Source organism: Burkholderia sp. MR1-5-21 (genome assembly GCF_053427715.1).
The window spans coordinates 1-229863 of record NZ_JBSAXD010000012.1; the positions used below are offsets into that span (position 1 = coordinate 1).

General features: G+C 67.6%; 195 protein-coding genes and 4 pseudogenes (1 of these 199 only partly in view). 108 read left to right on the forward strand and 91 right to left on the reverse strand.

Translation table 11 applies throughout. The annotated features are described in order from the left end of the window. On the forward strand, nt 1–822 hold an 822-nt coding region (locus ACV229_RS17620; protein ID WP_448084391.1), incomplete at its 5' end, for a Gfo/Idh/MocA family oxidoreductase. 1038 nt (nt 823–1860) lie between these two features. Then, entirely contained in the window at nt 1861–2736 is an 876-nt protein-coding gene (locus ACV229_RS17625; protein ID WP_448084392.1) for a VOC family protein, read from the forward strand. Nucleotides 2737–3025: 289 nt separating this feature from the next. Here ACV229_RS17625 and aroQ read toward each other — a convergent pair whose 3' ends face one another. The 3 genes from aroQ to ACV229_RS17640 are packed head-to-tail and all read right to left on the reverse strand — an operon-like array spanning nt 3026 to nt 5974. Beyond that, nucleotides 3026–3460 (reverse strand): type II 3-dehydroquinate dehydratase, encoded by a 435-nt coding sequence (gene aroQ / locus ACV229_RS17630; RefSeq protein ID WP_448084393.1) that lies wholly within the window; start codon nt 3458–3460, stop codon nt 3026–3028. 25 nt (nt 3461–3485) lie between these two features. Continuing rightward, nucleotides 3486–4538, reverse strand: coding sequence for a Gfo/Idh/MocA family protein (locus ACV229_RS17635; RefSeq protein WP_448084394.1), 1053 nt, complete (start codon nt 4536–4538; stop codon nt 3486–3488). Nucleotides 4539–4564: 26 nt separating this feature from the next. Then, nucleotides 4565–5974 (reverse strand): MFS transporter, encoded by a 1410-nt coding sequence (locus ACV229_RS17640; protein ID WP_448084395.1) that lies wholly within the window; start codon nt 5972–5974, stop codon nt 4565–4567. A 118-nt stretch (nt 5975–6092) separates the two neighbouring features. Here ACV229_RS17640 and ACV229_RS17645 point away from each other — a divergent pair, with 118 nt between their 5' ends. Together ACV229_RS17645 and ACV229_RS17650 are read left to right on the forward strand one after the other, a co-directional pair. Beyond that, nucleotides 6093–7016 (forward strand): LysR substrate-binding domain-containing protein, encoded by a 924-nt coding sequence (locus ACV229_RS17645; protein WP_448084396.1) that lies wholly within the window; start codon nt 6093–6095, stop codon nt 7014–7016. A gap of 297 nt (nt 7017–7313) precedes the next feature. Further along, complete coding sequence (locus ACV229_RS17650; protein WP_448084397.1) at nt 7314–8336, forward strand: SGNH/GDSL hydrolase family protein; 1023 nt, start codon at nt 7314–7316, stop codon at nt 8334–8336. A 123-nt stretch (nt 8337–8459) separates the two neighbouring features. On the opposite strand, the gene ACV229_RS17655 is transcribed toward ACV229_RS17650, so the two are convergent. After that, a complete protein-coding gene (locus ACV229_RS17655) occupies nt 8460–9848 on the reverse strand; it encodes a uracil-xanthine permease family protein (protein ID WP_448084398.1) in 1389 nt (462 codons plus the stop codon). A 258-nt stretch (nt 9849–10106) separates the two neighbouring features. On the opposite strand from ACV229_RS17655, the gene ACV229_RS17660 reads away from it, so the two are divergent. Beyond that, complete coding sequence (locus ACV229_RS17660; RefSeq protein ID WP_448084399.1) at nt 10107–11264, forward strand: iron-containing alcohol dehydrogenase; 1158 nt, start codon at nt 10107–10109, stop codon at nt 11262–11264. After that, nucleotides 11258–11419, forward strand: coding sequence for a hypothetical protein (locus tag ACV229_RS17665; RefSeq protein ID WP_448084400.1), 162 nt, complete (start codon nt 11258–11260; stop codon nt 11417–11419). The genes ACV229_RS17660 and ACV229_RS17665 overlap by 7 nt, the downstream gene beginning before the upstream one ends. A 6-nt stretch (nt 11420–11425) precedes the next feature. On the opposite strand, the gene ACV229_RS17670 is transcribed toward ACV229_RS17665, so the two are convergent. Both ACV229_RS17670 and ACV229_RS17675 read right to left on the reverse strand, forming a co-directional pair. After that, nucleotides 11426–12427 carry a sulfonate ABC transporter substrate-binding protein gene (locus ACV229_RS17670; RefSeq protein ID WP_448084401.1) on the reverse strand — a complete coding sequence of 334 codons (1002 nt, stop codon included), beginning with the start codon at nt 12425–12427 and terminating at the stop codon, nt 11426–11428. Between the two features lie 253 nt (nt 12428–12680). Further along, nucleotides 12681–13088 (reverse strand): DUF427 domain-containing protein, encoded by a 408-nt coding sequence (locus ACV229_RS17675; RefSeq protein ID WP_448084402.1) that lies wholly within the window; start codon nt 13086–13088, stop codon nt 12681–12683. Between the two features lie 257 nt (nt 13089–13345). Between ACV229_RS17675 and ACV229_RS17680 the strand changes: the two genes are divergently transcribed. Beyond that, a complete protein-coding gene (locus ACV229_RS17680; RefSeq protein ID WP_448084403.1) occupies nt 13346–15022 on the forward strand; it encodes an ABC transporter substrate-binding protein in 1677 nt (558 codons plus the stop codon). 76 nt (nt 15023–15098) lie between these two features. Here the strand turns inward: ACV229_RS17680 and ACV229_RS17685 are convergent, their stop codons facing one another. Next, complete coding sequence (locus ACV229_RS17685; protein WP_448084404.1) at nt 15099–15470, reverse strand: hypothetical protein; 372 nt, start codon at nt 15468–15470, stop codon at nt 15099–15101. A gap of 373 nt (nt 15471–15843) precedes the next feature. Between ACV229_RS17685 and ACV229_RS17690 the strand changes: the two genes are divergently transcribed. The 12 genes from ACV229_RS17690 to ACV229_RS17745 all read left to right on the forward strand — a co-directional run bounded on the left by ACV229_RS17690 (nt 15844) and on the right by ACV229_RS17745 (nt 26376). Continuing rightward, nucleotides 15844–16026, forward strand: coding sequence for a Flp family type IVb pilin (locus tag ACV229_RS17690; RefSeq protein WP_448084405.1), 183 nt, complete (start codon nt 15844–15846; stop codon nt 16024–16026). A gap of 88 nt (nt 16027–16114) precedes the next feature. Beyond that, nucleotides 16115–16600, forward strand: a complete 486-nt coding sequence (locus ACV229_RS17695) for an A24 family peptidase (RefSeq protein ID WP_448084406.1) — start codon at nt 16115–16117, stop codon at nt 16598–16600. Between the two features lie 21 nt (nt 16601–16621). Continuing rightward, a complete protein-coding gene (cpaB, locus tag ACV229_RS17700; RefSeq protein WP_448084407.1) occupies nt 16622–17671 on the forward strand; it encodes a Flp pilus assembly protein CpaB in 1050 nt (349 codons plus the stop codon). Between the two features lie 47 nt (nt 17672–17718). Beyond that, nucleotides 17719–19101 carry a type II and III secretion system protein family protein gene (locus tag ACV229_RS17705; protein ID WP_448084408.1) on the forward strand — a complete coding sequence of 461 codons (1383 nt, stop codon included), beginning with the start codon at nt 17719–17721 and terminating at the stop codon, nt 19099–19101. A gap of 16 nt (nt 19102–19117) precedes the next feature. Further along, nucleotides 19118–19498: a CpaD family pilus assembly lipoprotein gene (locus ACV229_RS17710; protein WP_448084409.1), complete on the forward strand. Its 381-nt coding sequence runs from the start codon at nt 19118–19120 to the stop codon at nt 19496–19498. A gap of 48 nt (nt 19499–19546) precedes the next feature. Beyond that, a complete protein-coding gene (locus ACV229_RS17715; RefSeq protein WP_448084410.1) occupies nt 19547–20770 on the forward strand; it encodes an AAA family ATPase in 1224 nt (407 codons plus the stop codon). Further along, nucleotides 20767–22152, forward strand: a complete 1386-nt coding sequence (locus ACV229_RS17720; RefSeq protein WP_448084411.1) for a CpaF family protein — start codon at nt 20767–20769, stop codon at nt 22150–22152. Before ACV229_RS17715 ends, ACV229_RS17720 begins: the two co-directional genes overlap by 4 nt. Further along, nucleotides 22149–23126, forward strand: coding sequence for a type II secretion system F family protein (locus tag ACV229_RS17725; RefSeq protein ID WP_448084412.1), 978 nt, complete (start codon nt 22149–22151; stop codon nt 23124–23126). Before ACV229_RS17720 ends, ACV229_RS17725 begins: the two co-directional genes overlap by 4 nt. Next, a complete protein-coding gene (locus ACV229_RS17730) occupies nt 23123–24067 on the forward strand; it encodes a type II secretion system F family protein (RefSeq protein ID WP_448084413.1) in 945 nt (314 codons plus the stop codon). The genes ACV229_RS17725 and ACV229_RS17730 overlap by 4 nt, the downstream gene beginning before the upstream one ends. Then, nucleotides 24064–24921: a tetratricopeptide repeat protein gene (locus ACV229_RS17735; RefSeq protein ID WP_448084414.1), complete on the forward strand. Its 858-nt coding sequence runs from the start codon at nt 24064–24066 to the stop codon at nt 24919–24921. Before ACV229_RS17730 ends, ACV229_RS17735 begins: the two co-directional genes overlap by 4 nt. Beyond that, nucleotides 24918–25346: a TadE/TadG family type IV pilus assembly protein gene (locus tag ACV229_RS17740; RefSeq protein WP_448084415.1), complete on the forward strand. Its 429-nt coding sequence runs from the start codon at nt 24918–24920 to the stop codon at nt 25344–25346. Before ACV229_RS17735 ends, ACV229_RS17740 begins: the two co-directional genes overlap by 4 nt. Beyond that, complete coding sequence (locus tag ACV229_RS17745) at nt 25339–26376, forward strand: TadG family pilus assembly protein (RefSeq protein ID WP_448084416.1); 1038 nt, start codon at nt 25339–25341, stop codon at nt 26374–26376. Before ACV229_RS17740 ends, ACV229_RS17745 begins: the two co-directional genes overlap by 8 nt. Here ACV229_RS17745 and ACV229_RS17750 read toward each other — a convergent pair. Beyond that, nucleotides 26340–27629: a glycosyltransferase family 87 protein gene (locus ACV229_RS17750; protein ID WP_448084417.1), complete on the reverse strand. Its 1290-nt coding sequence runs from the start codon at nt 27627–27629 to the stop codon at nt 26340–26342. The genes ACV229_RS17745 and ACV229_RS17750 overlap by 37 nt on opposite strands. Nucleotides 27630–27647: 18 nt before the next feature. Next, nucleotides 27648–28748, reverse strand: a complete 1101-nt coding sequence (locus ACV229_RS17755; protein ID WP_448084418.1) for a glycosyltransferase family 2 protein — start codon at nt 28746–28748, stop codon at nt 27648–27650. Between the two features lie 301 nt (nt 28749–29049). On the opposite strand from ACV229_RS17755, the gene ACV229_RS17760 reads away from it, so the two are divergent. Continuing rightward, on the forward strand, nt 29050–29424 hold the full coding sequence (locus ACV229_RS17760; RefSeq protein ID WP_448084419.1) for a phage protein NinX family protein: 375 nt from the start codon (nt 29050–29052) through the stop codon (nt 29422–29424). A 14-nt stretch (nt 29425–29438) separates the two neighbouring features. Here the strand turns inward: ACV229_RS17760 and ACV229_RS17765 are convergent, their stop codons facing one another. Together ACV229_RS17765 and ACV229_RS17770 are read right to left on the reverse strand one after the other, a co-directional pair. Next, nucleotides 29439–30440 carry an ABC transporter substrate-binding protein gene (locus ACV229_RS17765; protein WP_448084420.1) on the reverse strand — a complete coding sequence of 334 codons (1002 nt, stop codon included), beginning with the start codon at nt 30438–30440 and terminating at the stop codon, nt 29439–29441. Between the two features lie 321 nt (nt 30441–30761). Next, nucleotides 30762–31640: a LysR family transcriptional regulator gene (locus ACV229_RS17770; RefSeq protein ID WP_448084421.1), complete on the reverse strand. Its 879-nt coding sequence runs from the start codon at nt 31638–31640 to the stop codon at nt 30762–30764. A 100-nt stretch (nt 31641–31740) separates the two neighbouring features. Between ACV229_RS17770 and ACV229_RS17775 the strand changes: the two genes are divergently transcribed. The 4 genes and pseudogenes from ACV229_RS17775 to ACV229_RS17790 all read left to right on the forward strand — a co-directional run bounded on the left by ACV229_RS17775 (nt 31741) and on the right by ACV229_RS17790 (nt 38988). Next, nucleotides 31741–33318 carry an MFS transporter gene (locus tag ACV229_RS17775; protein ID WP_448084422.1) on the forward strand — a complete coding sequence of 526 codons (1578 nt, stop codon included), beginning with the start codon at nt 31741–31743 and terminating at the stop codon, nt 33316–33318. Between the two features lie 189 nt (nt 33319–33507). Next, nucleotides 33508–36270 (forward strand): annotated as a pseudogene (locus ACV229_RS17780) (type VI secretion system Vgr family protein). 25 nt (nt 36271–36295) lie between these two features. Beyond that, nucleotides 36296–37609, forward strand: a complete 1314-nt coding sequence (locus tag ACV229_RS17785) for a VRR-NUC domain-containing protein (RefSeq protein ID WP_448084423.1) — start codon at nt 36296–36298, stop codon at nt 37607–37609. 38 nt (nt 37610–37647) lie between these two features. After that, nucleotides 37648–38988 carry a type VI immunity family protein gene (locus tag ACV229_RS17790; RefSeq protein ID WP_448084424.1) on the forward strand — a complete coding sequence of 447 codons (1341 nt, stop codon included), beginning with the start codon at nt 37648–37650 and terminating at the stop codon, nt 38986–38988. Nucleotides 38989–39122: 134 nt separating this feature from the next. On the opposite strand, the gene ACV229_RS17795 is transcribed toward ACV229_RS17790, so the two are convergent. Further along, nucleotides 39123–40178: a LysR family transcriptional regulator gene (locus tag ACV229_RS17795; protein WP_448084425.1), complete on the reverse strand. Its 1056-nt coding sequence runs from the start codon at nt 40176–40178 to the stop codon at nt 39123–39125. 346 nt (nt 40179–40524) lie between these two features. Here ACV229_RS17795 and ACV229_RS17800 point away from each other — a divergent pair, with 346 nt between their 5' ends. Then, complete coding sequence (locus tag ACV229_RS17800; RefSeq protein ID WP_448084426.1) at nt 40525–40827, forward strand: hypothetical protein; 303 nt, start codon at nt 40525–40527, stop codon at nt 40825–40827. 145 nt (nt 40828–40972) lie between these two features. Here ACV229_RS17800 and ACV229_RS17805 read toward each other — a convergent pair whose 3' ends face one another. Beyond that, on the reverse strand, nt 40973–42277 hold the full coding sequence (locus ACV229_RS17805) for an MFS transporter (protein WP_448084427.1): 1305 nt from the start codon (nt 42275–42277) through the stop codon (nt 40973–40975). Nucleotides 42278–42823: 546 nt separating this feature from the next. On the opposite strand from ACV229_RS17805, the gene ACV229_RS17810 reads away from it, so the two are divergent. After that, nucleotides 42824–43267, forward strand: coding sequence for a MarR family winged helix-turn-helix transcriptional regulator (locus tag ACV229_RS17810; RefSeq protein WP_448084428.1), 444 nt, complete (start codon nt 42824–42826; stop codon nt 43265–43267). A gap of 122 nt (nt 43268–43389) precedes the next feature. Here the strand turns inward: ACV229_RS17810 and ACV229_RS17815 are convergent, their stop codons facing one another. From ACV229_RS17815 to ACV229_RS17835, 5 genes are all read right to left on the reverse strand, one after another. Beyond that, a complete protein-coding gene (locus tag ACV229_RS17815) occupies nt 43390–45738 on the reverse strand; it encodes a molybdopterin cofactor-binding domain-containing protein (protein ID WP_448084429.1) in 2349 nt (782 codons plus the stop codon). 290 nt (nt 45739–46028) lie between these two features. Continuing rightward, entirely contained in the window at nt 46029–46706 is a 678-nt protein-coding gene (locus tag ACV229_RS17820; protein ID WP_448084430.1) for an isochorismatase family protein, read from the reverse strand. 11 nt (nt 46707–46717) lie between these two features. After that, nucleotides 46718–47758 (reverse strand): 2,5-dihydroxypyridine 5,6-dioxygenase, encoded by a 1041-nt coding sequence (locus tag ACV229_RS17825; RefSeq protein WP_448084431.1) that lies wholly within the window; start codon nt 47756–47758, stop codon nt 46718–46720. Between the two features lie 33 nt (nt 47759–47791). Continuing rightward, entirely contained in the window at nt 47792–48622 is an 831-nt protein-coding gene (locus ACV229_RS17830; RefSeq protein WP_448084432.1) for an alpha/beta fold hydrolase, read from the reverse strand. A gap of 26 nt (nt 48623–48648) precedes the next feature. Further along, the gene (locus ACV229_RS17835; RefSeq protein ID WP_205799405.1) at nt 48649–49401 is read right to left on the reverse strand and encodes a maleate cis-trans isomerase family protein; all 753 of its coding nucleotides are present in this window, start codon (nt 49399–49401) and stop codon (nt 48649–48651) included. Between the two features lie 298 nt (nt 49402–49699). Between ACV229_RS17835 and ACV229_RS17840 the strand changes: the two genes are divergently transcribed. After that, entirely contained in the window at nt 49700–50857 is a 1158-nt protein-coding gene (locus ACV229_RS17840) for an FAD-dependent monooxygenase (RefSeq protein ID WP_448084433.1), read from the forward strand. Between the two features lie 147 nt (nt 50858–51004). Continuing rightward, nucleotides 51005–51505: a (2Fe-2S)-binding protein gene (locus ACV229_RS17845; protein ID WP_448084434.1), complete on the forward strand. Its 501-nt coding sequence runs from the start codon at nt 51005–51007 to the stop codon at nt 51503–51505. Nucleotides 51506–51559: 54 nt separating this feature from the next. On the opposite strand, the gene ACV229_RS17850 is transcribed toward ACV229_RS17845, so the two are convergent. Next, entirely contained in the window at nt 51560–52693 is a 1134-nt protein-coding gene (locus ACV229_RS17850) for an RNA-guided endonuclease InsQ/TnpB family protein (RefSeq protein ID WP_448084435.1), read from the reverse strand. Nucleotides 52694–52806: 113 nt separating this feature from the next. Here ACV229_RS17850 and ACV229_RS17855 point away from each other — a divergent pair, with 113 nt between their 5' ends. Both ACV229_RS17855 and ACV229_RS17860 read left to right on the forward strand, forming a co-directional pair. Beyond that, nucleotides 52807–55398, forward strand: coding sequence for a c-type cytochrome (locus tag ACV229_RS17855; RefSeq protein ID WP_448084436.1), 2592 nt, complete (start codon nt 52807–52809; stop codon nt 55396–55398). 366 nt (nt 55399–55764) lie between these two features. Continuing rightward, nucleotides 55765–56097 carry a hypothetical protein gene (locus tag ACV229_RS17860; RefSeq protein WP_448084437.1) on the forward strand — a complete coding sequence of 111 codons (333 nt, stop codon included), beginning with the start codon at nt 55765–55767 and terminating at the stop codon, nt 56095–56097. A 231-nt stretch (nt 56098–56328) separates the two neighbouring features. On the opposite strand, the gene mmsB is transcribed toward ACV229_RS17860, so the two are convergent. From mmsB to ACV229_RS17875, 3 genes are all read right to left on the reverse strand, one after another. Next, on the reverse strand, nt 56329–57225 hold the full coding sequence (gene mmsB, locus ACV229_RS17865; protein ID WP_448084438.1) for a 3-hydroxyisobutyrate dehydrogenase: 897 nt from the start codon (nt 57223–57225) through the stop codon (nt 56329–56331). A 212-nt stretch (nt 57226–57437) separates the two neighbouring features. After that, complete coding sequence (locus tag ACV229_RS17870; RefSeq protein WP_448084439.1) at nt 57438–58964, reverse strand: CoA-acylating methylmalonate-semialdehyde dehydrogenase; 1527 nt, start codon at nt 58962–58964, stop codon at nt 57438–57440. A 100-nt stretch (nt 58965–59064) separates the two neighbouring features. After that, entirely contained in the window at nt 59065–60384 is a 1320-nt protein-coding gene (locus ACV229_RS17875) for an MFS transporter (protein WP_448084440.1), read from the reverse strand. Nucleotides 60385–60546: 162 nt separating this feature from the next. Between ACV229_RS17875 and ACV229_RS17880 the strand changes: the two genes are divergently transcribed. From ACV229_RS17880 to ACV229_RS17890, 3 genes are all read left to right on the forward strand, one after another. Beyond that, nucleotides 60547–61506, forward strand: a complete 960-nt coding sequence (locus tag ACV229_RS17880) for a LysR family transcriptional regulator (RefSeq protein ID WP_448084441.1) — start codon at nt 60547–60549, stop codon at nt 61504–61506. A 336-nt stretch (nt 61507–61842) separates the two neighbouring features. Continuing rightward, the gene (gene acnB / locus ACV229_RS17885) at nt 61843–64428 is read left to right on the forward strand and encodes a bifunctional aconitate hydratase 2/2-methylisocitrate dehydratase (protein ID WP_448084442.1); all 2586 of its coding nucleotides are present in this window, start codon (nt 61843–61845) and stop codon (nt 64426–64428) included. 422 nt (nt 64429–64850) lie between these two features. Continuing rightward, nucleotides 64851–67121, forward strand: coding sequence for a putative bifunctional diguanylate cyclase/phosphodiesterase (locus tag ACV229_RS17890; protein WP_448084582.1), 2271 nt, complete (start codon nt 64851–64853; stop codon nt 67119–67121). Between the two features lie 109 nt (nt 67122–67230). On the opposite strand, the gene ACV229_RS17895 is transcribed toward ACV229_RS17890, so the two are convergent. The 9 genes from ACV229_RS17895 to ACV229_RS17935 form a co-directional block, all read right to left on the reverse strand. Further along, entirely contained in the window at nt 67231–68358 is a 1128-nt protein-coding gene (locus ACV229_RS17895; protein ID WP_448084443.1) for a diguanylate cyclase, read from the reverse strand. 45 nt (nt 68359–68403) lie between these two features. Continuing rightward, entirely contained in the window at nt 68404–69411 is a 1008-nt protein-coding gene (gene cheB / locus ACV229_RS17900) for a chemotaxis-specific protein-glutamate methyltransferase CheB (RefSeq protein ID WP_448084444.1), read from the reverse strand. Then, nucleotides 69408–71786 carry a response regulator gene (locus ACV229_RS17905; RefSeq protein WP_448084445.1) on the reverse strand — a complete coding sequence of 793 codons (2379 nt, stop codon included), beginning with the start codon at nt 71784–71786 and terminating at the stop codon, nt 69408–69410. The genes cheB and ACV229_RS17905 overlap by 4 nt, the downstream gene beginning before the upstream one ends. Continuing rightward, nucleotides 71783–72520, reverse strand: a complete 738-nt coding sequence (locus ACV229_RS17910) for a chemotaxis protein CheW (RefSeq protein ID WP_448084446.1) — start codon at nt 72518–72520, stop codon at nt 71783–71785. Before ACV229_RS17910 ends, ACV229_RS17905 begins: the two co-directional genes overlap by 4 nt. Beyond that, nucleotides 72501–74009: a CheR family methyltransferase gene (locus tag ACV229_RS17915; protein WP_448084447.1), complete on the reverse strand. Its 1509-nt coding sequence runs from the start codon at nt 74007–74009 to the stop codon at nt 72501–72503. Before ACV229_RS17915 ends, ACV229_RS17910 begins: the two co-directional genes overlap by 20 nt. Before the next feature lie 8 nt (nt 74010–74017). Further along, on the reverse strand, nt 74018–74500 hold the full coding sequence (locus ACV229_RS17920; protein ID WP_448084448.1) for a chemotaxis protein CheW: 483 nt from the start codon (nt 74498–74500) through the stop codon (nt 74018–74020). A 28-nt stretch (nt 74501–74528) separates the two neighbouring features. Continuing rightward, nucleotides 74529–76205, reverse strand: a complete 1677-nt coding sequence (locus tag ACV229_RS17925; protein ID WP_448084449.1) for a methyl-accepting chemotaxis protein — start codon at nt 76203–76205, stop codon at nt 74529–74531. A 133-nt stretch (nt 76206–76338) separates the two neighbouring features. Further along, nucleotides 76339–76833 (reverse strand): hypothetical protein, encoded by a 495-nt coding sequence (locus ACV229_RS17930; RefSeq protein WP_448084450.1) that lies wholly within the window; start codon nt 76831–76833, stop codon nt 76339–76341. Continuing rightward, the gene (locus ACV229_RS17935) at nt 76817–77041 is read right to left on the reverse strand and encodes a hypothetical protein (RefSeq protein WP_448084451.1); all 225 of its coding nucleotides are present in this window, start codon (nt 77039–77041) and stop codon (nt 76817–76819) included. The genes ACV229_RS17930 and ACV229_RS17935 overlap by 17 nt, the downstream gene beginning before the upstream one ends. 371 nt (nt 77042–77412) lie before the next feature. Here ACV229_RS17935 and ACV229_RS17940 point away from each other — a divergent pair, with 371 nt between their 5' ends. Beyond that, a complete protein-coding gene (locus tag ACV229_RS17940) occupies nt 77413–78435 on the forward strand; it encodes a DUF2891 domain-containing protein (RefSeq protein WP_448084452.1) in 1023 nt (340 codons plus the stop codon). 136 nt (nt 78436–78571) lie between these two features. Here the strand turns inward: ACV229_RS17940 and ACV229_RS17945 are convergent, their stop codons facing one another. After that, nucleotides 78572–80830 carry a TonB-dependent receptor gene (locus ACV229_RS17945; RefSeq protein WP_448084453.1) on the reverse strand — a complete coding sequence of 753 codons (2259 nt, stop codon included), beginning with the start codon at nt 80828–80830 and terminating at the stop codon, nt 78572–78574. A gap of 411 nt (nt 80831–81241) precedes the next feature. On the opposite strand from ACV229_RS17945, the gene ACV229_RS17950 reads away from it, so the two are divergent. Beyond that, nucleotides 81242–82315 (forward strand): asparaginase, encoded by a 1074-nt coding sequence (locus tag ACV229_RS17950; protein ID WP_448084454.1) that lies wholly within the window; start codon nt 81242–81244, stop codon nt 82313–82315. A 215-nt stretch (nt 82316–82530) separates the two neighbouring features. Here ACV229_RS17950 and ACV229_RS17955 read toward each other — a convergent pair whose 3' ends face one another. Then, nucleotides 82531–83505: a LysR substrate-binding domain-containing protein gene (locus ACV229_RS17955; protein WP_448084455.1), complete on the reverse strand. Its 975-nt coding sequence runs from the start codon at nt 83503–83505 to the stop codon at nt 82531–82533. 218 nt (nt 83506–83723) lie between these two features. Between ACV229_RS17955 and aspA the strand changes: the two genes are divergently transcribed. Both aspA and ACV229_RS17965 read left to right on the forward strand, forming a co-directional pair. After that, on the forward strand, nt 83724–85130 hold the full coding sequence (aspA, locus tag ACV229_RS17960; RefSeq protein ID WP_448084456.1) for an aspartate ammonia-lyase: 1407 nt from the start codon (nt 83724–83726) through the stop codon (nt 85128–85130). A 106-nt stretch (nt 85131–85236) separates the two neighbouring features. Then, the gene (locus ACV229_RS17965; protein WP_448084457.1) at nt 85237–86730 is read left to right on the forward strand and encodes an amino acid permease; all 1494 of its coding nucleotides are present in this window, start codon (nt 85237–85239) and stop codon (nt 86728–86730) included. Nucleotides 86731–86775: 45 nt separating this feature from the next. On the opposite strand, the gene ACV229_RS17970 is transcribed toward ACV229_RS17965, so the two are convergent. Continuing rightward, complete coding sequence (locus ACV229_RS17970; RefSeq protein WP_448084458.1) at nt 86776–87465, reverse strand: alpha/beta hydrolase; 690 nt, start codon at nt 87463–87465, stop codon at nt 86776–86778. A gap of 614 nt (nt 87466–88079) precedes the next feature. On the opposite strand from ACV229_RS17970, the gene ACV229_RS17975 reads away from it, so the two are divergent. From ACV229_RS17975 to ACV229_RS18000, 6 genes are all read left to right on the forward strand, one after another. Then, complete coding sequence (locus ACV229_RS17975) at nt 88080–90470, forward strand: MCP four helix bundle domain-containing protein (protein ID WP_448084459.1); 2391 nt, start codon at nt 88080–88082, stop codon at nt 90468–90470. Further along, nucleotides 90467–91213: a methyl-accepting chemotaxis protein gene (locus ACV229_RS17980; RefSeq protein WP_448084460.1), complete on the forward strand. Its 747-nt coding sequence runs from the start codon at nt 90467–90469 to the stop codon at nt 91211–91213. The genes ACV229_RS17975 and ACV229_RS17980 overlap by 4 nt, the downstream gene beginning before the upstream one ends. Continuing rightward, a complete protein-coding gene (locus ACV229_RS17985; protein WP_448084461.1) occupies nt 91210–91758 on the forward strand; it encodes a hypothetical protein in 549 nt (182 codons plus the stop codon). The genes ACV229_RS17980 and ACV229_RS17985 overlap by 4 nt, the downstream gene beginning before the upstream one ends. Nucleotides 91759–91832: 74 nt before the next feature. Beyond that, nucleotides 91833–92792 (forward strand): chemotaxis protein CheX, encoded by a 960-nt coding sequence (locus ACV229_RS17990; RefSeq protein WP_448084462.1) that lies wholly within the window; start codon nt 91833–91835, stop codon nt 92790–92792. 30 nt (nt 92793–92822) lie between these two features. Then, a complete protein-coding gene (locus ACV229_RS17995) occupies nt 92823–93188 on the forward strand; it encodes a response regulator (RefSeq protein WP_448084463.1) in 366 nt (121 codons plus the stop codon). A gap of 264 nt (nt 93189–93452) precedes the next feature. Further along, nucleotides 93453–94247 (forward strand): enoyl-CoA hydratase, encoded by a 795-nt coding sequence (locus tag ACV229_RS18000; RefSeq protein ID WP_448084464.1) that lies wholly within the window; start codon nt 93453–93455, stop codon nt 94245–94247. A gap of 108 nt (nt 94248–94355) precedes the next feature. Here the strand turns inward: ACV229_RS18000 and alr are convergent, their stop codons facing one another. Continuing rightward, complete coding sequence (gene alr, locus ACV229_RS18005) at nt 94356–95477, reverse strand: alanine racemase (protein WP_448084465.1); 1122 nt, start codon at nt 95475–95477, stop codon at nt 94356–94358. 310 nt (nt 95478–95787) lie between these two features. Here alr and ACV229_RS18010 point away from each other — a divergent pair, with 310 nt between their 5' ends. Continuing rightward, entirely contained in the window at nt 95788–96159 is a 372-nt protein-coding gene (locus ACV229_RS18010; protein ID WP_448084466.1) for an MAPEG family protein, read from the forward strand. Between the two features lie 57 nt (nt 96160–96216). Here ACV229_RS18010 and ACV229_RS18015 read toward each other — a convergent pair whose 3' ends face one another. Further along, nucleotides 96217–97101: a LysR family transcriptional regulator gene (locus ACV229_RS18015; RefSeq protein ID WP_448084467.1), complete on the reverse strand. Its 885-nt coding sequence runs from the start codon at nt 97099–97101 to the stop codon at nt 96217–96219. Between the two features lie 193 nt (nt 97102–97294). On the opposite strand from ACV229_RS18015, the gene ACV229_RS18020 reads away from it, so the two are divergent. The 9 genes from ACV229_RS18020 to ACV229_RS18060 all read left to right on the forward strand — a co-directional run bounded on the left by ACV229_RS18020 (nt 97295) and on the right by ACV229_RS18060 (nt 107268). Further along, on the forward strand, nt 97295–98368 hold the full coding sequence (locus ACV229_RS18020; protein ID WP_448084468.1) for an alkene reductase: 1074 nt from the start codon (nt 97295–97297) through the stop codon (nt 98366–98368). A 10-nt stretch (nt 98369–98378) separates the two neighbouring features. Further along, entirely contained in the window at nt 98379–99104 is a 726-nt protein-coding gene (locus ACV229_RS18025) for a pirin family protein (protein ID WP_448084469.1), read from the forward strand. Nucleotides 99105–99566: 462 nt separating this feature from the next. Further along, nucleotides 99567–100319 (forward strand): glutamine ABC transporter substrate-binding protein GlnH, encoded by a 753-nt coding sequence (gene glnH / locus ACV229_RS18030; RefSeq protein ID WP_084908395.1) that lies wholly within the window; start codon nt 99567–99569, stop codon nt 100317–100319. Between the two features lie 15 nt (nt 100320–100334). After that, nucleotides 100335–101042: a glutamine ABC transporter permease GlnP gene (glnP, locus tag ACV229_RS18035; RefSeq protein WP_448084470.1), complete on the forward strand. Its 708-nt coding sequence runs from the start codon at nt 100335–100337 to the stop codon at nt 101040–101042. After that, complete coding sequence (gene glnQ, locus ACV229_RS18040) at nt 101039–101767, forward strand: glutamine ABC transporter ATP-binding protein GlnQ (protein WP_448084471.1); 729 nt, start codon at nt 101039–101041, stop codon at nt 101765–101767. The genes glnP and glnQ overlap by 4 nt, the downstream gene beginning before the upstream one ends. Nucleotides 101768–101786: 19 nt before the next feature. Beyond that, on the forward strand, nt 101787–102836 hold the full coding sequence (locus tag ACV229_RS18045) for a C45 family autoproteolytic acyltransferase/hydolase (protein ID WP_448084472.1): 1050 nt from the start codon (nt 101787–101789) through the stop codon (nt 102834–102836). A 41-nt stretch (nt 102837–102877) separates the two neighbouring features. Next, nucleotides 102878–104212 (forward strand): aspartate aminotransferase family protein, encoded by a 1335-nt coding sequence (locus tag ACV229_RS18050; RefSeq protein ID WP_448084473.1) that lies wholly within the window; start codon nt 102878–102880, stop codon nt 104210–104212. 23 nt (nt 104213–104235) lie between these two features. Further along, nucleotides 104236–104790: a carboxymuconolactone decarboxylase family protein gene (locus tag ACV229_RS18055; protein ID WP_448084474.1), complete on the forward strand. Its 555-nt coding sequence runs from the start codon at nt 104236–104238 to the stop codon at nt 104788–104790. 348 nt (nt 104791–105138) lie between these two features. Continuing rightward, entirely contained in the window at nt 105139–107268 is a 2130-nt protein-coding gene (locus ACV229_RS18060; RefSeq protein ID WP_448084475.1) for a hypothetical protein, read from the forward strand. Between the two features lie 105 nt (nt 107269–107373). Here ACV229_RS18060 and ahpF read toward each other — a convergent pair whose 3' ends face one another. The 4 genes from ahpF to ACV229_RS18080 form a co-directional block, all read right to left on the reverse strand. Continuing rightward, complete coding sequence (ahpF, locus tag ACV229_RS18065; protein ID WP_448084476.1) at nt 107374–108969, reverse strand: alkyl hydroperoxide reductase subunit F; 1596 nt, start codon at nt 108967–108969, stop codon at nt 107374–107376. A 116-nt stretch (nt 108970–109085) separates the two neighbouring features. Continuing rightward, complete coding sequence (ahpC, locus tag ACV229_RS18070; protein ID WP_448084477.1) at nt 109086–109649, reverse strand: alkyl hydroperoxide reductase subunit C; 564 nt, start codon at nt 109647–109649, stop codon at nt 109086–109088. 153 nt (nt 109650–109802) lie between these two features. Further along, on the reverse strand, nt 109803–110168 hold the full coding sequence (locus ACV229_RS18075; RefSeq protein WP_448084478.1) for a PIN domain-containing protein: 366 nt from the start codon (nt 110166–110168) through the stop codon (nt 109803–109805). Further along, nucleotides 110162–110380, reverse strand: coding sequence for a CopG family transcriptional regulator (locus ACV229_RS18080; RefSeq protein WP_448084479.1), 219 nt, complete (start codon nt 110378–110380; stop codon nt 110162–110164). The genes ACV229_RS18075 and ACV229_RS18080 overlap by 7 nt, the downstream gene beginning before the upstream one ends. A gap of 433 nt (nt 110381–110813) precedes the next feature. On the opposite strand from ACV229_RS18080, the gene ACV229_RS18085 reads away from it, so the two are divergent. From ACV229_RS18085 to ACV229_RS18105, 5 genes are all read left to right on the forward strand, one after another. Beyond that, a complete protein-coding gene (locus ACV229_RS18085; RefSeq protein ID WP_448084480.1) occupies nt 110814–111158 on the forward strand; it encodes a hypothetical protein in 345 nt (114 codons plus the stop codon). 354 nt (nt 111159–111512) lie between these two features. Further along, entirely contained in the window at nt 111513–113873 is a 2361-nt protein-coding gene (locus tag ACV229_RS18090) for a TonB-dependent receptor (protein ID WP_448084481.1), read from the forward strand. A 32-nt stretch (nt 113874–113905) separates the two neighbouring features. After that, nucleotides 113906–114502 (forward strand): MotA/TolQ/ExbB proton channel family protein, encoded by a 597-nt coding sequence (locus tag ACV229_RS18095; RefSeq protein WP_448084482.1) that lies wholly within the window; start codon nt 113906–113908, stop codon nt 114500–114502. After that, a complete protein-coding gene (locus ACV229_RS18100) occupies nt 114499–114897 on the forward strand; it encodes an ExbD/TolR family protein (RefSeq protein ID WP_448084483.1) in 399 nt (132 codons plus the stop codon). The genes ACV229_RS18095 and ACV229_RS18100 overlap by 4 nt, the downstream gene beginning before the upstream one ends. Continuing rightward, nucleotides 114818–115633 (forward strand): TonB family protein, encoded by an 816-nt coding sequence (locus ACV229_RS18105; protein ID WP_448084484.1) that lies wholly within the window; start codon nt 114818–114820, stop codon nt 115631–115633. The genes ACV229_RS18100 and ACV229_RS18105 overlap by 80 nt, the downstream gene beginning before the upstream one ends. On the opposite strand, the gene ACV229_RS18110 is transcribed toward ACV229_RS18105, so the two are convergent. From ACV229_RS18110 to ACV229_RS18150, 9 genes are all read right to left on the reverse strand, one after another. Continuing rightward, nucleotides 115620–116861 carry a hypothetical protein gene (locus ACV229_RS18110; protein WP_448084485.1) on the reverse strand — a complete coding sequence of 414 codons (1242 nt, stop codon included), beginning with the start codon at nt 116859–116861 and terminating at the stop codon, nt 115620–115622. The two genes, ACV229_RS18105 and ACV229_RS18110, sit on opposite strands and share 14 nt — an antisense overlap. A gap of 71 nt (nt 116862–116932) precedes the next feature. After that, a complete protein-coding gene (glmS, locus tag ACV229_RS18115; RefSeq protein ID WP_448084486.1) occupies nt 116933–118765 on the reverse strand; it encodes a glutamine--fructose-6-phosphate transaminase (isomerizing) in 1833 nt (610 codons plus the stop codon). 56 nt (nt 118766–118821) lie between these two features. Continuing rightward, on the reverse strand, nt 118822–119310 hold the full coding sequence (locus tag ACV229_RS18120) for a Biofilm PGA synthesis auxiliary protein PgaD (RefSeq protein WP_448084487.1): 489 nt from the start codon (nt 119308–119310) through the stop codon (nt 118822–118824). Further along, the gene (gene pgaC / locus ACV229_RS18125; RefSeq protein WP_448084488.1) at nt 119288–120562 is read right to left on the reverse strand and encodes a poly-beta-1,6-N-acetyl-D-glucosamine synthase; all 1275 of its coding nucleotides are present in this window, start codon (nt 120560–120562) and stop codon (nt 119288–119290) included. Before pgaC ends, ACV229_RS18120 begins: the two co-directional genes overlap by 23 nt. Beyond that, complete coding sequence (gene pgaB, locus ACV229_RS18130; protein ID WP_448084489.1) at nt 120559–122649, reverse strand: poly-beta-1,6-N-acetyl-D-glucosamine N-deacetylase PgaB; 2091 nt, start codon at nt 122647–122649, stop codon at nt 120559–120561. Before pgaB ends, pgaC begins: the two co-directional genes overlap by 4 nt. Before the next feature lie 16 nt (nt 122650–122665). After that, on the reverse strand, nt 122666–124690 hold the full coding sequence (pgaA, locus tag ACV229_RS18135) for a poly-beta-1,6 N-acetyl-D-glucosamine export porin PgaA (RefSeq protein ID WP_448084490.1): 2025 nt from the start codon (nt 124688–124690) through the stop codon (nt 122666–122668). A gap of 171 nt (nt 124691–124861) precedes the next feature. After that, nucleotides 124862–125644, reverse strand: coding sequence for a hypothetical protein (locus tag ACV229_RS18140; protein WP_448084491.1), 783 nt, complete (start codon nt 125642–125644; stop codon nt 124862–124864). A 78-nt stretch (nt 125645–125722) separates the two neighbouring features. Next, nucleotides 125723–126139: a hypothetical protein gene (locus tag ACV229_RS18145; protein ID WP_448084492.1), complete on the reverse strand. Its 417-nt coding sequence runs from the start codon at nt 126137–126139 to the stop codon at nt 125723–125725. An 856-nt stretch (nt 126140–126995) separates the two neighbouring features. Beyond that, nucleotides 126996–127979 carry a LysR substrate-binding domain-containing protein gene (locus ACV229_RS18150; protein ID WP_448084493.1) on the reverse strand — a complete coding sequence of 328 codons (984 nt, stop codon included), beginning with the start codon at nt 127977–127979 and terminating at the stop codon, nt 126996–126998. An 840-nt stretch (nt 127980–128819) separates the two neighbouring features. On the opposite strand from ACV229_RS18150, the gene ACV229_RS18155 reads away from it, so the two are divergent. From ACV229_RS18155 to ACV229_RS18180, 6 genes are all read left to right on the forward strand, one after another. Continuing rightward, complete coding sequence (locus ACV229_RS18155; RefSeq protein ID WP_448076713.1) at nt 128820–130235, forward strand: circularly permuted type 2 ATP-grasp protein; 1416 nt, start codon at nt 128820–128822, stop codon at nt 130233–130235. Nucleotides 130236–130303: 68 nt separating this feature from the next. Next, on the forward strand, nt 130304–131245 hold the full coding sequence (locus ACV229_RS18160; RefSeq protein ID WP_448084494.1) for an alpha-E domain-containing protein: 942 nt from the start codon (nt 130304–130306) through the stop codon (nt 131243–131245). A gap of 8 nt (nt 131246–131253) precedes the next feature. Further along, nucleotides 131254–132234, forward strand: coding sequence for a transglutaminase family protein (locus tag ACV229_RS18165; RefSeq protein WP_448084495.1), 981 nt, complete (start codon nt 131254–131256; stop codon nt 132232–132234). A gap of 163 nt (nt 132235–132397) precedes the next feature. After that, nucleotides 132398–135823 carry a transglutaminase family protein gene (locus ACV229_RS18170; protein WP_448084496.1) on the forward strand — a complete coding sequence of 1142 codons (3426 nt, stop codon included), beginning with the start codon at nt 132398–132400 and terminating at the stop codon, nt 135821–135823. Between the two features lie 384 nt (nt 135824–136207). Beyond that, nucleotides 136208–138844 (forward strand): circularly permuted type 2 ATP-grasp protein, encoded by a 2637-nt coding sequence (locus tag ACV229_RS18175; protein WP_448084583.1) that lies wholly within the window; start codon nt 136208–136210, stop codon nt 138842–138844. Further along, a complete protein-coding gene (locus ACV229_RS18180; RefSeq protein ID WP_448084497.1) occupies nt 138838–139926 on the forward strand; it encodes a transglutaminase family protein in 1089 nt (362 codons plus the stop codon). The genes ACV229_RS18175 and ACV229_RS18180 overlap by 7 nt, the downstream gene beginning before the upstream one ends. A 231-nt stretch (nt 139927–140157) precedes the next feature. Here ACV229_RS18180 and pip read toward each other — a convergent pair whose 3' ends face one another. Further along, nucleotides 140158–141090 (reverse strand): prolyl aminopeptidase, encoded by a 933-nt coding sequence (gene pip / locus ACV229_RS18185; RefSeq protein ID WP_448084498.1) that lies wholly within the window; start codon nt 141088–141090, stop codon nt 140158–140160. A 320-nt stretch (nt 141091–141410) separates the two neighbouring features. Between pip and ACV229_RS18190 the strand changes: the two genes are divergently transcribed. Further along, on the forward strand, nt 141411–142562 hold the full coding sequence (locus tag ACV229_RS18190; RefSeq protein WP_448084499.1) for an acyltransferase family protein: 1152 nt from the start codon (nt 141411–141413) through the stop codon (nt 142560–142562). A gap of 163 nt (nt 142563–142725) precedes the next feature. Here ACV229_RS18190 and ACV229_RS18195 read toward each other — a convergent pair whose 3' ends face one another. Genes ACV229_RS18195 through ACV229_RS18210 form a run of 4 tightly spaced genes read right to left on the reverse strand, consistent with a single transcriptional unit; the run spans nt 142726 to nt 147040 of the window. Further along, nucleotides 142726–143931 (reverse strand): acyltransferase family protein, encoded by a 1206-nt coding sequence (locus ACV229_RS18195; RefSeq protein WP_448084500.1) that lies wholly within the window; start codon nt 143929–143931, stop codon nt 142726–142728. Next, on the reverse strand, nt 143928–144800 hold the full coding sequence (gene bla, locus ACV229_RS18200; protein WP_448084501.1) for a class A beta-lactamase: 873 nt from the start codon (nt 144798–144800) through the stop codon (nt 143928–143930). The genes ACV229_RS18195 and bla overlap by 4 nt, the downstream gene beginning before the upstream one ends. A gap of 60 nt (nt 144801–144860) precedes the next feature. Then, nucleotides 144861–146660 (reverse strand): M56 family metallopeptidase, encoded by a 1800-nt coding sequence (locus tag ACV229_RS18205; RefSeq protein ID WP_448084502.1) that lies wholly within the window; start codon nt 146658–146660, stop codon nt 144861–144863. Next, entirely contained in the window at nt 146657–147040 is a 384-nt protein-coding gene (locus ACV229_RS18210; protein WP_448084503.1) for a BlaI/MecI/CopY family transcriptional regulator, read from the reverse strand. The genes ACV229_RS18205 and ACV229_RS18210 overlap by 4 nt, the downstream gene beginning before the upstream one ends. A gap of 323 nt (nt 147041–147363) precedes the next feature. Between ACV229_RS18210 and ACV229_RS18215 the strand changes: the two genes are divergently transcribed. Next, complete coding sequence (locus ACV229_RS18215) at nt 147364–147708, forward strand: carboxymuconolactone decarboxylase family protein (protein WP_448076889.1); 345 nt, start codon at nt 147364–147366, stop codon at nt 147706–147708. Between the two features lie 160 nt (nt 147709–147868). Here ACV229_RS18215 and ACV229_RS18220 read toward each other — a convergent pair whose 3' ends face one another. The 7 genes from ACV229_RS18220 to ACV229_RS18250 are packed head-to-tail and all read right to left on the reverse strand — an operon-like array spanning nt 147869 to nt 155097. Continuing rightward, nucleotides 147869–148933, reverse strand: a complete 1065-nt coding sequence (locus ACV229_RS18220; RefSeq protein ID WP_448084504.1) for a 2-aminoethylphosphonate aminotransferase — start codon at nt 148931–148933, stop codon at nt 147869–147871. Continuing rightward, the gene (aepY, locus tag ACV229_RS18225) at nt 148933–150114 is read right to left on the reverse strand and encodes a phosphonopyruvate decarboxylase (protein WP_448084505.1); all 1182 of its coding nucleotides are present in this window, start codon (nt 150112–150114) and stop codon (nt 148933–148935) included. The genes ACV229_RS18220 and aepY overlap by 1 nt, the downstream gene beginning before the upstream one ends. After that, a complete protein-coding gene (gene aepX, locus ACV229_RS18230) occupies nt 150111–151799 on the reverse strand; it encodes a phosphoenolpyruvate mutase (protein WP_448084506.1) in 1689 nt (562 codons plus the stop codon). The genes aepY and aepX overlap by 4 nt, the downstream gene beginning before the upstream one ends. Next, nucleotides 151796–152563, reverse strand: a complete 768-nt coding sequence (locus ACV229_RS18235) for a phosphocholine cytidylyltransferase family protein (protein ID WP_448084507.1) — start codon at nt 152561–152563, stop codon at nt 151796–151798. Before ACV229_RS18235 ends, aepX begins: the two co-directional genes overlap by 4 nt. Before the next feature lie 42 nt (nt 152564–152605). Continuing rightward, on the reverse strand, nt 152606–153607 hold the full coding sequence (locus tag ACV229_RS18240; protein ID WP_448084508.1) for an HpnL family protein: 1002 nt from the start codon (nt 153605–153607) through the stop codon (nt 152606–152608). Beyond that, a complete protein-coding gene (locus ACV229_RS18245) occupies nt 153604–154416 on the reverse strand; it encodes a HalD/BesD family halogenase (RefSeq protein WP_448084509.1) in 813 nt (270 codons plus the stop codon). Before ACV229_RS18245 ends, ACV229_RS18240 begins: the two co-directional genes overlap by 4 nt. Continuing rightward, nucleotides 154417–155097 carry a CDP-alcohol phosphatidyltransferase family protein gene (locus ACV229_RS18250; RefSeq protein WP_448084510.1) on the reverse strand — a complete coding sequence of 227 codons (681 nt, stop codon included), beginning with the start codon at nt 155095–155097 and terminating at the stop codon, nt 154417–154419. 417 nt (nt 155098–155514) lie between these two features. On the opposite strand from ACV229_RS18250, the gene ACV229_RS18255 reads away from it, so the two are divergent. Next, entirely contained in the window at nt 155515–157029 is a 1515-nt protein-coding gene (locus tag ACV229_RS18255; RefSeq protein WP_448084511.1) for an acetyl-CoA hydrolase/transferase family protein, read from the forward strand. 33 nt (nt 157030–157062) lie between these two features. Here ACV229_RS18255 and ACV229_RS18260 read toward each other — a convergent pair whose 3' ends face one another. Beyond that, nucleotides 157063–158601 carry an MDR family MFS transporter gene (locus ACV229_RS18260; protein WP_448084512.1) on the reverse strand — a complete coding sequence of 513 codons (1539 nt, stop codon included), beginning with the start codon at nt 158599–158601 and terminating at the stop codon, nt 157063–157065. A gap of 140 nt (nt 158602–158741) precedes the next feature. Between ACV229_RS18260 and ACV229_RS18265 the strand changes: the two genes are divergently transcribed. Continuing rightward, complete coding sequence (locus tag ACV229_RS18265; RefSeq protein ID WP_448084513.1) at nt 158742–159182, forward strand: MarR family winged helix-turn-helix transcriptional regulator; 441 nt, start codon at nt 158742–158744, stop codon at nt 159180–159182. Between the two features lie 25 nt (nt 159183–159207). On the opposite strand, the pseudogene ACV229_RS18270 reads toward ACV229_RS18265, so the two are convergent. Further along, a pseudogene (locus ACV229_RS18270) lies at nt 159208–159339 on the reverse strand (DUF2938 domain-containing protein); the annotation flags it as partial. Nucleotides 159340–159403: 64 nt separating this feature from the next. Between ACV229_RS18270 and ACV229_RS18275 the strand changes: the two are divergent. Together ACV229_RS18275 and ACV229_RS18280 are read left to right on the forward strand one after the other, a co-directional pair. Continuing rightward, entirely contained in the window at nt 159404–159838 is a 435-nt protein-coding gene (locus tag ACV229_RS18275; RefSeq protein ID WP_448084514.1) for a helix-turn-helix domain-containing protein, read from the forward strand. Between the two features lie 265 nt (nt 159839–160103). Next, nucleotides 160104–160724 (forward strand): HAD family hydrolase, encoded by a 621-nt coding sequence (locus ACV229_RS18280; protein ID WP_448084515.1) that lies wholly within the window; start codon nt 160104–160106, stop codon nt 160722–160724. Between the two features lie 66 nt (nt 160725–160790). On the opposite strand, the gene ACV229_RS18285 is transcribed toward ACV229_RS18280, so the two are convergent. Further along, nucleotides 160791–162119 (reverse strand): aminotransferase-like domain-containing protein, encoded by a 1329-nt coding sequence (locus ACV229_RS18285; RefSeq protein WP_448084516.1) that lies wholly within the window; start codon nt 162117–162119, stop codon nt 160791–160793. Nucleotides 162120–162201: 82 nt separating this feature from the next. Here ACV229_RS18285 and ACV229_RS18290 point away from each other — a divergent pair, with 82 nt between their 5' ends. After that, nucleotides 162202–162831, forward strand: coding sequence for a LysE family translocator (locus ACV229_RS18290; RefSeq protein ID WP_448084517.1), 630 nt, complete (start codon nt 162202–162204; stop codon nt 162829–162831). Nucleotides 162832–162883: 52 nt separating this feature from the next. After that, nucleotides 162884–163219, forward strand: a pseudogene (locus tag ACV229_RS18295) (antibiotic biosynthesis monooxygenase family protein); the annotation flags it as partial. 104 nt (nt 163220–163323) lie between these two features. On the opposite strand, the gene ACV229_RS18300 reads toward ACV229_RS18295, so the two are convergent. Beyond that, nucleotides 163324–164202, reverse strand: a complete 879-nt coding sequence (locus ACV229_RS18300; protein WP_448084518.1) for a helix-hairpin-helix domain-containing protein — start codon at nt 164200–164202, stop codon at nt 163324–163326. A gap of 222 nt (nt 164203–164424) precedes the next feature. Between ACV229_RS18300 and ACV229_RS18305 the strand changes: the two genes are divergently transcribed. Both ACV229_RS18305 and ACV229_RS18310 read left to right on the forward strand, forming a co-directional pair. Next, nucleotides 164425–164625, forward strand: coding sequence for a DUF2905 domain-containing protein (locus ACV229_RS18305; RefSeq protein WP_448084519.1), 201 nt, complete (start codon nt 164425–164427; stop codon nt 164623–164625). Beyond that, nucleotides 164622–165758 (forward strand): CapA family protein, encoded by a 1137-nt coding sequence (locus ACV229_RS18310; protein WP_448084520.1) that lies wholly within the window; start codon nt 164622–164624, stop codon nt 165756–165758. The genes ACV229_RS18305 and ACV229_RS18310 overlap by 4 nt, the downstream gene beginning before the upstream one ends. Nucleotides 165759–165851: 93 nt before the next feature. On the opposite strand, the gene ACV229_RS18315 is transcribed toward ACV229_RS18310, so the two are convergent. Further along, nucleotides 165852–167375 (reverse strand): sigma-70 family RNA polymerase sigma factor, encoded by a 1524-nt coding sequence (locus tag ACV229_RS18315; protein ID WP_448084521.1) that lies wholly within the window; start codon nt 167373–167375, stop codon nt 165852–165854. A 364-nt stretch (nt 167376–167739) separates the two neighbouring features. On the opposite strand from ACV229_RS18315, the gene ACV229_RS18320 reads away from it, so the two are divergent. Together ACV229_RS18320 and ACV229_RS18325 are read left to right on the forward strand one after the other, a co-directional pair. Further along, nucleotides 167740–168171 carry a hypothetical protein gene (locus ACV229_RS18320; protein WP_448084522.1) on the forward strand — a complete coding sequence of 144 codons (432 nt, stop codon included), beginning with the start codon at nt 167740–167742 and terminating at the stop codon, nt 168169–168171. Between the two features lie 125 nt (nt 168172–168296). After that, on the forward strand, nt 168297–169085 hold the full coding sequence (locus ACV229_RS18325) for an SH3 domain-containing protein (protein WP_448084523.1): 789 nt from the start codon (nt 168297–168299) through the stop codon (nt 169083–169085). Between the two features lie 136 nt (nt 169086–169221). On the opposite strand, the gene ACV229_RS18330 is transcribed toward ACV229_RS18325, so the two are convergent. From ACV229_RS18330 to ACV229_RS18350, 5 genes are all read right to left on the reverse strand, one after another. After that, nucleotides 169222–169767, reverse strand: coding sequence for a cytochrome b (locus ACV229_RS18330; RefSeq protein ID WP_448084524.1), 546 nt, complete (start codon nt 169765–169767; stop codon nt 169222–169224). 340 nt (nt 169768–170107) lie between these two features. Further along, on the reverse strand, nt 170108–171127 hold the full coding sequence (locus ACV229_RS18335; RefSeq protein WP_448084525.1) for an Ldh family oxidoreductase: 1020 nt from the start codon (nt 171125–171127) through the stop codon (nt 170108–170110). Further along, the gene (locus ACV229_RS18340; RefSeq protein WP_448084526.1) at nt 171120–172715 is read right to left on the reverse strand and encodes an aldehyde dehydrogenase (NADP(+)); all 1596 of its coding nucleotides are present in this window, start codon (nt 172713–172715) and stop codon (nt 171120–171122) included. The genes ACV229_RS18335 and ACV229_RS18340 overlap by 8 nt, the downstream gene beginning before the upstream one ends. 69 nt (nt 172716–172784) lie before the next feature. Continuing rightward, nucleotides 172785–174410, reverse strand: coding sequence for an APC family permease (locus ACV229_RS18345; RefSeq protein WP_448084527.1), 1626 nt, complete (start codon nt 174408–174410; stop codon nt 172785–172787). 252 nt (nt 174411–174662) lie between these two features. Continuing rightward, nucleotides 174663–175583, reverse strand: a complete 921-nt coding sequence (locus ACV229_RS18350; protein WP_448084528.1) for a dihydrodipicolinate synthase family protein — start codon at nt 175581–175583, stop codon at nt 174663–174665. 252 nt (nt 175584–175835) lie between these two features. Between ACV229_RS18350 and ACV229_RS18355 the strand changes: the two genes are divergently transcribed. From ACV229_RS18355 to ACV229_RS18375, 5 genes are all read left to right on the forward strand, one after another. Further along, nucleotides 175836–176768, forward strand: coding sequence for a 4-hydroxyproline epimerase (locus tag ACV229_RS18355; protein WP_448084529.1), 933 nt, complete (start codon nt 175836–175838; stop codon nt 176766–176768). Beyond that, on the forward strand, nt 176765–177898 hold the full coding sequence (locus ACV229_RS18360; RefSeq protein WP_448084530.1) for an NAD(P)/FAD-dependent oxidoreductase: 1134 nt from the start codon (nt 176765–176767) through the stop codon (nt 177896–177898). The genes ACV229_RS18355 and ACV229_RS18360 overlap by 4 nt, the downstream gene beginning before the upstream one ends. Next, nucleotides 177895–178128, forward strand: coding sequence for a (2Fe-2S)-binding protein (locus ACV229_RS18365; RefSeq protein WP_017329728.1), 234 nt, complete (start codon nt 177895–177897; stop codon nt 178126–178128). The genes ACV229_RS18360 and ACV229_RS18365 overlap by 4 nt, the downstream gene beginning before the upstream one ends. Further along, nucleotides 178125–179387 carry an FAD-dependent oxidoreductase gene (locus tag ACV229_RS18370; RefSeq protein ID WP_448084531.1) on the forward strand — a complete coding sequence of 421 codons (1263 nt, stop codon included), beginning with the start codon at nt 178125–178127 and terminating at the stop codon, nt 179385–179387. Before ACV229_RS18365 ends, ACV229_RS18370 begins: the two co-directional genes overlap by 4 nt. 258 nt (nt 179388–179645) lie before the next feature. Then, nucleotides 179646–180731 carry a hypothetical protein gene (locus ACV229_RS18375; RefSeq protein ID WP_448084532.1) on the forward strand — a complete coding sequence of 362 codons (1086 nt, stop codon included), beginning with the start codon at nt 179646–179648 and terminating at the stop codon, nt 180729–180731. A 165-nt stretch (nt 180732–180896) separates the two neighbouring features. Here the strand turns inward: ACV229_RS18375 and ACV229_RS18380 are convergent, their stop codons facing one another. Next, the gene (locus ACV229_RS18380) at nt 180897–181871 is read right to left on the reverse strand and encodes an MBL fold metallo-hydrolase (RefSeq protein ID WP_448084533.1); all 975 of its coding nucleotides are present in this window, start codon (nt 181869–181871) and stop codon (nt 180897–180899) included. A gap of 311 nt (nt 181872–182182) precedes the next feature. After that, nucleotides 182183–182938, reverse strand: coding sequence for a TrmB family transcriptional regulator (locus ACV229_RS18385; RefSeq protein WP_448084534.1), 756 nt, complete (start codon nt 182936–182938; stop codon nt 182183–182185). A 276-nt stretch (nt 182939–183214) separates the two neighbouring features. Between ACV229_RS18385 and ACV229_RS18390 the strand changes: the two genes are divergently transcribed. Together ACV229_RS18390 and ACV229_RS18395 are read left to right on the forward strand one after the other, a co-directional pair. Further along, nucleotides 183215–183556: a carboxymuconolactone decarboxylase family protein gene (locus ACV229_RS18390; protein WP_448084535.1), complete on the forward strand. Its 342-nt coding sequence runs from the start codon at nt 183215–183217 to the stop codon at nt 183554–183556. Nucleotides 183557–183585: 29 nt separating this feature from the next. Next, the gene (locus tag ACV229_RS18395) at nt 183586–184272 is read left to right on the forward strand and encodes a hydrolase (protein ID WP_448084536.1); all 687 of its coding nucleotides are present in this window, start codon (nt 183586–183588) and stop codon (nt 184270–184272) included. An 81-nt stretch (nt 184273–184353) separates the two neighbouring features. Here ACV229_RS18395 and ACV229_RS18400 read toward each other — a convergent pair whose 3' ends face one another. Then, on the reverse strand, nt 184354–186117 hold the full coding sequence (locus ACV229_RS18400) for an FAD-dependent oxidoreductase (protein WP_448084537.1): 1764 nt from the start codon (nt 186115–186117) through the stop codon (nt 184354–184356). A 300-nt stretch (nt 186118–186417) separates the two neighbouring features. Next, a complete protein-coding gene (locus ACV229_RS18405) occupies nt 186418–187362 on the reverse strand; it encodes a LysR substrate-binding domain-containing protein (protein WP_448084538.1) in 945 nt (314 codons plus the stop codon). A 216-nt stretch (nt 187363–187578) separates the two neighbouring features. Between ACV229_RS18405 and gtdA the strand changes: the two genes are divergently transcribed. From gtdA to ACV229_RS18445, 8 genes are all read left to right on the forward strand, one after another. Beyond that, on the forward strand, nt 187579–188625 hold the full coding sequence (gene gtdA, locus ACV229_RS18410; RefSeq protein WP_448084539.1) for a gentisate 1,2-dioxygenase: 1047 nt from the start codon (nt 187579–187581) through the stop codon (nt 188623–188625). Nucleotides 188626–188710: 85 nt separating this feature from the next. Further along, nucleotides 188711–189409, forward strand: a complete 699-nt coding sequence (locus tag ACV229_RS18415) for a fumarylacetoacetate hydrolase family protein (protein ID WP_448084540.1) — start codon at nt 188711–188713, stop codon at nt 189407–189409. A 15-nt stretch (nt 189410–189424) separates the two neighbouring features. After that, the gene (gene maiA / locus ACV229_RS18420) at nt 189425–190066 is read left to right on the forward strand and encodes a maleylacetoacetate isomerase (RefSeq protein WP_448084541.1); all 642 of its coding nucleotides are present in this window, start codon (nt 189425–189427) and stop codon (nt 190064–190066) included. Nucleotides 190067–190328: 262 nt separating this feature from the next. Next, complete coding sequence (locus tag ACV229_RS18425; protein WP_448084542.1) at nt 190329–191537, forward strand: 3-hydroxybenzoate 6-monooxygenase; 1209 nt, start codon at nt 190329–190331, stop codon at nt 191535–191537. A gap of 87 nt (nt 191538–191624) precedes the next feature. Continuing rightward, entirely contained in the window at nt 191625–192995 is a 1371-nt protein-coding gene (locus ACV229_RS18430) for an MFS transporter (RefSeq protein ID WP_448084543.1), read from the forward strand. Between the two features lie 124 nt (nt 192996–193119). After that, nucleotides 193120–193470, forward strand: coding sequence for an ArsR/SmtB family transcription factor (locus tag ACV229_RS18435; protein ID WP_448084544.1), 351 nt, complete (start codon nt 193120–193122; stop codon nt 193468–193470). Beyond that, nucleotides 193460–193894 carry a YeeE/YedE family protein gene (locus ACV229_RS18440; protein ID WP_448084545.1) on the forward strand — a complete coding sequence of 145 codons (435 nt, stop codon included), beginning with the start codon at nt 193460–193462 and terminating at the stop codon, nt 193892–193894. The genes ACV229_RS18435 and ACV229_RS18440 overlap by 11 nt, the downstream gene beginning before the upstream one ends. Nucleotide 193895: 1 nt before the next feature. Then, a complete protein-coding gene (locus ACV229_RS18445; RefSeq protein ID WP_448084546.1) occupies nt 193896–194318 on the forward strand; it encodes a DUF6691 family protein in 423 nt (140 codons plus the stop codon). A gap of 198 nt (nt 194319–194516) precedes the next feature. On the opposite strand, the gene ACV229_RS18450 is transcribed toward ACV229_RS18445, so the two are convergent. Beyond that, nucleotides 194517–194879 carry a hypothetical protein gene (locus tag ACV229_RS18450; RefSeq protein WP_448084547.1) on the reverse strand — a complete coding sequence of 121 codons (363 nt, stop codon included), beginning with the start codon at nt 194877–194879 and terminating at the stop codon, nt 194517–194519. A gap of 202 nt (nt 194880–195081) precedes the next feature. Here ACV229_RS18450 and ACV229_RS18455 point away from each other — a divergent pair, with 202 nt between their 5' ends. Beyond that, a complete protein-coding gene (locus ACV229_RS18455) occupies nt 195082–196566 on the forward strand; it encodes an aminotransferase-like domain-containing protein (RefSeq protein WP_448084548.1) in 1485 nt (494 codons plus the stop codon). 39 nt (nt 196567–196605) lie between these two features. Here the strand turns inward: ACV229_RS18455 and ACV229_RS18460 are convergent, their stop codons facing one another. From ACV229_RS18460 to ACV229_RS18470, 3 genes are all read right to left on the reverse strand, one after another. Next, nucleotides 196606–196881, reverse strand: a complete 276-nt coding sequence (locus ACV229_RS18460; RefSeq protein ID WP_448084549.1) for a hypothetical protein — start codon at nt 196879–196881, stop codon at nt 196606–196608. A gap of 97 nt (nt 196882–196978) precedes the next feature. Further along, the gene (locus ACV229_RS18465; RefSeq protein WP_448084550.1) at nt 196979–198370 is read right to left on the reverse strand and encodes a cytochrome-c peroxidase; all 1392 of its coding nucleotides are present in this window, start codon (nt 198368–198370) and stop codon (nt 196979–196981) included. Between the two features lie 134 nt (nt 198371–198504). Beyond that, nucleotides 198505–199977 carry a metallophosphoesterase family protein gene (locus ACV229_RS18470; RefSeq protein WP_448084551.1) on the reverse strand — a complete coding sequence of 491 codons (1473 nt, stop codon included), beginning with the start codon at nt 199975–199977 and terminating at the stop codon, nt 198505–198507. A 274-nt stretch (nt 199978–200251) separates the two neighbouring features. Here ACV229_RS18470 and ACV229_RS18475 point away from each other — a divergent pair, with 274 nt between their 5' ends. Further along, nucleotides 200252–201091, forward strand: coding sequence for a class I SAM-dependent methyltransferase (locus tag ACV229_RS18475; protein WP_448084552.1), 840 nt, complete (start codon nt 200252–200254; stop codon nt 201089–201091). 160 nt (nt 201092–201251) lie between these two features. On the opposite strand, the gene ACV229_RS18480 is transcribed toward ACV229_RS18475, so the two are convergent. Beyond that, nucleotides 201252–201566, reverse strand: coding sequence for a hypothetical protein (locus ACV229_RS18480; protein ID WP_448084553.1), 315 nt, complete (start codon nt 201564–201566; stop codon nt 201252–201254). A 506-nt stretch (nt 201567–202072) separates the two neighbouring features. Between ACV229_RS18480 and ACV229_RS18485 the strand changes: the two genes are divergently transcribed. From ACV229_RS18485 to ACV229_RS18520, 8 genes are all read left to right on the forward strand, one after another. After that, nucleotides 202073–203020 (forward strand): MurR/RpiR family transcriptional regulator, encoded by a 948-nt coding sequence (locus ACV229_RS18485; protein ID WP_448084554.1) that lies wholly within the window; start codon nt 202073–202075, stop codon nt 203018–203020. Next, on the forward strand, nt 203017–204006 hold the full coding sequence (locus ACV229_RS18490) for an isoaspartyl peptidase/L-asparaginase family protein (protein ID WP_448084555.1): 990 nt from the start codon (nt 203017–203019) through the stop codon (nt 204004–204006). The genes ACV229_RS18485 and ACV229_RS18490 overlap by 4 nt, the downstream gene beginning before the upstream one ends. Before the next feature lie 33 nt (nt 204007–204039). After that, the gene (locus tag ACV229_RS18495) at nt 204040–205968 is read left to right on the forward strand and encodes a dipeptide ABC transporter ATP-binding protein (RefSeq protein WP_448084556.1); all 1929 of its coding nucleotides are present in this window, start codon (nt 204040–204042) and stop codon (nt 205966–205968) included. A 128-nt stretch (nt 205969–206096) separates the two neighbouring features. Continuing rightward, the gene (gene gsiB, locus ACV229_RS18500; protein WP_448084557.1) at nt 206097–207659 is read left to right on the forward strand and encodes a glutathione ABC transporter substrate-binding protein GsiB; all 1563 of its coding nucleotides are present in this window, start codon (nt 206097–206099) and stop codon (nt 207657–207659) included. A 76-nt stretch (nt 207660–207735) separates the two neighbouring features. After that, nucleotides 207736–208656 (forward strand): glutathione ABC transporter permease GsiC, encoded by a 921-nt coding sequence (gsiC, locus tag ACV229_RS18505; RefSeq protein ID WP_448084558.1) that lies wholly within the window; start codon nt 207736–207738, stop codon nt 208654–208656. 7 nt (nt 208657–208663) lie between these two features. Next, nucleotides 208664–209557 (forward strand): glutathione ABC transporter permease GsiD, encoded by an 894-nt coding sequence (gsiD, locus tag ACV229_RS18510; RefSeq protein WP_448084559.1) that lies wholly within the window; start codon nt 208664–208666, stop codon nt 209555–209557. Continuing rightward, nucleotides 209557–210642 (forward strand): DmpA family aminopeptidase, encoded by a 1086-nt coding sequence (locus ACV229_RS18515; RefSeq protein WP_448084560.1) that lies wholly within the window; start codon nt 209557–209559, stop codon nt 210640–210642. The genes gsiD and ACV229_RS18515 overlap by 1 nt, the downstream gene beginning before the upstream one ends. Further along, a complete protein-coding gene (locus ACV229_RS18520; RefSeq protein WP_448084561.1) occupies nt 210639–211466 on the forward strand; it encodes a M55 family metallopeptidase in 828 nt (275 codons plus the stop codon). The genes ACV229_RS18515 and ACV229_RS18520 overlap by 4 nt, the downstream gene beginning before the upstream one ends. A 452-nt stretch (nt 211467–211918) precedes the next feature. Here ACV229_RS18520 and pcaG read toward each other — a convergent pair whose 3' ends face one another. From pcaG to ACV229_RS18535, 3 genes are all read right to left on the reverse strand, one after another. Further along, nucleotides 211919–212512, reverse strand: coding sequence for a protocatechuate 3,4-dioxygenase subunit alpha (pcaG, locus tag ACV229_RS18525; RefSeq protein WP_448084562.1), 594 nt, complete (start codon nt 212510–212512; stop codon nt 211919–211921). Nucleotides 212513–212515: 3 nt separating this feature from the next. After that, complete coding sequence (gene pcaH, locus ACV229_RS18530; RefSeq protein WP_448084563.1) at nt 212516–213223, reverse strand: protocatechuate 3,4-dioxygenase subunit beta; 708 nt, start codon at nt 213221–213223, stop codon at nt 212516–212518. Between the two features lie 380 nt (nt 213224–213603). Continuing rightward, nucleotides 213604–214281: a YebB family permuted papain-like enzyme gene (locus tag ACV229_RS18535; RefSeq protein ID WP_448084564.1), complete on the reverse strand. Its 678-nt coding sequence runs from the start codon at nt 214279–214281 to the stop codon at nt 213604–213606. A 121-nt stretch (nt 214282–214402) separates the two neighbouring features. Between ACV229_RS18535 and ACV229_RS18540 the strand changes: the two genes are divergently transcribed. From ACV229_RS18540 to ACV229_RS18555, 4 genes are all read left to right on the forward strand, one after another. Beyond that, on the forward strand, nt 214403–215140 hold the full coding sequence (locus ACV229_RS18540; RefSeq protein ID WP_448084565.1) for a helix-turn-helix domain-containing protein: 738 nt from the start codon (nt 214403–214405) through the stop codon (nt 215138–215140). 114 nt (nt 215141–215254) lie between these two features. After that, nucleotides 215255–216256, forward strand: a complete 1002-nt coding sequence (pcaQ, locus tag ACV229_RS18545) for a pca operon transcription factor PcaQ (RefSeq protein ID WP_448084566.1) — start codon at nt 215255–215257, stop codon at nt 216254–216256. Nucleotides 216257–216349: 93 nt separating this feature from the next. Then, nucleotides 216350–216709, forward strand: a complete 360-nt coding sequence (locus tag ACV229_RS18550; protein WP_448084584.1) for a type II toxin-antitoxin system RelE/ParE family toxin — start codon at nt 216350–216352, stop codon at nt 216707–216709. 76 nt (nt 216710–216785) lie between these two features. Beyond that, nucleotides 216786–217082 (forward strand): Fis family transcriptional regulator, encoded by a 297-nt coding sequence (locus ACV229_RS18555; RefSeq protein WP_448084567.1) that lies wholly within the window; start codon nt 216786–216788, stop codon nt 217080–217082. A gap of 1 nt (nt 217083) precedes the next feature. Here ACV229_RS18555 and ACV229_RS18560 read toward each other — a convergent pair whose 3' ends face one another. The 4 genes and pseudogenes from ACV229_RS18560 to ACV229_RS18575 all read right to left on the reverse strand — a co-directional run bounded on the left by ACV229_RS18560 (nt 217084) and on the right by ACV229_RS18575 (nt 223721). Continuing rightward, nucleotides 217084–218373, reverse strand: a complete 1290-nt coding sequence (locus tag ACV229_RS18560) for an APC family permease (protein WP_448084568.1) — start codon at nt 218371–218373, stop codon at nt 217084–217086. A gap of 129 nt (nt 218374–218502) precedes the next feature. Further along, complete coding sequence (locus ACV229_RS18565) at nt 218503–219042, reverse strand: Lhr family helicase (protein WP_448084585.1); 540 nt, start codon at nt 219040–219042, stop codon at nt 218503–218505. Further along, a pseudogene (locus ACV229_RS18570) lies at nt 219034–223032 on the reverse strand (DEAD/DEAH box helicase); the annotation flags it as partial. The gene ACV229_RS18565 and the pseudogene ACV229_RS18570, both read right to left, overlap by 9 nt. A gap of 164 nt (nt 223033–223196) precedes the next feature. After that, nucleotides 223197–223721 (reverse strand): metal-dependent hydrolase, encoded by a 525-nt coding sequence (locus tag ACV229_RS18575; protein ID WP_448084569.1) that lies wholly within the window; start codon nt 223719–223721, stop codon nt 223197–223199. Nucleotides 223722–224022: 301 nt separating this feature from the next. On the opposite strand from ACV229_RS18575, the gene ggt reads away from it, so the two are divergent. The 3 genes from ggt to ppk2 all read left to right on the forward strand — a co-directional run bounded on the left by ggt (nt 224023) and on the right by ppk2 (nt 227123). Then, the gene (gene ggt, locus ACV229_RS18580; protein ID WP_448084570.1) at nt 224023–225747 is read left to right on the forward strand and encodes a gamma-glutamyltransferase; all 1725 of its coding nucleotides are present in this window, start codon (nt 224023–224025) and stop codon (nt 225745–225747) included. Between the two features lie 207 nt (nt 225748–225954). Continuing rightward, nucleotides 225955–226089, forward strand: coding sequence for a hypothetical protein (locus ACV229_RS18585; protein ID WP_448084571.1), 135 nt, complete (start codon nt 225955–225957; stop codon nt 226087–226089). Nucleotides 226090–226193: 104 nt separating this feature from the next. After that, nucleotides 226194–227123: a polyphosphate kinase 2 gene (gene ppk2, locus ACV229_RS18590; RefSeq protein ID WP_448084572.1), complete on the forward strand. Its 930-nt coding sequence runs from the start codon at nt 226194–226196 to the stop codon at nt 227121–227123. A 54-nt stretch (nt 227124–227177) separates the two neighbouring features. Here the strand turns inward: ppk2 and ACV229_RS18595 are convergent, their stop codons facing one another. The 4 genes from ACV229_RS18595 to ACV229_RS18610 all read right to left on the reverse strand — a co-directional run. Beyond that, nucleotides 227178–227468 carry an H-NS histone family protein gene (locus tag ACV229_RS18595; protein WP_448084573.1) on the reverse strand — a complete coding sequence of 97 codons (291 nt, stop codon included), beginning with the start codon at nt 227466–227468 and terminating at the stop codon, nt 227178–227180. Between the two features lie 368 nt (nt 227469–227836). Continuing rightward, the gene (locus tag ACV229_RS18600) at nt 227837–228424 is read right to left on the reverse strand and encodes an IMPACT family protein (RefSeq protein WP_448084574.1); all 588 of its coding nucleotides are present in this window, start codon (nt 228422–228424) and stop codon (nt 227837–227839) included. Nucleotides 228425–228602: 178 nt separating this feature from the next. Then, nucleotides 228603–229436 carry a universal stress protein gene (locus ACV229_RS18605; protein WP_448084575.1) on the reverse strand — a complete coding sequence of 278 codons (834 nt, stop codon included), beginning with the start codon at nt 229434–229436 and terminating at the stop codon, nt 228603–228605. Further along, a protein-coding gene (locus tag ACV229_RS18610) for a universal stress protein (RefSeq protein WP_448084576.1) crosses the window boundary here: on the reverse strand, nt 229433–229863 show its 3' portion. 70 nt of this gene lie beyond the right edge of the window; 431 of the gene's 501 nt are visible here — the last part of the coding sequence; its start codon lies off the right edge, out of view; the stop codon is at nt 229433–229435. Before ACV229_RS18610 ends, ACV229_RS18605 begins: the two co-directional genes overlap by 4 nt.

Sequence of the window (229863 nt, forward strand, 5' to 3'; positions counted from 1 at the left end):
AATACGCATGCGGACCTGATTATCCGGGCCGCCGGCGCCGGCAAAGCCGTGTTTTGCGAAAAGCCCGTCGACCTGACTGTTGAGCGTTCCCGCGAGAGCGCGGCGGCCGCCGAACGCGCGGGTGTCGCCTGCATGATCGGTTTCCAGCGGCGTTTCGATCCGACATTCGCCGCTGTCAAGGCGCGCATCGAACAAGGCGAGATCGGTGATGTCGAGATGCTGATCATCACAAGCCGTGATCCCGGCGCACCGCCGGTTGACTACATCAAGAGTTCGGGCGGGATATTCAAGGACATGCTCATCCATGATCTCGACGTCTTCCGCTGGATTCTGGGCGACGAAGCCGAGACGCTGCACGCGACGGGAAGCTGCCTGACCGATCCCGCAGTACTGGCGGCTGGAGATATCGACTCGACGGCCGTGACGATTCGTACGCGACGCGGCTTGCTTTGCCAGATCAATACGTCGCGGCGGGCCGCCTATGGTTACGATCAGCGTTTCGAAGTACTCGGAAGCAAGGGCATGTTGCAGGCAGGCAATGTCAAGCCGACCGAGGTGACGGCATGGTCAGCCGGTGGCATCGCGATCGACGTTCCGGAGCCATTCTTTCTCGAGCGCTATCGGCAGGCGTATGCCGCGGAAATCGCCCATTTCGTCGACGCACTGGTCCATGGATCCCCTGTACGAACGACGATTCAGGATGGCGTAGACGCGCTGGAACTGGCCGAATTGGCAACACTGTCTTGGCAAAAGGGGGCCGCTTTGGACATTGTGTCGAAACGTGAACAGCGCATCGCCGATATCGACCTCGCAAGCGCGTAGATCATCGAAATACGGACCGAACGATGGGGGTAATGTGGGTCTATATGGCGTGTTAGCGGGCACATAGCAGATTCTCGACACGCTGAATCTCATGAGCCATTTGACCAGTGAGCGAGCGATAGGGACCGAAGATTCGCACGGCATGGGCGAGTGTAATCCACATCGGATTCGGTACGGAAGGGCGTCCCAATGATCGGGGCGTCGGCAAAGTACGTGTTGCACGCGGCCCTCCATCGCGGGGGCCGCTCCCAATGTACCGTCCGAATTGCGGACAGTCGTCCGGGGCGCGCTTGCGGAGCCATTGGCCCATGGATAGAAATGAGAAACAAGCCGCACCACAGTGCCGACGGCGACATTCACCGTTTGGAAGTCTGACGTCAGGCCGAATTTATGCGGATGTTGGATTCGTCTCAGGATTCTCTCAGGTCCGCAACCCCCGGCGTGACGTAGAAAGCGAAAGGGCGAGCGCTTCGTGCCACAAGAAGCGAGAAATCCGGAGCGAATGCACGCGGTCGCCCGAACGCATAGTCCGACTTCGGACCAAGAGGGGACATATGCGGGGAGCGATCACTTGTTCGCGACGGCGCGAACTGAGCGGTTGCGCCCCTGCGATGCGGTATTGATTCAACGCCCTGATAGGCCACACTGGACGGTGCCCTGCGCCACGATGGACGGCAAGCAACTTCACGCTCGCATGAAGGAGGCACTCTGGAGACCACGTCCTGAACAGCCCGCCAGACGGAGGTCCGGCGGAGATTCATCTGCGCCGTGGAGTTTCGTACGCAACACAGCGGGAGACTATTGCTATCACAGGGAACAACGGCTTTCTGGCAGAAGCAGAGAGCTTCGCGCAACGGGTTGCTCACGGTCCCGCGTTCTGGACAGGAAGCTCGGAAGACGAGTCTCTTGATACCATCGCAACGTTGGAACCGATTGCCCGCAGCATTCGCTCTGGAAAGTGTGAAGATATGGAGAGCGTATAGTTTGCTGGCGAGAGCCGTCCGGTCAGCCGGAGCAATCGAAATGAGGGGGGAGCAAATGCAGCGTTCCGACTACGCGAGGCAAGATACCGGCAATTTGGTCCTGCTCGAACACGTCAATCTGAGAATACCGGACCAGCGGCTCGCCACTGCCTTCTACATTACCGGCCTCGGGCTGACTCGCGACCCGTACATGATGACGGGGGTGACCAACATGTGGGTAAATGTTGGTCGTTCGCAGATTCATTTGCCTCACGGTGAAGCGCAACGCCTACGCGGCCGGGTCGCGTTGGTCGTGGGCGAGCGCGACGCTCTGATTGCTCGCCTGAAGGCAGTTCAACCCACGCTCGACGGCACCGCGTTCGGCTGGACAGAGCATCAGGACCGCGTGGAAGTTACCTGTCCCTGGGGAAACCGATACGACTGCCTGCTTCCTCAGGCATGCGATGGTGACGCACCGTGGGCTGCCGTCGACCTCGGCATCGCATACGTTCAATTCGATGTACCGGTCGGTCGCGCACTCAAGATTGCTGCGTTTTATCGACAGGCGTTCAATGCGTCCGTCGCCGTGCGCGATGTCAACGGTTCGCGACAGGCCGTGGTCGCGGCGGGGACGCGTCAGCAACTGATTTTCGCCGAGGCGCCGCAGGCGGACGCGGAATATGACGGCCATCACATTCAAATCTATGTCTCAAACTTCTCTCAGCCGTACGCGTGGCTAGCTGAGCGCGAGTTGGTGTACGGTGAAGAGCCCTGTCAATACCGTTTTGCTGACATTGTCGATATCGACACCGGCGACAGCTGCTTCAAGCTCGAACATGAAGTGCGGAGCTTGCACCATCCGCTCTATGCGCGACCGCTGGTCAACCGCAATCCGGACCAAAACAATCAAAACTACCAAGCCGGTGGAGACGCCCGCAACGGGCTGTTCTGACCGAACCGTGCAGACTGCCCGACGCGAAGCGACTGAATGCACGTGTGCGGGACCCGCGTCCGTATTCAGTCCTGAAATCGGACTTCGTGATTGCTGCCGCCTGAACCGCAGGTGCCCACATGAGAATTGGGATGTCTGTTGGGCTTCCTGCTTCGCCAACAGAAAAAGCGTCGTGCGAATTGAATCGCGCGACGCCAAAGTCGCTTGCCCGTTGAATGAGGTCAAGCTGGAGACTCAGTTGTAGGGTGTCTTGAGCAGGTTTGCACGATGAGTCAGAACCGCTTCCAACTCAATTCGCCGCCGAGACGGCCGCTCGAAGCGCGAGCAGATAGCTGTCGACGCCGAAGCCGCAGATTTGTCCCTTCACTACTTCTGCGAAGACCGAGTGATGCCGGAATGCTTCGCGAGCGTGAATGTTCGACATGTGCACTTCAACGACAGGTACCGTGAGGATTGCCAGCGCATCACGGATGCCATAGCTGTAGTGGGTCCACGCGCCAGCGTTGATGAGCACGGCACCTACGCCGTCAGTGAACGCCTTGTGGATACGCTCGCACATCTCGCCTTCGTGGTTCGTCTGGAAGCTCTCGATTTCGACGTTCAGCTCGATGCCCAGCGCTTTGAGCTTATCGTCGATTTCAGCCAGCGTAATCGTTCCGTATTGAACCGGGTCGCGCTTGCCGAACATCTTGTGGTTGATGCCGTGGAGCATGAGCACTTTCATTTCAATCTCTCTTCAAAGATAGGTTTCAGTCGCGCGGCAGTTCGACCACAGTGCCTTGCGTTGCTGCAGTGACGATGGCTTCGGTGATGCGCAGATTTTTGAGGCCGTCGCGGGCCGAGACCAGGGGAGCCACTTCACCGCGTGCAACCGCAGCGAAATGTTCCATCTGATGCTTGATGGGGTCGTCGCGTACCATGCCGACCAAGCCCACCTCGAACGGCTTCCACCAGGAGCGGTCCTCGTGACGCGGATAGGTCTTCAGGCGCATGGTCGGAATTGCCAGGCTGCCGTTTGTGCCCGCGACGAGATAGCAGTCTTCGTCGTCGTAGGTCGGGTAGGCCTTGTTTTCCTGTGACGTCTGTTCCCAGCTGCGTGCACTGGCTGCCGTGTCGGAAAGCATGAAGGTACCGAGGGCTCCGCTTTCAAAGCGAATGTTGATAGCAACCGTGTCTTCTACCGGGAAGTCGCGAGTCGCATGCGACTTGAAAGCTTGCACGGCGACGATGTCACCGCAGAGCATGCGGAGGTTGTGTACCTCGTGAATCATGTTCAGCAGAATCGGACCCGAGCCCATTTCACGACGCCAGGGGGCATCGACGAAGTAGTGGTCCGGCTTGACGAACATTGCGCTGCCAGTCACCGCAACCAGACGCCCGAGGACGCCGGAGTCTACGACCTGACGAGCCTTCGCCATGATTGGGCTATGGGCCCGATGGTGACCAATCAGGATCGGCACGCCTGCTTGCTCGCTGGCCTTCACGAGTGCTTCGGCTTCGGCGACGGTCGGCGCAATGGGCTTCTCAAGCAACATTGGCACCCCTGCTTCGAGGGACTGCATCGCGTGCGCGACGTGAAGCTGATTGGGTGTGCCAACAACAACGCCATCGGGTTTGTCTTTCGCGAAGAGCTCCTCAAGTGATGCGTACAGAGGCACCTTCTCTTTTTCTGACAACGCCTTCGCAGCGGGCGAAGGGTCAACGATAGCCGAAAGCGTGCAGGTGTTGCTTTCGACGGCTGCGCCAATATGTGCCTGTCCGATATAACCGGCACCGGCTACGGCAATTCGAGTCTTGCTCATGCTTGTTGCTCCTCAATGGATGGCGCTCAGGTGCGCGATTGCTCAAGCACCTGCAGGCGGACCTCTCGGTACTCGGATTTCCCCATCGGGGTCGCGTCAGGCTTGCCCAAATCGTTCAACGGGAGTCGATACGTTTCGCGAGCGCTCCATGCTGCGACGGCCGCCCCAATCGTGATGACCAGGGTGATTGCACCGATGGACATTGGAATGCCGGTGGCGCCTGGAGGCGCAACCGCAGTGAACAGCGCCGGCAGAAACGCGGTAAGTGCAGTGCCGATGTTTTGGGCAATTGCGACGGCAGTGACTCGTGTACGCGTCGGGAAGAGTTCCGGATACAGGCTCGGGAAGATTGCGTTGTAGCCTTGATAGACGACGCCCCACATCAGCAACGACATACCGATTGCCAGCGGAACGCTCTTGATGCTGATGGCGTACAGATAGGCAAAAGACAGCAACCCGCTGGCAAGCGCACCCACGATAACGAGGGGCCGCCGTCCGACTTTGTCTGAGAGGTTGCCGGCAAAAGGAATGACCAGCACGGCGACGATGTTGCCCAGGACAGGAATCCAGAGATAGATGTCTTTGGCGAATCCGATGCCATAGCCAGGCTGGACTGCGTACGCGGCGCCAAACACCGTGGTCACGACCGGGATGACGTTCATGAGCGCAATGCCAACCACACGAAGCATGTCGGCCCAGCTGTACTTGAAGGCGTCGACGATTGGAGAGCGCGGTACGGCGTGCTGGTCTCCTTCTTCCTGGAACGCGGGGGTCTCTTCGACTTTCCTTCGAATGATGTAGCCGGCAATGACAACCATGACGCTCAGCAGGAATGGGATGCGCCAACCCCAGGTGTTGAATGCGTCTTCCGGCATGAAATGAGCCAACGGGAGAAATACTGCGGCGGCGAGAATCTGTCCCGCCTGCACACCTTGAAGCGTGAAGCTCGCGTAATAGCCTCGGCGTCCGAATGGCGCATGTTCGAGAATCATCGAAGCTGCGCCCGAGATTTCGCCTGCAACCGCGAACCCTTGAATGAGGCGCGTGATGACGAGCAGCGTGGGTGCGAGGACACCGGCCTGCTGATATGTCGGCAGCAGACCTACAGCCATCGTCGAGAAGCCCATCAGGAACATGCAAACGAGGAGCACCTTCTTTCGGCCATGCGTGTCACCCAAATGACCGAGGAAGAACGCACCAATCGGACGTGCCACGTAACCCACACCATAGGTGGCCAGAGATGCCACGATGGCGACGGTAGGGTTACCCTTCGGAAAGAAGATTTGCGGGAAGACGAGCGACGCGGCCGTCGCGTAGATAAAGAAGTCGTAGTATTCGAGCGCTGATCCTATCCAGCCGCTCGCAGCGGCCCTTCGCGTTTGGCGAGTCGGGTGCGCTCCGTCGCCCGTACCCGTAACGGTGCGTTGATGCTCCATGCCTGTCTCCGTTTATAAGAACCGCGAACTACGACGCGCGGCTTCGTCGTGAGGCAGAGATTAAAGTCAACTGTTGCGATTACAATGCGTGCATCGTTCACTTCAATCATTCCAAATCGTGAATAATGATTGGGACCTCATCGACCTGAAAGTCTTCTGTGCAGTGGCTCGGCGCTCGAGCTTCGTCGCTGCGGCGACCGAACTGGGGATTTCCCCGGCCTACGTCAGCAAGCGGGTCGCTGACTTGGAGAAAGCGCTCGGGGTGACCCTGTTTCACCGAACGACACGGCGTGTTCGCATCAGCGATTCCGGAGAGGCGGCGTACGCGTGGGCGCGCCGGGTATTGGAGGCGGTCGACGGGTTGAACGACAGCGTGTCGCGAACGGACACGAGGCTATCGGGACAATTGCGTATCAGCTCGAGCCTGCGCCTTGGCCGCAATCATTTGTCGCCAGTGCTTGCAGAACTTCATCGGGCGCATCCCGAGCTGGAAATCTGGCTTGAGCTGATGGACCGACGCGTCGACCTGCTGGCCGAGGATTTCGACATTGATATTCGCATGGGTGAGGTGTCAGAGCCGCACCTGGTCACCCATCTGGTTGTCGAGAATGCGCGCGTGCTTTGTGCGGCCCCCGAATACATTGCCAAGCGAGGGGCGCCCAAGTCGGTTGCCGAACTGGCAGGCCACAATTGCCTGCTCTATCGCGAAAGACACCAGACATTCGGCGTCTGGCGGCTCCAAGGTCCTCAGGGACCCGAGTCGGTCAAGGTGACGGGTTCAATTGGCTCGAACCACAGCGATATCGTGAGCAACTGGGCCCTTGCCGGGCTGGGAATCATCCTCCTCGCCGGCTGGGACGTCGCCCCCGCGCTCAAGTCCGGCAAGCTTGTGCGGGTTCTCCCCGAGTACCGGCAGGAGGCGAACGTCTGGGCTGTTACCGCAGCCAAATTGCAGACGTCGCCGAAATTGCGCACCTGCACGAATTTCATCATGAAACGCTTGCGAAAAGGCCCTTACGCGCTTGATACGTCGATTTGCTGAGCGTCATGGCGCGGGTAGCGAAAGTCGGCGGATTATCGGAACGGCCGCGTCCCTTCTTCGTACCCCGATAAGTTCGACTAATCTGTAGCAATGCCGGCTGCATCTACGCCGACACCATCGACGCTGCCTTGCGACCCTGACGCCACTTCGGTGCCTGCTGATGGGACGAAATCGGGGCGACAGCGCGTCCTCGCTCCGGCACGTCGCGCGCATCGCAAGTTCGATGGGTCAACTGGCGACGACCCTGCCGCGCGAGCGCGATGCGCTCGCCGCTCGCCGCGCGCCGGAGGAGTAGCCATGCAGGGAATCCATCACACGTTGCGCGGCGCCATGCTGGCCGTCGCGATTTCATTGTTTGCCGCGTGCGGCGGTGGAGGAGACGGATCGGGTGGCGGCGCGAGTTCGGCCACGCCGCCGGGCGGCATTCACCTGCAAGTCGTGTCGTTCGGCGACAGCCTGTCGGATGTCGGGACCTATGCGCCGATCGCGAGCGTGGTGGGTGGCGGGCGTTTTACGACCAACCCCGGGCAAGTGTGGACGCAAGATGTCGCGCAGTATTACGGCGACACGCTGACTGCGGCATTTACGATCGACGTCACTCACAAATTGAGTGCGCAAGGCGGGCTCGGTTATGCAGAGGGCGGCGCGACGGTCGCAACGCCGGCCAACCTCTACGACTTTCTGACCGACGTGATCGGCAACATCGAAATGCCCGTCAATCAGCAGGTTTCGAGCTACTTGTCCGCTCACGGGAGCTTCAACTCAAGTCAACTCGTGCTGGTCTGGGCCGGCTCGAATGATGTGCTGCGAGCCGGGGCGCTGCCGGCCGCGGCGCAGACCGTCCAGACGGCGGCAGCGACACTGGCTCAGGTCGTCGGACAGATTCTGCAGAATGGCGCCACACATGTCGTGGTGGTCAACGTCCCGAATGTCGGGCTGTCGCCGAAAGGTATCACCTCGCCCGACGGCGGAGCGAACCTGACCCAGTTGTCGCAAGACTTCAACAACGACCTGAACGCTGCGTTGCAGGCCAACGGCGTTCAAGGCAAGGTCATCCAGATCGATTCCTATGCATGGGTGAACCAGATCGTCGCGAACTTTCGGGCAAACGGGTTCGTCGTCTCGAACACCGCCGTCGCCTGCGATCCTGCAAAGACGCCCGATGCAACGTCGTTGCTCTGCTCGCCGAATACCTACGTGACGGCCAATGCCGACCAGACCTACATGTTTGCCGACGACCTCCATCCGACGACGCGCGTGCACACACTGTTCGCGCAGTTCGTGGAGCAGCAGATCGCGAGCACCGGTCTGGGCCATTGACCGAACGCAGGCGTCGTCGTCTCGGTCGACACGACCCGATTGAAGCTCGGCGCGACATTCAGCCGCCGGGGCGGGGCGGTCATTTGCCGCGCGGCCCGTCGTCCGGGCCGCGCCGTCAGTGCGTCACTTGTGTTCCGGCAGAAACCAGTTCATCACGAGCGCGCAGATGCCGCCCGTGGCGACGCCCGATTCCAGCACGTTCTTGAGTGCGTGCGGCAGGCTGTTCAGAATGTCTGGCACCTGCGCCACGCCGAGGCCGAGCGCCAGCGACACCGCGATGATCAGCAGCGCGCGGCGGTCCAGCCGGATGCCGGCGAGGATGTTGATGCCGGAAGCGGCCACGGCGCCGAACATCACCATCGCGGCGCCGCCCAGCACGGGCTCGGGCACGGCCTGCAGCACGCCGGCGACGACGGGGAACAGGCCGAGCACCACGAGCATGCCCGCGATCCAGAGGCCCACGTGACGGCTGGCGATGCCCGTGAGCTGGATCACGCCGTTGTTCTGCGCGAAGACGGAGCTCGGGAACGTATTGAACACGCCGGCCAGCAGCGAGTTGGCGCCGTTGACCAGCACGCCGCCCTTGATGCGCCGCATCCACAGCGGGCCCTCGACGGGCTGCTTCGAGATCTTGCTGGTGGCGGTGACGTCGCCGATCGCTTCCAGCGACGTGACGAGGTAGATGATCAGCATCGGCACGAACAGCGACCACGAGAATCCGATGCCGAAGTGCAGCGGCGTCGGGATCTGGAACACGGCGGCCTCGCGCGCGCCGGTGAAGTCGAGGCGGCCCATCGCGGCGGCCGCCAGATAGCCGATGACCAGTGCAATGACGAGCGCGGTGCTGCGCACCCAGACGACCGGCACCCGGTTCAGCAGGATGATGGTGCCGAGCACGAGGCATGACAGCGTCAGGTTCTCGGCGCTCGCGAACGTGCCCTTGGCCATCGCGCCGTAGCCGCCGCCCATGCTGATGAGGCCGACCTTGATCAGCGTGAGCCCGATCAGCAGCACGACGATGCCGGTGACGAGCGGCGTGATCAGGCGCTTGACGAACGGCAGGATGCGCGACACGCCCATCTCGACGAACGAGCCGGCGATCACGACGCCGAAGATGGCGGCCATCACGGTTTCGACCGGCGTGCCCTGCTTGACCATCAGGCTGCCGCCGGCGATCAGCGGTCCGACGAAGTTGAAGCTCGTGCCCTGGACGATCAGCAGGCCCGCGCCCAGCGGGCCGAAGCGCTTGCACTGGACGAAGGTGGCGATGCCGGAGATCACGAGCGACATCGACACGATCAGCGTGGTATCGCGGCTCGACACGCCGAGCGCCTGGCAGATCAGCAGGCCGGGCGTGACGATGGGCACCAGGATCGCCAGCAGGTGCTGCAGGGCGGCGACGAAGGCGACCGTCGGCGCGGGGCGGTCGTCGGGGCCGTAGACGAGGTCGTGCGCGAGTTCGGCGTCGTCGGCGCCGGGGGAAGCGGGTCGGTCAAGCGAGGCGGGTTGCATGGCGGGAGGGCCGGTCAAGATGGAAAGTGCGGGATTTTAACGGAACGTAACGGAACGCCCCGCCGACGCCCCGCAACGCCGCCGTACCCCGATTTCCGGGTGCGCCGTCGACACCCGCGTACTTGACGCCTGTCGGGAAACGCCGCATGTTCACCGGATCGAACGAGCGGCGATCATTCCGCTGCCCGATCGCCGCGACGCAAGCAGCCACGACGTGCTGCCGGACCCCGGCGCGACGATCCACCCAGGAGACATTCGATGAACCCGTTTCAATTCCGCACCGTGCCGACGCTGATCGTCGAGTTCGGCGCAGCACGCAAGCTCGGCGCGCTGTTGCGCGAACGATTCCCGTCGCTCGCGCGGCTGTGCGTGGTCACCGATGCGTTCCTGCATCGCAGCGGCATGCTGGCGCCGGCGCTCGAAAGTCTCGCCGCGCACGGCTGGCAGGTCACCGTGATCGACGACGTGGTCGCCGATCCGCCCGAACATGTGGTGCTCGAAGCGACCGCGCGCGCGGTGGAGGCCGCTGCCGAGATCGTGCTCGGCCTCGGCGGCGGGTCGTCGATGGACGTCGCGAAGCTGATCGCGGCGCTCGTGCCGGCGCGGCAGCCGCTCGCGGACATGTACGGCGTCGACAAGGTCACGACCACGCGCGTGCCGCTCGTGCAGATGCCGACGACGGCCGGCACGGGCTCCGAAGTGACGGCGGTGTCGATCGTCACGGTCGGCGAGGCGCGCAAGATGGGCGTCGTGTCGCCGCATCTGCTTGCGGACGTCGCGATCCTCGATGCCGAGCTCACGCTCGGGCTGCCGCGCGCGGCGACGGCGGCGACCGGCATCGACGCGATGGTGCACGCGATCGAGGCATACACGTCCGCACGCCTGAAGAATCCGGTGTCGGACATGCTCGCGGAAAAGGCGCTGACGCTGCTGTCGCGCAACCTGCTGACGGCATGCGAGAACGGGCAGGACCGGCTCGCGCGCGAAGCGATGCTGGTGGGCGCGATGTTCGCGGGGCAGGCGTTCGCGAACGCGCCCGTCGCGGCCGTGCATGCGCTCGCTTACCCGATCGGCGGGATCTTCCACGTGCCGCACGGCCTGTCGAACGCGCTCGTGCTGCCGCACGTGCTGCGCTTCAACGCGCCGGCCGCGGCGCCGCTGTATGCGGAACTCGCGGCGATCGTCGCGCCGGCCGCAACCGGCAGCGACGAAGCGAAAACCCGCGCGCTGATCGACGAGATCGACCGGCTGATCGTCGCGACCGGGATCCCGCGCACGCTGCGCGAGGTCGGGGTGGGCGACGGCGATCTGCCGCGGATGGCGTCCGAGGCGATGCTGCAGACGCGCCTGCTCGTGAACAATCCGCGCGACGTGGCGGAAGGCGACGCGCTGGAGATCTACCGGCAGGCGTGGTGACGCGCCGCGATACGCACCGGTATCGATACGCGAGCGGCACGTACCAGGCGGATATCGCGATCGACGAGGCCGGTCTCGTCATCGATTACGACGAGTGGCGACGGATCGGCGCGACGTCGCCCCGCGTGATGCATACGCGCGCCGCGGCGGCCTGACATCGGCTAGCGCGCGTCGGCGACCGTCACCTTGCCGGGGATCAGCTTCAGCGGGCTGAACGTGTCGGCGATGTTCTGCTGATAGGCGAGCGTCGCCTCCGTGACCGGCTGCACGCCGTATCCGGTGCGCTTGAGCGCGATCTCGAGCGTCGCCGTGTCGAGGCCGACGAGCGGCGACAGCAGCGCCGCGACGTCCGGAACGTGGTCGCGTCCCCAGCGGTCGACCGCGTCCACTTCGTCGAGCAGCGCACGCAGCACCTGCGGCTGCGCGGCCGCGTACTTGCGCGCGGCGAGGTAGTACTGCGTGTTGCGCACGAGGCCGTCGCCGTCCGCGATCACGCGCGCATCGAGCTGCCGCTGGGCGGCCGCCAGATACGGATCCCAGATCACCCACGCGTCGACGTTGCGCTGCACGAACGCGGCGCGCGCGTCCGCGGGCGTCAGGTAGATCGGATGGATGTCCGTGTACGCGAGGCCCGCGTGATGGAGCGCCTTCACGAGCAGGTAGTGGACGTTCGATCCCTTGTTGAGCGCGACCTTCTTGCCGCGCAGTTGCGCGACCGAGCGGATCGGCGAATCGGGCAGCACGACGATCGCTTCGCCGTGTGGCGCGGGCGGCTCGTTGCCGATGTAGACGAAATCGACGCCGGCGGCCTGCGCGAAGATCGGCGGGGTCTCGCCGACCGTGCCGACGTCGATCGCGCCGGCATTCAGCCCTTCGAGCAGTTGCGGCCCGGCGGGAAACTCGAGCCATTCGACTGACACGCCCTGGCTCGCGAGCCGCTTCTCGAGCGTGCCGCGCGCCTTGAGCACGACGAAGTTGCCGTACTTCTGGAAGCCGACCCGCAGCCGCGTGCCGCCGCCTTGCGCGTGGGCCGCGCGGCTCGTGAGCGGGTTGAGCGGGCCGAGTGCGGCGAGCGCCGCGAGTCCGGCGGCAGCGCCGTGCAGAAGCCGGCGGCGGTGGGGGTCCGCCGGCGCGGCTTCGACGGGGGGAGTCCTGGTGTGCATTGACGCGTCCTGCGTGTGGAGAGCGGGCGAACCTGCCGTGCGTGACGGCAGAGGCGATGCGCGGGCCGGATGCAGACGATCGGTGCAGCACGCCGGCGCGCGCCAGATCCACGACGATAAGCCGGCGCGCACGGCATTCCAACCAACGATTGCGCATATGCAAATCTGCCGCCGGACGAACGGGCGCCGGCCTGCGCGATACCGGATGACGGGCGACGCGCGCGAAGCCGCGGATCGCGCGTCGCACGCACGGTCAATGCAGGTCGACGGGTATTTCGTCGATCGAATCGACGCGGTCCGGATAGAACGCGAGGTGGGCGCGAATCGAATCGACGGACGGATACGGATGCTCGTAGGTCCACACCGCGTTGACCGCGCGCGGGCCGCCGGACGGGATCGAGTAATACGCGCAGTCGCCCTTGTACGGGCAGTAAGTCGTATGGTCCGTGCGTTCGAGCAGCGCCATGTCGACGTCTTCGCGCGGAATATAGAGCACGGCCGGATAGCTGGCCTCGCGCAGCGACAGCGCATGACGCGTGTCGGCGACGGTCTTGCCGGCGACGGTGACCACGACGCGCGATTTGAGGCGCTCGGTCGTGATCGGATGATCGGGCCCCGGGATTTTCATGGGCCGGGTATTCGGGTCAGGACTGCTGGGCATGGGTTCGCTCCTGGAGTCGGCGGTTCGCGGGGCGCCGCGACGCATGGCGGCGCAGGCCGGGGCGCCGATGTCGGCGGCCTGCACCCGATACCTTGCGCCGATTCGGGCGGTTTTGCCATCGGCAGCGATGCATGTCCCATGCTGTCCCCTGCTGTCCAATACGATAAGCAATGGCGAATTAATTGGTAAGCGATCCGCATGGCGCGCGCGAAGATGACGCGACGTCACTACGTTCCTTATCTTTCGTCCTTGCCATCATGAAGATTCCTGTCGTTGGGCCCACCACGCATCGCGTGCCGTTGAAGGCGTTTGCCGCTGCGGCGATCCGCGCGGCGATCCGTTCCACTGCCGCGTCGCTACTGTTCGCCGGCGCCGCGTCACACGTTTTCGCCGCGCCTGTCACGGGCAAGACGCTCGTGTTCTGCACCGAAGGCAGTCCGGCCGGCTTCGACCCGGGCCAGCACACGACGAGCACCGACTTCGATGCGAGCACGCACACGATCTACAACGAACTGGTGCAATTCAAGCGCGGCACGCTCGATCTCGAGCCGGGGCTCGCGACACGCTGGGACGTGTCGCCGGACCGGCGCGTCTACACGTTCCACCTGCGCCGCGGCGTGAAGTTCCAGACCACCGCGTGGTTCAGGCCGACCCGGCCGTTCCAGGCCGACGACGTCGTGTTCACGTTCAGGCGGATGCTCGATGCGGACGACCCGTTCCGCAAGGCGTATCCGACGAGTTTTCCGTACTTCAGCGACCTCGGATTCGAGCGCAACATCGAGCGGATCGACAAGATCGACGACGACACGGTGCGCTTCGTGCTGAAGTCGCCGGACGTCGTGTTCGTGCGCAATCTGGCGATGGCGTTCGCGTCGATCCTGTCGGCGGAATACGCGACGCAGCTCGCCGCGCGTCATCGCGAGGCCGACATCGACCAGCTGCCGGTCGGCACCGGGCCGTTCCAGCTGCGCGCTTACCAGAAGGACGCGGTGATCCGCTACGACGCGAACCCCGACTACTGGAAGCCGGACGACGTGAAGCTCGCGCATCTCGTGTTCGCGATCACGCCGGATCCGGCGACGCGCCTGCAGAAGCTGTCGGGCGGCGAGTGCCAGGTGTCGGTGTTTCCGCGGCCGGCGGACCTCGACACGGTGCGGCGCGATCCGAAGCTGACGCTGTTCTCGGGGATGGGCTTCAACGTCGGCTTCGTCGCGTACAACACGCAGCATGCGCCGCTCGACCGCGTCGACGTGCGGCGTGCGCTCGACATCGCAATCGACAAGGCCGCGATCGTGAAGACCGTGTTCAACGGCGACGCGAAAATCGCGACGAACCCGATGCCGGCCGCGCAATGGTCGTACAACCCGCGGCTGAAGGACGCGCCGCATGATCCCGCGGCCGCGAAGGCGCTGCTTGCGCGGGCGGGTTTTCCGAACGGCTTCGAGCTGACGCTGTGGGCGATGCCCGTGCAGCGCCCGTACAACCCGAACGCGAAGCTGATGGCGCAGCTGATCCAGCAGGACTGGGCGAAGATCGGCGTGCGCGCGAACATCGTCAGCTACGAATGGGGCGAGTACAACCGCCGCTCGAAGCGGGAAGGGCAGCACGACGCGATCCTGTACGGCTGGTCCGGCGACAACGGCGATCCGGACAACTGGCTCGGCACGCTGCTCGGTTGCGACGCCGTGCATGGCAGCAACCTGTCGAAGTGGTGCAACGCGGATTTCGAGCGGCTCGTCGACCGCGCGCGCGAGGACGCCGACGTCGCGAAGCGCACCGCGTTGTACGAGCAGGCGCAGGTGGTGTTCAAGGACCAGGTGCCGTTTACGCCGATCGCGACGTCGATCGTGTCGCTGCCGGTGTCGAAGCGCGTGCGCGGGCTCACCTTCTCGCCGCTCGGCGGGCACCGGTTCGACGGCGTGTGGCTGGAGTGAACGGCGGAATGCGAACCGTATTCGGCTGATTTGTATCGGATAACCGATCGATTGGCGGAGACTGGAAAATACGCATTTAATCGACATGAAATCCGGTATGCGAATCGGCATGCAAAGCGGTGGTCGAATGCAGTGCAGCAATCGCCAGGCCGACTGCCGGAATATTGCTTGGGGCGAGATGTCCGGGATAGGGAGGTGATTGCGATCTTTGTCGGAATTCGACAGGATGGCTGACAACCGATCCGGAAAAGGATGCCGCATTCTTGTGGAACACATCGGCGCATCGGAATATTTTTCCATCCGCCGGTCTGTCGTGATTCACGATACGGCGCGAGACGCCGCCGGAGTCTCCGCCGAATCGCGGACCGGCGATCCGGCGGTGCACATCGGCGGCGCAGTCAAGCGAACGAAACCGATTTCGTACTGCGGGTTTTTTACATTCTTTCATTTCGGCATTCGTGTTCGATCTCGCAGCATGTTACGGAATGCGGCTTTATTCATGGCTGGCGCCTGAAATTCATAATTGGATGCTGACGCTAAATAATTTGAAATCGCCTGGGAAATTGCCTATACACTAGACGAACAAACGATGTCGGCTATCGTGCCGGCCGACATCGAAACAGACGCGCCAACGAAGCCGAAATGTGCAATCGGTTCGTTCTGCGCGTCGCAGCGATCGAGTTGATCCGGGGGATGTGTGCGGTCCGATGCAGGTGCCGTTCACATATCGCGTGCTGGCGATCGGGATGCAATGCCGCCGGAGCAATGCAACGTCATTACGTTCAACGGTCGATCCATGACCTCGTCAGAAGGAGGTTGTCATGCTGCAATACGTCAAGTCCCTGCTGCGCGACGAGCGCGGTGTCAGCTCGCTCGAATACGCGGTCCTCGCAGGTATCGTCGTGGTTGCGCTGGCGGCCGTCGGCACGATACTCAGCAGCACTTCCGGCGGCCTGCCGAGCATCTTCTCGACGCTGATCGCGAAGGTGACCAGCCTGGTCTGATCCCCTGATCCACGCGCCGCCGACGAACGCACGGATCCGCAACGATTCGACGAATCCTGACGGGGCGCGCCGAAGGACGGCTCTCCTCATGCTCTACCTCGTGCAGTCGGCTGCGACGGTGGCGCTGGCCTCGCTCGCCGCGCAGGATCTGCGCGCGCGGCGACTGTCGAACCGCGCGGTGCTGGCGTTCGCTGTCCTGTATTTCGTCGCGGCGGCGCTCGCGGGCGATGCGTTCGCGCACATCGCCGCGCACGTCGCAATGGCCGCGGCGATGCTGCTGCTGTTCGGATGCTTCCGCCACGCCGGCTGGGTTGGCGGCGGCGACGTGAAGCTGGCGGCGGCGGTGTTCCTGTGGGCCGGCCCCGAGCGGTGCTTTCCTGTGTTGACGGTCGTCGGCGCGAGCGGGCTCGCGTGCGCGATCGCGGTGCTCGCGGCCATCCGGCAGCGGCGCACAGCGCCCGCACATCCGGTTGCCGCAAGCGGCGTGCGCGGCGTGCCGTATGGCGTCGCGCTGGCCGCGGGCGGCGTGCTGTCCGTCTGGACGTCGTTTCAACACGCCGCGTCGATCACGTAGCCGGGGGAGACAAGCGCCGCCATGCCCAAACCGCTGAGAATGGCCGCGATCATCATAGCCGCCGGCATCGGCGCGTTCATCCTGCGCGAACTGTATGTCGCGGCGTCGACCGGAAAGCCGCCCGAAGCATCGGGAGAGGATCGCGTGCGTGTCGCCGCGGCCGATCTGCCCGAAGGGCTCCTGCTGCGCGACAACGATCTGGCCTGGAAGCGCATCCCGCATGCGCAGGTGCCGCCCGGCGCGTTCGTCGACACGCAGCCCGGCGCGGACCTGAAGGGCGCGCTGCTGCGCAACGGCGTCGGCGCGGGCACGCCGATTCGCGCGGAGAACGTGATTCCGGCCGGTGCGCCGGATTTTCTCGCGGCCGCGCTGAAGCCCGGCATGCGCGCGATCTCGGTGCCGGTCGACGACGTGTCCGGCAACGCGGGCCTGATCCAGCCGGGCGACTTCGTCGACGTGCTGCTGACCCAGCAGGTCGGCGGCACCGCGACCACGCCGGGCGCGTTCGAAGCGGAGACGGTCGTCAGGCGCGCGCGCGTGCTCGCGGTCGGCTCGGAATTCCAGCGGACCAAGGCGGCCAGCGCGGCCAATGCGACCGATGCGACCGCACGTGCGCGCACGGTCACGCTCGAGGTTGCGCCGCGCACCGCGCAGGTCGTGCTGGTCGCGACGCGCCTCGGCACGCTGTCGCTCGCGTTGCGCAGCTTCGCGACGAGCGACCGCCGGCAGCCGGCCGGCGGCGACGAGCTGGAGCCCGACGCCGCGCCCGTGTGGGCCGGCGACGTGTCGCGCGCATATCGCGATGCCGGCGATACCGTGCACGCGCCGGCCGCGGCGCGTGACGGCGGCGCGCGGGCGGTGGCGCCGGGCAACACGGTCGTGATCTATCGCGGCTCGACGGTCGACGACGGATCGCGCGGCGGCAGCGTCGGCACGCCGGGATGGCCGCCGCTGCCGTCCGGATTGCCCGGACTGCCGCTGTCGCAAGGCGCGCAGGCCGGCGGCGCGACGACGGCAGACACGGCAACCAACGCGGCGGCGCAGTTGCCCAAGGCGGCCGCGCCACAATGACGGATCGGGCCGCGCCGCTCGCCGGCCGGCCGTTGACGGGAACACGCATGGTGCGCTTGGTACGTTGGTTCGCTCTGGGGTGGCTGGCCTGCGCGATCGCGCCGGGCGTCGCGTGTGCGCAGGCGGCACGCGCGCAGGACGCCGGCGCGCCGCTGTCGATTGCGACCGGCAAGGGCGACATGCTGACGCTGCCCGAGCCCGCGGTCGCGATATTCGTCGCGGATCCGAGCGTGGCCGACGTTCAGGTGCCGTCGGCGCGCACCGTGTTCGTGTTCGGCAAGAAGCCCGGCACGACGACGCTGATCGCGCTCGGCGCGAACCATCGGCCGATCCTGCGCAGGACGGTGATCGTGCAGGCCGATACGCAGTCGCTGCAGGGCGTGCTCGACAGCCGGTTCCCGCAGCTGAAGCTGTCGGTGTCCGGCGCGCCGGGATCGCTGATGGTGTCGGGCAAGGTGCCGAGCGGGGCCGACGCGGACGCGGTGATGCAGTCGCTCACGCCGTACCTGCACGACAAGGAAAAGCTCGTCAACCGGCTCACGCTGTCGCGCCCGATCCAGGTGAACCTGCGCGTGCGCGTGACCGAGGTCGATCGCAACGTCGTGCAGCAGCTCGGCATCAACTGGAGCTCGCTCGGCGGGGCCGGCAACTTCGTCGGCGGCCTGTTCAACGGGCGCACGCTGTTCGATCCGACGACCAACCTGTTCAACCTGTCGCCGACGGGCGCGTTCTCGGTGCTCGGCGGGTTCAAGGCGGGGCGCTGGTCGATCGACGTCGTGCTCGATGCGCTCGACCAGGAAGGGCTGATCACGCTGCTCGCGGAACCGAACCTGACCGCGATGTCCGGCGAGACCGCGAGCTTCCTCGCGGGCGGCGAGATTCCGATTCCGGTCGCGCAGAGCGGCAACACGAGCGGCGCGATCACGATTGAATACAAGCCGTTCGGCGTGTCGCTCGACTTCACGCCGACGGTGCTCGCCGAGAACCGGATCAGCCTCAAGGTGCGGCCGGAAGTCAGCGAGGTCGACCCGACCAACAGCGTGACGACGAACGGGATCAAGGTGCCGGCGCTGACCGTGCGGCGCGTCGAGACGACGGTCGAGCTGTCGAGCGGGCAGAGCTTCGCGATCGGCGGGCTGCTGCAGAGCCAGACGAGCGACATCGTCTCGCAGATCCCGGGGCTCGGCCGCCTGCCGGTGATCGGCCGGCTGTTCTCGTCGAAGAACTTCCAGGACAACAAGACCGAGGTCGTCGTGATCGTCACGCCGTACATCGTGCAGCCGACCGGGCCCGGCCAGCTCGAGCAGGCGCTCGATACGGTCGCGCGGCCGAGCAGCGACCTCGAGTTCGCCGTGCAGCACAACCTCGGCCTCGACCTGATGTCGGGCGACACGCCGCGCCTCGTCGGCGCCGCGGGTTTCGTTTACTGACACCGGAGGCGCACCGATGCGATTTCGACCCACCGTCCTTGCGCTGCTGCCGCTCGTGCTCGCGGGCTGCCTGTCTGCGCCGCCGCCGCTGAACCTGCCCGACGCGTCGGTGATCGGCTTCGACGGCGCGCGCGCGCTGCCGCCCGACTGCGCGAAGCTGATGCAGCCGTCGCATCTCGTCGACGCGGGCTTCGGCCGCGCCGGCGTGCCGTTCGGCTGCGCGACCTACACGAACCTCGCGACGATGCTCGCGCGGCCCGAGGATCTCGTCGCACCGGTGCCGTATGCGGGGGCCGACGCGGACGTCGCGGCCAGCGCGGTGCGCCGCTATGTCGAGGACCGCGTGAAGGAGCCGATCCCGGGCCGGACGCAGACGACCGGCACGCCCGGGCACTGACCTGTCTGACGCCGACTTTCGCCGACTCTTGCCGATATCTCCGCGACCATGAACGTCCTCGACCGCCACAACGCCACACGCGCCGCCGCCGCGGCGAGCGCCGCCACCGCGGATCTCGTCGTGGTCGTGTCCGATCCCGGCAGCGCGGACGTGATCCGGCGGGTTGCGCAGGACCTGTCGATCCCGCGCGCGTATCTGCAGACCGGGAACTGCGACGACGCGATCCGCCTGCTGCAGCAGAACGAGCGCTCGCCGCGCCAGCTCGTCGTCGACGTGTCGGACTCGGTGCTGCCGGTGTCGGACCTGATGCGGCTCGCCGAGGTCTGCGATCCGTCGGTGCGCGTCGTCGCGATCGGCACGCAGAACGACGTCGGGCTGTTCCGCAACCTGCTCGGCATCGGCGTCCAGGATTACGTCGTCAAGCCGCTGACGGTCGAACTGATGCGGCGCACGCTGTCGGCGACCGAATCGGTCGTGCAGGTGCGCACCGGCAAGACCGTGAGCTTCGTCGGCGCGCGCGGCGGCGTCGGCGTGACGACGGTCGCGGTGAACCTCGCGCGCTGCCTCGCGGGCGAGAAGCGCCGCCGCGTCGCGTACGTCGACCTGAACCTGTACGGCGGCGGCGCGAACTCGATGCTCGGGCTGTCGAGCAACAACGGGCTGATCGAGCTGCTGAACATGGACCAGCGCCCGGACGACGCGCTGTTCGACCGGATGTTCGTCACGAAGGGCGACCGGCTGCACGTGCTGTCGGCGGAGCTCGCGTACGGCGCGGACGTGTCGCTGCGCGACGCGTCGATCGCGCATCTCGTCGACATGCTGAAGGACCGCTTCCACTACGTGCTGTTCGACGTCGGCGCGCGGGCCGGGCCGCTGTTCGAGGGCGCGCTGGCGGCGTCCGATCTCGTGCACATCGTGGCCGACCGCTCGGTGCATGCCGCATACGAGGCGGCGCGGCTCGCGCGCTTCACCGAGGAGCTGCCCGGCGACCGGATCCTGTCGATGGTGCTGAACAATCCGGTCCCGCCGGTCGAAGGGCGCGTCGCGCGCGCCGATTTCGAGGATGCGTTCGGGCGCGTGAAGCTGCGCGAGCTGCCGCACGAGCCGCAGGCGCTCGCGGTCGCGGAAAACCTCGGCGAACCGGTCGTCAATGGGAAGCGCAACGGCTTCGCGCATGAGATCGCCCAGCTCGCGAACGGCATCACCGGCGAGTCGATGACCGTCGCCGAGCCGTGGTACGCGCGGTTCATCAAGTGGAGGAAAGGATCGTGAAGTTCGGCACCCGCAACCGTCCGCCCGACGTCCCCGCGTCTGCCGCACCGGCCGCGCCGCGCCCGCTTGCCACCGCGCCGGTGCCCGTGCGCGCGGCAGGCGCCGGCGACAGCCACGAGGCGCTGATCCGCTCGGGCAAGTTCGATGCGATCCGCTCGGCGGTGTTCGCGTCGATCAACATGTCGGCCGCGCTGATGAAGACGCGCGACGAAGTGCGCGCCGGCATCGAGCAGGTTGCCGCGCATACGGTCGAGCGCGAGCAGCTGAAGATCACGGCCGGCGAACAGATGCTGATCGTCGACGCGATCCTGAACGACATGTTCGGCGTCGGGCCGATCGAGCCGCTGCTCGCCGACGACACGGTCACCGACATCCTCGTGAACGGGCCCGACCAGGTCTACGTCGAGCGCGCGGGGCGGCTCGAGCTCACGCCGCTGAAGTTTCGCGACAACGCGCACGTGACGAGCGTCGCGCAGCGGATCGCAGCGGCGGTGGGGCGCCGCGTCGACGAGAGCAGTCCGATGGTCGATGCGCGCCTTGCCGACGGCAGCCGCGTGAACGTCGTGCTGCCGCCGGTCGCGATGCGCGGCCCGTCGATCTCGATCCGCAAGTTCGCGAAACGCGACATCACGCTCGCGCGGATGGCGCAGCAGGGCAACATCTCGCACGCGATGCTGCAGGCGATGAAGGTCGCGTGCGCGTGCCGGCTGAACATCGTGATCTCGGGCGGCACGGGCTCCGGCAAGACGACGCTGCTCAATGCGCTGTCGCAGCATATCGAGGAGCACGAACGGATCGTGACGATCGAGGACGCCGCCGAGCTGCAGTTGCTGCAGCCGCACGTCGTCAGCCTCGAGACGCGGCCGGAGAACACCGAGGGAATCGGCGGGATCTCGCAGCGCGACCTCGTGCGCAACGCGCTGCGGATGCGGCCCGACCGGATCATCCTCGGCGAGATCCGCGGCCCGGAGGCGTTCGACGTGCTGCAGGCGATGAACACGGGCCATGACGGCTCGATGACGACGATCCACGCGAATTCGCCGCGCGACGCGATCAGCCGGCTCGAGAGCATGGTGATGATGGCGAACGCGAACCTGCAGCTGCTGTCGATCCGGCGCCAGATCGCGAGCGCCGTCCACCTGTTCGTGCAGGTCGAGCGGATGCGCGACGGCGTGCGCCGCGTCACGCGGATCACCGAGATCGTCGGGATGGAGGGCGAGGTGGTGATCACGCAGGACCTGTTCGCGTTCCGCCAGGACAGCGACACCACGCGCGACGTGGTCAAGGGCACGTTCGAGGCGTCGTCGCTGCGCCCGGCGTTCTCTGCGCGCGCTGCGTACTACGGTGTCGAGGATGCGCTCGCGGAGGTGTTCCGGCCATGACGGCGGCGGATCTGTTTGCGGCATGCGCGTTCGTCGTGATGCTCGGGATCGGGCTCGGGATCTCGTCGCTGATCGATCGCGTGCGCCACGCGCCCGCGCAGCGCATTCGCGCGCGGCTGCACCGGCTGTCGGCGCCACGTGCCGGCGGCGAAGCGGGCGAGGCCGGCGCCGCCGGCCTCGCGCTGTTCAGCCTCGAGCGCCGGCACGGACGCGCGCGCGCATGGCTGCAGCGCTACGTGACGCGCGTGCGTGCGGTAAGCGGCGACGGCGGCGTGCGCGTCGTCGTGGCCTGCACGCTCGCCGGCGCGATCGCGGCGCTCGTCGCGGTGAAGCTGATCGAACCGCCGGGGTTCGTGCGTCCGCTGCTCTATGCGGGGTTGCCGCTCGCCGCGCTGCGCGCCAGCTATCTCGGGCTGATCCGGCGTTTTCGCGTGCGTTTCCTCGAGGCGTTCCCGGACGCGATCGACCTGATCGTGCGCGCGGTGCGCGCGGGCATTCCGGTCACGCAGGCGATCAGCACGGTCGGCGACGGCGCGGCCGAACCCGTGCGCTCGACGTTCCGGACGATGGGTGACAGCCTGCGGCTCGGCGCGGACCTGAAGGACGTGCTGACGCAGGCGGCCGACCGGCTGATGATCGCGGACTTCTCGTTCTTCACCGTGTACCTGCTGCTGCAGCGCGAAACGGGCGGCAGCCTCGGCGAGTCGCTCGACGAGCTGTCGGGCATCATTCGCGCCCGCCGCGACATCCGCCTGAAGACCCGCGCGCTGACCGCCGAAAGCCGGATCACGACCCACATCATTTCGGCAATACCGTTCGTGATCGTCGCGGTGCTGTTCCTCGTGAACCGGTCGTACGTGATGCTGCTGTTCACGACGCACGCGGGCCACGTGATGCTGACGATCGCGGCCGTGCTGCTCGCAGTCGGGCTGCTCGTGATCCGGAAAATCTCCAGACTGGATACCGCGCGATGACGATGCCGACATTCGCCACCCACGCGCTCGAACTGCTGTTGCTGCTCGGCTGTGTCGTCCTCGCGCTGACGACGCCCGGCGGCAGCACGCGCAAGCGGATCGCGGTGCGCGCGCGGCAGGCGGCCGGGCAGCGCGCGCCGTCGCTCGACGCGGGGCTGCCGCAGCCGGGCGACGTTCGCAACGACCTGTCGCGGCGTCTCGCGGAACTCGGCGAACGGCTGCCGGTGCTCGACCCGATGCAGCGCGTGAAGCTCGGCCTGCAACTGGCGCGCGCCGGCTACCGCGACCGCCGCGCGGTGTCGTCGATGATCGGCATCAAGCTGACCTGCGGCGTGCTATTCGCGTGCTGCGCGATCGTGTTCAGTCCATATATCCCGCGCTTCGGCGGCTACTTCGTGATCCGCGCGCTCGCGATGATCGGCGCATTCGTGATCGGCGTGATCGTGCCCGAGTACGTGCTCGGCGTGATGATCCGGCGGCGGCGGCGGGCGATTGCCGCGTGCTTTCCGGACGCACTCGACCTGCTCGTGATCTGCACGATGGCCGGCAACAGTCTCGCGACCGGCGTGCGGCGCGTCGCGCACGAGCTCGAGCGGATCTGCCCGCCGCTCGCCGACGAGCTGACGGTCTGCGCGGACGAGCTGACGTTGAGCGGCGACGTATCCGCGACGCTGACGAATTTCGCGATGCGCGTCGATTTCACGTCGGCGCGCTCGCTCGCGACGACGCTGACCCAGTCGCAGCGCTACGGCACGCCGATCACGCAGGCGCTGCGGACGCTGTCGCGCACCGAGCGGACCGAGCAGATCGTCGCGCTCGAGGAGCGGGCCGCGAAGCTCGCACCGAAGATCACGCTGCCGATGATGCTGTTCATCCTGCCGACCGTGTGCCTGATTGCGGCGGGTCCGGCGGCGATCCGCCTGATCGAGGTATTCAAATGACACGAACCGCAATGCGCGCGCTCGCGCTTGCACTCGTGCTGCCGGCGCTGGCCGGCGGCTGCAGCTCGCCGGACGTCCGCACGCGGCCGGTGCTATCGCACAAGAGCGACGATCCGCAGACCGAGTTGCGGATCGCGGACAGCGCGCTGGCGGGCGGCAACGTCGAGCTCGCAGGGACGCTGTACGAGAAGGTGCTCGCCGCGCATCCCGATTCGCTCGCGGCGCGCGTCGGGCTCGGCGATGTCAACTACCGCACCGGCGACCTCGAGCGCGCGCGGATGCTCTATGCGGAAGCGGGCCGGCAGGCGCCGGCGGAGCTCGGCCCGCAGGTCGGTCTCGCGCGCGTCGCGCTGCGGCAGCGCCGGCTCGACGAGGCCGGCGAGCGGTACCGCGCGCTGCTCGCCGCGCAGCCGAACCTGCCGCTCGCGGCCGAGGGGCTCGGCACCGTGCTCGACCTGCAGGGGCGCCACGCGGACGCGCAGGTCGTGTACCGCGACGCGCTGCGCGCGCATCCCGACGCGCAGGGGCTGCGCGTCGACCTCGGGCTGTCGCTCGTGCTCGCGAACCGGCCGCGCGAGGGCGTGAACGTGCTGCTCGACGTCGCGGGGCTGCCCGACGCGCCGTGGCAGGCGCGGCAGAATCTCGCATTCGCGTACGGCGTGCTCGGCAATACCGACTCGGCGAAGAAGCTGCTGGCCGCGGACCTGCCGTCGTCGGCGGTCGCCGACAACCTGCGTTTCTACGAAGCGGTGCGCGCGCGCCTCGCGTCGCGCGGGGCCGGCGCCGGCCCTGCGTCGCTGTCCGGTACGGCGGCGCAGCGCGACGCGCGTGCCGGCACGGAGGCCGCAAAATGACACGCCGGGCGCTCGGCGCCCGCCACGCGCGCGGCGTCGTGTCCCTCGAGTTCGTGCTGATGCTGCCATTCCTGCTGATGGTGCTGCTCGGCATCATCGATTGCAGCCTGCTGCTGTGCGACAAGGCCGTGATCACCAATGCGAGCCGCGAGGCCGCGCGCGCGGGCGTCGTCGTGCGCGTGCCGATGCTGACCACGACGCAGATCGGCAACGTGGCGCTCAACTACACGCAGAACAGCCTGATCACGGGCGGCACCGCGACGACGCCGGCCGTGACCGTGACACAGGCGAGCGGCACGACGTCGGGCACCGCGCTGACGGTGACCGTGACCTATACGTACACGGGGCTCGTGCTGGGCTCCGCGTTCAGCGCGCTGACGGGGCCGGTCACCGTGTCGGCGACATCGGTGATGCTCTATGAATGACACGGGCCTGCGCGAACCCGCCGGCGAACGGCAGCGCGGCTCCGTCGCGCTGTTCTTCCTGCTGTTCCTGATTCCGTTGCTGTCGTTCGGCGCGCTCGCGATCGACGTCGCATGGGTGGCCGTGGCACGCAACCAGTTGCAGACCGCGGCCGATGCCGCGGCGCTGGCCGGCGCGGACAAGCTGTTGTCGTCCGGCGCGGCGACGCTGAGCTGGGCGCAGGCGGCGAGCGCGGCGAATGGCGCGGTTGCGTTGAACTCGGCGGCCGGCGCGCCGCTGTCGACGGGCACGGTCGCGACCGGCTACTGGAACCTGACAGGCAGCCCCGCGACGATGCAGGCGACGACCGTCACGCCCGGCGTCTACGACGCGCCGGCCGTGCAGGTCACCGTGTCGCGCGCGGCCGGCGTGAACGGCGGCACGATCCCGCTGCTGCTCGGCGGGCTGCTCGGCATTCCCGGCGCGTCGGGCAGCGCGACCGCGGTGGCCGTGCTGGCCGCGCCCGGCGGCATCGCGTCGGGCGGCCTGTTTCCGCTCGCGATCGACCAGTGCATCTACAACCAGTACTGGAGTACGGCGACCAACCAGCCGCTCATCAATCCGCTGACGAACCTGCCGTACGAGTTCGTCATCACGAACGGCCAGACCTATGGCGCGTCGTGCGTGGGCGGGCAGTGGACGTCGTTCCTGTCGACCGCGACCGACACGACGACGATGGCGGGGCTGATGACGACCGGCAATCCGACGCCGCTCGCGATCGGCAACAGCATCAACCTCGCGACCGGCGTGAAGGCGACGCTCTACACGTCGGTGCCGGTCGGCACGACCGTCGTGCTGCCGGTCGTCACGCAGACGGCGACCAGCACCTACGTGCCGGTCGTCGCGTTCGCGGCGTTCCAGATCGACGCGGCGGCCGGCGGCTCCGTCAAGACCATCCAGGGCCACTTCGTCGCCGGCGTCAAGCTGAACGGCATCGCATCGGGTGTCGGCCCGTACTACGGCGTGTACGCGCCGCCGCGGCTCGCGCTGTGAGCGCGGGCCGGCCATGCGCGTGAACGGTCCTCGGGCCGCACGCGCCGCAGCAGCACGAGGAGTGCGAAGAGGATCACGGCCGGCCCGATCTGCGGCAACTGCATCCACGGGTTCAGGTATTCGTACGCGGGCAGCGCCCACATGAGGACGACGGCCGTCTGCTCGTCACGCCGCCAGCCGTCGCGCCAGCCGAGCGACACGATGCATGCGAACGCGATGCCGAGCCACACGAGCTCGTAATGCCACAGGTACGGATTCGCGGCGAGCGTCGCGACGGCCAGCACCGCGCCGCGCAGGCGCGTGTCGCGGGTGCGCGCCCATACGATGCACGCGGCCGCGATCGCGATCGCCGCGATGCAGCCCTGGGCGGCGTACGCGGCCGCAAGCGGCACGCCGGCGATGCGCAGCGCGGCGAACGGCGTCGGCGACGCGAACCAGAACACGACGCTGTGCTCGAGGATGATCGTGCGCGCGAGTCCCGCGTTCGCGGCGAACAGGCGCAGCGACTGCACGCCGCACACGAGCACGCTGAGCGCGACGAACGCCACGGCAGTGGCGGCGGCCCACGCGAACGTGCGCCACGCACGCGCGGCGATCAGCACGAACGGGAACAGCAGCGCCATCTGCGGCTTGATCGCCAGCAGGCCGATGCAGACGCCGGCCCACGCCGGCCGGCGGTCGGTCCAGTACACGGCCAGCGCGGCGAACGACGCGGTCAGGAACGCGTTCTGCCCGAACACCGCGGTGACGAACACGCACGGGCACCCGATCAGCACGAGCCAGCCGAAGCGTCGCGTGCCGGGGAGCGCACCGAGCCGCGCGACGCGCCACACCGCGAAGCCGAACAGCGCGATGCCGGCGGCCATGAACAGCGGATACGCGATCGCATAGGGCAGCAGCGCGAGCGGCGTCACCATCGTCAGGTAGGTGGGCGGGTAGAGCCACGCGAGAAAGCTGTCGCGGGTGAACGGCGGGAACAGACTGGCGAGGAGCCGCACGAATGCCGGGTAGTCGTACGCCTGCCACGGGGCGCCGTGGAGCATCACGTACGACGCGGCCCAGAACACCGAAAAATCCGCGCCCGGGCGCGTCGTGATCATCGCGCTCGAACTGGCGCGCGCGCGCACCCAGATCCACGCGAACAACGCGAACAGCGCCAGCGCGAGCAGGCTGTACAGCACGACCCGCTCGCGCGTCACCCAGGTCCGGACGGGGCGGGCGTCGACGCGCAGCGATTGCGGGGAGAGATCCATGATGGCTTGCGTCGTGGGCTACTTGACCGACATCTTTCGGGCGGGGGGAGCGGCGGATGCCGGCGTCGCCGGCCGGCGACGCGCGGCGGCCATCCGCTTGACCGGGAACGGCAGCAGCTTCGAGCCCGGCTGCGCGTGGCCGTTCGGCGCGGGCTGCACGTGCGCGTGGCGTTCGGCGCGGTAGCGGCGCCGCACGAGATAGACGGGGCGCTGCTTCGACTCGTGATAGATGCGGCCGAGGTATTCGCCGATCACGCCGATGCCGATCAACTGGATGCCGCCGATGAACAGCACGACTGAAATCAGCGACGCATAGCCGTGCACGGGATTGCCGAACAGCAGCGTGCGCAACACGATGAACGTGCCGTAGACAAGTGCGAGCATCGCGAACGCGAGGCCGACATAGGTCCACACGCGCAGCGGCACCGTGCTGAAGCTCGTGATGCCTTCGAGCGCGAAGTTCCAGCGCCGCCAGCCGGAGAATTTCGACCGGCCGCCGCTGCGCGGCGCGCGCGTGTATTCGACGATCGCGGTGCGAAAGCCGACCCACGCGAACAGTCCCTTCATGAAGCGTCGCCGCTCCGGCAGCGCGCGCAGCGCGTCGACGACCTGGCGGTCCATCAGCCGGAAATCGCCGACGTTTTCCGGCATCTCGACTTCGGACAGCGCGTTGTGCACGCGATAGTAGAGCGCGGCGGCCGCGCGCTGCATGAACGGATCGCACATCCGGTTCGTGCGCTTCGCCGCGACGACCTCGGCGCCGGCGCGCCAGTGCTCGATCATCGTCGGGATCAGCGCGGGCGGATCCTGCAGGTCGGCGTCGATCAGGATCACCGCGGCGCCGGTCGCTTCGTCGAGGCCGGCGGTCAGCGCGGCTTCCTTGCCGAACCGGCGCGTGAGGTCGATGACGCGGATGCGCGGGTCGCCGGACGCGACACTGATCAGCCTGTCGAGCGTGCGGTCGCGGCTGCCGTCGTTGACGCAGACGATCTCGAAACGGACCGAATCGACCGACTCGAGAATCGGCAGGGTCTCGGCAAAGAACGCATCGATCGCTTCGTATTCGTCGTGAAACGGCACGACGAGCGATACCAGCGGTTTTCTGGCGTGCGTGGACATGCGTCCCCCCGAAAGATCCTTGCTGCGCGGCATCGTGTGGATCGTGATCCCGTTGTGGTCGGCGGCGGAGCGGCGGCGTTCCCGATCCTGCACGAATTCTGGTTCTGGTCTGGCTTGCCCGCTTGTTGCCGAGCCGGGACGGGCCGGGCGGCGGGTGTGCCGGCCATTTTACGCACGAATCGGCGATTCGTAACAGGGTTGCGCGGGTTTGTCCGGACAGCGTGTCACCGAGGAAAACCCGGTTCGCCGGCGGTGCGCGCGGCGCGCTAGCATGGGGCTTTCGGCGGCGATGGAGGCGGCCATGCAAGTCCAGGATTTGACGGGCGCATCGCTGGATTACTGGGTGGCGGTGGCGGAAGGGCTCGGCGCGCCGCGCGTCGACGCCGCCGGCTGCCGGGCCGTGCGCGAGGCGGGCGGTGCGCCGGTGCCGTTCGCGCCGTCGTCGTCGTGGACCGACGGCGGTCCGCTCGTCGAACGCCTGCCGTTCGCCGCGCTCGAGCGCGACGGCGGGCGCGGTGCATGGCGGGCCGTGCTGCACCGCGCGGTGCCGGCCGCGGGCGAGCGTTGCACGTTCAACCAGTCGGGCCCGACGCTGCTGATCGCGGCGATGCGCACGCTCGTCGCGTCGACGTTCGGCGACGACGTGCCGGATCTCGACATGACGAAGGCGCGGTGAAGGAGTGACGTCGTTTATCCGGCGGACAGGTTCCGGATCGCGATCGCCGCCACGTCCACCCGTCTCGGCAGGATCGCGTCGGCGGCCGCGCGGTCGGCGACCCGCTGCAGCACGCCGATGTCCGCCGCTGTGACATCGCGCTGCGCCAGCGCGGCCCGGCGCGCGATGTCGGCGGCCGCGTCGGCCGGGAGCCGCGTGAGCGACGCATACACGGCCGCGTAGTCGGCCGGATGCGCGAGCGCCCATTGTCCCGCGCGCGCGAACCGCGCGAGCACGTCCGCGAGCGCTGCGCGTTTCGCGCGATCGTCGAGCGTCGTGACGGGCGACGTGAGGAACGCGAGCCCGGAGTTGATGCCGCTGCCGTCGCGGACGATCCGTGCGCCGCGGCGTACCGCATGACCGTAATACGGATCGAAGGTCGCCCAGACGTCGATCCGTTTCGCCTCGAACGCGGCGAACGCATCGACGGGCAGCACGAAGCGCACGTCGACGTCCTGTCGCGCGAGGCCGTGTTCGCGCAGCGCGCCGTATAGCTGGTACTGCGAGATGCTGCCGCGCGCGGACGACACGACGACCGTGCGGCCCTTCAGGTCGGCGATCGCGCGCACCGGCGAATCCGGTTGCACGACGATTCCGAGCGATGCGGGCGAGCCGACGCGGGTCGCGACGATCCGCAGCGCGGGATCGCCGAGCGCCGCCGTCAGCACGGGCAGGTCGCCGGCCGGCGCGAGGTCGATCGCGCCCGCGCGCTGCGCTTCGAACAGCGGCGCGGCACCCTGGAAATTCGCCCAGCGGAACCGGTACGGCGCGCCGTCGAGCACGCGCGCGGCTTCCGCGAGCGCGCGCAGGCCACCGGCCTGGTCGCCGAGCACGAGCGTGACGTCCGACAGGTCGGGGAGGGCGGCGCCGGCCGGTGGCGCGATGCTGGCGGCGAGCGGCGCGGCGGCCAGGCTCGCGAGACGCAGCAGCGCGCGTCGGCGGGCAGGGTGTGGCGGACGGAACGGAGGCGGGTTCATCGGCGGCGATCTCTCGGGTGATCCGCGCGCTCGCGGCGCGGCTGACGCCCAGATTACGGAATCGGTTCCGCGCGGACAAACATCGAATCGCGATATGCATATTCGCGTGCCGGCGGATGGCGGCCGGACGGCGCGACGACCTTGCCGGTCGACGGCCGGCGGCGCAGGATTGCTGCGTGCTGCGTGCTGCGTGCTGCGTGCTGCGTGCTGCGTGCTGCGTGCTGCGCGCTGCGTGCTGCGTGCTGCGTGCTGCGAGCCTCGTGACTTATGCCGGTCGTGACCCTTCCGCCGGCGGCAGCGCGCGATGCGATGCCGCCCGGCTCAGTCCGGCTGCGACACGATCCGCAGGAATGCGCGCACGGCCGGTGCTTTCTCGAAGCGCCGGAATGCCAGCGCGAGCTCGGACGTGATCGGCTTGCCCGCGAGCGGTCGGTAGACGACGCCCGGCAGCGCGACGCAGCGTGCGAGCGCGTCCGGAATCACCGCGACCCAGCCGTTGACGGACACGCACGCGAGCACCGCGAGCAAGCCGCCCGGCCGCGCGGCGATCACCGGCGCAAAGCGCCCGCGGCGCGCGACCTCGAGCGTGCCGAGTTCCTGCTCGGGCACCGCGAACTGCATACCGGCGAGATCGGCGGCCTTGATCGACTGCTGCGCGGCGAGCGACGAATCGGCCGGCACGGCCGCGATGAACACGTCGCGCTGCAGCGTGACGGTCCGGATCTCGCCGGGCAGCGGCATCGGCGGCCGCACATACGCGATGTCGAGCCGGCCCGAGTCGATCTGCTTCGCGACGTCGTCCATCGGCACTTCGCGCAGGTTCAGCTCGATGCGCGGATGCGCGACGCGAAATGCGCCGACCGTGCGCTGCAGCGTGCCCGAATAGACGGCCGACGACACGTAGCCGACCTCGATCCGGCCCAGTTCGCCGCGTTCGGCGAGCGTCGCGAGCTCGCGGCCGCGCTGCAGGTGCTCGAACGCGGCGCTCGCCTCGGCGAGGTACGCCTCGCCCGCGGCGCTCAGCGTGACCGAGCGCCGCGACCGCTGAAACAGCCGCACGCCGAGCAGCCGCTCCGCTTCCTGGATCTGCCGCGTGAGCGCGGGCGGCGCCATGTCGAGCGCATCGGCCGCGCGGGCGAAGTGAAGGTGCTGCGCGACGCTCAGGAACGCGCGGACGTGACGGAATTCGAGCTGACCCATGATTGTAGAAATCGTCAATAAAACAGCGTGGGAATGTCAATGACGGGCAATACCGGGAAAGCCTAGCATACGGCTCGACCATCCTGTCCCGGAGTCTCCGATGTCCCAGTCTTCCCAGGCGCCGCGTGCGGGCGAACCTGCCGCCGTGCCCGCGCCGCGCGGCGGCACGCGGCTGCCCGCCGCCGCGACGCTCGCCGTCGCGTCCGCCACCTGCTCGCTGATCGTGCTCGACACGAACGTCGTCGCGGTGGCGCTGCCGAGCATCGCGCGCAGCTTTCACGCGAGCTTTGCCGACATCGAATGGGTGGTAAGCGCATACATGACCGCGTTCGCCGCGTGCCTGCTGCCCGCCGGCGGGCTCGCCGACCGTTTCGGGCGCAAGCGGATGCTGGCGGCCGGCCTCGCGATCTTCTTCGCGGCGTCGCTCGGCTGCGGGATCGCGCCGTCGGCCGAGTGGCTGATCGCGGCGCGCGCGGTCAAGGGCGGTGGCGCCGCGCTGCTGCTGACGGCCGCGCTCGCCGTGATCGCGAACCGCTTCCCGGACGGGCGCGAGCGTGCCCGCGCGTGGGCAATCTGGGGGATGTGCATGGGCGTTGCGACCGCGATCGCGCCGCTCGTCGGCGGCGCGATCACGCAGTGGATCGGCTGGCGCTGGGTGTTCCTGCTGAACCTGCCGGTGTGCGCGCTGCTCGCCGTGGGCGCGCGCGCGGCGATCGACGAATCGCGCGATCCGCACGCGAAGCGCGTCGACGCAATCGGCAGCCTGCTGTTCGGCGCGGCGCTCGCATGCGGGATCGCGGCGCTGATCGGCGCGCCGGCGCACGGCTGGCTGGCAGCGGGCACGCTTGGCCGTTTCGGGCTCGCCGCCGCGCTGTTCGCGGGCTTCGTCGCGGCCGAGCGCTGGCAGGCGCGGTCGATGATCGATCTCGCGCTGTTCCGCGCGCCGCGTTTCGTCGGCGCGGTGCTCGCGATGTTCGGTTATGCGGCGTGCGCGCAGGTGATGATGACGTTCCTGCCGCTGTACCTGCAGAACGCGTTCGGCATGTCGGCGATCGACGCAGGGCTCGGGATGCTGCCGTTCGCGTTCGCGATGATCGTCGGGCCGTCGTTCGGTGCGGCCCTGGCGGCGCGCATGTCGTCCGGCGGCGTGCTCGCGGGCGGGCTCGCACTGATCGGTGCCGGCAACCTGCTGACTGCGGCGCTGACGGCGAGCGGCGACTACCGGCTCGTCGCGATCGGCATGTTCGTGACGGGCTGCGGCGCCGGCATCATGAACGGCGACACGCAGAAGGCGATCATGGCGTGCGTGCCGGCGAACCGCACGGGCATGGCGTCGGGAATCAGCACGACGACGCGCTTTACCGCGATCGTGACGGCCGTCGGCGTGCTCGGCGCGGTGCTCGCCGCACGTGCGCACACACAGCTCGATCGGCTGCTCGCGGCGGCGCCCGGCGTGCGCGGGTTCGTCGATGCGCCGTTCATGTCGAGCCTGCTGGCCGGCGATCTCGCGCGCGCGCTCGGGCGCGTACCGCCGGAGGCGGCGAAGACGCTCGCGGACGCCGCGCCCGCCGCGTTCGCGAGCGGGTTTGCCGATGCACTGAATTTGAGCGGCGTGCTCGCGCTCATCGGAGCGGTCGTGATAAGGCGGTTGCTCGCGCAACCATCGAGCAGGGGGTGACGGCGCGCCGAGTTCTACGGACGCAAATCGCATGTGACGTCGCGCACGATTCTGCTGTCGACGCTCGGCTCGGTCGTGTCGCTGTCGGTGTTGTTGACGCGGCCTTTCGTTTTCCAGACCGCGGGTAAAATCCCGCGTGCAGTACCAGACGCTATCCGAGAGCGCTGTAATAAAAACGAAAGGCTAACAATGAACGAGCAGAACCTCGCTGCCGCATTGCGTGGCAGCCTGATTCAGCAGGAACGGTTGTTGAAGCTCGACACACCGCTTGGGCCAAACGCCTTGGTGGTGCAGCGGGCCGTCGGTCGATCGACGATCGGCCGGGATTACGCGTTCACGCTGGACGTGGTGTCGCTGGACAGCGCGATCGAGCTGAAGAAGCTCATCGCGCAACCCGTCACCCTGTGGATCCAGCAGGCGAACGGCACTTACCGCCCGGTCCACGGCTACGTCTATACCGCGCGCCGGCTGGGCGCCGACGGCGGCCTCACGACGTATCAGATCACGCTGCAGACGTGGATGCACGTGCTGAAGTTCCGGCGCGACCAGAAGATCTGGATCGACAGGACGGTCGAGGACATCGTGTCCGACGTGCTGGATCAGCATCCGGAGGCCCGCGGCCGGTTTCGCTTCGTGCTGTCGGATTCGCTGCCGAACCGCTCGTACACGCGGCAGAGCGAAACCGACTGGAACTTCGTGCACCGTTTGCTCGAGAGCGAGGGACTGTTCGGATACTGGGAGCAGGCCGACGACGGCACCTCCCATACGCTCGTGATCACGGATCGGCCGGACACGTTCCCTGAGCTGCCGGCAAAGACCGTTTCGTTCTATCGATCGGATACGCAAGCCGAGGTCGACGCGTTCACGCAGTGGTCCGGCACGCGCACGCTTCAGAGCGCGACGCTGACCACCCGTACGTCCGACTACAAGAATCCGTCGCCCACGTCGAACCCGAAGGGCACGACGGTGCCGACCGCAGCGAACCAGGGCAATCTGCCGGGCCAGCTCGAAGTCTACGAATACACCGGCGCCTACACGTATCTGCAACAGCAGCGCGGGGACAAGCTGTCCCGAATCCGCATGGAGGAGTGGGAGTCGCGCGCGAAGCGCTTCCACGGTGCGGGCGGGGTCCGCGGGATCGACGCCGGCCGGCGCTTCACGCTGGCCGATCATCCGGCGCACGATGCCGATCCCGTCGAGCAGCGCGAGTTTGCCGCGATCGAGGTGCGCTGGTGGATCGAGAACAACCTGCCGGTCACGCATGCGCCGAACTTCCCGCACAGCCTGCACAGCGACATCGCCGACGCGCGGGCCGGACGCTCGGCCGACGCATCGTTGTAGGTGGCGCATGCCGACGGATCGGTCGGCTTCTATCTGGTCGAGGTCGAAGCGCAACGTACGACTGTCCCGTACCGCAGCCCGTTCGAGCACGAGAAACCGGAGATGCACCTGGAGACGGCGATCGTCGTCGGCCCGTCGGGCGAAGAGGTGTACACCGACGAACTGAACCGGATCCGCATTCAGTTCGTCTGGGATCGCGTGAACCCATGCGACCAGCGCGCATCGTGCTGGGTGCGCGTCGTGCAGTCGGACACCGGCGGCGGCTACGGGGGCGTGCACATTCCACGCATCGGCGAAGAAGTGCTGATCGATCACGTCGGCGGCGATTGGGACAGGCCGCTGGCTGTGGCCCGCGTCTACAACGGTGCGACTGCGCCGCAATGGCACAGCAACGGAATTCTTTCGGGCTACCGATCGAAGGAGTATTCGGGCGCCGGGTTCAACCAGCTCGTGATGGACGATGCAACCGGACAGAACCGGGTGCAGCTGGCGAGCAGCTCGAGCAATAGCCTGCTGCACCTCGGCTACCTGATCGACCAGCAGGACAACACGCGCGGGCCTTACCTCGGCAACGGCTTCGATTTGCGCACGGACGCGTACGGCGCGGTGCGCGCGAGCCAGGGCATGTACGTGACGACGCATGCGAAGGCGCCGAACAGCCAGGCGCTCGATGTGAAGGAAACGCAGCAGCAGCTCGTCAACGCGGAGAGCCTGCTGGAGTCGATGTCGGGTGTCGCCGAGCAGCACCAGGCGGAATCGCTGAAACCGGGTCACGACGCGATGCGCGCGTTTACCGACGCGACCCAGGACAGCGTGTCCGGTGCGGCGTCGGGCGGGCGTACCGCAGGTGGCGGCACGGGCTCGGCGAACGCGTTCAAGGAGCCGGTGATGCTGTTCGGCAGCCCGGCCGGCATTGGTCTGTCGACGCAGGAGTCCCTGCATGTGAACGCGCAGATGCACGTCAATCTGGTCAGCGGGCAAAGCACGCATATTGCTGCCGGCAAATCGTTGATCGCCAGCATCGCGGAAAAGCTCAGCCTGTTTGTGCAGAACGCGGGCATGAAGCTCTTCGCCGGGAAGGGAAAGGTTGAGATCCAAGCGCACGACGACAACATCGAGATCACCGCGCAGAAGACCGTCAAGGTGCTGTCGACGACAGACAGGATCGAGGTCGCCGGTGCGAACGAAATCCTGTTGACGTCAGGCGGGGCCTACATCCGTTTGAAGGGCGGGGACATCGAAATCCACGCCCCGGGCAGCATCGATGTGAAGGGCGCGCAGCACAGCTTCAGCGGCCCGACGAGTCAGTCCTTTGCGATGCCGCAATACAAACCGTCGTATCAGAGGTACTACGTTCTGAAAAACCAGACGGATGGCTCGCCGCTGGTGCAGCACGCCTATGAACTGAAGCTTCCCTCTGGGCGTACCGTGCTCGGTCATACAAACGATCTCGGTGAAACTGTGCCGGTGTTCACGCCGAGCGCGCAGAGCGTGGGTCTGAAGGCGTTCGAGCAGGACAAGCAGGACGTTGAGCCATGGAAATACGCGGGTGGAGGGCAGCCCGACATCTGGGCTGATTACCTCAAGGATGCAAACGACGAGAGCGCCTGAACGTTGGCGACACGAGGAGAAGACGATGGGTGGATCACTTCAACCTGCAGGTGCGTGCGAGACGATTCGGGAGCGCGTTCCGCAGTACGCGTCATTGCCGCCTGGAACCAAAGGGTATTTGCAGGAAAAGGTCGAGCATGCGCTGAAAACGGCAAGATACATTCCCGTCAAATTGCGCAACGGTTCTGTGATCTACCGCTTGCTTATGCAGGTTGCGATGAGCGGACCGATGATTATCGAAGAGAAGGCGCGGGAATGGTTGTTCCAGTACAAGGCCGAAGTGAGTTTCGACATGTGGCCAGCCGTCTTATCGAAAGGGGCGCAGGCCCCCATCCCTTTCCTGAGCGATGACAAACCTCAAGGGGCGGAGCGTCGTCGCAGCCTGAACCCGTTTCCGCGTGGCGCGAAACCCGGATTTCTTCGACGCCCTGACGTGATTATCGTCGAAAGTCCAGCGGTTCTCTGGCCCGGTCGCGGCAATATTGATCGTGAAGGCGGGTCGCATACCGGCAATTTGCTGCGACTTGTGGAGGTAAAGTTTCCGGGCGACGATTGGGGCGTGGGTCAAGAGAAAGCGTACCAAGATATTTCCGGCGACTTCAAAACACGCATGACCGTGATCGACGTGAGCGATTGCAATGGCGAGCTAAAAAAGATTCCTGTACCGGCGCCGATCCCAGCACCGAAGACCGGAGACGAGAAGCAGCGACAGCGCGTCCCCATTCGGACCGTGACACCGATACCGCATCCGGTCTGGTACGAGGACTGGTGGCAAAAGGCGCAACAGTATGGGGATGAAATCGAACAGGCAGTTGCCCCGGTGTGGGACGCGGTTCATCGTGGATATTCCTACTTGTCCGCTGAGACCAGCGCATTCTTGCATCAGCACGCCGCGTGGATGTTTACAGCGGGTCAATGGGTAAGTGACAAGGCACATAGCGCATGGGTATGGGTTGACGAGACAGGTCACGAGATCTTTCGCTATACAGCCGCGCAGCTCAAGGCCGGATGGGAGGCGATTGTGCGAATGACCGATATGACGTGGGAAGTACTCAAGCATATCGATTGGGCGCAGGTCGGCGTGACATTGCTGAAAGGGGCGGCGATCGCTGTTGCGGTGGTCGTCGGCGTCGCAATCGTTATCCTGTTGGTTCCCGAATTGCTCGCGATTCTCGCTGCGCTGTGTGCGATCATCGCCGCTGGCATAGAAGCTGCTGCCGCCCTGGCCGTCACGCTCGGCGTGGTTATCGAGGCAGGCGCGGACGCCATTGCGGCACTGGCCGCTTCGCTCGGTGGGACGGCAGCGGCCGGGGGCGCGCTTGCCGCGTCCGCTGACTGATCGAATCCATGCCCGATAGATTAATAGGTAACCCGATTATGACTATGAGTGATTCGAAACCTGTCTTGACACCGTTTCAGGCGTTTGCTCGCTATCAGGAAGACTTGAGCGTGCGGCTTGCCGACAACACGATGGGCGTGTTGCCGGGTGCGATTGGTACGGTATTCTTTGAGCGGGGCTCGCAGCCGGATGTGCGGCAAGCAATCCTCGATTGCTTTGACCGATTTGATGAGATGTTCGGCGAGCATCTGAAGGGAGGCAAGGACGCCGATCTGGGGAAATTCACGAAGCGGAACGCGAAGGGCGTGGAGAAGATTCGCGGTGCGATCATCGATACACCTTCATATTCGGAAGTGAGCGTGTTGCGCTCCAGTGCCACCGATCAAGATACAGCGGCGGAATACAATATCGGGACGCTAACTGGGATCGCAAACCCGGAAGACTATGTTTCGCCGTCAGGATGGATCGCGAAGAAAGGTCAGGAGTCGGGTCTGTCATATCTGAAATTCAATGTGCCGATGGAATTGGTAACTACCGACGGCGGCATCACGCAGTACGAGGAATTTCTGCGATATGTGTGCAGCAAGCTCGCTGTACAAGGTGGCTATGGCGGGTTGGCACCGATATTGCCATATAGCTATCATCGTTTTATGCCGCAAGAATGGGCGCTTGCCGAGCGTTTTAGTGGGTTGGAAATCGATAGTACGGCGCATCTTCAATCAAGGGAGTACGATCCTCTGTCTTATGAAGGGGAATCGACTGAGGCGATGACGGCTTTCTATCCTGACTTACATCCGGGAGCAAAGGTTGGCCGATGGGGTTTCATCAAAGGCGTCAACTGGTACACGATCCTGGGTGAGCTGTTCATCAAGCGATTGGGTGGCGAAGCGGTTATTCGAGAAAAACTCGACCGCCCCGACATTCATATCGAACGTGCCAATGCGTGTCTGATGATCCGCGCGGGCGATTTCCCTCGTCTTGGCGCTCCCGAAGAAGGCTTGCCTGAACCCTACGTCTTTGTGAACAGTGTGCTGCGCGTACTGCGCGACCCGAAGCCCGATGCGCTGCATACATATATCCCGGATTTGCCGAGCGCCGACACCAAGAACGCGCGCGCATGGGTTGCCCGCTTCGATCTGCCTGACGCGCCGCCGATTCCGGATCCGCCTACGGTCGTGCCATCGGCAAAGAGCGCGAGTCCCGGTCACGCAAGCGTCCCGGGCGGTAGCCCATGCCCAACCGCGGGTTGGTGGCAAACGCCGGCCAAGGCTGGCAGCCGCCAGTACTTCGAGACTGGCGCGATCATGCCAGTAATCCAGGGTAGTGCTTGGGGTACGACGTACTGGAACTGGTCACCGAACCAGAATTCACAAGGTTGAACGCGCGCTGCTTGCCGAATTTCTCGCTGAGTCAGATGCAATTGGGTGGGGGAATGCTGACTGCGCGATGATCGTCGGGCCGTCGTTCGGCGCGGCACTGGCGGCGCGCGTGTCGTCCGTCGGCGTGCTCGCGCTCATCGGAGCGGTCGTGATAAGGCGGTTGCTCGCGCAACCATCGAGCGTGGGGTGAGACCGACGGGTGGCGCCGCCGCATCTGCGTCGAGCCAGCTTCGCGTCGCCTCGGCAATCAGCCCGCGCAGCCAGCGCACGCCGTCGACGCACGCGCCCGCTTCGTTCCAGGTCATCCGGTACACGATGTCCGGCGGATCGGCCGGCAACGCGACGATGCCGAGCGGCAGCAGCTTCGCGTAGTGCCGCGCGAGCCGGACGGTGGTCGTGAGGATCAGGTCCGAGCGGACGAGCGCGTGCGCGGCCAGTTCGAAATGCGGCAGCGTGACGACGATCCTGCGTTGCAGGCCGACGCGCTCGAGCTGCCGGTCGATCGCGCCGGACGCCTCGAGCCACGACGGCGTCGGACACAGCTGCGGCGCCTGCGCGTATTCGGCGGCCGTCATCCGGCCGCGTTTGACGACCGGATGCGTGACGTCCATCAGGCAGACGACGCGGTCGTCGAACAGGTCGTCCTGCCGGAACCGCGACGCGCGCGCGGACCGGTTGTCGATCACGATGTCGAGTTCGCCGTCGGCGAGCGCGCGCTCGGCGTCGAAGCCATCGCCGAGCGGATGGAACACCAGCTGCGCGTGCGGTGCGCGTTCGCGAAACAGCGTGACGAGCGTCGGCACGAACAGCACGTTCAGGTAGTCGGGGCAGCCGATCCGGTAGGTGCGCACCGACGTGTTCGCGTCGAACGTCGGCTGCTGGTTGCGGATGAAGTCGATCACGCGCAGCGCGTTGCGCAGCGGCTCGATCAGCCGCGCACCGAACTCGGTCGGCACCATCCCGTAGCGGCTGCGCACCAGCAGCGGATCGCCGAGCAGCGTGCGCAGCCGCTTCAGCGCGGCGCTCGTGGCCGGCTGCGACAGGTTGAGCCGCACCGCCGCGCGCGACACGGTCCGCTCGGTCAGCAGCACGAGCAGGATCCGCATCTGCCGCGCGTCGAATGTCTCGAGCGCGTGCGCGGCGTCGTGCGGTTCGGGGGAGGGGGCGATTGGGCCTAGTGTGTCCCGCATGGCGAAGCGATTCCCGGCGATGCGATGCCGGCGCGCACGTGCGCACCCCTGACGGCGTCCGTCGCGAGCGCGAGGCCCGTGCAGTGGCTGGCTTCGAGTTGCACGCCGATGTCTCCTTCCATGTAGAGGCGCGGGCATGGCGCTGCTGTGCGCAGCGTTGGCCCAGTGCCGTGGACGTTATATGCCGGATTCGTTCGCGAGTATGTGCGCCGGGCCAGGCAATGGGAAATTAAATATTCGGGTGAGACCCATTCAGGAAATGAATGGGGATGCATCGGCAGAAAGGGCGGAATCGTGGCATGCGAATTGCGCGATACTGGCTTTTTCACCGCGGGAGGGATAGGTCATGCAACGTGATCCTTTTCGTCATATGTGGCAGGCGCTTGCCGCCGGCATCGTGATCGTCGGTGTTGCAGCGGGCGCGGGATGCTCGAAGCAGAGCAGCAGTACGTCAGGGACGGAGCAGGGGGCGTCGGGCAGCATGGCGCCTGCGCCGTCGGCTGCTTCGGGAGGAACGCCGAGTAGTGGCGCAGCGGCAAGCGGCGCGGAGGGCGCGGCAAGCAGCGGCGCTGCGTCAGGCGGCGGCATGGAAGGCGGTGCGAGCGCGCCGGGTGCGGCGTCGGCGCCGTCGGGGGCGAGCGGCGGCTGACGCGTCGCTCGCGGTAGAAGGGGTGCCGCTCGCGGCCGGTGCGTCGCGAGCGGCGCGTTGAATTCGTTGAATGGGCGCCGGGGTCGGAAGGCGCTTGCAGCGCCGGGCGCGCGTGCGCGAAGAATCCGCAGCGGCCCTTGTAATGTCAGCGGTTCACGAGCCGTGCAGGAAACGCGAGTGCAAGCGCGCAGCCGACCAGCATGCACGCGGCGAAACCGTACAGGCCGGCGCTCTGCGAATGGAACGTGTCGCGCAGCCAGCCGATGAAATACGTGCTGCCGAAGCCGCCGAGGTTCGCGATCGAGCACGCGAACGCGATGCCGCCCGCCGCGGCCGAGCCGCGCAGGAACGTCGACGGCAGTGCCCACACGACCGGCATCGCGGCTGCCGCGCCTGCATTGATCAGCGAGAACAGCAGCACGGTCGTGACCGTGCCGTGCGGCGAAGCGGCGGCGGTCAGCGCGACCGCCGCGACGAGGAACGGCACGACGATGTGCCAGCGGCGCTCGCGCGCGCGGTCCGAGCTGGCGCCGCAATACAGGGTGCCGATCACGGCGGCCGCATTCGGGATCACCATCAGCCAGCCAATGTGGTACGCGTCCTTCACGCCCGTATCGCGCAGGATGCTCGGCAGCCAGAAGCTGACCGCATACAGCCCGAGCAGCACGCACAGGTCGATGATGCCGAGCGCCCACACCTTCGGTTCGGTGAACGCCTGGCCGAGCGCATGACTCTTGTTGCCGGTCGGTTCGCTGTCGAGGTTCGCGCGAAGCGTACGCTTCTCGTCATCGGTCAGCCATTGCGCCGATTCGATGCGGTTCGGCAGCCAGCGCAGCACCACGAAGCCGAGTGCGATCGACGGCAGCGCCTCGAGCAGGAACAGCCATTGCCAGCCGCCGAGCCCGTGCGCGCCGTCGAACGCGCGCATGATCCAGCCGGAGATCGGGCTGCCGATCATGCTCGACAGCGGCAGCCCGACCATGAAGAGCGCGACGATCCGCGCGCGGCGCGCATCCGGATACCACTGCGTCAGGTACAACAGCACGCCGGGCAGGAAGCCCGCTTCGGCGACGCCGAGCAGGAAGCGCACGACGTAGAACTGCATCGGCGTGTGCACGAACATCGTCGCGCCGGAAAGCAGCCCCCACGTGATCATGATGCGCGCGATCCACAGCTTTGCGCCGACGCGCTGCAGGATCAGGTTGCTCGGGACTTCGAACAGAATGTAGCCGGCGAAGAACAGGCCCGCCCCGAGGCCGTACACGGTATCGCTGAACTTCAGCGCATCGAGCATCTGCAGCTTCGCGAGGCCGATGTTGATGCGGTCCAGGTAGGCCGCGAAGTAGCACAGGCAGAACATCGTGATCAGGCGCACCGTGACCTTGCGGTACAGGTTGCCGTGCAGCGCGTCGTCGGGGGAAACGGCTGCGCTCGGGTGTGCGGTAGACATGGGATTGCCCCTGTTCGTGTGTGACGGATGAGTAGGATGCCGATCGACGCGGGCGCGGTTCCAGCGCCCACCGGTGTCTGTATAGCACGCCAATTAAATAGCGTACACACTATAAAATGCGAGTCGTATCCGGAACCTCGCCAGCATCGGGAAAACGCGCACGTGTGACGCTTAAAGATATGAGGTTAATGGGGTTTTTATTGGTGATGGGCGCCGGTTATCGAGGCCATCCTCGGGTAGGGGTGGTGCACGAAAATAGTGCGTATGCGCTCAATAGTGCAGCGTATGCACGTGAACGGCGGTGCGCTCAGGCGCGCCTGCTGGCGATCATTCGCGCGGAGTGCGGAACCCGGGCCCGAACGCACGGTGCACGCATTCGGCATCGCGCACGTGAAATGCCGGGCGATCCGTCGCGATGCACGGCGCCGGCTGCCGGCGGCGGCGCCTGATGCGCGTCAACGAACGGCCCGTGCGGTGCGCGATGTGCCGATTCGAGGGTGTACACTGCTTGTCTTTCCGTTCCAGGCCGTGCGGGCCTTCATCTTCATGGCAGCTTCCAAGGATTCCTACGACTTTCACGATCAGATCGGCCATTTGCTGCGCCGCGCCTACCAGCGCCATGTCGCGATCTTCCAGGAAGCGATCCCCGATTCGGACCTCACGGCCGCGCAGTTCGTCACGCTGTGTGCGGTGAAGGAAAAGCAGGCATGTTCGCTGAACGACATCGTGAAGGCGACCGCAATCGACCAGGCGACGATCCGCGGGGTCGTGGACAGGCTCAAGGCGCGCGCGCTGCTCGAGGTGCTGCCTGATCCGGGCGACGGCCGCAAGCTGCTCGTGCGCGCGACCGCGACGGGCCTCGCGCTGATCGACCGGACCGTGCCGTTCGCGCGGCAGGTGACGGAGCGCACGTATGGCGCACTCAATCCCGGTGAGCGCGTCGCATTGCAATTCCTGCTGCGCAAGATGATGGAGGAGGATGACGCGTAGGGCGGCCGGCGGTCGTTGCCGGCGGCGTGCACGTTGATCGATCGGGCGACGATCGGCACGCGGCGTGCACGAGCGGGCTGCGCGTTCAGTGATTCAAAGCGGCACGCGATACGCGTTGCGGCTCATGCGCGATGTGCCGCCGTGCGTTCGTCCGGCGCGGCCGCGAACAGCCGTCCCGCGTCGCGCAACCCCGCGCGGATCGTTTCGGGCGTGAACGGAGGCGCGTAGAAGCGCACGCCCGTCGCGTCGAAGATCGCATTCGCGACCGCGGCCGGTCCGGGCACCGACGCCGATTCGCCCGCGCCGAGCGGCGGTTCGCCCTGCCGCGGCATCAGCACCACGTCGACGGCCGGCACGTCGGCGAACGTCAGAATCGGATAGCTCGCCCATTCGCGCGATGCGACCTTGCCGTCGACGAACCGCACACGCTCCTTCAGCGTGCGGCTCAGTACCTGGATCACATTGCCGTGGATCTGATGGCGCACACCGTCCGGGTTGATCATCGTTCCGGTGTCCTGGCCGACGGTCACGCGTTCGACGCGAATCTCGCCGGTCAGGTGATCGACGCTCAGGTCGACGATCCACGCGGACCACGCGGCGCCGAACCCCGGAAAGCGGCTGTGTACATAGCGCGCGTACGCGATGCCGCGGCCGCGTGCGAGTCGCGCATCGTCCGGTTCGCGCCGCGTGCGCGGCGTCCATCCGGCTCGCGCGGCGACCGTCTGCAGCAGGTCGGTGGCGCGCGTGTCGTCCAGGTGGCGCAGACGGAACGCGAGCGGGTCGATGCCTGCGAGCGACGCGCATTCGTCGGCGAACGCGTCGTGCGCGAACGAATTCGGCAGCGCCGATACGCCGCGCAGCCACGACGCGCGGACAATCGGCGCGAGATCCTCGCAGACGAAACGGCGGTTCGGGCACTTGTACGGCGACACGGCCGTCCGGTCGCCCATCTCGAACACGCGCGGCTCGGGCGCGATCGCGCCGGTCAGCAGCGCAGCAAGCATCGGCGCATCGTTCGACGGATAGCGCGTCGAGAAGTCGTAGCCGAGCAGGCGGCCGTCGCCGCTCACGGTGCCCGTCACCTGCATTACCTGACCGGCGCCTTTCGGCTCCCACGCATGCTCGTCGGCGCGCGACAACTGCACGCGCACCGGCTGCCCGACCGCGCGCGACAGCAGCAGCGCGTCGCCGCATACGTCGTCCGCGCCATTGCGGCCATAACAGCCCGCGGCTTCCATCCGCACGATGTCGAGATCTGCTTCGTCGCGCCCGACGAGGGTCGCGAGGTCGTAGCGCAGCGACACGGGGTTCTGCGTGCCGGACCACACGGTGATCCGGCCGTTGCCCGGCGCGCGGTAGTCCGCCACTGCGCACGACGGGCCGATCGAGCCGTGCATCTGGAACGGCCACGCGTAGGTGCGCGACAGCGTGGTCGTGCCGGGCAGCGCGCGGGCGGCGTCGACGTCGCCTTCGTCGAGCAGCATCCGCCGTTTCGCGGGCGCGGCCGCGATCGCTGCCGCCGGATCGTCGAGCGGCGTCAACGCGGGATGCGGGCGCCAGCTCACACGCAACTGGCGCGCCGCGCGGATCGCCTGCTCTTCGCGTTCGGCGACGACGCCGACGAAATCGCCGATCACGACGACCTCGCGCAGGCCCGGCACATCGGCGACCGATGCGCGATCGATGTCCGCAAGCGACGTGCCGACGAACGCGCCGCTGTCGATGCCCGTGTACGGCGGCCGGACCACGCGGCCATGCAGCATGCCCGGCACGCGCACGTCGTGCACGAACGTCAGCATGCCGGTCGCTTTCGCGGGCAGGTCGACGCGCGGCGACGAGCGGCCGACGACCCGGTACTGCGTCGGCTCCTTGACGCGCGCGTTCAGGTCCAGTTCGAGCGCGATGCGTTGTCCCGCGACGAGTTCGGCGAACGTGACGCGGCGCGAGGCGGCTCTTCCAGCCTTGTCCGTTCTGTCGGCATCGTCTTCTCCCCGGACTCCGTCGGCGCGTTCAGCGTCGTCGGTCGTGAAGATCGCGCCGTCGTCGGTCGCCAGCCGCCCGGCATCGACACCGAGGCGCACGGCCGCGAGCTGCAGCAGCGCATGTCGCGCCTGCGCGGCCGCGCAGCGCAGCGGCTGCGCGGAGATCTGGATCGTCGCGCTGGCGATGGTCGGCCCCTGGTTCGGCGTCGCGGCCGTGCTGCCGAGCACCATGCTCACGCGCGCGGCGGGCACATCAAGTTCTTCCGCGACGATCTGCGCGAGCGACGTGCGGATGCCGGTGCCGAGATCGACGTGTCCGTTGAACGCGAGGATGCGGCCGTCGTCGAGGATCGCGACGAACACCTCAGGAAGATCAGGCACGTATGACGACAGGCTGCCCGGCTGTCCGGGTGCGGGCTTGACGGGCGCTGCGGGGCGGCGGATCACGGTCAGGCAGCCATCGCGCGCGAGCAGTTCGGAGCGGTTCACGGGTTGGGGGTCCTGTCGGGGCGGTGGATCTTGCGGCGGGCGCACGCCTGGCGCGCGCCGATTGCATCACGCTGCCGGTTTGCCGGCCGCCGCGTCCCGGTCGATCGAATCTAGGGGGCCAAAAGCGGCGCGTCAATTGCGGCGGCGGGCCGGCGCCGGCCGCCGCGTGGTGCTGCCCGGCGCAAGCCCGTCATTGGCGTGAACACCGAGCGGCCGAATGCAGGCGGCCATAAGCATCACGTCAATTGCGCGGCGCGAGGGCGGCGGCGCCCGTTTTGAGCGTTCGCCGGTCAGCGTGCACGCGCGTTCGCGTTCGCCTGCGCCAGCGCGTGCGCCGCGTCGATCGCCGCGATCGCGGCATCGAGCGGCATCACGGCCGCGTACTTCTGCTGCATGTCGAACAGGTTCGCGTCATGCGGCCCGATCGCGCGATCACCGACGCAGTCGGACAGCACGAGCGGACGGAACCCGTGCGACATCGCGTCGACGACGCTCGCGCGCACGCAGCCGCTCGTCACCGCGCCGGCGACCAGCAGCGTCTGCACCGCGCGCTGCGTGAGCCAGGGGCCAAGCTGCGTGCCGAAGAACGCGGACGGCACCGTCTTGCGCACGACGAGTTCGCCGCGGGCGGGCGTGAGCTCGGGCACGATCGCGCTGTTCGGGTGATCCTCGGTCAGCGTCGCCATGCCGGGCACCTTCAGCGAGAACACGTTGTCGTCGCTGCCGTCGGCCGCGTACACGATGCGGCTGTGGGCGACCGGCCAGCCGCGCTGGCGCGCGAGCGCGAGCGCATGCGTGGTGCGCGCGATCGCAGGCGCGATGTTGCCGCCGCCGAACGTCGCCGGATCGGCGAAGCCGACGACGAAATCGACGATCAGGAGGCCGACGTTGCCTTGTGGCGGCAACGGCGTGCCGAAGCCCTGTTGCTGGTACACGTGCGCTTCGGCGTGGCGGGAAAGATCGGTCATGGCGGGTCTCGTCAGACGGGTTGGTCGAGCACGCGGCCGTCGCGCACGACGGTCTCGCCGTCGAGTGCGACCGTGCAGCGGCGCAGCGGGATGTCGATGTGGCAGGTTGTCGTGCGGTCGCCGCCGCCTTCGTTGTTCGGGCCGAGCGAGAACAGGAAGTTGCCCTCGAACGCGCGCGCGTCCATCCCGATCGTCGCCTCGCGGTCGTACAGGCCGAGCGTCGACCAGCGCGCGCGCGGCTGCAGGCCCCAGCCGATATGCGAGATCGCATAGCCTTCCGGGTCGGCGAACGTCTCCATGTAGTCGCGCAGCAGGTCGGCGTCGACGCTGCCTTCGATGCGCGTCGCGTAGCCGCCTTCGACCGTCAGCACGATCGGCTCGCTGACGTAATGCTTCTGCGGCAGCAGGATGTCGCCGCGGTCGATCACGATCGTGCCGCGCGCGGTGCGGTCGTTCGGGTAGCTCAGCGCGAAGCCGCTCGGCCAGTGGTCCCAGCGGCCCGGCGCGTCGACGAAGCCGTATTCCGCCGTCGGCGGGAAATCGCCGAGCGGGCACACGAGCGCGGTGCCGGCCGCCGACGTCACGCGCATCTCGCGCGCGGCGGCGATCTTGTTCGCGGCGGCGAGCACGCGCGTGCGGTCGCGCTCGGTCGGCACCATCCGCGCGAGCACTTCGGGCGGTTCGACGGCGAGCAGGATTTTCGTGCCCGACTTCAGGATGTCGTGCTGCTCGGGGGAGAACAGCAGCGTCATCAGGTCGAGCACGAGATCGCTCGCCTTCAGCGCGGCGATCGCCGCGCGGTTGCCGGTGAGCGGCGTCGTGCCGAGGTAGGCGAGCGGGTCGCGGCTGAACGCCTTGTCGCCGTTGACGGGCGGCAAGTCGAGCCGGTTGACGATCGCGCCCATCGATTGCGTCGCGATCAGCGCGCACGACAGCGTCTGCGGGTGGGTGGCCGGGCTCGTCAGGATCGTGACGGTCTGGCCCGGTTCGAGGCGCGACAGCGTGAGCACCTGCTTCCACGCGTCGATCAGTTGGTAGTCGCTGACTGGCATCGTCGGCTCCGGTGAATGCGTGAGGGAAAGGAATCAGGCGGCAAGCGGCGCGCCGAGGAAGTCGCCGAACGCCGCGTAGAAGCCGGCCGCGTTGTCCCACGGGATCATGTGGCCGGCATCGGGCACGCGCACGTGCAGCATCGAAGGCATCGCGCGCTGCAGTTCGGCGACGTCGTCGTCGCGCACCACGTCGCCGCGCTCGGCGGTGATCAGCAGCGCGGGCACGTCGAGCCGAGCGGCATCCGCGTGGAAATCGTCGGCGTGGAAGCCGTCATACGACGCACGCACCGCGCGCTCGTCGCAGGTGTGCAGCCATTCCGCGCGCAACTGCAGCTCCGCGTCGGTCCAGGTCGGGCAAAACGCGCGCATGCCTTCGGCGTCGGTGCCCGCGCGCGCGAGCGCCATCGAGTCGATGTACCACGGCAGCTTGCCCGGATACGGGCGGCGGCCGGGGCCGGACACCGGCGGATCGACGAGCACGACCGATTCGAGTCCGCGCGGGCCGCGCAGCGCGGCGCGCGCGGCGATCCGCGCGCCCATCGAATGGCCGACGAGGCTCACGCGCGGCAGGCCGAGCGCGGCGACGAGCATTGCGACGTCGTCGGCCTGCGCATCGAGGCTGTAGTCGAGCGCCGCGGACGCTTCGGACAGGCCGCGGCCGCGCACGTCGAGCACGTAGGTGTCGAACGCGGCGCCGAATACTTCGCCGACGAAGCCCCACGTGATCGCGGGGCTCGTGATGCCGGGAATCAGCACCACCGCGGCGCGCGGCGCGCGAGCGCCGGTCGCGCCGCCGTAGCGCAGGTAGTGCTGGCGGATGCCGTTCGCGTGAACGTTCGCGCCGTACAGGAAAGTCGAGGACATGGTCGGGCTCCGGTGGCGGGTGGCGTTCAGTACGCGCCGGACAGCAGCGCGCCCGCGCCCGGCACGACCGGTTCGAGATCGAGCTCGCGCAGCATCGCATAGGTGGTCGCGATCGCGGCGGTGATCACCGGCTTGCCGGTCATCGCCTCGACCTTCGCGACCGCGGGCAGCGACGGCATCTGCACGCATGCGGACAGCACGATCGCGTCGGCGTCCTGGTACGGCAGCGTCTTCACGATGTCGGGGAGGCGCGCCGGGTCGTGGCGGCCGACGTCGAGGTTGTCGGGGATTTCCAGCGCGCGATACGCGAGCACCTCGTAGCCTTCGTTGCGGATGTAGTCGACCACCAGCTCGGTCAGCGGCAGCATGTACGGTGCGACGACCACGATGCGCTTCGCGCCGATCACCTTCAGCGCGTCGACGAGCGCGCCAGCGCTCGTCAGCACCGGCGCCTGCGCGCCGTTGTCGGCGGTGTGCTTCGTCAGGCGCGCCTGCGATACGCGGTGATAGCCGTGACCCATCGCCATGATCGCGACGAGGCATGCATAGCCGAGCACGTCGACGCGCGCGTCGCTCAGCTCGACCGCACAGCGGTCCGATTCGGCGTCCATTGCGGCCAGTTCTTCCTTGACGACCTTCTTCATCCGCATCCGGCTCGAGTGATACGTGAAGCGCTCGGGGCGGATCGTCTCGCGCAGCCGCAGCATCGCGGGGATCTCGGTTTCCATCGTCGTGTTGGAACTCGGCACGATCTGGCCGATGCGGTAGGTCTTGCTCATGACGGGAGGCTCCGTGGCAGGTAAGGGTGGGGGCGGCCAGGTGTGCTCGGGCTCGCCGGAGTTCGAGTGAAGTCTAGTGTGTACATTTGAAAATGGCAACGTGTCAGAAATGCACGACGCATCGAAAACCTGCATCTGCCTTGTTGTATGCGTTGATTATTGGTGTTTTCCCGTATGAGAAAGGGGGCGGCGACAATCTTCTTGTGGGAATTATTTTGAGTGTGTACGCTACATATACGCTATCAACCCGCCCGCTCGATGACCTCCGACGCTGCGGGCCCACGATCAGGAGATCTGCATGAGCACACCCCGTATCGCAATCATCGGCGCCGGTCTCGGCGGCACGGCCGCCGCGGCGCTGCTCCAGCGCAGCGGCTACGACGTCGCGCTGTACGAGCAGGCGCCGGCGTTCTCGCGTCTCGGCGCGGGGATTCACCTCGGCCCGAACGTGATGAAGATCATGCGGCGCATCGGCTGCGAGAACGCGCTGAACACGATGGGTTCGCATCCGGATTTCTGGTACAGCCGCGACTGGCAGACGGCCGACGTGATCGCGCAGATCCCGCTCGGCGACTATGCGCTGAAGACCTACGGCGCGAGCTATCTGACGGTGCACCGCGGCGATTTCCATGCGCTGATGACGCAGGCGGTCGCGCCGGGCACGATCCGCTTCGGCAAGCGTCTCGCGTCGGTCGACGACACGGGCGACGCGGTGCGGCTGACGTTCGCGGACGGCAGCGTCGAGACCGCCGACATCGTGATCGGCGCGGACGGCGTGAACTCGCGGATCCGCGAGCACCTGCTCGGCGCGGAGCCGCCGCGCTACACGGGCTACGTCGCGCACCGCGCGGTGTTTCCCGCGTCGCTGCTCGGCAACAAGCCTTACGACATGTGCGTGAAGTGGTGGTCGGAGGATCGCCACATGATGGTCTACTACGTGACCGAGCGGCGCGACGAGTATTACTACGTGACCGGCGTGCCGCAGGCCGAATGGCCCGAGGGCGTGTCGATGGTCGACAGCAGCCGCGACGAGATGCGCGAAGCGTTCGCCGGTTTCCATCCGGACATCCAGCACCTGATCGACGTGTCGCCGTCGATCACCAAGTGGCCGCTGCTCGAGCGCGATCCGTTGCCGCTGTGGAGCCGCGGCCGTTTCGTATTGCTCGGCGATGCGTGCCATCCGATGAAGCCGCACATGGCGCAGGGCGCGGCGATGGCGATCGAGGATGCGGCGATGCTCGCGCGCTGCCTCGACGAGGTCGGCGTGACCGATTACACGGGCGCATTCGCGCTGTACGAGGCGAACCGCGCGGCGCGCGCGTCGAAGGTGCAGCTTGTGTCGCACAACAACACATGGCTGCGCACGAACGAGGATCCGTCGTGGGTGTTCGGCTACGACGTGTTCGACGTGCCGCTCGTGTCGCCGTCGCGGGATAATGTGGCGGCCGTCGCCTGACGGGCGCGGCCGCGCCGGCCGCATCGGCGCGCGCGGCGTTGCGTGGCTCCTTTGTTGCGCGTTGCGCAACGCAGCTCGCCGGCTGCTGGCCGCGCGCCGCCGGCCGGCTCATCACCCCGTTCCGCAGTCCGCTTTCCGGATCCGCCCATGTCGCATACCGCTCCCGCTTCGCGGCCGCTCACGCTGTGCGTGAACGGCGCGCAGCGCACCGTCGACGGCGCCGCGCCCGATGCGCCGCTGCTCGTGATCCTGCGCAACGATTTCGAACTGAACGGCCCGAAGTACGGCTGCGGGCTCGGCCAGTGCGGCGCGTGCACGGTGCTCGTCGACGGGCAGGCGACCCGCGCGTGCGTCGTGCCGGCGGCCGCCGCGATCGGGCGGCGCGTGACGACGCTCGAGGGGCTCGGTTCGCTCGACACGCTGCATCCGATCCAGCGCGCGTTCATCGACGAGCAGGCGGCGCAATGCGGCTACTGCCTGAACGGGATGATCATGAGCACGAAGGCGCTGCTCGACCGCAATCCGTCGCCGGACGACGACGCGATCCGCGACGCGCTGCGCTTCAATCTGTGCCGCTGCGGCACGCATCTCGAGATCATCCGGGCGGTGCGGCGCGCAGCGCGTTACCAGCAGGAATGCGTTGACTGATCTCCTTCCTAAAGAAGGAGATTCCCACTTCACCGAATGCAACCCGACTTCGCCTCAAAGAGACATGGGACTTACGCTTTCTCCATGGGCTGACACCGCCAGTCCGGCGGCCAAAACGTTACGTGCCGCGTTGATGTCGCGGTCGTGGGTCGCTGCGCATCCCGGACAGATCCACGCGCGCACCTTCAACGGTAGCGTGGCGACGGTATGCCCGCAATCGAAACATCGCTTGCTGGACGGATACCAGCGATCGATGCCGATCAACGTGCGGTCGTACCACTTGGCCTTGTACGTCAACTGCCGCACGAATTCCGACCAGCCCGCATCGCCGATCGATTTCGCGAGTCTTCGATTCTTCTGCATGCGGCCGACGGCAAGGCTTTCGATGGCGATCACTTGGTTTTCGTGGATCAACCGGCTCGAAAGCTTGTGCAGAAAATCCCTGCGGGTATCTGCTATCCGGGCATGCATGCGTGCGACCTTGAGCCTCGCCTTCCTGCGGTTGGCGGAACCCATTTGCTTCTTCGCCAGCCGCCGTTGGAGCTTGGCGAGTCTGGTCTCGTTCTTGCGAAACGCGTTCGGTGCCGCGATCTTCTCGCCCGTCGAAAGAACGACAAAATCTGTCAACCCGAAGTCGATGCCGACCTTGCCGGTCACCCCCGATTTTGCGGAAACCACGTCGTCGCAAAGCATCGATACGTGGTATCGACCTGCCGTGTCTTTTGACACCGTGACGGTCGTTACCCGCGCGCCGTTCGGAATCGTGCGCGACCAGCGGATCGCGAGCGGCGCATCCATCTTCGCGAGCTTCAGCGAATTGCCATCCCACTTGAAGGCGCTCGCCGTGTATTCGGCAGATTGCGCACCGTCCTTGCGCCGAAAGTTCGGGTACTTCGCCCGGTTGGCAAAGAAGTTCGCGAACGCCGTCTGCAAGTGTCGCAACGCCTGCTGGAGCGGAACCGAGCTGACCTCGTTCAGCCACGCATGCTCGGGGGTTTTCTTCAGCGCGGTAAGCGCGGCGGAGGTTTCGTGATAGCCGACACGTGCCTGACGCTGTTGCCACGCATCTGTGCGCATTCGCAGCATGTGGTTATATGCAAAGCGCGCGCAGCCGAACGTCCTGGCAAGCATCGCTGCTTGCTCGGGCGTCGGGTAGAACCGGAATCGGTAGGCGCGCTTGATGTCCATGCCTCACACGATGTCACATGCTCGCGTGTGCCTCAAGCTTTGGTGGCTCAGCCATTCGGCTACGCTCCTTTCATTCCCCGCCCGGAAGGACGGGGTTTCTCGGAGCAAACCCGATGAACGGTGACCTGACGACGCGGGCATGCGGCGGCATCGGCCGCGACGACACGCACCGTGGCGATGTCGTTGCTGCCATATCGCGCGATGCGACAGCGGGCGGTGCCACCGGTCGCGATGCCGAGGCGTCGCAAGCGCGCCGCGCACGTTACGCTTGGCCGCTCGGCGAACCGCATGCGCACGCGTCGCTCGACGTCGAATCGCGCACCGCGCCCGACGGCGGCATGGCGACGTGGCGCTATCGCGCGCACGTCGAGCGCGCGGCCGGCGATGACGGTGTGCTACCAGAATCGGCGTCGGCGTCGGCATCGTCATCAGCATCAGCATCGCCACCCGGGAACGGCAATGCGCAGGCCATGCCGGCGGCACCGGCGTTCGTCTACCGCCATGCGCAGACATCCATCGAGATGGCCGACTCCGCCCGCGCGATCCCGTCGCATGCGCACGTGTTTGCACGCGAGTCGTTCATCGACGAACTGGCCGGCGCGCTGCGGCGCGATCCGGTCGCATTGCGGTTCCAGCATCTGGACCCGGCGCAGGATGCCGGCCCGCGCGAGATCATTCGCATGGTCACCGAGCGGGCCGCATGGGGTGCACCGGCTGCGGCGGCCGGCACCGGCGCATCGGCGCGCCTGCGCGGCCGCGGCTTTGCGTTCGACGGGGCGGCGCGTGCGCTGTACGCGCCGGGACGCGCAGCAGCGGACACGACCACCGGCATGGATGCGCATGACGCCCGCGTATCCGGCGCCAGCGACGCAAGCTGGACCGCGTGGGTCGTCGATCTCGACGTCGATCGCGCGACCGGTGATGTCGCCGTGCGGCGCATCGTGGCGGGGCAAGGCGCGGGCGAGCCGGACGCCGCATCGCTGGCGGGCCTGCCCGCGTGGCAGGTCGAGGCGGCGATCTCGCGCGTGATGGGCGCGCGTCTGTCGGCGCGGCGCGCGCATGACGAGACCGGCGCGGGCGAGCAATCTGCGCCGATGTCGCACGAACTGGTCGAGGCGTCAAGCGACGCGCCGGATGCGGCGGCGCGCGCGCTGTCCGTGCAGGACACGCAACGGATCGAACAGGCGGCGGCGCCGGCCGCGGCCGCGATCGCGAACGCGCTGTACGACGCGACCGGCGTGCGGTTTCGTGCGCCGCCGTTCGATGCCGCACGCATCCGAGCGGCACTGGCGGGCGCGGTGCCGGTCGAGCCGGCCGGAACGGGCGATGCGTCCGACGTCGGACGCGCATTCGACACAGGAGAACCTGCCGGAGCCGCACACCCTCGAACTCGGCGCTGGCGGCGCTGGCTGGTCGGCGGCGGACTCGGCGGCATGGTCGGCGGCCTGATTGGCCTCGCGTGCTCGATCCTGCCGGGCCCGGCGGCGATCGCGCCTGTCGCGGCAGACAGCGCGGACGGCGCGATGTGGAGTGCGGCGACGCTCGAACGCGGCCGGCAGATCGCGATCGCCGGCGACTGCGCGGTGTGCCACACGGCGCCGGGCGGTGCGGTCAACGCCGGCGGCCTTGCGCTCGATACACCGTTCGGCACGATCTACACGACCAACATCACACCCGATCCGGATACCGGCATCGGCGCGTGGTCGTATCCGGCGTTCGCGCGGGCGATGCGCGAAGGGATCGGGCGGGACGGCACGCATCTGTACCCGGCGTTTCCGTACACCGCATTCGCGAAGCTGAGCGAAGCGGACCTGCTCGCGCTGTATGCGTACTTGATGTCGCAGCCGCCGGTGAAGCACGTGCCGCCGAAGACGAGGCTGCCGTTCCCGCTCGACCAGCGGCGGCTCGTCGCCGGCTGGAACGCGCTGTTCCTCGATGCGCGCCCGTTTGCGCCGGACCCGTCGCGCTCGGCGCTGTGGAATCGCGGCAAGTACCTGGTCGACGGCGCCGGACACTGCGGCGCGTGTCACACGCCGCGCAACGTGCTGGGCGCGGAGAAGGGCGGCTTCGCGTACCTGTCGGGCGGCGAAGCGGAAGGCTGGGCGGCGCCGTCGCTGGTCGGGGCGCACGCGTCGCCGGTGCCCTGGACCGAGGACGCGCTGTTCGACTATCTGCGCACCGGGTTCTCCGCGCAGCACGGCGTCGCGGCCGGACCGATGGCGCCCGTCGTCGCCGGCCTCGCGACGCTGCCCGAAACGGACGTGCGCGCGATCGCGCATTACGTCGCGTCGCTGTCGCCGCGAGTCGATGCCGCGGCGGCCGCAGACGCGACCGCCCATCACGCGCGCGGCGCGGAAGCGGTCACGACGCTCGGTCTCGAGAATGGCCGCCGCGCGTTCGATGCCGCGTGTGCCGTGTGCCATGCGGAGTCGGGGGGTGTCGGCCATTTCGGCGTGCGGCCGCTGATGGGGCTGAACACGAGCGTCAGCCAGGCGACGCCGGACAACCTGCTGCGTGTGCTGCACGACGGCATCGCGCATCCGGCGACCGAGCAGCTCGGCTACATGCCGGGCTTTCGCGATGCGTTCGACGACCGGCAGATGGCCGAGCTGGCGACTTACATCCGCGCGCGCTATGCGCCGGGGCAGCCGGCGTGGCGGGATCTCGAAGCGGTGTCGGCGCGGATCCGGCGGGACGGGCATTGACGTATCGAAGCGGAGGCGGCGGGCGAGTTTGCCCGGCGCAGCATCCGCGCGCGGCGCGCAGTCGTCGTGCCGCGGAGCAGGCTCGGGACGCGGAACGGCTGCGACGCGTCAGTCCCGAGCCCGCCGCATGTCATCGCTCGACGCTTGTCCGCGTCAATCAGTCGCATTGACGCGCTATTACCGAATCTTCGGTCGCGAGCCCCGGTAATTTCGTCACGAACCGCGATTTCCACAGCGCCCGAAACCCCATCATTTAACCATTGGAAACAGTTTGTTCACTGAAAAGGGCATGATCTCCGGCTAATTGGCGGGCATACTGGCGGCCATGTTGTCGACTGCCGTCTGCGCGACGGCGCACTACCCCCGATGCCGAACCCACTCTCTTTCAAGTCCGTGCGATGGCTGCCCGTCGTGGGCGCCGCATGGCTGCTCGCTGCGTGCTCGACCGCGTCCGACGTCAGCGCGACGTCCAACCCGAACGTCTTCACCGTGTCGACGCGCACGGTCGGCGTGGCGACCACCTGGGCGGATGCCCATACGAAGGCGTTCAACGAAGCGACCGACTTTTGCTCGCAGCGCGGGATGCGCGCGAGCATGAAGCAGGAATCGCTGAGCAACGGCCGCGGCGTGAACGCGCGCTCCGAACTCGCGTTCGAGTGCCATCCGACCTTCGAGACCGCGTCGAACCCGCGCGGTTGAGCGCATTGCGACTCCGGTTCGCGCCGGCCTGAAGGCCACGCAACGCAACCGCTGCGCACGATCATCACCCGCATGCTGATCGGTCAGTCATCACCGCACATCGGGTGAGGGATTGGTGCGTCCGCGCATCGCGTATCGCGACGCCGGACGCTGGCGGGCCGGCGGTGTGATCGAAAGCGGCCGGCGCTGCCGGGTGCCGCACCGCCGGCCTTTCCCGCCGTCGATCCGCCGTCAGGCGGCCGGCGCCTGCGCCTCGTACAGCTTCACGCACGCGGAGAAGTCGAGCCCGCCCAACCCCTGCTGGCTCATCGACTGATAGAGCTGCTGCGCGAGCGCGCCCATCCACACCGGCTGCCGTGCCTGCCGCGCGGCTTCGGTCGCGAGCCCGAGGTCCTTCAGCATCAGGTTCGCGGCGAAACCGCCCGTGTAGCCGCGCGCGGCGGGCGCAGCGGGCAGCGCGCCCGGATACGGGTTGCAGGTGTCCGAGCTCCAGCAGCGGCCGGTCGACGTGTTGATGATGCCGGCCAGCACCGCGGGTTCGATGCCGAGCGCCGCGCCGAGCGCCATCGCCTCCGACACGCCCATCATCGAGATGCCGAGCAGCAGGTTGTTGCAGATCTTCGCGATCTGGCCGGTGCCGGTTGCGCCGCAATGCACGACGTTCTTCCCCATGTCGAGCAGCAGCGGGCGGATGCGCTCGAACAGCGTGGCGTCCGCACCGACCATGAACGTCAGCGTGCCGGCCTGTGCGCCCGCGGTGCCGCCCGACACGGGCGCATCGGCGAGCGGGTGGTCCTGCCGCGCGGCCGCGTCGGCGACGGCGCGCACCGTGCCGGGATCGATCGTGCTGCAGTCGATCAGTGTCGCGCCGGCGCGCGCACCTGCAAGCACGCCGTCGTCGCCGAGATAGACGCGCTGCACGTGCGGCGCGGCCGGCAGCATCGTGATCACGACCGACGCGCGGGCGGCCGCGTCGCGCGGCGAGCCTGCGGCCGTCGCGCCTGCGCGTACCGCCGCGTCGACGGCGTTCGCGTCGACGTCGAACACCGTCAGCGCGTGGCCGGCCTTGAGCAGGTTGGCGGCCATGGGCCCGCCCATGTTGCCGAGCCCGATGAATGCGATTTCCATGTCTTTTGCTCTCCTGTCGACCGGACTTGGCGCTTCAGCGCTTAGTCCGGTCCCATGCTTCGCGGTCGACCGAACCTGGCGCTTCAGCGCTTGGTCCGGCCCCATGCTTCGCGGTCGACCGGACTTGGCGCTTCAGCGCTTGGCCCGGTCCCATGCTTCGCGGTCGACCGAACCTGGCGCTTCAGTGCTTGGTCCGGTCCCATGCATGCCTGTCAGCGCAGCGCGATCGTCGTGTTCACGCCGCCTGCGGTCGCGTCGTCGTCGAACCAGCGCGCGGTGACCGTCTTCGTCTGCGTGTAGAACTGCACGACCTGCTTGCCGTACGGGCCAAGGTCGCCGAGCTTCGAGCCGCGCGAACCGGTGAAGCTGAAGTAGGGCACCGGCACCGGGATCGGGATGTTGATGCCGACCTGGCCGACGTCGATCTCGCTCTGGAACTTGCGCGCGGCCGCGCCGCTTTGCGTGAACAGGCCGACACCGTTGCCCATCGGGTTGCGGTTGACGAGCGCGATCGCGTCGTCGAGCGTGTCGGCTTCCAGCACGACGACCACCGGCCCGAAAATCTCTTCCTTATAGATCGACATGTCGGTCGTCACGCCCGAGAAGAGCGTCGGGCCGACGAAGTTGCCGTGCTCGTAGCCGGGCACCTTCACGTCGCGGCCGTCGAGCAGCAGCGTCGCGCCGGCCTTCACGCCTTCGTCGATCAGCCCCGCGATGCGCGCATGCGCGGCCTTCGAGACGACCGGGCCGACGTCGGTGCCGGGCTCGTGCCCCGCGTTGACCTTCAGCTGCTTCGCCTTCTCGACGAGATCGGGCAGCCAGTCGCGCGCGGCGCCGACGAGCACGACGACCGACGTCGCCATGCAGCGCTGGCCGGCCGCGCCGAACCCGGCGCCGACGAGCGCGTTGATCGTCTGCTCGCGATGTGCATCGGGCATCACGACCGCGTGATTCTTCGCGCCCATCATCGACTGCACGCGCTTGCCGTGCTCGCTGCCGAGGTTGTACACGTGGGTGCCGACGCGCGTCGAGCCGACGAACGAGATCGCCTTCACGAGCGGATGCGTGCAGATCGCGTCGACGACTTCCTTGCCGCCATGCACGACGTTCAGCACCCCCTTCGGCACGCCGGCCTCGATCGCGAGCTCGACGAGCTGCATCGTCGACAACGGGTCCTGTTCCGACGGCTTCAGCACGAACGTGTTGCCGCACACGATCGCCATCGGGAACATCCACAGCGGGATCATCCCGGGGAAGTTGAACGGCGTGATGCCCGCGCACACGCCGATCGGCTGGCGCAGCGTGTACGTATCGACGCCGCCCGCGACGTTCTCCGCGAATTCGCCGAGCTGCAGCGTGCCGATCGAGCACGCATGCTCGACCACTTCGAGGCCGCGGAAGATGTCGCCCTGCGCGTCGGGCAGCGTCTTGCCCTGTTCGGCGGTCAGCGTCTGCGCGATGCGCTCGAGGTTGCGGCGCACGAGATCCTGGAACTTCAGCATGATGCGCATGCGTGCGCCGATCGGCGTGGTCTTCCAGGTCTGGAACGCGCGCTGGGCGGACGCGATCGCGGCGTCGACCTCGTCGACGGTCGCGTACGGCACGCGGCCGATCACTTCCTGCGTCGCGGGGTTGACGACGTTGCCCCATTCGCCGGTCTGCGATTCGACGAACTCGCCGTCGATCAGCAGCTTGGCGGTGGGCAATGCGAGGGTGGTCTGGGGTACGGCGGCGTTCATGAACGATCTCCGAAACGAAAAGGGATGAGGTAAAGGGGCGCCCGCGTCCGGCGCACAGGCAAGCGCCGGACTGCAGGCAACACGGGTGTAGCGGGGTGCGTCAGTGACGTGCGGTGCGCATCAGCCCCGTGCAGATCAGCGCGAACACGCCGAGGCCGACGAGGTACGCGATCACGTAATGCGGCTGGCCGCCGCCGGCCTTCAGCAGCGACGTCGCGATCATCGGCGCGAAGCCGCCGCCGAGCACGCCGGCGAGCTGCACCGACAGCGAGATCCCGCTGTAGCGGATCTCCGCGGGGAACTGCTTCGCAAACAGCAGCGATTCCGGTGCATAGAGGATCGGGAACACGACGCCAAGGCCGAGCACGATCGCCCACCACGCGAGTGTCGTCTGCAGCGTGCCGAGCATCATGAAGAACGGCGCGGCGAACGCGCACATCAGCACGAGGCCGATCGCGAACATCCGGCGCTGGCCGATGCGGTCGCTCAGGTGCCCGCACAGCGGCATCGTCACGAGCGACAGCACGGCGCCGGCCGTGATCGCCTCCAGCATGTCGGCCTTCGGCAGGCGGAGCTGCTGCGTCGCGTACGCCAGCGCGAACGTGACGACCATGTAGAACCACGTGTTCTCGGCGGCGCGCGCGCCGACGATCGTCAGCATTTCGCGCGGATGCCGGCGGATCGCCTCGAGCACCGGCGACTTCACGGCCTTGCCCTGGTGCTTCATCTTCTCGAAGTCCGGCGATTCGGGCACCTTCGCGCGGATGAACGCGCCGAGGCCGACGAGCGCGATGCTCGCGAGGAACGGGATGCGCCAGCCCCACGACAGCATGTCCGCATCGGGCAGCCTGGCGACGGCGGTCATCGCGAGCGACGACAGGATCAGCCCGAGGCCGACGCCCGTCTGCGGCAGGCTGCCGAACAGCCCCTTGCGGCCTTCGGGCGCGTGCTCGACGGCCATCAGCACCGCGCCGCCCCATTCGCCGCCGACCGCCATCCCCTGCAGGAAGCGCATCGCGATCAAGAGCGCGGCCGCGCCGTAACCGATGCTGTCGTACGACGGGATCAGCCCGATGACCATGCTCGGCACGCCCATCAGCAGCAGCGTGATCATCAGCATCGACTTGCGGCCGATCCGGTCGCCGAAGTGACCGAACAGGATGCCGCCCATCGGCCGGCCGATGAAGCCGACCGCGAACGTGCCGAACGCGGCGAGCGTGCCGACGACGGGGTCGAGCGACGGGAAGAAGATGCGGTTGAAGACGAGCGCGGCGGCGGTGCCGTACAGGAAGAAGTCGTACCACTCGATCGTCGTGCCGGTCATGCTGGCCCAGCCGGCCAGCAGGTGGTCCTTCGCGGTGCGGACGGGGGCGGGCGCGGCAAGCTCCGCGTGCTCGTCAAGGGTGGATCGGGTCTGCATGGCGTCTCCATCGTGATTGCCCGCGGCTTCTGGTCCGCAAATCACGGTCGAGTATAGTTATGCGCAGAATCCTGTAGTACCGACATGAAAACCGGTCGGATATGCAAATTTGCATATCGACGGCCGGCCCGCGGACCCCTGCCACCCAAGCCTTTCCTGCCGATGCGACACCATCCCGAGCCGGTTTCCGGCAACCTGAACTGGGACGACCTGCGGTTCTTCCTCGAGGTCGCGCGCACGCAGCGCGCGAGCGGCGCCGCGAAACGCCTCGGCGTCGACTACACGACCGTCGCGCGGCGCATTCGCGCGCTGGAGGAGGCGATGGGCACGCTGCTGTTCGACAAGTCGCGCTCCGGCGGCTTCACGCTGACCGCCGAAGGGCAGCGGCTCGTCGCGTATGCGGACGCGATGGAGACGACCGTGCAGTCGGCGTGCGACCAGGTCGCGAATACCGGGCACGCGCTGTCGGGCCATGTGCGGATCGGGTCAACGGAAGGCTTCGGCTGCTTCTTTCTCGCGCCGCAGCTCGCGCAGTTTCGGGCCGCGCATCCGCATGTCACGGTCGACCTGCTGCCGGTGCCGCACTTCGTCAGCCTGACGAAGCGCGAGGCCGATCTGGCGGTCACGCTCGAGCGGCCCGAGCGCGGGCCTTACGTGTTCACGAAGCTGTGCGATTACCAGTTGCGGCTGTATGCGACGCGCGAGTATCTCGCGGGTCATGCGCCGATTGCGTGCGTGGACGATCTCGCGCGGCACACGTTCATCAGCTACGTCGACGATCTCGCGTTCAGCAGCGAACTGCTGTACCTGGAGCGCGCGGTGCCCGGCGCGACGGCCGGGCTGCGCACGACCAGCGTGATCGCGCAGTATTTCGCGGCGCTGCAGGGCGGGGGGCTCGCGATCCTGCCGTGCTTCATGGCCGCGCGGCAGCCGGCACTCGTGCCGGTGCTGCCGGAGGAGGTCGTCGTCACGCGGTGTTTCTGGCTGACCTGCCGCGAGGACCTGCGCAAGCTGCGGCGCGTGACGGCGCTGTGGGATTACCTGCGCGCGGCGGCCGACGCGAACCGGGCGTTGCTGATGGGGGAGTCGGGCGAGCTGCGGTTTGTAGGCGAGCCCGGCTAGCTGTCGAGATTCACGCGATCCGGAACCGTGTTCGTCGAGCCGGGAATCCGGCTCATCGCGTTGATTGCGTTCGAATCGTTCCGCGTGTCATTCAGCAGATCGTCTCCGCGCCTGCCGACGATCGCCGGAATTGCCTGAATGCCTTGTGCGACAAGGCTTTCAGGCAGGCCGTCAGGCCATGGTTTCCAGTCCTTTGCTCTTCAACTCTTATATAAGATATAAGATATTTGACGATGCAGCGCGTTGCGATTAAAATCGCGGTCAAAGCAGTACCGGGCACAGCCTCGGAGTGCCTCGCAAGCCTTCCCCTGAAACGCAAAACCAGCAGGTTCCCCCATGCTTGAAAACTTTCGTGCTCATGCCGCCGCACGCGCCGCGCTCGGCATTCCTCCCCTGCCGCTGACGGCTCAGCAGACCGCCGAGCTGGTGGAACTGCTGACGAACCCGCCGGCCGGCGAAGAGCAGACCCTGCTCGACCTGATCACCTACCGCGTGCCCGCCGGCGTCGACGAAGCCGCTCGCGTGAAGGCCGGCTTCCTGGCCGCCGTGGCCAAGGGCGAGACTGCTTGCGCGCTGATCTCGCGCGCCCGCGCCACCGAACTGCTCGGCACGATGCTGGGCGGCTACAACATCCAGCCGCTGATCGAACTGTTGTCCGACGCTGAAGTGGGCGCCGTGGCCGCCGACGCGCTGAAGAAAACCCTGCTGATGTTCGACCAGTTCCACGACGTCAAGGAACTTGCCGACAAGGGCAACGCGCACGCGAAGGCCGTGCTGCAGAGCTGGGCCGACGCCGAATGGTTCACGAGCCGTCCGGAAGTGCCGCAAAGCCTGACCATCACCGTCTTCAAGGTGACGGGCGAAACCAACACCGACGACCTGTCGCCGGCCCCGGACGCCACCACCCGCCCGGACATCCCGATGCACGCGCTGGCGATGCTGAAGAACGCCCGTCCCGGCATCACCCCGGAAGAGGACGGCAAGCGCGGCCCGGTCAAGTTCATCGAGTCGCTGAAGGAAAAGGGCCACCTGGTCGCGTACGTGGGCGACGTGGTCGGCACCGGCTCCTCGCGCAAGTCGGCCACCAACTCGGTGCTGTGGTTCACGGGCGAAGACATCCCGTTCGTCCCGAACAAGCGCTTCGGCGGCGTGTGCCTGGGCGGCAAGATCGCCCCGATCTTCTACAACACGATGGAAGACGCAGGCGCGCTGCCGATCGAACTCGACGTGTCGCAGATGGAAATGGGCGACGTGGTCGAACTGCGCCCGTACGAAGGCAAGGCCCTGAAGAACGGCGAAGTGATCGCCGAGTTCCAGGTGAAGTCCGACGTGCTGTTCGATGAAGTGCGCGCCGGTGGCCGCATTCCGCTGATCATCGGCCGCGGCCTGACCGCGAAGGCGCGTGAAGCGCTGGGCCTCGCCCCGTCGACGCTGTTCCGCCTGCCGCACCAGCCGGCCAACAGCGGCAAGGGCTTCTCGCTCGCGCAGAAGATGGTCGGCCGCGCATGCGGTCTGCCGGAAGGCCAGGGCGTCCGCCCTGGCACGTACTGCGAACCGAAGATGACCTCGGTCGGCTCGCAGGACACCACCGGCCCGATGACCCGCGACGAACTGAAGGACCTCGCGTGCCTGGGCTTCTCGGCCGACCTCGTCATGCAGTCGTTCTGCCACACCGCTGCTTATCCGAAGCCGGTGGACGTGAAGACGCACCAGACCCTGCCGAACTTCATCAGCACCCGTGGCGGCATCGCGCTGCGCCCGGGCGACGGCGTGATCCACTCGTGGCTGAACCGCATGCTGCTGCCCGACACCGTGGGCACCGGCGGCGACTCGCACACGCGCTTCCCGATCGGCATCAGCTTCCCGGCCGGTTCGGGCCTGGTCGCCTTTGCGGCCGCCACCGGCACGATGCCGCTGGACATGCCGGAATCGGTGCTGGTCCGCTTCAAGGGCAAGATGCAGCCGGGCGTGACGCTGCGTGACCTGGTCAACGCGATTCCGCTGTACGCGATCAAGCAGGGCATGCTGACGGTTGCCAAGCAAGGCAAGAAGAACATCTTCTCGGGCCGCATTCTCGAAATCGAAGGCCTGCCCGACCTGAAGGTCGAGCAAGCATTCGAACTGTCGGATGCGTCCGCCGAGCGCTCGGCCGCCGGTTGCACGGTCCACCTGAACAAGGAGCCGATCATCGAATACCTCAACAGCAACATCACGCTGCTGAAGTGGATGATCGCCCAGGGCTACCAGGACCCGCGCAGCCTGCAGCGCCGCATCGCGGCGATGGAGCAGTGGCTGGCCGACCCGCAACTGCTGTCGCCGGATGCCGACGCCGACTACGCCGCCGTCATCGAGATCGACCTGGCCGACATCCACGAGCCGATCGTGGCCTGCCCGAACGATCCGGACGACGTGAAGACGCTGTCGGACGTCGCCGGCGCGAAGATCGACGAGGTGTTCATCGGCTCGTGCATGACCAACATCGGCCACTTCCGCGCGGCGTCGAAGCTGCTGGAAGGCAAGCGCGACATCCCGGTCAAGCTGTGGGTCGCCCCGCCGACCAAGATGGACCAGAAGCAGCTGACCGAGGAAGGCCACTACGGCGTCTTCGGCACGGCCGGTGCGCGTACCGAAATGCCGGGCTGCTCGCTGTGCATGGGCAACCAGGCACAGGTGCGCGAAGGCGCGACGGTGATGTCGACGTCGACCCGCAACTTCCCGAACCGCCTGGGCAAGAACACGAACGTGTACCTCGGCTCGGCGGAACTGGCGGCGATCTGCTCGCGCCTGGGCAAGATCCCGACCAAGGACGAGTACATGGCCGACATCGGCGTGATCAACGCCAACGGCGACAAGATCTACAAGTACATGAACTTCGACCAGATCGAAGACTTCAAGGCAGTGGCCGACACCGTGACGATGTAAGCGTGCTGTCGGGCTGCGGCGAGTCGTTCTCGTCGTAGCGCCACGGAATGGCGCCGCAGGCTGAATGCCCGCGGCGCCATTTTTTTTGGTCCGGCGCCGAAGGGGGCGCCTGCGGATGTCACAAGGCAACAAAATGCTTACGTCGGCGCTGCTTCGCAGTGCACAGCGATTGCGCAATCCGGCGTTGTGGGCGCGGCACGCGACGGAGCGCTTAAAACACGTACGTCCCGTGCAATTCCCTATGCAATTCGATACGCTGGGTGTCACGGATTGGTGTTAAATGTACTGCGGCACGACGCCGGGACGGCGTCTGTCCGGCTGCGCCGTTCGTCGGCGTAAACCCGGACGCAAGAGTCGGCACGAAGTCAAGACTACGAATCGCGCACGCCAGACGCGATCGAACCACGACGGTGGGTTTCATCTTGGATACCGAACCGCAAAGTCCGCGCTACAGCCTCGGTCTCGCGGCCGAAGTGCTTGCATCCGAGCAGAGCGTGCTGCGGCTGATCACGCGCAACACACCCTTGCCCGAACTGCTGGCCGAGGTCTGCCGGCGCGCGGAAGCGCTGCTCGGCGCAGGCGCGTCGTGCACGATCATGCTGCTCGATGAGGACGGCATGCATATCCGCATCGGCGCCGCGCCGTCGCTGCCGGCCCACTACGGCGCGGCGATCGACGGCGCCGCGATCGGCCCGATGGCGGGTTCGTGCGGCACGGCGATGCACGAGCGCCGCATGGTCGCGGTCGAGGACATCGCGACCGATCCGTTGTGGCGCGACTACAAGGCGCTCGCGCTGCCGCTCGGCCTGCGCGCGTGCTGGTCGGTGCCGTTCCAGGACGAGACGGGCGCCGTGCTCGGCGCGTTCGCGGTCTATCATCGCGCGCCGCGCCGGCCGAGCGACGAGGAAACCTCGCTGCTGCGCGACATCAGCAACAGCGTCGGGCTCGCCGTGCACCAGGACCGGATCGCGCGGCAACTCGCGCGCAGCGAGGAACATCACCGGCTTGTCGTCAACAGCCTGAACGAGGGCATCTTCGTGCTGTCGCATGACGGCATCGTCGTCGCGAGCAACCCGAGTGCGCAGCGGATGTTGCGCGTGAAGGGCAGCCTCGTCGGCCGCCGCCTGTCGACGGTGATCCTGCACGCGATGCAGGACGACGGCACGCCGATTCCGCCGGACGAGTGGCCGAGCCGGCGCGCGCTCGTGACCGGCATGCCGCTGCTCGACTATACGGTGGGCCTCGGCCTCGCGGACGGCGATGTGGTCTGGGTGCGCGGCAACGCGGTGCCGATCGTCAAGCCGGGCGAATCACAGGCCAACTCGCAGGCCGACTCGGTGCTGGTCTCGTTCAACGACGTCGGCCCCGTGCGCGAAGCGCAGCAGCAGTTGCGCTATCTCGCGACGCGCGATGCGTTGACGGGCCTCTACAATCGCCGCTGGCTCGCCGACCGGATGCGCGAGCTGTTCGAAGCGCGCGACAGCGCGGCTGGCGCGGCCGGCGCCGCGCACATCGCGATCTTGTTCGTCGATCTCGACGGCTTCAAGAAGGTCAACGACACGGCCGGCCACGACGCGGGCGACGCGCTGTTGCGCAGCGTCGCGTCGCGGCTCGCGGGCTGCGTCGGCGAGCGCCATGCGCTCACGCGCGTCGGCGGCGACGAGTTCGTGATCCTCGTCGACGACTGCAATGAACCGGATAGCCTCGCCGCGATCGCGCGGCAGGTGATCGACGCGATCGCGCGGCCGTTCGAGGTCGCGAACAACGAGTATTACCTCGGCGTGTCGATCGGCATCAGCCTTGCGCCGCGCGATGGCGACGACGCGGCGACGCTGATGCGCAACGCCGATTCGGCGATGTACGACGCAAAGCTGCGCGGCCGCAACCACTTCACGTTCTTCACCGCGCAGCTCAACTTGCGGCTGCAGCGCCGCTTCGCGATCGAGCAGTCGCTGCGGCGCGCGCTCGCGTCGAACGCGCTGCGGCTCGCGTACCAGCCCGTCGTCGACGGCCGCAGCGGCCGCACCGTTGGCGCGGAGGCGCTGCTGCGCTGGACGAGCCCGGATCTCGGGCCGCTGTCGCCGGCGGAGTTCATCCCGGTCGCGGAAGACACGGGGCAAATCGTCGCGATCGGCCAGTGGGTGCTCGAAACGGCATGCCGGCAGGCGGCCGAATGGCGCCGCACGATCGCGCCGGACCTGATGATGGCCGTCAACCTGTCGCCGCGGCAGTTCCACGAAGGGCTCGTCGAATCGGTCGACCGCTGTCTCGCGCAGGCAGGCCTCGACCCGTCCGCGCTCGAGCTCGAGATCACGGAAGGGCTGCTGATGAACGACACCGCGACCGTGCTGCCGATGCTCGAAGCGCTCACCGACATGAACGTGCGGATCTCGGTCGACGATTTCGGCACCGGCTATTCGTCGCTGTCGTACCTGAAGCGTTTCCCGCTGCACAACCTGAAGGTCGACCGCTCGTTCGTGTCGGGCGTGCCGGAACACCGGGATGCGGTTGCGATCACGCAGGCGGTGGTCGCGATGGCGCATTCGCTCGGGATGAAGGTCACGGCCGAGGGCGTCGAGACCGAGGCGCAGTCGTCGTTCCTGCGGCAGATCGGCTGCGACAAGCAGCAGGGCTACCTGTTCAGCCGGCCGCTCGAACCGGACGACTACGCACGCCGGCTCGGCGTGATGTGACGGTGCCGTTGCCCGCCGGCTGCACGCGGGGGAGGCTGCCGTGCAAGGCGCCGACGCGGCCCGCGCGGCCGCGCGGCCGTGACGATCGGCCCGGCTGCGCCGCCGGGTATCAGGCAGGCTGCCCGTCGTCGTTTCTGCCGCTCTCCGGCTGGATCGCCATGCCGATCACCACGCGGTTCTTCCCTTCATGCTTCGCGCGATACAGCGCGCGGTCCGCGGCCTCGATCAGCGACGTCATCGGCGCGCCGGCCGCCGGCACGACGCCCGCGCCGCCGATGCTGATCGTCACGTAGTGGCCGGTCGACGAATGCACGTGCTCGAGCCGCAGCGCCTCGATCGCGATGCGAATCTTTTCCGCGAGCAGGCGCACGCCGCCCGGCGACGTGCCCGGCAGCACCACTGCGAATTCCTCGCCGCCGAAGCGTGCGGCGAGATCGCCCGGGCGGCCGAGGCAACTTTCGACGGTCGCGGCGATCCGCTTGAGCACGTCGTCGCCCGACACATGGCCGTACGTGTCGTTGTACAGCTTGAAGTTGTCGACGTCGATCATCAGCAGCGACAGCTCGGTGCGATCGCGCGCGCTGCGCCGCCATTCGGCGTTCAGGTACTCGTCGAGATAGCGCCGGTTCGACAGCCCGGTGAGGCCGTCGGAATGCGTGAGGCGGCGCAGCTCGAGATTCGCTTCGAGCAGTTGCTGCTGCGATTGCCGCAGCGCACGGTAGGCTTCGTCGCGTTGCAGCAGGTTCACGTACGAGCGCGAGTGGTAGCGGATTCGCGCGACGAGCTCGATGCGGTCCGGCAGCTTCACGAGGTAGTCGTTCGCGCCGGCCGCGAACGCGGCGCTCTTGATCACCGGCTCTTCCTTCGTCGACAGCACGATGATCGGCACGTCGCGGGTCGCCGGATTCGCGCGGTACGCCTTCACGAGGCTCAGCCCGTCGGTGCCGGGCATCACGAGGTCCTGCAGGATCACGGTCGGCCGCGTCTCGACCGCGGTGGCCAGCGCGTCGTCCGAGCGCGTGCAATAGTGGAAGTCGATGCGGTCCTCGTCGGCGAGCGCGCGCCGCACGGCCTCGGCGACGATCGTCTGGTCGTCGACCAGCAGCACCATCGCCGGCACGTCGGTCGCCGGCGGCGTCTGCAGGGCCGCGCGCGCGGCTTCGAGCGCCGCGTCCGCGCCGTCCGCGTCGGACGCGCCGTCATCCTGGCCCGGGCGTCGCGTGGAGTCACTAGTCATGTCGATACCTGTTGTTGCCATTGCTGTGTTGCAAGTCGATGTCGTTCAGTTCCTGACGAGCGCCGCCAGTTCGCCCGCAATGCGCTCGAGCGGCAGGATCGCGCGCGCGGCGCCGAGCGTCGCGGCGGCTTTCGGCATCCCGTAGACGGCGCTCGTCGCCTGGTCTTGCGCGATCGTATGGTAGCCCTTCATCCGCATCGCCTTCAGTCCGATCGCGCCGTCGCGGCCCATCCCGGTGAGCAGCACGCCGATCACGTCGCCGGGCCAGTGCTCGGTCACGCTGTTGAAGAACACGTCGACCGACGGCCGGTACGGCGTCGCGGCCGGCTCGCGCGTGTATTCGAGCGTGCCGGCGCGCGTGATCCGCAGGTGGTCGTTGGTCGCGGCGAGCAGCGCGAGGGACGGCTGCGGCCGGTCGCCTTCGCACGCGATGCGCACGGTGAGCGGCGTCTGGCCGTCGAGCCATTGCGCCATGCCGTCCGCGAACGCCTTGTCGACGTGCTGCACGATCACGATCGGCGCGCCGAAATCCGCGGGCAGCGCGCCGAGGATCGACGCGAGCGCGGTCGGGCCGCCGGCCGACGCACCGATCGCGACGAGCGGCCCGCCGTTGCCGCGTGTCATCGTGGCGGCGGGGCGGACGGCACCCGTCGGCTTGTCGAGCAGCCGGCCGATCTGGTCGATCTTCGCGAGCAGCAACTGCGCGGTATCGCCGTTCGCGCCTTCGCCGAGCCGTGGCGTGTCGACCGCGTCGAGCGCGCCGGCGCCCATCGCCTCGTACACGCGCCACGCATTCGCGCCGATGCTGCTCGTCACGATCAGGATCGCGCACGGCTTGCCCGACGACATGATCCGCCGCGTCGCCTCGACGCCGTCGAACTTCGGCATGATCAGGTCCATCAGCACGACGTCGGGCGGCTGCGCGGCGCAGAACTCGACGGCCTGCGCGCCGTCGGTCGCGACCCACAGCACGCGGTGCTCGGGCCGCCGCGCGACCGCGCGGCGCAACGCCTCGACGGCGAGCGGAAGGTCGTTGACGATGCCGATGTTCACGGACGGGCTTCTCCTATCAGGTCGCGGACGGCGTCGAGCAGGGTTTCGTCGTGGAAGCTGCTCTTCGCCAGGTAGTAGTCGGCGCCCGCGTCGAGGCCGCGGCGGCGGTCCTCCTCGCGGTCCTTGTACGACACGATCATCACCGGCAGCGATTTCAGCGCGGCGTCGCGCTTGATCAGCGTGACGAGCTCGATGCCGTCCATGCGCGGCATGTCGATGTCGGTCACGACGAGATCGAAATCGGCGCCGCGCAGCGCGTTCCAGCCGTCCATCCCGTCGACTGCGACGGTGACGGCATAGCCGCGCTTTTCGAGCAGCTTGCGCTCCAGCTCGCGCACCGTCAACGAATCGTCGACCACCAGCACGTGCCGGCGCCGCGCGACGGCCGCCTGCTGCGCGCGTTGCACCTTGTCGAGCTGGCCGCCGCGCACGAGCTTGTCGACCGAGCGCAGCAAGTCCTCGACGTCGATGATCAGCACCGGTTCGCCATTCTCCATCAGCGCGGCCGCCGCGATGTCCTTGACCTTGCCGAGCCGGCGGTCGAGCGGCTGGATCACCAGCATGCATTCGCCGCGGAACCGGTCGACGGCGATCCCGTACGACTCCCATTCGTCGCCGATCACGACGGTCGCGATGCTGTCGCGCGCGTGTTCCGGCGGCGGTGCGCCGAGCAGCTGGTGCGCGGTAACGAGCCCGACCGGGCGGCCGTCGAAGCGGAAATGCTGCTGGCCTTCGAGCATGTCGATGTCGCCGCGCGCGAGTTCGAGCGTGCGGCGCACGTGCGCGAGCGGGATCGCGTACGCTTCGCCGCCGACTTCGACGAGCAGGCTGCGCGCGATCGACAGCGTGAGCGGCAGCTGCAGCACGAAGCGCGCGCCGCGGCCCGGCTCGGTGAAGATCCGCACGGTGCCGCGCACGGCCTTGACCATGTCGTGCACCGCGTCGAGACCGACGCCGCGGCCCGACACGTCGGTGACGCAGTCGCGCATCGAGAAGCCGGGGAGCAGCAGGAAGTCGAGCAGCTCGTGGTCCGAGAGCCGCGCGGCCGTGTCCGCGTCGGCGAGGCGGCGCCGCACGACGGCCGCGCGCAGCGCGTCGAGATCGATGCCGGCGCCGTCGTCGCTGACGGAGATCAGCAGCTGGCCCGCGCTATGGCGCGCTTCGAGCGTCACGCTCGCTTCGGCCGGCTTGCCGCGCGCGATGCGCTCGTCCGGCGACTCGACGCCGTGGTCGAGCGCGTTGCGCAGCAGGTGGCCGAGCGGCGCGTCGAGCATGTCGAGGATGTCGCGGTCGACCTGCGTCGCCTCGCCGACGATCGCGAACCGCACGCGCTTGCCGAGCGAACGCGCGAGATCGCGGACGATGCGCGGATACGCGTGCGTCGCGTCGCCGAACGGCCGCATCCGGCAGCGCAGCGCTTCGTCGTAAAGCTGCTGCGCGACATGCGTGCTGCGGCGGTCGAAGCGGTCGAGCTCGTCGAGGCGCGCGCCCAGTTGCAGCTGCAGGTTGCCGAGCCCCTGGCGCACGTCGTTCAGCGACGCGAGCGCGGCCGGGTCGAGGCGCCCCGCGAGCGTTTCGACGAGCACGTCGAGCGTGCGCGCGACGTCGTGCTGCATCCGCTTGATGCGCAGGATCGATCCCGTGAACGGCTTCAGCCAGTGCGATTCGACGAGCGATTCGCCGGACAGGCTCAGCAGCCGGTCGAGCTGCTCGGCGCGCACGCGCAGCATCCGCTGCGGATCGTGCCGGGGGCCCGGTTGGGCGGGGGCAGGCGGGGCGGCGGGCGCGACGGCGTGCAAGCCCGGCGACGGATCGGCGGGCGGGTGGCGCAGGCGCTGGTCGTCGTCCGTGCGCGGCGACAACGCGAAATGGGCGGCCGCGTCGGGCGCGGAGGCGATGTGCGGCGCTGCAGAGCCCGGTTCCGGCGCGGGCGGCGCGGGTGGTGTGGGCGGGACAACGCGCTCGGCCGACCCGGCGGCCGCCGGCTGCAGTTCGGCCAGCCGCGCGGTCAGCGCGTCGATATCCGCGCGCGAGACCGCCGCCGCCGGATCGGCGTTGCCGACGCGCAGCAGCAGGTCCACGCCATGCAGCAGCGCGTCGATGTGCGCGGCCGTCAGCGTCAGCTCGCCGCGCTGCGCGGCGACGAAGCATTCCTCCATCGCGTGCGCGACGTCGACGCCGTCCGGCAGGTCGATGATGCGCGCGGCGCCTTTCAGCGAATGCGCGGCGCGCATGCACGCTTCCAGCGCGGCCGCATCGCGGGGCGCATGTTCGAGCGTGAGCAGGCCGCTCGCGAGCGCCTGCGTCTGCGTGTGCGCTTCGTCGCGGAACAGGTCGAGCAGCGACATGCGCGTCAGGTCGTCGTCGGTGCTCATCGCAGGCTCCTCGCGAGCGAGTCGAACAGGCGATCGGTGTCCAGCAGGCCGATCGTCGTGTCGCGCCACTCGAGCAGGCCGCGCGTGTGCATCGCGGCTGCGTGGGTGAGCGTGGTCGGCACCGGCAGCAGCGCGGACGCCGCGAAGCGCAGCACGCCCTCGACCTCGTCGACGGGCAGCGCGACCGCGTCGCCGCGATGCTCGACGACCAGCATCCGCGCATAGGCGTTGCGCGATGCGTGCCGTCCGGCGGCGTCGCGTTCCAGATTCAGCAGTACGCCGAGGGAAGCGGCGATCGTCAGCGTGCCGCGCACGTTGACGAGCCCGAGCACCGCGCCGTTGCGCCGGTGCGGCAGCGAATGGATCGGGCGCGGCCCGTCGATCTGCCGCAACGCGGCGGCGGGCAGGCCGAGCCATTCGTCGGCGACGCGAAACGCGAGCGCGGACTGCAGCGCTTGCGCGTCGTCGGCGGATGCGGCGGATGCGGTGGGCGCAGTGAGTCGCGCGGCCGCGCGGTCCGGCTGCGACGCGGCGCGCGCCGTTTCGGCGAGGTCCGCGTCGGTGAGCGGCCGGTCGAGCAGCTTCGCGGCCGCGTGTGCGAACACGGGGCAGTTCAGGCAACGGGTGTGCTCGGCGAGCCGAGGACACGAGCCGTCGCCTCGCGTGCCGATGCGATTCCAGCAATCGTCGACGGACCGGGCCGGGGCGAGATCGTTACGAGCGGCGTGGGCCATCGGTTCCTCCCGGTTCGCTGGTCCGGTCCGCCGCCGGCGCGACCGGCGCGCCGCGCCGCGCGCTTGCACGCTGCGCACGCAGCATCAGTTGCCGTGCGCCCGCTGCATCGCCTGCCGCGTCGCGGAGCGCGGCGAGATGGGTCAGCGCCTCGTAGTGGGCCGGGGCGAGATACAGCGTCTTGCGATAGAAATCCTGCGCGTCCGCATCGAGGCCGCGCGCATCGGCGATCAGGCCGAGCAGGTAGAACGCGTCCGCGTCGGGGCCGTGCGCGAGCGTGAACGCGTGTGCGGCGCGCTCGGCGTCATCGAGGCGGCCCGTGTCGGCGAGCCGGCGGGCGTCGGCGAGCGTGGGCGCCGGGGCGGCGGGCACGGTCGGCGCGGCGTCCGCGGCATCGGGCGCCGGGTGCGCGATGCGCGTCGCCGGCTGCCGCTGCGGCACGGCCAGCGCGCGGTGGTGCGGGGTAGCCGTCGCGAAATGGCTTGCCGTGGGGTTTGCCGTCGGGTGCGCCGTGGCCGGGTGCCGGACCGGCGCCGGCTGCGGCGCGACCGGCATCGCGGACGTCGCAGTCACGGTGTTTGGCCGCGTGCCACCGCGCAAGCCCGTGGCCGGAGCGGCAGCCGGCGGCGCGCGATGGAACGCGAACGCGAGCGGGATGCGCGCAGACGCCAGCGCATGCCGCATCATCAGCCCCGTCTCGGCCGGGCCGACGAAGATCGTGCCGTCGTCCGCGAGTTGCCGGTCGAGCAGCCGGATCGACTCGTCCTGTGCGTGCCGGTCGAAATAGATCAGCACGTTGCGGCAGAAGATGAAGTCGTAGCGCGTGTCCGCGACGAGCGGCAGGTCGAACAGGTTCGCCTGCACGAAGCGGACCGGTTCGCGCACCCGCGGGTCGAGCTGCCAGCCGACGGCCGTTTCGCTGAAATGGCGGTCGCGGAATTCGAGCGGGTGGCCGCGAAATGCGTTGCGTCCGTACACGCCGTCGCGCGCCCGCTCGATCGCGCGCGCGCTGATGTCGATCGCGTCGATCGCGAAGCGCGACGGGCCGATGCCGGCGTCGAGCAGCGCCATCGAGATCGAATACGGCTCCTCGCCGGTCGAGCACGGTACGCTCAGCACGCGCAGCGCGCGCGCCGGCTCGCGCACGAGCCGCGCGTCGGCGAGCCGTGCGAGCGCGACGAACGCTTCGCGGTCGCGGAAGAACCACGTTTCCGGCACCACCAGCGCTTCGATCAGCGCCTGCCGTTCGTCCGCGAACGCGTTCAGCCGCTGCCAGTACGCATCGATCGCGGCATGCCCGGCGGCCTCGGCGGCCGCGTCCGGCATGCCGCCGACGGGTACCAGTGTGTCGGGCGTGTCCGGTGCGTCGTCCTGCGTGACGCGTGCGCGTTCGGCTACGGCGCGCGCGAGCGCACGGTGGCCGAGCGTCGCGGCATCCATCCCGGTTTCGCGCGTGAGCCACGCTTCGAAGCGGGGATCGTCGGCGTTCATCGCGGCCATCATCGGGCAAGCGCCTGCGGCGGCGCGGTTGGAAACAGCAGGGCGCGCGCGTCGTCGTCGAGCATCTGCCCGACGTCGATCCGCTGCACGAAGCCGGCCGTGTCGGCGGCGACCGGCCCGAGCCAGCGCGCGTGCGGCGTCGCGATCCCGCTGTCGGCGAATTGCGCGGGCGCGAAATCGCGCACCTGCGTCGCGTGCTCGACGATCAGCCCGAGCCATCGATCGGCGCCGCCGGCCAGGTGCGGCTGCGCATGGCGCACGACGACGAGCCGGGTCGAACGCATTGCATGCGCCGCGCGCCCGAGCGCGAGCCGCGGCACGTCGATCACCGGCACCAGCGTGCCGCGGTGATCGATCACGCCGGCGAGCCACGGCGGCGTGCCGGGCATCGACTTCACGGGCGCGAGCGCCAGCACCTCGACGATTTGCGTCGCATCGAGCGCATAGCGTTCGCCGTCGAGTTCGAATAGAAGGAAGAGCATCGTGTCGTTCGCCCGAAGGCCGTGTGCGTCAGCCGTCGATCTTGAAACGCGACACGCCGGTGCGCAGGTGGTTCGCGACGAGCGTCAGGTCGTCGATCGCCTGCGACGACTGGCGCAGCGATTCGGCCGTCTGCTGCGCGGCTTCCGACAGCTGCGACAGCGCCTGCGTGATCTGCTCGGCGCCGGTTGCCTGCGTCTGCATCCCTTCGTTGACCATCTGGAAGCGCGGCGCGAGCGTCTGCACCTCGTGGATGATCTGCGACAGCTGGCCGCCGACCTGCTGGATCTCGCGCATGCCGCGCCGCACTTCCTCGGAGAAGCGGTCCATCCCCATCACGCCGGCCGACACTGCCGACTGGATTTCCTTCACGGTCTGTTCGATGTCGTAGGTCGCGACCGCCGTCTGGTCGGCGAGGCGGCGGATCTCGGTCGCGACGACCGCGAAGCCGCGGCCGTACTCGCCGGCCTTTTCGGCCTCGATCGCCGCGTTCAGCGACAGCAGGTTGGTCTGGTCGGCGACCTTGGTGATCGTCGCGACGACCTGGTTGATGTTGACCGCCTTCTCGTTGAGGATCGCGAGCTTCGCGTTCACCGAGCCTGCGGCCTCCATCACGCTGCGCATCATCTCTTCCATGTGCGCGAGGCCGCTCTGGCTCGCGCCCGCGAGCGCCGCCGACTGCTCGGCGACCGACGACACCTCGTTCATCGTGTGCAGCAGGTCGCGCGACGTCGCGAGGATCTCGCGGGACGTCGCGCCGATCTCGGTCGTCGTCGCGGCGGTTTCGCTCGCGGTCGCCTGCTGCTCCTTCGACGTCGCGGCGATCTCGGCAACCGACGTCGTCACCTGCAGCGACGACTGCTGCGCCTGCGACACGAGGCTCGCGAGCTCTTCGGCCATCCGGTTGAAGCCGTCCTGCAGCGTGCCGAATTCGTCGCCGCGGCGCAGGTCGAGCCGCTGTGCGAGATTGCCGGTGCGCATCGCGTCGTGCACCTCGACGAGCCGCGCCATCGGCCCCGTGATCGCGCGGAACAGCGCGTAGCCGGTCGCGAGCGCGACCAGCAGCACGACGCTCAGCGCGGTCGCGAGCGTCGCTTCCGCCGTGTTGACCGACGTGCGGATCTGCCGTGCCGAATCGTCTGCCTGGCCGCGGTTTTCGTCGACCAGCGCGTTCGCGGTGCTGATCACGTTTTCCCACGCCGTCGTCACGCGCTCGAAGCTCGCCTGCGCGGCCGCGCGATCGCTTGCCGCGGCACGCACGGCGTCGTTCAGCAGCGGTAGGTACTGGCCGTACGCGGTGCGGAACGCGCTGAATCGCGCCTTGTCGTCGTCGCGGAACAGCGTCGCCTCGTACTGGGTCGACGCCTGGTCGAGACGCCGCAGCGCGTCGGGCATCTTGTCGAGGTCGCGCTTCGCGCCGTCCGCGTCGCCGTCGACGAACATCGCGCGCTCGAGAACCGAGTAGCTTTCGTTGGCCGCCGCGCGCAGCGACGTCGACAGGTACAGGCCCGGCACCGAATCCCGCTGGAGGCTGTCGGCCGCGTCGTCGATCGCCCTCAAACGCGTGTATGAAATCGCGGCCATGACGAGCATCAGCACGAAGATCGCGCCGAAACTGAGCACGATGCGCGTGCCGAGCGTGAAGCGCCCGCCACGCAGCAGGGCGGGCAAGGGGGGCGTGCCGGCGCGGGGCGTCGCTGTGGACATGTCATTCTCCCGGAGAGCTTGGGTCGTGTGGATCCGGCGGCGCGAAGTGCGGAGGAAACGATTCGGTCGCGGGTCGGCACGATCGATCGAATCGTTCCGGATTTGTGTCCGATCGCCGACGCCCCGCATGCTGTCATGCGGCGCGCCTGATCGCAATCGAATTTTTTGAGCATTGCGCCATACTTTTTCGTTTCATTAAAGATAGGTCATTGTTCTGACAATAGTCGTAAATGAATTGAAATGCGGGACGCTTGCGATCGGGCCCGTTCCCGGCGGCGATGCGAACCGGCACGGCATCGCGAATGCGCGCGGATTTGAACGGCGGCGCGAAATCATTTGAAAATGAATTGAGAATCGTCGGCGTGCCGGACGGCGGCCGGAATGGCGATTTTCGCGCGGCGCGTCGCCGGAAAAGCGGGGAAATGAAGCGCTGTTTTCCGCATCGATCGATATCGCGCGTCGATCGTGCGCAACGGGGTGCGATAGCGGGCTTCGGCGCGACGGAGCGCGGTGCGCCCGGTGGAACTGGTGGAAGGTGGAAGGTGGGGAAGGTGGAAGGTGGAAGGTGGACGCGGTGGGTGGCTGCACGCGTCGCCGCGTGCAGCGTGGACTCAATGGCTGCGCGCATACCCCTGGATCAGCGCACGCATCATGCCTTCGACCGTCGCGTCGCGCAGATCGTCTTCCCGCGCGACGTCCTCGACGAGCGCGGCATACGCGGTGGCGAGCGTCACGCGGTCGACTTCATGGCGCTGTTCCATCAGCGTCACCATGCCGTCCTTCGCCAGATGAGCGGAGAACGCGCGGCTGCCGATGGTCTCGAATACGTCAATCATGGCGGCTCTCCCGAATGTGCGGATGCTTTTCAGTGTAGTTGCTGCGACGGGGCTCCGCACGGTCCGCCGTGCCGCGTGCGGCGATTCATCCGACGAAAGTCGGTGTGGCCGCCACGCATATTCAACGCTTACCTTGAGACTCAAGTTGTCGACTTTTTATCGATAAATTCCCATGTTGGGTTGCGTGCCTCGAACCTGGTGGAAACCGGGCGGGCGGCGCGCGCGATCGGTGCGTCGCGCGCGCCATAAGACAGGGAGAAGCGATGCACGTGCTGATTGGAGGCCGACCTGTGACCGGTTTCGCGCGGCGTTTCAACGTGCTGCTGGTGTATATCTTTGTTTTCCGCTACTGACGAAGGGACGAGACGCTCATGACTGCACGACTGACCCCTGACATCGCATCGAAATTCGCATCGCTCGCGCTCGCGCACCTGACGCGCGAGTATCCGAACAAGCTCACGCATGCGCTCGCCGGCCCGGAGGACGTGCAGGGGCCGCGCGCGCTGCATCCGATCTTCTACGGCAGCTATGACTGGCATTCATGCGTGCACGGCTACTGGCTCGTGCTGCATCTGCTCGAACGCTTCCCGGCGCTGCCGGAGGCGCAGCGGATCGTCGCAGTCGTCGACGCGCACATGACCGATGCGAACGTCGCGGGCGAGCGCGCGTATCTCGCGCTGCCGCACAACAGCGGCTTCGAGCGGCCGTACGGCTGGGCGTGGCTGCTCGCGCTCGCCGCGCAGCTCGAGCGGCTCGCGCTGAAGGGTACGCTGCCGCAGGCCGCGCGCTGGGCGAAGACGTTCGCGCCGCTCGCCGACGTGTTCGTCGCGCGTTTCGAGGTGTTCCTGCCGAAGGCGACCTATCCGCTGCGCGTCGGCACGCATTTCAACACTGCGTTCGCGCTGTCGCTGGCGTTCGATTTCGCGCACGACACGCAGCGCGACGGGCTCGCGGCGCTGATCGCCGACACCGCGAAGCGCTGGCACCTGAACGACGTCGCGTGCCAGGCGTGGGAGCCGTCGGGCGACGAGTTCCTGTCGCCCGCGCTGATGGAGGCGGAGCTGATGCGGCGCGTGCTCGCGCCGGCCGAATTCGACGGCTGGTTCGCGCGTTTCCTGCCCGATCTCGCGCGCGGCGAACCCGCGACGCTGTTCGTGCCGGCGACGGTCAGCGACCGCAGCGACGGGAAGATCGCGCACCTCGACGGCCTGAACCTGAGCCGCGCATGGTGCCAGCGCGCGCTCGCGGGCGCGCTGCCGGAAGGCGACGCGCGCCGCGCACGGCTGCTCGACGCGGCCGACCGGCATCTGGACAGCGCGCTCGCGCACGTCGCCGGCGACTACATGGGCGAGCACTGGCTCGCGACGTTCGCGACGCTCGCGCTGGAGGCGTAAGCGTCGCGCGCGCAGTCAGTCGGCACATTCGCGGTGACGCGGGAACCGCGATCGCGCGATCGTCCTCGGTCGCGCATCGGGTCGGGAGAGGCCGCGGTACGGGAAGGCTGCAGCGGCCTTCCCGCCGCCATCCGCGTTACTGATAGAAGTTCAGCGTCACCATCGCCGAGCGGCCGGGCGCCCACGTCGCGTAGATCGGGTACGCGCTCGAGTAATATTGCTTGTCGAACAGGTTCTGCACGTTCAGTTGCAGATCCATCTTCTTGTTCACGCGCCACGTCGCGGCTGCGTCGAAGCGCGCGTAGCCGGGTGTCCACTTCTTGACGGTCGGCGACACCGACGCATAGGTCTTGCTCGCGACGGTCGCGCCCGCGCCGACGGTCAGCTTCGGCATCACGTCGTAGCTCGTCCACAGCGTGAAGTTGTGCTTCGGCACCATCACCATCGGCAGGCCCGACCCGCCGGGGGTGCCGGGGCCCGCATCGGTCGTGATCGCGTTCAGGTACGAGTAGCCGCCGAACACGCGCCACTTGTTCGTCACGTTGCCCGCGAAGCCGAGTTCGGCGCCGCGCACGCGCTGCGTGCCGGCATTGACCGTGTGACCGAGCCCGTCGCTCACGCGCGCATTGGTCTTCTCGGTCTGGAACAGTGCCGACGTCAGCGACAGCCGCTCGTCGAGCACGTCCCATTTGGCGCCGATCTCGATGTTGCGCGAGCGCTCGGGCGTCAGGTCCTGGTTGGTCGCGGTGATCTGGTCGGTGCCGCCGCCGAGGCCCGCGTTCGAGCCCGGCGGGTTCGACGACGTGCCGTACGACGCGTACAGGCTCACGTTGTGCACCGGCTTGAACACGAGGCCGAACTGGTAGCTGAACAGGTTCGACGTGTTCGACAGGTCGGCGACGCCGGCCTGCTTCGCGGTGATGTCGTAGCGATCGAAGCGCAGCCCCGCGTTGAACAGCCAGCGCTCGGACAGCTTCACCGTGTCGAACACGTATGCGGACACCGTGTCGGTGCGCGTGTTCGTCGTCGGCCCCGGGAAGCCCTTGTCGCCATTCAGCACGATGCTGCCGGTCCACGGCATGTTCGGGTTCCAGCCGCCCGCGAGCGGCGTGCAGTTGCCGGCGACCGAGCACGGGCCGCCCGTGCGGATGTTGTTGCCCGCCGAATCGGACACCAGGTAGCCCTCGTAGCGGCTCTGCTCGTGGCTGAACTCGACGCCGGCCGTCATCGTGTGCTGCATGCCGAACAGGCTCGCGCGCCCGGTCACTTCGGTCTGGTTCGCGATGCTGTTGAGCGCGTACTTGCCGCTCTTCGCCTGCAGGCTCAGCATGCTCGGATTCGACGCGAGAATCTGCGGGTTCGTCGCGACGTAGTCGAGCGTCGAGCGCCCGAACATCGTCGTGTTCTTCAGCTTCAGGTTGTCGTTGAAGCGGTGCTCGACGCGCACTTCGGCGGAGTCGGTTTGCGTGTAGCGGTAATCGCGCGTGTTCAGCCCGAAGAACTGGCCGCGATCGGTCGGCACCGGCGTGCCGCCCGACGCGCGGAACGGCACGCTGAAGTCCGGCATGTCATAGCTGTTCAGGTGGTAGTAGCTGACCGTCACCGTGGTCGGGCTGTTGAGCCCGAACACGACCGACGGCGCGACGCCCCAGCGCTTGCTGTACACGTCGTTGCGGCCGGCCTGGTTCGCGTCGTGGCCCATCACGTTCAGGCGCACCGCGGTCGTGTCGTTGAGCTTGCGGTTCGCGTCGATCGTCGCGCGCTTGTAGCCGTCGGTGCCGAAGCCGACGCTGCCGTTGATGAAGTCGTCGTTCTGCGGCGTCTTCGTGACGATGTCGATGCTGCCGCCGACCGAGCCGCGGCCCGCGTACACGGAATCCGGGCCTTTCACCACGCTGATCTGCTCGACCGCGAAGGTCTCGCGGTTCTGCACGCCCGAGTCGCGCATCCCGTCGACGAAGATCGAGTTGCGCGATTCGAAGCCGCGGATCACCGGACGGTCGGCCGACGGGTTCGCGGCCGCATCGCCGCCGAGGAACGTGATGCCGGGCACCGAGCGCAGCGCGTCGGCGAACGTCGTCACGTTCTTTTCCTTGATCAGCTGTTCGGGAATCACGGTGACCGAGCGCGGCGTGTCGAGCAGCGGCGCCGTGAACTTGTACGACGGCGAGCGCTTCGCCTGCATGTCGGACATCGCGGACGACCGGACGGCGATCGTCGGCAGCGTCGCGGACGTGCTGTCGGCGGCGCCCGGCTGCGCGGCGGGAGCCGGGTTGCCGGAGGCGGCGGGCGTGGTGGACGTGGATTGGGCGGCGGCGAGGAGCGGGGTCAGGAAAACGGAGCAATACAGCGCGGACACGAGGGCACGCGGCCGCGTCTTGAACTGGGCAGGCATAGGGAAAGCAGCGGAAGGTTCGGTGTTCGGGTGTGCGTGCTGGCGATGGCGGCGGACAGCGCCCGGGGTCATCGAACACGTCAATCTAAATGCGTATGATTCGCGTTTGCGATTGTAGGGATTTGTCCGAAATATGTAAACACTTGAGTAGTTTATGTACTAAATCGATCGGGTTTGGCGTAAGCAGGCGGGGCGGCCAGGCGGCAGAACGGGCGCGTTCGTCGCGGATCGGCTGCGTGCAAGCGCATGGGGGCATTCGAGAGCCGCGCGCGTACCCGCTGTGCGATCGCCTTTGCATCGCGCGCAAGACCGCTTTCCATCGAGGGTTTCGCCCGGCGCGGCGGCGACTCGATACACTGCCGTACCGATTGGACAGGGCCCCTGATGGCGCGGCCCGAGAATGGAGACAGGATGGACAAGAACGGCGCAGCGGCAGTCACGTACCGTGGCAACGCGATCGAGAATACGCATGTCGCACACGTTGCGGTGGTGGATGCCGGCGGCAGGCTGCTTTACCGCTTCGGCGACCCTTTCCGGATGACGCTCGCGCGATCGGCGGCCAAGCCGGCACAGGCATTGTCCGTGATCGAGACGGGCGGCCCCGACCGGTTCGGCTTCGACGAGGCGGACGTTGCGCTGATGTGCGCGTCGCACAGCAGCGAGGACCAGCATATCGAGCGGACGCGGGCGATGCTGTCGAAGGTGCATGCGCAAGAATCCGATCTCCGGTGCGGCGGGCATGCGCCACTGTCCGACGCGGTGTATCGGTCATGGATCAAGCGCGACTACAGCCCGACCGGCGTGTGCAGCAATTGCTCGGGGAAGCACGTCGGCATGCTGGCTGGCGCGCAGGCGATCGGCGCCGCGATCGACGACTACCATCTGCCGGCGCATCCGATGCAGGCGCGGGTGAAGCGCGTCGTCGCCGAAGCGTGCGGCCTGCGTGAAGATGAAGTCGAATGGGCGATCGACGGCTGCAACCTGCCGACGCCGGCTTTTCCGCTCGATCGCCTGGCACGCCTGTACGCGAGCCTCGCCGACAGCGCGGACGCGGTGGACGCCGCGGAAGCCGGCAAGGGCTCGCCAGGCGAGCGCGTCGGTGGGCTCGCGCGCATTCATCACGCGATGACGCGCCATCCCGAGATGGTCGCCGGCGACGGCCGGTATTGCACGGTGCTGATGCGCGCGTTCGAAGGACAGGTCGTCGGCAAGCTCGGTGCGGATGCGTGCTACGGGCTCGGCGTGCGCGCGTCGGAGCAGACGCGGCGTCTCGGCGCCGATGGCGCGCTCGGCATCTCGGTGAAGGTCGAGGACGGTAACATCGACGTGATGTACATGATCGTCAGCGAGTTGCTCGAGCGACTGCAGATCGGCACCGCGGAGCAGCGCAGGCAACTGGATGCCTTCCATCGGCCCCCGATGCGCAATACGCAGAACGTCGAGATCGGTCACGTGACGTTCCCGTTCGAACTGCAGCAGGGTTGATCGTCGTCGCCGCGGAAGCGGGGCAGTGGCGGTCGGGCGCGCGGCCGCCACACGTGTTCGGCGCGCCGCCCGCTTCGTTCGCGGCAACGCGCCGGCTGGCCCGCTCGCCAGCGTGGCAGCCGGGACGATCCCTCCGCAACTCAGCAGCCTATCGCATACGAAACCCGTTTAATCAGTGCCCCGATCGTCAGAACGAGGCGCCTTTCAACAGCCGGCTAGCGCCGGCCGCCGCGAATCTTCTGCATTTCCATTTCCGACAGCTCGCCGATGTGCGCGAGGTGTTCCGCGAGAAACTCCCTCAATACCCGCAATTTCGCCGAGCTGCGCCGGTTCGCCAGATACGCCATGTAGATGAAGTCGCCGGTCAGCTTGTTCTGCAGCCGGTAGCGGGGCAGCACGGGCTCGAGCTGGCCGCTCGCCAGCAGGTCCCGCACCAGCCAGATCTCGAATTCCGCGATGCCGAGCCCCGCGCGGGTGGCTTCGAGCAGCAGTTCCGAGTGATCCGTGACGAGGTTGCCGGCCGGCAGGATGCTGTGCCGCGCGTCCTGATGAACGAGCTCCCAGCGCGGGTCGCCTTCCGGGTGAACGTAGCGCAGGCAGTTGTGGCTCGCCAGGTCGTCCGGCGTGGCCGGCCGTCCGCAGCGGTCGAGATAGGCGGGCGCCGCGCACAGGATGCTGTCGTTGCGCGACAGCCGCTGGACGATCAGGTTGTCGAGATAGTTCTCGCCCTCGTGGATGTCCAGGTCGAAACCGCCGGCCACCAGGTCGTTGTGGTTGTCGGTCAGCCTGACGTCGAGCTGGATCGTCGGGTAGCGCACGAGAAACGGCGCGATCAGCGGCGCGAGATAGCGCCGGCCGAAGCCGACCGGCGCGGTGAGCTTCAGCGGGCCGCTCGGCTGCGCATTCAGTTCGGCGACGACGCGCAGCGTGTCGTCGAGATCCGCGATCAGCGTGACGGCCCGTTCGTGATAGATGCTGCCTGCCTCGGTCAGCGTCACGCTGTGCGTGGACCGGTACAGCAGCGGCACGCCGAGCACCTCTTCGATCGCCGACACCTTGCGCGCGACGGTGGACGTCGACACGTGCATCTCCTTCGCGACCGCCGAAAAACTGCCCGTTTCGACGACTCTCACGAACGCGCGCATCGCGCCCAGGTGATCGATGCCCGTCTCTTTCGCTCCTTTCCTCATCGTTCTCTCGCTATGGCGTCGCTGTTGCGTGGGACGCAAAACCGCTTTCGATAATACAGAAACGAGGTTCTTTATGCAAAGGCATAGAATGCGAACGCGTCGCGCAGGCGGCAGGTGCGCGAGGGGTCGATTCCGCTGCACCGCGCGACGGGCGACGGGCGACGGTTCGCCCGGCTACGGCTGAGGCCGGCGACACGAGACAATTCTGGAGAGACACGATGGCAGGCAACGACTTCCGCGTCGAGACCGATCTTTTAGGTAAGCGAAATGTTCCGGCGGATGCCTACTACGGCGTTCATACGCTGCGCGCGAAAGAGAATTTCGACATCACCGGGCGCAGCATCGCGTCGTTCCCGTACCTGATCATTGCGCTCGCCGCCGTGAAGGAGGCCGCGGCCGAAGCGAACTGCGAACTCGGGCTGCTGCCGCACGCTTACCGGGACGCGATCGCCGCGGCTTGCGTCGAGATCCGCGAAGGGCATCTGCACGACCAGTTCATCGTCGACATCATCCAGGGCGGCGCGGGCACGTCGACCAACATGAACGCGAACGAGGTGATCTGCAATCGCGCGCTGGAAATCATGGGGCATGCGCGCGGCGAGTACCAATATCTTCACCCGAACGAGCACGTCAATCTCGCGCAGAGCACCAACGACGTCTATCCGACCGCGATCCGCATCGCGACGTGTTTCGCGATCGAGCATCTGCTCGAGGCGATGTTCTGCCTGCGCGACGCGTTCGCGGACAAGGCCGAGGAATTCGCCGGCCTGCTGAAGCTCGGCCGCACGCAATTGCAGGATGCGGTGCCGATGACGCTCGGCCAGGAGTTCTCGACGTACGCGGTGATGCTGACGGAGGACATCGCGCGCCTGCAGGAGGCGAGTGCGCTGATTCGCGAAATCAATCTCGGCGCGACGGCGATCGGCACGGGGATCACCGCGCATCCGCAATACGCGGAGAAGGCGCTCGTCGCGCTGCGCCGCATCACCGGCATCGAGCTGAGCACCGCACCGAACCTGATCGAAGCGACGCAGGATTGCGGCGCGTTCGTGCAGATCTCCGGCGTGCTCAAGCGGATCGCGGTCAAGCTGTCGAAGACCTGCAACGACCTGCGGCTGCTGTCGAGCGGCCCGCGCGCCGGGTTCGGCGAGATCAATCTTCCGCCGATGCAGGCCGGTTCGTCGATCATGCCCGGCAAGGTGAATCCGGTCATTCCGGAGGTGGTCAACCAGGTCGCGTTCGAAGTGTTCGGCAACGACCTGACGGTGACCTTCGCGGCCGAAGCCGGCCAGCTCCAGCTCAATGCGTTCGAGCCCGTGATCGCGAGCGCGCTGTTCCGCAGCTTCAACCACCTGACCGCCGCGTGCACGACCCTCGCCGACAAGTGCGTGAGCGGCATCACCGCGAACCCCGACCGGCTGCGCGAGACGATGGAGCGCTCGGTCGCGCTCGCGACCGCGCTCAACCCGTACATCGGCTACAAGAGCGCGACTTCGGTCGCCGCCGAGGCGCACGCGAGCGGCAAGACCGTCCGCGAGGTCGTGCTGGGCCGCAACCTGATGACCGAGGCGCAACTGGACGAAGCGCTGCGGCCCGAAGCGCTGATCCAGCCGCGCGTCTACTGAAGGTCGCTGCGCGGCGGCGCTTGCAGTGCGCGCCGCCGCGCGCTGCCGACCCCATCGGCGCTTCCACGGAAGCGCGACAGATCACAAATCCAATTGGAGACACACAATGAAGCACGCCAGCGAGCGCCCGGCTGATTCAGCCAGCGGCGCGGACACCCGTCACGCCGACCCGGACGCGCTGTTCGCGTCCCACGAAACCGGCTATGCGAAGCAGTTGAAGCCGAGGCACGTACAGATGATCGCGATGGGCGGCGCAATCGGCACCGGCCTGTTTCTCGGCGCCGGCGGCCGCCTGCAGCATGCGGGGCCCGCGCTCGCGATCGTCTATCTCGTCTGCGGCGTGTTCGCATTCCTGATCATGCGCGCGCTCGGCGAACTCGTGATGCATCGCCCGACCAGCGGCAGCTTCGTATCGTATGCACGCGAATTCATGGGCGAACGCGCATCGTTCGTCGCCGGCTGGATGTACTACCTGAACTGGGCGACCACCGGCATCGTCGACATCACCGCGGTCGCGATCTACATGAAGTACTGGGCCGTGTTCTCGGACGTGCCGCAATGGGTGTTCGCACTCGGCGCGCTCGCGATCGTGTCGACGATGAACATGATCGGCGTGAAGGTGTTCGGCGAAATGGAGTTCTGGTTCTCGCTCGTCAAGGTGGGCGCGCTGAGCGTGTTCCTGCTCGTCGGCACGGTGTTCCTGGCGAGCGGCCATCCGGTCGGCGGACAGGCGCCGGGGCTCCATCTGATCGCCCAGAGCGGCGGGATCTTTCCGCACGGCATTCTCCCGGCCGTGCTGATCGTCCAGGGCGTGGTGTTTGCGTATGCGAGCATCGAGCTCGTCGGGGTGGCGGCGGGCGAGACCGCCGATGCGCGCAAGGTGCTGCCGAAGGCGATCAACAGCGTGATGTGGCGCATCGCGCTGTTCTACGTGGGCTCGGTGGTGCTGCTGATCACGCTGCTGCCGTGGACCGCGTACAGTGCGCACGAAAGCCCGTTCGTGACGTTCTTCGGCAAGCTCGGCGTGCCGTACGTCGGTACCGTGATGAACGTCGTGGTGCTCACCGCGGCGCTGTCGAGCCTGAACTCCGGGCTCTATTCGACGGGGCGCGTGCTGCGTTCGATGGCAATGGGCGGGTCCGCGCCGCGCTTCGTGTCGCGGATGAACGCACGCGGCGTGCCGTATGGCGGCATCCTGATCACGGTCGCGATCAACGCGATCGGCGTGCCGCTGAACTACATCGTTCCGGCGCAGGCGTTCGAGATCGTGCTGAACATGGCGTCGCTCGGCATCATCGCGACGTGGGGCTTCATCGTGATGTGCCAGATCCTGTTCCGCCGCAAGGTGAAGCGCGGCGAGCTGAACGACGTGCCGTTCCGGATGCCCGGCGCGCCGTTCACGTCGTGGCTCACGCTCGCGTTCCTGCTCGGCGTGCTGGTGCTGATGGCATTCGACTACCCGGGCGGCACGTGGACCATCGCGATGATTCCGGTTGTCGCGCTCGCGCTGACGGTCGGCTGGTATCTCGCGAAGCGGGGTGAGGCGCGGGCGCCCGCGGTGTCGGGACGGTCGCTGGCCGATCAGGCGAACAACGCGTGACGGTGGGGCTCGGCGGCAGGCGGTCCCGGATCGGGGCCGCACGCATCACGTGGCCGGATTCAACCCCACGCGGTCGCCGAGCCAGCGGCTGAAATCGCCGATCATGTCGGCGCTCAGTTCGTGTCCGGCCGGATACAGCCGCGTGTCGTGCGCGACGCCGAGCGCGGCGAGTTTCGCGTCGGCGGCTTCTGCCCACGACACGGGCAGCTTGTCGTCGCGGCGGCCGTGCGCGATCAGCGCATGCAGCGTGCGGAGCGCGTCGCGCGGGGCGATCAGCGGATCGATCTCCGGCAGGATGCGGCCGCACAGCACCGCGAATCCGACGACGTCCGCCGGTGACGTGAGGCCGACGCTCGCGCTCAAGATGCCGCCCTGGCTGAAGCCGGCGATCACGGTCGGCAACGGCGCTGCGCCGTCCCGCTCACGAAGCGAACGCACCAGCGCCAGCAGTTTCGCGCGGCTCGCTTCCGCGTGTGCTGCGTCGATCTCCGGGCCGTTCGGGCCGAAGCGAACCGGAAACCATGCGTGCTGGCCGGGCCCGAACGTGAGCGGGCCGCGCACGAACGCGATCTCGATGCGCGGATCGAGCGCGTCCGCGACCGTCAGCAGGTTGGTTTCGTTGCCGCCGACACCGTGCAGCAGCAGCAGGCGGGCGGCTGGCCGGGCGGTTGCCGGGTGCAGGCGGTAGGCGAGTCCGGATACGGGATCGTCGGTCAAGGGCAGGACGTCGGTCATCGCGGGGATCCATCGGGGGCGGGAGGAAGTCACAGTCTAGGCCGTTCCGTTCCGGACGCAAATCGCGCGTTCGTGATTGATTGTTTCCTGCTGGGAAATAATCCTGGGCGAGACCGACGCTCGATCCGGGGCCGCACGGCGCGATGTGCACGCCTTGCATCGTAATGACGACGCCTGGATACGTTATCGACGGTATGCCCGTCCAGTGCAATTGCGAACGGCTTGAGTTGATTTCGACGCCGATTTACGTTTTCATTTTAAAAAATGAGTCGCGCCCGAATAATCAGGTGATAATGCGCAAACGTTTTCAGACGCGCGTAATTGCAATTGAGTCGCATCAGCTACAACAAAAAAATCATGCGCGTCGATTTCCTGGCGCATCCAAAGCGGCAACGGCGAGCGGCCGATTCCGCATACCGAGCCGACAGTTAACGGCATCCGCGCCGAAAACTTTAGGATTTTCAGTCAAAAAATAGCCATTTCGGTTTTATCAGTAATCGATTGGCAGGTGGTCATCGGACCGTCATAAACCATCCCCGATAATTCGGCGCTCACATTCTTTCAATGGCACGCGCAAGGCGATTGAATCCGGATCGCCACGGGGAGTTGTACACATGACCATCCGCCATCGCATTACGTTGCTTGTCGTCCTGACGTTTCTCGCCTTGTCGGCGATCGGCGTCTATGCCGTGATCCAGACGCGCAACAGCGCGTCCGAGGTTCGGCAAGTCACGCAGGGGATCGTGCCGAGCGCGCTCGCGTCCGCCGATCTCGTGTCCGACGTGAAGAACATCCAGATCGCGACGATGACGCTGATCTACGCGCCCGACAGCAACACCGCCGCGCAGGCGCGCGACGAGCTGAAGGCGAAGCAGGCCGCGCTGCGCGCCGCGCTCGACCTGCAGGCGAAGTCGGCCGCGAGCCACGCGCAGGAAGGGCTCGTCGCGCAGGCGAAGGACAGCGCCGCGAACTACTTCGCGGCGATCGACGATACCGTGAAGATGAAGGCCGACGGCAAGACCGACATGGCCCAGGCGTACCTGTTCGCGAACGTCGCGCAGTATCGCGACGAGCTCGAGGGCATCGTCGACACGCTGCGCATCGAGAAGAATCGCCAGAAGGACGACGCGATCAGCGCGCTGAACGGGATGCTGTCGACGACGGCGACCGCGATCGCGGGCGTGGCCGGCACCGTGATCGTGCTGCTGACCGCGCTCGGCTACGTGCTGTACCGGCAGATCACGCGACCGCTCAGCCGGATGCAGACGATGATGAGCGAGATCGCGACGAGCCAGGACTTCACGCGCCGCGTGCCGGTCGGCCGGATGGACGAGATCGGCCACTCGATCGTCGCGTTCAACGGGATGATCGAGAAGATCCAGGAGAATTCCGCGCAGCTCAAGCAGAAGACCGCCGACATCCAGGCGATGCTGCAGAACATGCAGCAGGGCATCCTGACCGTCGTCGCCGGCGGCGTCGTGCACGCGGAATACTCGGCGTACCTCGAGACGATCTTCGAAACCCGGGACATCGCGGGCCGCGACCTGATGGCGCTCGTGTTCGACGATTCGAACCTCGGCTCCGACGCGCGCTCGCAGGTCGATGCGGCCGTGCATGCGTGTCTCGGCGAGGACAGCATGAACTTCGAGTTCAACGAGCACCTGCTCGTCAACGAAGTCGCGAAGCGCATGCCGGACGGCCGCGAGAAGTGGCTCGACCTGAGCTGGTCGGCGATCACCGACGAGACCGATACCGTCGTGCGCCTGATGCTGTGCGTGCGCGACGTGACCGAGCTGCGCGAGCTGACCGCCCAGGCCGGCGAGCAGCAGCGCCGGCTCGAGATGATCGGCGAGATCCTGTCGATCAGCCAGGACAAGTTCCACCAGTTCGTGCACAGCGCGAAGGGCTTCCTCAGCGAGAACGAACGGATGATCCGCCAGCACGAGCGCGCGGACCACTCGGTCGTCGCGGCGCTGTTCCGCAACATGCACACGATCAAGGGCAATGCGCGCACGTACAGCCTGCAGCACCTGACGAACATCGTCCACGAGGCCGAGCAGGCGTACGAGTCGCTGCGCCACGCGGACGCCGGCCCCGACTGGAACCGCGACGCGCTGATGGACGATCTCGTGCGCGTGCGCGACGCGGTCGAACACTATGCGTCGATCAACGAGGTCACGCTCGGCCGCAGCGGCGAACCGGCGTGGCAGGGCGCGGGCCACTACCTGATGGTCGAGCGCGCGCACATCAGCGAGAGCCTGCGCGTGCTCGACGGCGTCGATCCCGCGAACGCGGGCGACTGGCGCGCGGCGCGCGATTCGGTGCGCCGCATGCTGAGCCTGCTCGGCACCGAGACCATCGGCGACGCGCTCGCGGGCGTGCTCGAATCGCTGCCGTCGCTCGCGACGGAACTCGGCAAGGCCGCGCCCGTCGTGCGGATCGACAGCAACGGCTATCGCGTGCGCAGCGAGATCGGCGGCACGCTGAAGGACGTCTTCATGCATCTGCTGCGCAATGCGGTCGATCACGGGATCGAGTCGCCCGACGCGCGCCGCGCTGCGGGCAAGGCGGCGGCAGGGACGATCGACATCGAAGTCGGCGTCGACGGCGGGATGCTGCAGATCGCGCTCAGCGACGACGGCCGCGGGCTCGCACTCGACCGGATCCGCGGGATCGCGCGCGAGCGCGGCTGGATCGACGCGGACACCGAACGCACGCTGACCGACGAAGCGGTGGCCGAGCTGATCTTCCGGCCCGGCTTCTCGACCGCGCAGGCGGTGACCGAAGTATCGGGGCGTGGCGTCGGCATGGATGCCGTGCGCAATTTCCTGAAGCGCGAGGGCGGCGGCATCGCGCTGCGCTTCACCGACGACCGGCGCGGCGCCGCGTATCGCGCGTTCCAGACGATCGTGTCGCTGCCGGAAGCCTGCGCGGTGGACAGCCTCGGGCAGGCGGCGACGGACCGCGCGGACGCGCGTGCCGGAATGGCGGACGCAACGGAGTGATCGTGCAGCAGGCCATCACGCATCTCGGCGCCGCGCTCGCGGGCGGCCTCGTCGCATGGATCGCCGCGACGATCGTGTTTCGCATGCAGCGCGCGCGGCTCGTCGCGCGGCTGAGCGGTGAGACGGACGCGCTGCGCGATGCGCTCGCGCAGGCGGAAACCCGGGCCGGCGATGCCGCCGCGGAGCATATGACGCAGGCCGACGCGTGGGCGCACAAGGAAGCGCAGCTTGCCGGCACGCTCGCGCAGCAGGCGGCGGATACCGGCGCGCAGCGCGATGCGTTGCAGGCCGCGCTCGCCGAGCGGGACGCGTTGTCGCAGCACGCGGTGAAGATCGCGCACGAGGCGGCGCGCCTGCGCGGGCTCGCGGGCACGTTCGAGCGCTGGCACGAGCAGATGATCTCGCTGACCACGCAGAACCAGGACATGCGCGCGAAGAACCAGGAGCTGTCCGCGATCGTCGCGCACGTGTCGATCGTGTCGCTGAATGCGTCGATCGAGGCGGCGCGCGCCGGCACGGCCGGGCGCGGCTTCTCGATCGTCGCGAGCGAAGTGCGCGGGCTCGCCGCGCGTTCGCAGCAGCTGTCGAACAGCTATCGCGACAGCCTGAACCGCAACGATCTCGTGACCGCGGCGACGTTCCAGGACATCCAGGCGGGCGGCAAGATGATCACCGCCGCGCTCGCGAGCGTCGAGACGCTTGCCGAACAGCTGCATGCGCGGCTCGAAGGAGCGGCGGCGTGATCAGCGCGCAGGCGAAGGCGAGCTTCGAGCGCATCTTCTTCGACGCGGCGCGCACGCGGCTCGCGTCCGGTGGCGGCGCGTGCGACATCGTGCCGGCGGCGGACGACGCGCCGCGCGGCGGCCGTGCGAAACAGAAGCTGCCCGAGCAGGTCGCCGTGCTGACGATCTCGGCGCTGCATTTCCGGCTGCTGCTCGCGCTGCGCTTCAGCGACGACGACGCGACGCGGCGCTATTTCACGGGCAACGCGCAGCAACCGCTGCAGGAGGCGTTCATGGAAGTGGCGAACCTGTGCTGCGGCGCGATGAACCAGGCGTTGACCGCGCCGTTTCCGGACCTCGGGATGTCGACGCCTTACCTGCTGAGCGGCGCCAGCATCGACTACCTGCCCGCGCTCGCACCCGACCACGTCGCGGCATTCGACGTGACGCTCGACGGCATGGTGCGGATCGGCGCGACGCTGTGCGTGTGCGCGAACGCGCCGGTCGATTTCCACGTGCCGGAAAGCGCGGTGGTCGACACCGGCGGCGAACTCGAACTGTTTTGACCGCAGTGGTCACCGAACCGGCCGCGATGGCGGAACCGATTGCTTACCTCAACCCGAATCCAAGGACACGCGCGATGACCGAAGGCAAACCCGTCAGCAAGGTGCTGGTGCTCGACGAAAGCCGTGCGCACGCGGACGCGATCAAGCGCTTCTGCGACGACCACAACCTGATCGGCCTGACGGTGGGCCGCAACCGGCTGCTGAAGGTGCTGCGCTCGAACATCGATCTCGGCGCGATCCTGCTCGCCGAGGATTACGGCGGCTCGCCGACCGAAAGCGCGATCATCGCGACGCAGATCGACGCGCTGCGCCCGGAACTGCCGATCATCCTGCGCCGCGACACGCATGCGTCGCGCGACGGCCTGCCGGATGCGCTCGCGCGCGTCGCCTGCGCGACCTACGTCGCGGACGACATGACGCCGCTGCAGCGCGTGATCGACGAATACATCTTCAGCCTCGACTATCCGAACGCGCTCGTGCGCGGCATTTCGGAGATCACCGAAGCGCGGCTCGACAGCCTGTTTCCGGGGATGACGATCAGCCGCGAGACGCCGTGCATCGTCCGCGACCAGATCATCTTCGGCGAGGTGTTCAGCCTGATCGCGCTGGAGAGCGCGTGGTGCCGAGGGTACATGCTGCTGCAGACGAGCGAGCAGCCGCTGCTCGACATGCTCGGCAGCACGCACGCCGACGGCCGCGCACCGGATTTCCGCGACGTGAACAGCATGCTCGGCGAGCTGACGAACCTCGTGTGGGGCGCGTTCAAGAACCGCTATCTCGGCGATGCCGAAGCGCTCGCGCGCCATCCGGTGCAGGTGCCGCTGCTCGTCAACCACAAGCAGAAGTTCATCTCGTTCGGCGGCGACTGTCCGCAGCTCAGTTTCAAGTACCGGATGACCGACCCGGCGTCCGGGCGCTCGGTCTGTCTCGATCAGCGTTTCGTGTTCAGCCTCAGCTGGTCGCCGGAGGATTTCCGCGAGTCGGAGCAGGACGTCGGGTCGATGGTCGATTCGGGCGAACTCGAATTGTTTTGAAGCATTGAAGAAAGGAAAGGGGAATACCGCATGGCAAAGATTCTGGTGGTTGACGATTCGGGCACGGTGCGCGACGAGGTCGCGGGCTTCCTGCGCAATAACGGGCTGGAGGTCGCGACGGCGGTCGACGGCAAGGACGGGCTCGCGAAGCTGAAGGCGACGCCCGGCATCCGGCTCGTGATCAGCGACGTGAACATGCCGGTCATGGACGGCCTGACGATGGTCGAGAAGATCCGCAGCGAGCTCGCGAACACGGCGGTCAATGTCGTGATGCTGACGACCGAGAGCAGCCCGGCGATGAAGGAGCGCGGCAAGGCCGCCGGCGTGAAGGGCTGGATCGTGAAGCCGTTCAAGGGCGACGCGGTGCTCGACGCGCTGAAGAAGCTCGCGGGCTGACGCGCGCTGCCGGGCCGTCGCAGCGCGGCCCGATTGATGACCGATTGCCGGATGCCGGATGCCGGATTCCGGCGCGCGTCGCCGCGTTCAGCGTGGCGACGCGTTGGCGCTTGTCGACGGCGCATCGTGCGGCGTGCATCGGTGCGCGGCCGGACACGTCGGTCACGGGAACATCCTCAGGCGCCGACACCCTCCGTCCGCGCCCTGATTGGTCTATATTGATTCGTTACCGCACCGCGTTCGCGCTCAATCTGGTGACCCATCATGGATTCGAATCCCTCTTCGTCGGAACCCATTCTGCTGCGCGACGACCATGAAGGTGTCGTCACGCTGCGCCTGAACCGCCCGCAGCAGTTCAACGCGCTGTCCGAGGCGATGCTCGCGAGCCTGCACGACGCATTCGACGCGCTCGCGTCCGACCCTCATGTGCGCTGCGTCGTCCTCGCGGCCGAGGGCAAGGCGTTCTGCGCGGGCCACGACCTGCGCGAAATGCGCGGCAAGCCCGTGCTCGACTACTACCGCGCGCTGTTCGCGCAATGCAGCCGCGTGATGCTGGCGATGCGCGCATTGCCGGTGCCGGTGATCGCGCGCGTGCACGGCATCGCGACGGCGGCCGGCTGCCAGCTCGTCGCCGCATGCGATCTCGCGATCGCGGCAGACACCGCGCGCTTCGCGGTGTCGGGCATCAACGTCGGGCTGTTCTGCTCGACGCCGGCCGTTGCGTTGAGCCGCAACGTGGCCGCGAAGCGCGCGTTCGACATGCTCGTGACCGGGCGTTTCGTCGATGCGCCGACGGCGGCCGCGTGGGGCCTCGTCAACGAATCGGTGCCGGAGGACGCGCTCGACGCGGCGGTCGCGCGCAAGGTCGCGGAGATCGTCGCGAAGAGCCCGGCCGCGGTGCGCTACGGCAAGCAGATGTTCTACCGGCAACGCGAGATGGCGCTCGACGAAGCGTACGCGTACGCGGGCGACGTGATGGCACGCAACATGATGGAAGAAGACGCCGGCGAGGGCATCGACGCGTTCCTGGAGAAGCGGACGCCGCGCTGGCGGGCCTGACGCGCGCGCCTGCGCAGGCGGTGGACGTGCGCGGGCGGGCAGTGCTCGATCGTGTAGCGTGAACGACCGTCGCGGCGCGACCGCGCGCCGCGACGACTTGAGCGGAACTTACCGTCCGTAGCTGCCCGTGCGCAGCGCCGGCTGCGCCGTCGATGCGCCCGGCGGCACGATCACGACCGGCACGCGGCGCGCCAGTGCGCACATCAGCTCGTAGCCGATCGTGCCGCTCGCTTCCGCGACGTCGTCGACCTTCACCTGATCGCCCCACAGCTCGACGCTCGAACCGATGCCCGCATTCGGGCATGGCGTGAGGTCGACGGTCAGCATGTCCATCGACACGCGGCCGACGACGCGCGTCAGTACGCCGTCCACCGCGATCGGCGTGCCGGTTGGCGCGTGGCGCGGATAGCCGTCCGCATAGCCGCACGCGACGACGCCGACGCGCATCGGCTGCTCGACCGTGAAGCGGCGGCCGTAGCCGACCGTTTCCTGCGGCGCGAGCGTCTGCACGCCGATGATCTTGCTGGTCAGCGTCATCGCGGCCAGCAGCGGCGTGTCGGCGATGTGCCGCGACGCGCCGGTCGGCGATGCGCCGTACAGGATCGTGCCGGGACGCACCCAGTCGCGGTGCGCGCCCGGATGCCACAGCACGGCAGCGGAGTTCGACACCGAACGTTCGCCCGGAATCCCGGCCGACGCCGCGTCGAACGCGTCGAGCTGCCATCCGATCTCGCCGTCGTCGGCGTTCGCGAAGTGCGTCATCAGCGTGATCCTGCCGATCGACGGTGCGGCCGCGGCGCGCTCCCACGCGGCGCGAAATGCGGCGGGGCGGAAGCCGAGCCGGTTCATGCCGGAATTCATCTTCAGCTGGATGTCGATCGGCCGCTGCGGCTTCGCGGCGATCAGCAGGTCGAGCTGCTCGTCGCAGTGGACGGCGACCGTCAGCTGGTGGCGCTCGACCAGCTCGACGTCGGCCGGCTCGAAGATCCCTTCGAGCAGCAGCATGGGCTTGTCCCAGCCGAGTTCGCGCACGCGCACGGCTTCGTCGAGGTCGAGCAGCGCGATCCCGTCCGCGGCCGCGAGGCCCGGATAGATCCGCTCGATGCCGTGGCCGTACGCGTTGGCCTTGATGACGGCCCACACGCGCGACTGCGCGGCGGTCTGGCGGATGAAGTCGAGGTTGTGGCGCAGCGCGTCGGGGCGGATGTGGGCGACGATGGGACGGGGCATGGCGTTGGCTCGTGTCGGATGTCGTTCGAAGCGCGGCGCCGCAAGCGTGCGCCGCACGGGGAAGCAAGCCTGGCCTGCGACCTCCGGGCCAGTGTTGAGCGCTATGGTATTGGGGAATGACCAGTTTTATTTCGCGTATTTATCTACAATTTGGTGGAAATTTTGGCGATACGGACGGCCGGCGGAAGCGGCGAGATGGCCGCGCAGCCGAGTGCCCCGTCTAGAAAACCGGTGCGCGATCAGGGCGGCGCAATGCTAAGCTCTCGGCGATCTTGTCATTGAATAATGTAATCATAAGGAGGAGACTTTGATGACGACGTCCCAGCTGTGCCTGTTCATCGTGGCCGTGCTGCCGTTCCCGCTGACGTTTCTCGCGAAGGCTAGGAAGGGCTACGACAACCACACGCCGCGCGACTATCTCGCGAAGCTGGCCGGTTGGCGCGCACGCGCGCAGGCCGCACACATGAACGCGTGGGAGGCACTTGCGTTGTTTACCGCTGCGCTCGTCGTCGCGTGGCATGCAGGCGCGAGCGCGCATCGTGTCGATCAGCTTGCGATCGCGTTCGTCGCGATCCGCATCGTCTATACGCTGCTGTACCTGCTGAACTGGGCCGCGCTGCGCTCGCTCGTCTGGTTCGCCGGCATGGCGTGCGTGGCCGGGCTGTTCTTCGCGACGCCGTGACCGCGTCACCCGGTTGCCGGGCAACCGTCTGCAACATTCGTTGCACGACGCCGCAGTTCATCTGCGCTGCGCGAGGCGGTCGCGCAGGAACTCGATGAAGCGCTGCGTCTTCGCGGGCAGCAGCCGGGTTTCGGTAATCGCATAGACCGGCATCGGCTTGCCTTGCCATTCCGGCATCACGCGGCTCAATCGGCCGTTCGCCAGTTCGTCGGCAACGATTTCTTCGGGCAGCAGGACGATGCCCAGATCGAGCGTCGCGAGGCGGCGAATCATGCCGACACTGTTGAGCGAGAATCGTCCACCGACCGCGACTTGCGCCGTTTGCGTTCCGTTCTGCAGCGTCCATGAACCGGAGCCGCCTCTCAGCATGCTCAGGCACTCGTGGCGCTCCAGATCGGCGGGATCGTGCGGTTCGCCCGAGCGTTCGAGGTAGCCGGGCGACGCGTAGAGATGCGAGTGGAACGCAGCCAGTGGACGCGCAATCAATTGCGAATCCTCCGACTCGCCGATCCGGATGGCGACGTCGAACGGTTCGCTCACCAGATCGATCCGCCGCGATGTGAGATCGAAATCGAACGTGATGCCGGGGTAGAGGTGCGCGAACTCGGCAATCAACGGCGCCAGATAGGTCACGGCAAAATCCACCGGAAAAGACGCGCGCAGCAGGCCACTCGGCTGCGCAAGCATCTCGCCGAGCTGCTCATGCGCGAGCCGGGCCTCGTCGACGATCCGCTTGCAACGCTCGAAGTAGAGCTGCCCGGCCTCGGTCAGTTCGATCTTGCGTGTCGTGCGATGCAGCAGGCGCAGTCCGATCGCCTTTTCCAGCACGCCGATTCTCCGCGACAGGGTCGAATTGGGCATGCGCAGCGTCTCGGCGGCATTGCGAAAGCCCTTCGCTCTGACGACCTCCACGAACAGGGCCATGTCGTTCAGTAGTTCCACGCCAATTGCTCCATCCGATGATCAATGTGATCCAAATTACCATATTTATCTCACTGGTAAAGCGGACGATCATTTCGCCATCGAAGCGCGGTGCATCGGGCTGAATCCGGGACCCGGACCGGCATCCGGAGCGCGCCGTCGCAGCGCGCGAGCCCGCTTCCATTCTCACGTGATCAATTTCGAGGATTTCGTCATGAGTCAACTGTTCAGCCCCGTTCGCGTCGGCCGCTACACCTTGTCGAACCGCCTGGCGATGGCACCGATGACCCGCAGCCGCGCGCAGTTCGACGGCACGCCGGGCGATCTGGCCGCCGAATACTATGCGCAGCGCGCGAGCGTCGGTCTGATCGTCACCGAAGGCACGCAGCCGTCGGACGACGGGCAGGGCTACCTCACCACGCCGGGCATCTATACCGACGCGCATGTCGCCGGCTGGAAGCAGACCACCGATGCGGTGCACGCGAAGGGCGGCCATCTGTTCATCCAGCTGATGCACGCGGGCCGCATGTCCCATCCGGACAACACGCCGCATCATCGACCGGGCGTCGCGCCTTCGGCCATCGCGCCGGGCACGCAGATGTTCACGCCGACCGGCATGCAGGACATTCCGGTGCCGCGCGCGCTGTCGACCGACGAAGTGCGCCAGACCGTCGCGGACTTCCGCCTGGCGGCGCGCCGCGCGATCGAGGCCGGCGCCGACGGCGTCGAGATCCACGGCGCGAACGCGTATCTGATCCAGCAGTTCTTCGCGCCGAACGCCAACACGCGCACCGACGAATACGGCGGCTCGATCGAGAACCGCGTGCGCTTCGCGATCGAAGTGGCCGCTGCGATCGCCGACGAGATCGGCGCGGACCGGACGGCCATTCGCCTGTCGCCGGGCACCGCAATGTGGGGTATCGACGAAGGCGCCGAAGGGCCGGACCTGTACCGCCATCTGGTCGAGGAACTGGACAAGCTCGGTCTCGCGTATCTGCACGTCATGCATCAGGGCAACGACGCGTTGCTGGCAGACATCCGCACGCTCTGGAAGGGCACGCTGATCCTGAACCGCCCGGGGCGCTTGCGCGACCATATCGGGGCCGACCTCGAAGCGGGGCTGGCCGATCTGGAGGCGTACGGCCAGATGGTGCTCGCCAATCCGGATTTCATCGTGCGCCTGCAGGCCGACGCGCCGATGAACGACGCGGACCGCGCGACGTTCTTCGGCGGCGACGCGCAGGGTTACACCGACTATCCCGCGCTGCACGAAGCCGCGGGCGCATGAGGCGAGCATCATGTTGACCGTCGCGACACTGCAGCGCGCCAATCACGGCAGCCACTTTCGCGCCTATGGCCTGCGCGGCGTAGCCGAGCTGATCGATCCGTTCCTCGGTGTCGATCATGCGTGGATGAGCGCGCCGACGTTTCCGCCTCATCCGCACGCGGGCCTATCCGCCGTGTCGTACGTGTTCCTCGATTCGGAAACGGGAATCCACAACTGCGACTCGATCGGCACGCGCAACCTGATCCGGCCCGGCGGTCTGCACTGGACGACGGCGGGTAGCGGTGTCGTGCACGAGGAAGTGCCGGCGGAATCCGGCAAGACCGTCCATTCGCTGCAGATTTTCGTCGGCCTCGCGCCGGAGCAGCGGGACATCGCGCCGTTTCCGCTGATGCTGGAGCCGTCCGAGATCCCGGTCGTGCAATTGCCGGGCGTCAAGGTGCGTGTGCCGGCGGGGCGTTTCGGCGACGTCCGTTCCCCGTTGAACCCGCCGACCGACGTGACGATGCTCGAACTCTCGCTGGATGAAGGTGCCGTGCTGGACGTGCCCGTCGCGGCGGGCCACTGCGCGTTCGCGATGCCGATCTTCGGCACGGTGGAAGTCGACGGCCAGGCCTTCGACCGCGACGATCTCAAGCTTCCCGTGTTCCCGGTACAGGCGGTTCCCGGTACCATCACGCTTCGCGCACTGCATGGCGGCGTCAAGCTGATGTGGTTCGCGGGGCGGCCGATACGCTAGCGCACAGGTCGGCCGGGATCTGCCACGCCCACGCAAGCGGGCGTGGCAGATCGGCACCGAAACCATCCCGGCCGCCCGTATCGGATGGGCGGCAGTTGCCGCCGTCAAGTCCTTGCATGTCGTTGTACGGCCAGCAGCGCTGGCCAATCTGTCAGAAGAGTCAACCCGCCCGCACACTCGCGGTTCCGCTCGCACCCTCCCACGTCTGTCTCGCCGGGTCGTCCCCGGCAATACCCGCTTCCGATCCCGATCCGCTACGCGATTCCGCCCGACGCGCATCGCCCCCGGGTTTTTCTCGATGCAATTACCTGTTGCACATTTTTTTGTTGTCGTAGTATCGCCGTTGACAACACATGTTGCACTAATGTCTAATTCAACATCGCATGTTGCGGTGCGGCTTGCTGTCGTCGTTCCACCCGGCCGATGGGCCGGGCACATCGCTCAACAATGCGGAGAAATGCCATGAGTCGCCGTTCCTTCCTGAAAACCGCCGTGGTCGTCGCGATGCTCGGCGCGAGCGTCGCGCACGCGGACACCAAGACGCTCGTCGTCGGCACCGACACGTCGTTCATGCCGTTCGAGTTCAAGCAGGGCGACAAGTACGTCGGCTTCGATCTCGACCTGTGGGCGGAGATCGCGAAAGACCAGGGCTGGAAATACACGATCCAGCCGATGGATTTCGCGGGGCTGATTCCCGCGCTGCAGACGCAGAACATCGACGTCGCGCTGTCCGGGATGACGATCAAGGAGGAGCGGAAGAAGGCGATCGACTTCTCCGCGCCTTACTACGACAGCGGTCTCGCCGCGATGGTGCAGACCGGCAACACGACGATCAAGTCGATCGACGACCTGAACGGCAAGGTGATCGCCGCGAAGACGGGCACCGCGACGATCGACTGGATCAAGGCGCACCTGAAGCCGAAAGAGATCCGCCAGTTCCCGAACATCGACCAGGCGTACCTGGCGCTCGAGGCCGGCCGCGTCGACGCGGCGATGCACGACACGCCGAACGTGCTGTTCTTCGTCAACAACGAGGGCAAGGGCAAGGTGAAGGTCGCGGGCCAGCCGGTCAGCGGCGATAAGTACGGGATCGGCTTCCCGAAGGGCAGCCCGCTCGTCGCGAAGGTGAACGAGGAGCTCGTGAAGATCAAGGCCGACGGCCGCTACGCGCAGATCTACAAGAAGTGGTTCGGCGCCGAGCCGCCGAAGATGTGAGCGTGACGTTGCAGTGTGGCGCGGCCGGGCGGCCGCGCCGGTCTTGAATCGAACGGGGAGCGGCAAGTGAATTTCGATTGGTCGGCAATCTGGGCAGCGCTGCCGGACCTGATGGACGGGGTCCGGCTGACGGTGTTCATTGCATTTTTCGGGTTATTGGGCGGCTTCGTCGTGGGGATGATCGCGGGCATGTTCCGCGCGTACGGGCCGAAGTTCATGAACGTGCTCGCGCAGGTGTACATCGAGCTGATCCGCGGCACGCCGATCGTTGTGCAGGTGATGTTCCTGTATTTCGCGCTGCCGCTGCTCGCGCACATCCGCATCGACGGGCTGACGGCCGCGATCATCGCGATCACGGTGAATTCGGGTGCGTATCTGGCCGAGGTGGTGCGCGGCGCGCTGCTGTCGATTCCGAAGGGGCTGACGGAGGCGGGGCTCGCGATGGGGCTGTCGATGCCGCGCGTGCTGCTGAAGGTGGTCGGGCCGCTCGCGTTCCGGCGGCTGATTCCGCCGCTCGGCAACCAGTGCATCGTGAGCCTCAAGGACACGTCGCTGTTCATCGTGATCGGCGTCGGCGAGCTGACGCGCAAGGGACAGGAAATCATCGCAGGCAATTTCCAGGCAGTCGAGATCTGGACCGCGGTGGCGGCGATCTACCTGATACTGACCGGCGCGATGACGCTGACGCTGCGCGTGGTCGAACGGAGGATGAAAATCCTATGAGCATGATCGAATTCCAGAACGTGTCGAAGAGCTTCGGCCACGTGCCGGTGCTGAAGCACATCGACCTGAAGATCGACGCGGGCGAGGTCGTCGTCGTGATCGGCCCGTCGGGCTCGGGCAAGTCGACGATGCTGCGCTGTATCAACGCGCTCGAGAAGATCACGGGCGGCGAGCTGCTCGTCGACGGGCAGAGCGTGCGCGGCAACGCTGCGACGATCCGCAACATCCGGCTCGAGGCCGGGATGGTGTTCCAGCAGTTCAACCTGTTTCCGCAGATGACGGCGCTCGAGAACGTGATGTTCGGGCCGATCCAGGTGCGCGGCGCGTCGCGCGCCGACGCGCGCGACCAGGCGATGGCGCTGCTCGACAAGGTCGGCCTCGAATCGCGCGCGAATCATTACCCGTCCGAGCTGTCGGGTGGGCAGCAACAGCGCGTCGCAATCGCACGCGCGCTGGCGATCCGGCCCCGGCTGATGCTGTTCGACGAGCCGACATCGGCGCTCGATCCGGAACTGCGCCACGAAGTGCTGAAAGTGATGCAGGATCTCGCTAACGAGGGGATGACGATGATCGTCGTCACGCACGAGATCGGCTTCGCGAAGCGGGTCGGCACGCGCCTGCTGTTCATGGATCAGGGCGGGATCGCCGAAGACGGCCACCCGGCCGACCTGATCGACCGGCCGCCGACGCCGCGCCTGAAGGAATTCCTGAAACACGTGTCCTGAGCACGATCTATCGTTCGACATGCAGCTTTCCCTTACTCCCGTCACCGCCGGCACGCCGTTCGACATCGGCGTGCGCCTCGGCGAACTCGCGCGGCCGGTGTTCGACGCGTACATGCAGCAGAGCAGCGCCTGGCAGGCGGTCAGCCGCTGGCGCGGCCATCCGTTCGTGCTTGCGTTGCGGCAGGCGGCGCTCGCCGCCTGCCCCGATCTCGTCGCGGAACTGGACGGCATCGCGGCCGGGCTCGGCTGGCCCGCCGAGGACATCTTCCTGTGGAATTGCCGCGGCGAACTGATCCACAACGCGCCGGACGGCTGCACGACGCTCGCCGCGCACGGCGCCGACGGCACGCGCTGGATCGCGCACAACGAGGACGGCGACCCGTTCCTGCGCGAACGCTGCCTGCTCGTCGACGTGCGGCCGGATGGCAAGCCCGGTTTCGTCAGCTTCTATTACCCCGGTTCGCTGCCGGGCCACACGTTCGCCGTGAATCGCGCGGGCATCGTGCAGGCGATCAACAACATCCGCATCAGGACGCCGGCCGCCGGCGTGCCGCGGATGATCCTTGCGCGCGCGGTGCTCGACGCCACGTCGCTCGACGCGGCGGTGGACGTGCTGCGCACGCATGCGCGGGCGAGCGGCTTTCACCACACGCTCGGCGCGACCGGCGACGCGCGGCTCCTGAGCATCGAGGCGAGCGTCGCGCGCTGTTCGATCGTCGACGTCGCGCGGCTGGCGGGCCATGCGAATCATCTCGTGCATCCGGGGTGCGAAGGGGAAGGGCAGATCGTCACGCAATCGTCGGCGGATCGTCAGCGGCGTGTCGATACGTTGCTGCCCGGCGTCGACGCGATCGGCGAGGATGCGCTGTTGCGCGTGCTCGGAGATCGCGCGCCCGAAGGCCTGCCGATCTATCGCGACGATCCGGACGATCCCGATGACGAGAACACGCTTGCGACGGCGGTATTCGCGATCCGCGCATCGGGCATCGACATGTCGGTGCACCAGCATGGCACGCAGCGTTTCGCGACGCGCATCGTGCCCGACGACAGCGCGACGCGCGCAGCGTGATCCCACATCCTGATTCCGCATTCAGCTCCATGAGGCAACGAATGACCACAGTATTCCATCGCGCGCCCCGCGCGACCTTGCCCGTTGCCGTCGCAGGCGACGGCATCGAAATCATCGACTCGGCCGGCAAGCGCTACATCGATGCATGCGGCGGCGCGGCCGTGTCGTGCCTCGGGCACAGCAACCAGCGCGTGATCGATGCGATCAAGCGCCAGGCGCAGCAGCTGCCGTACGCGCACACGTCGTTCTTCACGACCGACGTCGCGGAGGAGCTGGCCGACCGGCTCGTCGATGCCGCACCCGCGGGGCTCGAGCACGTGTATTTCGTGTCGGGCGGTTCCGAGGCGATCGAGGCGGCGCTGAAGCTCGCGCGCCAGTATTTCGTCGAGAAGGGCGAGGCGCAGCGGCGACACTTCATCGCGCGCCGCCAGAGCTATCACGGCAACACGCTCGGCGCGCTCGCGATCGGCGGCAACGCATGGCGACGCGAGCCGTTCCTGCCGATCCTGATCGAAGCGCATCACGTGAGCCCGTGCTACGCGTATCGCGAGCAGCGCGCGGACGAAACCGAGGAAGCGTTCGCGCAGCGTCTCGCGGACGAGCTCGAGCGGAAGATCGTCGAACTCGGCGCGGAAAGCGTCGCCGCGTTCGTCGCGGAAACGGTGGTCGGCGCGACGGCGGGCGCGGTGCCGCCGGTGCGCACCTACCTGAAGAAGATTCGCGCGGTGTGCGACAAGTACGGCGTGCTGCTGATTCTCGACGAGATCATGTCGGGGATGGGGCGCACGGGCTACCTGTTCGCGTGCGAAGAAGACGGCGTCGCGCCGGACCTGCTGACGATCGCGAAGGGGCTCGGCGCGGGCTACCAGCCGATCGGCGCGACGCTCGTCAGCGACGAGATCTACCGGACGATCGTCGGCGGCTCGGGTTTCTTCCAGCATGGCCACACGTATATCGGCCATGCGACGGCCTGCGCGGCGGCGCTCGAAGTGCAGCGCGTGATCGCGGACGAGAACCTGCTCGACAACGTGAAGGCGCGCGGCGAGCAATTGCGTGCGCTGCTGCGCGAGCGCTACGCGGAGCATCCGACCGTCGGCGACGTGCGCGGCCGCGGCCTTTTCACCGGCGTCGAATTCGTGCGCGACCGCGCGAGCAAGGCGCCGTTCGATCCGGCGCTGAAGCTGAACGCGGTGATCAAGCGCGAGGCGATGCAGCGCGGTTTGATGGTGTATCCGATGGGCGGTACGATCGACGGACGCCAGGGTGACCACGTGCTGCTCGCGCCGCCGTTCATCTGCACCGAGCAGCAGATCGGCACGATCGTCGAACGCCTGGCGGGCGCAGTGGACGCGGCGGTGGCGGCGGTCGGCGCCTGACGGAATCAGCGAACGGACAACCCATGACTTCGAGACTTCCCGCATTCGACCCCACGACCGCGACCGACGCGCAGAAGGCCGTGCTGGACGAGATTCTCAGCGGCCCGCGCGGCAACCTGAACGGGCCGTTCCTCGGCTGGATCGCGAGCCCCGAGCTCGCGCAGCACGCGCAGCAGCTCGGCGCGTTCTGCCGCTATCGCACGGGCTTGCCGCTGCGCCTGTCGGAGCTTGCGATTCTCGTGACTGCCGCGCGCTGGCGCTCGCAGGCGGAGTGGCACATTCATCATCCGATTGCGCTCGATGCCGGCCTGCCGGCCGCGACCGCCGAAGCGATCCGGGACGGCGTCGAACCCGTGTTCGAGTCGGACGACGATGCGCTGATCTACGCGTTCGCGACCGAGCTGTACGACACGCGGCGCGTCAGCGACGCGACGTTCGCATGCGCGGAAGAGCGTTTCGGTCATGCGGTCGTCGTCAACCTGGTCGCGCTGCTCGGCTACTACGCGCTCGTCGCGATGACGCTCAATACCTTCGGCATGCGCGCCGAAGGCCAGACGGAGCTGCCGTTTCCGGAGTAAGCGGCGCGACGTTCGTATCGAGTCGCACGTATCAGCGCTGATGCAAATTTCCGCGCCCGGCCGCGGCGGAAACACGACTGAAACGTTTCCGGCGGCTGCAGTGCGGCGCGCAGCGGCAGGCAGCGGCCGGCCAGCGCGCGATTCCATCTCAATCGTGAAACATTTTTCCTCGGCTTCCCCGTGACAACCGATGCGTTGCGGGCTGCGAAGCCGTGCCGGTCATGCGGGGGCGCGCATCTGGCATGGCCTTTGCGCCGATCGGATTCTCGCGCACGTGGCGGGCGCCCCTGTTCGGCGATCTCGTCGCCGGCTGCCCTGCGCGGGCCGATGCGAGAACCGGGAGACGCAATGAACAAGAACGCAACGAGGCTGCTGCCGCGTCGCCGCTTCCTGGCGCGCAGTGCGGCATTGGCGCTGGGCAGCCGGTTTCCGGCGTGGTCGAGGGTGCTGCTGGTGACGCCGGCCGCGTTGAGTGCCGGTGCGCGCGACGCGTACGCCGCAGGCGGCTTCAGCGACTGGAGCCAGCATGCGCGTGCGGCCGACGCGTCGTTTGGCGCCGGCCCGGACGATTCGGAGCTGCAGGCGATCATTGCCGGCCTGGTCGCGCAGAACGTGAGCGTGGTGGAAACCGATACCACGCTGTCGAACTGGATGACCGACACCGATTTCAGTGCGGCGATGGCAGACGCCGCGCATTTCAACCAGATGGTTCACGCAGCCGGGCTGAAAGTCGTCTGGTATTACCCGTCGCTGGAGGTGATCAGCGTGGGCGGCGCGAACGGTCCGTCGATGTACAAGACGCACCCGGACTGGGTGCAGCTCGGCCTGAACGGCCAGCCGAACGTGTTCAACGGCAGTCTCGTGTTCTGGGTCGACCCCGGCGACGAGAGCGCGTGGATGAGCCCCAATGGCCCGTGGCGCCAGGCGTACCTCGATCGCATCAAGCTGCTCGCGCAGACCGGTACCGACGGGATCTGGCCCGACGTGCCGATCTACTTCAACGGCGCCGTGGACTGGAGCGACGCGTCGACTTGGGGCAAGGCGGCGTTCAAGGCGGATACCGGCCTCGACCTGCCCGCCGTGGCGGACTGGAACGATCCGTATTTCCGGCGCTGGGTCGAATGGCGGCACCGGAACCTGAGCAACTTCCAGCTCGACATCGCCGCTGCCGCGCGCGCGGTCAATCCCGCGATCCAGCTGTTCGTCGAGACGGTGACCTGCGATTACCACGATGCCACGCTGATCGGCCTGGACGGCGCGTACTTGCGCGCGGCCGACGGCATCACGCAGGTCTGGGAAATCGACGTGATGAGCAACAGCGACGCGATGCGCTACGCGCAGGAGAACGACTGGATCTGCCTGATCTCGATGTGCAAGTACGCGCGCGCCGCGAGCGGCGGCAAGCCGGCATGGTCGTTCAGTTACGGCAAGCAGGAGGACGATGCGGTGCAGGTGATGGCGGAAGTGCTCGCGGCGGGCTGCAATCCGTACGAAGTGCAGGTGCCCGGCAAGACCGTCGGCGTCGGCGCCGCGATGCGCACGCGGATGTATGCGTTCGTGCAGGCGAACAGCGCGCGCCTGTTCGATGCGGCGCCGCTCGCGAACGTCGCGCTCTACCATTCCAGCCCGAGTCGTGACTACGTGAATCCGGCGATCGGCAACGGGCTGTATTGCACGACGGCCCAGCCGAGCGGCGCGGCGGAGTGGTGGAGCACGTCCGACACGGACAGCTGCTATCAGCAGCAATGGCTCGGCGAGTACCGGGGCATGGTCAAGGCGCTCGTGCACGCGCATGTTCCATTTTCGGTCGTGACGAGCCCGGCCTTCAGCGCAGCCGACCTGACGGGGATCAAGGCGTTGCTGCTGCCCGATCTGGAGGCCGTCTCGGATAATGAGGCGACGCTCGTCCGGCAGTTCGTCAACGGCGGCGGCACGATCGTCATCACGGGTCCGAATCCGACCGGGCTCAACGAGTTCGGCGACGCGCGCGCGGATTTCGCGCTGGCCGACGTGCTCGGATTCCACAAGGGCGGGGCGTTGCCGGCCAGTGCGCAGGCAGCGTTCGGCGCCGGCCGCATGGTCTATTTCTCCGATCTTCCCGGCAAGCAATATCTGCTGAACGGATCGCAGGCGGATTCCGGCAGGATCGTCGGGGCGCTGGCCGGCACGGCCGTGCCGGTCGTCACGACGGACGCCGACCGCCGCATTCATGTCGAAGCGAATCAGCTCGGCAATGAAATGCTGCTGCATTTCACGAACTTCATGTTCACGGCGTCGGGGGCGTTTGGGGTGCAGACGACGACTTTCAACGTGTCGGCGACGCCGACGGGCGGCAAGCGCGTCACGGCCGTCAACGTCAGCTCGCCGGATAACAGCGACGCTTCGCTTCAGCCCGTGCAGTTCAGCACGAACGGCAACGTCGTCACGTTCGCGTTGAGTGTCAGGCAGTATTCGCTCGTCGTGCTGGGCCTCCAGTAGCGGCGAGCGCCCGTTGCAGCCGGAGGACGAAAAAGGACCCCGCACGCCGACCAGGGCATGCGGGGCCAAGAGAGACAACTTGCGTGCTTGCGTCGCTTTCGGACGTTATGCGGCGACCGCTTCCTCCGCTTGCGGCTGCGTTTCGGCTACCGCGACATCCTGCCGGATCAGATGGTCGAACGCGCCGAGCGATGCCTTCGCGCCTTCGCCGACCGCGATCACGATCTGCTTGAACGGCACCGTCGTCACGTCGCCGGCCGCGAACACGCCCGGCACCGACGTCGCGCCGCGCGCATCGACGACGATCTCGCCGTGCTTCGACAGTTCGACCGTGCCCTTCAGCCATTCGGTGTTCGGCACGAGGCCGATCTGCACGAACACGCCTTCGAGATCGATGCGCTTCACGTCGCCCGAGCGCAGGTCCTTGTAGACGAGGCCGTTCAGCTTGCTGCCGTCGCCGGTCAGCTCGGTGGTCTGCGCCTGCGTGACGACGGACACGTTCGGCAGGCTGCGCAGCTTGCGCTGCAGCACTTCGTCCGCGCGCAGTTGCGCGCCGTATTCGATCAGCGTGACTTCCTTCACGATGCCGGCGAGATCGATCGCCGCCTCGACGCCGGAGTTGCCGCCGCCGACCACCGCCACGCGCTTGCCCTTGAACAGCGGGCCGTCGCAGTGCGGGCAGTACGCGACGCCGCGGTTGCGGTATTCGCGCTCGCCCGGCACGTTGATTTCGCGCCAGCGTGCGCCCGTCGCGAGGACGATCGTCTTCGCTTTCAGCACCGCGCCGCTCGCGAGACGGATCTCGTGCACGGCGCCGGGAATCAGCGCTTCGGCGCGCTGCACGTCCATGATGTCGACGTCGTACTGCTTCACGTGCTGCTCGAGCGCGGTCGCGAACTTCGGCCCTTCGGTTTCCTGCACCGACACGAAGTTCTCGATCGCCATCGTGTCGAGCACCTGGCCGCCGAAGCGCTCGGCGACGACGCCGGTCGCAATGCCCTTGCGGGCCGAATAGATCGCGGCCGCCGCGCCCGCCGGGCCGCCGCCGACGATCAGCGTGTCGAACACGGGCTTGTTCTCGAGCGCCTTCGCCGCACGCGCGCTCGCGCCGGTATCGAGCTTCGCGAGGATTTCCTTCACGCTGCTGCGGCCCTGGCCGAACGTTTCGCCGTTCAGGAACATCGTCGGCACCGCCATGATCTGGCGCGCGTCGACTTCGTCCTGGAACAGCGCACCGTCGATCGCGACGTGACGAATGCGCGGGTTGATCAGCGCCATCACGTTCAGCGCCTGCACGACTTCCGGGCAGTTCTGGCACGACAGCGAGAAATATGTCTCGAATGCGTAGTCGCCTTCGAGGTCGCGGATCTGCTCGATCACCGCGTCGTCGAGCTTGATCGGATGGCCGCCCGTCTGCAGCAGCGCGAGCACCAGCGACGTGAATTCGTGACCCATCGGAATCCCGGCGAAGCGGACGCCGGCGGGCTTGCCCGGCTCGCCGATCGAGAACGACGGCTTGCGCTCGGTGTCGCCGCGGCGCTCGACTACGGTCACGCGCGGCGTCAGCGACGCAATCTCGTTCAACAGCGCGAGCAGCTCCTGCGACTTCGCGCCGTCGTCGAGCGACGCGACGAGTTCGATCGGGCGCGTGATCTTTTCCAGGTACGCTTTGAGTTGGTTCTTGAGATTGGCGTCGAGCATGGCGTTTCGGATTCCGTAATGATGATCAGGGTCGGGCAGGTCATGCCGGAGGAGGGGAGCGGACCGCATGGTGGCCCGCTGCGGTGCGCGTCACGCGACGCGCACGGTGCCGGTCGTCAGATCTTGCCGATCAGGTCGAGCGACGGCGTCAGTGTTTCGGCGCCGGGGGTCCACTTGGCCGGGCACACTTCACCCGGGTGCGCGGCGATGTATTGCGCGGCCTGCACCTTGCGCAGCAGTTCGCCCGCGTCGCGGCCGATGCCGTTGTCGTGGATCTCGCACAGCTTGATCTCGCCTTCCGGGTTGATCACGAACGTGCCGCGCAGCGCCATCCCTTCTTCCTCGATCAGCACGTCGAAGTTGCGCGACAGCGTGAGCGTCGGGTCGCCGATCATCGGGTACTTGATCTTGCCGATCGTGTCCGACGTGTCGTGCCAGGCCTTGTGCGTGAAATGCGTGTCGGTCGACACCGCGTAGATTTCGACACCCAGCTTCTGGAATTCCGCGTAGCGGTCGGCGAGGTCGCCCAGCTCGGTCGGGCAGACGAACGTGAAGTCGGCCGGGTAGAACACGACGACGGACCACTTGCCCTTGAAGTTCTCGTCGGAGACGGGCACGAATTCGCCGTGGTGGTATGCGGTTGCCTTGAACGGCTTGATTTGGGTGTTGATGATCGGCATCTTCAGCTTCCTTGCTCGTTGCGGTGTTGAATGAGGAAGCGCCAGTATCCGGGTTCACCCTGTGTTTGTGAAATTGCTTGTTTCAATCCGCGGCATCGGGAATTTCTATGCAGATCGCCGTATCCGCGTCGGTGATGCCCAAAGCGGTGCTCATCAGATCTGGTAGGGCACACGCACACCCGGCTCGGTGGCCGGGAAGTCCTTCGTGTTGCGCGATACGAGCAACAGACCGTTCACTTGTGCTGTTGCCCATACGATCGCGTCTGGCAGCCGAATGCGGCGCTCCTTGCGGATCGTCACGGCGCGGTTCGCGACCGTGCTGTCTAGCGGGATGACGTCGAACGACGAAAGCCATGCCCGAATTGCGGTTTCGTCATTGGCTGTCGTGCCGACCAGCACTTCCATCCACGTGATCGTGCTGATCGCGCGATAGTCGTAGTGTGTCAGTTCGGCTCGAGCGGACTCAACGCCGCCCAGATAATCGATCAGTATGTTGGTGTCGAATAACGCTTTTACCATTCCGAGCGCAGTTCCTCTTGATAGGCGAGTCCGTCTACAGCCCGGTTTTTCCAGATGCCAAATACGTCGTCGGCGAGCGACCGCTTGTGCTGCGAGATGTAGGCATCGACGGCGTCGCGAATGATCGCGGCGCGGGGGCGATGCTCAGTCTCGACGATGACGGCCAAGTCGTCGAGCTGGCCGTCCGACAGATCAACCAGAATGCGGCCCATTGCGCTCTCCTATATGTGATATGCATATCATATATACACGGAGTGACACGTGCAAGCTGGCCCGCCGGCGATGGTGCGCTACCTTCTGGCGCCCAATTGCGGTTCTGTTGCGGGAATTGTGCTTACCCCGCCCCCATGCACCGCACGCGCGCGCTGGTCGGGATGAGCTTCGTGCCGTGCGTCGACGGGCTGAGCCACGACGAGGCCGAGGCGATCACGCCGGAATGAGCGGCCGCGGCCACGGACGCGCTGCTGCGCGCCGTGTTGCGCAGCGCGCAGCAGGCGGACGGTTGATCGAGGGGGACGGCGGGTCGGACATCATCCGACCGGCCGTTTCCTCGGCATCCGGCCAGCCGTCGACGGGGCGAACACGCCGTCAGGCCACGTCCACCGGCCCGTGGTCGTCGCAATGATCGCCATGCGGATGATGGAGATGTCCGTCGACCAGATAATCGACGTGATCGCCATGCGGCACAGCTTCGTGCCCGCAACCAGGCCCGTGGACATGGCCGGCTTCATGGCCGGCGCAGCCCGGCGTGCACTGGTCCGGGTTCCTTGCGCTGACCTCGATCCTGTGTTCGTCGATGTGATCCCCGTGCGGATGGTGCAGATGACCATCATGCAGATAGTCGACGTGATTGCCATGCACGATGGCGGTGTGGCCGCAGCCCGGGCCATGCTGATGATCGTGCTGCGCATGATGGGGTTCGTTGCACGTGCTCATGCGTATCTCCTCGATCTGCAGCGTGGCGCAATGCCGCCAGCCCATTGGAGATAGTCTAGTTCTCGCAAACGGAGATTTCGACAACGCGATGCCGTTCGGTAACGCGCCGTCCGGCCGGTGTTCAATGTCGACAGACCGGGTGCGCGATCCGTGAAGGCGGCCGACAGGCGCGGACGACCGGCACAGCCCCGCTGCCGACAGGGACATTGTGCGGAGCGAATGCAATGTTATATCATCGCGGCGTCCGGCGCGACGCGCCCTTTCAGCGTGCTCATGCCGGTCAGAAGCCTTCCCGTCGACGGAAAAGGGCGCGCTGTAAGCGATATGTTATATCATATCGATTCCGGTTCGGCGCAATTTTTCAATGCGTTCCCGCGGGAAAAAGCGATCCCCACCCCGAACCGCACGATGAAAATCAATCGCTCACTGCTTTCCCAGGTCGCCATGCTGGCGTTTACCGCGGCCGCCCCTGCCGGTGCATTCGCCGCCGACGCCGGCGCCACGGTGGCCGGCACGGTGGCCGATGCCCACGGACACGCGCTCGCCCATGCCCGGATCGTGCTTCAGGATGCCGACGGCCACGCGGTCGCGCACGCCGAGTCCGGAGCCGACGGCGGCTTCCGGATCGACCACGTCGCCCCCGGCACTTACGCGGCAGTGGTCGACGCGCCCGGTTACGCGACGGGCACGAGCATCGCGACGGTGGCCGAAGGGCAGGCGAGCGCCGCGCTGGACGTCAAGCTCGGCAAGGACGCCGGCACGCTCGACGTCACCGTCAACGCGAAACGGCTCGACCGCGCGCGCAACGGGCTGCAGCCGGAAGTCGGCGCGAGCGTCTACCGGTTCTCGCAGGCCGACATCGACACGCTGCCGCAAGGCGACAACACGCCGCTCAACCAGGTGCTGCTGCAGGCGCCGGGCGTCGCTTACGATTCGTTCGGCCAGCTCCACGTGCGCGGCGATCACGCGAACCTGCAATACCGGCTGAACGGCATCATCATCCCCGAGCCGATCAGCGGCTTCGGCCAGTCGCTCGACACGCGGATCATCGAGCAGATGAATTTCGTGACCGGCGCGCTGCCCGCGCAATACGGCTATCGCACGGCCGGCGTGGTCGACATCCGCACGAAGTCGGGCGATACCGGCAACGGCGGCACGATCGACGTGTATGGCGGCAGCCACCAGACGATCCAGACGAGCGCCGACGTGTTCGGCTCGAGCGGCCCGTTCAGCTACTACTTCTCCGGCACGCTCGGCGAGAACAATCTCGGCATCGAGGCGCCGACGTCGAACGGCAATCCGCTGCACGACCACACGCGGCAGGGGAACGCGTTCGGCTACATGTCGTTGCTGCTGAATCCGCTCACGCGCGCGAGCCTGATGTTCGGCGCGACGAGCAATCGGTTCGAGATCCCGAACACGCCCGGGATCGCGCCCGCGTTCACGCTCAACGGCCAATCGACATTCGATTCGGCTGCGCTGAACGAGACGCAGGCGGAACTGAACAACTTCGCGGTGCTCGCGCTGCAGGGCACGAACGGCGGCGCGCTCGACTATCAGGTCGCGCTGTTCACGCGCTATACGCGCACGAAATTCAACGCTGATCCGGTCGGCGACCTGATCTTCAACGGCGTCGCATCCGACGATTTCCACAGCAATCGCGCGAACGGCGTCCAGACCGACTTCACGTACCGCCTGAACGATCGCCACACGCTGCGCGCGGGCCTGATGTTCGAGCGCGAGCATGCGGTGTTCGACAACGACGTCACCGTTTTCCCCGTCGACGCCAACGGCAACCCATTGACGGACCAGCCAACCACGATCCCGGATTCGCACGACAAGACCGGCTATCTGTTCAGCCTCTACGCGCAGGACGAGTGGAAGATCACGCCGAAGCTGACGCTGAACTACGGGCTGCGCTACGACCGCATGAACGAATACGTGCAGGCCGGCCAGCTGAGTCCGCGTATCGGCGTCGTCTATCAGGCGACCGAGTCGACGACGCTGCACGCGGGGTACGCGCGCTATTTCACGCCGCCGGCGTTCGAGCTCGTGTCGGATTCGACGATCGGCAACTTCGCCGGGACGACGAACCAGAGCCCGAGCGCGCAGAACGATCCGGTCAAGCCCGAACGCAGCCACTATTTCGATATCGGCATCACGCAGCGGCTCACGTCCGCGGTGACCGTCGGACTCGACGCGTACTACAAGAAGGTGTCGGACCTGCTCGACGAAGGCCAGTTCGGCAATGCGCTGATCTTCACGCCGTTCAACTATCAGGACGGCCGCGTGTACGGGCTCGAGTTCACGTCGAGCTACAAGCAGGGCAACGTGTCCGCGTACCTGAACGTCGCGTACAGCCGCGCGCAGGGCAAGAACATCGAATCCGCGCAGTTCAACTTCACGCCCGACGAACTCGCGTACATCGCGAACAACTGGGTCTACCTCGATCACGACCAGCGCATCACCGCGTCGTTCGGCGGCGCGTACACGCTCGGCAGGACGACGTTCAGCGCCGACGGCATCGTCGGCAGCGGCCTGCGGCGGGGCTTCGCGAACACCGACCGCCTGCCGTGGTACGCGCAGATCAATCTCGGCGTGCTCGAGCGTTTCGAGGAGCCGATCGTCGGCCAGTTCGATGCGCGCGTGTCGCTCGTCAACACGTTCGGCCGCGTCTACGAGTTGCGTGACGGCTCGGGCATCGGCGTCGGCGCGCCGCAGTACGGCCCGCGGCGCGCGATCTATGCGGGATTGACCAAACACTTCTGATTGCCGGTTGCCGGCTTGCACGAGGCCACACGATGAATGAATGGGCAGGTTTCGCCGACGCGTTGCGCATCGGCGGCTGGGTCGTCTATCCGCTGAGCGTGCTCGCGATCGTCGCGCTCGCCATCATGCTGGATCGCGCGTACACGTTCTGGCGCTTCGCCGGCGGGGGCGGGCGAGGCGGCGCGTCGCGCACGTTGCCGGACGGACACGTGATGCGGCGGCTCGCCGCGATCTTCAACGACGGCGCGGCGCCGCTGTGGCACGTCGAAGCGAAGGTCGATGCGGCCGCGCAGCAGATCGAGCGCGACATGAGCCGCGGCCTGTGGCTGCTCGAGACGATCGTCACCGCCGCGCCGCTGCTCGGCTTGCTCGGCACGATCGTCGGCATGATGCGATCGTTCCGGCTGATCGGCGGCGACGGGCTCGTGAGTCCCGCGGGCGTGTCGGGCGGCATCGCGCAAGCGCTCGTCGCGACCGCGATCGGCCTCGTGATCGCGCTGGTCGCACTGTTCGCGTTCAACTATTTCTCGCGTCGCGTCGACAGGCTGATGGACGAGCTCGAATCGTTCGCAAACGAACGGCTCGCCGAATTGCGCCTTGCGCGCGAGCGCGCGGGAGCGGTGTCATGAAACTGCGCCGCTCCCGCACGTCGAAACGCGGCCGCATCGAAATCATCCCGATGATCGACGTGATGTTCTTCCTGCTCGCGACGTTCATGCTGACGTCGCTCGCGATGCAGCGCCTCGACGCGGTCGGCATCGACCTGCCGCGCGGGCACGCGCAGCAGCTGCAGGCGGACCGGCCCGTGACGCTGTCGGTGAACCGGGCGAACCAGATCTTCATCGACCGGCAGCCGGTGCCGCTCGCGCGCGTCGGCGACGCCGTCGCGCACGGGCTCGGACGCCATCACGACATCGTGATCGCGGCGGATGACGGCGCGGCGCATGGCGTCGTCGTCCAGGCGATGCTCGAAGCGAAGCGGGCCGGGGCAGAGCATTTTCTCGTCGCGGTCCATCGTGATTAGACGCGGTTCGATGTCGGGCACGCTACCGGAGCGGAACGGGGGCCGGCTCGCGGTGGCGATCGTGCTTGCCGCCGCGATCTGGGGCGCGTTCCTCGTCAATGCGATGCGGCTGTTCTCGGGCAACGAGCTGGCGCCGCGTGCGCCGGAGAACATTCAGATGCAGTTGGTCGAATTGCCGCCGCCCGCGCCACCCGTTCAGGCTGCGCCACCCGCGACGCACGCGGAACCGAAAGCGGCGCCTTTGCGCAGCGTCCCGCCGAAGCCGGTGCCGGTACGGCAAGCGCCGCCGCCGGTCCGGCCTGCCACGCCCGTGAAGCGGATCGAGGCGACGCCGCCGCACGATGCGCAACCGGTGCAGCAACCGGGCGCGCCGACACCATCGCAAGCGTCGCATGCGGCGCCCGACGAGGCGCGGGCCGCGTCCGCGACGCACGCGGAATCCGCCGCGACGCATTCGACTGCGTCGGGCAGCGCCCAGGCGCGCTTGCTGTCGCAGCCGCTGCCCGTGCTGCCCGACGATCTGCGTGAACAGGGCTATCAGGCCGTCGCGGTCGCACGCTTTCTCGTTCACGCGGACGGCACGTTCGATATCGACCTCGTCAAGCCGACGCCGAACCCCCGGCTCAATCAGATCCTGCTCGAAACGCTGCGCCGATGGCGCTTTTTCCCCGCAATGGATAACGGTCGTCCTGTCGAGAGCCGGCAGGACGTGCGTGTGCATTTCAACGTGGACTGATCCCGGCCGAACAGGCTTCTTCCGAATCGGCCAGCGCAGTCGCCTCTCCCGGTTCGAAATCGGCCTCCCGTGCGCCCGCCGGTGTCAGCGACACGAAATGCATCGTCGTATCGCCGACCGGAAAACCGGCGATCCCGGTCGCGCCCCACGGAATCGGCGAGCGCTGTACGCCGCGCACGGCGATCCTGTCGGCCGACAGGTCCAGCGACAGAAGCCGCCCGTCGCGGGTCGGCACATACGCGCTGGCGCCGGCGACGCCGATGCCCGATTCGCGCACCGTCGCCGGCAGGCAATCCAGCGTCGCCGTGCGGCGGCCGTCCTGGTCGATCAGCATCGCGACGCCGCGGTCGTCCGCCGTTGTGGCGACGACGACGTAGCGGTCGATCGCGGGCACGTAGGCCACCGAGTAGACGTAGTACTGAATGGCGTCGCTCAACGCGCCGAGCTTGTCGAGCTTCGCCGTCGCCGGATCGAACAGCGCATAGTCGAGCGTCGCGTTCGTGCTGTCCGTGATGAACTTCTGCCAGACCAGCAGTGCCTTGTGCGACGAGCCCGCGATCACGGGCCACCATTCGCGGCTGTGCGGCGCGACGGACACGTGGTTCAGCATCCGCCCGGCTGCATCGTACGTCTTCAGGTAGACACCGCCGCCGGTGCCGAGGTTGTCGACGCCGCCGCCGTCGACCCAGTCGGCGGAATAGAAAACGACGAAGCGCTCGCCGACGGCGGCGACGTGTCCCGAGTGCCCGCCCGACTCGACGTCGTTCGGGTAGGGCTTGACCGGCTTCAGGTTGCGTCGATAGACGCCGTACCGCTGGCTGACTTCCTGCGGCGCGTTCCAGCCGTCCTCGAACGTGACGAAGATGTCGCCGCGATCGTTCTGCGCGACCGACACCGGCTCCTGCGCTTCGGGCCGGCTGATGAACGTGCGGACATGCATCATGTGCGCGTTGCCGGGCGACCATTCGCCGACGTAGACGTCATGCGGCCAGTTGCCGTCGGGCAACGCGCCGCGCGGCGGGAGGCCCGAGCTGCTGAAGAAGATCCAGCGCTTGCCGTTGCCGGCGTCGGCCACGCCCACGCCATGCATGAAGCGACGCGGATCCCCGGTGTTCAGCTGTTGCGAAGAAGGTGGGGGCGCGGGCTTGTGCCGGGCCGCGGCAGCCGCGTGCGCGCTTTGGGACGCCAGACCCGGCGCAACGGCGAGACAGCAGGCGATGCAGGCCATCGCCGCGACGGATCGAAAGGCTTTTCGTCTGCGCTGGTTCGATCCTCCGATGACCTGCGCCGGCTGACGCGTCATTCGACGGTCACCGATTTCGCGAGGTTGCGCGGCTTGTCGACGTCGGCGCCGCGCGCGCAGCCGACGTGATACGCGAGCAGCTGCAACGGCACCACGTGCATGATCGGCGCCAGCGCATCGCCCGGTTCGCGCAGCCGGATCACGCGCGTGTCGTCGGCGGCGTCGATGTCGAGATGGCTGCCCGCGAGCACGTAGAGCCGCCCGCCGCGCGCCCGCACTTCGGCCATGTTGGACTTCAGTTTCTGGAACAGGCGATCGTCCGGCGCAATCGTGACGACCGGCATCGCGCGTGTCACGAGCGCGAGCGGGCCGTGCTTCAGTTCACCTGCCGGATAGCCTTCGGCGTGGATATACGACACCTCCTTGAGCTTCAGCGCGCCCTCCATCGCGATCGGGAAATGAATCCCGCGCCCGAGGAACAGCGCATTCTCCATCCGCATGAAGTCGGCCGCCCAGCCCATGATCTGGGGCTCCAGCGCGAGCGCATGGCCGATGCGCGCCGGCAGTTCGCGCAGTTGCTGCAGGTATGTCGCCGCGCGCGCGGCATCGAGCCTGCCGCGCAGCTGCGCGAGCGTCACCGTCAGCAGGAACAGCGCGACCAGCTGCGTCGTGAACGCCTTCGTCGACGCGACGCCCAGTTCGATGCCTGCCTGGGTCAGGAAGCGAAGCTGTGCATTGCGCGCGATCGTGCTCGTCGGCACGTTGCACATCGCCATCGACAGGTCCTGCCCGAGTCGATGGGCGTGCTCGATCGCGCCGATCGTATCGGCGGTCTCGCCCGATTGCGAGATGCCGACGACGAGCGTGCGCGGATCGGCCACGGATTCCCGGTAACGGTATTCGCTGGCGATCTCGACCTGCGCCGGCACGCCCGCGATGCCCTCGATCCAGTATTTCGCCGTGAGCCCCGCGTAATAGCTGGTGCCGCAGCCGAGCAGCAGCACGCTTCTCACGCGCGAAAGCAGCGCCTGCGCTTCACCGGCGGGACCGAACAACGCAGGTCCGATCGTGTCGATGCCGGCCAGCGTGCTGCCGATCGCCTTCGGCTGTTCGAAGATTTCCTTCTGCATGAAGTGCTGGAACGGACCGAGGCCGGCATCGCTGTCGCGCGCCTTGACCTCGCACAGCGGCCGTTTCGCTTCGCGCCCGAGTGCGTCGGCGATCCGGATGCGCTCCGGCGTGATCAACGCGACGTCGCCGTCCTCGAGGTAGATGAAGTGGTCGGTCAGGTCGCCGAGCGCCGCGCAGTCGGACGCGAGGTAGTTCTGCTGCGCGCCGATGCCGATCACGAGCGGCGAGCCGGCGCGCGCGGCGACCAGGTGCTGCGGCTCGCGCGCACTCAGCACCGCGATCGCATAGGCGCCGCGCAGGCGCTTGACCGCGCGAACGACAGCGCCGAACAGGTCGTCGCGATCGTCGTCGTATTCGCCGTGAATCAGATGGGCGATCACCTCCGTGTCGGTCTCGCCGCGAAAGGTATAGCCGCGCTGCTGCAGTTCCGCCTTCAGCGCCTCGTGGTTTTCGATGATGCCGTTGTGAACGACGGCGATCGTGTCGCCCGACATGATCGGATGCGCGTTCGTTTCCGACGGCGCGCCGTGGGTGGCCCAGCGTGTATGGGCGATGCAGGTTCCCGCTTCGAGGCCGAGCGCCATCACCCGGTGCTGCAGGTCCGTCACGCGGCTCAGCGTGCGTTCGCTGCGAATGCGTCCGCCGCTTTGCAGCGCGATCCCGCACGAGTCGTAGCCGCGATATTCGAGCCGGCTCAGCGCCTTGACCAGTTGCGGCACCTGATTGTTCCGGCCACTTGCTCCGACGATTCCGCACATATGTCACCTCGTCCAGAAGAAGTTATCGATGCAATGCCGGCGCGCAGCCTGGCAGCCTATTTGCCGGACTGCGGCGCCCTTTGGGTCTTCCATTCGATCCCGGAAATCATGCCGTTCGCGTCATGCGACGCGATGAGAATGCGCGACGACTGTTTCCCGGCAGGGCGGCGAGCGTTGATTAGCGAGGCCGCGGGTCCCGGCCGCGCCTTGAGGTGGGCCGAGCGCCGCAGCATCTTCGACACGCGCAGCCGGTAGGCGAGCGGATGCACGACGCGCCCGGCGATCAGCCACGTGAACAGCACGCCGGCCATGACCGAAATGCATGTCACGTAGAAGATCAGTTGCTCGATCGGCATCTCGGCCTGATTGAACGGCAGCAGGTAGCGGTACGTATAGATGCAGATCGACGCCCAGACCGCACCGACCAGCGACGGCCGCACGAGGCGGAACCACACGATCTGCACGGTTCCGACGATGACGCCGTGGTCGACGATCATCCGGCGCGGCGAACGGAGAGAAAGGTCAATAATCGGCGCGTTCTTCATGTTGAATTCCTCGGTCGGGACTGATCCATACGGCCCGCTTGCCGCGGCCTCGCAGCAGGGTGGCGGGCAGGGCGACGACGGTGGTGACCATGCTGATCAGCCAGAAGGCCACCGGATACCAGACGGTGTCCAGGAAATACATCAGGAGTTTTTCGTCGTAACGCCGGTCGATCATGCAGCCGACGATCAGTTGCAGCACGCAGGTCGCCACCAGCAGCATGCCGTGCCAGTGCGGGACGACCGATACGTGCCACTCCGTCGGCAGCGGACGGAAGAGACCGATGAACGCGAGCAGCAGGATGAACGACATCGAGTAGGCCCAGGCGATGCCGATCAGGTACTCGACGAACAGCGGCCACATCATCATCCGCGCGGGGCTGGCGACGGTGCCCGCATACTTGAGCAGCACCTGGATGCCGCCCTTGGCCCAGCGCAGCCGCTGGCGGTAGAGCCCCTTGAGCGTCTCCGGCATCAGGATCCAGCTGAGCGCGTGCGGTTCGTACACGACACGCCAGTCGCGGCACTGCAGCTTCCAGCTGATGTCGATGTCCTCGGTCAGCATGTCCGTGCTCCAGTAGCCGACATCGGCGAGCGCGGTCTTGCGGAACATCGTGATGACCCCGGAGACCGTGAAGATGCGGCCGTACACCTGCTGCGTGCGCTTGATCAGGCCGACGATCGACGAGAATTCGCCGACCTGCATGCGGCCGAGCAGCGACGTGCGCGTGCGGATGCGCGGGTTGCCGGTTACCGCGCCGACGCCGGGATCGGTGATGAAGTGCTCGAGCATCCATTCGATCGCGTCGTGCGCGAGCAGCGAATCGCCGTCGATGCCGAGCAGGTACTCCGCGTTCGACACGGCCGCCGCGGTCGTGAGGCCGACCGCCTTGCCTTCGTTGTGCGCGTGATGGATGACGAGCAGCCGCGGTATCGTGGTGGCCAGCTCGTTGAGGATGGCGCCGGTGCGGTCCTTGCTCCCGTCGTTGACCGCAATGATGTCGTAGTTCGGATAGTCCATGCCGTTCAGGTGCTCGATCACGCTTCGCGCGTTCGCCTCTTCGTTGAAGCAGGGCACGACGATCGAGACCTTCGGCATGCCGCTCGACGCAATCGTTCGTCTCGACAGCTCGCGCCCGTCTTCGAGCAGGAAGAAATGCACGACGCCGCCTATCATCCACAGATACGACATGAAGAACGGGTAATAGAAGACGAAATCCTGCAGGCGCTGGATGAAATCGTGTGTCGTCGTCATTGTGCCGGCGCTCCCTTGTGCTTCTGCATGTTCATCAGCGCGTTGATCGACGTCGGATCGAGACGGGACTTGAGCGACATCACGTCGCGCATCGCTTCGAGACTCGGCTCGTTGCGCAGGAAATTGTCCGGGTAGTAGCCGAAATTCACCGCGCCGCGGCCGCGCAGCCGATGCATCTGCGCAAGCAGCGTGCTGGCCGGAATATCCGCGCGCGCGTGCCAGTCGTACGACTGCAATTCGAAGATGGTTTTCGCCAATCCACGCTGCTTGGCGGCGACAACGTCGACGAGCTGGTCCAGCCAGCGCTCGGGATTCGATGCCTGCTCCATGTACGGCATCGCCATCAGCGCGACGAAGTCGTATGCGTTCAGGAAATCGTCGTAGTTTTGCGCATACCACGCTTCGGATTCGGGATTCAGCACCGGTTGCGCGAAGATGTTGCGCGCGGTCAGCACGTCGCCCTCGTTCTGGTTCGCAAGGACGATTTGTGTCAGCTGCCGCGTCAGGTCCATCAGGTAGCGCGTCTTCTGCCGCGTCCAGCGGTTCATCAGCTCCTTCGACGCGCGAATCTGTCCGATGTCGCGCGGCAACCCCCATTGCGCATACATCTGCAGCGCGTGCTTGCCCGCATCCTCGTAGTCGTCCAGCACAGCGTCGTCGCTGAACAGGATGCCGCTGAACGACGTGTATTTGCCGAGATCCTCGTAGATCTGCTCGATCATCAGCCGCGCGTTCGGATCGAACGGGCTCAGCCGAAAACCGCGTGTCCCGTTCTCGCGCGCCGGCGCGCCGCCATAGGCGCTGACCGCTTCGATCGCATGGCGCTTTTCCGGCGGCGGACGAAACGCGAGCACCGGCATCCATGCGTAGACCTGAACGTTGGAGCGCGTATTGAGCTGCCACGCGGCGCGCGAGAAGAGGTCGGCCCGCATCGGCAGGTGCCGGTTCGGGAAATAGACGGACTCCGCGATGCCGGTGCCCTTCGGATCGGCATACGCTTGCAGGTAGACCGATTTCGGCTGCATCCGGTAGATGCGCTCGATGAGCACGCCGAGGTTCTTTTCCTGCTGCGCCGGGTTCGGGTCGTAGACCTGGTCGAGATCGACCTGCACGACGCGTTCGACGGAGCCGACGTCGCCGCGGTTGGTCGCCGGCTCGCGCATCGAGCGCTCGAACCCGCCGATATCGACGTCGTACATCATCAGGATTCGTCGCAAGCGGTCGAGCGGCACGTCCGGCGTATTCGGCCCGGCATCGAGACTGAACTGGATATCCATGCCGAGCGATGTCGAGATCCTGCGCACCGGCTGGTTTTCCGCGCCATACGGCCAGACCATCGAGCGCGCGACCACGCCCGTGCGATCGTGGATCTGCCGGATGCAGGTCTGCAGGTCGTTGCGAATCCGCGTCTCGAATTCCACATCGGTTTCATAGCGCTTCTCCTCGTCCAGGTAGAGGTGCGACGTGGTCGCGGGCAGTTGATTGCCCTGCGGATTGGCGGTTGCGCCATGGTGCAGGTTGTGCGTATGGCATGCGAGCTCGACCAGCTCTGACGAACCGACCTGCCGCACTTCGTCCCATGACATGAAGTAATCGCGCGGCATTTCGATCTTGTCGCTGATGCGGATCGGCGTATCGGCCGGCGTGTCGATCCACGCGGTGACGATGCCCATCACCGCCGGATACCGGAAGCGCTTCAGCAGCGGCAGCACTTTCGAATAGTGGCTCCGGTAGCCGTCGTCGAACGTGAGCAGCACGGCGCGCGGCGGCAGCGGCTTGCCGCCGTGCCGCGACGCCTCGATCTGCTTGACGGTCACCGGGTGATAGTTGTTGCTGTCGATCCATGAAAACACCGCGGTCAGCGTGCCGGTATCGATGGCATAGGGGTCGATCATCGTGGACGTGGCGAACGTCGACAGCAGGTTGTCGCGGACGTCATGCATGCAGATCACGCGAAACGTCTTGCCGTCGGCGGGATCCGACGGCGGCAGCAGGTCGATCAGCTTCGCATTCGTCACGCCCGGAAACAGCGAGCATGCGGCGAAGGCGCCGACACATCCACACATGAAGGTCCGTCTCGATTGCATTGCCTGACTCCCGGTTCTAGAACGGCAGGTTGAGCGACAGGTAGCCCGTTTCCGAGCGCTCCCGCGTGCCGTCGTAAGCATGGCTGGCGACTTCGATGCCGTAGGTCAGCGTGATGTCGTGCTTGAATGTCCACGCGTGCTCGAGCCGCGCGCTCCACAGCGCGCTCGTGCCGAACCCGCGCTCGTTGTACGCGCCGCCCGACGCGAAGATGCGCTGTTGCAACGACATGTCGCCCTTTTTCCACATCGTCCATTGGTGCATGACGGTCGCCGCGATCGCATAGTCGCGTCCCGGGCTGAAGTAAGGGGTGTCCTGTTTCGAGTTGCTGTCGGTACCGAGATTCAGCGATACGTTGACCAGTTGGTTCGCGGACGTGAACACGCGCTGCGTGCCGGTCGCCGCAATTTCCTGGTGCAGGTTCGTGTCGCTGTAGCGGCTCACGCCGTAGCTCAAGCTGACCTCGCGACGGTCGTTCTGGCGCCACTTCACCTCGACATTCGCGGATTTGCCCCAGATGTGCGCGACATAGGCTTTCCACGGCAGCGTGTTGTCGTTGCTGTCGAGCGCGCCGGACACCGTCCAGTAATCGTCGAGGTTGTAGGTGACGGAGCCGCGGCCGCCGGTCCGCCCGTCCTGGCCGAACGAGCGGGTGACCTCGCCCTGCACGGTGAACGGCCCGTGCCGGTAGTCGCCGCCCACGCCCGTGCGCGTGCGGCTGATGTTGCCGACATCGGTTTGCGCATGGCCGTAGAACGTATGGGAAAACACCCGCCAGTTGTCCGCGAACGGCTGCGAGTAGAGATAGGTATCCGACGTGAACTCGTTGTCCGCCAGCGCGCTGTTGCCGTGCTCGTAGTTCAGGTCCGTGGTCAGCACCGGGCTGCGGTACGCGTTGTAGTCGCGCTTGAACGAGCGAACCGCGCCGCTGTCCGGGAACGTGTTGTCGAGGGTCTGGTCGACCTTGCGCGCGGTCGCGTAGTCGTCCGCCACGAGCGCCGCACGACCGAGCCCGGCGAGGACTTCGACGCTGTCCGGGTGGTCGGTCAGCGATGCGTTGTACATCCCCATGGCCTGGCGCGGGTGCGACTGGCCCGATACGGCGTCGGCATGCGCGGCGCGTACCTCGGAGTTGAACGGCACTTCCTTCTCGAGCTTTTCGAGCGCGGCGATTCCTTCGTCGACCCTGCCGGTATAGATCAGGTACTGCGCGCGCAGCCGGTAATAGCGCAGGTAGTCGTCGCCTGCCTGATCCCACGGATGCACCTGCTCGGCAGCGGGCAGCGATTTGCCCATGTCGTCGAGCACGTTGCTCGCATCCTGCGCGCGCCCCTGGTCGACATACGACCAGAACAACCCTTCGCGCAATTCGATCGGACGCGTGTGTGCGCCGTACTGGAAGCCGCGCGTCGCGTGATCGGCCGTCGACGCGCTGGCCTGCGTCAGTGCGCGCTGATAGGCCGCCATCGCTTTACCCGGTTCGTTCAGGTAAAGGTACGCGTCGCCGACGCCCGCCAGCGCATCGATCGAGACTTCCGCGTCGGGGGGGATCGTTTCGAACGTCGCCACTGCCTTGCGCATGTCGCCCCGCGCGGCGTACGCAACCGTGCGATCGCCTGCGAGCGCCGTCCTGACCGGCGAGTACTCGGGCGTGATCGGCATTTTCTTGTCGAGATCGTCCGCGCTTCGCAGCGCGGTGTCGATCCCGTCGAAGCGATCGGGGCTCGACATCGAACGGGCCTTGTCGCGTCCGCCGCGCACCTGCTGGCGAATCGCGAGTTCCTCGAGCTGGGCGAGATCGAGCGCGGTGAAAACGTCGGGCCGGGCTTTTGCCTCGTCGAGCGCCTTGACGGCGCCGCCGCCCGTGGCGAGACCGAACACTTCGGCGCGCACCGATGCTGCATCGGCTGGCTGCGTGCCCGACGGTCCCGGGGCCTCGGCGGACTTGGCTGCTTCGGCGACCTCTGCGACCTCGCCGGATCGGGTTGATTCGACGTCGCCTTCAGCGGCGATGCATGTGCCGGATGCAATGAGCAGCAGCATCAGCGGAGCTCGAACGAGCATCCGCCGATTGGGCGGGATGGTAGTGAATCTGCGCTTGCGAACGTTGGCCACAGTGTGTCCTCCCTTCGAAACGGCTGAATCGGCCGTACCCCTGACACTGCGCCCGATCTCGCGCCGAGCTGCCCGATAACGGGTTCCCCCGATTGCGCTTCAAATTCCAGGCCGGTTCCGGATGGCCTGGCCGAGCAGCAGTTGCGATTCGCTATTGCCCGGATCCATGGCGAGCGCTCGGCTCGCGTTCTGCTCAACGCAATGCCATTGGTTGAGCACCGCGCACGATCGCGCTCTCGCGAGCGCGCGGGCGCTATCCAGCTCGGCGTGCGTGACGCTGGCCGTCTGCATGCGGCCCGTGCCGCCGATGGCCGGATGCCTCGACGCGATATCCATGTGCATGCGTGCGCCGGCCAGCTCGTGCGTCCGCAGTTGGCGATGCGGTTCGCCATAGGGTCGTTTGACGGATGCATAGGCCGGTGCGGGATGCGTGGCGTTGTCGACCATCGTCACGGACGGCGAATGACGGGGTCTGGCGTGCCTGGCGGCCGGGGCGTTCTGCGCAGCATTCGACCCGACACAAACGGTGGGCGTGGCCACGGGATCGGTGGTGGGCGCGGCTGCGGGATCGACGACGACCGTGACCGGCGACACCGTTGCGCGCGGCGGCGCTGCCTGCGCCGTGTTCGTCACGCGATCGGCAACGGGGCGGGGCGCCGCCGCGACGACCGATGGGTCGGCGGTCCCGCCTGCCGTGCCGATCACGCCCGATACTTCGTGCGCGGCGTTCGCATGCTCGCCTCCGGCATCTCGCCTGACGTGGGTAAACAGTCCGAAGATCACGGCAAAGGCAGCGAAGCTGAGCGCTGCATTCTTGCCCGGACCCCATCTCGATTTCGGTCGGCCGCTGGAGTGGGCGTCCGGTCGATTTGAACTGGTCATGCGTCGCTCCTCGATTCCAGGCCTGTCGTGCGCGTCGCGTGAATCCGTTCACGCGCGACAGGCAGCCGAGCAGAAGACTTACCACCGCATTTGCGTGTTCAACGTGCCTGTTTCGACGATTGCGAACTTCATGTCCCCCTGGTACGTCCCTTCGATCCGGTAGCTCGCATCGGGAACGCTGAACAGGCACCGCGACCCAGTGGCATTGAATTCAGCGAGGATGCGGCCGTGACGCCTCAGCCTCACTTGAACGTTCATCAGCGGCGCGCCGGTCTGGGCGGATGAGAACGACACTCCCAGGTTGTACGGACGTCCGTCGGCCGGGAGCGGCGCGGTCCCGTCGATCCGCGCATCGCCGCAAATGTATGAAATGACATATCGCTGCGTGCCGGGATCGGAAGCCGCCGTTTGTGCGATTGAAGCTGCACTTGCGCAAAATATCGATGCAGTAATGGCTGCAACTGGAAGCGCATGATTTTTAAACGAAGACGGCATAACGACCTCCGTTTGCAGTTGTTGGCAAGCATACATATCGGTCGGGAAAACGCAAATCAGATTCGCCGTTTTGCAACAGGTGTTATTCGTGCGTGGAGGATGGTGAATGGGCAGTCGCGGGTTTTATGAGGCTGGTGATTGTCGGAACATAATATTTAAATATGGATGCGGAAAAATTAATGCTGGAATAACGACTGACAAATAGAAGTTCTCCCGGGGCATGTCATTTCCTGCCGCAGGCGGAGGCCGAAGGTACGGCGCTTGAGCAGAATCGCCGCGCGATTCATATCGACGGTAACGACTGAAGATAGGGATATTGCCGTTGCGTGCGATGCGGCTTTGTAAGGGCGGGATGCAGGATGTGGAAATCGAATGATACTGTGCTGTAAGTCGTACCGATCATAACGACTGTTTAATGAATATTTTTCCTTGGCATTTTAAGTTTCGAGAAAATAGTGGCGGCATAAAATATTGCAGGTTTAAATGGGGTTGCTGTGTAATTCGAGCCCGCGATAGCGGCTGACAAATGGAATCTGTCTCAAGATGAGACAGGTAGGAGCCCTCCATTTTTACGCCGTATTACGCGCTTCAAGCTCCGCTTTTTGAATTGGTCGATTTTCGACTTCAGGCTGAAAACATTCTGGCTGACGGAATGTTTCATTTTCGATATTGGAACCGCGTCCATGTGAATTCCCGGAGTTCCCGATGACGGCGGTTGAAAGGACGGGGTGGCGACCCGATCGCCGCTCGACGGCGATCGGGTGTCGACGTTCGGCGATCACCTGGCGAAGGCGAGCGAACGTCGACGCGAGCCGCGCGTTGCTTCGGCGCCGCCGAGACAGCGCCCGTGGCCGCTTTACTGACCGCCGCCTGCGGCCCGGCGCGCAACCCGCATCGCCGGCAGCCGAGCCTGATCGGACGCCGCCGCGCCGCGTGGCCGATTCATGATGTAGGTCCACAGCTGTTCGGCCGCGAGCCCGCGCTTGCGCGCCGAACGGTACAGCCGGATCTCCAGTTCGGTGATCCAGTCGGCCGACCCCGCGCACACGAGGGTGCCTTCCGCGAGTTCCTTCGCGACACAACTTTCCGGTAGCCAGCCGATGCCGTGTCCCGCCACCACCATCCCTTTCAGTGCCTCGGACATGTGCGTCTCGAAACAGCGGTGCAGCGCGTACGGCTCGGCGGCATTCAGCAGCAGCATCTCGACCACGTTGCCGAGGAATGCCCCTGACGAATAGGCGAGCAGCGGCAACGGCTCGCCCGGCGTGCCGGGCAGCGCGAACACGGGCTTGCCTCGCGCGTCGGGCGTGGAAACGGGCAGGATCCGCTCGACGCCGAGGCTGGCGAACGGGAAGTGGTTCGGATCGAGCACGATCGGCAACTGCGGATGGTGATAGCCGAGCAGCAGGTCGCATTCACCCTCGACGAGCTGCTGCACGCCTTCCGGCACGTTCACCGCGTTGACGCGCGCGGTCACGTGGCCGACTTCGCCGTTGAGCTGCTTGAGCCATTCGGGGAACAGCGTGAAGACGAGGGTATGCGCGACCGCGAACCGCACGACCTGGTCGCTTGCGGCGAACTGGTCGTAGCCGTTCACGAGGTTGCGCGCCGCGTACATGCTGCGCAGGATGTCCGCGGCGAGCCCGCGGAACATCTGTCCGGCCGGGGTGAGCGCGACCGGCGTGATGCTGCGGTCGACGAGCTTCGCATCCATCCACGTCTCGAGCGCGGCAATTCGCCTGCTGAATGCCGACTGCGTCAGATGCCGGTGACGCGCCGCCCGGGAAAAGCTCTTGGTATCCGCGAGGCTCAGGAAATCTTCCAGCCACTTTGCTTCCATATTGGTCGTCGTCTTTTGTGGTCGGGCGCAGGGTTGTGCCGAGGCGCCGTTTTGCTGCACGAACTAGGGGTTTGTATCCATACGGAAACAAACCCTCTAGCCTACCGCGCCTCGTGCTGAGCATACCGATGTTTTTTTTCGATCGGTGTCAGTCGAAATATGCATGAGCGTTGTCGCCATAAATTCGGCTGCATAACGTTGGCATGCCGGACACGGCTAACCGGTTAGTTCAACTCGCGTCGGAACCCGCCGGCGATGCCGTGGACGGTACTTCCCCCCAGGGCTGGTGCGCCGTACGCGTGCCGGCCCGCCTATTTCGTGGACGACAGGCATCGCGATCGGGACACCGGGCCGTCCCGTCGCGGTGCATGCGTGCCGGGACGGCGGGTCGCCGACCGGTGCGTTCGCGCGCGCGCGGCATGTTGCGATGCGGAAACCGGGCGCGCGGGGCAGCCTGCTGCCGCGCGGGAACGGGCTGGCCGCGCTCCGGGATGGTGCGGGTGCAAAACGGATGCGGCGGCGGGAGGGGGCAGGATGCGGCGGCGCGTCACGATGCACGCGGCGGCGTGCACGCCGATCGCGAATGCTGCACTGCAGATTGCACATTCGTGACACGCGGGAGAACTATGTTTGACATGCGCGGCGCAACATCGGTGCGCGGACGCGGCGCACCGATGCCGCGAATCGTGTCGCGTGTTGCACCGTCGTGGTGCGGCGTGCCGCGGGAGCGTGCCGCGGCCGCGGCGAAATGGGGGAATGGCAAGGCATGGTCCTTGCTCGCAAGTCGTTACGCCGGTCCGGCATGCGCAATGCCGGGAAAAAACGATGGAGAACAAATCGATGAAGCCATTCGATGAAATGCTGCAATCCGGCGACATGGTCAGGGCGCCTTACGCGCGCCTGAAGCAGTGGCTCGACACGCAGAACCCTGCGAGCCTCGCCCAGAAAGCCCGCGACGCGGAGAACGTATTCCGCAAGACGGGCATCACGTTCGCCGTCTACGGCGACGCGGACGCCGCCGAGCGGCTGATCCCGTTCGACATCGTGCCGCGGATTATTTCCGGGCAGGAATGGAATCGGCTGTCGCTCGGCATCGAGCAGCGCGTGATGGCGCTCAATGCGTTCCTCGACGACATCTACCACCGCCAGGAAATCGTCCGCGCGGGGATCGTGCCGAAGCACCTGATCGCGCACAACGAAGCGTTCCTGCCGGAGATGATCGACTTCCGGCCGCCGGGAAACGTTTACACGCACATCATCGGCGTCGACATCGTGCGTACCGCCGAGAACCAGTTCTACGTGCTCGAGGACAACGCGCGCACGCCCTCCGGCGTGTCGTACATGCTGGAAAACCGCGAGACGATGATGCAGCTCTTTCCCGAGCTGTTCCAGCAGGTCAAGGTGCGGCCGGTCGAAACCTATCCGCAGATGCTGCGCCAGTCGCTCGCGGCCGTCTGTCCGCCGGGCGGCAACGCCGACAACCCGACCGTCGCCGTGCTGACGCCCGGCATCCACAATTCCGCGTACTACGAACATTCGTTCCTCGCCGACCAGATGGGCGTGCACCTCGTGGAGGGCAGCGACCTGCAGGTGATCGACGGCCGCGTCGCGATGCGCACGACCGAAGGCTTCCGGCCGATCGACGTGCTGTACCGCCGCGTCGACGACGCGTTCCTCGACCCGCTGACGTTCCGGCCCGACTCGGTGCTCGGCGTCGCGGGCATCATGGACGTCTACCGCGCGGGCAACATCACGATCGCGAACGCGCCCGGCACCGGGATCGCCGACGACAAGGCGATCTACTCGTACATGCCGGAGATCGTCGAGTTCTACACGGGCCGCAAGGCGATGCTCGAGAACGTGCCGACCTGGCGCTGCGGCGACGCGGACAGCCTCAAGTACGTGCTCGAACACCTCGACGAACTGGTCGTGAAGGAAGTGCACGGCTCGGGCGGCTACGGGATGCTCGTCGGGCCGTGCGCGTCGAAGGCGGAAATCGAGGCGTTCGCCGCGAAGCTGCGCGCGCGCCCGTCGAACTACATCGCGCAACCCACGCTGGCGTTGTCCACGACGCCAATCCTGACCGATGCCGGCCTCGCGCCGCGGCACGTCGACCTGCGGCCGTTCGTGCTGGTGTCGGACCGGATCCGCATCACGCCGGGCGGCCTGACGCGCGTTGCGCTGAAGGAGGGTTCGCTCGTCGTCAACTCGAGCCAGGGCGGCGGCACCAAGGACACCTGGGTGCTGGCCGACTGAGCGGAACAAGGCGACTGCGCGCGCGCGGCGCGCGCCGCGCGCGAAACGAACAACGACGGAGTGGACAGATGCTTCTTGGACGCACTGCGAGCGGTCTCTACTGGATGTACCGCTATATCGAGCGCACGGAGAACACCGCGCGCATTGTCGACGCCGGGCTGCGGATGGCGCTCACGCGCACGTCCGACGCGCCGGCCGAATGGTCGTCGGTGCTCGTCAGCTCGGGCGCGGACGACGGCTACCGGGAGAAATACGACGCGTACTCGGCCGACACCGTGACCGACTACCTGCTGCGCGACCGTGAAAACCCGTCGAGCGTGCTGTCGTGCATCGAGGCCGCGCGCTCGAACGCGCGGATGGTACGCACGGCGCTGACGCGGGAGGCGTGGGAGAGCGTGAACGGCGCGTGGCTGTCGCTGAAGCGCGCACTCGCGCAGCCCGTGCCGGAGAGCGACCTGCCGGCCGTGCTCGACCAGGTCAAGCGCGAGACCGCGCTGATCCTCGGCAGCTTCTACAGCACGATGCTGCGCAACGAGATCTTCGATTTCGCGCAGATCGGCGCGTTCGTCGAGCGGGCCGACAACACCGCGCGGATCCTCGACGTGAAGTACCACCTGCTGCTGCCGTCGGTCACGCACGTCGGCACGATCCTCGACAACTACCAGTGGGAAACGATCCTGCGCTGCGTCGCCGCGCACCGCTCGTACCGCTGGGTGTACGACGTGCAGTACAAGCCGATGAACATCGCGGACTACCTGATCCTCAACGGCCGGATGCCGCGGTCGCTGCGGTATTGCTACGGCCGTGTGGTGTCGAGCCTCAACCTGCTCGCGAAGGATTACGGCGTCACGCACCCGTGTCACGACACCGCCACGAAGATCCTGCAAATGTTGTCCGACACCAGCGTCGAACGGATCTTCAAGAGCGGCCTGCACGAATTCCTGACCGACTTCATCGGCCGCAACAACGTACTGGGGCTGGAAATCGCCCAGGCATACAACTTCGACTGAGACTTGCCATGCGACTCGCCATCCGACACATCTCGCGTTATCAGTTCGACGATCAGGTCACCCATGTGCTGCAGCGCCTGCGGCTGCGCCCGCAATCGGGGCCCGGCCAGACGGTGCGTGCGTGGCAGGTCACGATCGACGGCGTCGAGCCGACGCTGTCCTACGCGGACGGCCTCGGCAACCGCATCGACCTCGTGCGGCACGACCGCGGCGCGAAGCCGGAAATCGTGATCGTCGCGGCGGGCGTCGTCGAGACGCAGGACCGCGCGGGCATTCTGGGCCAGACCGAAGGCTATGCGCCGCCGTGGATCTTCGAGCGCGAGACCGCGCTCACGAAAGCGGGCGACACGGTGCGCGCGCTCGCCGACGCGCTGCCGATCGAGCAGCGCAGCCTCGACGCGCTGCACTGGCTGATGACCGAAGTGCATGGCCGCATCGCCTATGCACCGAACGCGCCGGACGCGCCCGTCGACGCGGAAACCGCGCTGCAGAGCGGCGAGGGTACCAGCCGCGATCACGCGCACGCGTTCATCGCGGCCGCGCGGGTGCTGAAGATCCCGGCGCGCTACATCTCCGGCTACGTGCTCGCCGATAGCGCGATGCAGCGGATTGCCGACGCGAAACAGCAGTCGGGCGGCGCGCAGGAGGAAGCGGTCGCGCTGCAGAGCGGCGACGGGATGCTGCAGGCGCTCGGCGCATCGCACACGTCGCAGGCATCGCAATCGCAGGGCATGCCGCAGCCGGCGCTCGGTGCGCAGCAGCAGGCGGCCACGCTGATGCAGCCGCCAGCCGGCCATGCGTGGGCGGAGGCGTATGTCGAAGGGCTCGGCTGGGTCGGCTTCGATCCGTTCATGAACCGCTGCCCGGACGAGCGCTACGTGCGCATCGCGATCGGCCTCGACTCCCACGACGCGCAGCCGGTGACGGGCCCCGGCACGAAGGCGCTGGGCGTCGAAATCAGCGTCGTGCAGTCGCCGGAGCTGGTGTGACGCGCATCGACAGCGGCCGTGCTTGCCGCAATGCAGGTGCGCTGCCGATGCCGACCGACCCCGGCCGAACCGGCCGTGCCCGCTGTGCCCACCGTGTCATGTGGCCGCGCCCGAACCGGCGCGGCGCGCCGTCCCGACCCAACCTGAACCGAGCGGCTTAGCCATGCCCATTCACGTCGCGCTGCACCACACCACCCGTTACCGTTACGACCGGCTCGTCAATCTCGGCCCGCAGGTCGTGCGGCTGCGTCCCGCGCCGCACTGCCGGACGCCGATCGTCTCGTATTCGATGACCGTCTGGCCCGCGCAGCACTTCATCAACTGGCAGCAGGATCCGTTCGCGAACTACCTCGCGCGGCTCGTGTTTCCGGAGCGCACGCGCCACTTCGAGATCACGGTCGACCTCGTCGCCGAGATGTCGGTCTACAACCCGTTCGACTTCTTCCTCGAGAGCAGCGCCGAGCAGTACCCGTTCCAGTACGACGACGCGTTGCTGAAGGAACTGGCGCCGTATCTCGCGTGCGATCCGCAGACCAGCGCGTCGCCCGCGTTCCGCGCGTATCTCGACGGCGTCGACCGCACGCCCGCCGGCACCGTGAACTTCCTCGTCGCGCTGAACCAGCGGTTGCAGCGCGACATCGGCTATCTCGTGCGGATGGAGCCGGGCGTGCAGACGCCCGAAGAGACGCTCGAGCGAGCGTCGGGCTCGTGCCGCGACAGCGGCTGGCTCCTCGTGCAGCTGTGCCGGCATCTGGGCATCGCGGCGCGCTTCGTGTCCGGCTACCTGATCCAGCTCACGCCGGACGTGAAAGCGCTCGACGGCCCGAGCGGCACGGCGGTCGACTTCACCGACCTGCACGCGTGGTGCGAGGTCTACCTGCCGGGCGCGGGCTGGATCGGCTTCGACCCGACGTCGGGCCTGCTCGCCGGCGAAGGGCATATTCCGCTCGCGTGCGCGCCGCAGCCGACCAGCGCGGCGCCGATCGAGGGGCTGATCGACGAATGCGAGGTCGAGTTCGAGCACGAGATGACGGTCACGCGCGTGTACGAGTCGCCGCGCGTGACGAAGCCGTATACCGACGCGCAATGGGGCGCGGTGCGCGCGCTCGGCGCGCAGGTCGACGCCGAGCTGACGGCCGGCGACGTGCGGCTCACGCAGGGCGGCGAGCCGACCTTCGTGTCGATCGACGACCGCGACGGCGCGGAGTGGAACACCGACGCGCTCGGCCCGACCAAGCGCGGCTATGCGACCGAGCTCGTGCAGCGGCTGCGCGCGGAATACGGCGAAGGCGGCTTCCTGCATTTCGGGCAGGGCAAGTGGTATCCGGGTGAACAGCTGCCGCGCTGGGCGCTGTCGATCTTCTGGCGTGCGGACGGACAGCCGGTCTGGCGCGATCCGTCGCTGTTCGCGGACGAGCGTGAGCCGTCGGCGCATGCGACCGACGACGCGAAGCGCTTCATCGACGCGCTGGCCGCGCGCCTGAACCTGAGCGGCGAATTCATCCGGCCCGGTTACGAAGACGTCTGGTACTACCTGTGGCGCGAGCGCCGGCTGCCGGTCAACGTCGATCCGTTCGACTCGCGGCTCGACGACGAACTGGAGCGCGCGCGGCTGCGCAAGGTGTTCGACCAGAAGCTCGACAGCGTGGTCGGCTACGTGCTGCCGCTCAAGCGCACGGACGATGCGCCGGACCTCGACGGCCCGCGCTGGCAGACTGGCCCGTGGTTCTTCCGCGACGAGCGCATGTACCTCATGCCCGGCGATTCGCCGATGGGCTACCGGCTGCCGCTCGACTCGCTGCCGTGGGCCAGCAGCGGCGACTATCCGTACCTGATCGAGCGCGATTCGTTTGCGCCGCGCGAACCGTTGCCGGACGCCGGCGCGTTCCGCGCACGCTACGCCGCGGCAGGCGATGCGCCGGGCTATCTGGCCGGCGTGCGCCGCGAGGCGGCCGCGCAGACCGTGATGCAGTTGCGCGAAGGTGGCACAGCGGGCGGGACGGCGGCCGGCGGGCCCCGTGCCGCCCAGGACACGACACGTCAGCCCGAACGCTTCGAATCGGCTGCGTGGATCACGCGCACCGCGCTGTGTGTCGAAGTGCGCAACGGCATCCTGTACGTGTTCATGCCGCCGCTCGCCGCGCTCGAAGACTATCTCGACCTGCTGAATGCGATCGAGCTGACCGCAAGCGCGCTCGGCGTAAAGCTCGTGCTCGAAGGCTACCCGCCGCCGCGCGACGCGCGCCTGAAGCTGCTTCAGGTGACGCCGGACCCGGGCGTGATCGAGGTCAACATTCATCCGGCGCACAGTTTCGACGAGCTCGTCGGCCACACTGAATTCCTGTACGACGCGGCGTGGCAGTCGCGGCTCTCCAGCGAGAAGTTCATGGTCGACGGCCGCCATGTCGGCACGGGCGGCGGCAACCACTTCGTGCTTGGCGGCGCGACGCCGGCCGACAGCCCGTTCCTGCGCCGCCCGGACCTGCTTGCGAGCCTGATCGCTTACTGGCACAACCATCCGTCGCTGTCGTACCTGTTCTCGGGGCTCTTCATCGGCCCGACGAGCCAGGCGCCGCGTGTCGACGAGGCGCGCAACGACCAGCTCTACGAACTTGACATCGCGTTCGCGGAGATCCAGCGCAACAAGCTGCTGTTTGGGCAGGACATGCCGCCGTGGCTCGTCGATCGCGTGCTGCGCAACCTGCTGATCGACGTGACGGGCAACACGCACCGCAGCGAGTTCTGCATCGACAAGCTGTATTCGCCCGATTCGTCGACCGGCCGGCTCGGGCTGCTCGAACTGCGCGCGTTCGAGATGCCGCCGCACGCGCGGATGAGCGTCGTCCAGCAATTGCTGCTGCGCGCGCTGATCGCGCGTTTCTGGGCGGCGCCGTACACGACGCCGCTCACGCGCTGGGGCACCGCGTTGCATGACCGCTTCATGCTGCCGACGTTCCTGAAGATGGATTTCGACGACGTGCTGACCGAGCTGCGCGACGCCGGCTTCGATTTCGACCCGGCGTGGTTCGCACCGCATTTCGAGTTCCGCTTCCCGCTGTTCGGGCAGATCGCGGTGAACGGGATGCAGCTCACGCTGCGCGGCGCGCTGGAGCCGTGGCACGTGATGGGCGAGGAGGGCGCGGCCGGCCGCACGGTGCGCTACGTCGACTCGTCGGTCGAACGGCTCGAAGTGCGCGTGACGGGCCTGAACGACAACCGGTACGTCGTGAGCGTCAACGGCCGCGCGCTGCCGCTGCAGCCGACCGGCACCGCCGGCGAGTACGTCGCGGGCGTGCGCTACAAGGCGTGGTCGCCGCCGTCCGCGCTGCATCCGACGATCGGCGTGCATGCGCCGCTGACGTTCGATATCGTCGATACGTGGATGCAGCGCTCGCTCGGCGGCTGCCGGTATTACGTCGCGCACCCGGGCGGGCGCAACTACGCGACGTTCCCGGTCAACGCGTACGAGGCCGAGAGCCGGCGGCTTGCACGGTTCGTTGCGATGGGCCATACGGCGGGCCGGATGGATGTCGCGGCGGGCGTGCCGAGCCGCGAGTTTCCGTTCACGCTGGACCTGCGTCGGCCCTGAGCGCGGCGGGAATGAGGAGGCGTACGACGATGCGCGGGCGGCAACGACGCGAACGCGGGCTGCCTGATCGCGGCACGGTCGATCGCGCCCGGCGGGGATGCGGCCCGGCCTGTCGCGGCTCAGCCTGTCGCGGCTCAGCCTGTCCCGGCACGGCCTGTCGCGGCATGGCTTGTCGAGGCACGGCCTGTCGCGGCACGGCTTGTCGAGCCACGGCCTGTCACCGCCCAGCCCGTCCCGGCCCGACCGGAATGTTAGGATGCCGGCTGTTTGCGGCCGTGCGCCGCGCACATGAAGGGCGGCGCGCACGCGCGACCGCCCGCTGACTCACGACGGACCGACACCGTGCCGCCCATCCACCCCGACGATCTCGCCGCCACCGACGCGATGCCTACGCTCTTCGATACCGGATCGCAGCCGGACGCCGCCGAGCTGGCCGCCGCGCTCGCCGCGCCGGCGGCCGCCGGCCGCTACGACGAACTGCGCGGCAGCGCGGCGGGCCTGCAGGCGCCATCGCTGGCGCCCGCGTGGCGCGACTTCTTCACGGCGATCGGCAGCGACGGCGTCGCCGATCTCGACCGCCGCGCGGACGCGCTGCAGCGGCGCATGCGCGAGAACGGCCTGTTCTACCAGCTGCACGAGCAGCGCGCCGGCGACGGCGCGACGGGCCCGTGGTCGCTGGACCTGCTGCCGCTGATCGTCACGCCGCAGGACTGGGCGGCGATCGAGCGCGGCGTGCTGCAGCGCGTGCGGCTGCTGAACATGATGATGGCGGACCTGTACGGGCCGCAGACGATCCTGCAGCGCGGGCTCTTGCCGCCCGCGCTTGTCACCGGACATCCGGGCTATATGCGCGCGATGCGCGGCGCGCGGGTGCCGGGCGATACGTGGCTGCACGTCGTCGCGTTCGACCTCGCGCGCGGGCCCGACGGCCAATGGCGGATGATCGCGCATCACACGCAGGGCCCGTCCGGGCTCGGCTACCTGCTGGAAAACCGCCTGATCGTGTCGCGCCTGTTTCCGCGCGGCTTCCGCGGGCTGCGTGTGCAGCGGCTCGCGGCGAGCTACCGCGCGCTGCTGCAGAGCATGCAGGCGCTGAGCCCGGCGCGGAAGAACTCGCGGATCGTGCTGCTGACGCCGGGGCCGCACAGCGCGACGTATTTCGAGCATGCGTATCTCGCGCGCTACCTCGGCCTGACGCTGGTCGAAGGCGGCGACCTGACCGCGCGCGACAACCGCGTGTTCCTGAAGACATTGCGCGGGCTCGAGCCCGTGCACGGGATCCTGCGGCGCGTCGACGACGCATGGCTCGATCCGCTCGAATTGCGGCCCGATTCGCTGCTCGGCGTGCCGGGGCTGCTGCAGGCCGTGCGCGCGGGCAACGTGCTGCTCGCGAATGCGCCGGGTTCGGGCTTCCTCGAATCGCCGGGCATGCTCGGCTTCCTGCCGCGTCTCGCGGAAAGCCTGCTCGGCGAAACGCTGACGCTGCCGGCCGTGCATTCGTGGTGGTGCGGCGAGGCGGCCGCATGCAACGACGCGCTGCCGCAGCTCGCGCGCTGCATCGTGAAGCCGGCTTTCCCGCCGGACGTGCAGGCGGGCGGCGGCTTCGAGCCGGTGATCGGCGCGCGGCTCACGCACGCGCAGCTCGCCGAATGGCGTGCGCGGATTCTTGCGCAGCCCGCGCATTACACGGTGCAGGCCGATCTGCCGCTGTCGCAGGCGCCGACTTGGCCGGGCGGGGGCGAGCCGAACGGCAACGAGAACGGCCACGGCCAGCGCTACGGCAACGGCGGCGCCCGGATCGTGCCGAAGCCGCTGCTGCTGCGCGTGTTTGCGCTGGCCGATGGCGAGGCGCGCTGGCGCGTGCTGCCGGGCGGACTGTCGCGGGTCGGCACGCGCGACGTGCTGTTCAACGCGCCGATGCCGCGCGGTGGAAGCACCGTCGATACGTGGGTGATGACGGAAGGCTTCGTCGATCAGACGACGCTGCTGCAGACCCACCTCGGCCCCGACGACCTGACCGCGCGCCCGCGCGCGATCGCGAGCCGCGCGGCGGAGAACCTGTTCTGGCTCGGCCGCTACACCGAGCGCGCGACCAACCTGATGCGGCTCGCGCGCGCGGCGCTCGAGCGGCTGCGCGGCGAGGACGATGCGGACAGTCCGGCGCATCTGGAGCTGCTCGACACGCTGTGTCGCGACACGGGGTTGATTGCGGCCGATATGCCGAGCGCGGTCGATGCGCCGCGCGCATTCCAGCTTGCGCTTGCCGCATCGCTGACGCGTGGCGCGGATCGCGCGTCGGGCATCGCGTCGTGCCTGTTCGGGATGCGCGGCGCGGCGGCCGCGATCCGCGAGCGTCTGTCGCGCGAGCAATGGCGGCTGATCGACGACGCGACGCAGCTGTTTGTAGACAGCGCCGGCCATCCCGAAACGGAGGAGCAGCTCGGCAACGAAGCGCTGCAGCTGCTCGAACGGCTCGGGCTGCTGCTCGGCGCGATCACCGGCGCGCAGACCGACAACATGACGCGCGACGACGGCTGGCGGCTGCTGTCGATCGGCAGGCAGATCGACCGGCTGGATTTTCTGTGCAGCGTGCTGCGGTTCGCGTTCGAGGAGGGCGCGGTGCACAAGCAGGACGGCTTCGAGCTGGTGCTCGAACTGTTCGACAGCGCGATCACGTTCCGTTCGCGCTACCAGCGCTGCTTCGACGTCGCGCCGTTGCTGTCGCTCGTCGTGCTCGACACCGACAATCCGCGCTCGCTCGCGTGGGTCGTGCAGGCGATGGGCGGACGTTTGACCAAGGTCGAGCGCAGCGAAGGCTATGCGTTGTCCGAATTGGCCGACGTGATTCCCGATGTGCCGGGCTGGTCGCTGCACGAGCTGTGCGAAACCGGCGACGACGGCCGCCACGCCTTGCTGCTCGACCGGCTGCAGACGACGGTGAAGGCCGTGTGGGAACTGTCGAACCGGATCGGCGAACGCTATTTCAGCCACGTGCGCGAGGCGGGCAGGACGCTATGGTGACGACGAAGTCCGCGGCGAAGGCGCCGCCGGCCGCCGGCGCGCGGCGTAAGGAGGAGGCTCCGGATGGGCCGAATTCGCCGGACAAGGCTGCATCGGCGAGGTCGGCGACATCGACCGCCGCTGCAGCGGGCCGGCTGTTGCGCGTCACGCACGACACCGAATACCGCTACGCGGCGCGGGTCGAATCCGCGCAGCACCAGGCACGCCTGACGCCGCTTTCGACGCCGCGCCAGCAGGTGCTGTCGTTCGCGCTCGAGATCGCGCCCGCGCCGGAAAAAGTCTGCACGGAGACCGACGCGTTCGGCAACGCGCGCGCATCGTTCGCGCTGAACCAGCCGCACGACGCGCTGTTCGTGCGCAGCCAGAGCGTCGTGCGCGTGGCGCAGCCCGTCTGGTCGGCCGGCGTGCGCGGCGCGCCGCCGCCCGCGATCGCGCAGCCGGATGCCGCTCACGCGAGTGCGTGGGAAGCGGTGCGCGAGCGCTTCCGTTTTCATGCGGGGCAGCCGTACGACGCGGCGAGCGAATTCGTGTTCGCGTCGCCGCACGTCGCGTGTGCGCCGGAGCTGGCCGCGTATGCGGCGGCCAGCTTCACGCCCGGCCGGCCGCTCGTGCAAGCCGCGTGGGAGCTGATGCGGCGGATCCATGCGGAATTCGCGTATACGCCGAACAGCACCGACATCTCGACCACGGCGCTCGATGCGCTGGCGTTGCGCAAGGGGGTCTGCCAGGACTTCGCGCACGTGATGATCGGCGCGCTGCGCTCGCTCGGGCTGGCGGCGCGCTACGTGAGCGGCTACCTGCTGACGCAGCCGCCGCCGGGGCAGCCGCGCCTGATCGGCGCGGACGCGTCGCATGCGTGGGTCGAGGTGTACGACCCGGCGTGGCCGGAGGACGGCGGCTGGCTGCAGCTCGACCCGACCAACGACCGCGCGCCGGGCGACGACTACGTGATGCTGTCGATCGGGCGCGACTACGCGGATGTCACGCCGCTGCGCGGCGTGATTCGCGGCGGCGGAGCCGATCAGGAGCTGAAGGTCGGGGTGACGGTGGAGCCGCTGGAAGAGGCGGGCGGCGACGCATAACGGGGCAATCGCGCCTGTCGGCTTCACCGATCGAGAAGGGTTCGGCGGGCGGGGCGGTACCGGAGCGTCGCAGGCTGGCATCGCCAATATTGCAGCTTTTTCGTGCGCGGAAAGCCAGAATATTGGCACTTTGCCTGTATACCGACGAGGGCCCGGATGAGAGGCGAATGCGTGACCCCGTGTTGCGCCGGGATCCGAGGCCCCGCATCATTGCGCGCATATCCGCCGGCGCTACGCCGCGAACCGGTCCGTCGCCGCGATCAGCGCTTTCAGAATCCCCGGCTCGTTATACGCATGCCCGGCATCCGGCACGATCTCGAGCGTCGCGTTCGGCCAGGCTTTCGACAGGTCCCACGCGGTGCGGGCGGGCGTTGCGACGTCGTAGCGTCCCTGGACGATCACGCCGGGAATCCCGGCGAGCCGATGCGCGTCGCGCAGCAGCTGGCCTTCGTCGACGAAGCCTTCGTTGACGAAATAGTGGTTTTCGATCCGCGCGAACGCGAGCGCGAAATGCCCGTCGCCGAAGTGTTCCGCGAGCGCCGCGTCGGGCAGCAGCGTGATCGTGCGGCCTTCCCACCGGCTCCACGCGCGCGCGGCTTCGAGCTTCGCGGCTTCGTCGTCACCCGTCAGGCGGCGATGGTACGCGGCCATCAGGTCGCCGCGCTCGTTCTCCGGAATCGGCGCGAGGAATTCATCCCACAGATCGGGAAACAGCCACGACGCGCCCTCCTGGTAGTACCACAGCAGTTCCGCGCGGCGCAGCGTGAAGATGCCGCGCACGATCAGCGCGCTCACGCGGTCCGGGTGCGTTTCCGCATAGGCGAGCGACAGGGCGCTGCCCCACGAGCCGCCGAACACCAGCCACTGCTCGGCGCCGACCATCTCGCGCAGCCGCTCGATGTCGGCGACGAGATCCCAGGTCGTGTTGTTGTCGAGGCTCGCGTACGGCGTCGAGCGGCCGCAGCCGCGCTGGTCGAACAGCAGGATGTCGTAGCGCTCGGGGTCGAACAGGCGGCGATGCTCGGGGCTGCAGCCGCCACCCGGGCCGCCGTGCAGGAACACGGCCGGCTTGCCGGCAGGGTTGCCGCAGCGCTCCCAGTACACCTGGTGGCCGTCGCCGGTGTCGAGATAGCCGTGCGCGTAGGGTTCGATCGGTGGGTACATGACGTTTCCCGGATTGACAGGTCGACAGGATTCCGGCCGGGCGCGTCGCACGCGATCCACACGGGAAGCGGGATCGCGCGGCTGCCGGCGCGATGGCGCCGGGCCGTTCGCGGCCGGAGGCAAGCCGTCATTATGCCGCCCGAATCGGGGTAATACATGCCGGCCGCTGCCTACGGAAATTCACCGCTCGAATTCGCGGCGGATTTTTTTGGCAATTTCATTTCGATATTTTTTGTGGAGACTAATGGCGGCATTCGGCACGCCATTCGGAAACACCAATCAATAACCCGGCTACTCGCCATTCCGACGGAAACCAGTCCATGAAACATCGCGTGATGCAGCTTACCGGGTTGCGCGCCGTCGCGGTGGCGATGGTCGTCGTCGGGCATGCCGAGCACGTGGTTCCCGGTGGCTACACAGGCTGGCTCGTGCCGCTGCGCCTGATTGCAGACGGCCGGCTCGGCGTGCTGATCTTCTTCGTTCTCAGCGGCTTCCTGATCACCAACGTGCTGCAAGCCGAGCTGAAGCGCACGGGCGACATCGCGCTGACGCCGTTCTATGTCCGGCGCGCGTTGCGGATCTGGCCGGCGTGCTACGTCTATCTCGCGGCGGTCGCAATCCTGGCCGCGGCGGGGTGGATCGACGTCGACCGCCGCCAGTGGCTGTATGCGGCGCTGCATTTGTGGAACTACTCCGCATGGTTCGGGCTGACGCCCGACAATGCGCTGCATGCCGACGGCGCGTGGTATCTCGGCCATTTCTGGTCGCTTGCGCTCGAAGAGCAGTTCTACTGGTTCTGGCCGCTGCTGTTCCTTTACCCCGTCCGCCGCTTCGGCACACGCTGGCTCGCGGCGCTGATCCTGATCGTGCCGCTGGTGCGGGCCGGCACCTACTTCGTCGCGCCGGCCCTGCGCGGCCAGCTCGGCATGATGTTCCATACGGGCATCGATCCGATCCTGATCGGCTGTTTCGCCGCGCTCAACCAGGAGCGGCTGGACGCGTGGATCCGGTCGTGGCCCGGCGAGTCCCGCATCGTGACGGCGATCATCGGCGTGGTGCTGTTCGTGATGCCGGTGGCCGAGTCGAAACTCGGCGGGCTCTGGAATGCGACTTACGGCGTCACGCTCGAAGCCGCGTTGATCGGCATCGTGATCGTCGTGCTGAATTTCCGCAGCGATTTCTGGTGCGCGCGATTGCTGAGAATGAAACCGCTGGTATTTGTCGGCACGATTTCATTCAGCCTTTATCTGTGGCAACAGCCGTTTGCCAATCCGCACCTGCCAATCGAGCATGATTTTCCGCTCGGCATTCTGTGGGCGCTGGCGGCCGCGACGGCCAGTTACTTCTTCATCGAGAAGCCGTTCCTGCGGCTCAAGGATCGCTATGCGGTGCGCATGGAGCGGTCGTCGCGGAACGACGCGCGGCTGATGCCGTCGGCGTCCGAGTGCATTGGCGCGAAAGTGGCCGAGTAGAGCGGGGCTGGCGGTCGATCACAGTGACGTCACGCACGCGAGCCGTGCAACGATGAGGCTCGCGTCCGGCCGCAACCCGATATTCGAGGTCGCGATTGCAGCGGCCACCCCGTGACCGGAACCGGACGCACAGACGGCGCGCGCCGGTTCGCCAGCATCCCTGTCACGCTTCGGGATCGGGGGCTTTCGATCCGTCCCGGTCCCACTCGCGGCGCGGGGGCTTCGCGCGTCCGTTTCCCGACGTGGAAAGCCGCGGAACCAGCCATTGTCGCAAGTTGCGATTCAACGGCTCCGAATAGCGTCGCGCGATCGCCGCGCTCAACCCGGCGCAAAGCAGCAGATAGCCGGCCAGGAGCGCCAGCTTCTCGTCTCCCGCCACGTCCGGCCGAGGAAAGATCGTGCGCGACAGGCCGAGCACGATGAGGTGGAACAGATAGAGCTCGTAGCTCAGTCTGCCGAACCATTCGAACAACGCCGATACGTGTGTGCGTCGAAACAGGGGCTCGGCCGGACGGTCATGCGCGGCCAGCAGCAGGGCCGCCGTTCCGAGGGCCATTGCCGTGACGCCCAGCACATTGCTGTCCCCGATCGGCCGATACAGATAGACGAACGTCATCGCGGCGGCCGCAAGCAAGGGCAGCACGGTTCGCGTGCGGCCGCGCCACGCGATCCGCTTCGCGAGCAACGCCGTGCAGCACCCGATCGCGATCGCATCGAAGCACGCGAAGTACGCATAGAGAAAGTCGCCTTCGTCGTCTTGATGGACGAACCGGTACACAGGGCCGACGACAATGAGCGCGGACCAGAACACCAGCAGCCGTGACTCCTGCCGAAGCACAAGGCAAAGCAACGGGAACGACAGGTAAAACACCTCCTCGACCGAAAGGGACCACAGCACGCCCAGCGGATAGTTGATCCACCCGTGCGCGCCGATGAGCACATTCATCCAGAAGGTCAGGGATGCGAGATTCACCAGCCAGAAGGAAACGGGCGTGCCGGCCGGCGCGTGATTCTGGAAGATCGCGATACCGGCTGCCGCGAGCGCATTGACGGCGACCAGCAGCAGGAGCAGGCACGGGACGATGCGCGCGACACGCAAGCCGTAGAACGCCCGGGCGTCGATGTTGCCGAGCCCGGACCAGCGCCGGTCGGCGTGCGTGGTGATCAGATAGCCCGAGATGACGAAGAACATCGTCACGCCGTAGTTGCCGTTTCGGGCGACGGCGTGCACGGCTTCCCATCCGAACGCGCGTGCGAGCGACGTGTCGTCCAGCCGGTACGCGATATTGAAGTGGTGAAACAGCACGAGGAGGATCGAGATTCCCCGGATCAGGTCGATCCTCCGGTTGCGGATGTCGGCGCTCGTCATGCGACGTCCGTCGCCCATTTCACGAACGCCGTTCCGGCCTCGCGCAACACGGCCTCGCGCGCATCCATGCTGACGCCCGGCGCATCGTAGTACGTGGCGACGAGCAACGGCGCGCGGCCGGGCGGACGCACGAGTGCGTAGTCGTTGGTTGCGCGTTGCACGCTCGTTCCGGGCCGGTCTGCCGCCTGCCAGCCGGCGGGCAATACGGCGCGCAGCCGGTTAAGTCCGGGCTTGCAGTCGATCATCCCGCGTTCCAGCCGTTCGCGAGACGCCGGGCTCAGCACGTTGCCCAGCAGCATGCTGCGGGCGACTGTCGCGATGGCTCGCGGAGTCGTCGTGTCGAGCACGCCGTCATCGTTGTTCGAGTCGGGTTCGTACCGGTCCGATCGGGTCATGGTATCGCCAAGCCCGCGCACGAACCGGGTCAATCCTGCAGGGCCGCCGGCGCTTCTCATCAACAGAATGGCGGCCCCGTTGTCGCTGTATTCCAGCATCGCATCGCAGAGCGCCTCCACCGACATCGCTCCACGCGCGACGTTGGCCTTGGTCACGGGAGACGTGAAGGTGAGGTCTTTCTCCGTATAGCGCACCAGGCGGTCCAGCTGCTCGTCGCCGGCATCGACGCGCGCGAGCACCTGCGCCGCGAGTAACCCCTTGAACGTGCTGCACATCAGGAAGCGTTCGTCGGCGCGGTGGCTGAGCGTACGCCCCGAACCCGTATCGACGGCAAACACGCCGAGGCGCCCGCCATTGCGGCGTTCGATGTCGGCGAGCGGCGATTCGGCCGCGCGCAGCGTGGGCGCAGCGCCCATGCCGACGAGGAAGGGCAATCCGATGATCAGGTTTCGACGCGTGATCGAGTGAGTCACAGAAGGGTCCTTGGGTTTGGTTTTCGGGTACGGGTAACGGACGACGCAAGCCGTCCGGCGTCAGGCCAGCTTGCCGGTCAGCAGAACGCGGCGGAGGTTGGTCGCGTCGCGTGTGGGGAATGTGGCCGGATCGGCGTCCAGCAACACCACCGTGACGCTCTTCTCGACGGAGCGCAGCCGCATGATCAGGCAGCGTCCGGCCGCGCTGCTGAAGCCCGTCTTCGATAGCGCAATGTCCCAGCCTTGCTGCCCGACGAGCGGATTGGTGTTCCGGTACTCGACCGGCCGGCCGTTGATCCGGACGATGCTGCTGGAATCGGTGGTGGCCCGCGCAATCGCCGGGTAGTGCGCCGCCGCGTTCACCATCACCGCGACATCGCTTGCCGTCGACGTGTTGCGCGACGACAGGCCGGTCGGGTCATCGAGCGTCGTGCGCTTCAGGCCCAGCGCGGCAATCTTCGTGCGCACTGCGCGCCGGAACGCCGGCAGGCCGCCGGGATAGTGGTGTGCGAGCGCGGATGCGGCGCTGTTGTTGGACGACATCAGTGCAAGCTGCAACACGTCGCGAAGCGGCAAGCTCGCGCCGGCAGGCAATCCGGTTCGGCTGTGCTGCAGTGCTTCGGCGTCGGCCTGATCGATACGGATGGCCCGGTTCATGTCGGGCCGCGTATCGAGCACGACCATCGCCGTCATCAGCTTGGTCAACGACGCGATCGGCACGACGTCGTCGGGACGCTTCTGGAACAGGACCGTTCCGGAGTCGTCGTCGACCACCACGACGTGGTTCGAGTTGACCCGCCCGACGCGTACGCGAAGGTCTTCATTCGCCGCAACACCGGCTTCCCGTTGCGACGCGAGAGCCGCGCCGGTCGGCGCGGACCGGACCACGTGGGTCGCCACGCAAAGCGCGACGACGCCGAGTGCGATGGCCGGGACGTGCGGCATCCGGTTCAGCGGCCGCCGGGCAGGCTGGCACAGCCGTTTGATCCGATCCAGCAAGTCGCCGCCCTTCGCCCATTGCGCAACGGGCGCGCACGCGTCACCGACTGACTGAAGATCGCTCAGGCGCTCGAGTGCGAGGGCAAGACGCCGGGGATCGTCGATGGTCTTTGCGGCCAGTTGATCGGCGATATGCTCCCGTTCGATGCGCATGCGCCGCGACAGCCACCACACTGCCGGGTGATAGAAGAGCAAGGCTTCGATCACGCGTTGCAGCAGGTTGACCAGATAATCGACGCGCTTGATGTGCGCGACTTCGTGCGCGAGCAACGCTTCAAGCAGATCCGGCGGCATCCCGGTCAGCAACGCAGCCGGAACCAGAACCAGCGGCCGCCACCAGCCTACCGTCAGCGGGCTGGAAAGATCCGTCGCCACGCGCAACGTGACCTTGCCTGAGATGCCGCAACGCGCTGCCAGCCGGGACACGCAGGCCTGCCATCCGGCGGCGTCCGCCCGTTCGGAACCCGTACGGCTGATCCGGCGCACCCAGAGCAGGCCGGCCGCGAGGCGGCACGACATGACGGTCACGCCCAGCAGCCATGCGGCAACCAGCCACGGCATCAGGTGCTGTGCGTCGGACGGTGCGCGCTGGCCCGCAATCAGGATATCCATGACGACAGGCATGCTGAATGAACCGGAGGCCTGCGCTGCGACGTCGATGGTCTGATAGGCGTCGAGCAACGGGACGCCGACGCATGAGAGGAGCGACAGGCAGAGCAGCGCATAGCGGCTCTGCGGACTGGCATCGTGCAACAGCCTGAGCGATAGCGCCGTTGCGACGCCGATCAATGCGCCTTTCCAGACGAAGTGCAGGAGTGCCCATCCGATGGCCTGAACGAGAACGCCGGAAAGGACGCTCAACGATCCTCTCCGTGCAGGAGCTTGCGGATCTCGGCGCGCTCCTCCTTCGTGACGTGCCCGCGCAATGCGGCCAGCACGAGCGCCTTGCCCGATCCGGAGAACGCCTTGTTGATCAATTCCTTCAACAGGCTGGTCTGCAGCGTGTTCTGGCTTTGGGCCGGCGCGTAGACATGCGAGCGTTCGCTCTCGTCACGCGTCAGGAGTCCTTTCGAATGCATGATCTGCATCTGGCGCAACACGACGGCGTACGTGATATCGGGACGCTCGGCCTGCATGGCCTGATGAACCTGTTTGACGGTGGCGGGACCGAGCGGCCACAGAACGCGCAGGAGATCGAGTTCCGCCGCGGTGGGTTTGGGCGGACGGGCAGTCTTGGCCATCACGGAACCTCAATGGGGGAAGCGACGGAATGTAGAATAAATTGTCTAGAACAAAATGTCTACATCGGGCTTGTCGGGGAGGTGGCCTGTCGCGAAGGGGTTCATGTCGGAATCGGCCGGGTGATGGATGCCCGGGTTCCATGAGCGTTGCGGTTTTGCGTCGTCACTACCCGCTAGTCTGGCCGGCTGGTTCCTGCGTATCATCTGATGATTTGCGGTGAGCGGGCGGCGCTGAGGCTTTCGGGGTGTCGCTCGGCGCCCTTGGCCGCGTTGCGGCTCCAGTGACCTGGTTGACTGACTTGATTGGGGAGACACGTTTCATGCTGAAAAACTGGCGACAATTTTTGCCGAAGATCGGGCAAAGCATGAAGGACATCAAGGAACTGAGTCCTTTGACGATCGACGGCTATCGGATGCTGCATCAGGCGGGCGCCGAAACCGGCAACCTGGATGCGAAGACGCGCGAACTGATTGCGCTGGCCGTTGCCGTCACGACCCGATGCGATAGCTGCATCGCGAATCACGTGAAGAAGGCGATCGAGCTGGGTGTGTCGAAAGCCGAGCTGACGGAGGCACTTGGCGTCGCAGTCGCGATGAACGCCGGGGCGGCGCTCGCGTATTCCGGACGTGTAATGGACGCGTACAACGGGCTGTCGGAAGGTGAGTGACAGGGCGGTGTTCGGTCCGGTAGACCGGGAGGTCATGTCGTAACGACGCGCAACTGCTCTGAGGAACCGGGCGGTTGCGTCGCGCAGGCAGCCGACCCACCAGATGAAAAAAAGGCCCTTGCGGGCCTTTTCATGTTCATGCAGACAGGTGCTTCGACGCTCACCGCGTCAATTCGCTGAACCCGTTCAGCAAGCGCTCGACATCCGCCGCTTCGATCGCGCCCATCGTCGAGATCCGGAACAGCTCCTTCGACAGCCCGCCTTGCCCCGCATAGATCACGAAGCCGCGCGCCTTCAGCCCGTCGTGCAGCGTTTCGTACGTGACGCCCTGCGGCAGCCGGTACGCGCGCAGCACGACCGACGACGCGCCTTCCGGCAGCACGAGCGGCATCCCGCGCGCGGCGAGGCCGGCTTGCGCCTGATCGGCGAGCGCCTTGTAGCGCGCATGGCGCGCGCGCCAGCCGCCGGCTTCGTCGAATTCGCGCAGCGCCTCGACGAGCGCGTAGTACGCATGCACCGACGGCGTGAACGGCGTGTTGCGCTGGTCCTGCAGCTTCGCGAGGCGGCCGAGGTCGAGATAGTACGTGCGGCTCGCGGCCTTCGCGAGCGCGCTGCGGCGCACGATCACGAACGCCGCGCCCGGCACGCCGTGCAGGCACTTGTTCGCGGTCGCGGCCACCGCATCGATGTTCCCGCCGGCGAAATCGATCGCTTCCGCGCCGAAGCTGCTGACGCCGTCGACGAGCAGCTTCACGCCGCGCGCGCGGCACACGTCCGCGATCGCGCCGAGATCGTTCAGGCGGCCGGTCGTCGTTTCGTGATGAATCACCGCGACGTGCGAGTAGCCGCCCGCATCGAGTCGCGCGGCGATCTGCGCGAGATCGGGCGGGACCATCCACTCGTGCTTCAGCACGTCATGGGCAATCCCGTATTGCGTCGCGATCTGCGTGATGCGCTCGCCGTAGACGCCGTTCTCGATCACGAGCAGCTTGCCGTCCTGCGGCACGAGCGCCGCGATCATGCTTTCGACCGCGGCGGTGCCCGAGCCCGTCATCAGCACGGCGGTCCATTCGGCCGGATCGAGCTCGTACGCGGCGACGAGGCGCGCGCGGGCTTCGTCCTGCAGGTCGAAGAACTCGCTTTCGCGATGGCACAGGTCGGGTTGCAGCAGGCTCTGGCGCACGCGTTCAGTCAGCGTCACCGGGCCGGGGTTCAGCAGCAGCATCAATGGGCTCCTTCAACTTCAGTCGGTGCGGCGCCGAGGTGCCGCATCAGGCGGGTCTTGACCTCGACCGGCGTCACGGTCGGGCGCGGCAGGCCGTCTGGCACGCCGGTGCGGATCGCGAGCCGCACGAACTGCGCGCCGTTCGCGCGCGGCGACCGGGAGAGGGCGGCATCGAGCACGTCGAGCGTGTCGCCTTCGACCGCCGACGCGTAGCCGCACGCGGCGGCGACGCCGGCGAACGACACGTGCTGCGACACGGTCGCCTGGCCGCCCGTCGATTCGTGCGCGCCGTTGTCGAGCAGCACGTGCGTGAGGTTCGCGGGACCGTAGGCGCCGAGCGTCGCGAACGCGCCCATCCGCATCAGCGCGGCGCCGTCGCCGTCGACCGCGACGACGTGGAGGTCGGGTCGCGCGAGCGCGAGACCGAGCGCGAGCGGCGTCACGCAACCCATCGAGCCGACCATGTACAGCTGGTTCGGGCGGTCGTCGAGCGCATACAGCTCGCGGCCGCAGAAGCCCGTCGACGCAAGCACGACGGTCGAATCGACCGGCGTGTGCGCGATCACGCGCTGCAGCGCGTCGTGGCGGGTCGGCCATGCGTCGGCCGATTCAGCGTGCGACGACGACTGCGCGGCGACATGCGCGCGCGGCTTCGCAGCCGGGTTCGCCTTGAGCTCATACGGTGCGACGCTGCCTTTCTGCATCACGAGCGCGTACGGGCGGCCGGTCGCATCCATGTGCGCGATCGCGCGGTCGAGCGCCGGGCCGACCTGCTCGGGATCGGTCGGGAAGGTCTCCCACGGGATCTCCATCGTGTCGAGCATCGCGGGCGTGATCGGGCCCATCAGCGCGTGCTGCGGCTCGTCGGGCACGCCCGGCTGGCCGCGCCACGTGACGATCAGCAGCTGCGGCAGGCGGAACGTCCACGTGAGCGACGTGAGCGGGCTCACCGCATTGCCGAGCCCCGAGTTCTGCATCATCGCGATCCCGCGCTTGCCGCCGAGCGTCGCGCCCGCGATCAGCGCGACCGCGTCGCCTTCGTTCGCGGCCGACAGGTAGTGCAGCGTCGGATCCTGCAGCACGTAGTTGATGAACGGCGTCAGGTACGAGCAGGGCACGCCCGCATACCAGTCGAAGCCGCGCGCGCGGGCGGCCTCGACAAACTGGGCCGCTTCGATCATTGCACGCCTCCGTTGCCGGCGTTCTGTTCCGACAGCGGCGTCTGGCCGTGCGCGAAGTCGCCCGCGCGGCGGAAGTCTTCCAGGTCGTTGACACCGCGCCAGTGGCCGTGCACGTACTGCACCTCGATCTTCTCGCCGGCGGCGATCAGTTCGTTGAGCAGGGACGGGATGTCGAGCGTGTCGAAATCGTCGCGCGCCTGCAGCGTCGCGAGCATCGCCTTCAGGCGCGCCACGCCCGCGCCGCGCACGTTCAGCAGGCCGATCCAGCGGCCGTGCGGCTTGCCTTCGGCAGCGTCGCTCGACACGCGCTCGAGCAGTACCTTCTGGCCGAACAGGCCGCGGTCGTCATCGGTCGAGCAGAATGCGAAGTCGCGCACGCTCTGGTTCGACGGCTGCGTCTGCGACGAATCGACGACGACGCTGAACTCCGCCTCGCTTTCCGCGAGGTCGCGCAGGATGTAGCTGCGGAACAGCAGGTCGCCGTACGAGATCACGGTGTCGCCGGTCAGGCGCCCGGCCGCGCACGCGAGCGATGCGAGCTCGCCCGTCTGCGCATGGCGCTCGTTGACGACGAGCTTGATGCCCGACGTGTCGATCGCGTCCGCGCGATAGCCGCCGACCACGGTGATGTCGTTCACGCCGTGCTTCTTGAAGCCGTCGACGAGCCAGCGCAGCAGCGGCTTGCCGGCAACCGGCAGCATCACCTTCGGCTTGTCTTCGGTGACGGCCTCGAGGCCCTTGCCGCGGCTCGCGGCGAGCACGATCGCGGCGTTCGACGCGCGCGACGACGACGACAGGTAGATCCGCTCGGCCGCCGAATATTCGTCGGCGTCCTGCAGGCGGAAGATCTCGTTGACCGACGCGACGCGATCCTCGACGTTGATCAGCGTCTCGCTGTCGTGGATCTCGCGTGCGACCGCCTGCATCGCGGATGCCGACGCGCGGATCAGGTGGTTCGCCCAGATCACGGTGCTGATGCCGGCCTGGCGAAACACGTCGGTCGGCGTGCTGTAGTACTTGGTCGGCACGATCACGAGCGGCGCCTTGCCGCTCCATTCGCGTGCGAACTGCAGGATCTCGTCCGGGCGCGACAGCTTGCTGTGGATCAGGATCGCGTCGGCGCCGGCTTCCGCGTACGCGTTCGCGCGGCGCAGCGCCTCGTCCATCCCCCAGCCGGCGATCAGTGCCTCGACGCGCGCGACGATCGAGAAGTCCGGATCGCTCTGCGAATCCTTGCCGGCCTTGATCTTGCCGCAGAACTCGTCGATCTCGGCGAGCGGCTGGCGCTCGCCGTCGATGAAGCTGTTCGTTTTCGGGAACTGCTTGTCTTCGATGCACACGCCGGCGATGCCGCGCTGCTCGAGCTTCTTCACGAGGCGGCGCACGTTGTTGAAGTTGCCGTAGCCCGTGTCGCCGTCGAGCAGGATCGGCAGGTCGCTCGCGTCGGCCATGAATTCGAGCACGTCGACGACCTGGGTCCAGCTCGCCTCGTTGTTGTCGCGCACGCCAAACTGCGCGGAGATCGCGAGGCCCGACGCCCAGATTCCCTTGAAGCCGGCCTCGCGGACGATCCGCGCGGACAGCCCGTTGTGCGCTTCCATCAGGAATTCGAGGTCGCTGCTGACGAGCATCCGGCGCAGGCGGGCGCTGCGCGATTCGGTGAAGTTGGGTTCACGTGCGTTCATCGTGCGGCTCCCACGGTCGTGCGCTGAATCAGCGGCAGGACGTCCTGCGCGGCGCGTGCGACGTCGTTCGGGAAGTCGATCTCGATCCACGGCGCGCCCGTCACGTCGGCCACGTCGAACGCATGGCCGCCTTCGAGCAGCAGGTCGCGAACCGCCTCCTCGTGCGGCATGTTCGCGCGGCCGCTGTCGACGTAGCCCGCGACGATCGTCGCGAGGCGGCGCGCGGTGCCTTCGGTGAAGCGGAAGAAGCCAACCGATTCACCGATCGTGTCGTAGGCGAGATCGACCGCGAGCTGCTTGCGCAGCTCGACCGGCACGCCGTCCTTCAGGCACAGCTTGACGGGCTCGTCGCCGGCCTCGAAATCGCGGTCGATCAGCAGCCGGTCGACCGGCTGGCCGGGGTCGGCCACCAGCGCATGCAGGATGCTGTCGTCGTACAGCACATCGGCGTCCATCAGCAGCACGTCGCCGCCGCGCGTCATCGCGTCGGCGACCGTATGCACGGTCAGCACGCTGCCGAGATCGTAGCGCTCGTTCAGCACGATCTCCGCGCGGCGGCCGAGGCGCTTCAGCTCTTCCTCGACCTTGTCGGCCTCGAAGCCCAGCGCCAGCACGATCTCGTCGACGCCCGCGGCGTCGAGCACGCGAAAGTGGCGCTCGAGCAGCGAGGTGTCGTCGAAGCGCAGCAGACACTTCGGGAATTGCGCTTCGGGAGGCTGTTGCAGGCGCAAGCCGAGGCCTGCCGCAAGAATGATGGCTCGCATGTGTTCTCCAACCAAAAGTCAGACGGACCGGTTCGTGACCGGTCAGTCGGCGAGGGGCTGCGGCGCACGGCGCCGCTGCCAGTTTCTTTCACTGAAATGCAGGTAGAGCAGGCCGGGGAGGCCGAGCGCGAGTTCGCGCGCGCGCTTCGCGAGCGAAAGCGCGAGCGCCGCGTCGGGCGGCAGGCCGACGAGCGGCGCGAGCAGCAGGTAGCCGCCTTCCTGCGCGCCGAGCGAGCCCGGGATCGCGAAGGCGGCGCCGCGGATCGCCTGGCCGACGCTTTCGAGCAGCAGCGCGTCGAGCCAGCTCACCGGATGGCCGAGGAAGTGCAGCGCAAGCCAGACTTCCGCGGTGCCGACGATCCAGCCGACGAGGCTCAGCGCGAAGGTCGCCGCGACCTTGCCGCGGTCGCGGTACAGCGTGCCGACCGCGTCGTCGATCGCGTCCGCGCGCGTCGCGAGCGACGACCAGTCGCGCGGGCCGAGCAGCTTCGACGCAACGCGCAGGCCGCGGCCGAACAGCCCGCGCCGCTGCGCGGCATAGAACAGCACCGCGCAGCCGCCGAGCACGCCGGTCGCGATCAGTGCCGGCGTGCGCAGATGCTGGATCGAATCGTGTGTCGCGTACACGCTGAACGCGGCGATGCCGATCAGCGCGAACGCCATCTGCGCGAGGGCCTGCATCGTCGTGCTGACGGTGATCGCCGCGGCGGCGTCGGCCATCCGCATGCCGCGCTGCGCGAGGTGGCGCACCATCAGCACGGGCCCGCCGATCTGGCCGGCGGGCAGCAGGCTGTTCACCGATTCGCCGACCCAGCGCGCGCGCAGCGCATTGCCGAGCTCGGCGCCGGGCTGGCCGCGGCGGAACATCACGGAGATGGCCGCCGCGTCGATCACGAGCGGCACGACGTGGAACGCCGCGACGAGCGCGAGCCCCCAGCCGGCCGCGAGCAACGTCGACGCGACCGCGCCCACCCCTTGCCAGGCAAGGAGTGCAACGAACAGTGCCGTCCCGAGGGACAGCAGGATCATGCCGGCGCGTGTCATGGCGCCTTCGTGCGTCGTGGCGCCAGTTGCTTGAACACCTGGCGGAAACCGAAGTACGCGATCGCGTCCTTCATGTTCGAGATGAAGCGCTTCCACGGCCGCATGCCGGGGTCGGTCACGTACTCGAACGTGAGCGACACGCGCATCTCGTCCTGGCCGAGCGGCGTCACGCGGTGGCGCAGCTTGTCGCCGTCGAACAGCACGATGCCGCCGTCGGCGATCTGCACCGTGCCCGGTTCGTCGGGTACGTCGGGGTTGCGCGTGTGCAGCTCGTAGTCGAGACGGCAGGACGAATCGTCGATCACGCCGATCAGCAGCGTGTAGCGGCGGCCGTCGTAGTACGACGTGTCGTAGTGCCAGCCGATATGGTCGCCGGGCTTCGTGTAGTAATACAGCGCGTACGCATGCGGATCGTCTTCCGGCGACAGCAGCAGCGTATCGCCGGTCAGCTTCTCGAGGAAGCCGATCAGCGCCTTCGAGCGGTACAGCTCGGCGATGTACGGCGCCTTCGCGTCGATCGTGTGGCGGCTCACGCTGCCACCCTGCTTGTGGCCGGGCAGGTAATTGCGGTTGAGGTCGGCCAGCAGCGCGCGCGCGGCGTCCGCGAGCTTCGCGTGCGCGTCGGGCGGCAGGAACGTGTCGAGGTACAGGAACGAACCCTGGCGCGCGTAGTCGTCGCGCAGGCGGCCGATGTCGAGCTGGCCGACGCGGTCGGCCACGGTGCGGTCGGGGCTGGCCGCCGCCGCTGCGTGCCGGGGCGCGGGGCGTGCCGGGTTCAGCACGGAATCGTCGCGTGTGCTGGGCGTCATTTATTTGGTTGCCTGGATTTCGGTTGGATTCCGCGGCAGGCTGCCGCGCTTCACGATGCGCCACCAGTCGATCACGACCCATGCGGCGAACAGCGGCGCGCCGATCGACGCCGCGAGCAGGAACGGCTCGACGCCGTCCGCGAGGGTCACGAGCGGCAGCAGGTAGAGCACGTCCTCGGTCTCGAAGCCGCCGGCGAACGCCTGCTTCGTGCCGACCTTGCCGGCGAACGACTCGATGCGCATCCGCAGGTAGAAGATCAGCGCGACCGCCGCGCCGGCGAGCGCGCCGAGCAGCACCGGCGGCGCGGCCATCTGGCCGCCCTGCGCGACGATGCCGACGCCCATGCTGACGAACAGCGCGATCGTGACGACCGCGTCCGCCGCGAGATCGTAAAAATGGCCGATCTTGCTGGATTTGCCGCTGATGCGCGCGAGTTCGCCGTCGGTGTGGTCGACGAAGTTCGACACGACGATCAGAAAGGCGCCCACGTTGCTCCAGCCGAAGCCGCCGTGCGCGAGGCACCAGGCGCCGGCGAGGCCGATCAGCAGGCGGACCGTGGTGAGGTGATTCGGGGTGACGGGGGTGTCGACGAGCGGGCGGACAAGCGAGCGCGCAAGCCGTGCATCCCAGGTGCGCGGTAGGGGTGGCTCGGAACGTGTGGTGGTTTTTCTTTGGTCCATCGGCGAAATATATACGGAATTGTAATTTGCTGCTCTTTTCCGCTCAATCTCCTGTCATTTTCGGGTGCTATTGCGGCTTGCCCGACCGCGTCCGGCGGCGGCAAGGAACGGCGCGGCGCGGCGCAAGCCCGACACAAGCACGACACAATCCAGTTTCGTTCTCTCGGGGCGCTTGTGCAAGGCGTATGCGGCGGCACGGCCGATTCCGCACCGCCTGTCACAGAACGGCCGTTCGATATCCGGCAAATTCAGGAAGGGTCTTTTGCATCCGGCGGACATTTTCGCCGCTGCGGCCTCTGCGATACTCCAGTCGTACCTGTGGTGCCGGCCGCCGATCGCGGCCCCAAGGGTTCCACGCCGCTCAGGAGACACCCCCCGCGGCGTCAACGACAGACCAAAAGCGTTCGAACTTCTGCCATGTCTTCATCACGCATCCTTGCTCCCGCCCTGCGTTCGCTCGTCCGTACCGCCGACGAAGCGGCCGCGCTGATCCGTCCCGACATGACCGTCGCGATGAGCGGCTTCACCGGCTCGGGCTACCCGAAAGCGGTGCCGGCCGCACTCGCCAGGCACATCGAGGCCGCCCACGCGCGGGGCGAAGATTTCCGCATCAACGTGCTGACGGGCGCGTCCACCGCGCCTGAGCTCGATGGCGCGCTCGCCCGCACGGACGGCATCTCGATGCGCCTGCCGTACCAGTCCGACCCGACGCTGCGCGACAAGATCAACGCCGGCGAGGTCGAATACCAGGACATCCACCTGAGCCACGTCGCGCAATACGCGTGGTTCGGGCTGTTCGGCGAGCTCGACGTCGCGATCGTCGAAGTCGCGGGCATCCGCGAGGACGGGCTGCTGATCCCGTCCGCGTCGGTCGGCAACAACAAGACGTGGCTCGAGCAGGCGAAGCACGTGATCCTCGAAGTCAATTCGCGCCAGCCGCTCGGCCTCGACGGGATGCACGACGTCTATTACGGCACCGCGCTGCCGCCGCACCGCAAGCCGATTCCGCTGACGAAAAGCGACGACCGCATCGGCGAGCCGTACCTGCGCTGCCCGGCGGAGAAGATCGTCGCGATCGTCGAGACCGACGCGCCGGACCGCAGCAATGCGTTCTCCGCGCCGGACGAGACGTCGAAGCAGATCGCGCTGCAACTGATCGATTTCCTGCGCCACGAGGTGAAGCGCGGCCGCCTGCCGGAAAACCTGCTGCCGCTGCAGTCGGGTGTCGGCAACATCACGAACGCGGTGCTCGCCGAACTGAGCTCGGCCGGGTTCTCGAACCTGACCGCGTACACCGAGGTGATCCAGGACGGCATGCTCGACCTGCTCGCGGACGGCACGCTGAGCTTCGCATCGGCGACCGCGCTGTCGCTGAGCCCCGACGCCGTCAAGCGCTTCGCGGATGAAATCGCGATGTTCCGCGAGAAGATCCTGCTGCGCCCGCAGGAGATCAGCAACCATCCGGAGCTCGTGCGCCGGCTCGGCTGCATCGCGATGAACGGGATGATCGAGGCCGACATCTACGGCAACGTGAACTCGACGCACGTGATGGGCACGAAGATCCAGAACGGCATCGGCGGCTCGGGCGACTTCGCGCGCAACGGCTACCTGTCGTGCTTCATGTCGGCGAGCACCGCAAAGGGCGGCGCGATCTCGCGGATCGTGCCGATGGCGAGCCACGTCGACCACACCGAGCACGACGTCGCGGTGGTCGTCACCGAGCAGGGCCTCGCGGACCTGCGCGGCCTGTCGCCGAAGCAGCGCGCGCGCAAGATCATCTCGACCTGCGCGCATCCGGACTTCCGGCCGATGCTCGAGGATTACTTCGAGCGCGCGTGCCGCGAGAGCTTCGGCAAGCAGACGCCGCACCTGCTCGGCGAGGCGCTGTCATGGCACGAGCGCTTCGTGCGGACCGGGTCGATGAAGGGCTGACCCCGCCGTCCCGACGCGCGCCGCCGGCGCGCGTCAATCCATCGCCGCGTGCGCGACGTCGGCGCTGCCGGCCTGCTGCGCGGGCCGGATCAGCAGCAGCAACGGGATCATCAGCAGCGTCGCGACGAACATCAGCTTGAAGTCGTTCAGGTACGCGATCATCGATGCCTGCTGGTTGATCGTCCGGTCGAGCAGCGCGATGTCGATGCGGCTGCCGCTGCCGACGATCGCCTGCACGGCCGGGTTGAACGGCGTGACGTTCGTCGCGAGATCCGCGTGCGCGACCTGCGTATTGCGGGTCATCAGCGTCTGCACGATCGAGATGCCGATGCTGCTGCCGATGTTGCGCATCAGGCTGTAGGTGGCGGTGCCGTCCGCGCGCAGCTCGGGCGTGAGCGTCGAGAACGTCAGCGTGCTCAGCGGCACGAACACGAGCCCGAGCCCGAATCCCTGCACGACGCCCGGCCACACGATGTCCGCCGCCGACAGCACGACCGTGTACTGCATCATCTGCCACAGCGCGAGCGCGGAGATCGACAGCCCCGCGAGCAGCAGCATCCGCGCATCGACATATTTCAGCAGCCGCCCGACGAACAGCATCGCGATCATCGTGCCCGCGCCGCTCGGCGCAGTGACGAGCCCCGTCATCGCGACCGGGTAGCCCATCAGGTTCTGCAGCATCGGCGGCAGCAGCGCGCGGGTCGCGTAGAGCACCGCGCCGACGACGAAGATGAACAGCGTGCCGGTCGCGAAATTCGGATCGCGCAGCAGTTCGGACTTGAAGAACGACGCCTTGCCGACCGTCGCCGTGTGCACGAGGAAGAACGCGAACGCGAGCGCCGCGACCAGCGCCTCGATCTGGATCTCGTGGGAGCCGAACCAGTCGAGCTGCTCGCCGCGGTCGAGCATCGCCTGGAACGCGCCGATCGCGAGCGCGAGCGTCGCGAAGCCGAATGTGTCGAACTTCACGTGCGGGCGCGGCGCGCGCGCGGGCAGGAACGTGAGCACGCCGGCGAGCGCGAACGCGCCGATCGGCACGTTGATGAAGAACACCCAGCGCCAGTTGTAGCTGTCGGTCAGCCAGCCGCCGAGCGTCGGGCCGAGGATCGGCCCGACCATCACGCCCATCCCCCAGATCGCCATCGCCTGGCCTTGCTTCTCGCGCGGATTGATGTCGAGCAGGATCGACTGCGACAGCGGCACGAGCGCGGCACCGAACACGCCCTGCAGCAGCCGCGACCCGACGATCTGCACGAGCGTTTCGGACAGCCCGCACAGCGCGGATGCGAGCGTGAAGCCGGCGATCGAGATCGTCAGCAGCCGCTTGACGCTCAGCCGGTCGGACAGCCAGCCGGTGAGCGGCGTCGCGATCGCGGCGGCGACGATGTACGAGGTCAGCACCCACGTGATCTCGTCCTGCGACGCGGACAGGCTGCCCTGCATATGCGGCAGCGCGACGTTCGCGATCGTGCTGTCGAGCGTCTGGATCAGCGTCGCGAGCATGATCGACAGCGTCAGCATCGGACGGTTCAGCGCGGGAGTCGGGGATGCGGCGGCGTGAGCGGGGCTCAAGGGGTGTCTCCGTGGGGCCGGCGCCGCGTCGAAGATCGGGCGCCGTTCAAATAATGAGTGTGCTTATTATATATGGACTCATATCCACGGCGGCCAGCGCCGCCGACGCCGGCTTTCGGCTTGACCCCTATAATCCGCGCATGGACAACACTTACGAGAACCGGATCGGCTACCTGATCGCCGACGTCGCCCGGCAGTACGGCCGCCTGTACGACCGGCGCGCGAGGCAGCTCGGGGTGACGCGCGCTCAAAGCCGCGTGATCGCGTACCTGACGTGGAAGGGCGAGATGAACCAGGCGCGGCTGGCCGAATGGCTGGATATCACGCCGATCTCGCTGACGCGCCTGCTCGACCGGATGGAAAGCTGCGGCTGGATCGAGCGCGTCGCGAACGACGACGACCGGCGCGCGTTCGTGATCCGGCTGACGGACAAGTCGCGCGAGATCTTTCCGCAGATGCTCGAAGTGGGCGATACGGTCGCCGACGACGGGCTGCGCGGCCTGTCGCGCGACGAGCGCGACACGCTGATCCGCCTGCTCGGGCGGGTGCGTCAAAACCTCAACGACAGCGGCGGGGAGTGACCGCGGGCGGCGTACGCATGCCGCATCACGGCACGCGTGCCCGCAGCACGAGCGCCGCCAGATACGACCCGACCCCGTACGACAGATACGTGACGATGCTGCGGCGGCGCGCGACGCTCGGCTGCGGCGAGCGCGATGCGGCGATCCCGAAGCCGAATTCCAGCTTGTTTTGACGAGATCGAGCGGCTATCTTGCTGGCTCAAGTTCACTTGAGGTCAAGCATGGGCAGTCTGGATATCGCTGATGTCGCGCGTCACGCGGGATTGCCCGCTTCGACGCTGCGCTATTACGAGGAGAAGGGACTGATCGTGTCGAACGGGCGTCGCGGCCTGCGGCGGCAGTACGGCCAGGCGGTGCTGCAGCGGCTCGCGCTGATCGCGCTCGGCCGCGTGGCCGGGTTCTCGCTTGACGAGATCGGCGCGATGCTCGGCACGGGTGGCGAGCCCGCGATCGATCGCGCGACGCTCGACGCGAAGGCCGACGAACTCGATCGCACGATCCGCCGGCTCAGCGCGGTGCGTGACGGGCTGCGGCATGCGGCGGTCTGCCCCGCGCCAAGTCATCTGCAATGCCCGTCGTTCCAGAAGTTGTTGCGCATTGCCGGGCACCGCCACGTTGCGCGTCGCGCGAAACCGGCTGGTGCGGACGACGCCTGAGCGCAGCGCCGGGGCGCGTGTGAGCGCGCACGGCCGGCGAGGTGTGCGGACAAGGTTTGGCCGGCGAGAGGCAGCGGACGAAGCGAGGCCGGCAACGGCCGCGTGCGGCCGTCGTTCACGCCGGATCGCGGGGCGGGCCGGCGCCGTGCCGGTCAGGCGGGCTGCACATACCTGCCGAACGGCCGGCCGCCGAGGCACAATGGCGCGGTGAGCCGTCCGCCGTGTGGCGGCTTCGTCCGATCGCCGTTCGACCCGAGGGGGCGCCATGAGCTTGCCGATCGCGTGGGTGCTGTTCGACATGGAAGGGGTGCTGACGCACTACGATCGCGCGGCGCGGGTCGCGCGTCTCGCGGCGCTGACGGGCCGGCCGCCCGACCTGATCCGCTATGCGATCTGGGAGTCCGGCCTCGAAGCGCGCGCCGATGCAGGCGAAATCACGCCGGACGCGTATCTGCAAGCGCTCGGCGACCTGCTGAACTGCCATGTCAGCCGCGACACGTGGCTCGATTCGCGCCACGCGTCGATCACGCCGAACGGCGAGACGCTCGCGCTCGCCGAGCAAGTGGCCGAGCGGCACCCGATCGCGGTGCTCACGAACAACAGCCGCCTCGTCACCGATCATCTCGACTATCTCAATCCGCCGGTCGCGCGCCTGTTCGGCATGCACGTGTACGCATCGGCATCGTTCGGCGCGGCCAAGCCGGCCGCGCAGGCGTATCTCGGCTGCGTCGGGCAGCTCGGCGCGCGGCCGGGCGCCACGCTGTTCATCGACGATACCGACGCGAACGTTGCCGGCGCGGTCGATGCGGGGCTGCTCGGGTATCGCTACGTCGACGCGCCGTCGCTTGCGGACGAGTTGCGGGCGCGCGGCGTGATCCTGCCGTGAAGGGTTGAGCTCGCCACGGCGTCACGCCGTCATGCAGTTGCGCCGTGCTGCACGAACGCCATCGCGTTAGCCGATCACCGCACGCCGGACGCACCGCAGTGCCGCGTCGAGCGCATCCATCGCAATCGAGCCGAGCGCAATCCGCAGCGCCTGAGGGGCGCTGGCGGTCGTCGCGAACGGCTCGGCTGTCGTCACGAGCACCCGGTCCCGCTCGAGCGCGGCCGCGACGTCGTCGGCGCGCAGATGGTCGGGCAGCGTGAGCCACAGGTAATACGACGACGGATGCGCGAGCAGCGCGGCGCCGTCGAGCACTCGCCGCGCGAGCTTCTGCCGGCGCCGCGCATCGCGGCGTTTCTGTTCCTCGAGCGTATCGACCACGCCCTGGTCGATCCACTGGCACGCGAGCGCGACTGTCAGCGACGGCGTATTCCACGTCGACACGCGGATCGCGCGTTCGAGCGCGGGCACCCAGCGCAGCGGCGCCGCGACGAACCCGAGCCGCAGCCCGGACGCGACGCTCTTCGACAGTCCCGACACATACAGCGTGCGCTCCGGCGCATGCGTGAACACCGGCCTCGGCGCGGGCTCCGCGAGGAACGCATAGGCGCCGTCCTCGATGATCAGCTGATCGTGCCGCTCCGCCAGCGCCGCGAGCCGCACACGGTCCGGCTCGTCCATCACCGTGCCGAGCGGATTGTGCAGCGTCGGCATCGTGTAGACGGCCCGCACGGGCCGCTTGCGGCACAGCGCCGCGAGCCGGTCGAGATCCATGCCGCCGCCTGCGCGCGTCGGCACCGGCGCGAGTTCGAGCCGGTGCGCGTGGGCGAGCGCCTTCATTCCCGGATAGGTCAGCGTGTCCACGGCGACGACGTCGCCCGGCTGCAGCAACGCCATCGCGCCGACCGCGAGACCCTGCTGCGCGCCGTTGACGATCAGCACCTGTTCGCCGGGCACGCGGATACCGCGGTTCCGGAGATGACGCGCGACGGCCTGCCGTTCGTGCGGCCGCCCGCCTTGCGGCGCCGAATGCAGCAGCGCGTCGAGATCGCCCGACGCGGCGAGCACGCGCAGCCCGTTGCGCAGCAGCTCGACCTGCCCGGGCAGCGACGGATAGTTGAAGGTCAGGTCGATCGCGCCGGTGCGGGCCGGCTGCTGTTCGAGGCCGAGGCCGCGCGGCAGCGACGTATCGCGGACAAACGTGCCGCGCCCGGTCTCGCCGACGACGAGGCCGACCGCCTCGAGTTCCGCATAGACGCGCGCGGCGGTCGCGAGCGCGATGCCGTGCTGCTTCATCAGCGCGCGCACGGTCGGGAGCTGGACGCCGGGGGCGAGCCGTCCCGCGCGGATCTGCGCGGCGAAGTCGTCGACGATCGGCTGGTAACGGGGTTCGCGCATCGTTTGTATCTGGAACAATTCTTTGTTTGTATCGAATCGGAAGATTACGCTGGCGGCATCGCTCACGCAAACCTGGACCACCATGATCGGACTGACGACGCTCTCGATTTTTTCCGCGGCGGTGATGCTGCTGCTCCTGTCGCCGGGGCCGAACATGACGTTCGTGCTCGCGCACGGCGTCACATACGGCGTGCGCGGCGGCGCGGCGGCGGCGCTCGGCATCGGCGTCGCGGACCTGATCCTGACGGCGCTGACGGCCACGGGCATCACGGCGGCCGTCAATGCGTGGCCGCCTTCGTTCGACGTGATCCGCTACGCCGGCGCCGCGTACCTGCTGTGGATGGCGTTCAACGCGTTGCGGCGGCCGGGGCGCCTCGGCACCGCCGGCGCGCCGCAGCGGTCGCTGGCGTCGGTCGCGTGGCGGGCGATGCTGAACAGCCTGCTGAATCCGAAGGCGCTGCTGTTCTTCGTGGTGTTTCTGCCGCAATTCGTCGAGCCGCGCCAGGGTGCGGTCACGATGCAGCTGATCGAGCTCGGCTGCGTGCTGACCGCGATCAGCACGGTCTTTCACCTGCTGCTGGGCGCGGCGGGCGGCTCGGTGCAGCGCCTGATGTCGCGCCATGCGCGCGCGGCGACGATCCAGTCGCGCGGGCTGGCCGCCGTGCTCGTGCTGCTCGCGGTGCGGCTGGCGGTGATGTCGAGGCCGGTTTGACCGGCGCATGCAGCAATCGTCAACCGGAACGACAAGGAAACAAGGAAACCGAATGTATATCGCAGCGTTCATTTACCGGCCGGGCGAGATCGACGACACGTTTCGCGCATTGAGCGCGACGATCGATGCCGTCGCGATCAGCCTGCCGGGCTTTGCGGGTGCGGAATCGTGGCGCTCGGCCGACGGGAGCATGGTCAACGCGACCTATTACTGGCATGACGAAGCGTCATTGCGCGCGTTCGCGACGGACCCGCGGCATCTCGACGCAAAACGCCAGTACCGCAAGTGGTACGGCGGCTATCACGTGATCGTGTCGAAGGTCGAGCGCGCGTATGGCGACGGCGCATTTGCGCATGTCGTCACCGATACGCGAGCGGCCGGCCGGCGGCGCGGCGAAGCCGCGGCGGAATCGGCGGTTGAGCCGGCGATCGAACCCGCGTCCGTGCCGGGTGCAGATCCGTCCACGACAGCGCCTGCACGCCCGGACGCGGGTCAAACGGCGTAATACGCGGTGCACTCCATCTCGCGGCCGCGGACGACACGTTTGCCGGCCAGATTGCCGTGCGTCTCGGTGACGACGGTGCGCTGGTGTTCCTCATGCATATCGTCGTAGAAATAGAGCACGACCCAATCGGTCGTGCGGCCGAGTTCGTGCGCACGCCCCGTGTTCGAGAACAGCGCCGTGAAATGCCAGCCGCCTCGCGTCTCGTGCATTACGGGCAGCCAGGCCGCGCCTTCCGGGTTCAGGCGCTTCGGGGCGATGGTCGGCAGCTTGCCGGCGGCAGCCCGGGCGCGATAGAGGCGGTCGATATGAAGCAGCAGTTCGACAGGCGGTTCGGCGCCGAGGCTGTCGTCCTGCGGGCGGCCGAGCCAGCGCCGGCGGCGGCTCAGCACGTCGTCGAGCGCAGCGCGGATCCCTGCCGCACGTCGCGGGCCGACACCCGCGACCGTTTCGAGCCGGCCGCTGCGCGCGGCGATCTCGAGATCCTCGAGCGTATCGATGTGCAGCGTTTCGTGAATGCGCATCGCGAGTTCGCGGCCGATGCCGGGCACCGACTCGAATGCGGACGCCGGCTCGACTTCGCCGCGCAGGCGGTCGAGCTGGCGCCAGTGCCCGGTGACCAGCAGTTCCGCGATCGCTCGCGCGATGCCGGTGCCGATATGCGGCAGCGCGTCAAGCGCGTCGATGCCGCCCGCGTCGAACAGGCTTCGCAGGTTGTCGTCGAGGCCGTCGATCGTGTCGGCCGCCGCGCGATACGCGCCGGCACGATACGGGTTCGCGCCCTGATCCGACAGGCGCTGCGACGCCTCGCGCAGGCATTCCGCGATCTGCCGGTTTTCCTCGTACGTTCGGCTGGCGGTCATCAGCATGGCGGGAATGCGCAGGAACGCAAACGGAAGACGCGGCGCTCCGCGCGTCGGTCCGGCCTGCGGCAATTGTCCCGGCGGCCGGGCGCAAAAAATTGACGCGTATCAATGGCAAACGTTGCACATGATCGCGCCCCTTGATCGTGCCCCGTCAAGCATACGCGCATTCCCGGCGGGCGCCGCGCGGCGTTACGCTGTGTGCGGAACGTGACGCAGGAGGGGGCGATGCAACGGGCGCTGTTGATCTCCGGAATGCTGCTGGTCGCGGCGGGCCTCGGCTGGCGCTGGCTCGCCCGGATTCCGTTCGGCCGGCTGCCGGGCGACATCCACATCGTGCGCGACGGATTCAGCTTCCACTTTCCGCTCGCGACCTGCGTGCTGCTGTCGGTCGTGCTGACGGTGCTGTTCTGGCTCCTGCGGCGATGAACGACACCCGACGCACGCGGCCGCCGGGCTGCGTGCGGCTGTTCCTGTGCGGCGACGTGATGACGGGGCGCGGGATCGACCAGATCCTGCCGCATCCGGGCGATCCGCGCCTGTTCGAACCCGTATGCCGTTCCGCGCGCGATTACGTGCGGCTCGCCGAGCAGGAAAACGGCCGGCTGCCTGCACATCGTGACGACGCGTATCCGTGGGGCGATGCGCTCGCCGAGCTCGACCGCGTGCGGCCCGACGCGCGGATCGTCAATCTCGAGACGGCCGTCACGGCCAGCAACGACCGCTGGCCGGGCAAGTCGGTGCTGTACCGGATGCACCCCGACAACATCGGCTGCCTGCTGCGCGCGCAGGTCGATTGCTGCGTGCTCGCGAACAATCACACGATGGACTGGGGCCGCGCGGGCCTCGACGAGACCTGCGCGACCCTCGCGCGGTCCGGCATCGCGACGGTCGGCGCGGGGCGCGACGCGGCGGTGGCGGCCGCGCCTGCGGTCGTCGAATGCGCAAACGGCGCGCGGGTGCGGATCGACGCGTTCGCGACGGCGAGCGCCGGGGTGCCCGATACGTGGGCCGCGCATGCGACGCAGGGCGGCGTCAACGTGCTGCCCGATCTGTCGCCCGCACGGGCCGACGCGATCGGCCGCCGTCTCGGGGACGCACGGCGCGCGGCCGGCGACGTGAACGTCGTGTCGCTGCACTGGGGCGGCAACTGGGGCTACGCGGCGAGCGCCGACGAGCGCGCGTTCGCGCACGGTCTGATCGACACGGGCGGTGTCGACATCGTGTACGGACATTCGTCGCATCATGTCAGGGGCATCGAACGGTATCGCGGACGGCTGATCCTGTACGGCTGCGGCGACTTCCTGAACGATTACGAAGGGATCGCCGGCCATCGCGCGTGGCGGCCCGATCTCGTGCTGATGGTTTTCCCGCTCGTCGACACGAGCAGCGGCGCGCTCGGCGACCTGTTCATGGTGCCGATGCAGATCCGCCAGTTGAGCGTGCGTCGCGCGCCGGCAGAGGGCATCGCGTGGCTGGCCGATACGCTCGAGCGCGAAAGCGCGGTGTTCGGCACACATGTGCGGATCGATGGCGCGGGCAGGCTCGTGTTGCGGGATTGACAAGGCGCGCACGCGTCGTCGCGCTGCGCGAACGCGCGCTCCGCGGCATGCCGACGACGATCATGCCGCCGATTCCGCGCCGCATTGCACGCGTCACATGTCGAGGAACGTATGCGCGTCCTCGGCCGCTTCCGATTCGCGCAATGCCGCGAGCGCGCGCCGTTCGATCTGGCGCACGCGCTCGCGCGACATCCCGGCCTGCTTCGCGATCGACTCGTAGGTGTCCGGCTCCGCGCCGTCGATGCCGAAGCGCCGGCGCAGCACGTCGGCTTCGATCGGCGTCACCGACTTCAGCAGCGCGGCGACGCAGTCGCGCAGGCGCGCATCGGCGAGCGTGTCGAACGGGCTGCGCGACGCGCGGTCCTCGATCATCTCGCCGAGCCCGGTGTCGGCATCGGGCAGCGGCGTGTCGAGCGACACCGGCTCGCCCGGCAGCGCAAGCAAGGTGCGCAGCTTGGCCTCGGTGAGCCCGCTTTCGGCCGCGAGCTGCGCGGGCGTCGCCTTGCGGCCGGTGCGCTGGTGCAGGCGCTGCGCGGTGCGCTTCACGCGGTGGACCTGATCGCCGACGTGTACCGGCAGGCGGATCGTCCGCGCCCGTTCGGCGACTGCGCGTGCGACCGCCTGGCGGATCCACCACGTCGCGTAGGTGGAGAACTTGAAGCCGCGGCGGTATTCGAATTTCTCGATCGCGCGCAGCAGGCCGATGCTGCCGTCCTGGACGAGGTCGGACAGGTCGACGCCGCGGTTCGCATACTTGCGGGCGACCGACAGCACGAGGCGCAGGTTCGCTTCGAGCATCCGGCGCGTCGCATCGTGCATCGTGCGCTGGCCGTCGCGCAGCGCGGCTGCAAGCGCGCGCCGCGTGACCGTGTCGAGCAGCGGCGGGTCGGGGTCCTGCGTCGCGCCGCCGTGCGTCGTCGACGCGGCCAGCGCGTGCAGCACCCGGCAGGCATCCTCGAGTCCCGCGGCGGGCCATGCGATCGCGTCGAGCCGTGTCGCGAGCCGGCTCTGCGCATTTCGGTATCCTGCGGATCGGCAGCCGTCGACGTGCAGCGCGCGGCGTACCGCGGCGACCGCCTTGCGCAGCGCGGCCAGCGTGACGGCAGGGGGCGCATCGGTGTCGTCGCCGGGTGCGGCGATGCTGCCGAAGTGCGCGAGCAGTGCGTCGGCGGCGGCCGGGCAGCCGGCGAGCGCGTGCAACAGCTGGCGGCGGCCCGCTTCGATTTCGCGGGCGAGTGCGATTTCCTCGTCGCGCGTCAGCAGCGGCACCGCATGCATGCGGCGCAGGTAGACGGCGAGCGGGTCGGTCGACGCACTCGCGCCGCGCGCGATATCGTCGAGCAGCGCGCCGCCTTCGTCGAGTGCGTCGCGATCGACGACGACGGCCGCCGCTTCGGCGAACGGCGCCGGCTGCGGGCGTTCGTCGAGCACCGCGATACCGAGGTCCGCGAGCGCGGCGTGCACCGCCTCGAGCGCTTCCGAGGTATCGCAGCCGGCCGGCAGCGCGTCGATCAGGTCGGCGTGAATCAGGTAGCCCTGTTCGCTGGCGAGCGCCAGCAGGCGGGCAATCATGTCGGGGGATTCGTCCGCGCGTGGTGGGCGGCCTGGCGTGTCCATGTCGCTGGCGGCTTGCGCCGCTTTCCTGCTGCGGCGGGCTTGCGTCCGCCGGGGCCGGCTGCCGGGAAGTCGCGGACGCCCGTCCGCGCCGGCATGCCTGATATCCAACAGATTGTGGCCTGTGGCGCAGCTTTCAATGGTCCTAAACCCGCATGCCGGGACCATCCGCCATGCGCCGATCCGGATGCGGGGGGCACCGCCGCGGTACAAGCCGGGCGGCCCGCCGCGTGCCCGCGGAACGGTCGCGGCTTCGCTGCATGAAACAAACAGTAACCGATCATACGTCCCGAAATGTGCGGGAGACGTAAGCTACAGATGTAGGCGTGCGCCGGGTGGCGCGGCGCCGATCCGGCTGGAGCGCGAGATGAACCCGATTTCCGCGTTGAGGCCCGCCTCATTCGCGTTGGCTGCGCTGATGCTCGGCGGTTGCTATTACACGAACCCGCCGTACGGGTACGCACCGCCGTACTATGTGCCGGCCACGGTGGCGCAGACGCCGGGCGGCACGACCGCGCCGGACAGTACCGCCGCGGCGCCGGATGCTTCGGCCACGGTCTCGCCCGATGTCTACGCCGGGCCGGTCTATCCACCGCCGTATCCGTATCCCTATCCGTACTACTACCCGCCGTACTACCCTGGCTGGTACGACTGCTGCTGGCCGCCGGTCGCGATCGGTATCGGGTTCGGATTCGGCGGCGGGGGACACTTCCATGGCCACGGCGGCGGCGGACATTTCGGGCATTTCGGGCATCCGCCGATGGGCGGCGGGCATTTCGGCGGCGGACACGGACACTGAGCGGCGGGCGGAGCCGGTGCGATCGCGCGCCGCGCCCGCGCGTCACGCGAAGCCGTGCGGCGTCTGCCGCAGACGGCGCGACATGCGGTGACACGGCGTGCGCCCGCGCCGCGCAGGAGAGCATCATGAGAAACACGATCGCCCGAGGCATCTGCATCGCACTGCTCGGGCTGCTGGCATTGCCGGGCGTCGCCGACGCGCAGACCGAGGCGTACACGAACGCGCCGGCGAACCTGCGCGCGGGCCCGGCGCAGGATTATCCGCTCGTCGCGGAGATTCCGGAGGGCACGATGGTGTCCGTGATCGGCTGCATCAGCGACTACACGTGGTGCGACGTGGCGTTGCCGGGGGTGCGCGGCTGGATCTACGCGGGACTGCTCGACTATCCGTATCAGGGCGGCTACGAGCCGCTGCTCGACTACGGGGCCGACCTCGGCTTCCCGGTCGTCGTGTTCGCGATCGGGCCGTACTGGGATCACTTCTATCGCGACCGGCCGTGGTTTCATGACCGCGACCGCTTCATGCATCGCGCCGAGCCGCGGCTCGGCCCGGGCGGGATCCCGCCGGGACGCGGCCATCCGCAGATCGGCGAACCCGCGCCAGGCGTGAACGGCAGGCCGTTCGATCATGGCGGGCATGACGCGCGTCCATCGGCGACGCGCGGTGGCTGGAACGGCGCGATCCGCGCGCCAGCACCGGCGCCGATGCCGATGCCGCAGGCTGGCGGAAACATGCGAGCGCCGGGCCCGCCGGTCGTGATGCATGCGCCGGCGGTGAATGGCGGCGCGGTCGTCGTGATGCCACCGGCTCATCAGGGTGGCGGCGGTGGCGGCGAACGCGGCAGCTTCGGCGGCCGGCAAGCCGGTGGGGGTGGGGGCGGCGGCGCCCACGGCGGGGATTTCCGGCACGAGTGACGCCGGTGGCGTCGGCTTCGCGATTCGGCGTACCGCATAAAAAAGCGCCCGGCGGCGCCGGGCGGAAAGCGTGCGACCCGTCCCGTCGGCGGCGGACGCCAGACGGGCTCGACATCACATCGCGTGGAGCCGAGCGTTACAGCATCCGGGCCAGTACGTCGTCCTTCATGAAGAAGCGGTGCGCGAGCGCCGCGCACGCGTGCAGCCCGATCAGGATCGCGAGCGCGGTGGCCCACGCGCTGTGCAGCTCGCCGATCGATGCGCCGAGCGAGTGCGGCGCGGCGATCGTCGGCAGCGTCAGCCAGTGGCCGACGCCGATCTGCCAGGTGCGGCCGTTCGAATTCAGCCAGCCGAGCAGCGGCACCGCGATCAGCGACACGTAGAGGAGCTTGTGCGTGACGTTCGCGATGAACGCGAGCGCCGGGTGCTGCTCGACCGGCGCGATCGGCCGGCGCGCGCCGGACCACAGCAGGCGCGGCACCATGATCAGCAACAGCAACACGCCGAGATTGACGTGCAGCAGCACGAGCCCGAGCGGCGGCGCGGTGCCGTGGACGTCCGGCATCGTCCAGCCGAGCGCGAATTGGGCGGCGACCAGCAGCACCATGCACCAGTGGAACAGGCGGGTCAGCCGGTCGTAACGGGCTGTCTGATGGACTGTCTGACGGGCAATATCGGACATGGCAGACTCTTCTGACGAATGACGGGCGCCGGCCGATGCGGCTCGGAACGAGGGCAGGGCCGTGCACGCGCCCATCATCGATGCGCGAACCTTATGGGAACGTTAAGGTGCCGGCGCGACGATCGGGGAGCGGCAGGGTATCGGAGTGAGCACCGGACGGGCGCATTGTGCGACCGGCGCGTGACGCCGGCGAGACAGGCGGCAACGGATGCGCAGTCGCGCCGCGCGCCGCGGAGATCGTGCAGGGGCGTGCGGCGCGAGAACCCGGTTGAACGCAGGGGGAACGATCCGCCGCGCGTCGCCGGCCGGCGATGCATCCGGCCGACGACGCGCGAGCACATCAGTCAAGCAGCGTCAGGATTTCCTCGTACAAAAGCCGCGGCACGCGCACGCCGTGCGCGATGCTGCGTGCGCGGGCGTCGAAGCGCCGTTGCGACGGCAGCCGCGCGCCTTGCGCGACGATCGCATCGAGCATCCGCTCGCCGCGCGCGAGCCCGGCGTCGAGATCGTCGCCGAGGAACACCTTCGGATCGAACGCGATCACAAGCTCGCCATGACACGGCGTCGCGCCGACGCCTTCGTCGAACGCCATCGACTCCAGGCTCGTCATGTCGCCGATCAGCGCGCCGCCGAGCAGCTCGACCATCGCCGCGAGCGCCGAGCCCTTGTGGCCGCCGAACGTGCGCATCGCGCCTTGCAGCGCTGCCTTCGGATCGGTGGTCGGCTCGCCGTCCGCATCGATCGCCCAGTGCGGCGGAATCGGCTTGCCTTGCTTCGCGTGCAGCTCGATGTCGCCGCGCGCGATCGCGCTCGTCGCGAAATCGAACACGAACGGCACGCCGCCCGGACGCGGCCACGCGAACGCGATCGGATTCGTGCCGAACACGGGCCGGTTGCCGCCTTCCGGCGCGACCCAGCTATGGCTCGGGTTCATCGCGATTCCGGCGAGGCCTTCGGCGGCGATCGCCTCGACCTCCGGCCACAGTGCGGAGAAGTGATAGCAGTGGTTGATCACCATCGCCGCGATGCCGTGCTGCTTCGCCATGTCGACGAGCACCGGCAGGCCCGTCTCGAAGCTCAGCAGCGAGAAGCCGCGATGCGCGTCGACCGCGACGATCGACGACGACAGCCGGCGCAGCGTCGGCACGGCCTGCGGATCGACCTTGCCCTTCTGCAGCGAGCGCACGCAGACGAGCAGCCGGTAGATGCCGTGCGAGTGGCATTCGTCGCGCTGGCCTTGCGTGATCACGTTCGCGATCGCGCGCGCATGCGCGTCGGACATGCCGTGGCGGGTCAGCACGCGCAGCGCGAGCGCGTGCACGTCGTCGAGCGACAGGACGACTTCGTTCGCGTCAGACATCGCGCGCCTCCTTCGGTAGCACCAGCACGCCGTCGATGCGCTGCGCGATGTGCAGCGGATTGCCGTCGCGGATGGCCGCGGGCAGCAGCGCGGCCGGCACATCCTGATACGACACCGGCCGCAGGAAGCGTTCGATCGCGCGCGCGCCGACCGACGTCGTGCGCGTGTCGGACGTCGCCGGGAACGGGCCGCCGTGCACCATCGCGTGACCGACCTCGACGCCCGTGCCGAAACCGTTGACGAGGATGCGGCCGGCCTTGCGCTCGAGCGTCGGCAGCAGCGTCGCGAACAGCGGCGCGTCGCCGTCGGCGAGATGCGCGGCGATCGTCAGCTGGCCTTCGAGCGACTTCAGCACGCGATGCAGCGTGTTGGCGTCCGGGCAGCGCACGATCAGCGAAGCGGGGCCGAACACTTCGTCGCGCAGCTCGGGACGTGTAATGAACGCGTCCGCCGACGTCGCGAACAGCGCGGCACGTGCCTGGTAGCGATCGCCTTCGACGCCTTCGGCGAGCGTGTCGACCGCGTCGTGCGCACGCAGACGCGCGACGCCGTCGCAGTAGCTCGCGTGGACGTGCGGCGTCAGCATCGTCGCCGGTGCGGCGGCGCGTGCGGCGGCCGCCGCGGCTTCCTCGAACGCCCGGAGCGCGGGACCGTCGATGCCGAGCACGAGGCCCGGGTTCGTGCAGAACTGCCCTGCGCCGAGCGTCAGCGATGCGACGAACTGCTGCGCGATTGCGTCATGCCGCGCGGCGAGCGCGTCGGGCAGCAGCAGCACCGGGTTGATCGAGCTCATTTCCGCATAGACGGGAATCGGCTCATGGCGCGCGGCCGCGATGTACATCAGCGCGACGCCGCCGCGGCGCGAGCCCGTGAAGCCGACCGCCTTGATGCGCGGATCGGCGACGAGCGCCTGGCCGATTTCGCGCGACGCGTCGAACAGCAGCGAGAACACGCCGTCCGGCAAACCGCACTCGCGCACGGCCTGCTGGATCGCGCGGCCGACGAGTTCGGACGTGCCCGGATGCGCGGAGTGCGCCTTGACGATCACCGGGCAGCCGGCCGCGAGCGCGGATGCCGTATCGCCGCCCGCGACCGAGAACGCGAGCGGGAAGTTCGACGCGCCGAACACGGCGACCGGCCCGATCGAGACGTTGCGCAGCCGCAGGTCGACGCGCGGCAGCGGCTTGCGGTCGGGGCGCGCGGGGTCGATGCGCGCATCGACGAACCCGCCGTCGCGCACGAGCGATGCGAACAGCGCGAGCTGGCCGACCGTGCGGCCGCGCTCGCCCTCGACGCGTGCGCGCGGCAGCCCCGATTCGGTGACGCAGCGCTCGATCAGTTCGTCGCCGAGCGCCAGGATATTGCGGCCGATCGCGTCGAGAAACGCGGCGCGCGCGTCGTGGCTCGTTTCGCGATAGGTGTCGAATGCGTCGTCGGCGAGCGCGCAGGCCGCCTCCAGATCATGCAGGCTCGCGCCACCGAACGCGGGTTCGAGCCGTTCGCCGGTCGCGGCGGCGATCGCATGGAGTTCGCCGTTCCGGCCGGTCACGGCGGACTGGCCGATCAAAAGCTGACCTGTGAGTCGCATGGTTCTCCTCGAAAAAATGCGGGCCGGGGGCAGCGCCCGGCCGATGGAAAGGGGAAGGGATGGAGCGCGTCAGCCCTCGTCGTCGTCGAGCTGCAGCTTCGCGGACGGCACGCCGGTATGCGCGCCCCAGTAGTAGATGACGAGCGCGACGAGCGCGACGACGACCGTGTCGTACGGATGCGCGAGCTGGCCTGTGCCGCCGAAGCCGCCGAAATACGACGCGATGATCATTGCTGCATAGAACGCGATCAGCCATGCCGACGAACGCACCTGTTCCGCGAGGCTCAGGTGCGCGGTCGGCACCCAGCGGCGGCACGCGAGATAGATGACGAACATCACGATCTGCAGCCCGAGCAGCCAGGACACGGTGCTCCAGCCCGACCAGTAGACGATCAGCGCGGCGATCACGAACGATGCGGGGCCGGTGATGCCGAACGCGCTCGCGCGGAACGGCCGCGGCAGGTCGGGCGCATTGCGGCGCAGGGCCGCGACCGACACGGGCGCGACCGCGTAGCTGAGCACCAGCGCGGCCGACACGATGTTGATCAGCGCTTCCCATGACGGGAACGGCAGCGTCCAGAAGATCGCGAGGCCGAAGGTGAGCCACAGGCCCGCCCGCGGAATGCCGGACGTTTCGTCGACGCGCGTGAAGACCTTGAAGAACGTGCCGGTCTTCGCCCAGCCGTAGACGACGCGCGGCGTCGCGTTCATGTAGATGTTGCCGCAGCCGCTCGGCGAGATCATCGCGTCGGCGACGACCATCACCGCGAGCCAGCCGACGCCGAGCGCGAGTGCGATGTCGCGGTACGGCAGCGAGAACGCCTTGCTGACGTCGTGCCAGCCGGCGGCGAGCATGGCGGTCGGGATGCTGCCGATGAATGCGAGCTGAAGCAGCACGTAGATCAGCGTCGACAGCAGGATCGACAGGATCAGCGCGATCGGGATCGTGCGCTGCGGATTGCGCACCTCGCTCGCGACCGACACGATCGGCGTGAGCCCGAGGTACGCGAAGATGATGCCGCCGGCGGACACCGCCATCTCGATACCGGGCATCCCGAACGGCGCGAAGCCGTGCACGGTCAGGTTCGCGGGCTTGAAGAACGTGAACAGCACCGCGATCACCGACAGCGGCACGACGAACTTGAAGATGCTGATGATGTTGTTCGCCTTCGCGAACGTCTTCACGCTCGAATAGTTCAGGTAGAAGAAGAAACAGAGCAGGGCTGCCTGCACGAGCCAGCCGAGCGTCGTCGGGTCGCTCGACCCGTCGACGGTCAGGCCCGGAAACCACGCGGCCGCGTACTGCCGCGCGGCGACGACTTCGATCGCGATCAGGCTCGAAAAGGCGATCAGCGTGATGAAGCCCATCAGGTAGCCGAGCAGCGGGCCGTGCGAGAACACCGGATAGCGCACGACGCCACCCGCGCGCGGCAGCGCGGCGCCGAGCTCGCAGTAGACGATGCCGAGCAGCAGCACCGCGAAGCCGCCGAGCAGCCACGAGAAGATGCCGGCCGGGCCCGCGATCGTCGACACGTGACTCGCGGCGAACAGCCACCCCGATCCAAAAATGGCGCCGAGACCGATGAACGTGAGGTCGGTCAGCGACAGCTGTTTCTTGAACTTGCCGTGACCCGCGTCGGGGTGCGCGGAACGGGAAAGCGGCACGGACGGTTGTGCATTGCCTTGGCCTGGCATGGGCTTGTCTCCTATGGGAATGTCGGCACAGGCGAAAATCGCGCCGCGCTCCGACGGAGCAGCAGCGCGCGCCTGCCGGCCGGCGGCGCCCGGTTCGAACGACCGGGGCGGGACGGGCGGCTCACGGAATGCGCGGCGGGCGGGGGAAGGGGCATGGCCGGGCGTCGGGGGGATGACGCCCGGTCGATGCGGCGGTGCGCGCGCGTGAGTCTGCCCGGCCAGGCCGGACCGGGAATGGCGGCGGCAGGTCGATCAGAGACCGACGTCCGGCAGCGTCGGGCGGTTCTCCAGCGCCTTCGCGACGATCGCCTTCACTTCTGCGAGCGTGTCGCCTTGCAGCGCGAGGCGCGGCGGGCGGGTAACCGAGCTGCCGCGGCCGACCAGCTCTTCGCACAGCTTGATGCACTGCACGAGGTCCGGGCGCGCGTCGAGGTGCAGCAGCGGCATGAACCAGCGGTACAGCGCGAGCGCTTCGTCGAAGCGCTTCTGCTTCGCGAGGCGGAACAGCGTCTCGCCTTCCTTCGGGAACGCGTTCGACATGCCCGACACCCAGCCTTCGGCGCCCACGGCAATGCTCTCGACCACGACGTCGTCGAGGCCCGCGAACAGCACGAAGCGGTCGCCGACCGCGTTGCGCAGGTCGATGAAGCGACGCGTGTCGCCCGACGAATCCTTGAAGCAGACGATGTTCTCGCAGTCCTGCAGCGCGATCAGCACATCCGGCGTCACGTCGTTCTTGTAGATCGGCGGGTTGTTGTAGACCATCACCGGCAGGTCGGTGCTCGTCGCGACCGAGCGGAAGTGCGCGGCGGTCTCGTGCGACTTCGCCGAATAGACGAGCGCGGGCATCACCATCACGCCGTCGACGCCGACGCGCTGCGCTTCACGCACGGTGTTGCGCGCGAACTCCGTCGTGAACTCGGCGATGCCGGCGATCACCGGCACCTTGCCGCCGGCCGCGTCGCGCGCCGCCTCGATCACCGCGAGCTTTTCCGACGTGGACAGCGACGTGTTCTCGCCGACCGTGCCGCAGACGACGAGGCCCGACACGCCGTCGTTCACCAGGTTCTTCACCACGCGGTGCGTGGCGTCGATGTCGAGGGAAAAGTCCGGCTTGAACTGGGTGCTGACAGCCGGGAAAACCCCGGTCCACTTGATGGCGTTTCGGCTCACTGAAATCTCCTACGTTTGTATCGGTCGGCCGACGGGGGTGTCGGTGTGGCAACCAGTATCGCCGCGCAAACGCCCGTCGCGCTTGAGTCGTTTCCCGGAGCAAAATGACGAAATCGGCACAGTCGTCGAAAGGTCCGCGGAAGGCGCCGCGCACTATGCCGATTTCGTCGCCGTCCTTATCGAAAACCCACAAGCGGGCGGACGCGCGACGGAGGAAGCTGTGCTCCTTTCCCCACTTTCGGACGACACAAGATGAAGCGCATCCAGATCATCGATTCGCATACGGGCGGCGAACCCACGCGGCTCGTCGTGTCCGGTTTTCCTGCGCTCGGTAATGGCTCGATGGCCGAGCGGCGCGACGTGCTCGCGCGCGACCACGACCGCTTCCGCACAGCCTGCATCCTCGAGCCGCGCGGCAGCGACGTGATGGTCGGTGCGCTGCTGTGCGACCCGGTCGCGTCCGATGCGGCCGCCGGCGTGATCTTCTTCAACAACGCCGGCTATCTCGGCATGTGCGGACACGGCACGATCGGCGTCGTGCGCACGCTGCATCACATGGGGCGCATTGAGCCCGGCGTCCACCAGATCGAGACGCCGGTCGGCACCGTCGAGGCGACGCTGCACGACGACCTGTCGGTCAGCGTGCGCAACGTGCTCGCGTATCGCCATGCGAAGGACGTCGACGTCGACGTGCCGGGCCACGGCCCCGTGAAGGGCGACATCGCGTGGGGCGGCAACTGGTTCTTCCTGATCAGCGGCCACGGCCAGCGCGTCGCCGGCGACAACGTCGCGGCGCTGACCGCGTATGCGTCCGCGGTGCGCGAGGGGCTCGAACGCGCGGGCGTCACCGGCGCGAACGGCGGCGAGATCGACCACATCGAGCTGTTCGCCGACGATCCGGAACACGACAGCCGCAGCTTCGTGCTGTGCCCGGGCCTCGCGTACGACCGTTCGCCGTGCGGCACCGGTACGAGCGCGAAGCTCGCGTGCCTCGCCGCGGACGGCAAGCTTGCGCCGGGCGCCGTGTGGCGGCAGGCCAGCGTGATCGGCAGCGTGTTCCACGCGACCTACGCGACGGCCGAAGGCGGGATCGTGCCGACGATTCGCGGCAGCGCGCACCTGAGCGCGGAAGCGACGCTGCTGATCGAGGAAGACGATCCGTTCGGCTGGGGCATCGTGTCGTGAGCGACGTGCGGACCGACGTCATCGTGATCGGCGCCGGCATCGTCGGCGCAGCCTGCGCGCACGAACTCGCGCAGCGCGGGCTGCGCGTGCTGGTGCTCGACGACGCGAGCGGCGGCGCGACCGGCGCGGGCATGGGGCACCTCGTCGCGATGGACGACAACGCCGCCGAGCTCGCGCTGAGCCATTACTCGATCGAATTGTGGCGCTCGCTGGGCGCGCAGATGCCGGACGGCTGCGCGTATCGCAACTGCGGCACGCTGTGGCTCGCGGCCGATGCGCACGAGATGGACCTCGCGCGCGCGAAGCAGGCGACGCTCGCCGCGCATGGCGTGGCGGGCGAGCTGATCGACGGCGCGGCGCTCGCCGCGCTCGAACCGATGCTGCGCCCCGGGCTCGGCGGCGCGCTGAAGATTCCCGGCGACGGCATTCTCTACGCGCCCGTGGCAGCGAGCTGGCTGCTCCAGCGCGCGCCGGGCGTCACGTTGCGCCGCGAGAAGGTGGTCGAGGTCGACGGGCCGCGCGTGACGCTCGCGAACGGCGAGAGGCTGCGCGCGGAGCGCGTGATCGTCGCGAACGGCGTCGCCGCACGGACGTTGCTGCCCGAACTGCCGCTGCGCCCGAAGAAAGGCCACCTGCTGGTCACCGACCGTTATCCGGGGCGCGTATCGCACCAGCTCGTCGAGCTCGGCTATGCGGCGAGCGCGCACGCGAGCGACGGCACGTCGGTCGCGTTCAACGTGCAGCCGCGCCCGACCGGCCAGCTTCTGATCGGCTCGTCGCGCCAGTTCGATACCGAAGACGCGCGCGTCGAGCCGCCCGTGCTCGCGCGCATGCTGCGTCGTGCGGTCGGCTACCTGCCGGCGCTGGCGGACCTGAACGGCATCCGTGCGTGGACGGGTTTCCGTTCCGCGAGCCCGGACGGCCTGCCGCTGCTCGGCGAGCATCCGTCGCGGCCGGGCGTGTGGCTCGCGGTCGGACACGAAGGGCTCGGCGTGACGACCGCACCGGGCAGCGCGCGGCTCGTCGCCGCGCTGATGTTCGGCGAGCGGCCGCCGATCGACGCCGAACCGTATTTGCCGGGACGTTTCCTGTCGACGTCCCGGTCCCATGCAGCCGGAGTGCTCACATGATCATTCATCTGGACGGCCGCGCGCTGACGGTGGCCGACGGGGTGACCGTCGCGGCCGCCGTCGCGTCGAGCGGCGACGACACGACGCGCACGTCGTGCACGGGCGCGCCGCGCGCGCCGTTTTGCGGGATGGGCATCTGCCAGGAGTGCAGGATGACGATCGACGGCCGGCGCCGGCTCGCGTGCCAGACGTTGTGCCGTGAAGGAATGCAGGTGGAGCGCACGCGATGACACACGACATTCTGCACGTCGACGTCGCGATCGTCGGCGCGGGCCCGGCCGGGCTGTCCGCCGCGCAGGCGGCCTTGCATGGCGGCGCGTCGGTCGCGATCGTCGACGACAATCCGCGCGCGGGCGGGCAGATCTGGCGGCAGGGGCCGGGCGTCGCGCCGCCGCTGGCGGCCGCCGCGCGAATGAAGGTGTTGGGGCATCCGAACGTCACATATCTCGCGGCGACCCGGATCGTCGCCGAATCGCGCCCGGGCGCGCTGCTGCTGGAAGACGACGAGCGCGCGATGCTGCTCGCGTACCGGACGCTGATCCTGTGCTGCGGCGCGCGCGAGCTGCTGCTGCCGTTCCCCGGCTGGACGCTGCCGGGCGTCACCGGCGCGGGCGGGCTGCAGGCGCTGATCAAGCACGGTCTCGACGTGCGCGGGCAACGCACCGTGATCGCCGGCAGCGGGCCGCTGCTGCTCGCGAGCGCCGCGACCGCGCGCGACCGGGGCGCGCAGGTGCTGCACGTGCTCGAACAGGCGGCTTGGCCGGACGTGCTCGGCTTCGGCGTGGGGCTGTGGCGCTGGCCGTCGAAACTGGCGCAGGCGGCGAAGCTGATGACGCCTGCCTATCGGGCGGATGCGCACGTCGTCGAGGCGTTCGGCGACAAGCGGCTCGAAGCCGTGCGGATCCGGCAGGGCGGCCGCGAATTCGACGTCGCATGCGATCGCCTCGCGTGCGGCTTCGGGCTCGTGCCGAACACCGCGCTGCCGAGCCATCTCGGCTGCCGGATCGAGAACGGCGCGGTGGCCGTCGACGCTCACCAGCGCACGAGCCGGGAAGGGCACTTCGCGGCCGGCGAATGCACGGGCGTCGGCGGCAGCGAGCTGGCGATGGTCGAAGGCGAAATCGCCGGGTGCGCGGCGACCGGGCAGACTGCGCGGCTCGCCGAACTGGCCGAGCGGCGCGCGCAGTGGCAGGCGTTCGCGGACGCGGTGCGGCAGCGCTTTGCGATCCGCGAACCAGTCCGCATGCTCGCACGGCCGGATACGCTCGTCTGCCGCTGCGAGGACGTGCGCTACGACGCGCTCGCGAACGAGGCCGGCTGGACGGCCGCGAAACTGCAGTCGCGCTGCGGGATGGGCGCGTGCCAGGGCCGCGTGTGCGGCGCGGCCGTGCAGGCGCTGTTCGGCTGGACGCCGCCCGTGCCGCGTCCGCCGCTCGTACCGGCGCGGGTGGGGACGTTGCTGCTGGATGGGACTTGCAACGACGGTTGACGATGCGGCCCGGCGATGCGCGGTCGCCGGGCCTGAGCGATAACGTTTCAGCCCTGAAACAACTTCGGCTCGAAATTCGCTTCCCGAAATAATCAGGAACCCGGGAATGCCTGTCGTATCGACGTCTGCACGAATATTGCTCCTTTCCGACTCTGCAATCCATTCGCGAGCCTGCCTGGCCAAGTCGTACCCCGTGGGGTTCGGATGCCGGACACGAAGAAAAATCAGAAACGTGTGGTGAGAGAAAGGACAATTACGATGAAATCGCTACGCAACCGGTTAGTAGGTCTGCTGCTATTCGTTGCCTGCCTTCCAGTGTCCGTATTGGCGCAATCGCTCTCGGCTGGAGAAGGCGATCTGCGGGTGATGACCTACAACGCGGATGAAGGCACGGATTACCTGGAATTGGCACGGGCATCGGGATTTCAGGCGTTTCTCGTCGCCGTCGGGCAGACGATCACGCAGGTACGCGCGACGCGTCCCGATGAGCGCATGCAGGCGCTGGCGAAGCAGATCATCGCGGCCGGCCCGGCGCTAGTCAGCTTGCAGGAACTGGATCAGTGGTCTTCCGGGCCGTTCGATCAGTCCACGTCGACGTGCGGGCCGGTCGCGCCGGAATTCGATATGGTGCAGGAACTGCTCAATGCGCTGCTTGCCCAGGGAGGCCACTATCTCGTCGCTGCGCGGGCAACGCAGTTTGCATTTCCGCCGACGCCGGGATTGATATTGCCTTCGACGTTTCTGTGCGTGCAGGTCGTCAATCAGGTTGCGATTCTCGCCCGCACGGATCTCGATCCGTCGCGTTTCCAGTGGACCAATCCACAGTCGGCACAGTTTGCTGCGCGTACTTTCTTCCAGACGCCGATCGGCAACGTGCCGTTGCCACGGGCCTGGGTTTCCGTGGATGCGAAGTTCAACAACAAGGCGTTCCGCTTCATCGGCACACATCTCGAATCGGTGGACGCGCATATTCGTCAGCTTCAAGGCGCCGAATTGCGTGCCGGTCCGGCAAGAACCGTGCTGCCGGTGATCGTGGCGATGGACGGCAATGCGCAAGCCGCCCCGCCGCCGCAGGACGCGACATACACGGATTTCATCGTCGCCGGCTATCAGGATGCCTGGTCGGTGACTTATCCGCTTCTTCCCGGACTGACGTGCTGCCAGGCGCAACTCGTGAACAACGCCGTATCGCAGCTATACCAGAGAACCGACTTGATACTGACCCTGGGCAATATCAATGTGCAGAGGATGGCGCTGTTCGGCGCAAGTCCGACGAGTAAAACCGCGAGCGGCTTGTGGCCGTCAGATCACGCAGGGGTTGCGGCACAGATGGCGGTGGAATGAATTGGCTCCCGCTCCGCTGGCGAGGCTAGTCAGCCTGGATCCGCTCAAGGAATGGGTGCCGCTACCCGACAGCAAGTTGACAATTGAGCGCGCGCCAGTGAGCAGGCGACGATGGAACTCAAGCACAGCCAGTTTCGAACGCAAGTCGCTACACCTGCCGACCAGCTATCGGGCGCCGCGCCGAAAGACCGCGATGCCCTCGGTACCGATGTCGAACGCCATCAGGTCTTCTCCGACCACGAGCGGGCCTTGGTAGGTTTCCCGCGTCTGGGACACGATATCGTCCGTGGTAACGGGCGACACCGTTGAGGTGCCGATCACTGAAAGATGCGTGAAAATCGCGAGCTTTGGATGCGCGCGACTGAACAGCATGCCCGCTTGCCGGGGCGTTACGTGGTGCGCGGCGATGAGTTGGATCGCGGGGCTCTTCATCAATTCCGGTTTGACCGCAAACACCTCATGCACCAGCAGGTCGGTGCCGGTGCCGTATTTGACGACATTCTCGTCCATGCTCGTGTCGCCCGAAACGAGTACCGATCGCCCGGCATAATCGAAACGATAACCGTAGGACGGCCTCACGGCGGGGTTGCCATGGTTGTTTTCGAACGCGGTAACGCGAAGCCCATCCTTTTCGTAGACGACGCCCTCGGTTTTGAACTCCTCGACGGTAACGGCGACACCTTCCGGCGAAAGCTTCTGGTCGTCCATCCGCACCTTGATGTCCTCGGCGTAGGCGCGCTGGAGGTTCGACATGAGATTGGCGGTGCCGACGGGGCCGATCACATGGAGCGGCGAGTTACGCCGCCCGAAAGATGGCGGGAGCCATCCGGTCAGCCACAGATCGGGAATTCCGACGGTATGGTCCGAGCGGAAATGAGTCAGAAACAGGACATCGATCGTTCCGAGGGGGATCTGCAGTTGATCCAGCCGGATGGTCGCGCCTCTCCCTGCATCGACGAGGACTTTCTGTTTTCCTGCCTCGATCAGCATGCTCGAGCCGAAGCGGTCCGGCAGAGGATCCGGGGCGCCAGTGCCAAGCAGCGTTACACGGAACAGATCCTGCGCGGTCTGCGCCGTCGCAGCATCTGGATGGCCGAGCAACGCACTTGCGAATGCGACGACGAGCAATAGTCTTTTCATCGATCGATCTCCCAGATTGCCCGGCCCGTCCATCGAAGTTTAGTGTCTTTCGCGGCGCTCATTGAGGCATTGCTCGACCACGCCGTTGACACGCGAGCGCTTGTTCAGCGATGAAACATTTTCAGCCGCCTTCCCGGAAAACACGAGCCACCTGATACCGTCAGGCTTTCTTTATCGGGGATGACACGGGCATCGCGCTCGCCCCCGACACCATCTATTCGTTTTGGACTGACCGGCACGCGGGCTCACTTGCCTTTACGGTCTGCGTGTCTGGATTCGCACCCGGTGCTGCCGGAGCGAACGAAAGCGGTTCAGGCGGGTTTGTCGAATCGGTCGGGCGTGCTCGCGCTCCACAGCACTTCGAACAGACTGCACTCGAACGCAAAGAACTCCGCGCTTTGAATGGACAGCGCGTAGTGCTCGGCTCGCGATGAAATGAAGGCTACGGTGTCGTCGTACAGATAGGTCGTGATACCCACTTCGAAATCGGTGGGCGCGAAGCGGAGTTCGCGGAGATCGCGCGTCGACGATCGCCACAGATCGCGCGTATCGCCCGGGCCCGAGCGGATCACGCGCAGCCTGATACCCGCACGGACGCGTCGCACGGCGACATCCCTGATGACCTCGAAACCCGGCGTCTGAAACAGCTCGCTGTTGGACATGACGGCGCGCAACTCCTTGCTCTGACATTCGAGCGTTTCGTTGAGCACGGTCTTGATCCCTTCGATGCCCGGGAAATAGCGCACCTTCGGCTTTCCACCCGCCGAGTTGTGAATCGAGCGCAGTCGCGGGAGCACTTCCTGAACGAGTTGACGTTGCGCCTCGATACGCCTGAGCAGCGCAATCGGATCCTGCGGAATCACATAGCTGCGCGCGCCTTTCTGCACGGTCGCGACAAGTCCGTCGGCGAGCAGCCGGTCGAGCACTTCGTATGCATTGGTGCGGCCGATGCCCGCCTTCTGAGCGATGGAAGCGACAGTGGCCTCGCCGAGTTCGAGTGACGCCAGATAGAAGTCGGCCTTGTTCCCGTCGATGCCGGCGGCCTGAAGCATCTCGACAAGGTTCATGTTCGCCAGCCGTTACAGTGGTGATCGTCGTTACACGCCGATTCGTTCGCTTGGATAGTACACAAAAATACCATAAAAATCAAATAGATAGAGATATTCGTGCAAGGCCGGAACGGTTTTCTAGGACGCATTCCGCGGGCGAGACTAGCATTCGTCTCAGTCAATTCGTTGACGCCCGGAGTCGATGAACCACATCGACCCGAAGCCGGCAAGCAACGGACCGGCCGAGCGGCCGGTTCACGCCTGCATCTTATGGATTCCTATTGGAGTTATCTCATGATCGAGTGGAAAGAGACGATTCAGGACATCAATTCTCGCCTCAAGGAACTGTCCACACGCACGCCGGACACGCTTCGCGGTTTTGCACTTATCGCTGGTGCGGGTGCCAGCACCAACCATCTCGGCGCCAAGACGCGTGAGCTCATCGCGCTCGCCGTTGCCGTCACCACGCGCTGCGATGGTTGCATCGCCTTCCACGCAGCGGAGGCCGTCAAGCTCGGCGTCCCGGACGCGGAAATCGCAGAAGCGCTGGGCGTTGCCATCAACCTGAACGCCGGCGCCGCCATCACGTACAGCACGCACGTGCTGGACGCCATCGACACGCTGAAGCAAGCCTGAACATCCAGACACTCGGAAAGGAACCCATCATGAGCAACCCCAAGCTTGAAGTACTGACGCCGCAAAACTCCCAGCTGCTTTTCATCGACCACCAGCCGCAGATGGCATTCGGTGTCCAATCCATTGACCGGCAGGTGCTGAAGAACAATGTGGTGGGCCTCGCCAAGGCAGCGAAGATCTTCGGCATTCCGACCACCATGACGTCGGTCGAATCGCAAAGTTTCTCGGGCTTCACTTACCCCGAACTGCTCGACGTGTTTCCCGGCCAGCCGCTGCTCGAACGCACGTCGATGAACGCCTGGGATGACCAGAAGGTTCGTGACGCGCTCGCTGCGAACGGGTGCAACAAGATCGTGGTTTCCGGCCTGTGGACGGAAGTCTGCAACAGCACGTTCGCACTCAGTGCCATGCTGGAAGGCGGCTACGAGATCTACATGGTTGAAGATGCGTCGGGTGGCACGACGAAGGACGGGCACGACTATGCGATGCAGCGCATGATCCAGGCAGGCGTCGTGCCGGTGACGTGGCAACAGGTGATGCTCGAATGGCAGCGCGACTGGGCACGTCGGGATACCTATGACGCCGTCATGACGGTAGTCCGGGAACACTCCGGTGCGTACGGGATGGGCGTGGACTACGCCTACACCATGGTGCACAAAGCGCCCCAGCGCGCGGCTGGTCACCACGAGATCGTGCCCGCAGTTCCGGCCAGCTAATCGGCCGCCCGCCATCTGATTTGATGTCCGACGCCGGCCGTGCGGCATGACGCCGCCGGCCGGCGGGTTGCGACAGGCGGCTTACAGATGCATGGAAGGCGCGGGTGTTTCGGCCTGCTTCATGGCCAGAAAGCGGTGAATCTGCGCGACCACGGCTGCCCCTTCGCCCACGGCCCCGGCAACGCGCTTGGTGGAACCCGATCGAACATCGCCGATTGCAAACACGCCGTCGACACTTGTATGCAGTGGGAGCGTGGGCCCGCTGGCTCGTGTTCCGAGGTCGGTATCCGTCAACACGAATCCTCTCGGATCCAGTGACACGCCGCACGTGCGCAGCCAGTTCGTGTTCGGGTCGGCACCAATAAAAAGGAACAGGTGATGTGTCTTCAGGCTTTCGATACCCCCATCGCGTCGCCGATAGTGGACCGACTCCAGTCGTTCGTCACCTTCGAGGGCCGCGATTTCAGTCTCCAGATGGATCGTCACGTTCGGCAGCGAGGCAATCCGCTCGATCAAATAGCGCGACATGCTGTGCTCGAGGTCCCGGCCCCTGACGAGGACATGAACATGGGCAGCATGCGACGCAAGATACACAATCGCCTGTCCCGCTGAATTTCCGCTACCGACCAGCAGCACGGTTTCGCTGCGGCAAAGCCGGGCCTCGATCGACGTCGCCCAGTAATAGACGCCGTGACCTTCGAAGCGCGCGAGCCCGTTCACGGCCGGACGCCGATACTCCGCGCCACTGGCGACGACCACCGTCCGTGCCGCAATACGCCGCGAGCCGGCAAGCTCCACCTCGAGCGGGTATGCGCTGCAATGCAAGCCCTTCACCTCGACAGGAATCGCGATGTGCGCACCGAATTTCTGTGCCTGGTTGAATGCCCGGCCGGCTAGCGCTTGCCCCGAAATACCGGTCGGAAAACCCAGATAATTTTCGATGCGTGCACTCGTGCCTGCCTGGCCACCCGGCGCGCGGCAATCGAAGACGGCCACTGACAGGCCTTCGGATGCGGCATAGACGGCTGCCGCCAGGCCGGCAGGCCCGGCGCCGACGATCGCGACGTCGTAGACATGCGCGGGATCGAATTCCGGGATGAGTCCCAGGCACGAGGCGAGCTGCCCGTCGTCCGGATTGCGCAGCACGGTGCCATCCGGGCACACGACGAGCGGCATGTCATCGGGCCGAGGCGTCATGCGCTCGAGCAATGCGATGGCATCGGCACCGCTTTCATCAAGCGTCATATGCGGGTAAGCATTGCGTTGCAGGAAATGTTGCAGCGCGAGGAGCCGCTCGTTGTCGTGCGGGCCGACGAGCACCGCCCCTTGCCCGCGCTCGATCGCGGCGACGCGCCGCAGGATCAGCGCGCGCATGATCCTTTCACCGAGCTCCGCCTCGCCGATCATCAGGGCACGCAGCTTTTCCGGGGAAATCACGAGCACCTCGACGTCTTCGACAACCTCGGCATCGACAAGGCCGGGCTTGCCTGAAAGCATGCCGACGTCGGCCGTGAATTCGCCCCGTTTCGCCTGGGAGCGCAGCAAACGCCGATGGCCCAGTCCGTCGCGTGCCGTGTATCGAATCGCGCCCGACAGCACGACGAACATGCCTGGACTCGTGCCGCCCACGCGATACAGGAATTCGCCGGCGGCGTAGCTGCGGACCACACCAAAACGACTGATCCGATCAATCTCGGCGTCAGTCAGTACCGGAAATATCTGATGCCAGCGCGGGTTGCTATATGGGGTCTGCTCATCCGGCATGGCAGAGCGATCGGCGCCGTTCGTGCCGCCTTCTGTCTGGTTTTCCGGCCCGCCCGGTGGCGAAGCTGCGTCGCTGTTCATCGTGAACCCCTGACTATGCGGTTTGGAACCGGCCGGCGGAGAGCCACGCCCCTGGCATTTCCGACAACCAGCGGGGCAGATGCCGTCCAGTGATTCAAGATAGGTTAGGCGTCAACATGCGGCAAACAGGTAATACCAATCTTGCTCGTGTGCGAGCCCTCGTGGTACGCGCGACCGGCACAAGCGGCCTTCGTGGCGCGCTCAGTTGCACGCTCATGAAATGGTCCGTAGTTTTTGATGATCGTCACGCTCGCGCTGAACCTGTCGGCGTATTGCTCGAGCCTATGCACGCCGCGCCCGTCACGCGTCCCGCACCTTCTCCCACCCGCCGGCGCGTGGCGCCGCGCAGGCCCGCAGGCATTCGATCGCCGCCGCCACGGCCGCGCGATTCGCACTGTCCGGGTGCCAGTACATCGACACCGACCCGAAGCCTTCGAGCTGCATCGGCAGGATCCGGATCGCGTTGAGCTGCGCGAAGCGTCCGGCGGCGCGATGCGACGCGACGCCGAGCAGGTCGGTGTTGTTCAGCAGCGTGAGATTGAGGATCGACGAATTCGATTCGACGCAGTGCGGCGGCAGCGTGCGGCCGGCCGCCGCCAGCGCGGCTTCGAGCGCATTGCTCACCGGCGTGCCGGGCGGCCAGACGATCCATGAATACGCGAGCACGTCGTCCCAGCCGAGCGCCGCTGCGCCGGCCAGCGGATGATCGGGCCGCGCGACGAAATCGATCGGCTCCACGTACAGCGTTTCCGCCCTCAATTGCGCATCGGCGGGCTCGGGGCCGGACCGGCCGACGACGATGTCGAGCTCGCCGCGCACAAGCTGCGGCATCAACTGGTTCATCGTGCTTTCGGTCAGCCGCACCTGCGCGCGCGGCATCCGCTTCAGCAATTGCGACACCGCGAGCGGCACCGTGTCCGCGGCGGCGACGCCCGACGTGCCGATCGTCACGAGGCCGCTGCCGCCTTCGCGCAGCGCTTCCATGTCGTCGCGCGCGACATCGAGATGCGCGTCGATCCGCCGCGCGTGTTCGATCAGCGCCTCGCCGTAACGCGTGGGCCGCAGTCCGCGCGCATGCCGCTCGAACAGCGGCAGCCCGATGTCTTCCTCCAGCTCCTTCAGCCATTTCGACAGCGCCGGCTGCGTCGTCGCGAGCGCAGCCGCCGACTGGCTCAGGTTGCCGGTGCTTGCCAGGCTCAGCAGCACCTGCAGATGGCGCAGCCGCAGCCGGTTCGTCCAGTCCATCGCACCCCCCGTATCGCCAAGATATATCCAAGATCATATGGATCAGATGATTTCATCATTTTACGAGGTATATCTGCGTCGCATATAAATCTCACAACGGGTCGATGAAAACGACCGAGACGTGACCGTAGCGCCGGCTCCCCGTCGGCCGAATCAAACTTTGTATGGGATCCGAGTAAAGCGCTGAAGCGCCAACTCGGGTCGACAGGAGACACCATGTCCAGACAAGCCCCGGACGCCTCGCGGGTTGCCTATTACGCACGGATTGCCGAGCAGCGCCTGACGCCGCTGTGGGAGTCGCTGCACAACCTCGTGCCGAAGGCGCCGCAGCCGGCCGCGCTGCCGGCGATCTGGAAATATGCGCAGGTGCGCGACCTCGTGATGCAGGCGGGGGACGTGATCAGCGCGGAAGAGGCCGTGCGCCGCGTGCTGGTGCTCGAGAATCCCGGGCTGCCGGGCAAGTCGAGCATGACGCCGAGCCTCTATGCGGGCCTGCAGCTGATCCTGCCCGGCGAGATCGCGCCGAGCCACCGTCATACGCAGTCGGCGCTGCGCTTCATCGTCGAAGGCAAGGGCGCGTGGACCGCGGTGAACGGCGAGCGCACGACGATGCATCCGGGCGATTTCATCATCACGCCGTCGTGGACCTGGCACGACCACGGCAATCCTTCCGTGGAGGAAGGCGGTGAGCCCGTCGTGTGGCTCGACGGCCTCGACATCCCGCTCGTCGCGAGCCTCGACGCGGGCTTCGCGGAGAACTACCCGGAAGCGACGCAGCCGGTCGAGCGTCCGGAAGGCGACAGCTTTGCGCGCTTCGGCCACAACATGCTGCCGGTGCGGCATCGCGTGACCGACCCGACGTCGCCGGTCTTCAGCTATCCGTATGCGCGCACGCGCGACGCGCTCGACGCGCTGTACCGCAACGGCGAACTCGATGCATGGGACGGCGTGAAGCTGCGCTACGTGAACCCGGCGACGGGCGGCTGGCCGATGCCGACGATCGCGACCTTCATGCAGTTCCTGCCGGCCGGCTTCGATGGCCGCACATACCGCAGCACCGACGCGACGATCTACTGCGTCGTCGAAGGCCGCGGCACCGCGCATGTCGGCAACGAAACCTTCGCGTTCGAGCCGCACGACATCTTCGTCGCGCCGTCGTGGGCGCCGGTGCGGCTGTCCGCGCAATCGGACTGCGTGCTGTTCAGCTACTCCGACCGGCCCGTGCTGTCCGCGCTGAACCTGCTGCGCGAAGCGCGCGACTGACGCCGCCTGCATTCCGAATCGATTCTTCCCGCGCGCCGTTCAGGCGGCGCGCGATCCTGTTCATCCCGCTGGAGCCGTATCCATCATGACTTTCGTCTTTCCGCCCGAAGCGCCGATCGCGCTCTCCGTCGCCGGCAGCGACGCGCAATTCGCGGTGCGCCGCGTTTACTGCGTCGGCCGCAATTACGCCGCCCATGCGCGTGAAATGGGCTTCGATCCCGATCGCGAGCCGCCGTTCTTCTTCTGCAAGCCCGCCGACTCGGTCGTGCCGGTCGCCTATGGCGAGACGCTCGAGCTTGCGTATCCGTCGCAGACGCAGAACTACCACTACGAGGCCGAACTCGTTGCGGTGATCGGCAAGGGCGGTTCGGACATCCCGGTCGAGCAGGCACTGGAACACGTATGGGGCTACGCGGTCGGCCTCGACATGACGCGACGCGACCTGCAGATGAAGATGCGCGAGATGGGCCGGCCGTGGGAAATCGGCAAGGCGTTCGACCGTTCCGCGCCGATCGGGCCCGTGCATCCGGCGAGCGCCGTCGGTCACTTCGAGCAGGGCGGCCTGTGGCTGACCGTGAACGGCGAGACGAAGCAGAAGAGCGACGTGTCGCACCTGATCTGGTCGGTCGCGGAGACGGTCGCCGACCTGTCGAAGTTCTTCCGCCTCGAGCCCGGCGACGTGATCTTCACCGGCACGCCGGAGGGCGTCGGCGCAGTGCGCTCGGGCGACGTGATGCAGGTTGGCGTCGAGCGTCTCGGCGAGCTGACCGTGCGCGTGGTCTGACGCGAGGGACGCATCATGCAGCTGCACAGCTTCTTCAACAGCTCGACGTCGTACCGGGTGCGCATCGCGCTCGCGCTGAAGGGCCTCGCGTACGACACGCTGCCCGTCAACATCCGCGTCGGCGAGCATCGCGCGCCGGACTACGTCGCACACGTGAACGCATCGGCGTCGGTGCCGGCGCTCGTCGACGGCGAATTCCGGCTCGGCCAGTCGCTCGCGATCCTCGACTATCTCGACCAGCTGCATCCGGAACCGCGGCTGATTCCGCTCGAGCCGCGGCGGCGCGCGCGCGTGCTGGAACTCGCGACGCTGATCGCGTGCGACATCCACCCGGTCAACAACTTGCGCGTGCTCCGCTATCTGGACGGCGAGCTGAAGCTCACGCCGCAGCAGAAGACCGCGTGGTATCGCCACTGGATCGCGGAAGGGATGGCGGGCGTCGAGCGCTTGCTCGAACGCGCGGACGGCGGCCCGTGGTGCTTCGGTGATGAACCGACGCTCGCCGACGTGTGTCTCGTGCCGCAGGTCGCGAACGCGCTTCGGATGGACTGCGACCTCGGCGCGTATCCGCGCAGTCTCGCGGTGGTCGAGCATGCGCTGCGGCATCCCGCATTCGACGCTGCGCAACCGCAGCGGCAACCGGACTACGTCGCTTGACGCAGCCGAGAAGTACGGCGCCGGAGCAAGTGCTGAAGCGTCGACTCCTGCCGACCGCGAAGCATGGCGCTGGAGCAAGCGGTGAAGCGCGAGTTCTGGCCGACCGCGAAGCATGGGCGGGGGCAAGCGGTGACACGCTAGTTCCGGCCGATCGCGAAGCATGGGCGGGAGCAAGCGGTGAAGCGCTAGTTCCGGCCGACCGCGAAGCATGGACCTGGAGCAAGTGCTGAAGCGCTGGCTCCGGCCGAAATTGGAGACACAAATGAGCGAAACACAGACAACAGGCCGGCGCGTGCTCGTGATCGGCGGCGGCATCGGCGGGCTCGCGACCGCGCTTGCGCTCGCGCGCCAGGGCATCCGCGTGAAGCTGCTCGAGCAGGCCGCGCAGATCGGCGAGATCGGCGCGGGCATCCAGCTCGCCGCGAACGCGTTCAACGCGCTTGACGCGCTGGGCGTCGGCGAAACGGCGCGCAGCCGCGCGGTGTTCACCGACCATCTGCAACTGATGGATGCGATCGACGCGAAGGAAATCGTCCGCATCGATACGGGCGGCGCGTATCGCGCGCGCTTCGGCAATCCGTATGCGGTGATTCACCGCGCGGACATTCACCTGTCGATCTACGAGGCAGTCAAGGATCATCCGCTGATCCAGTTCCGCACTGATACGCAAGTGCGCGCGTTCGAGCAGGATGCGCTCGGCGTGACCGTCACCGACCAGCATGGCGAGCGCTATCGCGCGGATGCCGTGATCGGCTGCGATGGCGTGAAATCGGTGATCCGGCAGGCGCTGGTCGGCGACGCGCATCACGTGACGGGGCATGTCGTCTACCGTGCGGTGGTCGACGTCGAGAACATGCCGAAGGACCTGCAGATCAACGCACCGGTCGTCTGGGCCGGCCCGCATTGCCATCTCGTCCACTATCCGTTGCGTGGCGGGCGCCAGTACAACCTCGTCGTCACGTTCCACAGCCGCGAGCAGGAGGAGTGGGGCGTGCGCGAAGGCAGCAAGGCGGAAGTGCTGTCGTATTTCGACGGCATTCATCCGCTGCCGCACCAGATGCTCGACCGGCCGACGTCGTGGAAGCGCTGGGCGACCGCCGACCGCGATCCGGTCGAGCGCTGGAGCGTCGGCCGCGCGACGGTGCTCGGCGATGCCGCGCATCCGATGACGCAGTACCTCGCGCAGGGCGCGTGCCAGGCGCTCGAGGACGCGGTGACGCTCGGTGCGGCCGTGAAGGAAACCGATGGCGATTTCGATGCGGCGTTCGCGCTGTACGAACGCGTGCGGATTCCGCGCACCGCGCGCGTGCTGTATTCGGCGCGTGAGATGGGCCGGATCTATCACGCGAAAGGCGTCGAGCGGCAGGTGCGCAATGCATTGTGGGTCGGACGCACGCAGGACCGGTTCTACGACGCGCTCGACTGGCTGCACGGCTGGCGTGCCGAGGATTGCCTGAAGGCCGTCGCGTGAGCTGACACGCAACACGGCGGCGCGCAAACCCAAGACATGCAACGACATGTCGCGACAGGCGCCCGCCCACATGGAGGAGACACCATCATGGCCGTTACGCCATCCATCGACGTGACCGACTGGATCGACCGGCAACGCATTTCGCCGTTCCAGGCCGCGATCGTCGTGCTGTGCTTTCTGATCGTCGCGATCGACGGCTTCGACACCGCGTCGATCGGCTTCATCGCGCCGGTCATCCGCGCGGAATGGAATCTGACGCCGGCGCAGCTCGCGCCAGTGTTTGGCGCGGGGCTCGCCGGCCTGATGGCCGGTGCGCTCGTGTTCGGCCCGTTCGGCGACCGATTCGGACGCAAGCGGCTGCTGCTCGCGTGCGTGGCCTGCTTCGGCATTGCGAGCGCCGCGTCGGCGGGCGCGGGCAACCTGCATGAGCTGATCGCGTGGCGCTTCGTGACCGGCCTCGGGCTCGGTGGCGCGATGCCGAATGCGATCACGCTGACGTCCGAATACTGTCCGGCGAGCCGCCGCTCGCTGCTCGTGACGACGATGTTCTGCGGCTTCACGATCGGCTCCGCGCTCGGCGGGCTCGCGGCCGCGGCGCTGATCGAGCGCGACGGCTGGCGCGCGGTGCTCGTCGTCGGCGGGGCCGCGCCGCTGCTGCTCGTACCCGTGCTCGCGTGGCGGCTGCCGGAATCGGTCCGCTATCTGGTCAACGCGGGCCGGGATGCGTCGCAGGTCGCGGCGCTGCTTGCACGCATTGCGCCGGACGCATCGCTCGCGCACGCGTCGTTCATCGCGCCGCGCGGCAAGCCGGCGGGGTCGCCGCTCGGCCGCCTGTTCGGCCCGGACCTGCTGCGCGGCACGCTGCTGTTGTGGCTGACGTTCTTCATGAGCCTGCTTGTCATCTACCTGCTGTCGAGCTGGCTGCCGACGCTGCTGCGCACGACCGGCGCGACGCTGCAGACGGCCGCGCGCGTGACCGCGATGTTCCAGGTCGGCGGCACGCTCGGCGCGGTCGTGCTCGGCTGGCTGATGGATCGTTTCGATCCGCATCGCGTGCTCGCGTGCAGCTATGCGGCGGCCGGTGTATTCGTCGCGGCGATCGGCACGCTTGCCGCGACGCCGTGGGGCGCCGCACTGGCGGTGTTTGCGGCCGGCTTCTGCGTGTCCGGGGCGCAGGTCGGTGCGAATGCGCTGTCTGCGGCGTTCTACCCGACCGAATGCCGGACCACGGGCGTGAGCTGGGCGAACGGAATCGGGCGCGGCGGCTCGGTCGTCGGGTCGATGGCCGGCGGGGCGATGCTGTCGATGGGGCTGTCGCTGCCGACCGCGTTCGCGATCGTCGCGATGCCTTGCATCGCTGCCGCGATGGCCGTGTTTGCGTTGGGTGCGGTGCGCACGGCTGCGAAGGCGTCGGGGAGCGGGGCAATCGTCGGCGGGATGGCGAGCGACGAAGCCTGATGAGCGGAGCGGGGCGCGTCCGCCGTGACACAGGGCGGGCGCGATGCGGTCGGGAAGCAGGACTCGATGGCTAACGATCTATAAAAATATATAATGTCTGGAGGTAGATTGTCCCGAGACCTCGATGACCCCCGATTCTTCCTCCGCATTTCCCGCTCCCGAGCAAATGCGCGCCGCGGCCGAGTCCGCCTGCGCGCTGCTGAAGGTCCTGTCGAATCCCGACCGGCTGCTGCTGCTGTGCGAGCTCTCTCAAGGCGAACGTTGTGTAAGCGATCTCGAGGCGCGGCTCGACATCCGTCAGCCGACGCTGTCGCAGCAGCTCGGCGTGCTGCGGGATAACGCGCTGGTCCGCACCCGCCGCGGCGGCAAGAATATCCATTACTCGCTCGACAGTCCGGCCGCGATCGCGGTGATGGCGGTGCTGTACGAGCAATTCTGCGGCCCGGCTGCGAAGGGGAAGCGCGATGCAGCTTGATATGACTCATTTCACGCCGTGGCTGTCGCTCGCGGGCGGCGTGCTGATCGGGCTCGCGGCCGCATGGCTGGTCGCGTTCAACGGACGCGTGGCCGGAATCAGCGGCATCGTCGGCGGCTTGCTCGCACGCCGCCCGGACGGACGCGACTGGCGGCTGGCGTTCATCGCCGGGCTCATCGTCGCACCGATCGGGTTGCGACTGGCCGGAATCGGCGCGATGCCGCAGGTCGACGCGAGCTGGCCCGTCGTCATCGCGGCTGGCCTGCTGGTCGGGATCGGCACGCGCTACGCGGGCGGATGCACGAGCGGCCACGGCGTGTGCGGGCTGTCGCGCGGCTCGATGCGCTCGCTGGTCGCGACAGCGACGTTCATGGCCGCCGGGTTCCTGACCGTGTTCGTGCAGCGGCACGTGCTGGGAGGCTGACATGACCGCATGGTTCGCATTTTTTGCCGGGCTGGTCTTCGGCGGCGGGCTCGTCGTGTCGGGCATGTCCGATCCGCAGAAAGTCCTCGGGTTTCTCGATGCCGCAGGAAGCTGGGATCCGTCGCTTGCGTTCGTGATGGCGGGCGCGACCGGTGTGGGCGTGCTTGCGTTTGCGTGGGCGAAGCGCCGCACACGGTCGTGGCTCGGCCTGCCGATGCAGTTGCCGACCGCGCGCGACATTACCGCGCGGCTTGTGGCCGGAAGTGTGGCGTTCGGCGCCGGCTGGGGGCTGGCGGGGTTCTGTCCGGGGCCGGCGATCGTGGCGATCGGGTTCGGGTCGATCAAGGGAATCGGGTTCGTCGCCGCGATGCTGGTGGGGATGGCCGCGTTCGAGTGGGTCGAGCGGCGTCGCGCCGCGCGGTGATGGGCCGGTCGAAGGCCGGCCACAAAGGTGGCCATTGAGGCGGCCACAAAGCCAGCCGCAGAGCCAGCCACAAAGTCAGCCGCAGAGCCAGCCACAAAGTCAGCCGCAGAGCCAGCCGCAGAGCCAGCCACAAAGCCAGCCACAGGCCAGCCACAGGCCAGCCACAAAGCCGGTCCGGCAAGCGCCGGGTCGCGGACGTCACGACTCCGCAGCCCGCCAGCGCTGCACGCGTGCACGCCACGCGTCGATCACGCCGCGCCATCCGGCTCGCGGCGTCGGCGCGACGATCGCAGCATTCGCCCCCGTGCCGGCTGCCGCATTGGCCGTCCGTGCCCCCGCGCCCGCGGCCGCGAGCGACGCATGGCCGGCCGTTTCGATCGTCAGGCAGTCGCCGGCGTCGAGCACCTTGCGCACGTAGTGCGGCGCGTCCGGCAGCCAGTCGAGCCCGCCGTGCCTGAGCGTGACGGCGAGCGCACCGTCGAGCACGATCACCTGACTGCCTTTGTCGAACCACGCGATGTGGCTTTGGCCGGCGTCGAGCCGGATGTTTCGAGTCCGCATGGCGATTCCTTTCCCGGTTGCCTGCCTCGCGGCGTGCGAGGCAATCGCATGCAGACAGGTTAGGGATGCCGGTTCGGGCGCGACAGATTCAGGGGCCGGGAATCTGTTGCGGTGCAGGTGGGCGATTCGCGCGGCTGTATCGGTCGGTTTCCCCGGGTTCTGTATCTGGCACGCGCACACCTGCGCGGGCACGATGACCCACATGACGCATTCCCGCGACGAATCCCGCCTGCATCTGCCGATGCTTGGCGAACCGCTTTACGAGCGGCTCGCCGAGCATTACCGCCGCATCATCGACGCCGGCACGCTCGCGCCGGGCGACCGGATGCCGTCGGTGCGCGCGGTGATGGAGCAGCACGGCGTCAGCCTGTCGACGGCGATCCAGACGTTCCGGCGGCTCGAGGACACCGGCTGGTGCGTCGCGAAGCCACGGTCCGGCTACTTCGTCCGCCACCGTGCGGCGGCCGCGATCGAAACGCTGCGCGACAGCGACGTGCCGCCGCCGACGTCGGTCGAGCCGCCGTTCGCCGGGCTGCACGAGCGCGTATCGCGCGTGATCGACCGCGGCAATGCCGCGCCCGATGCGCTGAACCTGGGCGGCGCGTCGGCGTCGTCGGCGCTGTATCCGACGGCACGCCTGCAGGCGCTCGCGATCCGGCAGCTTCGGCACAAGCCGACGTTGCTGACCGACGCCGGGCCCGTCGGCGGCTCGCCCGAATTCCGGCACGCGGTGGCGAAGCGCGCGCTGTCGTTCGGCGTGACGGTGTCGCCCGACGACGTGCTCTCGACGAGCGGCGGCGTCGACGCGGTGAACCTCGCACTGCGCGCGGTCGCCCGGCCGGGCGACACGATCGCGATCGAATCGCCGGCGTTCTTCGGGCTCATCCAGCTGCTCGAAAGCCTCGGCCTGCGCGCACTCGAAATCCCCGCGAACCCGACGACCGGGATGTCGATCGAGGCGCTCGAAGTGGCGCTTTCCGCGTATCCGGACATCAAGGCGGTCGTCGTCGTGCCGAACCTGCAGAACCCGCTCGGCAGCGTGATGCCCGACGACGGCAAGGCCGCGCTCGTCACACTGTGCGCGAATCGCGGCGTGGCCGTGATCGAGGACGAGCCGTACCGCGAGCTCGTCGAGTCGCCGCAGTGCGTGAAGCCCGCCAAGGCGTGGGACCGCGACGGCACCGTGATCTACTGCCCGTCGTTCAACAAGGTGCTGGCGCCTGGCATGCGGCTCGGCTGGATGAGCGCGGGGCGCTGGCATGCGCGCGTGAAGATGCTCAAGTTCGCGCAGAGCCGGCACAACGCGGCGCTGCTGCAGGCCGTGGCGGCCGAATTCGTGGGCTCCGGCGCGTTCGACCGCCATCTGCACCGCTTCCGCGAGCAGTTGCGCGTGCAGCGCGACGCGACGATCGACGCGATCGCGCGCCATTTTCCGGCCGGCACCCGGCTGAACCGGCCGCCGGGCGGGCTGCTGCTGTGGGTCGCGCTGCCGGACGGCGTGCGCTCCGAGGCGCTGTTCACGTCGGCGCTCGCGCATGGCATCCGGATTGCGCCCGGCGCGATCTTTTCCAATACCGACCGCTTCGATGCGTTCATCCGCCTCGGCTGCACGCGCGTGTTCGATACCGAGCTCGAAGCGGCATTCGAGACCCTCGGACGGCTCGTGCGCGACGCGGCGGGCGCATAGGCGGCCCGCCGCCGCGCCGGCTGGGCCGGCGGCTCCGCGCTAGCGGCCGGCCGTGTGCGCGGCGAGGTGCTGACGGATCAACGACAGATAGCGATCACCGACCGAGAAGTCGCGCGCGACCCGCGGCCGGGGTGCGTGACGGAGCGTGGCCGGCGGGTTCATGCCCAGATACCGGCACACGGCGGATGGATAAGGCTTGCGGGTGTGGCCGAGCTGCCGCGCCGCACGTTCGACGCGGGCATCGCCGACCTGGGCGCGTAGCCACGCCAGCACTTGGCGATCGGTGTCGTTGACGATCCGGACCAGATGTTCCATCGCGCACCTCACTGTTCATAAATACAGTACTGTAAATATAACCAGTATCTCGGGCGGCAGCAAGCGGGTGGCGCGGCCGTTGGCCAACCGGACAGGGTCAGCGCGCCGGGGTGCGGGCGGCAGCCCGGCTGACGGCGCCGGCGGCTCCGGCGTAGCGAGCGTCGGTCAGCGTGCCGAGGAACGCGACGATGTCGTCGATCTCCGCCTCGGTCAGCGCGGGCGGCGTGCCGGGGCGGCGGTTCATCGGCGTCGAGTTGATGTTGATGTTGCCGCGGTACGCGGGCGGCACGTCGTCGAACGTTGCGGCGCCGTGATACCAGTGCCGCGGATCCGTCGAGCGCGTGTTGTAGAACGCGACCGCATCGCGCAGCGACGCGAACACGCCGTTGTGCATGAACGTCTGCTTCACCGCGACGTTGCGCAGGCCAGGCGTGCGCAGGTAGCCGCACCACTGGTCCGGCTCGGGCCAGCGCAGCCGGCGCGCGGTGTCGCACAGGCCGTTGTCGAAGTGGCGCGGGTCGCGATTGGCCGGCAGCGCGCGGTTGCGCGGCACGGCGATCGCGTCGTAGCCGAAATCCGTGAACAGCGAGCGCTCCGGGCGGCTCGATGTGTCGGACAGCGTATGGCAGCTCATGCAGTTGCCCTTGTCCGGATTCTTGAACAGCGCGAGCCCGCGCATTTCCTGCGGGCTGAGCGGCGCACGGTTGCGCAGGTACGCGTCGAAGCGGGACGTGAACGGCGCCATCTCGTCACTCTGCAGATACGCTTCGACCGACTCGCCGAGCGCACGCGCCAGCCGTTCCGGATCGTGCCGCACACGGTCGCCGAAGCGCGCGGCCAGCGCCGGCGCGAGTTCGGTCGCGTCGACGTTGCGCAGCAGCGCGGCCGGCGACCGGTTGTTCATCTCGTTCGGATCGAACAGCGGCCCGCGGATCTGCTCGGCGAGCGTATCCGCGCGGCCGTCGCTGAACAGCCCGCCGAACGGAGACGGCGCGGGCGCGTCGTCGTCCTGGTAGAAGTGGCGGCGGGGCACGTAGCGCACGTACAGCAGCGACGGCGCGTTGCGCTGGCTGAAGCGTCCGGGCCGGCTGCCTTCCGGCACGCCGGGGCCGGCAAGCGCGGCCGCGGACAGCGTCGGTGCGAACGCGCGGCCTGGATCGTGGCAGCTCGCGCACGACATGCCGCGCGGCTCGGACAGCCGCGGGTCGAAGAAAATCCGGCGGCCGAGCGCGACGAGCGTCGGATCGGGCGCGAAGCGCGCGGTCGCCGCATCGGCCTTGGCCGTGACCTGCGGCGTGCCGTCGCCGATCGTGCCGACGACGCGCGCGGGCGGCGCGCCGGGCAGCAGGACCGTGTCGGATGCGGCTGCGTCGGCCGGAAGCGGGGCGGCCGCGATGGCGACGGCGGTGACGATCAGGGCCGCTGCCGAGCTGGTCACGCGGATGGCGCGATACGGCTTCGTCGTCCCGGCAGCAACGATGTGAGACATTCGGGCAGGGTGATGCGCGATGCCCGACCGCTCGATTTCCCGCGGATCCAGCCCCGGTTCCGCTGCGCCGCCGTGCAATGCGCCGACGCAACCCGCGGATCGCGCGGCACGGCCATCCCGCCGAACCAAGCCGCTCACGGCGCGATGAATCCCGTCTTGTCGCACGCGAGCGTCGTACCCGACTGGTTGCAAGACGCAAGCAGCTTGCCGGCAGCCGAATACGCATGGAACACCCAGCCGGTCGCCGGCGCCGGGCGGCGCTCCATGATCAGGAAGCCGAAGCTGTTGTTGTGCGACAGCCGGTCGATGACCGCGCCGGGCGCGGGCGTGAGGCCGGCCGGGAACGGGTCGGGCAGCGCGACGTCGAGGTTGTCGCCGCCGTTGCCGGACACGATCGTCGCCGGATGGCCGGATGCGAAGTTGATGGCCTGGAAGTCGTGCACGTGGCCGTGCAGCGCGACGTGCACACCGGGCGGGTAGTACGCCTGCGCGTTGAGGCTCGACATCACCGACTGCAGCGCGAGATTGCCCGGCGCGGGCGTGCCGCCCGGGATCGGCGCGAACGCGAGGATCGGGTGGTGGTTCGTGAAGATCGTCGTCGTCATGCCGGCCTTCGACGCGAGCGCGGCCACCGTCTGGAACTGCTTCTGGTAGATCTGGAATTGCGTGTCGGTCGTCTTCAGCGCGGCGCGGCCGACCTTCGCTGTGTCGAACACGATCACCTGCGAGCCGCCGCCGAGCGATACCGCATACGGTTCCGAATAGTTCGCGTTGCCGTCGTTGGCCGGATCGTTGCACGAACGCGTGTCGCTGTAGGGGCGCGGATCGAGGAAACGGAACCAGCCCTGGCCGCCGCGCGCGCATTCCTCATGGTTGCCGCGCACGAAGACCCACGGCGCCTTCGCGAAGAGCGGCGCGGCAGGGCGGAACAGGTCGGCCTGCCATGTATCCCAGCCGTAGCCCCACGGACTGTCCTTGCAGCCGGCGATGTCGGGCGGGCACGCGTTCTCGCGGTAGTGATAGTCGCCGACGTGCAGCACGAGATCCGGCGACAGCTTCGCGACGCTTGCTGCGATCGTCTCGAACGGCCACACCGATGCGTCGTTGCACGCCTGCCATGCGTTGTCGGCCTTCTTCATCCGGCAGCCCGTGTCGGCGATGATCGCGACGCGTTGCGGCAGCGCCTTCGGCAGCGGCAGCGCGCGGCCCGCGACGCTCGCGCCCTGCGCGCCGGCCGGCAGCGTCGCCTCGCACACCGAGACCGGGAAGCTCGACGGCTTCGAATCGGCCGGGTCGCTGGCGGTCGGGCGCTGCGGCATCGTGCCGGCGCCCGCGCGCAGCGTCATCCGCGACACCTTGCCGTCGACGGCAAGCTGCGGGCACAGCGGATCGCCGGCCGACGCCGGCGCGTAGTTCGTGATCACGCGGGCAATCGGCTGGTTCGCATCGCCGATTTCGACCCATGCGGCCTGGACGTTGATCGCGGCGCTTGCCGGATCCGCCGGGGAATCGATGTGGTTCGAGCAGGCGGACAGCGTCGCGAGGGCCGCGATCGCCGCGAGCGAGGCAACGCGCGCAGACACGGCGCACAGGGAGAGTCGTCGCATGAGGGTCACCGTTGGAAAGCCGTCAACATACGCAACGCGAATGTAAGAAATATGAAAACGATCGGCGGGTGCGTGCGTGGATGGCGTCCCGTACTGTGGGGGCGGTCGCAAAGATCGGAGTATGGCGGAGAACGCGCGTCGGCGATTTCAGCGACGCGTTGCGCCGATTGCGCGGCGGTGTCGGCACGCGTTCCGTCGCCGCTTGACTTCAAGCCGGCTTGAAGCAGCACACTGACGTATCGCCTTCCGGGGGCATCGACAAAGGGAAACGATCGTGAACCATACCCAGCCAGCCAACACCGAGCAAGCCGCACACTGGAACGGCCCGTCCGGCCGCGCATGGGTCGATACGCAAGCCGCGCTCGACCGGATGTTCCAGCCGTTCGAGGACCGGCTCGTCGAAACGGTCGCGGCGACGCCGGCGCGGCACGTGCTCGACGTCGGCTGCGGCACGGGCACCGTGACGGTGGCCATTGCACGGCGGCTCGGTGCGAATGGGCGTTGCACCGGCATCGACGTGTCGGCGCCGATGCTCGACGCGGCGCGCTCGCGCGCCGACCGTGAAGGCGTGCGCGCCGACTTCATCCGCGCGGACGCGCAGACGCATGCGTTCGCTTCCGCGCAGTTCGACCTGATCGTGTCGCGCCTCGGCGTGATGTTCTTCGACGATCCGGTCCGCGCGTTTTCGAACCTGCGGGACGCGGCGGCCGACGGTGCGCGGTTGAGTGCGATCGCGTGGCGTGCCGCCGCGGAGAATCCGTTCATGACGACCGCCGAGCGCGCCGCCGCGCCGTTGTTGAACCTTCCGCCGCGCGTGCCCGGCGCACCCGGGCAGTTCGGGTTCGGCGACCGCGACCGGGTCGCGTCGATTCTTGCCGCGAGCGGCTGGACCGATGTCGACATCCGGCCGATCGACGTGCCGTGCGTGCTGCCCACGCACGCGTTGACCGATTACGTGTCGCGGCTGGGGCCCGTCGGTCACGCGCTGCGTGAGGTCGACGACGCGACGCGCGTACGCGTGGTCGAAACGGCTCTCGTCGCGTTCGAGCGTTACGTGTACGGCGATGAAGTGCGTTTCGATGCGGCTTGCTGGGTGATCGACGCGCGACGATGAGCGGTGTGCCGCGCGGCGGATGCGCCTGCGACGCCTGCATTACGTCGGACACATTGGAGGAATCCAGTCAATCCCGCGCATCCGGCCGGGTCTGCCGCAGTCAGGCAGCCCGTCAGACTGGGCCAGCCGGCGGCCGGGCCGCCGGCGTGTCCGCCCTGCGTTACGGCTCCCGCCGCGCGCGCAGCATCAGCCACGCGCATCCCGCCGCGACCATCGCAAGCCCGGCGAGGACCGCTTCGACGCCGAGCGCGAAGCCGCCCGGCATGGTCCCGGAATCCGGTTCGGGCGACTGCCCGGTGAACATCGCGACGGCGCCGCCGATCAGCAGCGCCGCGCAGATGCACCAAAAGACCTTGCCGCGCCGCCCGGCCGCCCATATCCGCCACAGCGTGAGGCCGAGCCCCGCGAGATACAGCAGCGCGAAGGTGCCGAGCGCGATGGTGTCGCCGGCGAGATCGTGCGACACGCCGCTCATCGCACGCCTCCACACCGGATCGCGACCGGGCGGGCCGGCAGGAGATCCGCCGTCATTCCATCTCCGTCGCATGTCCAGCGCGCGGCTCGGCAGGGGCGTGCGCGCGTCGTCCGGCAGGACGGCATGCGGCCTGAACGTCATGCGGGGCGAGGGAGGGGATGTCGGGCACGGTTGGCTTCCAGATGAGGGACCACGGGACGGCGCGCCGCCCGCCGTCCGCCGCTCGCAATCAGGCGGCACGCGCGCGTGTGACGGACTCATGCGATGTTACCCCTTGAATGGGCTGCAACGGAGCGTACTGGCAGGGCAGGGAACAGATGAATTGCAAGCGGTTCGACGGGGTGACGCACCCTGACAGCCGGCGCCGCCGCACATCCGCAGCCGCCCGGCGGCGCGTGTCGTCCGATATCGGGGATTCCCTGAGTCGCTGAAAATTTATTTTTTTCCTAATGTGGTGTGTGTAAGTTTACTTTCACTTTCATTTACCCAACTGCCCGACTGCCGCCGTGAACCCGACGCCACCGTCGTCCGCCGTGTCCGATGTCGAATCGTCGATTGCCGCGCGCATCGCGTCGGCGATGCCGTCGCTGACGCCGATTCACCGCCGGATGGGCGAATACGTGCTGGCCAATCCGTTCCGCGCGGCGACGATGCGGATCGACGAGCTCGCGCAGGCCGTGAACGCGTCGATCGCGACCGCGAACCGCTTTGCGAAGGCGCTCGGTTTCGACGGCTATCCGGCGATGCGCGCAGCGCTCGTGCGCGGCTTCGAGGCGACGCTCGGGCCGGTCGAGCGGCTGCGCTCCGCGCAGGAGCAGGAAGCCGGCGTGCGCGGCGCCGCGTGGATCGACGCGGTGTTCGACCAGGCCGTCGCGAACATCGAGGACACGCGCGCGCATCTCGACGCGGCGAACGTCGAGGCGGCGGTCGAGGCGATCGTCGCCGCGCGCCGCGTGCTGATCCTCGGCGCGGGATCGAGCGCGTTTCTCGCCGGGCTGATGGAGCACGGATTGTCGGTCTGTCACGACAACGTGCAGTCGCTCGCGCTGCTCGGCGGCCCGTCGCACGCGGCGCGGCGCCTGTACGCGGCCGACGCGCGCGATCTCGTGATCGCGATCGCCTTTCCGCGCTACGTCGAAGACACGATCGAACTGGCCCGCCGCACGTCCGCGCGCGGCGCGCAGGTGCTTGCGATCACGGACGGCCCGCATTCGCCGCTCGTGCCGATCGCCGCGCTGTCGCTGTTCGTGACCGCGAAGCGGCGTTTCGCGGCGACGTCGGAAGCGGCCGTGCTCGCGACGATCGAGGCGCTGATCGACGCGGTCGCGCTGCGCACGCATCGTTCCGCGAAGGCCGCGGCGGACATGACCGAATTCCTGTTGCCGTGGCTCACGCAGCCGCAGGCGGCGCTGGCGGCGACGAATCCTTCCTCCCATCGTTCAAGGAAATCATGACTTCACCCGCGATCGTGGCGATTCACGGCGGCGCAGGCACGATCCTGCGCGACGCGATGAACACCGAAACCGAACTGCAGTACCGCACGGAGCTGGCCGCGATCCTGCGCGCCGCGCAGGCCGTGCTGGCCGACGGCGGCAGCGCGCTCGACGCCGTCACCGTCGCGGTGCGGATGCTCGAGGACTGCCCGCTGTTCAACGCGGGGCGCGGCGCGGTGTACACGGCCGAAGGGAAGCACGAGCTCGACGCCGCGATCATGGACGGCGCGACGCTCGCCGCCGGCGCGGTGTGCTGCGCGACGCGCGTGCGCAATCCGGTGCTCGCCGCGCGGCGCGTGATGGAGGCGAGCGAGCACGTGCTGTTCGCGGGCGCGGGCGCCGACGCGTTTGCGGCCGCGCACGGGTTGGAGCTCGTCGAACCGGGCTACTTCGATACCGAATCCCGCCATGCGCAGTGGGTGAAGGCGCGCGATGCCGCGGGCATGCTGCTCGATCACGACGCCGCGACGTTCGCGTTCGGCGACGGCGCGCCGCGTCCCGAGCCGCTCGACCCGGACCGCAAGCACGGCACGGTCGGCGCGGTCGCGCGCGACGTGCACGGCCACGTTGCGGCGGCGACGTCGACGGGCGGCATCACCAACAAGCAGCCGGGGCGCGTCGGCGATTCGCCGATCATCGGCGCGGGCTGCTATGCGGACGACGCGACGTGCGCCGTGTCGTCGACCGGCACCGGCGAGATGTTCATCCGGCTCGCGACCGCGCACGACGTCGCCGCGCAGATCGCGTACCGCGGCGTGTCGGTCGCCGAGGCCGCATACGACGTCGTGATGAACAAGCTGCCGCGCATCGCGGGACGCGGCGGGATCATCGCGGTCGACGCGCACGGCAATGTCGCGATGCCGTTCAACACCGACGGGATGTACCGCGGCTTCGCCCGTGTGGGCGAAGCGCCCGTCGTCGGCATCTACCGCGACGATGCGGCCTGATTCCGGCCGGCCCCAGATGCAGGAGACGCACGCATGACTTCGAACCGAACTCCGTCCGCGGTCGCGCTGCCCGAGCAGCGCGTTATCGCGGTCGACGACCTGTCGGTGACGTTCAGCCGCGAAGGCGCGACGTTCGACGCGGTGCGCGGCGTGTCGTTCCACGTCGATCGCGGCGAGACGCTCGCGATCGTCGGCGAGTCGGGCTCAGGCAAATCGGTCACGTCGCTCGCGCTGATGCGGCTCGTCGAGCACGGCGGCGGCGTGATTGCGGGCGGCCACATCGCGCTGCGGCGGCGCAACGGCACGCAGCTCGACCTCGCGCTGGCGAGCGCCGCGACGATGCGCGGCGTGCGCGGCGCGGACATCGCGATGATCTTCCAGGAGCCGATGACGTCGCTCAACCCGGTGTTTACGGTCGGCGACCAGATCAGCGAGGCGATTGCGCTGCACCAGTCGAAGAGCGCGTCGGACGCGCGCGCGGAGACGTTGCGCCTGCTCGACCTCGTGCGCATCCCCGAGGCGCGCCGCGTGTTCGCGCGCTATCCGCACCAGCTGTCAGGCGGGATGCGGCAGCGCGTGATGATCGCGATGGCGCTGTCGTGCCGGCCCGCGCTGCTGATCGCCGACGAGCCGACGACCGCGCTCGACGTGACGATCCAGGCGCAGATCCTGCAACTGATCCGCGGGTTGCAGGACGAGATGAACATGGGCGTGATCTTCATTACGCACGACATGGGCGTGGTCGCCGAGGTGGCCGACCGCGTGCTCGTGATGTATCGCGGCGAGAAGGTCGAGGAAGGCGAGTCGGAGCGGATTTTCGCGGCGCCGGCTCATCGCTATACGCGCGCGCTGCTCGCGGCGGTGCCGCGTCTCGGCTCGATGCACGGGACCGATGTGCCTGAGAAGTTTCCGTTGCTGAAGGTCGAAGCCCCTGCGCCGGCGGACGGCGCGGCAATGGAGCCGGCAGCCGGCGCGAACGGCGCTGCGGCGGCCGCCGTGCCCGCGCAGCCACGCATCGATCCCGATGCGCCGCCGATCCTGCGCGTGCGCGACCTCGTCACGCGCTTCCCGGTCAAGAGCGGCCTGTTCGGCCGCGTGTCGCAATACGTGCATGCGGTCGAGCGCGTCAGCTTCGAACTGCACGCGGGCGAGACGCTCGCGCTCGTCGGCGAATCGGGCTGCGGCAAGTCGACGACCGGCCGCTCGCTGTTGCGCCTCGTCGAATCGCAAAGCGGGTCGATCGAGTTCGACGGCCGCGACATCAGTGCGCTGAAGGGCCACGACCTGCAGACGCTGCGCCGCAATATCCAGTTCATCTTCCAGGATCCGTTCGCGTCGCTGAACCCGCGCCTCACGGTCGGCTTCTCGATCATGGAGCCGCTGCTCGTGCATGGCGTCGCGAGCGGCAAGGCCGCGCAGGCGCGCGTCGACTGGCTGCTCGACAAGGTCGGTCTGCCGGCGGACGCCGCGCAGCGCTATCCGCACGAATTCTCCGGCGGCCAGCGCCAGCGGATCGCGATCGCGCGCGCGCTCGCGCTGAACCCGAAAGTCGTGATCGCCGACGAGTCGGTGTCCGCGCTCGACGTGTCGGTGCAGGCGCAGATCGTCAACCTGATGCTCGACCTGCAGCGCGAGCTGGGCGTCGCGTACCTGTTCATCTCGCACGACATGGCGGTCGTCGAACGCGTCAGTCATCGCGTCGCGGTGATGTACCTCGGCCAGATCGTCGAGATCGGCCCGCGCCGCGCGGTGTTCGAAGCGCCGCAGCATCCGTACACGAAGAAGCTGATGAGCGCGGTGCCCGTCGCCGACCCTGCGCGCCGGCATGCGCCGCGCCAGCTCGCGGCGGACGAGATTCCGAGCCCGATCCGCGCGGTCGGCGACGAGCCGGCGGTCGCGCCGCTCGTCGCGGTCGGTCCCGATCACTTCGTCGCGACGCATCGCGTCGGCGGCGCGTACTGACGCGCGAGGAGGCAGCAATGGACCGAAGTTGCGCGCGCGCCAGGCAGAGACGGTTTTTTCCCGAGCGGGTGCAGTCATTCCGCGATTCCCACCACGCGTCACAGAACCATGCACAGGAGCCAGGCAACATGAACAAACCGCTTTCGTTCCCGATGTTCCGTCCGCGCACGCTGATCGCCGCGGGGGCGAGCGCGTTTGCGCTGGCGGCCGCGCTGCCCGCGTTCGCGCAGCAGACCGCGGTGATCGCGGTGGATCAGACGTTCACGACGATGGATCCTTACGACGCGAACGACACCGTGTCGCAGGCCGCCGCGAAGTCGTTCTACGAAGGGCTGTTCGGCTTCGACAAGGACATGAAGCTCGTCAACGTGCTGGCGACCGGCTACGAGGCGTCGCCGGACGCGAAGGTCTACACGATCCACCTGCGCAAGGGCGTGAAGTTCCACGACGGCACCGACTTCAATGCAGACGCGGTGAAGGTGAACTTCGACCGCGTGACCGATCCGGCGAACAAGCTGAAGCGCTACAACCTGTTCCGCGTGATCGAGAAGACCGAGGTCGTCGATCCGTATACGGTGAAGCTCACGCTGCGCGAGCCGTTCTCGGCGATCATCAACACGCTCGCGCACCCGTCCGCGGTGATGATCTCGCCGGCCGCGCTGAAGAAGTGGGGCCACGACATCGCGCTGCATCCGGTCGGCACCGGGCCGTTCGAGTTCGTCGAGTGGAAGCAGACCGACGACATGAAGGCGAAGAAGTTCGCCGGCTACTGGAAGAAGGGCTATCCGAAGATCGACGTGATCGACTGGAAGCCCGTGATCGACAACAACACGCGCGCCGCGCTGATGAAGGCCGGCCAGGCGGACATGGCGTTTCGCATTCCGTACGAGCAGGTTCCCGACCTGAAGGGCAATCCGAACCTCGACGTGGTCGAGCGGCCGTCGATCGTCGTGCGCTACGTGTCGCTGAACATGCAGCAGAAGCCGTTCGACAATCCGAAGGTGCGCCAGGCGCTCAACTACGCGATCAACAAGGAAGCGCTCGCGAAGGTCGCGTTCTCGGGCTTCGCGACGCCGACGACGGGCGTCGTGCCGCCGGGCGTCGATTTCGCGGCGAAGTCGGGCCCGTGGCCGTACGATCCGGCGAAGGCGCGTGCGCTGCTGAAGGAAGCCGGCTATCCGAACGGCTTCGAATCGACGCTCTGGTCCGGCTACAACAACACGACGTCGCAGAAGGTGATCCAGTTCCTGCAGCAGCAGCTCGCGCAGGTCGGCGTGAAGGTGCAGGTGCAGGCGCTCGAATCGGGCGAACGCGTGGCGAAGGTCGAGAGCGCGCCGGATCCGGCGACCGCGCCGGTGCGGATGTTCTACATCGGCTGGTCTGCGTCGACGGGTGAGGCGAACTGGGCGCTGACGCCGCTGCTCGCGTCGGCGTCGATGCCGCCGAAGCTCTTCAACACCGCGTACTACAAGAGCCAGGCCGTCGACGACGATCTCGCGAAGGCGCTCGAAACGGTTGACCGCACGAAGAAGACCGAACTCTACGCGGACGCGCAGAAGAAGATCTGGGCCGACGCGCCGTGGATCTTCCTCGTGCAGGAGAACATCGTCTATGCGCGCAGCAAGCGGCTGCACGGCGTCTACATCATGCCGGACGCGTCGTTCAACATCGACGAGATCTCGATGAAGTAAGCGCGTTCGCGCGCATCGCGGCACGCCGGCGCGGCCCTCGGAACGCGCCGGCGCACCGCCACGGTTCGGTGCCCCTATGCTGAATTTCATTGTCAAACGCCTGTTCGGCCTGCTGCCCACGCTCGCGATCGTCGCGGTGCTGGTGTTCCTGTTCGTGCACCTGCTGCCGGGCGACCCGGCACGGCTCGCGGCCGGCCCCGAAGCCGACGACGCGACGGTCGCGCTCGTGCGCGCCGATCTCGGCCTCGACAAGCCGATGCCGACGCAATTCGCGAACTTCTTCGTGAAGATCGCGCAGGGCGACTTCGGCAAGTCGACGCGCAGCAAGCGTCCCGTGTCCACCGAAATCGGCGAGCGCTTCATGCCGACGCTGATGCTGACGATCGTCAGCATGGCGTGGGCGACGCTGTTCGGGATGGCGATCGGCATCGCGTCGGCGGTGTGGCGCAACCAGTGGCCGGACCGCGTCGGCATGACGCTCGCGGTGTCGGGCATTTCGTTTCCGGCGTTCGCGCTCGGCATGCTGCTGATGGAGATCTTCTCGGTGAAGCTCGGCTGGCTGCCGGTCGTGCCGGACGGCACGTGGAAGAGCTACGTGCTGCCTTCGCTGACGCTGGGCGCGGCGGTCGCGGCCGTGATGGCGCGCTTTACGCGCGCGTCGTTCGTCGAGGTGCTGAACGAGGACTTCGTGCGGACCGCGCGCGCGAAGGGCGTGCACGAGCCGATGGTGGTGCTCAAGCACTGCCTGCGCAACGCGATGATTCCCGTCGTCACGATGATGGGCCTGCAGTTCGGCTTCCTGCTCGGCGGTTCGATCGTCGTCGAGGCGGTGTTCAACTGGCCGGGACTCGGGCGGCTGCTCGTCGATGCGGTGACGATGCGCGACTACCCGGTGATCCAGGCGATCGTGCTGCTGTTCTCGCTCGAGTTCATCCTGATCAACCTGACCGTCGACGTGCTGTATGCGGTCATCAACCCGACCATCCGGTTCAAGTGAGGCGTGCATGAACGCGACTGTCCAGACCTCGGCGCCGGCCGCATCCTCCACGATCCGCACGCCGTGGCGCGAATTCTGGCGCAAGTTCCGCAAGCAGACCGTCGCGCTCGTCGCGGGCGGCTTCGTGCTGCTGCTCGTCGTGCTCGCGATCGTCGGCCCGCACATCGTGCCGTTCGATCCGGAAAACTATTTCGACTACGACGCACTCAATGCGGTGCCGTCCGCCACGCACTGGTTCGGCGTCGATGCGCTCGGGCGCGACATCTTCAGCCGGATCGTCGTCGGCACGCGCATCTCGCTCGAGGCGGGCTTCTTTTCGGTCGCGCTCGGCGCGCTGATCGGCACGTTCTTCGGGCTGCTCGCCGGCTATTACGAAGGCTGGTGGGACCGCATCACGATGCGCATCGCCGACGTGCTGTTCGCGTTCCCGGGGATATTGCTCGCGATCGGCGTCGTCGCGATTCTCGGCAACGGGATGATCAACGTGATCTGCGCGGTCGCGATCTTCAGCATCCCGGCGTTCGCGCGGCTCGTGCGCGGCAACACGCTGGTGCTCAAGCACATGACCTACGTCGAGGCTGCACGCAGCATCGGCGCGTCGGACTGGACGATTCTCATGCGGCACATCCTGCCGGGCACCGTGTCGTCGATCGTCGTCTATTTCACGATGCGCATCGGCACGTCGATCATCACCGCAGCGAGCCTGTCGTTCCTCGGGCTCGGCGCGCAGCCGCCGACGCCGGAGTGGGGTGCGATGCTGAACGAGGCGCGCGCGGACATGGTGAGCGCGCCGCACGTCGCGATCTTTCCGAGCCTCGCGATCTTCCTGACCGTGCTCGCGTTCAACCTGCTCGGCGACGGGCTGCGCGACGCGCTCGATCCGAAGCTGGAGCGCCGCTGATGACGACCGACAGGGGATTCGACGCCGCATCGTGCGGCGGCGTGCTGCCGACCGGGCCGCGCGACACGATCGCCGACGTGCCGGGCGTGACCGTGGGCCATTGCACGCTCGCCGACGGTCCCGTCCAGACCGGCGTCACGGTCGTGAAGCCGCATTCGGGCGACGTGTACCGCAGCAAGGTGCCGGCGGGCGCGGCGGTGATCAACGGTTTCGGCAAGAGCGTCGGGCTCGTGCAGGTCGACGAACTCGGCGTGATCGACACGCCGATCGCGCTGACCAACACATTCGCGGTCGGCGCGGTCGCGCAAGCGCAGATCCGCGCGGCAGTCGCCGCGAATTCGCAGATCGGCCGCGACTGGCCGACCGTCAACCCGCTCGTGTTCGAGTGCAACGACGGTTATCTGAACGACATCCAGTCGTTCGCGGTGACGGCCGCGCATTACGACGACGCGTGCCGTGCGGCGTCGCGCGACTTCGCGCGCGGCGCGGTTGGTGCCGGGCGAGGGATGTCGTGCTTCGATCTGAAGGGCGGAATCGGCTCGGCGTCGCGGGTTGTCGTGGCTGCCGACCGACTGTATACGGTCGGCGCGCTCGTGCTCGCGAATTTCGGCCGGTTGCCGATGCTGACGCTCGGCGGCGTGCCGGTCGGGCAGATCGCCGCCGCGCGCGCAGCCGCCGCGGCTTCGGCGCCGCCGCCCGAGCAAGGCTCGATCATCATGCTGCTCGCGACCGACGCGGCGCTCGACGCGCGGCAACTGTCGCGGCTCGCGCGCCGCGCGGCGGCGGGGCTGGCGCGCACGGGTTCGGTCTACGGGCACGGCAGCGGCGACATCGCACTCGCGTTCTCGACCGCCTATACGATCGCGCACGATGCCCGCTACGTCGCGCTGCCTGCGCTGCTCGCCGATGCCGTGCTCGATCCGCTGTTCGCAGCAGCGGCCGACAGCGTCGAGCGCGCGATCGTCGATGCGCTGCTGCAGGCCGAGACGGTCGCCGGCCGCGACGGCCACATGCGGCAATCGCTGCGCGACGCCGTTCCCGATCTCAATCGCCTGCTCGACGAAGGGCGGGGCATTCGACGATGAAAATCCTGATTTCGACCGACATTGAAGGCGTTGCCGGCATATTCGCCGTCGAGCAGACGCGTCCCGGCAACCCCGAATACGAGCGCGCGCGCCGCTGGATGACCGCCGAGGCGAATGCGGCGGTCGAAGGGGCGTTCGCGGGCGGTGCGCAGGCCGTCTGGGTCAACGATTCGCATGGCGGCTTCCGCAACCTGCTGCCCGACGCGCTCGATGCGCGGGCGCGCGTCGTGCTCGGCAAGCCGCGGACGCTCGGGATGATGGCGGGCGTCGAGCAGCGGCCCGACCTCGTGTTCATGATCGGCTATCACGCGAAATCGCAGACGCGCGGCGTGCTCGCGCATACGATCAACAGCTTCGCGTTCACGCAGGTCTGGCTGAACGGCGTCGAGCTCGGCGAAGCGGGGCTCTATGGCGCGCTTGCGCGGGAGTACGGCGCGCACGTCGCGCTGGCGTCCGGCGACGACGTGTTTGCGGAGGAAACTCGGCCGCTCTTTCCGGCCGCGCGCTTCGAGACGGTCAAGACGGCGGGCGGCGCGTCGACCGGCGACACGCTGACGCCCGCGGCTGCGTGCGCGCGCGTCGCGACCGCCGCGCGCGAGACCGTCGCACACGCGCTGGCGGCCGGCTGGTGTGCGGGCGAGCATCGGCCGGCGCCGGCGGCATGCACGCTGCGCGTGCAGACGGTCGCGCTTGCCGATCTGTTCTGCATGCTGCCGTCGCTGGAACGGGTGGATGCGGTGACGCTGCGGTTCGACGCACCGTCGGTCGAGCATGCGGTGCGCACGCTGAACAGCCTGTCGGCGATGTCGTTCATGTTGCGCTGACGGGCGTGTGCCGCCAGCGCCCGGGCAAAAAAAACGCGCCTGCCAAATGTGTTGGACAGTCGCGCTTAAAGGCACTCGGTTAAACGGAACATGTGCGATTGGGTCGTGGACCGCCGCACGTGTCGATGCGAATTGTTGCCTCTGCCGATGCAATTCCGCCGACGAACTGCAGATAGCATAGGATACGCCGCATAACTCGCAAGGGAAATCCTGTTTAACGTTTGCGATGCCCGCTGGCGTGTCGTCCGGTGGCGCTGCGCGATCTTTCGTCCGACTTTCAGGTGCCGCGTAATTCGGCGTTTGCTGAATGCCCTCGTGTTGCTGCTCAGCCCGACGGAACCCGAAACCGGAATCGACGAAACGAAACCGCCGCGCGCGACGATGCCGAATGAGCATCGCCGCGCGCGGCGGAGCAGGGACGTTTGGCACGCCGGCCTGCGCCGGCGCACGGGTCAGACGTCGAAGAACACGGTTTCCTGCGGACCCTGCATGCGAATGTCGAACCGGTAGACGACCGGCCCGCCCGGCTGCGCTTCGCGTTTCGCGACGAGCGTCGCGCGCCGGTCGGCCGGCACCGCGTTCAGCACCGGATCGGCCGCGTTCGCTGCCGATTCATCGTCGAAGTACACGCGGGTGAACGCATGCGTGAGAATCCCGCGCATCATCACCGTCACGTTGATGTGCGGCGCGTCTTCGGTTGCGATCCTGCCCGGCTTGACCGTCTCGACGACGAAGCGGTGCTGCGCGTCGGTGCCGGTGCCGACACGCGCGAAACCGGTGAAACCGGCTTTCGCGATGTCGTCGCGCGACGCCGGGTACTGGCCCGTGCTGTCCGCCTGCGTGAATTCGAGCACCGCGTCGCTGACGACGTTGCCGTCGCCGTCGAACACCTGGCCGATCAGCAGCACGTGTTCGCCCGCCGCGTGCGGCGCGGCGATCGCCGGCGTGAACAGGCTCTTCAGGTCGAAGCTGTACTGCTGCGGGCACAGGCCGTAAGCGAAGTACGGGCCGACCGTCTGCGAAGGGGTTTGTTTCAGCGTCGTCATGGTTCAGCGCTCCATCGGGGTGGCGTCGCGGCCGCGCAGCACGATGTCGAATTCGTAGCCGAGCGCATAGCCTTCTTCGGTGATGTCCATCGAGAAACGCGAGATCAGCCGGTCGCGCGCCGCTTCGGGCGTGCCCTGGAAGATCGGGTCGTACGCGAGCAGCGGATCGCCGGGGAAATACATCTGCGTGACGAGGCGCGAGCCGAAGTAGTCGCCGAACAGCGAGAAGTGGATGTGGTTCGGACGCCAGGCGTTCGGATGGTTGCCCCACGGATACGCGCCGGGCTTGATCGTCAGGAAGCGGTAGCGGCCTTCGTTGTCGGTCAGGCAGCGGCCTGCGCCGAGGAAGTTCGGATCGAGCGGCGCATCGTGCTGGTCGACCTTGTGCACGTAGCGGCCGGCCGCGTTGGCCTGCCAGACTTCGACGAGCGTGTTGCGCACCGGCTTGCCGCCTTCGTCGAGCACGCGGCCCGTGACGACGATGCGCTCGCCGAGCGGTTCGCCGTTCTTCACCGCGTTCTTCGTCAGGTCGTGGTCGAGCGCGCCGAGGTCTTCGGCGCCGTACACGGGGGCGTACTGGTCGCGCAGCTTCTCCTTCAGCGGAATCAGCGGCTTCGTGGGGCCGCGCTTCACCGACGAGCGGTACTCGGGGTGGACGTACGCGGGATGCGACGGCCAGTCGCGCGGCGTGAGAATCGTGGGGGAATCCATCGGGCGTCTCCTGTCAGGTATTTCGCGAAGTGGATGGCAGGACTTTAGCCAATCCGGAAAGTTATGCAAAATGACCTTTTTTCGCGAATCGTATAACTGTTCGTTATGCGATGCGCAGGGCGTGGTGGACGGGAGAATGACTCGGTCTTGCCGGGTCGTCGCGGCGTACTCTCGCGCGCTGCGGCAAGCGCCGGGAGCGCAATGCGTGCAGGCAACGTGCCGCGCCAATGAAAAAGCCGCCGGACAGGGCTGCCTGTCCGGCGGCTAAAGCGATCGGGCTCGCGTATCGTCGATGACGAACGTTGCACGGCCCTCCAGCCAGCCCGTCGCTGTTTATTTTTCGTTCTTGTTGTTGTTTGCGGTCTCCGTCGCGCCGCCCGTCAATCGCGGCCCGGATCGAACACGATCCCGTCGAATTCGAGCGTCAGCCTGTCGCTGCGTATCAGGCTCGCGGGCGTCACCGTCTCGCGGGCCCAGGGGATCCTGCCGAAGTACCACAGCCGCCAGAAGCCGAGCGTCGCGCCGGGCCGGCGCGCGTGCAGCGCGTCGAACGTCTCGACGTCGCCGACCTCGACGCCCGTCGCGTCGCCGAGCACTTCGCGCACGTAGCGCGAGCAGAACTGTCGCCGCGACCGCAGGTTGAACCCGGTGTCGTACAGCGTGCCGAGCCGCTTCTCGGCGGCCTCTTGCACGCGGCGCTGTTCGTCGGCCGTGGGCGGCGCCGCGAGCCGCGCCAGCGCGATGCGGCCGCGTTCGGAGCGGGCGACGAAGCGCGCGAGCGGCGTCAGCTTCGCCCACGGGAACGTGCTTTCCGCGACCACCGGCTCGGCCCCCGACGTATCGACGACGATGCCGACGTGATTGGTCCACGTTCCCGTCGCGTCCGCCACCTCGCGGAACGGGCGGGCCGGCACGCGGATGAACACGAGATCCCCGACGTGCGCGCTGGCGGCGAGCGTGCGCAAGGTCGCGAGCGGCAATGCGCGGCCGGTGTCGCGTGCATCGCGCGCCACGGCGCGATGCGGTTCGTATGCGGCGGTTTCGGTTCGGGTGGACATTTCAGCTCCGTCGTTGCGTGACAGGATGGAGCGGATTATGCAGACAAGTAACCAAAAGCGTGCATTTTCATGTGTCGGTAGCCTAATATTCGTCCGGAAGCATCATTTTTCGATACTGGACATGACCGAAACCGCCCAACTCATCGAAACGCTGAAGCGCCTGCTGAAGGCGCAGGGAATGACTTACCGCGACGTTGCAGGCACGCTGGATGTGTCCGAGACGAGCGTGAAGCGGCTATTCGCGAGCGGGCGCTTCACGCTCGAGCGCGTCGTGCAGATCGCGCAGGTGCTCGGCTATACGCTCGCGGAACTCGTGCAGGAAGCGTCGGCATCCGCGCCGCGGCTGCACGTGCTGACCGAACAGCAGGAAGCGCTGCTCGTGTCGGACGAGAAGCTGCTGCTCGTCGCCGTCTGCGCGATCAACTACTGGACCGTGGCCGACATCGTGTCGGCCTATCGCGTGACGAAGGCCGAATGCGTGAAGTACCTGCTGATGCTCGACCGGATGAACGTGGTTGCGCTGCTGCCGGGCGACCGGATCCGCGTGCGCGTCGCGCGCGACTTCGACTGGCTGCCGGGTGGCCCGATCCGCCGTTACTTCCATGCGCACGCGCTCGGCGATTTCCTCGACAGCCGCTTCGACGGGCCGGGCGAAACGATGACGTTCTCGCAAGGAATGCTGACCGAGGCGGCGGCCGCCGAACTCGAGCAGGAACTGCGCCGGCTGCGCAGCAAGGCGGCGGCGCTGCATGCGGAATCGTCGTCTGCACCGCTCGGGCAGAAGCACGGCACGGGGTTGCTGATCGCGAAGCGGATCTGGGAGCCGACAGGTTTTCAGGCGCTGCGGCGCACTGAGTGAGTGCGATGGGGGCCGTCGACGCGCACGTCGGCGTACCTGCGGCAGACGGGGCTTGGGATCACCGAGAAAGTTATGCAAAATGGTGTTTCACCGTCATTCGCATAACCATCTGTTATGAATAACCGAATCGCCGACGGCCGCGTCAAGTTCCGGCACCTGCAATGCTTCCTCGCGGTCGCGCAACTGGGCGGCGTGCAGAAGGCGGCCGAAAGCCTGTCGATCACGCAGCCGGCCGTATCGAAGACGATCGCCGAACTCGAGGCCATTCTCGGCGTCAGGCTGTTCGAGCGCGGCCGGCAGGGCGCGCACCCGACCCGCGAAGCGCAGCTCTTCATGCCGCATGCGAACGCGTGCGTGCTCGCGCTGCGGCAGGGCGTCGGGCTGCTGGCGCGCGAAGGCGGCGCCGCCGCGGCGACGCTCGAGATCGGGATGCTGCCGACCGTCGCGGCGTCGCTCGCGCCGGCGCTGATGAAGGCGCTCGCTGCGCGCTGGCCGCGCGCCGTCGTGCGGATCGCGACCGCCGCGAATGCCGAACTGCTCGAACGGCTGAAGGCCGGCGCGATCGAGTGCGCGATCGGGCGGCTGTCGGAGCCGGAGCGGATGATCGGCCTCGCGTTCGAGCAGCTGTACAACGAACCGCTGATCGCGGTGGTGCGCGCCGGACATCCGTTGATGTCGAGCGCCACGCCGGCCGTGGAACTCGCGCGCTACCCGGTCGTGCTGCCGCCATACGGCACGCTGATCCGGCAATCGGCCGAGCAATTGCTGAGCACGTGCGGCGCACCGCCGCTGGATTCGTTCATCGAGGTGCTGTCGGTGTCGGTCGCGCGTGCGCTCGCGCTCGAGAACGACGCGGTCTGGTTCGTGCCGCTGTACGCGGCCGAATACGATATCGCGGCCGGCGCGCTTGCGCGTCTGCCGCTGCCGTCGGCCGGCACGGACGAACCGGTCGGGCTGATCCTGCGGACCGACGCACAGCCGTCGCCCGTCGCGCGGACGCTGATCGACGCCGTGCGCGAGATCGCGCGGGCACGGTTCGGCGACGGCCGGCCGGGGGAGGCATCGCAACGCGGCCGGCGGCGCACGCGCGGCGGTGACGCAACGAAGCAGCGTTGAACCGTCGCGCGGGCTTGGCCGATCGGCCGAGGTTCGTTTTCGTCGCGCTTGGCCTATCGTATCAATTTTGGTACGATAGGCGACAAGACGGCGATGGCGAGACAACTATTTCTGGCGACGCTGGGCGTGCGGTTCTTCTGCACGGCGGGCGGAAACGAACCGGTCCGCGAGTGGCTCAAGGGGCTCAGGCAAGCTGAGCGAAAGGCAATCGGCGAAGAGATCAAGACGGTGCAGCTGGGCTGGCCTCTCGGCATGCCGCTGGTCCGGAAGATGTCGAGGGATCTGTGGGAGATCCGGGTCACGCTGCCGACGCGGATCGCGCGAGTCTTCTTCACCGTCGTCGGCGACACGATGATCCTGCTGCACGGGTTCATCAAGCAGTCGCCGGCCACACCGGCAGACGATCTCGATGTCGCCAGGTGTCGACTGAAAGCCGTGAACAACGCCATCTGAATCCCGCGCAAGCCGTGCCGGTTCGCGCCGTCAGCGACGATCGGGCAGCGGGCAACGCAAAGCAATGGAGTACGACATGACGACCACGAACAACCACCACATCGGCAGCGACTTCGACGCGTTCCTCGACGAGGAAGGCATCCTCGAAGAAGTCGCCGCGACCGCGATCAAGCGCGTGATCGCGTGGCAGATCGGGCAGGAGATGAAGGCGCAGCACATCACGAAGACCGCAATGGCCGCGCGCATGAAAACCAGCCGCGCGGCGCTGAACCGCCTGCTCGACGAAACCGACACGAGCCTCACGCTGACGACGCTCGCGAGCGCGGCCGCGGCGCTCGGCAAGCGGTTGAGCTTCGAGCTGGTGCCCGCCTGATTCATCCCCCGCGCCCGGCCACCCGCAGATAAAGCAGCGCCGCGCCTGCCAACACCAGCGGCCACACGATATACCACCCGGTCGTCAGGAACAGCCCCGCGACCGCCACCAGCGAAACCCATGCGCAGCGCCGCGCGACCCCGCCGCGCGGCAGCAGTTTCAGTGCCGCCGCGGCCCCCAGCGCGTACACCATCACGAAGCAGCCGGACGTGACGAGCACGAGCGGCTTCGGCCCGACGCCGGTGACGGTCGTCGCGGCCAGCGCGAGTGCCGCGAGCGCGGCGATCACGCCGAGGCTGCGGCGCGGCACGCCGCCGACCTGGCTGCCTTGCGCGAGCCACGCGGGCAAGGCGCCGTCGCGCCCGAGCGCCGCGCCAAGCTTCGCCGCGCCTGCGAAATACGCGTTCATCGTCCCGAGCGTCAGCAGCAACGCGCCCCCGGCCGCCAGCACCTGCGCGTGGCCGCCGATGCCGCGCGCGATCAGCTCCGCGAGCGGCGCGCCGGACACGCCGGCGGACGGTCCCAGCACCGTCACGCTCGCGGCGGCGACCGCCAGGTACAGCAGCCCGACCACGACGACCGCGATGCCGGCCGAACGCGGCATGTCGTGCGCGGGCCGGCGGAATTCCGCCGCGAGATGCGTGATCGCCTCCCAGCCGGCGAAGCTCCAGACGAGCAGGGCAGCCGCCTGGCCGATCGCGAGCCAGCCGTGCGGCGCGAATGGATGGAGATTCGATACGCGCGCGTTCGGCGCGGATGCGAGCACGGCCGCGAGCAACAGCGACACGAGCAGCGCGGACAGCACGAGCTGCATTCGCCCGGACACGGTGACGCCGAACGCGTTCGCGGCCGACACGATCGCGATCAGCGCGGCGGCGGTGACGATCACCGTCGTGTGGCCGCCGCCCGTCACGGCGGCGACGTACGCACCGCCGAACATCGCCGCGGCCGGCGCGCCGGCCGGCACCGCGAAGTAGAAACACCAGCCGACGATCGCCGCGGCCTTCGGTCCGAATGCGCGGCGCGCATACGTCGAGACGCCGCCTGCATCCGGAAAGCGCGCGCCGAGCGCCGCAAAGGTTGCCGCGAGCGGCGCGGACAGCACGACGAGCGCCGCCCATGCAAGCAGTGACGCGGGGCCGGCGACCTCCGCGGCCAGCGCGGGCAGCGCGATCACGCCGGTGCCGAGCACCGCGCCCACGTACAGCGCCGCGCCCTGGAAGATCGTCAGCGAGCCGGCGTGGTGGCCAGCGGATGACGATGCGGCGCGCGATTCGGCCGTGGAGGGCATGAGCGGGGTCTCCTCAGGTAGGGGCGTGCGCGGGTGGCACGCGCAGCGAATCGTTCGATCCTAGCCGAATGTCCTTAGTCGTGCGTGCGGTCGTTCAGTAGTCCGCGATGCGCCGCCTGTCAGCCGCCGTCAGGAGCGCCGTGCGAGCCGCACGCGTGCGTCTTCGCGCGCGGCGGGCGACAGGTCGGCGGCATAGTGGAATGCGCCGGCGACGAGCGACGCCACCGGCACGCCGTCGCGGAACAGCACACGGTTGCCGGCCAGCGCAGGCACCTTGTCACCGGGCAGCAGCGTGCCGGCAAGATTCAGCGGATCGGCGCCCGTCACGCAGACGAACTGGCAGTCGCCCGGCTGCCGCCGCAGCTCGCGCAGGATCGGGATCGCCTCGGGCAGCGCAAACTGTTCGCCCGCGAGCCCGGCGACGAAGCGCCCGCCGCGAATCTCGCCGCGCGCTTCCAGACGCTGCAGCACGCGCACCAGCTCGCGCCAGCTCGGCAGCCAGTCGGCCTCGCGTTCGAGCAGCCGCCAGAAGACGACGCCGTAGCGGCGCAGCAGCGTCCAGGCGATGTGTTCGAGCGCTTCGGGATCGGTCGTGGCGGGCGCACGCGTCGGCGTCGACGTCGGCGTCGCTCTCGGCGGCGCGGCGGCGGGCGGCGCGGGCCGCTGCACGAGCGCCCAGCGTCCGGCATCGTCCATCCCGCCGATCAGCGCGCCGCCGCGCCGCGTGCGCGGCGCATACGTCGCGCTGCGTTTCACGACCGGCTTCAGCAGCGCGCGCAGGCCCGCGAAGCTGTCCGCGTTCACGAGCCCGGCCGACACGAGTTCGCCGAGCGCCTGTTCGAGTTCGACCGGCAGCATGCGCAGGTCGCCGAGCAACTCGTCGAAGAACATCGCGCCGTGCGCGGCGAGCGCGTCGCGCACCTGCGTCGCGCGCGCGGACAGCGCCGGTTGCGCGGCCGGATCGCGCAGCGCCTGCCATGCGGCGAGATCGCGGCGTGGCAGCAGCACGATCGGCGTCGTCTTCACGGGCGTTGCGGCCGTGCGGGCTGGCGCGCCGATGCGGGTCCACACGAGCTTGCCGGAACGGCACAGCTCGTCGAGCCCGCCCGCCATGTAGTCGGTCAGCCGCGCGGGCAGCAGCGCGTCTTCCCACGCGCTCGCGGCCGCCTCGAAGCCTTCGAGCTGTTCGACGACGGCAGCGAGCGCGTCGCGTCCGGCGCCGCGCGTGTCGGGCGTCAGGTGCTGCCAGTGGAACAGGAAGCGCATGAAGTCCGCGCGCTCGACCGGTTCGATTTCGCGGCGCAGGCGTTTCACCGTGTAGCGGTGGATGCGTGCGAGCAGATGACGTTCGCACCATTCGTCGCCGGCCGCGCCGGGCGTAAAGCGCCCGCGCATCACATAGCCTTCCTGCTCGAGCGCGGCAAGGGCGGCCGTGACCGCTGCGGCGGACAGGCCGAGCGATTGCGCGATCGCGTCGAGCGTCAATGGACCGAAGCCGGTCAGCCGCGCGCGGATCACGTCGACGAGGGCGGCGTCCGCTTCCCACCGCGCGGCACAGGCGGCCGGCACCTTGAGCGCAGGCATGCAGCGCGTTTCCGGATGCAGCGCACGCATGCAGACGAGCCGCTCGACCGGTACCCACAGCGCCGCGCCGCCCGGCGCGACCAGCTTCGTCGCGCGACGGCGTTCGGCCAGTTCCGCGAGCCATCCGGGCCAGCCGTCCTGCGCGCGTGCTTCGTCGTCGGTCACGCAGGCGAGGGTCAGCAGCGCGTCGTGCATTTCATCCGCATCGCGCACGAGCGGCCACGCTTCGTCGCGCACCGCGGCGATCGCGTCGGCGTCGAGCGCGCCGAGATCGTCCGCCGATTCCGGGTCGCTCCAGCGGCGTGCCTGCACGGCCTGCGTGCGGCGCTCCTCGAGCGGCGCGTCGTCGAGGAACGCGTACGGCTTCGCGTTGAGGATCTCGGCCGCGATCGGCGACGGCGCGGGCAGGTCGCGCGCGACCAGCTCGATCGCGCCGCTTTCGATCCGGCGCAGCAGTGCGAGCCAGCCGTCGGTATCCATCGCGTCGTGCAGGCAGTCGTCGAGCGTCTGGTCGACGAGCGGATGATGCGGAATCTCGCGCTCGCCGACGACGTTCTCGACGCACGCGACCTGGTCGGGGAACACGGTCGCGAGCAGGTCCTCGCTCTTCATTCGCTGCAGTTGCGGCGCGGTCCGCTTGCCGCCGGTGAAGCGCGGCAGCGCGAGCGCCGTCGTCGCGTTCCAGCGCCAGCGCACGCCGAACAGCGGCGCGTCGAGCAGCGCCTGCACCAGCACGTGCTCGGCGCTCGCCGCGCGCAGGTAGCGCCAGACTTCGTCGAGCGCGAAGCTGTGCGCGAGCGACAGCGACAGGATGATCGCGTCGTCGGTCGCCGCGGCCTGCAGCTCGAAGTTGAACGTGCGGCAGAAGCGCTTGCGTAGCGCAAGACCCCATGCGCGGTTGATGCGGCTGCCGAACGGCGAATGGATCACGAGCTGCGTGCCGCCCGATTCGTCGAAGAAGCGCTCCATCACGAGCGTGTGCTGCGTCGGCAGCGCGCCGAGCGCCGCGCGGGTGCGCGCCAGGTAGTCGGCGATCTGGCGCGCGGCGTCCGGCGACAGCTGCAGGTCGTCGACGAGCCAGCGCAGCGCCGGCGCGAGTCGGCTCGGCGTGGTGGCCGATGCGGCGTCAGGCGCGGCGTCGGGGCCGACGGCCCGTCCGGTATCTGCTTCGCTGCCTGTTTGGCTGCCCGTTCTGCGACCCGTTTCGCCGCTAGTTTCGCCGCTAGTTTCGCCGCCTGTTCCGCCGCGTTGTCCGGCGAGCCGATCGCCGTCCGCGAACAGCGCGTCGAGCCGTGCACGCAGCCGGCCGACCGCCGCCGACAGCTCGTCGCTGCGGCCCGGCGCTTCGCCGATCCAGAACGGGATGTTCGGCGATTGACCCTGCGCATCCTCGACGCGCACGCGCCCCGTCTCGACGCGAATGATCCGGTACGACTGGTTGCCGAGCTGGAACACGTCGCCGGCCAGGCTCTCGATCGCGAAATCCTCGTTGACGGTGCCGACCTGGATTCCCTGCGGTTCGAGCAGCACCGCATAGTCGGCCATGTCGGGAATCGTGCCCCCGGACGTCGTCGCGGTCATCATCGCGTTGCGCCGCCCGCGCACCGTACCGCCGACCACGTCGCGATGCAGATACGCGGCGCGCACGCCGCGCCGGCTGCTGAAGCCTTCGGCGAGCATCTTCATCACTTCGTCGAAACGCTCGCGCGACAGGCGCGCGTACGGCGCCGCGTGCGTGAAGCATCGGAACAGCGCGTCTTCCTGCCATTCGGCGCATGCGACTTCGGCGACGATCTGCTGCGCGAGCACGTCGAGCGGCGCTTCGGGAATCCGCAGCGTGTCGAGCTCGCCGCGCCGCACGCAGTCGAGCAGCGCCGCGCATTCGACGAGCTCGTCGCGCGACAGCGGGAACAGGCGCCCCTTCGGGGTGCCGCCGACGTGGTGCCCCGAGCGGCCGACGCGCTGCAGGAACGGCGCAATGCCGCGCGGCGAGCCGACCTGGCAGACGAGGTCGACGTCACCGATGTCGATGCCGAGCTCCAGCGACGCGGTCGCGACGAGCAGCTTCAGGTCGCCGCGCTTCAGCCGCTGTTCGGCGTCGAACCGGTGCTCTTTCGCGAGGCTGCCGTGATGCGCGGCGATCGCATCCTTGCCGAGCCGTTCGGCGAGATGGCGCGCCATGCGCTCCGCGGTTCGCCGCGTGTTGACGAACACGAGCGTCGTGCGGTGCGCGGCGGCGAGCCCGGCGATCCGGTCGTACAGCTGTTCCCACACGTCGGTCGCCATGACCGGTTCGAGCGGCACGTTCGGCAATTCCAGCGCGAGATCGCGTTCGCGCGCATGGCCGGTGTCGACGATCGTGCAGTCGCGCGGCGCATCCGCGGGCCCGCCGACCAGGAAGCGCGCGACCGCGTCGATCGGCTTTTGCGTCGCCGACAGCCCGATGCGCGGCAGCGCGCGTCCGGTCAATGCGTCGAGCCGCTCGAGCGACAGCGCGAGGTGGCTGCCGCGCTTGCTGTTGGCGAGCGCGTGGATCTCGTCGACGATCACCGAACGCACGGTCGACAGCATCTGGCGTCCGGATGTCGACGACAGCAGCACGTACAGGGATTCCGGCGTCGTCACGAGGATGTGCGGCGCGCGCTTGCGCAGCGCGGCGCGCTCGGCCTGCGTGGTGTCGCCGGTACGCACCGCGGTGCGGATCGCCGGCACCGGCAGGCCGAGGCGCGCGAGCGATTCGGCAATCCCGGCGAGCGGCGCCTCGAGGTTCACGTGGATGTCGTTCGACAGCGCCTTCAGCGGTGATACGTAGACGACCAGGGTCTCGTCCGGAAGCGAGCCGTCGTGCGCGAGCGCGTCTCGCACGAGATCGTCGATCGCGCACAGGAACGCGGTGAGCGTCTTGCCGGAACCGGTCGGCGCCGCGACGAGCGTCGAGCGGCCGGCCTTGATGTGCGGCCACGCGAGCGCCTGCGCGCCGGTCGGCGCGGCGAACGTGCGCTGGAACCAGGCAGCGACGGCGGGGTGGAACACGTCGAGCACGCTGGCGGCGGGGCGAGTGGCAGTGACGTCCATCGAAGCGGCGTATTAGGGTGCGAGCGAGGGTGCGGGCGCGGCTGCGCCGGGCGGCGCGCGCGAATCGTCAGTGTGCCAGACGCCGCGCTTGCTTGCCGGGCGCCGCAAGTCGTCGGGCGCACCAGCGCGTGTTCGACGGCGGCGATGCGGACCGCAAACCGCCGCTACACGCGATGCAGCCACCCCAGCCACTGCTGCAGCGCCGGCGCACGCGTCCACACCGATTGCGCGAGCCACAGCGCACCGGCCCATGCGGCGCCAACCACGATCAGGTCGCAATTTCCGCTGTTCCACAGATTCAGCGAATGACGCCGCCAGATCCACGGCACGCCGAGCGGATTCGGCCAGTCGGCGAACAGGTGCATCAGGCCGCCGCATGCGAAGCCGAACAGCGGCGCGGCCCACAGCGGATGCGGATGGTGTGTGAGTCCGTGCCACGCGAACGCGAGCAGCGCGATCCAGCCGATGCCCCAGTGCGTGACGGTGCGATGCGTGATCCAGAGCCGGCGCTTGCGGCTCCACCACGCGACTTCGAGCCAGTCGGGCGCGGTGCCGCCGACGACACCGGCCGCGAATGCTGCGGGGATGCCCGCGTGCCAGGGTCCTGTCGCGCCGCTTTGCGCGACGAGAACGGCCGCGACCAGGCCGGCCGCAAAGCCGGTCGCGTGATGTGCGTTGTGTGATGCCATACCAAAAAAAGCGGGAGAAAAGACGAGAAAGAAAACGAACGGAAAGCGTCTGCGCGGCGCAAATGCGAAGGGGCGCCATCTTCTCAGATCGGCGCGCGGCGCGGGAGGTTCACACGAGGATTTTTCTCGCATGGCGGGTTGATGGGACCGGATTCATTGTGATTCGTAGTATCGTCGGACGATTGGCCGATTGATTGCGCCGCGACTACGAAACCCGGTTATCGGGCTCGTGGGGCGCGGGGCTATAAGCAAACGAAACGAATTCTTCGGCCCTGTAAGGCGCTCACATGGGAGACACGCAATGAGCACATTCGATCGCTTCAAAACCTCCGCCGCAGCCGTCGCCGTCGTCGCGACTGCGGCCGGCATCGGCTTCCTGCCGGCCGCGCCCGCGTACGCGAAAGGGCCGCAGCCCGCGGTCCTGACCGGTTCGGCGGTCGCCGTCGCCGACAAGTACAGCGCGGATGCGGCGGAGCGGATCTTCAAGGAAGGCGGCAACGCGATCGATGCCGCGGTCGCGATCGCATTTACGCTCGCCGTCACGTATCCGGAAGCCGGCAACATCGGCGGCGGCGGCTTCATGACCCTCTACGCCGACGGCAAGCCGTACTTCCTCGACTACCGCGAACGCGCGCCGCTCGCCGCCACGCGGGACATGTACCTCGACAAGCAGGGCGAAGTCGTGCCCGACATGAGCCTGTACGGCAACCGCGCGGTCGGCGTGCCCGGCACGGTCGCGGGGATGTGGGAAGCGCAGAAGCGTTTCGGCAAGCTGAAGTGGAAGCAGGTGCTCGCGCCGGCGATCCACTACGCGCGCGACGGCTTCGTCGTCGACGAGCAGCTCGCGCAGCGCGGCGTCGACGCGTCGAAGGAGTTCGGCGGCAGGACCAACTACGACAAGTACTTCGGCGGGATGAAGGCCGGTGTGAACTTCAGGCAGCCGGATCTTGCCGCGGTGCTCACGCGGATCTCGAACGACGGCGCGAAGGATTTCTACGACGGCAAGACGGCCGACCTGATCGCTGCGTCGATGAAGGCCGGCAATGGCCTGATCACGAAGCAGGACCTGCAGCAATATCGCGCGGTGTGGCGCGAGCCGATCCAGGCGAACTGGAACGGCTATCGCGTGATCACCGCGCCGCCGCCGAGCTCGGGCGGGATCGGGCTCGTGCAGTTGCTGAAGATGAAGGCCGACCTGAAGCAGGACTTCGATGGCGTCACGCTCAACTCGCCGCAATACGTGCACATGATTGCCGAGATCGAGAAGCGCGTGTTCGCCGATCGCGCGCAATACCTCGGCGATCCGGACTTCTACAACGTGCCGGTCGCGCAGCTGACCGACGATGCGTACATCGCGAAGCGCGCGTCCGAAGTGAGTCCGACGCAGATCGCGGACACGAAGAGCGTGCAGCCGGGCCTCGGCACGTCGATGCCGGAGAAGGCGGAGACGACGCACTTCTCGGTCGTCGACAAGTGGGGCAACGCGGTGTCGAACACGTACACGATCAACGGCTACTTCGGGTCGGGCATGATCGCCGACGGCACGGGCATCGTGCTCAACGACGAGATGGACGATTTCTCCGCGAAGCCGGGCGTTGCCAATGCGTTCGGCGTCGTCGGCGCGGATGCCAATGCGATCGAGCCGAAGAAGCGGCCGCTGTCGTCGATGACGCCGACGATCCTGACGAAGGACGGCAAGGTGTCGCTCGTGATCGGCACGCCGGGCGGCTCGCGGATCTTCACGTCGATCTTCCAGGTGATCAACAACATCTATGACTTCAGGATGCCGTTGAAGGAGGCGGTCGCCGCGATGCGCTTCCATCACCAGCTGCTGCCGCCGAACACGATCTTCTGGGAGCCGTACCACCCGATCGACGGTGAACTCGCAAAGCAGATCGAGGCGCGCGGCTACAACCTGAAGGGCCAGGACTTCAGCGGCGACATCCAGGTGATCAAGGTCGACGGCAAGACGCCCGAGGCGGCGGCCGATCCGCGCGGGCGCGGGGTCACGCGGGTGATTCAGTGACGTTACGCGCGCGGCCGCCGATGGCGGTCGCGCGCGGTCTCGATCGACGGATTACCCGCCCGCCGCGTTGCTCTCCAGAAAACTGTCCACCGCCACCAGCGACTGGTCGTCGAGCGTCCCCAGCACGCTCTTCAGCTTGAGCGCATCGCGATAGCTGTCGAACAGTTTCTGCCGGATGGTAGCTCGCGCCGCTTCTGGAACACCGGGATGGTCACGTATATCCCGCTGCGCACGAAGATCACGCTGAACATCAGTCAGCCGAACCGCACGCTCGCGTCGAACACGTTCGACATTTCAGCGAATCCGGTGCTCGCGACGGTGCTGCTCAATTTCCGCTTCTGACGCGTGCGGGCGGCCGTTTTCACATGACATTTTCCTTTCACAATTCATATGGGCACGCCTGCGATAATGACGCGATTTCGTTGCGTCATTGAAGGAGGCCCGCCATGGGCGACAACGACACCCGTATCGATGCGGAAGCAATGGAGGCGCGCCAGCGCCGGCTCGAGGAGGATCTCGTCGACGCGTATGACGAGGAGCTCGAGATGGAGCTCGACGACCGCCGCTTCGACGAAGACGACACGCTGTTCTCGCCGGAGCGCCGCGAGGCGCGCAAGCGCTACTTCCGCGAGCTGTTCCGCCTGCAGGGCGAACTCGTCAAGCTGCAGGACTGGGTCGTCAACACCGGGCACCGGCTCGTCGTGATCTTCGAGGGCCGCGATGCGGCCGGCAAGGGCGGCGCGATCAAGCGCATCACGCAGCGCCTGAACCCGCGCGTGTGCCGTGTGGCCGCGCTGCCGGCGCCCAGCAACCGCGAGCGCACGCAGTGGTATTTCCAGCGCTATGTCGCGCATCTGCCGGCCGGCGGCGAGATCGTGCTGTTCGACCGGAGCTGGTACAACCGCGCGGGTGTCGAGCGCGTGATGAACTTCTGCACCGACGACGAATACGAGGAGTTTTTCCGGTCTGTGCCGGAATTCGAGAAGATGCTCGTGCGCAGCGGCATCCAGATCGTCAAGTACTGGTTCTCGATTACCGATCCCGAGCAGGAGCGGCGCTTCCAGCACCGCATCGAGGATCCGCTGAAGCAGTGGAAGCTGAGCCCGATGGATCTGGAGAGCCGGCGCCGCTGGGAGGCGTATACGGTCGCGAAGGAGGAGATGCTCCAGCGCACGCATATCCCCGAAGCGCCGTGGTGGGTCGTGCAGGCCGTCGACAAGAAGCGCGCGCGCCTGAACTGCATTCACCATCTGCTGAGCCAGGTGCCATATCACGAGATTCCGCGCCCATCGATCGAACTGCCGCGGCGCGAGCATCACGAGGATTACATCCGCCGCCCCGTACCGGAAAACATGATCGTGCCGGACGTGTATTGACGCGCGCTGCGCCGGCCGCGCGCGCCGCACCGGGTGGCGCGCGCGGCGTGGCCGTCACTCCCGGATCAGGAACGCGGCCCGATCGCGCCCGACGATCCACGACGGTGCGCGGCCGCGTCCGCTCCACGTCGCGCCGGTGACTGGATCGCGATATTTCGCGCCGACCGTGAACAGCTTTGCGCGGTCGCTGTAGCCTTGCCCGAAGACTTCGCGCGCGGTCAGCGCGTAGGTCGTGACCAGATGGCGGACCTGCTCCAGCGCGGAATGGCGTTCGGCGCGGCGGGCAGTCCTGATTTTCTTGTCGAGTTCCGCAAGCTGGGCTTGCAGTATCTGAACACTCTGCATGCGTCGGTTGTCCCGTAACGGATATTGGTTTATTGATGACGCGTCATGCGGGTCCCGGCATGGTGGCCCCCCGGCCAAGGCGGGCCAAGCGGACGCGGCGCACGCTGCATGCGAGCCGGTCTGCCGGTAAAACGTTTGCGCGACTGTTATACGGAAAAACCGCAAGAGATTAAATTTCAGGAGCGGATTTTTCTATGGGACTAATCCGATTTTTCGACAGAATTCACTGAAAATCCGCGGCATTTTGGCGCAGTGGTGTGCAATGCCGGCAATCGATCCGCACGCGCCGAAGGCATCGCGGCGCGCACGAGCGGGTGTGTCACTGGCTTATCGGCGGCGTATGGGGGAGGCGGAGCTGCCGCTTGGCGTCACAGGGCGGGAAAGCCCGACCGTCCCTGCGTCAGGTCGAACAACTCGGTGCGCGCATTGTCCTCGGCGGTGACAGGCAGCTTGATCACGAGGCGCACGGTCATCCCGTACGCGCTGTCGGCCAGTTCGTAGCCGGCCTGCTCGATCCAGCGGCGCACGCGCGCTTCGTCGGGGTAGCCGATCTCGATCGCGAGCCGGGTCAGGCGGATGCGCTCGACGCGTTCGGCATCGAGCAGCGCCGATGCGATCGCGTCCGTGTACGCGCGCACGAGCCCGCCCGCGCCGAGCTTGACGCCGCCGTAGTAGCGCACGACCGCGCCCAGCACGCCGTCGAGGTCGTGGTGGCGCAGCACTTCGAGAATCGGCCGGCCCGCGGTGCCGGACGGCTCGCCGTCGTCCGACATGCCCGACTGGCCGCCGGCGAGCAGCGCCCAGCACACATGCGTCGCCGTCGGATGTTCGTCGCGCAGGCGTTGCAGCGCCTGCATCGCGGCGTCGCGATCCTCGACCGGAATCGCGTGCGCGATGAAGCGGCTCTTGCGGATTTCGAGTTCCCGGATGGTGGGGGTGGCGAGCGAGTAAGTCATGTTCCGGGTTGCGATAAGCGTATGGAAATCAAGGTATTGCTGTTCTGTCTGCTCTGATCGATGTTGATCCGCCTTGATGCATGTGCGCAGGATTGGCGACTTGCCGCCTGCATGGGCCGAGCAGGGTGAAGCCAGAGAATTTTACAGCGTCGCGCGGCGACGCATTGCGATGCGTGGGTCAATGCGACATCAGCACCGGCACCGTCATGGTTTCGAGGATCGTTCGCGTAGCGCCGCCGAGCACACGCTCGTGCATCCGGGTGTGGCTGTAATTGCCCATGACGAGCAGGTCGGCATGCAGGTCGCTGGCCCGATTGAGCAGCGTCACACCCGTGCCGATGCCCGCTTCGCGCGGTGTCGTCGAAATGGACGCACGAACGCCGTGACGCTCGAGGTAAGCGGCAACATCGATGCCTGCGGGCGTCTTGTCCGGATCCGGATGCCCGCGCTCCACCGTTTCGACGGTAACGAAACGGGCGTGCTCCAGCAGGGGCAGCGCGTCGGCAACCGCGCGGGCCGCCTCCCGGCCACCGTCCCAGGCGACAAGAATATTCTCGCCAAGGCTGCGCACCACCCCGGCGTACGGCACGACGATGGCCGGCCGCCCGCTGCCCGTCACCACGTCGTCGACGAAATGACGCGCAATGTATGTCAAGCGATCCTGAGGATCCAGCTGGCCGAGCACCAGGAGATCCGCATGACGCGCATGCAGTATCGCGGCTTCGGTCGCGGGGCCGGCGGGCGCGCGCCACTCGACGCTGCGTCCCGCGCGTTCGGCCGCGTCGAGGAAGCGCTCCTCGGCCTGCGTCCGGCGCTCCTCGCACAGGCGTTCGTACACGGCGAGCTTCAGCGGTTCGTCCGGACGCCGCAACGGCTCGAACATGTCCTGGCAAACCACGTAGAGACCGATCAGGTGCGCGTTCCAGCGTCCGGCGAGATCGAGTGCGAGGTCGATGCGCGCATTGCAGCGCCGGCTGTCGTCGAGATGGACGAGCAAGGTCTTGTAGTTCACGACGGCTCCTTTTCGGTCGAGGTCACGGCTGTTTCGGCGGCATGCGACGGTGCACCGTGCGCCGTAATCATCAACACGGGGCGCGTCGCGCCGCGCAGCACCCGTTCGGCAACGCTGCCCAGCAGGACGCGCCGGAAGCCGCGTCGGCCGTGCGTTCCCATGACGATCAGATCGGCGCCCGTCTGCCGGGCAAAAGCCAGGATGCGCTCCGCGACGTCTTCGCCCGGATCGGTATCGATGATCTGCGGCGTCCCCGGCACGCCGAGGGCGGCCATGCGGTTAGCGGCGTCATCGGCAACGCGCAGTCCTTCCTTGCGGAATGCGTCGATCAGGATCGATGGATCGTAGCCGGCCACATCGTAGGCAGGCACCAGAAAATCGACGACGTAGACGGGCGTCAACCGTGCACCGGTCCGGGACGCGAGCG

What these genes read in the sequence shown, in the direction of transcription:
- ACV229_RS17625 (WP_448084392.1), top strand. Translation starts at nt 1,861, where the DNA reads ATGCAGCGTTCCGACTACGCGAGGCAAGATACCGGCAATTTGGTCCTG.
- aroQ (WP_448084393.1), bottom strand. Translation starts at nt 3,460, where the DNA reads ATGAAAGTGCTCATGCTCCACGGCATCAACCACAAGATGTTCGGCAAG.
- ACV229_RS17635 (WP_448084394.1), bottom strand. Translation starts at nt 4,538, where the DNA reads ATGAGCAAGACTCGAATTGCCGTAGCCGGTGCCGGTTATATCGGACAG.
- ACV229_RS17640 (WP_448084395.1), bottom strand. Translation starts at nt 5,974, where the DNA reads ATGGAGCATCAACGCACCGTTACGGGTACGGGCGACGGAGCGCACCCG.
- ACV229_RS17650 (WP_448084397.1), top strand. Translation starts at nt 7,314, where the DNA reads ATGCAGGGAATCCATCACACGTTGCGCGGCGCCATGCTGGCCGTCGCG.
- ACV229_RS17655 (WP_448084398.1), bottom strand. Translation starts at nt 9,848, where the DNA reads ATGCAACCCGCCTCGCTTGACCGACCCGCTTCCCCCGGCGCCGACGAC.
- ACV229_RS17660 (WP_448084399.1), top strand. Translation starts at nt 10,107, where the DNA reads ATGAACCCGTTTCAATTCCGCACCGTGCCGACGCTGATCGTCGAGTTC.
- ACV229_RS17670 (WP_448084401.1), bottom strand. Translation starts at nt 12,427, where the DNA reads ATGCACACCAGGACTCCCCCCGTCGAAGCCGCGCCGGCGGACCCCCAC.
- ACV229_RS17675 (WP_448084402.1), bottom strand. Translation starts at nt 13,088, where the DNA reads ATGCCCAGCAGTCCTGACCCGAATACCCGGCCCATGAAAATCCCGGGG.
- ACV229_RS17680 (WP_448084403.1), top strand. Translation starts at nt 13,346, where the DNA reads ATGAAGATTCCTGTCGTTGGGCCCACCACGCATCGCGTGCCGTTGAAG.
- ACV229_RS17685 (WP_448084404.1), bottom strand. Translation starts at nt 15,470, where the DNA reads ATGAAAGAATGTAAAAAACCCGCAGTACGAAATCGGTTTCGTTCGCTT.
- ACV229_RS17690 (WP_448084405.1), top strand. Translation starts at nt 15,844, where the DNA reads ATGCTGCAATACGTCAAGTCCCTGCTGCGCGACGAGCGCGGTGTCAGC.
- ACV229_RS17695 (WP_448084406.1), top strand. Translation starts at nt 16,115, where the DNA reads ATGCTCTACCTCGTGCAGTCGGCTGCGACGGTGGCGCTGGCCTCGCTC.
- cpaB (WP_448084407.1), top strand. Translation starts at nt 16,622, where the DNA reads ATGCCCAAACCGCTGAGAATGGCCGCGATCATCATAGCCGCCGGCATC.
- ACV229_RS17705 (WP_448084408.1), top strand. Translation starts at nt 17,719, where the DNA reads ATGGTGCGCTTGGTACGTTGGTTCGCTCTGGGGTGGCTGGCCTGCGCG.
- ACV229_RS17710 (WP_448084409.1), top strand. Translation starts at nt 19,118, where the DNA reads ATGCGATTTCGACCCACCGTCCTTGCGCTGCTGCCGCTCGTGCTCGCG.
- ACV229_RS17715 (WP_448084410.1), top strand. Translation starts at nt 19,547, where the DNA reads ATGAACGTCCTCGACCGCCACAACGCCACACGCGCCGCCGCCGCGGCG.
- ACV229_RS17725 (WP_448084412.1), top strand. Translation starts at nt 22,149, where the DNA reads ATGACGGCGGCGGATCTGTTTGCGGCATGCGCGTTCGTCGTGATGCTC.
- ACV229_RS17730 (WP_448084413.1), top strand. Translation starts at nt 23,123, where the DNA reads ATGACGATGCCGACATTCGCCACCCACGCGCTCGAACTGCTGTTGCTG.
- ACV229_RS17735 (WP_448084414.1), top strand. Translation starts at nt 24,064, where the DNA reads ATGACACGAACCGCAATGCGCGCGCTCGCGCTTGCACTCGTGCTGCCG.
- ACV229_RS17740 (WP_448084415.1), top strand. Translation starts at nt 24,918, where the DNA reads ATGACACGCCGGGCGCTCGGCGCCCGCCACGCGCGCGGCGTCGTGTCC.
- ACV229_RS17745 (WP_448084416.1), top strand. Translation starts at nt 25,339, where the DNA reads ATGAATGACACGGGCCTGCGCGAACCCGCCGGCGAACGGCAGCGCGGC.
- ACV229_RS17750 (WP_448084417.1), bottom strand. Translation starts at nt 27,629, where the DNA reads ATGGATCTCTCCCCGCAATCGCTGCGCGTCGACGCCCGCCCCGTCCGG.
- ACV229_RS17755 (WP_448084418.1), bottom strand. Translation starts at nt 28,748, where the DNA reads ATGTCCACGCACGCCAGAAAACCGCTGGTATCGCTCGTCGTGCCGTTT.
- ACV229_RS17760 (WP_448084419.1), top strand. Translation starts at nt 29,050, where the DNA reads ATGCAAGTCCAGGATTTGACGGGCGCATCGCTGGATTACTGGGTGGCG.
- ACV229_RS17765 (WP_448084420.1), bottom strand. Translation starts at nt 30,440, where the DNA reads ATGAACCCGCCTCCGTTCCGTCCGCCACACCCTGCCCGCCGACGCGCG.
- ACV229_RS17770 (WP_448084421.1), bottom strand. Translation starts at nt 31,640, where the DNA reads ATGGGTCAGCTCGAATTCCGTCACGTCCGCGCGTTCCTGAGCGTCGCG.
- ACV229_RS17775 (WP_448084422.1), top strand. Translation starts at nt 31,741, where the DNA reads ATGTCCCAGTCTTCCCAGGCGCCGCGTGCGGGCGAACCTGCCGCCGTG.
- ACV229_RS17785 (WP_448084423.1), top strand. Translation starts at nt 36,296, where the DNA reads ATGGGTGGATCACTTCAACCTGCAGGTGCGTGCGAGACGATTCGGGAG.
- ACV229_RS17790 (WP_448084424.1), top strand. Translation starts at nt 37,648, where the DNA reads ATGACTATGAGTGATTCGAAACCTGTCTTGACACCGTTTCAGGCGTTT.
- ACV229_RS17795 (WP_448084425.1), bottom strand. Translation starts at nt 40,178, where the DNA reads ATGCGGGACACACTAGGCCCAATCGCCCCCTCCCCCGAACCGCACGAC.
- ACV229_RS17800 (WP_448084426.1), top strand. Translation starts at nt 40,525, where the DNA reads ATGCAACGTGATCCTTTTCGTCATATGTGGCAGGCGCTTGCCGCCGGC.
- ACV229_RS17805 (WP_448084427.1), bottom strand. Translation starts at nt 42,277, where the DNA reads ATGTCTACCGCACACCCGAGCGCAGCCGTTTCCCCCGACGACGCGCTG.
- ACV229_RS17810 (WP_448084428.1), top strand. Translation starts at nt 42,824, where the DNA reads ATGGCAGCTTCCAAGGATTCCTACGACTTTCACGATCAGATCGGCCAT.
- ACV229_RS17820 (WP_448084430.1), bottom strand. Translation starts at nt 46,706, where the DNA reads ATGACCGATCTTTCCCGCCACGCCGAAGCGCACGTGTACCAGCAACAG.
- ACV229_RS17825 (WP_448084431.1), bottom strand. Translation starts at nt 47,758, where the DNA reads ATGCCAGTCAGCGACTACCAACTGATCGACGCGTGGAAGCAGGTGCTC.
- ACV229_RS17830 (WP_448084432.1), bottom strand. Translation starts at nt 48,622, where the DNA reads ATGTCCTCGACTTTCCTGTACGGCGCGAACGTTCACGCGAACGGCATC.
- ACV229_RS17835 (WP_205799405.1), bottom strand. Translation starts at nt 49,401, where the DNA reads ATGAGCAAGACCTACCGCATCGGCCAGATCGTGCCGAGTTCCAACACG.
- ACV229_RS17840 (WP_448084433.1), top strand. Translation starts at nt 49,700, where the DNA reads ATGAGCACACCCCGTATCGCAATCATCGGCGCCGGTCTCGGCGGCACG.
- ACV229_RS17845 (WP_448084434.1), top strand. Translation starts at nt 51,005, where the DNA reads ATGTCGCATACCGCTCCCGCTTCGCGGCCGCTCACGCTGTGCGTGAAC.
- ACV229_RS17850 (WP_448084435.1), bottom strand. Translation starts at nt 52,693, where the DNA reads ATGGACATCAAGCGCGCCTACCGATTCCGGTTCTACCCGACGCCCGAG.
- ACV229_RS17855 (WP_448084436.1), top strand. Translation starts at nt 52,807, where the DNA reads ATGAACGGTGACCTGACGACGCGGGCATGCGGCGGCATCGGCCGCGAC.
- ACV229_RS17860 (WP_448084437.1), top strand. Translation starts at nt 55,765, where the DNA reads ATGCCGAACCCACTCTCTTTCAAGTCCGTGCGATGGCTGCCCGTCGTG.
- mmsB (WP_448084438.1), bottom strand. Translation starts at nt 57,225, where the DNA reads ATGGAAATCGCATTCATCGGGCTCGGCAACATGGGCGGGCCCATGGCC.
- ACV229_RS17870 (WP_448084439.1), bottom strand. Translation starts at nt 58,964, where the DNA reads ATGAACGCCGCCGTACCCCAGACCACCCTCGCATTGCCCACCGCCAAG.
- ACV229_RS17875 (WP_448084440.1), bottom strand. Translation starts at nt 60,384, where the DNA reads ATGCAGACCCGATCCACCCTTGACGAGCACGCGGAGCTTGCCGCGCCC.
- ACV229_RS17880 (WP_448084441.1), top strand. Translation starts at nt 60,547, where the DNA reads ATGCGACACCATCCCGAGCCGGTTTCCGGCAACCTGAACTGGGACGAC.
- acnB (WP_448084442.1), top strand. Translation starts at nt 61,843, where the DNA reads ATGCTTGAAAACTTTCGTGCTCATGCCGCCGCACGCGCCGCGCTCGGC.
- ACV229_RS17895 (WP_448084443.1), bottom strand. Translation starts at nt 68,358, where the DNA reads ATGACTAGTGACTCCACGCGACGCCCGGGCCAGGATGACGGCGCGTCC.
- ACV229_RS17905 (WP_448084445.1), bottom strand. Translation starts at nt 71,786, where the DNA reads ATGAGCACCGACGACGACCTGACGCGCATGTCGCTGCTCGACCTGTTC.
- ACV229_RS17910 (WP_448084446.1), bottom strand. Translation starts at nt 72,520, where the DNA reads ATGGCCCACGCCGCTCGTAACGATCTCGCCCCGGCCCGGTCCGTCGAC.
- ACV229_RS17915 (WP_448084447.1), bottom strand. Translation starts at nt 74,009, where the DNA reads ATGAACGCCGACGATCCCCGCTTCGAAGCGTGGCTCACGCGCGAAACC.
- ACV229_RS17920 (WP_448084448.1), bottom strand. Translation starts at nt 74,500, where the DNA reads ATGCTCTTCCTTCTATTCGAACTCGACGGCGAACGCTATGCGCTCGAT.
- ACV229_RS17925 (WP_448084449.1), bottom strand. Translation starts at nt 76,205, where the DNA reads ATGTCCACAGCGACGCCCCGCGCCGGCACGCCCCCCTTGCCCGCCCTG.
- ACV229_RS17930 (WP_448084450.1), bottom strand. Translation starts at nt 76,833, where the DNA reads ATGCGCGCAGCCATTGAGTCCACGCTGCACGCGGCGACGCGTGCAGCC.
- ACV229_RS17935 (WP_448084451.1), bottom strand. Translation starts at nt 77,041, where the DNA reads ATGATTGACGTATTCGAGACCATCGGCAGCCGCGCGTTCTCCGCTCAT.
- ACV229_RS17940 (WP_448084452.1), top strand. Translation starts at nt 77,413, where the DNA reads ATGACTGCACGACTGACCCCTGACATCGCATCGAAATTCGCATCGCTC.
- ACV229_RS17945 (WP_448084453.1), bottom strand. Translation starts at nt 80,830, where the DNA reads ATGCCTGCCCAGTTCAAGACGCGGCCGCGTGCCCTCGTGTCCGCGCTG.
- ACV229_RS17950 (WP_448084454.1), top strand. Translation starts at nt 81,242, where the DNA reads ATGGACAAGAACGGCGCAGCGGCAGTCACGTACCGTGGCAACGCGATC.
- ACV229_RS17955 (WP_448084455.1), bottom strand. Translation starts at nt 83,505, where the DNA reads ATGAGGAAAGGAGCGAAAGAGACGGGCATCGATCACCTGGGCGCGATG.
- aspA (WP_448084456.1), top strand. Translation starts at nt 83,724, where the DNA reads ATGGCAGGCAACGACTTCCGCGTCGAGACCGATCTTTTAGGTAAGCGA.
- ACV229_RS17965 (WP_448084457.1), top strand. Translation starts at nt 85,237, where the DNA reads ATGAAGCACGCCAGCGAGCGCCCGGCTGATTCAGCCAGCGGCGCGGAC.
- ACV229_RS17970 (WP_448084458.1), bottom strand. Translation starts at nt 87,465, where the DNA reads ATGACCGACGTCCTGCCCTTGACCGACGATCCCGTATCCGGACTCGCC.
- ACV229_RS17975 (WP_448084459.1), top strand. Translation starts at nt 88,080, where the DNA reads ATGACCATCCGCCATCGCATTACGTTGCTTGTCGTCCTGACGTTTCTC.
- ACV229_RS17990 (WP_448084462.1), top strand. Translation starts at nt 91,833, where the DNA reads ATGACCGAAGGCAAACCCGTCAGCAAGGTGCTGGTGCTCGACGAAAGC.
- ACV229_RS17995 (WP_448084463.1), top strand. Translation starts at nt 92,823, where the DNA reads ATGGCAAAGATTCTGGTGGTTGACGATTCGGGCACGGTGCGCGACGAG.
- ACV229_RS18000 (WP_448084464.1), top strand. Translation starts at nt 93,453, where the DNA reads ATGGATTCGAATCCCTCTTCGTCGGAACCCATTCTGCTGCGCGACGAC.
- alr (WP_448084465.1), bottom strand. Translation starts at nt 95,477, where the DNA reads ATGCCCCGTCCCATCGTCGCCCACATCCGCCCCGACGCGCTGCGCCAC.
- ACV229_RS18010 (WP_448084466.1), top strand. Translation starts at nt 95,788, where the DNA reads ATGACGACGTCCCAGCTGTGCCTGTTCATCGTGGCCGTGCTGCCGTTC.
- ACV229_RS18020 (WP_448084468.1), top strand. Translation starts at nt 97,295, where the DNA reads ATGAGTCAACTGTTCAGCCCCGTTCGCGTCGGCCGCTACACCTTGTCG.
- ACV229_RS18025 (WP_448084469.1), top strand. Translation starts at nt 98,379, where the DNA reads ATGTTGACCGTCGCGACACTGCAGCGCGCCAATCACGGCAGCCACTTT.
- glnH (WP_084908395.1), top strand. Translation starts at nt 99,567, where the DNA reads ATGAGTCGCCGTTCCTTCCTGAAAACCGCCGTGGTCGTCGCGATGCTC.
- glnQ (WP_448084471.1), top strand. Translation starts at nt 101,039, where the DNA reads ATGAGCATGATCGAATTCCAGAACGTGTCGAAGAGCTTCGGCCACGTG.
- ACV229_RS18045 (WP_448084472.1), top strand. Translation starts at nt 101,787, where the DNA reads ATGCAGCTTTCCCTTACTCCCGTCACCGCCGGCACGCCGTTCGACATC.
- ACV229_RS18050 (WP_448084473.1), top strand. Translation starts at nt 102,878, where the DNA reads ATGACCACAGTATTCCATCGCGCGCCCCGCGCGACCTTGCCCGTTGCC.
- ACV229_RS18055 (WP_448084474.1), top strand. Translation starts at nt 104,236, where the DNA reads ATGACTTCGAGACTTCCCGCATTCGACCCCACGACCGCGACCGACGCG.
- ACV229_RS18060 (WP_448084475.1), top strand. Translation starts at nt 105,139, where the DNA reads ATGAACAAGAACGCAACGAGGCTGCTGCCGCGTCGCCGCTTCCTGGCG.
- ahpF (WP_448084476.1), bottom strand. Translation starts at nt 108,969, where the DNA reads ATGCTCGACGCCAATCTCAAGAACCAACTCAAAGCGTACCTGGAAAAG.
- ahpC (WP_448084477.1), bottom strand. Translation starts at nt 109,649, where the DNA reads ATGCCGATCATCAACACCCAAATCAAGCCGTTCAAGGCAACCGCATAC.
- ACV229_RS18075 (WP_448084478.1), bottom strand. Translation starts at nt 110,168, where the DNA reads ATGGTAAAAGCGTTATTCGACACCAACATACTGATCGATTATCTGGGC.
- ACV229_RS18080 (WP_448084479.1), bottom strand. Translation starts at nt 110,380, where the DNA reads ATGGGCCGCATTCTGGTTGATCTGTCGGACGGCCAGCTCGACGACTTG.
- ACV229_RS18085 (WP_448084480.1), top strand. Translation starts at nt 110,814, where the DNA reads ATGTCCGTCGACCAGATAATCGACGTGATCGCCATGCGGCACAGCTTC.
- ACV229_RS18090 (WP_448084481.1), top strand. Translation starts at nt 111,513, where the DNA reads ATGAAAATCAATCGCTCACTGCTTTCCCAGGTCGCCATGCTGGCGTTT.
- ACV229_RS18095 (WP_448084482.1), top strand. Translation starts at nt 113,906, where the DNA reads ATGAATGAATGGGCAGGTTTCGCCGACGCGTTGCGCATCGGCGGCTGG.
- ACV229_RS18100 (WP_448084483.1), top strand. Translation starts at nt 114,499, where the DNA reads ATGAAACTGCGCCGCTCCCGCACGTCGAAACGCGGCCGCATCGAAATC.
- ACV229_RS18105 (WP_448084484.1), top strand. Translation starts at nt 114,818, where the DNA reads ATGGCGTCGTCGTCCAGGCGATGCTCGAAGCGAAGCGGGCCGGGGCAG.
- ACV229_RS18110 (WP_448084485.1), bottom strand. Translation starts at nt 116,861, where the DNA reads ATGGCCTGCATCGCCTGCTGTCTCGCCGTTGCGCCGGGTCTGGCGTCC.
- glmS (WP_448084486.1), bottom strand. Translation starts at nt 118,765, where the DNA reads ATGTGCGGAATCGTCGGAGCAAGTGGCCGGAACAATCAGGTGCCGCAA.
- ACV229_RS18120 (WP_448084487.1), bottom strand. Translation starts at nt 119,310, where the DNA reads ATGAAGAACGCGCCGATTATTGACCTTTCTCTCCGTTCGCCGCGCCGG.
- pgaC (WP_448084488.1), bottom strand. Translation starts at nt 120,562, where the DNA reads ATGACGACGACACACGATTTCATCCAGCGCCTGCAGGATTTCGTCTTC.
- pgaB (WP_448084489.1), bottom strand. Translation starts at nt 122,649, where the DNA reads ATGCAATCGAGACGGACCTTCATGTGTGGATGTGTCGGCGCCTTCGCC.
- pgaA (WP_448084490.1), bottom strand. Translation starts at nt 124,690, where the DNA reads ATGCTGCTGCTCATTGCATCCGGCACATGCATCGCCGCTGAAGGCGAC.
- ACV229_RS18140 (WP_448084491.1), bottom strand. Translation starts at nt 125,644, where the DNA reads ATGACCAGTTCAAATCGACCGGACGCCCACTCCAGCGGCCGACCGAAA.
- ACV229_RS18145 (WP_448084492.1), bottom strand. Translation starts at nt 126,139, where the DNA reads ATGCCGTCTTCGTTTAAAAATCATGCGCTTCCAGTTGCAGCCATTACT.
- ACV229_RS18150 (WP_448084493.1), bottom strand. Translation starts at nt 127,979, where the DNA reads ATGGAAGCAAAGTGGCTGGAAGATTTCCTGAGCCTCGCGGATACCAAG.
- ACV229_RS18155 (WP_448076713.1), top strand. Translation starts at nt 128,820, where the DNA reads ATGAAGCCATTCGATGAAATGCTGCAATCCGGCGACATGGTCAGGGCG.
- ACV229_RS18160 (WP_448084494.1), top strand. Translation starts at nt 130,304, where the DNA reads ATGCTTCTTGGACGCACTGCGAGCGGTCTCTACTGGATGTACCGCTAT.
- ACV229_RS18165 (WP_448084495.1), top strand. Translation starts at nt 131,254, where the DNA reads ATGCGACTCGCCATCCGACACATCTCGCGTTATCAGTTCGACGATCAG.
- ACV229_RS18170 (WP_448084496.1), top strand. Translation starts at nt 132,398, where the DNA reads ATGCCCATTCACGTCGCGCTGCACCACACCACCCGTTACCGTTACGAC.
- ACV229_RS18175 (WP_448084583.1), top strand. Translation starts at nt 136,208, where the DNA reads ATGCCTACGCTCTTCGATACCGGATCGCAGCCGGACGCCGCCGAGCTG.
- ACV229_RS18180 (WP_448084497.1), top strand. Translation starts at nt 138,838, where the DNA reads ATGGTGACGACGAAGTCCGCGGCGAAGGCGCCGCCGGCCGCCGGCGCG.
- pip (WP_448084498.1), bottom strand. Translation starts at nt 141,090, where the DNA reads ATGTACCCACCGATCGAACCCTACGCGCACGGCTATCTCGACACCGGC.
- ACV229_RS18190 (WP_448084499.1), top strand. Translation starts at nt 141,411, where the DNA reads ATGAAACATCGCGTGATGCAGCTTACCGGGTTGCGCGCCGTCGCGGTG.
- ACV229_RS18195 (WP_448084500.1), bottom strand. Translation starts at nt 143,931, where the DNA reads ATGACGAGCGCCGACATCCGCAACCGGAGGATCGACCTGATCCGGGGA.
- ACV229_RS18210 (WP_448084503.1), bottom strand. Translation starts at nt 147,040, where the DNA reads ATGGCCAAGACTGCCCGTCCGCCCAAACCCACCGCGGCGGAACTCGAT.
- ACV229_RS18220 (WP_448084504.1), bottom strand. Translation starts at nt 148,933, where the DNA reads ATGCTGCTGCTGAACCCCGGCCCGGTGACGCTGACTGAACGCGTGCGC.
- aepY (WP_448084505.1), bottom strand. Translation starts at nt 150,114, where the DNA reads ATGATCGAAGCGGCCCAGTTTGTCGAGGCCGCCCGCGCGCGCGGCTTC.
- aepX (WP_448084506.1), bottom strand. Translation starts at nt 151,799, where the DNA reads ATGAACGCACGTGAACCCAACTTCACCGAATCGCGCAGCGCCCGCCTG.
- ACV229_RS18235 (WP_448084507.1), bottom strand. Translation starts at nt 152,563, where the DNA reads ATGCGAGCCATCATTCTTGCGGCAGGCCTCGGCTTGCGCCTGCAACAG.
- ACV229_RS18240 (WP_448084508.1), bottom strand. Translation starts at nt 153,607, where the DNA reads ATGACACGCGCCGGCATGATCCTGCTGTCCCTCGGGACGGCACTGTTC.
- ACV229_RS18245 (WP_448084509.1), bottom strand. Translation starts at nt 154,416, where the DNA reads ATGACGCCCAGCACACGCGACGATTCCGTGCTGAACCCGGCACGCCCC.
- ACV229_RS18250 (WP_448084510.1), bottom strand. Translation starts at nt 155,097, where the DNA reads ATGGACCAAAGAAAAACCACCACACGTTCCGAGCCACCCCTACCGCGC.
- ACV229_RS18255 (WP_448084511.1), top strand. Translation starts at nt 155,515, where the DNA reads ATGTCTTCATCACGCATCCTTGCTCCCGCCCTGCGTTCGCTCGTCCGT.
- ACV229_RS18265 (WP_448084513.1), top strand. Translation starts at nt 158,742, where the DNA reads ATGGACAACACTTACGAGAACCGGATCGGCTACCTGATCGCCGACGTC.
- ACV229_RS18275 (WP_448084514.1), top strand. Translation starts at nt 159,404, where the DNA reads ATGGGCAGTCTGGATATCGCTGATGTCGCGCGTCACGCGGGATTGCCC.
- ACV229_RS18280 (WP_448084515.1), top strand. Translation starts at nt 160,104, where the DNA reads ATGAGCTTGCCGATCGCGTGGGTGCTGTTCGACATGGAAGGGGTGCTG.
- ACV229_RS18285 (WP_448084516.1), bottom strand. Translation starts at nt 162,119, where the DNA reads ATGCGCGAACCCCGTTACCAGCCGATCGTCGACGACTTCGCCGCGCAG.
- ACV229_RS18290 (WP_448084517.1), top strand. Translation starts at nt 162,202, where the DNA reads ATGATCGGACTGACGACGCTCTCGATTTTTTCCGCGGCGGTGATGCTG.
- ACV229_RS18300 (WP_448084518.1), bottom strand. Translation starts at nt 164,202, where the DNA reads ATGCTGATGACCGCCAGCCGAACGTACGAGGAAAACCGGCAGATCGCG.
- ACV229_RS18305 (WP_448084519.1), top strand. Translation starts at nt 164,425, where the DNA reads ATGCAACGGGCGCTGTTGATCTCCGGAATGCTGCTGGTCGCGGCGGGC.
- ACV229_RS18310 (WP_448084520.1), top strand. Translation starts at nt 164,622, where the DNA reads ATGAACGACACCCGACGCACGCGGCCGCCGGGCTGCGTGCGGCTGTTC.
- ACV229_RS18315 (WP_448084521.1), bottom strand. Translation starts at nt 167,375, where the DNA reads ATGGACACGCCAGGCCGCCCACCACGCGCGGACGAATCCCCCGACATG.
- ACV229_RS18320 (WP_448084522.1), top strand. Translation starts at nt 167,740, where the DNA reads ATGAACCCGATTTCCGCGTTGAGGCCCGCCTCATTCGCGTTGGCTGCG.
- ACV229_RS18325 (WP_448084523.1), top strand. Translation starts at nt 168,297, where the DNA reads ATGAGAAACACGATCGCCCGAGGCATCTGCATCGCACTGCTCGGGCTG.
- ACV229_RS18330 (WP_448084524.1), bottom strand. Translation starts at nt 169,767, where the DNA reads ATGTCCGATATTGCCCGTCAGACAGTCCATCAGACAGCCCGTTACGAC.
- ACV229_RS18335 (WP_448084525.1), bottom strand. Translation starts at nt 171,127, where the DNA reads ATGTCTGACGCGAACGAAGTCGTCCTGTCGCTCGACGACGTGCACGCG.
- ACV229_RS18340 (WP_448084526.1), bottom strand. Translation starts at nt 172,715, where the DNA reads ATGCGACTCACAGGTCAGCTTTTGATCGGCCAGTCCGCCGTGACCGGC.
- ACV229_RS18345 (WP_448084527.1), bottom strand. Translation starts at nt 174,410, where the DNA reads ATGCCAGGCCAAGGCAATGCACAACCGTCCGTGCCGCTTTCCCGTTCC.
- ACV229_RS18355 (WP_448084529.1), top strand. Translation starts at nt 175,836, where the DNA reads ATGAAGCGCATCCAGATCATCGATTCGCATACGGGCGGCGAACCCACG.
- ACV229_RS18365 (WP_017329728.1), top strand. Translation starts at nt 177,895, where the DNA reads ATGATCATTCATCTGGACGGCCGCGCGCTGACGGTGGCCGACGGGGTG.
- ACV229_RS18370 (WP_448084531.1), top strand. Translation starts at nt 178,125, where the DNA reads ATGACACACGACATTCTGCACGTCGACGTCGCGATCGTCGGCGCGGGC.
- ACV229_RS18375 (WP_448084532.1), top strand. Translation starts at nt 179,646, where the DNA reads ATGAAATCGCTACGCAACCGGTTAGTAGGTCTGCTGCTATTCGTTGCC.
- ACV229_RS18380 (WP_448084533.1), bottom strand. Translation starts at nt 181,871, where the DNA reads ATGAAAAGACTATTGCTCGTCGTCGCATTCGCAAGTGCGTTGCTCGGC.
- ACV229_RS18385 (WP_448084534.1), bottom strand. Translation starts at nt 182,938, where the DNA reads ATGAACCTTGTCGAGATGCTTCAGGCCGCCGGCATCGACGGGAACAAG.
- ACV229_RS18390 (WP_448084535.1), top strand. Translation starts at nt 183,215, where the DNA reads ATGATCGAGTGGAAAGAGACGATTCAGGACATCAATTCTCGCCTCAAG.
- ACV229_RS18395 (WP_448084536.1), top strand. Translation starts at nt 183,586, where the DNA reads ATGAGCAACCCCAAGCTTGAAGTACTGACGCCGCAAAACTCCCAGCTG.
- ACV229_RS18400 (WP_448084537.1), bottom strand. Translation starts at nt 186,117, where the DNA reads ATGAACAGCGACGCAGCTTCGCCACCGGGCGGGCCGGAAAACCAGACA.
- ACV229_RS18405 (WP_448084538.1), bottom strand. Translation starts at nt 187,362, where the DNA reads ATGGACTGGACGAACCGGCTGCGGCTGCGCCATCTGCAGGTGCTGCTG.
- gtdA (WP_448084539.1), top strand. Translation starts at nt 187,579, where the DNA reads ATGTCCAGACAAGCCCCGGACGCCTCGCGGGTTGCCTATTACGCACGG.
- ACV229_RS18415 (WP_448084540.1), top strand. Translation starts at nt 188,711, where the DNA reads ATGACTTTCGTCTTTCCGCCCGAAGCGCCGATCGCGCTCTCCGTCGCC.
- maiA (WP_448084541.1), top strand. Translation starts at nt 189,425, where the DNA reads ATGCAGCTGCACAGCTTCTTCAACAGCTCGACGTCGTACCGGGTGCGC.
- ACV229_RS18425 (WP_448084542.1), top strand. Translation starts at nt 190,329, where the DNA reads ATGAGCGAAACACAGACAACAGGCCGGCGCGTGCTCGTGATCGGCGGC.
- ACV229_RS18430 (WP_448084543.1), top strand. Translation starts at nt 191,625, where the DNA reads ATGGCCGTTACGCCATCCATCGACGTGACCGACTGGATCGACCGGCAA.
- ACV229_RS18435 (WP_448084544.1), top strand. Translation starts at nt 193,120, where the DNA reads ATGACCCCCGATTCTTCCTCCGCATTTCCCGCTCCCGAGCAAATGCGC.
- ACV229_RS18440 (WP_448084545.1), top strand. Translation starts at nt 193,460, where the DNA reads ATGCAGCTTGATATGACTCATTTCACGCCGTGGCTGTCGCTCGCGGGC.
- ACV229_RS18445 (WP_448084546.1), top strand. Translation starts at nt 193,896, where the DNA reads ATGACCGCATGGTTCGCATTTTTTGCCGGGCTGGTCTTCGGCGGCGGG.
- ACV229_RS18450 (WP_448084547.1), bottom strand. Translation starts at nt 194,879, where the DNA reads ATGCGGACTCGAAACATCCGGCTCGACGCCGGCCAAAGCCACATCGCG.
- ACV229_RS18455 (WP_448084548.1), top strand. Translation starts at nt 195,082, where the DNA reads ATGACGCATTCCCGCGACGAATCCCGCCTGCATCTGCCGATGCTTGGC.
- ACV229_RS18460 (WP_448084549.1), bottom strand. Translation starts at nt 196,881, where the DNA reads ATGGAACATCTGGTCCGGATCGTCAACGACACCGATCGCCAAGTGCTG.
- ACV229_RS18465 (WP_448084550.1), bottom strand. Translation starts at nt 198,370, where the DNA reads ATGTCTCACATCGTTGCTGCCGGGACGACGAAGCCGTATCGCGCCATC.
- ACV229_RS18470 (WP_448084551.1), bottom strand. Translation starts at nt 199,977, where the DNA reads ATGCGACGACTCTCCCTGTGCGCCGTGTCTGCGCGCGTTGCCTCGCTC.
- ACV229_RS18480 (WP_448084553.1), bottom strand. Translation starts at nt 201,566, where the DNA reads ATGAGCGGCGTGTCGCACGATCTCGCCGGCGACACCATCGCGCTCGGC.
- ACV229_RS18490 (WP_448084555.1), top strand. Translation starts at nt 203,017, where the DNA reads ATGACTTCACCCGCGATCGTGGCGATTCACGGCGGCGCAGGCACGATC.
- ACV229_RS18495 (WP_448084556.1), top strand. Translation starts at nt 204,040, where the DNA reads ATGACTTCGAACCGAACTCCGTCCGCGGTCGCGCTGCCCGAGCAGCGC.
- gsiB (WP_448084557.1), top strand. Translation starts at nt 206,097, where the DNA reads ATGAACAAACCGCTTTCGTTCCCGATGTTCCGTCCGCGCACGCTGATC.
- gsiC (WP_448084558.1), top strand. Translation starts at nt 207,736, where the DNA reads ATGCTGAATTTCATTGTCAAACGCCTGTTCGGCCTGCTGCCCACGCTC.
- gsiD (WP_448084559.1), top strand. Translation starts at nt 208,664, where the DNA reads ATGAACGCGACTGTCCAGACCTCGGCGCCGGCCGCATCCTCCACGATC.
- ACV229_RS18515 (WP_448084560.1), top strand. Translation starts at nt 209,557, where the DNA reads ATGACGACCGACAGGGGATTCGACGCCGCATCGTGCGGCGGCGTGCTG.
- ACV229_RS18520 (WP_448084561.1), top strand. Translation starts at nt 210,639, where the DNA reads ATGAAAATCCTGATTTCGACCGACATTGAAGGCGTTGCCGGCATATTC.
- pcaG (WP_448084562.1), bottom strand. Translation starts at nt 212,512, where the DNA reads ATGACGACGCTGAAACAAACCCCTTCGCAGACGGTCGGCCCGTACTTC.
- pcaH (WP_448084563.1), bottom strand. Translation starts at nt 213,223, where the DNA reads ATGGATTCCCCCACGATTCTCACGCCGCGCGACTGGCCGTCGCATCCC.
- ACV229_RS18535 (WP_448084564.1), bottom strand. Translation starts at nt 214,281, where the DNA reads ATGTCCACCCGAACCGAAACCGCCGCATACGAACCGCATCGCGCCGTG.
- ACV229_RS18540 (WP_448084565.1), top strand. Translation starts at nt 214,403, where the DNA reads ATGACCGAAACCGCCCAACTCATCGAAACGCTGAAGCGCCTGCTGAAG.
- pcaQ (WP_448084566.1), top strand. Translation starts at nt 215,255, where the DNA reads ATGAATAACCGAATCGCCGACGGCCGCGTCAAGTTCCGGCACCTGCAA.
- ACV229_RS18550 (WP_448084584.1), top strand. Translation starts at nt 216,350, where the DNA reads ATGGCGAGACAACTATTTCTGGCGACGCTGGGCGTGCGGTTCTTCTGC.
- ACV229_RS18555 (WP_448084567.1), top strand. Translation starts at nt 216,786, where the DNA reads ATGACGACCACGAACAACCACCACATCGGCAGCGACTTCGACGCGTTC.
- ACV229_RS18560 (WP_448084568.1), bottom strand. Translation starts at nt 218,373, where the DNA reads ATGCCCTCCACGGCCGAATCGCGCGCCGCATCGTCATCCGCTGGCCAC.
- ACV229_RS18575 (WP_448084569.1), bottom strand. Translation starts at nt 223,721, where the DNA reads ATGGCATCACACAACGCACATCACGCGACCGGCTTTGCGGCCGGCCTG.
- ggt (WP_448084570.1), top strand. Translation starts at nt 224,023, where the DNA reads ATGAGCACATTCGATCGCTTCAAAACCTCCGCCGCAGCCGTCGCCGTC.
- ACV229_RS18585 (WP_448084571.1), top strand. Translation starts at nt 225,955, where the DNA reads ATGGTCACGTATATCCCGCTGCGCACGAAGATCACGCTGAACATCAGT.
- ppk2 (WP_448084572.1), top strand. Translation starts at nt 226,194, where the DNA reads ATGGGCGACAACGACACCCGTATCGATGCGGAAGCAATGGAGGCGCGC.
- ACV229_RS18595 (WP_448084573.1), bottom strand. Translation starts at nt 227,468, where the DNA reads ATGCAGAGTGTTCAGATACTGCAAGCCCAGCTTGCGGAACTCGACAAG.
- ACV229_RS18600 (WP_448084574.1), bottom strand. Translation starts at nt 228,424, where the DNA reads ATGACTTACTCGCTCGCCACCCCCACCATCCGGGAACTCGAAATCCGC.